Genomic DNA, 212,930 nt, shown 5'->3' with positions numbered 1-212,930 from the left:
GTGAAAGTAGGTCATCGTCAGGCTATTTACCCCGCGAAACCCTCCAGCTCACAAGAGCTGGAGGGTTTTTGCTTTTGCGCGGGGGAAATGTATATTGGAGGCTCACGGTATCAAGAGGCATCGGGCGCGAGGGTCTCGGGTGGGGCAAATGTCTTGCCACGCTTCGACGTCAGCAGAGATCCAGATACTCGCGGATCACCGTGAGATACCAATTGCAGTGCACCGTTCTTTTTGAAAAGAAGATGCGTGCGGCTAGAGCCGTGAGTGTTCAGAGGGAGGTCAGAGCGCTGCAGCTGGGCTGACGCCTTGGCGGGCCGATCTTCTTTCAAACCTGGGGACAAAGCGGCCTCCCATGATCTCCCGGGGAGTTCGCTCCCCCGTATCCCCGCTTTGTCGCTACGGGTTGCAGTTCGTCGCTTGCCCGTGGCAGCTCGTCGCTGGGCTGGGAATACTGCAGGCATTGAAAAGCTTGGCCATCAGACCGAGTTCGTGGAGAGACCCATGCGACGCAGCGACATACGCCTTCTTGCCAGTTCTGTGACCTTTGCCCTCGCGCTGGCTCTGCCGGCCGCGCCTGCGCAGGCCAGTGAAGTGGTCAAGCTGGCACGCCTGATCATCACGGGTAAGCGGCTGGGCAGCACGCCGCCGCCGCCGGTTGCGCCAGTGCCGGCCAAGTTGCCCCGCGTTGTCATCGAGGGGCAGCACATCGAGCCTTTCTTCCAGGTCGCTCAACAGCGGCCGGTCCTCAATCGGGGTCTGGTGCGCCCCATCTGATCGAGATTGACTCGAATCGCGCTGTCTCAGCCCCAGCGTGGCGGCTTGGGATGCAAGCGAGCCATAGCGAAGCTGTCGACATACTCGCCCTGGCGCAAGGCATAGCCGCGCAGCCGGCCCTCGATTTCGAAGCCGTGCCGCTGATACAGCTTGATGGCGCGCTCGTTGTCGCAATAGACCGTCAGTTCGATCCGCAAGGCTTGCGCCCAGTTGTCGGCGTAGTCGAGCAGGGCTGACATCAGCGCCGAACCTACGCCTGCCCCCTGTGATGCGGGCTGGACGGAAATGCCGAGCATCAGCGCATGGAGTCTCCTTAATGCCGGGCCGACCGGATGCAGGCCTGCGCTGCCTATCACCTGCTCTCCTCGAACCGCGACCAGGTGCAGATCGGACTTGCCAGGAGCGAGCCCTTCCGAGAGTCGTTGGCGCCAGGTTTCTTCACTGGGATAGGGCAGCTGCAGCAGGTTGCCGAAGACTTCCACGTCAGCCATCAAGGCACAGAGCGAAGCGGCGTCGGCCAGCTCGGCTCGACGGATCTTGAACGCAGACATCACCCCTCCTGTTTCACGCGCAAGGCATGCATTCTGCGGTGGATTGGGGCGGCCAGGGCTGCCTCGCTACCCGGACTCAGCATTCGAGCGCGCATTCGAGTGAACAGCAAAAAGGGCTCCGCGAGGGGCCCTTTGCATGTTGAGTGTGCGTGGCAGGGAGCTGTGGCGACTGACCGAAGCAGCAGACGCCGGTGCCTCCCGCGTCAGACCCGCTCGGCCACCCAGGCTTGCACACCGGCCAGCGCTGCAGGCAGGGCCTTTGCGTCGGTGCCGCCGGCCATCGCCATGTCGGGCTTGCCGCCACCCTTGCCGCCCACCTGCTGGGCCACAAAGTTGACCAGGTCGCCGGCCTTGAGCTTGCCGATGCTGTCGGCCGTGACGCCAGCGGCCAGCTGGACCTTGTCGCCGTCAACGGCGGCCAGCACGATGGCGGCGGTCTTGAGCTTGTCCTTCAGCTTGTCCATGGTCTCGCGCAGCGTCTTGGCATCGGCGCCGACCAGCGTGGCGGCCAGCACCTTCAGGCCCTTGACGTCCACGGCCTGAGCCATCAGCTCGTCGCCCTGGGCCGAGGCCAGCTTGCTCTTGGCGGAGGCGAGTTCCTTCTCGAGCGCCTTGACCTGGTCCAGCACGGCATGAACGCGCTGCTCCAGCTCGGTCGGCGCGGCCTTCAGCGTGCCGGCCACGGCTTGCACCGTGTCTTCCAGCGACTGCAGATAGGCGAGGGCGCCATCGCCCGTCACCGCTTCCACGCGGCGCACGCCGGCGGCCACGCCGCCTTCGCCAACGATCTTGAACAGGCCGATGTCGCCCGTGGCCTTCACGTGCGTACCGCCACAAAGTTCCTTGGAAGAGCCGATGCTCAGCACGCGCACCGTCTCGCCGTACTTCTCGCCGAACAGCATCATCGCGCCGCTCTTCTGGGCGTCGTCCAGCGCCATCACTTCGGCTTTGGCGCTGGCATTGGCCAGGATTTCTGCATTGACGATGGCCTCGACTTTGCGGATCTGCTCGGCCGTCATGGGCGCGTTGTGCGCGAAGTCGAAGCGTGTGCGCTCGGCGTTGACCAGCGAGCCCTTCTGCTGAACATGGCTGCCCAGCACTTCGCGCAGGGCTTTGTGCATCAGATGGGTCGCGCTGTGGTTGCGCACCGTCTTGCCACGCGCTTCGGCGTTGACCTTGGCGGCGAATTGGTCGCCTGCCTTGATCGTGCCTTCCAGCACGCGGCCATGGTGGCCGAACACGTCGGCCTGGATCTTCAGCGTGTCTTCCACTGCGAAGCGGCTGGTGTTGTTGCGCAGCTCTCCGCTGTCGCCGACCTGGCCGCCGCTCTCGGCGTAGAAGGGCGTGTGGTCCAGCACGACGACGGCATCGTCGCCGGCCTTGGCTTCGTTCACCAGCACGCCGTCCACATAGACGGCCGTGACCTTGCTGGTCTCGCAGACCAGGTGCTCGTATCCGTGGAAGGCCGTGGCAGCACCCTTGTATTCAAGGCCGGCGGCCATCTTGAACTTGCCAGCGGCGCGGGCCTGTTCGCGCTGACGGGTCATGGCGGCATCGAAGCCGGCCTGGTCCACCGTCACGCCGCGCTCGCGGCAGACGTCGGCGGTCAGGTCGACCGGGAAGCCATAGGTGTCGTGCAGCTTGAAGGCGGTTTCGCCGTCCACCTGCTTCTCGCCCTTGGCCAATGCCGCTTCCAGGATTTCCATGCCGTTGGCAATGGTCTGGAAGAATCGCTCTTCCTCCTGCTTCAGCACCTCGGTCACGCGGACCTGGGCCTGGCGCAGCTCGGGATAGGCGTCGCCCATCTGGTTGACCAACTCACCAACGATCTGGTGGAAAAAGGGCTTGCGCGCACCCAGCTTGTAGCCATGGCGGATGGCGCGGCGGGCGATGCGGCGCAGCACGTAGCCGCGGCCTTCGTTGCCCGGGATCACGCCGTCAACGATGGTGAAGGAGCAGGCGCGAATGTGGTCGGCGATGACCTTCAGCGAGGCGCTGTCCTTGTCACAGTCGCCGCCACCAGCCGCATCGACGGCAGCCTTGGCCGCAGCCAGCAGGGCCACGAAGGTGTCGATCTCATAGTTCGAATGCACATGCTGCAGCACGGCAGCCAGGCGCTCCAGGCCCATGCCGGTGTCGACCGAGGGCTTGGGCAGCTTGTGCATCACACCGTCTTCGGTGCGGTTGAACTGCATGAAGACGTTGTTCCAGATCTCGATGTAGCGGTCGCCGTCTTCATTCGGGCTGCCCGGAGGGCCGCCGGCGATCTCGGGGCCGTGGTCGTAGAAGATCTCGGTGCAGGGGCCGCAGGGGCCGGTGTCGCCCATCATCCAGAAGTTGTCAGACATGTAGCGGCCGCCCTTGTTGTCGCCGATGCGCACGATGCGCTCGGCGGGCACGCCCACTTGCTTGTTCCAGATCTCATAAGCCTCGTCGTCCTCGGCGTAGACCGTCACCCACAGCTTTTCGGCCGGCAGATGGAAGTGCTTGGTCAGCAGCTCCCAGGCGAAGGCGATCGCGTCCTGCTTGAAGTAGTCCCCGAAGCTGAAGTTGCCCAGCATCTCGAAGAAGGTGTGGTGGCGCGCCGTGTAGCCGACGTTGTCCAGGTCGTTGTGCTTGCCGCCGGCGCGAATGCACTTCTGGCTGGTGGTGGCGCGGCTGTAGGCGCGCTTGTCGAAGCCGAGGAACACGTCCTTGAACTGGTTCATGCCCGCGTTGGTGAACAGCAGCGTCGGATCGTCGCCGGGTACGACCGGGCTCGAGGCCACGATCTGGTGACCCTTGGACTCGAAGAACTTCAGGAAGGTTTGGCGAATCTCTGCTGCTTTCATTCCGGAGGGCTTTCTGCGGCTACCGCAAGCGGTAAATACTTGATTTTTCGGGGCTTTCGATTATAGGCGGGCAGGGCCCCGGAAGCGGCCCCAAGCCCGGGTAGAGTTGCCCCTCCAACGCAGCGAATGAGATGGAGCGAGCGACGATGGACCAATCCTTGTTGGAACCCCTGGCGGCCCTGGATGACGCCAGCCTGCTGAGGACCCAGGCCTTGATCGGGGGCGAATGGGTTGCGGGCAGCAGCGGCGCGCGCTTTGCCGTGCACGACCCGGCCACCGGCGCCTTGCTGGCCGAGGTGGCGAATCTCGGCGCGGTCGATGCCGAGGCCGCCATTGCTGCCGCCAACAATGCCTGGCCGGCCTGGCGTGCCAAACCAGCCAAGGAGCGCGCGGCCATCATGCAGCGCTGGTTCCAGCTGTTGATTCGCCATGCCGACGACCTGGCCCGCATCATGACGGCCGAGCAGGGCAAGCCTTTGTTCGAGTCGCGCGGCGAGGTGATTTATGGCGCCAGCTTCATCGAGTGGTTTGCCGAGGAGGGGCGCCGCATCTATGGCGAAACCATCCCGACCACGGACAACAGCAAGCGCTACCTGGCGATCAAGCAGCCCATCGGCGTCTGCGCCGCGATCACGCCGTGGAACTTCCCCATCGCCATGATCACCCGCAAGGTGGCGCCGGCCCTGGCCGCCGGCTGCACGGTGGTGATCAAGCCGGCCGAGGCCACGCCGCTGTCGGCCCTGGCCGTGGCCGAGCTGGCCCAGCGCGCGGGCATGCCGGCCGGCGTGCTGAACGTGTTGAGCGCCGACGCCGAGGCCTCCATCGCCATCGGCCAGGTGCTGTGCGACAACCCGGTCGTGCGCCATCTCTCCTTCACCGGCTCCACCGAGGTGGGCCGCATCCTGATGCGCCAATGCGCGCCGACGGTCAAGAAGCTCTCGCTGGAGCTGGGCGGCAACGCGCCCTTCATCGTGTTTGAGGATGCCGACCTGGATTCGGCCGTCGAGGGCGCCTTGGTCAGCAAGTACCGCAATGCCGGCCAGACCTGCGTCTGCGCCAACCGCTTCTATGTGCAGGAGGGTGTTTACGATGCCTTCGTCGAGAAGTTCGCGGCCAAGGTAGCGACGATCAAGGTGGGCAATGGCTTCACGCCCGGCATCAACCAGGGCCCGTTGATCGACGACGCCGCCATTACCAAGGTCGAGGCCCATGTGGCCGATGCCCTGGCCCTGGGCGCGCGCGTGGTGGTGGGCGGCCGGCGTGCCGAGGCCCTGGGCCTGCGCTTCTTCGAGCCCACGCTGCTGGCTGACGCCACGCCCGACATGCTCTGCGCCCGCGAGGAAACCTTTGGCCCCGTGGCGCCGGTCTTCAAGTTCAAGACCGAAGCCGAGGCCATCCAGCTCGCCAACAACACCGAGTTCGGCCTGGCCAGCTATTTCTACAGCCGCGACATCGGCCGCGTGTTCCGCGTCGGCGAGGCGCTGGAGTACGGCATGGTGGGCGTCAACACCGGCCTGATCTCCACGGCCGAAGTCCCCTTTGGCGGCGTCAAGCAAAGCGGCCTGGGCCGCGAGGGCGCGCGCCAGGGCATCGAGGACTACGTGGAGATCAAGTACCTCTGTCTCGGGGACATGCAGGCCTGATCCGCCAGGGATTCCACGGGGGCGCAGCCGCGCTGCCTGCGCTGAACATGGGGCCAGCTGCGCTGCACCTTGAGCGCGCGCAGCCAGCCCATGCAGGCAGCGTCTCCGGTGAACGGCATCCACAAGGCCTGGCAGCGCCTGCTGGCGCTGGCCGAGGCCTGGCCTGCGCTGCTGGTGCTGCTCGGTGGCCTGGCCAGCACCGGCCTGCTGGCGCTCACCTGGCAGGACGAAGCCGAACATGAGGTGCAGGGCCGCTTTGCCGGCCTGAGCGAGCGCATCGAGGCCGAGCTGGGGCGGCGGCTGGATGCCAGCGTGCTGGCGCTGGAAGGCGGACGCGGCCTGTTTGCCGCGTCGGGCGAGCTGCGCCGTGAGCAGTTCCGGGCCTTTGTCGAATCGCTGAGCCTGCAACGCGAGCTGCGCGGCGTGCGGGCCCTCGGCTTCGTGCAGGCCGTGCCGCGCGAGGAGTTGGCTGCCTTCGTCTCGGCCCAGCGCGCCCAGGGCGCCCAGCACTTCGCGCTGCAAAGCCAGCTCAGCGATGCCGAGCAGTACGTGGTGCGCTTCATCGAGCCGCTGCCGCGCAACCAGGTTGCCCTCGGCCTCGTGATGAACGCGGAGCCGGTGCGTTATGCCGCCGCCCTGCAGGCCCGTCGCAGCGGCGCGCTGACGCTGTCGGGCCGTCTGCGCCTGCTGCAGGAAGAGGACCAGGCCGAGGCCTTCTTGCTGCTGCAGCCGGTCTATCGCGGCGGCACGCCTCGTCGCGGTGAGCTGCCGTCGCCGCAGGCCTTGCAAGGCTTCGTCTATGCCGTGCTGATGGCCGGCGAGCTCGGCGCCGGCATTGGCCAGGTGGCCGACGGGCTGCTGGAGTTCGAGCTCTTCGATGGCGTGCAGCCGCTGCGCGAGCAGCGTGTCCATGCCTCCAACCCGACCGCGGGTGCCGCCCGCTTCAGCTGGCAGCGCCGCATCGCTATCGGCGGCCGCGAACTGCTGCTGCGCACGCAGAGCACGCCGGCCTTCGAGCAAAGCCCCAACCTGGAGCGGCCGCGCCTGCTGGCCGTCGCTGGCAGCCTGCTGAGCCTGGCCCTGGCCTGGGTGACCTGGCTGCTCAGCTCGGGCCGGCGTCGCGCGCTGGCCCTGGCCCGCGAGATGACGGTCGACCTGGAGCGACTGGCCCGTGTCGCCCGCGCCACCAGCAATGCCGTACTCAGCGGCGACCGCGACCTGCGCATCAACTGGGTCAACGAAGGCTTCACGCGCCTCACCGGCTACAGCCTGGAGGAGACGCTGGGCCGCACACCGGGCGAACTGCTGACCGCGCCCGAGACCGACCCGGCCGCGCTGCAGCTGCTGACCGATGTGACGCGCGAGGGCGTAGGTGCCCGGCTCGAGATCCAGAACCGGCGCAAGGACGGCAGCCTCTACTGGGCCGAGACCGAGATCCAGCCGATACGCGCGGCCGATGGCACGGTCACCGGCTTCATCGAGATCGCGCTGGACATCACCGAGCGCAAAGCCATGGAGGCCGAGCTGCGCGCCCGCAGCGCAATGCTGGACCATGCGGGCCGCCTGGCCGGCCTTGGGGGCTGGGAGCTCGACCTGCACAGCCGCACGATGCGCTGGTCGCTGCAGGCCTGCCACATCCATGACGAGCCCAGCGGCCTCATGCCCAGCCTGGACGAAGCGCTGTCCTACTACGCCAGCGGCGGGCGCGGCCTGCTGCAGGACGCGGTGGACGCAGCCGAGCAGACCGGCCAGGGCTGGGACGTCGAGCTGCCGCTGACCACGGCCCTGGGCCGCTTCGTCTGGGTGCGTGTCGTGGGCGAGGCCGCCGAGTGCGGGCCGGATGGCAAGGTCCACAAGCTGGTTGGCGCCTACCAGGACATCACGGCGCGCCGCGCGCTGGAGGCCCGCACGGTGCGGACCAACGAGGTGCTGCGCAGCGTGCTGGAGAACCTGCCCTGTGGGCTCAGCGTGTTCGATGCCGAGCTGCGGCTGCAGGCCTACAACGCCCAGTTCCGCACGCTGATCGAAATGCCGGACGAGCAGTTCCAGATCGGCCGCACCCGCTACGAGGACATCGTGCGCTTCAATGCGCTGCGCGGCGAGTACGGTCCGCTGGAGATGGCCGAGCGCCACATCGCCAAGATCATGGCGCGGGCCCGCAGCGAGCAGCCGCACCAGGTCGAATGGCAGCGGCCCAACGGCCGCTTCATCGAGGTGCGCGGCGCGCCCATGCCGGGCGGCGGCTTTGTCGCCACCTACCTGGACATCAGTGAGCGCAAGCGGGCCGAGGCCGAGATCACCCGCACCAGCCTCCTGCTGCGCACCGTGCTCGATGCGGCGGCCGACGTCTCCATCATTGCCACTTCGCGCGAGCGCACCATCACGGTCTTCAACCGCGGGGCCGAGCGCTTGCTGGGCTACCGCGCCGAGGAGGTGCTGGGCCAGAGCGCGCTGGGCCTGTTCCACGACCCCGAGGAAGTGCGCGCGCGCGCCGCCGAGTGGTCGGTGCGGCTGATGCGGCCTATCCAGGGCAAGGACGTCTTTGTCGACAAGGCCATGCTTGGGGTGGCCCAGGAATGGAGCTATCTGCGCAAGGACGGCGGCCGCGTGCCGGTGCTCCTGAGTGTCACGCCGATGCAGACCGAGAGCGGCGAGATGCTGGGTCACCTCGGCCTCGCCATCGACCTCACGCGCCAGAAGCAGCACGAGGCCTCGCTGCAGCAGGCCATGAAGCGGGCCGAGCAGGCCAGCGAGGCCAAGAGCCAGTTCCTGGCCAATATGAGCCACGAGATCCGCACGCCGATGAACGCCATCCTTGGCATGCTGCGGCTCCTGCAGAAAACGCCGCTGAACCCGCGCCAGGCCGACTACGCGGGCAAGGCCGACGGCGCCGCCCGTTCCTTGCTGGGCTTGCTCAACGACATCCTCGACTTCTCCAAGGTCGAGGCCGGCAAGATGAGCCTCGATCCGCACCCGTTCCGGCTCGACCAGCTGTTCCGCGAGCTGTCGGTGATCCTCTCGGCCACCGTGGGCAACAAGCCGGTCGAGGTGCTGTTCGACATCGCACCCGAGCTGCCACCGCTGCTGATGGGTGATGCGCTGCGCCTGCAGCAAGTCTTGATCAACCTCGGCGGCAATGCGATCAAGTTCACGCAGAAGGGCGAGGTCGTCGTGCAGCTCCGCCTGCTGGAGCGCAGCGAGCGCGAGGTGCTGCTCGAGTTCGCGGTGCGCGATACCGGCATAGGCATTGCGCCCGAGCATCAGGCGCAGATCTTCTCCAGCTTCACCCAGGCCGAGGCCTCGACCACGCGGCGCTTCGGCGGCACCGGCCTTGGCCTCTCCATCAGCCAGCGCCTGGTGCAGTTGATGGGCGGCGAGCTGCGGCTCGACAGCGTGCTCGGTGCCGGCAGCCGTTTCCATTTCCAGCTGCGCCTGCCCGTGCTGGCTGCCGGGCCGGCGCCCGCCCCGCCGCAGGCTGAGCAGCAGGAGCTGCGGGTACTGATCGTCGACGACAACCCGAGCGCCCGCGAGATGCTGGGCGCGATGGCGCGCTCGCTCGGTTGGCGGGTCGACACCGTGGGCTCCGGCGCCGAGGCACTGGCCCAGCTGACGGCGCGCCATTGCGGAGGCGCCAGCTACCAGGTCGTGCTGGTGGACTGGCAGATGCCCGGCATGGACGGCTGGGAGACGAGCCAGCGCATCCGCGAGCTGGCGCCCGATGCAGCCACGCCGCTCTTGGTGATGGTCACGGCCCATGGCCGCGAGATGCTGGCCCAGCGCAGCGAGCAGGAGCAGGGCCTCTTGAACGGCTTCCTGGTCAAGCCGGTCACCGCCTCGATGCTGCTCGACGCGGTGATCGATGCGCGCGCCGTTGGCGGCGCCGAGCCGGGCATGCCGATGCGCCTGCCTTCGCTGCAGCGCCTCTCCGGCCTGCGCCTGCTGGTGGTGGAAGACAACCTCAACAACCAGCAGGTCGCTTGTGAGCTGCTGGAAGACGAAGGCGCCAGCGTGCAGCTGGCGGCCGACGGCCAGCAGGCGGTCAACCTGGTCGGCAGCGCCGAGCCGCCCTTCGACGCCGTGCTGATGGACGTGCAGATGCCGGTGATGGACGGTCATGCCGCCACCCGCGTGATCCGCGAGCAACTGGGGCTGCGTAGCCTGCCTATCATTGCGATGACGGCCAATGCCATGCCCAGCGACCAGGCCGCCAGCCGCGCCGCCGGCATGGACGAGCATGTGGGCAAGCCCTTCGAGATCGACCACCTCGTTGCTCTCTTGAACCGCCTCTGCGGCCGCGGCAACCTGGCGGCACGCCTGCCGCGCGCCGGCATGGAGGACATCGCGCCGCTGCTGGAGTCGGCGCGCTTGCAGGGCGTGGCCGTGGCGGCTGCGCTGGACCGGCTGGGCGGCAAGCGCGAGCTGTTGGCGCGCATGTCAGCCAGCTTCGCCGCAGGCCAGGCCGAGCTGCCCCGGCGGCTGCGCGAATCGCTGGCAGCGCGCCGGGTGGCTGAGGCGGCGGGCGCCTTGCACGGCCTGCGTGGCCTGGCCGGCACGCTGGGCGCCGAGCGCCTGAGCGCCCAGGCCCAACTACTTGAGAACCGGCTGCGCGCCGAGGGCACGCTCGAAGAGGACCAGCTGCAGCGCTTCGAGCTCGAGCTGGCCGATGCCTGCGCCGCCCTGCAGGCCGTGGCCTCGGCCCTGACCTCGGCGCTGGCGGCCGCCTCGCCGGCCCCGGCCGTGCCGGCTGCGGAGAGCCCCAGCCTGGAGTCGCAGCTGCGCGCCCTGGCCACCTTGCTGGCCCAGTCCGACCTGGCGGCGCTGGAGGTGTTCGAGCAGTTGCAGCGCCAGCATGGTGCGGACCTGGGGCCAGGTCTTGCCCTGCTCGAAAAAGCCATCGCCGAGCTCGATTTTGAGACTGCCCTGGCCCAGTGCCAGAATCGGCTGCAGGGAGCAAGCTGATGGAAGATCTCGGCCTGACAGCGGATGGTGCGCCCGCGCACGATCACGGCAGCCTCTTGAGGCTGCTGGGCCGGCGCCCGCGCCTGCTGCTCGTTGACGACCAGCCGCTCAACATCCAGGCGCTGTACCAGGTGTTCTCGGCCGACTACCAGGTCTTCATGTCCACCCAGGCCTCGCAGGCCGTGGCCCTGTGCCGCGACCGACAGCCGGACCTGCTGCTGCTCGACGTGGAGATGCCCGGCATGGACGGCTACGAGCTGTGCCGCGAACTGAAGCGCACGCCCGACTTGCGCGGCATCCCGGTCATCTTCGTCACCGCCCACCAGGACGCCGAGGCCGAGACCCGTGGCCTAGAAGCCGGCGCGGTCGACTTCATCTCCAAGCCCTTCAATGCCGGTGTGGTGCGGGCCCGCGTGAAGGCGCAGCTCAGCCTCAAGCTGCAGTCCGACCTGCTGCGCCGCCTGGCCTTTCTGGATGGCCTGACCGGGCTCTACAACCGGCGCCATTTCGACGAACGCTATGACCTCGAGTTCCAGCGTGCACGGCGCACCGGCGCGCCGCTGTCCCTGGTGCTGGCGGACGTGGACTTCTTCAAGCGCTACAACGACCACTATGGCCACCTGGCCGGCGACGACTGCCTGCGCCGCGTGGCCACCGCGCTGAAGGACTGCCTCAAGCGCCCCGGCGACCTGCTCAGCCGCTATGGCGGCGAGGAGTTCGCCTGCGTGCTGCCCGAGACCGACCTGGCCGGCGCGCTGGCCGTGGCCACCAGCATGGAGCAGGCGGTGCGCGAGCAGCAGATGCCGCATGAGCAGTCCGACACCAGCCCCCTGGTCACCATCAGCCTCGGCGTGGCCTGCGTGCAGCCGCATGCCGGCGTCGAGCCGGCACAGCTGATCACCACGGCCGATGAGCAGCTCTACCGCGCCAAGGCGCAGGGGCGGGCCCGGGCCTGTGCATTCCAGCTATGAAGGCTTTTGTCGTTGATTGATTGTTGGGTAAGAAACCTCGTCAGAAAGGGAAACATATGAATTCGATCTCGATCAGCAAGCGCCTGGCCTTGTTGGTGCTGGGCTTGTTGGGCTTGCTGGCCTTGGTGGTGCTGATTGCGCTGATGCGCCTGGACAGCTCGAACAACACCTTGCGCTCGCTCTATGACGACCGCATGGTGCCCGTCAAACAGCTCAATATGGTGGCCGATGCCTATGCGGTGGGCGTGGTCGACACCACGCACAAGCTGCGCGACGGCAGCGTCAAGCCCGAGGCAGCGGCTCGCGCCATCGAGCAGGCGATGAAGTCGGCCGACACCCAGTGGAAGGCCTACCTGGCCACCGAACTGACCAAGGACGAGCAGGCGCTGATCAACAAGACCAAACCGGCGCTCAAGACCGCCGACGTCGCTGCCGCCAAACTGCTAGAGCTGGCGCGCGCTGGCAATCTGGAGGCGGCGGCCAGGTTCGCAGGGAGCGAGATGTACCCGGCCATCGACCCGCTGGCGGCGGACCTGCAGGAGCTGATCGACTTGCAGCTCACGGTGGCGGAGAGCGAGTACAAGGCCAGCCAGGCTGCCTTCAAGACCTTGCTGTGGACCAGCATCATCGTTTTCCTGATCACGCTCGCGGTGGCCGCCGTGCTCTCGCTGATGATCGTGCGCTCCATCACCCGGCCGCTGAAGGAGGCGGTCGAGATTGCCGAGACGGTGGCAGCCGGCGATCTGCGCCGCAAGATCGAGTTCAGCGGTTCCGACGAAACCGCCCAGCTGCTCGGGGCGCTGTCCAAGATGAACCAGGGCCTCGTCGACATCGTCAGCCAGGTGCGTGATTGCGCCGAGTCCATCACCTCCGGCTCCACCGAGATCGCCAGCGGCAGCATGGACCTGAGTCAGCGCACCGAAGAGCAGGCCAGCAGCCTCGAAGAGACCGCCGCTTCGATGGAGGAGCTGACCTCCACCGTCAAGCAGAACTCCCTGACCTCGGAAGAGGCCAACAACCTGGCGGCCCAAGCCTCGGGCGTGGCTGGCAAGGGTGGGCAGGTGGTGCAAGGCGTGGTCATCACCATGGGCCAGATCACCGACCAGTCCAAGAAGATCAGCGACATCATCGGCGTGATCGACGGCATCGCGTTCCAGACCAACATCCTCGCGCTGAATGCAGCCGTTGAGGCCGCGCGGGCCGGCGAGCAGGGCCGCGGCTTCGCCGTGGTGGCCAGCGAGGTGCGCTCCCTGGCCAGCCGCTCGGCCGAGGCGGCCAAGGAGATCAAGACCCTGATCGGTGCCAGCGTCGAGCGTGTCGAGACCGGTGCCTCCCAGGTGGCAGAGGCAGGCCGCACGATGCAAGACATCGTCTCCCAGGTGCAGCGCGTCAGCCAACTGCTGGCCGAGATCAGCCTGGCCAGCCGCGAGCAAAGCCAAGGCATCGATCAGATCAGCGATGCTGTGATGCAGATGGACCAGGTCACACAGCAGAACGCCGCCCTGGTCGAGGAGTCGGCGGCGGCGGCCGAGAGCCTCAAGCTGCAGGCGCAGACGCTGTCACGCGTGGTCTCGCTGTTCAAGCTCTGAGTCAGGCCCCAGAAGCAAAACGGCCCGACATCCGTCGGGCCGTTTCTCGTTCAGCGCGGTGCGATTCAGGCGGCCGATGCTGCCGGCGCTGCGGCGACGGGCGCCTTCTTGGCGGCAGCGGCGCGCACCGGCTTGGCCTTGACTGCCACCGGCGCGGCGGCCTTGCGAGCCACCGGCTTGCGAGCCGGCTTGGCTGCAGCCTTGGGGGCAGGACGGGCTGCGCGTGCGGGGCGAGCCTTGCGGGCTGCGCGCTTGGGTTCCACGGCCTTGACCAGGCTCTCGGCACCGGCGGCAGCCTTGCCGGCCACGGCCAGCACGGCCAGGGCGCTGGGCAGGCTCAGGCGCGAAGCGGTCTGCAGGCCAGTGGCCAGTACCGGGTGCTCGATGCGGCCGGCGAACTTGGAGGCCTTGCTGATCTGCGCGGCCGTGGTCTTGGCGCTGACGTCGATCAGCTGTTCGCTGCGGTTCGCGACCTGGTCCACGCCCTTGGCGGCCAGTTTGGTCAGCGCGCTAACGCGCTCGTTGCTTGTCTTGACCTGGCCGATCACGCGGTGGCTGCCCAGGCGATAGGCCTTGACGACTTGCGTCGCGGCGCTGCGGCACTGTTCAACGGTGTTCAGAGTGACGTGGGTCAGGGTGGGCTTGCGCATGGCGGGTCCTTGCTGGTTCAGTTGAAGATCAAATCGACTGAGGCCAGTATGGGCGGCGAGTTCTAGGGAGGGATACCCAAGGCGGCGCGATTTCCTAGAGAGCGCGCTCCAATGCCGGCGCTAGAATCTGCCCACTTCGCGGGTGTAGTTCAATGGTAGAACGCTAGCTTCCCAAGCTCGATACGTGGGTTCGATTCCCATCACCCGCTCCAGATGCGCCAAGGCCATGTCGTGAGACATGGTCTTTTGCTTTGGGGGCCGCCGCCTCGCTCAGCGCACCCGCTTCAGCTCTTCGGCGCCAGCTGGAGGCGTGGCATAGGGGTTGTTGGTCGTCGTGTACGTGCCATCCGGGTTGCGGATCACGCGCTGGCCGCCATGGATGCTGGCCCTGACGGTGTTGCCATTGGCATCGCGGTAGGTGTTGTACTCGCCCACGGCCTCGAGGTTGCGGCGGTGGATGTTGTCGTTGGTGGCCTGGGTGTTGGCATTGGTGTTGGCGTAGATCTGGGCCACCTCGGCATTGGTGCGCGAGCGGATGGCGGCCCGGTCGGCCGCGCCTTGCGCGTTGATGCGGGCCATCTCGCTGGCATGCCAGCGGTCGATTTCCTGGCGCTGGTTCGAGGAGAAGCGCTGCTCGGCATTGCGGGTGGCACTCTGCATCATCGCCACCCATTGCGGGTTGGCTTTGATCGAGGCGGTGATGCGGTCACCTACCTTGGGGTCGAGCTGGCCCTCGGGCGCACGCTGCGCGAACACCATCGAGGTGCCGCCCACCACATTGCCCTGCATCTCGGAGAAGCTGAGGCTGGCGCTGAACAGCTCGCGCACGGGACGGCCCTGGATCTCGTAGGCGATCAGCATCTGGCCTGCGTCGAAGTGCATGCGGGCGCCGCCCGGCGCTTGAGCGGTGGCGGCGCGGGCCGCCTGCGAGAGATCGGGCCGGTCCCGGTATTCCACGATATGCGCGCCCGGCCGCCGCTGCTGGACCACGGCGGCGAGGAAGCTCTGCGTCGAGTTGAACGGTGCGGCAGGGCAGGGGTTCATCTGGATCTGCGTGCCCTGGATCTGCCAACTGAAGCCATGCAGGATTTCCAGCGCCTGCTGGCCATCTGGCGAGCTGGCGACCCACTCCAGCCGCATCTGGTTGCCGACGCAGTGGGTCTGGCGGTTCCAGTTGACGCCGCCTGCGGTTTGCCAACCGGTCGGTACCCGGGCGGTGGCGGCGGTGATGGCTTGGTCAAAGCCTTGCTGATCGATGATGTCCACCGTCTGCTCGCTTTGCGCCACGGCAGTGGCCGGGGCTGGCTGCACGGCTGGCATGCCTGAGCCCGAAGCGGACCCCAGAGCGTTTGTGCTTTCGCCGGGCTTGGGCGCGCTGCTGGTCGGTGGGCTGTCGGGGCTGCACGCCGCGAGGGCGGCGGCGGCCAGGCTGAGGCACAGACGAAACCGGTATGGATGCAGCGTGTCCATAGGCGCTCCTGTTCAAGGAGCGCCCATGATGTCACGGTGCCTGGTGCTTGGGGAGTCCTACACCGCTTCCCAAGCCGTGGCCGAAGGCCCGAAGGCATAGGCGTCCATGCCCAGGCAGCCGAAGGTCAGGCTGGCGTGGATGCGCCGGGGCGCGGCGTCGCGGCCGGCCGCGCCGGCGGCCACGTACCAGGGCAGCAGGTGCTCGTCGGTCGGGTGCATGTCCAGCGCATGCGGTGCCTGGCGGCGGTAGTCGAACAAGGCGTCCCAGTCGCGTGCCGCGCTGCGTTCCAACATCCAGTTTCGGAACTCGGCCGAAGGCGCGATCTCGTCGGCGTCGATGGCTGGCTGACCCATGAAGACGCGGCGCAGGTTGTGCGTGATGCTGCCGCTGCCGATGATCTGCACGCCGTCGGCGGCCAATTGCCCAAGGGCCTCGCCGAGCGCGAACTGCTGGGCCGGGCTTTGCGTGGGCACGAAGGCCAGCGGCAGCACCGGGATGTCGGCCTCGGGGTACATGTAGCGCAGGGGCACCCAGATGCCATGGTCCAGGCCGGCCTGGTCGACGCGGGCCACCTCGATGCCGCCTTGCTGCAGCAGGGCCTGGGCCTGGTCGGCCAGGGCGGGCGCGCCGGGCGCGTCGTAGCGCAGCGTCTGCAGCTTGGGGTCGAAGCCGCCGAAGTCGTAGATCGCCTGATGGCGCGCGCCACCCAGCAGCACCGGCATGCGGGCCGAGGTGTGGGCCGAGATCATCAGCAGGGCGCGCGGCCGGCCGAAGCGCTCGTCGATGCTCCTGCCGAGTTGCTGCATGAAGGCGCCGGCCTCGCGCGGCTCCAGCGCGGTCATCGGCGAACCATGGGAGAGAAAGAGCGGAGCATGGGCGGTGGTGTTCATGGCTCCCATTGAACGACCGAACGGCCCCGCCATCGCGCTGATTTCTTGCACGGGCCGTTCAAGCGGCTTGCATCTACAGTCGGGGCCATGCTTGACGCCGCCTCCGCTCCTACCCCTCCCTCGGTCTTTCAGCTGGCCTGGCGCCAGTTCTGGCGCGATGCCCGCGCCGGCGAGCTGCGCCTCCTGATGCTGGCAGTGGCGCTGGCCGTGGCAGCGCTGTGTTCAGTGGGTTTCCTGTCGAACCGCCTGGACCAAGGCCTCAGCCGCGATGCCGCCCAGCTGCTGGGTGGCGATGCAGTCGTCTCCAGCGACCAGGCCACGCCGGCCGCGCTGCGGGCCTTGGGCACTGAGCTGGGCCTGGCCCAGGTGGGCAGCGCTACCTTCCCCAGCATGGCGCGTGCGCCCGATGCCCAGGGCGGCGGCAGCCGCCTGGTGGCGGTGAAAGCGGTGGGCGAGGGCTATCCGCTGCGCGGCAAGCTGCAGCTGGAAGACGGCCGCCAGGTGGGGACGCCGCCGCGTGGCCAGGCCTGGGCCGATCCGGCCGTACTCGATGCCCTGGGGCTCAAACCGGGCCAGACCCTCTTGCTCGGCGACAGCAGCTTCGTGGTGGCCGGTGTGATCGCCAACGAGCCCGACCGGGGCGCCGGCTTCATGAACTTCGCGCCGCGCCTGATGATCGCTGCGGCCGATCTGCCGGCCACGGGCCTCGTCCAGCCGGCCAGCCGCGTCAGCTACCGCCTGGCACTGGCCGGCGAGGCGTCTCAGGCCGCCGCCGTGCGCAGCTTCATGGAGCAGGCTGCCAAGCTGATCGAGAGTCAGCGGCTGCGTGGCGTGCGCCTGGAGTCGCTGGAGAACGGCCGCCCCGAGATGCGCCAGACGCTGGACCGGGCGGGCAAGTTCCTCAACCTGGTCGCGATGCTGGCGGCCCTGCTGGCCGCCGTGGCCGTGGCGCTGGCCGCGCGCGACTTCGCAACGCGGCATCTGGATGACTGCGCGATGCAGCGCGTGCTGGGCCAGCCGCAGCGCCGCATCGCCTGGGTCTACGGCCTGGAATTCGGTGCGGCCGGCCTGATCGCCAGCCTGCTCGGCGTGGCCCTTGGATTTGCGCTGCACTATGGCTTCGTGGCCCTGCTGTCGGGCCTGATCGACGTGAGCCTGCCGTTGCCCGGTCTGCGGCCCGGCCTGCTGGGCCTGGGGCTGGGCCTGTCGCTGCTGCTGGGCTTTGGCTTGCCGCCGGTGCTGCAGCTGGCGGCCGTGCCGCCGCTGCGGGTGATGCGGCGCGAGCTCGGCAATCTGAAGGGCGGTTCGCTGATGGTGCTGCTCAGCGGCGTGCTCGGGTTTGCGGCCATCCTGATGGCCCTGGCCGACGACGCCAAGCTGGGTCTGATTTCGGCCGGCGGCTTTGCCGTGGCGCTCGGCTTCTTTGCCTTGCTGGCATGGCTGGCCGTGCTGCTGTTGCGCCGCGTCGTGCCGATCAGCGTCAACGGCAATGGCGCGCCGCGCTGGCTGCTGCTGGCCACGCGTCAGGTGGCCGCGCGGCCGGCCTTCGCCGTGGTGCAGGTGGCCTCGCTGGCCGTGGGCCTGCTGGCCCTGTCCCTGCTGGTGCTGCTGCGCACCGACCTGATTGCCAGTTGGCGCGCGGCCACGCCGGCCGATGCGCCGGACCGCTTCGTCATCAACATCCAGCCCGACCAGGGCGAAGCCTTTCGCGCCCGCTTGCTGGAGGCCCAGGTCGGCCGCCTGGACTGGTATCCGATGATCCGCGGTCGCCTGCTGAGCATCAACGGCCAGCCCATCGCCCCCAAGCAGTTCAAGGAAGAGCGCGCACAGCGTCTGGCCGAGCGGGAGTTCAACCTCAGCCACACCGGCGAACTGCCCAGCCACAACCGGGTGCTCAAGGGCGCCTGGACGGCCGAGGAAGCGGGCGGCATGAGCGTGGAAGCCGGCCTGGCCGAGCAACTGGGCCTGAAGCTCGGCGACAGCCTGCGCTTCGACGTGGCGGGCACCCAGGTCGAGGGCCGCATCACCAGCCTGCGAAAGGTCGACTGGAGCTCGATGCGGGTCAACTTCTTCGTGCTGTTTCCGCAGGCACAGATGCCCGACTTGCCGGCCAGCTTCATCTCAGCCTACAAGTCGCCGGCCGGCCGCAGCCTCGACTCCGCGCTGGCGCGCGAGTTCCCGAATGTGACCGTGGTCGATGTGTCGGCCCAACTGCGCCAGGTGCAGCAGGTGCTGGACCAGGTGATACAGGCCGTGCAGTTCCTGTTCGCCTTCACGCTGGCCACCGGCCTCGTGGTGCTGCTGGCGGCGGTGTCGAGCACGCGCGATGCCCGCACCCGTGAATTCGCCCTGATGCGGGCCCTGGGCGCCAGCAGCAAGCTGCTGGCGCAGGTGCAGCGGGCCGAGTTGCTCGGGCTCGGTGCGCTGGCCGGGCTGCTGGCCGGCGGCGTGGCCTTGCTGCTCGGATGGCTGCTGGCCCGCTACGTGTTCGAGTTCCAATGGACGGCCAGCCCCTGGGTACCGCTGGCCAGTGCGCTGGCCGGTGCCTTGCTGGCGCAGGCGGCCGGCTGGTGGGGTTTGCGCGGCGTGCTGACGCGGCCTGTGGTGGCCACGCTGCGCGAGGCGGACACGCAATAAAGAACAAAGGCGCCTCGCGGCGCCTTTGTCTTCAGGGCTGATTGCGAGCTGGCTGAGGGCTCAGCTGGCAGCCGCAGTCACGCTGTCCATCAGGCCCATGTCGGCGCTGCTCATCAGGCCTTCGATGTCCATCAGGATCAGCATGCGCTCGTTGATGGCGCCGATGCCGGTGATGAAGCTGGTGTCCACGGCTGCCGAGCTCAGCTCGGGCGCCGGGCGGATCGCGTCGCGGCTCAGTTCCAGCACGTCGGAGACCGAGTCGACCACCGCGCCGACGACGCGGTTCTTCACGTTCAGCACGATGACCACGGTGAAGCTGTTGTACTCGGCCGTGGCGCAGCCCAGCTTCAGTCGCAGATCGACGATGGGCACGATGACGCCGCGCAGATTGACCACGCCCTTGATGAACTCGGGCGCGTTGGCGATGCGGGTGGGCTGCTCGTAGGAGCGGATTTCCTGCACCTTGAGGATGTCGATGCCGTATTCCTCGGAGCCGAGGCGGAAGGTCAGGTACTCGCCGTTGTGCGGCACATGGGCCTTCTGGTTGACCATCAGCGCACCGGACTCGCGGGGGACCACGGCGGTGGAGGTTTCTTGCGTGTTATCCATGGATGACCTCTTGGTGGTTCAGCAATGCGGAAGGAACGCTCGGACTGTAATCCGGCTTCAGAAGGTTTCCCAGTCACCGTCCGCGCTTGTCGTGAGCTGTTCACGTGCGAGCGGGGCGGCGGGGCGGGCAGCGGGCTTGGGCACGGCCGGGCGTGCCACGGGCGCTGCTGCGACGGCCGGCTTTTTGACGGCTACCGGCTTGGCGGCCATCGGCTTGGGCTTGGCAACGCTGACCGGGCCGGCCGCCGGCTTGGCCTGCGGGCGCGGGGCCGGGGCAGGGCTGGAGCGAGCCGGCGCCGTGGCGCTGATGCGGAAGCGGTCGACCGACTGGGCCAGGCGCTCGGCCTGGTCACGCAGGCTTTCGGCAGCGGCGGCCGATTGCTCGACCAGGGCGGCGTTCTGCTGCGTCATCTGATCCAGCTGGACCACCGACTGGTTGACGGTGCCAATGCCATCGCTCTGCTCGCTGGCGGCGGCCGAGATTTCGCCAATGATGTCGGTCACGCGCTGCACGCCGGCCACGATCTCGCTCATCGAGCTGCCGGCTTCCTGCACCAGGCGCGAGCCGGTCTCGACCCGCTCGACGCTGGCGCCGATCAGGGTCTTGATCTCCTTGGCGGCTTCGGCCGAGCGCTGGGCCAGGCTGCGGACCTCACCAGCGACCACGGCAAATCCGCGACCCTGCTCGCCGGCACGGGCGGCCTCGACGGCCGCGTTCAGCGCGAGGATGTTGGTCTGGAAAGCGATGCCATCGATCACGCCGATGATGTCGCTGATCTTCTTGGAGCTGGCATTGATCTCGTCCATGGTCGAGACCACATGGCCCACGACCTCGCCACCCTTGGCGGCGGCTGAGGAGGCCGAGGAGGCCAGCTGGTTGGCCGTGCGGGCCGAGTCGGCGGTCTGCTTGACGGTGCCGGTCAGCTGCACCATCGAGGAGGCGGCCTGCTGCAGGTTGGAGGCGGTCTGCTCGGTGCGGCCGGACAGGTCCTGGTTGCCGGTGGCGATCTCGACCGAGGCGGTGCGGATGCTGTCGGCGGCCACGCGCAGCTGGCCGATCAGGCTCTGCAAGGCCTGCTGCATCTTGTGCAGCGAATGCATCAGGTGCGAGGCTTCATCCTTGCCCTCGACCGCAATCAGCGCACGGGTCAGGTCGCCCTCGGCAATCGCTTCGGCCAAGGCCTCGGCTTCGACCAGCGGGTCGCAGATGCTCTTCATGTTGAGCAGGGTCAGCGGCGCCACGACGACGGCGCTGAGCACTAGCACGGCGATGAACCAGGTCAGCACGCGCGACTGGGTCTGTTCAGCCTCGCCCTGGGCGATCTGTGATTCCTTGCTCAACGCCTCGCGCAGGCCTTCGAGCAGTTTCTCGGCGTCCTTGATCGAGACCTTGCCAGCGCTCAACTCCTTGTTGGCGCTCGCCACATCGCTGAGGGCGCCAGACTCCAGCTTGCCAAACACCGGCTGCACCTTGTCGGCATAGCTGTCGACCAAGGGCAGCATCTGGCGCAGCACCTTGTTGTCGGCATCTTCCTCGCCCTTGAGCATCTCCTTGGCGACGGCAGAGAGCGTCTGGCGGGCTTCGTCCCAGCGCTTGCGATGGCCGCGCACCTCGTCGGCATTGCCCGCGTAGATGACCATGTCCTTTTCATAGCGGCGCAGGTCGCCCATGGCGCCGATCAGGCGGCTGAGGTTGTTGGCCTCGGCCACCGACATCTCGGCGAATTGCTTGGTCTGGGCCCGCAGCGAGCTCATGCCCGTGAGCCCGACGCCACCGACCAGCAGCAACAAGGCCAGCACCATGGCAATGGCGCCGATCATGCGGGTTCGTATGCTGAATTGACGAATCAATGCGCTCAACGTCATCGTTATTTTCCTGTGTGCTTCTTGGACTGGACCGGTCTTTTCAGACAGGCCGGGCTGGCCGGACTCAGTGGCGCGAGCGGCGGATCAGGCTGCCTACGTCCAGGATCAGCGCCACGCGCCCATCGCCCATGATGGTGGCGCCTGAGACGTCGGTGACCTTGCGGTAGTTGGCTTCGAGGTTCTTGACCACCACCTGCTGCTGCCCGAGCAACTCGTCGACCAGCAGGGCGACGCGGCCACCCTCTGCTTCGACCACCACCATGATGGAGGACACGTGCTCGAAGTCAAAGCGCGGAACATTGAAAACTTGCTCGAGCTCAATCACCGGCATGAATTCGTCGCGCACCTCGACCACGCGGCCCGAGCCGCCCACGGTCTTGATGGTGTCGGACTGCACCTGGAAGGACTCCACCACCGAGGCCAGCGGCAGGATGTAGACCTCTTCCCCGACGCCCACGCTCATGCCGTCCATGATGGCCAGCGTCAAAGGCAGGCGCACCGAGACCTTCATGCCGTAGCCTTCGGCCGAGTCGATCTCGACCGTGCCACCGAGCTGGGTGATATTTCGCTTCACCACGTCCATGCCCACGCCTCGGCCGGAGACGTCGGTGACCTGGTCGGCCGTCGAGAAGCCCGGCGCGAAGATCAGGTTGTAGACCTCGGTGTCGGTCAGCGAGTCCGGCGCATCGATGCCTTTCTCGCGGGCCTTGGAGAGCAGCTTCTGGCGGTTCAGGCCACGGCCGTCGTCGCGCACCTCGATGACGATGGAGCCGCCCTGGTGGGAGGCCACGAGGGTGATGGTGCCTTGTTCGGGCTTGCCCTTGGCGGCGCGGTCGGCCGGCATCTCGATGCCGTGGTCGCAGCTGTTGCGCACCAGATGGGTGAGGGGATCGGTGATCTTCTCCACGAGGCCCTTGTCCAGCTCGGTGGCTTCACCTTGCGTGACCAGCTCGACCTTCTTGCCCAGCTTGGAGGCCAGGTCGCGCAGCATGCGCGGGAAGCGGTTGAACACGACCGACATGGGAATCATGCGGATCGACATCACCGACTCTTGCAGGTCGCGCGTGTTGCGCTCCAGGTCCGCGAGGCCCGAGGCCAGCTGCTGGTACAGGGCGGGGTCCAGGCCGGCGCTGTTCTGGGCCAACATGGCTTGGGTGATGACGAGCTCGCCGACCAGGTTGATCAGCTGGTCGACCTTCTCGACCGAGACACGCAGCGTGGACTGGTCCATGCCGCCAGGCGCGCCCTTGGCTTCGACCTTGGGCGCAGCAGCCTTGGGCGCGGCAGCCACCGGCGCAGCCGCAGCAACCGGCTTGATATCGCCACTGGCAGCACCGGGCGAACCGGGGGCGTCGTCGAAGAAGCCGTAGCCCAGATCCTTGGCTTCTGGCTCGGGCGCGCCCGGTGCACCCTCGTGGAAACCAAAGCCGTCGCTGAGCGGCAGGATCTTGACCTGCTCGCGCGAGACGTGGAAGGTGAACAGGTCCAGCAGGTCGTTGTCGGTGCTGCTGGTCAGGACCTTGAAGCGGCGCATGCCGTCGGCGGCTATGCCGCCGTCCAGCGGCTCGATGGTGCCGAGGTCGGTGATTTCCTTGAACAGGTCCACCAGGTTGTCGGCTTGCGCCGGGTTGTCCAGCGGGCCGACTTGCAGCTCAAGGAAGCGCGCACCGGGCTTGCCGGAAGCTGCTGGCGAGGGTGCGGGCGCCGGAGCGGGCGCTGCCGCCTTGGGCGCTGCTGCGACCGCTGGTGCCGGCGTGCCGCCTTCGACGAAAGTGCGGATGCTGGAGATCAGGTCGACGGTATCGACCGCGTCACCACCGTTGCCGGCATGGCGGCCCAGCTGGGCGCGCAGCGCGTCGCCCGCCTGCAGCAGCACGTCGACCATCGGGGCCGAGGCCTGTAGCTCATGGCGGCGCAGCTTGTCCAGCAGCGTCTCCATGATGTGGGTCAGCTCGGCCACGTCGCTGAAGCCAAAGGTGGCGGCGCCGCCCTTGATCGAGTGGGCGCAGCGGAAGATGGCGTTCAATTCTTCGTCATCGGCCGTTTCGATGTTCAGATTCAGGAGCAGCTGCTCCATGTTGTCCAGGTTCTCACCGGCTTCTTCAAAGAAGACCTGGTAGAACTGGCTGAGGTCGATGCCGGCACTGATGCTGGCGCCTTCGGAGGTCATGTCTCCCATTTCAGGACTCCTGCTGTACAGCGCGCGCGGATTAGCGAATCACCTTGCCGATCACCTCGATCAGCTTGGCAGGATCGAAAGGCTTGACCAGCCAGCCGGTGGCGCCGGCGGCGCGGCCGGCCTGCTTCATCTGGTCGCTGGACTCGGTGGTCAGGATCAGGATGGGCGTGGTCTTGAACTTCGGGTTGTCACGCAGCTTCTTGGTCAGGCTGATGCCATCCATGCGGGGCATGTTCTGGTCGGTCAGCACCAGGTCGAAATCGCGCTGGCTGGACTTTTCCCAGGCATCTTGCCCATCGACCGCCTCGACCACATTGAAACCTGCGTTCTTCAGCGTGAAGGAGACCATCTGGCGCATCGAGGCCGAATCGTCCACAGCAAGAATTGAGTGCATCGCTTTCTCTCCGGGGTAACTGGTGTTTGGTGGATCTGTTGAATCTGCCGATTCTGTATTCAAAACAGCTCGATCGAGCCCGCATCCATTTCGTCCTGCGTGACAGGATTGGGACGTAGCGGCGCTATTTCGACCACGGCCATGCCATCTTCGTCATCGCCGAAGGTATCGCGGGCCAGTTGGTCGGAGCAATTGCGGAGCCGCTGGCTGGTGTGGGCGATCAGCTGCGTGGCCATGTCCTGGAATTGCAGCGCGGTGATCGCACCGGCCACGTCGGCCTTGATCTGGTTCAGACCGTCGCTCTGGAGGCCGGCTTCGGCGGCTTCCTGCAGCAGGTGGTTCAGCTGGTTGGAGGCGCTGAAGAAATGCGCTGAGAGCGCTTCGCCAGCGTCGTCGAGCAGGCGCTGCAGGCGCTCCAGATCATTGGTGACCGTCATCAAATGATCCTGGAGCTCGGCCGCCGCGAGCAGCGGCTGCATGCCCGGGTCTTCGTCGGCAGGGGCGTGCATCTCATTCATCTAGGTCTGGTCTCCAACGGTTGTGCTTGCTACGGCCGTCGCCCGATCCTCTAGACCCAAGACTCGGCGCGTACATACGGTCGTATCCATTTGTATGGATCTTCGGTATTTCTGTGCCCGGTGTCGACAGGGCTATCGCGGACAGACCCGGCCTGTGCAACTGTTCGACGTTTTCCCTTTATTTCTGATAAGGGTAATCCCTTTTTGCCGGGCGAGGCGTGGTTTTGCGGTCGCACTTGAGATTTGGCATGCCGGGGGGCTCCCAGGTGAATTGGCATACTCCCGCCTCATGACGGCCCCCTCCGCAGACCGGCGCTTGCGCGTCCTGCATGTTGAAGACTCCGAACTCGATCACCAGCTGATCCTGGCCCAGCTGCGCCGTGCCGGCCTTGCCCTGGACATCCAGCGGGTCGACACGCTGAACGAGGTGCGCCGCGCCCTGACCCTGGAGTGGGACGCCATCATTTCCGACTACAACCTGCCGGGCTTCTCGGGCCTGGTGGTGCTGGATATGGTCAAGGATGCGCGGCTGATGACGCCCTTCATCCTGGTCTCGGGCGAGATCGGCGAAGACACGGCCGTGGCCGCGATGCGCACCGGCGCGTCCGACTACCTGCTGAAGAACAACCTCACGCGCCTGGCTCCGGCGCTCCTACATGCCATCGAGGCCAACGAGAGCGAGCAGGCCCGCATGGAGGCGGACCGCGAGCTGCTGCGCTCCAAGCAGCGCCTGCACGAGCTGGCCGGGCACTTGCAGACCAGCGTGGAGATGGAGCGGGCGGCCATCGCCCGCGAGATCCACGACGACGTGGGCGGCTCGCTGACCGCGCTCAAGTTCGACCTGGCCTGGATGACTCGCCATGCGCAGGACGAGGGCGTCCGCCAGCGCGTGCAGTCGGCGCTCGAGACGGTCAGCTACGCCATCGAGGCTAGCCAGCGCATCATGCACAACCTGCGGCCCGCCATCCTGGAGCAGGGTCTGGTGGCGGCCGTGCAGTGGATGGGTGCGCGCTTCGAGAAGCGCACCGGCATCGCGACCGCCATCTCAACGACTTCGGAAATGATCCAGCTGCCGCCCGGCGTGCCGCTGGTGGCCTACCGCACGGCCCAGGAGGCGCTGACCAATGTGTCCAAGCATGCCAATGCCTCCAAGGTCACGATCGAATTGAGCGTGGATTCGGGCGTGCTGACCCTGGAGGTCAGCGACAATGGCAGCGGCCTGACCCCGGGCGCGCTGGCCAAGGCGCGCAGCTTCGGCATCCGGGGCCTGCATGAGCGGGCGGCCACGGTGGGCGGCTGGGTGGACCTCTCCAGCAGCGCGCGCGGCACCAGCCTGATCCTGTCGGTGCCGCTGGAGGCGCAGCGGGCCGAGCAATTGGGGCAAGAAGAGGCTTCGGCCATAGAACATGATCCGTCTTCCTGGGGCAGTGCATGATCAAAGTGATTCTTTGTGATGACCACGCGCTGATACGGCGCGGCATCCGCGACACCTTGTCCGATGCATCCGATATCGAAGTGATTGGCGAGGCCGGCGACTACGGCGAATTGCGCAGCCTGATGCGCCAACCCGGGATCGAGTGCGACGTGCTCGTGCTCGACATCAATATGCCCGGCCGCAGCGGCCTGGACGTGCTGCATGTGCTGAAGGACGAGGGCTCGCCGGTCAAGGTGCTGATCGTCTCCATGTACCCGGAAGACCAGTACGCGATCCGCTCGCTGCGGGCGGGTGCCTTCGGCTACGTCAACAAGGGCGGCGACCCGCAACTGCTGGTGCAGGCGGTGCGCACGGTGGCGCAAGGCCGCAAGTATGTGACGCCTGAGATCGCGCAGATGCTGGTCGAGAGCCTGACCGCGCCGGTCACCGAGCAGGCGCACCAGAAACTGTCGGACCGCGAGCTGCAGACCCTGGTGATGATCGCCTCGGGCAAGCGCCTCTCCGACATTGCCGAGGAGCTGATGCTCAGCCCCAAGACCGTGAGCGTCTATCGTGCCCGCGTGCTCGAGAAGCTGGGCCTCGCAAACAATTCGGAGTTGACGGTCTACGCGATCAGGAACGGCCTGGTCGAGAGCTGATTTGATCGGCTGAACCGGCGACGCGGCGGGAGCCGCGAGAACAGGGGGTGCAAGCCCTGCCATCTCCAGCGATTGAAACGTGCTTTGTGTCGGACTCGACACCGCTCGGCAACAAGCCGGTGCGCGGCGCTGCAAAGAATCGAACAGGCCCCGGCGGCTCGTCCGCACGGGGCTTTGACCATTCCAAGCAACCCCGTGAAAGGAGCTCTCATGAGCACGATAGCCACGGTCGGCAGCACCTCGGGTGCCTGGTCCGACCTGCAAGCCTCGCGTGCCAGCGCGATGAAGGAGAAGATGTTCGCCCGGGTCGACAGCGACGGCAGCGGCGCGGTCGACGGCACCGAGCTGCAAGCCCTGCTCGACAAGTTCAGCGAGCGCAGCGGCCAGAGCCTGGGCTCGGCCGACGAACTGCTGAGCAAGATGGACAGCAATGGCGATGGCAGCCTTGATGCCGACGAACTCGACAGCGGCATGAAGAGCCTGCTGCCGCCGCCGTCCTCGACCGTGGCCTTCGCCGGTCAGCGTGCCGGCGGTGCGGGTGACGCCGGCGGCCCGCCCGGTGGCGGCCATGGCGGTCCGCCGCCTGGGCCTCCGCCAGAGCAGGGCGCGAGCGAGAAGACGAGCAGCAGCTCCAGCAGTAGCAGCAGCTCCTCCAGCACCGACCCGCTGGACCTCAATGGCGACGGCACCGTCTCCGCGCAGGAGCGTGCCATGGCAGCGCTGCAGCAACTGGTGCAGCAGCTGCGCGATGCCTACAGCCACAGCGCCGAGGCGGGGCAGGGCAACAGCGCGAGTCAGGGCAGCCTGAGCGTCGCCGCCTGAGTTTCTGCTGCTTCGCCGTCGCCCGGGCCGGGTTTGCCCGGGCATGGTCAGTGCTGGCCGGCCGGCCCGATTTCGCTTTAAATAGGCGCGAACCCATCAGGGGTTCAAGAAGCGAAGCGGGCCATGAGCAACCTCGCCACCGAGCACGAGCCGCCCGTGCAGGCCGTGCCAGCATCGACGTCGTCGTTGGGGGCGTCGGCGGCCAGCATGCCGCCGGCGCCGCCACGCCGATCACGCCAATCGCTGGTGCGACGGCTGAGCTGGCTCAATCTCAGCGTGCTCAGCCTGACCCTGGTCGTGACGCTCAGCCTGATCGCCTACCTGTCCTGGTGGCGTGTGCGTGAGCGCCAGGCGCAGGCCGCCGAGCTCAGCGCCGTGTTGCTGGCGAACAGCCTGGCCCCGGCCCTGGCCTTCAGTGACCGCGAGGCGGTTCGCAATGAACTCGCCGCCTTCTCGCGCCGCGCCGACCTGCTCGAGGTGCTGGTGCTGGACCAGGCCCAGGGTCTGGTCGGGCAATGGAAGGCGCCCGGCCTGGCCGTGGCACCGCGCGAGGTGGCGCCGCTCCGCCTGCGCGAGCCACGCACCGAGCAGCGCGGCATCGAGCTGGAGGTCTGGGTGCCGGTGCAGTTCAAGGGCGAGACGTTGGGCTCGCTTCGTCTGCGCGAAAGCCTGGAGAGCCTGCAGCGCGACGTGCTGAGCACGCTGGCCTTGGCAGCGCTGCTGACGCTGGCCGCCATCGCCATTGCGGCACGCGTGCTGCGCGTGGTGCAGAAGCGCGCGCTGGCGCCGCTGGTCGAGCTGTCGGCGCTGGCCGAGCAGGTCTCGCAGCGCCACGATTACAGCCGTCGGGGCACGATCTACCGCCAGGATGAGGTGGGGCGGCTGACCGAGCGCTTCAACGAAATGCTCAAGCGCATCGAGGTCTGGCAAGCCGATCTGAACCAGCAGCTCAAGACCGAGCAGGCGGTCGGCCTGCAGTACCAGCAGCTCGCCCACTACGACAGCCTCACGCAGCTGGCCAACCGACACTTCTTCCAGCAGGAGATCCAGCGCATGGTGGCGCAGACGGTGCGCGACGGCGCGCTGTCGGCCCTGATGTTCATCGACCTGGACAACTTCAAGCAGGTCAACGACCGCCATGGCCACGAGGCCGGCGACGAGGTGCTGCGCGAGGTGGCGCGGCGCATGCAGTCGGTGCTGCGCTTGTCGGACCGCTTGTGCCGCCTCGGTGGTGACGAGTTCGCGCTGCTGCTGCCCAATCTGCCGGATGAGGGCGGTGCCGAGCACCTGGCGGGCCGCCTGGTCGCGGCCGTGCGCGAGCCCATGCTGGTGCATGGCGAGCTGATGCCGGTCGGGGCCACCATTGGCCTGGCCTTCTGCCCATTGGATGCCTCGGACGCGGCCGGACTGCTGAACCGGGCCGACGCCGCCATGTACGTGGCCAAGCGGGCCGGCAAGAACACCTTCCGGCGGGCACAGAGGTCTTCGGATGAGCCGCCGGCCGCTTGAAAGCCTGCTGCTGGCGGCCGGGCTCATGGCTGCTACGCCGAGTTGGCCGCAGGCGGCGGCGCCGAACCTGGCGCCTCAAGCCGCGCCGGACAGCGATCTCAGCCTCGCCGACTTGCTGCGTCAGAGCCTGCCCGACGCCGGCCGCCGGGCCGAGGTCTCGACCGCCTCGCGCTTCGCCCAGCGCGCCGACCAGGCCCCGACGGTGACCTACGTGCTCACCGACGAAGACATCCGCAGCCATGGCATGCGCAACCTGGCTGATGTGCTGAATGCCTTGCCGGGCCTGTTCACGACCTACAACGGCTCGTTCAGCTTCATCGCCGCGCGCGGTCTCGGCCGGCCGGCCGATTTCAATGCACGGCTGCTGCTGCTGATCGATGGCATGCGAGCCAACGAGAACATCTACGACGCGGCCCTCGTCGACGAATTCCAGATCGACGTCGAGCTGATCGAGCGGGTCGAGTTCGCGCCGGGCCCGGGGTCGGCCCTGTACGGCAACAACGCGTTCTTTGGTGTCATCAACGTGATCACCAAGCGGGCTGACAAGCTCGGCGGTGCCCAGGTCCGCGCCAGTGCCGGCAGCGACCGTGTCGGCAAGCTGCTGGCCAGCTACGGGCGGCGCCTGGACGAGGGTGGCGAGTGGTGGCTGGCGCTCAGTGCAAGCGACCAGAACCGAATCCGGCTGCCGGTGGAGTCGCTTCCCGGCGAGCGCGAAGCCCTGCTGGATCGCAACAGCGAGCGCTTCAAGCGGCTCGTCGCTGCCTGGTCGCGCGGCGGCTGGCACTTGCGCGCGGGCCTCACGGATCGGCTGCGCCTGCTGCCTTTCGCCGTGAGTCATGCCCAGCCGCGTGATTTCGGAACCCAGGTGCAGCAATCGCGCCTGTCCTTCGCCAGCCTGCGCTACCAGGGGGAACTGGGCCCGGACTGGGACTGGGAGCTGCACCTGTCCACGCAGCGCTCGCTCTACCACTCCGACACGCCAACGCCGCTCGAGTACCAGCTCGGCGACTACCGAGCCCGCGCCCTCGGACGCTGGCATGACGCCGAACTGCTGCTCGGCACCCAGCGCTGGACCGGCCAGCGCTGGATCGCCGGTCTGGCCCTCCATCACGACAGGCTGCAGGAGCTGTCCTATGGCCTGCGAGACCATGAGCTGGACCAGTTGTCCTATGGCAAGAACCGCAATGCAGCCCTTTTTTTGCAGGACGAGATCCGGCTCGGCGAGCGCCAGCAACTGGTGCTGGGCTGGCGCTATGACCACTCCGAGTACTTCGGTCATCGCGCGAACCCTCGCCTCGCGTGGAACTGGCGACCGGACGACAACAGCAGCCTGAAGCTGCAGCACGGCAGTGCGTTTCGCAATGCCAACCTCTTTGAGTTCGACACCAACAACAGCCTGGGCGCAGGGCTGCCCCGGTCGGAGCGGATCCGGACGACCGAGCTCGCCTGGGACCAGTCGCTGGGCGATGGCCTGCGCTACAGCGCCTCGGTCTACCGCTCGCGCATGCTGGACCTGATCACGCCGGGCGCCGAGATCCCCGACTATCAGAATGCCGGCCCGACCCATGCGAAGGGCCTGGAGCTGGGCCTGGACAAGCAATGGCAGGGCGGCACGCGCCTGAACCTGGCCCTGTCGCTGCAGCACACGCATGACGAGCAGGACAGAGAGCTCAGCAACTCGCCAACGCGACTCCTGAAGGCGCGGCTGTCGTTGCCGCTGGCGCCGGGCTGGCAACTCGGCTGGCAGATGCTGGCCATGAGCCGGCGCGAGACCAGCGTCGGCCCGCTGGCCGGGCATGTCATCCATCACCTGAACCTGGGCTGGGAGCTCGATGCAGCCACGCAACTCGGCATCGGCCTCTACAACGCGACCGACACGCGCTTTTTCGACCGCACCGATCCCTTTGGTCCGCCGCTGCAGCAGGAGCGGCGCACGCTGCGCATCCAGCTGACGAGGCGGTTCCCATGAGCGCGCGCAGCAGGCTGGTAACGGTCGTGGCGATGATGGCCTCGGCGATGTCGTGTGCCGCCACGGCCGAGCAGGCCGAGGCTCAGCTGAAGGCGGCCTTCATCTATCGCTTCGTCCAGTACACCCAATGGCCGCCGCCACCGCTGCAGGAGTTCAGCTACTGCGTGGCCGGACGCGGCAGTCTTCCCGAGGCGCTGCGTGCCGTGTCGCGAAAGCCGCTGGACGTGCCGAGCGTGCAATTTCATCTGCTGAACACCCCGGAGCAGGCACGGCGCTGCCAACTGCTGGTGCTGACCTTCGATGAGCGCGCCGAACTGCAGCGCTGGCTGCAGTCGCTGGCTGATGCGCCGGTGCTGGTGGTGGGGGAAGGGGCCGAGGCGTTTCGAGCCGGCGCCTCGATTGCGCTCGCGGTCGAGCCCAATGGCCTGAGCTTCCGCGTCAACCTCGGCGAGGCGCGCAAGCGGGGCCTGATGCTGAGCTCGCAGCTCCTGAAGCTGGCCCGCGAAGTCAGGTAGCGGGCAAGCGCTGGGCCGGTCCCGAACTGCCCGCCACCCCCTCGGGGGGGCGCCTGACGCGCAGCGTCAGGCCAGCGGGCTCACGTGAACGCAGCCAGCATCCGTTCCAGGGCAATCATGAAGGGCTGATGCATCAGCGGCAGCGTGGCCACCATGCCGATCAGGCCGATGCTCACCGTCAACGGGAAGCCAACCGAGAACACATTGATCTGCGGTGCCACGCGCGAGATCACGCCCATCACCAGGTTGACGAAGAGCAGCATGGTGACCAGGGGCAGGGCGATCCACAGGCCCATGCGGAAGATCTCGGCGCCCCAGGTCTGCGGCTGGGCCACGCGCAGGAAGTGGAAGGGCTCCTCGCCCACCGGGAAGGCCTGGAAGCTCTGCACCAGGGCATTGATCAGCAGCAGGTGGCCGTTGATGGCGATGAACAGGAAGGCCACCATGGAGCCGAAGAAGCGCGCACTGGCCGTGCCCTGGCTGCCGGTGGCGGGGTCGAAGAAGCCGGCGAAGTTGAGACCCATCTGCAGGCCGATGACTTCACCGGCGAACTCCAGCGCTGCGAACACCACGCGCACGGCAAAGCCCATCGAGAGCCCGATCAGCAACTGCTGCGCCAGCAGCATCATGAGCAGCGGCGGCGAATCGAGCGGCTGGATGGGCATCTCCGGCAGCGAGGGCTGGGCCGCCAGCGAGATGAACACCGCGAGGCCCACGCGCACCCGCATCGGCACATTGCGCTGGCTGAAGATGGGCATGCCCGCGAACAGGGCGAGCGTACGTATCGCCGGCCACAGCAGCGGATTCAGCCAGGCCAGCAGCTGGGCCTCGGTGACGCTGAACATGGACGTCTTCTACTTCAGCCGACGACCGAGGGAATGCTCTGCAGCGTGCGCTGGATGTACTCGACCAGGGTGGTCATCATCCAGGGCCCGGCCAGGGCCAGCACCAGGACGGCGGCCACGACCTTGGGCACGAAGGACAGCGTGGCCTCGTTGATCTGCGTGGCCGCCTGGAACACGCTGACCAGCACGCCCACCGTCAGCACGGTCAGCAGCACCGGCGCGGCCACCAGCATCAGGATGTAGAGGCCTTGCTGGCCGAAGGTGAAGACTTGTTGGGCGTCCATGGCTTCAGGTCACAAAGGAGGCTGCGAGCGAGCCGAGAAGAAGATTCCAGCCATCGGCCAATACGAACAGCATCAGCTTGAAGGGCAGGGCCACCAGCACGGGTGACAGCATCATCATGCCGAGGCTCATCAGCACCGAGCTGACAATCATGTCGATGACCAGGAAGGGGATGAAGATCAGGAAGGCGATCTGGAAGGCTGATTTGAGCTCGCTGGTCACGAAGGCCGGCACCAGCACCTTGAAGGGCACGGCCTCCGGCTTCACCGACGCGTCCAGCTTGGCCAGGCGCGAGAACAAGGCCATGTCGGACTGGCGGGTCTGCTTGAGCATGAAGCCGCGCATCGGCACCTCGGCCTTCTGCAGCGCCACCTCGAAGCTGATCTGGCCGCTGTTGTAGGGCTGCCAGGCGTCGGCATAGACCTTGTCCAGCGTCGGGCCCATCACGAAGAAGGTCAGGAACAAGGACAGGCCGATGATCACCTGGTTAGGCGGCGCGGCCTGCGTTCCGAGGGCCTGACGCATCAGCGAGAGCACGATGACGATGCGGGTGAAACCCGTCATCATCAGGAGCACGGCCGGCAGGAAGCCGAGCGCGGTGAAGAACAGCAGGGTCTGGATGGGCACCGAGTAGCTGTTGCCACCGGCGCCCTGGCCAATGATCAAGGGCAGGGTGCCCGGTGCGGTGGCCTGCTGCGCGAATGCCGCGACGCTGCCGGCCAGGAGCAGCAAGGCCAGCGAGAGCTTACGAAGCATCGCCGCTCCCGGAGTTGCCTCGCATGCGCGCCTTCAATTGCTCGGCAAAGGGCAGGGCATGCGCCGTCGGCGCCGCTTCAGGCTGCGGGGGCATCACATGCAAGGTGCTGATCTGCGCACCGGTCACGCCCAGCACCAGCCAGCGGCGGTCTTCACCCTGGCCCACCTCGACGGTCACGATGCGCTGGTTGGGCGACAGCGGCAGCAGGGCCACGGTGCGCATCTGGCCGGCTGCAGCGCCGCCACCCATGGGCGTGCGCTTGAGCAGCCACAGGGCGAGCGGGATCAGGCACAGGATGGCCAGGAACCAGAGGAAGGGGAGCAGGCTGGATGAAGGAGATGACATGGCAGCCTGATTCTGGCTGCGATGCGCTCCGCCAATCCGCCGTTCAGGGGCGGATTCCAGGCGCTTCAGCGAGCTTTACTGGCCTTTGGAGAGACGCCGCATCCGTTCGGACGGCGTCACGATGTCGGTCAGGCGGATACCGAACTTGTCGTTCACCACGACCACTTCGCCCTGGGCAATCAGATAGCCGTTGACCAGCACGTCCATGGGCTCGCCAGCCAGGGCGTCGAGTTCCACGACAGAGCCCTGGGCCAGCTGCAGGATGTTCTTGATCGGGATGCGGGTGCGGCCGAGTTCAACGGTGAGCTGGACCGGGATGTCCAGGATCATGTTGATGTCGCTGCCCGGCATGTTGCCCGGCGTGGGGCTGAAGTTGGCGAAGCTGGCGGCCGCCACCTGCTCCTGCGGCGCGGCCACTTCCTCGGCCACTTCGGTGCCGCCTCCGGGGTTGGCTTCGGCGAGCGCAGCAGCCCATTCGGCCGCCATCGCGTCCTGTTCTTCTTGCGACGGGGTATCAGGCATTGCGGGCTCCCAGCCAGCCCTGGTCGGGGCCGGTCAGCATGTTTTCGACCTTCAGGGCGTACTTGCCGTTCGAGGTGCCGTAGTGGCAGTCGAACACCGGCACGCCATCGACCTTGGCCTTGATCAGTTGTTCCAGGTCCAGCTCGATGAAATCACCAGGCTTGAAGGCCAGCAGTTGTTCCACCGTCGCCGGCGCCGTGCCGAGCTCGGCCACCAACTCCACCTGGGCGGCCTGGATCTGGTGCTTCAGCAGGTTGACCCAGCGGCGGTCGGGCTCGGTCGAGTCGCCGACCGTGGTCGAGTACAGCACGTCGCGTATCGGTTCCAGCGTCGAGTAGGGCACGCAGAAATAGACGGTGCCGCTCGTTTCGCCGATTTCCAGCGTGAACGAGGTCGAGACCACGATCTCGCTGGGCGTGGCGATGGTGGCGAACTGCGGCTGCATTTCCGAGCGCTGGTATTCGAGCTCCAGCGGGTAAATGCCGGTCCAGGCCTTCTTGTACTCGGCCGTGATCACCTCGACGAGGCGCAGGATCACGCGCTGCTCGGTGGCGGAGAAGTCGCGGCCCTCGATGCGCGCATGGAACTTGCCGATGCCGCCGAACAGCGAGTCGATCACCGCGAACACCAGGGTCGGGTCGCAGACGATCAGCCCCGAGCCGCGCAGCGGCTTGACCGAGACGATGTTGAAGTTCGTGGGCACCACGATCTCGCGCAGGAAGGCGCTGTACTTCTGCACCTTGATGCCGCCGATGGCGACTTCCGGACTCTTGCGGATGAAGTTGAACAGGCCGACGCGGATGTTGCGGGCGAAGCGCTCGTTGATGATTTCCATCGTGGGCATGCGCCCACGAACAATCCGCTCCTGGCTGGCCAGGTTGTAGTCGCGGATGCCCCCCTGCTGGACTTCTTCGGCTTCGAGCTTCTGGCTCTCACCGGTGATGCCCTGCAGCAGTGCATCAACTTCGTCTTGCGAGAGGATTTGCTGATTCATGGTGGAGAACCGTCAACAAGCTTTTTGGCTTACTGGACGATGAAATTGGAGAACAGCACCTGCGTGACCGGGCTGACCACAACGACCTTCTTTTTCTTCTTTTTCTTCTTGGCGGTGTCGGCGGCGGCGGCTTCTTCTTCCTCGTCCTCGTCGGGCAGGTCCACGCCCATGGGGCGGACCGACTCGCGCATGATTTCCTTGGCCAGCTTCTCCTTGCCTTCGCGCGTCAGCAGCTCGGCCGAGGTCTTGTGCGAGAGCACCATCAGGATGTTGCTGCGGATGGCCGGCATGTAGGCCTTGACCTGGTCAGCGATCTTGGCGTCGCCCACTTCCAGCGTCACACCCACTTGCGCGAAGCGGTCCACGTCCTTGTCGGCCAGGTTGACCGTGAACGGATCCAGCGGCACGAAGACCGGCGGATGGCTGGGGTCGACCTTGTGAGCGGCGGCCGGTGCGTGCGCGGCGGGCGCGGCTTCCTCGCCGTCCTCGCCTTCAGCGGGCGTCTTCTTCTTCAGCGCCAGGAAGGCACCGCCGGCGACCAGGACGAGCACCAGCACGCCGACCACGATGATGATCAGCTTCTTCTTGCTGCCGCCTGCGGGGGCGGCGGCGGCGTCTGCGGCGGGCGCTGTGGCCATTGAAAGGGCTCCTGGTTCATGCCCACCGCCTCATGCGAAGGCATGAGGGCGGATGAGCCTGGCTCCGATTATTGAAAACTCCGGCGCCGGGGATTCGAAAAATAACAGGGCAAAGCACTCAGTTATGAAGGGCCCTGTCCAGGGGCTCAAGCATAAAGGTCCAGCACGCCCTGGCTGCGCGGTGCTGGCGTGCGGCTGTTGTTGGCCTGGGCCGACAGCAGTTCGGCGTCGCTGGGCAGGCCGCTGTGGCTCATGCTGCTACCTCCGGTCGCGGCCTGCTGGGCCTGCTCGCGGGCCTGCTGCTGGCTTTGCTCGAAGACGCCGCCGCCGCTGAGCGTCAGGCCCTGGTCGCGCAGCGCGGCCGCGAGCTCGGGCAGGCTTTGCTCCAGCACCTGGCGCGTCTCGGCCTGCACCGCATGGAAGGCGATCTGCGCCTGCTGGCCGTCGACGGTGATCTGCACCGACACCGGGCCCATCTCGGCCGGGTTGAGCTGCAGCTGCGCCTGCTGCACGCCCTCGGCCGCCAGCAGTGCCAAGCGGGCCGACAGGGCGGGCGCAAACTCGGGGCTGTGCAGTGGCTGCGCGAGGGCCATGGTGCTGGGGGCGCCGCTGCCGGCCGCCTGGGCCGAGCGCGGATTGCTCAGCGCCTGCAGATGGGCGGCAAAGCTGCCGGGGCCACCGGTGGGCGCCTGCGCATTGGGGGCGGCCAATGCCTCGGCGGCGCGGGCCAGCTGGGCCTCGCCCACCATTTGCGCCTGGCCGTCGAGGGCCTCGCCCAGCTTCAGCTGGCCGGCGGCCACGGCGGCGGCGGCCTGGCCCTGGGCCGTGGCGCTCTTGGCTGACGAAGCCGCCAGGGCGGATCCATCGGCGGGCAGCAGGGTCTGCAGCCGTGCGTCTGGCGCGGCCTCGGTGGCGGGCTTGTCGGTACTGCCGGCAGTGGCTGCTTTCACCGGCGCGCTGGCCGGGGCATTGATCATCTGCAGGATGGCCTGGGCGACGCTGGCGTCAGCGTCGACGCTTGCGTCCGCCGAAGCATCCTCACCGGGTTCGGTCGTCGCTGCGGCGGCCATGTCGTCGGCGGCGCAAGAGACGGTCACTGGCTCGCCGGGCGTTTGCTGCGCCTTGGCTGCTTCGTTGCCGGGCTTGAGGGCCTGGCCGGTGGCAGCCTTGGCCGCGCGCCTGTTGCGGGCGTCGCCACGGTTTTCGGTGCTGCCGGCTTCCTGAGCGGCTGCCGTTTCGCTCTCGCCCTCGGTGCCGGCCGTGGTGCTGTCGGCGGCCTGATCGTCCTCGCGCGCCTCGGCCTTGCGAGCCTTGGCGGCCGGCTGGGCCGGCGCTGCCTGGGCCGCAGGCGCGGCTGGGGCCGGGCTGGCGGCTTTGGGCGCCTCGGGCTTGGGGGCGGCGATCTTGTCGCGCAGCAGATCGGAGAAGGCGGCACCGCCAGCTTCCGCGCCAGTGCCGGTGCGGGCGTTGCCGCCCAGGCCCAGCGTGGGCAAGAGGGCGGTGTTGGTGCGGGCACCGGTCTGGGCGCTGGGAGTCGTACTGCTCATGGGGAGATCCTTGTTCGGGCGTGGCGCTGCGGGTGCTTCAGGCCGACAGGCGCATCGCAGGCGTGTAGGCCGCCAGGGCGGCGCGGGCGGCCTGCTCGTCGGTGGCCTTCTGCTCCTGGCGCAGCTGGCCGCGCAGTTGCTCCTGGCGGCGGCGCTCGATCAGCTTGCGCACCGAGGCCACGCGCATCTCGCGCTCCCGCAGCAGCTCCTGCGCCTGCGACAGATGGCCTTCAGCATGGCTGGCCACATTGCCCTGGCTGGTGATGGCCTGGTCCAGGCGGGTGCCAAAGGTCTGGTAGCAACCCAGGATGTCGACCGTGGTTCGCTGTGCGAATTGCTGGGTCCAGCGCTGCTGGTACTCCTGCCGGTAGTCGCTCAGCTGGTTGGCCTGGACGCGGGCCGCTTCGGCGCGCGCGCGCGCCTGCTGCAGCACCTGCAGGGCCTGGTCGCGCTCGGCTTCGGCACGCTCGAGCAGGATCAACAGTGCCGACAGATTCTGGCTAGCGCTCATGACGAAGATCTCCTTCTTGGCTTATCGGCATGTTCTATTCAGGCTTGAAGCATGACTTGGCCCAACTGTGAAATGCTGCCGGCCAGCGGAGCGGCGCTGTGCATGTCTTGCTGGAGCAGGCGGTTCATGTCGGGGTGGAGGTGCACGGCGAGGTCCAGGTCGGGGTCGTTGCCTTGCTGGTAGGCCCCCAGCTGGATCAGGTCGCGGGCCTTGTTGTATTTCGCGAGCAGTTGGCGGAAACGCCGGGCCGCCTCGATATGGGGCTGCTTGGCCACATTGCTCATCACCCGCGAAATCGAGCGTTCGACGTCGATGGCCGGGTAGTGGCCGGCCTCGGCCAACTCGCGCGACAGCACGATGTGGCCGTCCAGGATGCCTCGGGCGGCGTCGGCAATCGGGTCCTGCTGGTCGTCGCCCTCGGACAGCACGGTGTAGAAGGCGGTGATCGAGCCCTCGCCCGAGAGGCCGTTGCCGCTGCGCTCGACCAGCTGCGGCAGCTTGGCGAAGCAGGACGGCGGATAGCCCTTGGTGGCCGGCGGCTCGCCGATGGCCAGGGCGATCTCGCGTTGGGCCATCGCGTAGCGGGTCAGCGAATCCATCAGCAGCAGCACATGCTGGCCGCGATCGCGGAAATGCTCGGCGATGGCCGTGGCATAGGTGGCACCCTGCATGCGCACCAGCGGCGGCGCGTCGGCCGGCGCGGCCACGACGACCGAGCGCTGCAGGCCTTCCTCGCCGAGGATGTCCTCGATGAATTCCTTCACTTCGCGGCCGCGCTCACCGATCAGGCCCACGACGATCACGTCGGCCTGGGTGTAGCGCGCCATCATGCCGAGCAGCACCGATTTGCCGACGCCGGTGCCGGCGAACAGACCGAGGCGCTGGCCCCGGCCCACGGTGAGCATGGCATTGATCGCGCGCACGCCGGTGTCCAGCGGCGTGCGGATGGGTTCGCGGTCCATCGCATTGATGGGGCGGCGGATCATGGGCTCGTCCTGCACCAGTTCCAGCGGGCCCTTGCGGTCCAGCGGATGGCCATGCGAATCGACCACGCGGCCCAGCAGGCCGTCGCCCATGGGCAGGTGCAGGCCCCGGTCTTCGCCACGCCGCCACAGATGCTGGGGCTGGCCCAGCTGCGGTGCCTGCGCTGGCGCGACGCGCGGCAGCACCAGGGCGCCGCTGGACAGGCCTTGCACTTCATCCGTCGGCATCAGGTAGGCGCGATCACCGGAGAAACCCACGACCTCGGCCTTGACTGGCGCACTGCCCCGGCGCGGGTTGGCGCTGGTGCTGGGCATGTGGATTTCGCAGACTGAGCCGACCGGCACGCGCACGCCGGTGGCTTCCAGCACCATGCCGGCCACGCGCACCAGCTTGCCTTGTGGCTCCAGCGGTACCGGGTTGGCGGCGAAGGCCTGGAGGTCGTCCAGGTAGCGCGTCCAACGTTCCTGGCGAGCGCTCATTCGACGCTCTCCTCAGAAGGGCCGCCACCTCGCCGGTCTTCCCACAGCGAGCTCTGCCCCATCGCGGCGGCAGCTTGCTGCCAGCGCGTGGCCATGGTGGCGTCGACGCTGGAGATGTCGGAATCGACCTTGCAGCCGCCGCGCGCCACCTCGGGGTCGGGAATGATCTGGGCCTCGCGGGCCCGCATTTCCTCGCCGGCGCCGTCCTGCACCAAGGGCAGGTCGGCCGGGTTGACGCGCACCCGCACATGGCGGGCCGAGAGCAGCAGGGCCTCGACCGCGTCATGTGCGACGCGGGCGATGAATTCGGGGTTCTGCTTGAGCTCGCTGCGCACCACCTGGCGCGCCAGTTCGACGGCGCAGCGCGCCAGCGTCTCGCTCATCTGGCCCTCGAGCGCCAGCAGTTCGGCGTCGAAGTTGCTTGCCAGCTTGCCGATCTGCGCGCTCATCTGGGTGGCGAAGCTGTGCTTGAACGCATCGAGCGCGGCCATGCCATCGCGGTAGCCGTCCTGGTAGCCGGCCTGGCGGGCGGCATGCAGCTGCTCGTGCAGATCGGGCGCGGGCGGTGGCGGTGGTGCCTCGGCCGGTGCCGGGGCGGCCGCGGGCGCGTTCATCGTGGGGTTGCCGCGCGGATTGGCCGGCTTGCCGCTGAGCGCGTCGGGGCTCCAGGCGGCGAAGCCGCTGAGCTCTTCGCGCGGGATGAAGCGGGCATAGATCTCGCGCCGCTCCTCGCCCGACCGGCGTTCCGGCGGGGGGACCTGGCGAGGTGCTCGGGTGGCCATCTAGCTGCTGCCTCAGACGAACTGGTCGTCGCCGCCGCCGACCAGCACGATCTGGCCCTCGTCGACCAGGCGGCGCACGATCTTGAGCATTTCCTTCTGCTCGGACTCCACCTCGGAGAGCCGCACCGGACCGCGCGTGTCGAGGTCTTCGCGCAGCGTTTCGGCGGCACGGGTCGACATGTTGCGGAAGACCTTCTCGCGCAGCTCGGCATTGGCGCCCTTGAGGGCCACGACCAGCGATTCGCTCTGCACTTCCTTGAGCACGGCCTGGATGCCCTTGTCGTCGATCTTCTCCAGATCGTCAAAGGTGAACATGTTGTCCATGATCTTCTGCGCCAGGTCGGAGTCGGCCTCGCGGATGTAGTCCAGCACCGAGGCTTCGACGCTGGAGCCCATCATGTTGATGATCTCGGCCGCCGTCTTCACGCCGCCCAGCGAGCTCTTCTTCATGCGCTCGCCGCCGGCCAGCAGCTGGCTCATCACCTCGTTCAAATCCTTCAGAGCGGTGGGCTGGATGCCGTCCAGCGTGGCGATGCGGATCAGCACCTCGTTGCGCTGGCGCTCGGTGAAGACCTTCAGCACCGAGCTGGTCTGGTCATGGTCCAGGTGGGAGAGCACGGCCGCGATGATCTGCGGGTGCTCGTTGCGCAGCAGCTCGGCCACCGAGCCCGAGTCCATCCACTTGAGGCTCTCGATCGAACTCACGTCGCTGCCCTGCAGGATGCGGTCCAGCAGCAGGTTGGCCTTGTCGTCGCCCAGGGCCTTGCGCAGCACCGTGCGCACGTACTCGTCGGTGTCCTGCACCAGCATGCTCTGGGTTTCGGCCACGGCGTCGAAGCGGGTCAGCACCTGCTCGACCTTCTCGCGCGGGATCACCTTGAGCTTGGCGATGGTCTCGCCGAGCTTCTGCACTTCCTTGGGCTGCAGGTGCTTGAAGACCTCGGAGGCCTCTTCCTCACCCAGCGACATCAGCAGGATGGCTGCATCCTCAACGCCTTGTTCGTCCATGTTTGCTGCCTCTTTGCGGTGTCAGGCCGTGCCGCTGATCCACTCGCGCATGATGTTGGCCACGGCCAGCGGATTGTCGCGCGCCAACTGGCGGGCGCGCTCCAGCTTCTCGTTGTGCAGAGGGGCTTCCAGCTGCGGCAGTTGCGAGCCATCGGGCAGCGCGTTCTCGTCGTCCACCACGGCGTCAAGCTGCTGGCCGGCGATCTCGGCAACGGCCTTCTCTTCGGGCGGCGGCGGGTTCACCGCGCGGATCGCCGGGCGCACCATGCCGAACACCGCGATCAGGGCCACGATCACCAGGGCCGCAGGCACGACGGCGGCGCGCAGCAGGTCCAGCAGCCAGGGCTGCTTCCAGACCGGCACTTCCACCGTCTCGACCTTCTCCTGGATGAAGGGCGCGCTGACCACCTTGACCGAGTCGCCCCGGTCGGCGCTGAAACCCAACGCTTCCTTGACCAGGTCGCTGAGCTTGTCCAGTTCGGCCTGGGGCAGGGCGGCGCTCGAGGGCTTGCCCTTGGGATCGACCGTGGTGCGGTGGTTGACCACCACGGCCGCGTTCAGGCGGCGCACCACACCGGTGGCGTTGCGGGTCACGCGCACGGTCTTGTCCAGCTCGTACTGGGTCGAGGCATCGCGGCGCGAGTTGTTGTTGCCGGCGCCGCCTTGCGTGGCCTGCAGCGGGGCCGAGGCACCGTTGATCGGCGCGGTGGCCGGCACCGGCGGCTGGTTGGTCGCGGCGCCGGGCACGCCGGTGGGCTGCTGCGGCGTGGCGTTCTGCGATTCGCTGCTTTGCTGTACGCGCACCGCAGCACTGGCGTTCTGGCCCTGGTTGGGCTTGTATTCCTCGGCGGTTGATTCGGTCTGCGAGAAGTCGACGTCGGCGGTGACCGTGGTGCGCAGGTTGTCGCGGCCGACCACCGGTTCCAGCAGCTCGTAGATGCGCTTGTTCAGGTTGGCCTCGACCTGCTGCTTGTATTGCAGCTGCTGGCTGTCGAGGCCCGAGCCGTTGTCGGCCGGCGTGGAGATCAGGGCACCCGTGTGGTCCAGCACACTGACGGCCTTCGGGTTGAGCTCGGGCACTGAGGCGGAGACCAGGTGCACGATGCCGGCCACCTGGGCGCGGTCCAGCGTGCGGCCGCCGCGCAGCGTCAGCATCACCGAGGCGCTGGGCTTCTGCTGTTCGCGGAAGAAGCCGTTCTGCTGCGGCATGGCCAGGTGGACGCGGGCGTCGGCCACGTCGGCGAGGGCGGTGATGGTGCGGGTCAGCTCGCCTTCGAGGGCCCGCTGGAAATTGAGGCGCTCGTTGAACTGGGTCTGGCCGATGGAGGTCTTGTCCATCAGCTCGAAGCCCACGGTGCTGCCCTTGGGCAAGCCGCTAGAGGCCAGCTTCATGCGCACGTCGTAGACCTGGGACGCCGGCACGAGGATGGTGCCGCCAGGCTCGTTGCGGTAGGGCACGTTCATCGCCGCGAGCTGGGCAATGATGGCGCCGCCGTCCTTGTCGGACAGGCCGGTGAAGACCGGGCGGAAATCGCCCTGGCTGGACCACAGCGTCATCGCCAGCACAGCGGCCGCCAGTGCTGCTAGGCCGGCCACGAAGCTCAGCTTGGAGCGCAGCGGCATCGCCGCCACCCGCGCCGCGAAGCCGGGCTGCGCCGGTTCAGCGTCGATGACGTTGCCGGCGGCATTGAGGTTGGGGCTGAGGGCGTTGTCCATGGCTGGGGTCGGTTGCTCGCGGGTTCTTGGGGCGCTCTGGGCGGCATGCTCCCGCTGGCTCCGATTATTTAGAAATGCCCCCTCAAGAAAGCCAGGAACAGGCCGATGAAGCACACGCAGTTCCCTCCTTAGGGTGGCGCGCGCCTGCCTACCATTGCCTCACCTTGCCGAGATGGGCAGGAACAGGCCATGGACCTCAAGCTCAAACCCTTCGATTTCGCCCAAGCCGTCGCCCGCGCCGGGCTGACCCCCACCGGTCAGCCGCTGGTCACGGCCAAGCCGGTCGGCGGCGCCAGCTTCGCCGATGCGATGACGCAGGCGATGAAGGGCGTCAGTGCCGCCCAGAACGAGGCGACGCGGCTGCAGCGCGAGGTGCAGCTGGACAACCCGACCGTGAGCCTGGAAGAAACCATGGTGGCCATGCAGAAAGCGCAGATCGGCTTTCAGGCCACCTTGCAGGTCCGGAACCGATTGGTCTCGGCCTACTCCGAGATCATGAACATGCAGGTCTGAGCGTTCAGCAGGGTGTGGACTTGGGTGCATCCTTGCCGCACAGCGAGGCGCGGCCCAGGGCATTGAGTTCCACGCGGACCTGGCCGCCACGCTTGGTCGAGAACTCGGTGGGGCCGTAGTCGATGGCGCGCATGCCGGCTTCCAGTTGCGCGTCGCTCGCGTAGACCAGCCAGATGCCCGGCCATTCGCGGCTGTGCTGGCTCCCCATATTGCAGCGCTGCTTGAAGCAGTCGCAGGGTGAGCCGCTGTTGCTGCCCCAGCACCAGGCCTCGCCCTCGTGCTTGAAACTGAGGAATACGGGCCCGGCGTTGCTGCTCTGCACGCGGGCGCGTTGCAGGTCCAGCTGCAGGGTCTCGGCGGCCAGGCGCATGCGCTGTCGTTCACGCATGTGGTTGTAGTTGGGCACGGCAACGGCCAGCAGGATGGCGCTCACGGCCAGCACCACGGCGGCTTCCAGCAGCGTGAATCCGGTGAGGCGAGGGCGGGGCATCAGAGCTTGCGCTGCAGCAGGCGGCGGCGCTTCTGGGTCTGGTCAATGAAGCGCTGCAGATCGCGCAGCGCCAGCGGCGGCAGTTGCACGAAGGCGCAGCCCAGCTGCAGGCCCTCGGCCGGTACCTGCAGGCTGCTCACATGCTGGAGGCGCAGGCTGGTTTCCAGCCGGGTGTCGCGGTCCAGTTCCAGCCGCACCTGCTCGATCAGCGTGCCTGGCTCTTGTGCCTGCAGCTGGGGCGGCAACAGCAGGGCCAGGCCGCCAATGCTCACGTCCAGCACGCGCAAGCGCAGCAGGCCCACGGCCGGATCGTGGTGTTCGAACTTGGCGAAGGGGTAGGCGCTGCCGGTGGGCTGGACGCGGTAGGCCTGGCGGCGCTGGAAGCGGTACAGCGGACGTGGCAGATTGGCCTGCAGCATGGGGCCGGCACTGCCTTGCACCAGCACCAGGCCCTCGACGTCGAACTGCAGCCGGATGTTGTCCAGGAAGGCCTGGGCCTGGACCTCGGCGCTTGCCAGCAGCGTGCGCAGCCGCTCGTGGCTGGCGCTGCTGTCCAGATCGATCACGCCGCGGCGCGGGTCGACCTCGACGAGCGTGGCCTTGCAGCTGTCGCCCTCGGGCGTGGACAGGGTCAGGGCGCTGCGCTGGGCCTGCAGCTCGCGCAGCAGGGCCTGGATCTCAAGCGTGGCCTCAAGACGAAAAGCGCCGACGTCGAGCGGGTCGAGGTCGGCTGTGGGTGAGGGGATGGCATCAGGCATGCCTGGCGATTGTGCCTTCCCTGTTCAGTGAACCGTCTTGCTTTTGCCGGCGAGCACTTTGTCCAGGTCTTCAAGCCAGGGTTCGGCGAGGTTGCGGATCTCGGCGTCGTTCAGGAGGATGCGCTGCATGATGCGCGTCTTCAGCTTCGACTCCTCGGGCGCCAGCGCGGCCTGGGTCGCGGCATGCTTGAGCTGCGAGATCAGCAGCACGCAGGCGCCCTCGAGCTTGACGACTTCATCCCAGTTGCCAGTGCGGGCGGCGGAAAGCATGTCAGCGCTGGCCTGCTCGATGGCCTCGTAGTAGCTGAGGAGATGGGTGTTCATGGAGCGTCCGCAGGAATTCAGTTGAATGGGTGTGCTGGCTGAAACCGGCCTCAGGCGGCACGGGCCTGGGGTGCGCTGGGCGCAATGCTAGCCCAGGCATCACGGATGGGCTGCAACAGACGCTGGCATTCCTCGATGGCGCTGACGTCGGCGTGCAAATTCGCATGAGTCAGGCGCTTGCAGGTGTAGACGTAGAGGTCACGCAGGTCGGACGCGAGCTGGCCGGCTTCTAGCTTAAGGCCGGCCTTCAGGCCCTCGTCCAGAATGCGCACGGCGCGGCTCAGTGAGCGGTTCTTCAGTTCGGTGTTGCCGGCCTTGATGGCCCCGATGCCCTGGTTCATGGCCTCGAACAGGCCGTCGAACAGCATGGCCACCAGGCGGTGCGGGCTGGCGCTCAGCACGTCGGTTTCCACGCCGACCTTGCTGTAGAGATGGCTGGCGCGGTGGGCGCGCGAGGCAAAGGGGGAGGCATTGCCGTACATATTCTTGTGCTTTCCTGCTTGCCAGAGGCTCGGGTTGAAGACGTCTTGTGAGCTTTTTCGGCCGGGCCTGGACAAACTTGAGAGGCGGTGCCGGGCAGCAAGGGCAGAAAACCGGCGTAAAAAAACCCGGCAGTGCCGGGTTCGTGAGATTTCTGGCGAGGCGTGATGCTCCGGCGCAGGTGGCGAGGGGCCTCAGCTGCTCTTGTTGAGCAGGGCCATCTGCTGGCTGACGTAGCTGGACAGGTTGTTCAGCTGGCCCATCTGTTTGTCGAGCGCCGTGTAGCGGGCGCGCAGCCGGGCCTCGACCAGGCTGACATGGTCTTCCAGCCTGTCCGACTGCTTGCCATTGGCGGTGATGCGGCTTTGCAGGCCCGTCTGGCGGCTGGTCAGGCTGCCATCGGTGCTGAGCAGCTTGTCGGTCAGTTGGCGGAAGCGCACCCCAAGGCCGCTGTTGGTGTCGTCCGTGCTGTCGATGCCGGCAAAGAAGCCCTTGACGTTCTCGAGGTTGCCGAGGGCCTTGGTCAGCTTGGTGTCGTTGACCTTCAACAGGCCGTCGACGCCCGGGTCCAGCCCCAGGTCGGAGAAACGGGCCAGGCCGGTACCGCCCAGTGTGGTTGCGCTGGACGCCAGGCTGCGCAACTGCATCTGCAGTGTCGTTGCCGTTGAATCGCCCTGCAGCGTGCCCGCCGTCTTGTTGGTGGCGTCGTACTTCGTCTGGTCGCGCAGCATGCTCACAGCGGCGTTGTAGTTGGTGACGAAGTCGTTGATCGCCTTCTTGATGCCGTCCTTGTCCTGGTCCACGCTGAGCGTGACGTCGGTCGTGGTGGTCTTGAGCAGGGTGATGTTGAGGCCGTCGATGGCGTCCTTCATCTGGTTGCTTTCGGATTCCACCGACAGGCCGTTGAGCACCGCCAGCGCATTGACGGCCGCCAGGTTCAGCGTCATGGAGCTGACGCCCACGCTGGGGTCGTAGGCCAGCGACGACAGGCCAGAGTTGTCGCCGTTCGTACCATCGGCGTCGTTCACGCTGATGCGGAAGGCGTTGGTCTGGCCGGTTTCGCTGGAGCGCATCACCAGGCGGGAGCCTGCAGCGTCGGTCACCACCGACGCCACGACGCCGGCCTTGGCGGCATTGATCTTGTCGCGGATCTTGGTCAGCTGGTCTTCACCCGGCGCGATATCGATGGTGACGGCCGTGCTGCCGGTTTTGCTGGTGAATTCGGTCTGGTCGCTGTTCCAGCTGCCGAGCTCGATGGTGATGGAGCCGCTGCCGATCCCGGTCGTGGCGTTGGCAACAATCTGGCTGGACAGGGTCTGGGACGTGGCCAGGCGCGAGACCGAGACCTGGAACTTGCCGGCCGTGGTGCTGGTGCCGGCCGTCACGGCCACGCTGGTGGCATCGCTGGACGAGGGCAGACTGGCCTGCCAGGTTTCCGGCCGGGCCAGCTTGAGGGCGGAATCGCGCAAGGTGGAGAACGCGCTCTGCAGCTTGCCGTAGGCGGAAAGTTGTGTCTTGAGCGTGTCGGTCTTGGTCGCCAGCTGGGTGATGGGCGCGCGCTCGGCCGCCACCAGCTTGGTGATCAGGTCTTCGATATTCAGGCCGCTGCCTATGCCTGCCGATGTGATGGTTGCCATGAACGTTCTCCAGCGTCTCGCGAAGGGGGCGGGTGCCAGTCCTTCTGACGGTTGCCGGTCCTAAGGCTTCTATCGACCGGCGCTGCAAAAACTTTAGGCCGGTTTTATGCCGGCCCGTGAGTTTGCCGCAAAGGGCGCGTTGGGTGCGGGGCGATCAGCCGTTGCGCAGCAGCGAGAGCACCTGCTGCGGCAGCTGGTTGGCCTGGGCCACCATGGCATTGCCGGCCTGCTGCAGGATCTGGGCGCGGGAGAGCGCCGAGGTTTCCGCCGCGTAGTCGGCATCCATGATGCGGCTGCGGGCGGCACTCTGGTTCTCGACCGAGATCTGCAGGTTGGAGATCACGGCCTCGAAGCGGTTCTGCGTGGCACCGAGGGCGGCGCGCTGCTCGCTGGCGGTGTTGATGGCCAGGTCGATGGCGTCGATCACGGCACCGAGCGTCGTCGGGTCCGAGGTGTTGTCGATGGTCGAGACCGTCGGGTCGGTGATCGCGATGATGGTCGGGTCGACGGTCAGGTCCACCGTGGTCACGTCAATGGTGTCGTTGACCGAGGTGTTGGGGCCGACCTGGAAGGTCTGCGGCGTCGCGGCATCGGCACCGAGGATGGTCTTGCCGTTGAAGGTCGTGCCGGCGATGACGCGGTTGATTTCCTTGGCCAGCTGCTGGAATTCCTTGCCCAGCGAGTCGCGGTCGGCGCTGGTGTTGGTCGCATTGCGCGCCTGCACCGCCAGTTCGCGCATCCGCTGCAGGGTGTCGCTGACCTTGGCGAGCGCGCCTTCAGCCGTCTGCGCCAGCGAGATGCCGTCATTGGCATTGCGGATCGCCACGTTCATGCCGCGCACCTGGGCATTCATCCGTTCCGCGATCGCCAAGCCGGCCGCGTCGTCCTTGGCCGAGTTGACGCGCATGCCGGAGGACAGGCGCTGCATCGCCACGGCCAGGGAGCCCTGAGAGTTGTTCAGGTTCCGCTGGGCGTTGATCGAGGCAATGTTCGTGTTAATGGTCTGGGGCATTTCAGCACTCCTGCAAATTCAGGCCGGGAGGCAGGATTCCACCTACCCGATGACTGAATTCTGCGAGTGCCGAAATTTTCCAAAAGCCCGATCAAGCGCCTAAATCACGGCCAAAAAGGAAGCGTCAGGCCCCGACCTGGCAGTCGGTGCCCAACGTTTCCGGTCCATGCCCTGACTAGGTCGCGCGCGGTGCGCGCGAGCCTTTTTCGGCCTTACTGCAGCAGGCGCAGCACCTGCTGCGGTTGCTGGTTGGCCTGGGCAATCATGGCCGTGCCGGCTTGCTGCAGGATGTTGGCGCGGCTCAGGTTGGCGGTTTCGGAAGCAAAGTCCGCGTCCATGATGCGGCTGCGGGCGGCCGTCTGGTTCTCGACCGAGATCTGCAGGTTGGAGATCACCGCGTCGAAGCGGTTCTGCGAGGCGCCGAGCACGGCGCGCTGCGAGTTGGTGGTGTCGAGCGCGGTGTCGATGTCGTTGATGATGGTGTCCAGGTCGGTGCCGACCGTGGTGTCATCGAACGTGGCGCCGGTGACGGCGGTGATGGTGGCATCGGCGGTCAGGTCGGTCGTGACCACGTCCACGCGGTCGTTTGTCGTGGTGTTGGCGCCGATCTGGAAGGTCTGCGTGCCGGAATCGGCGGCCAGGATGGCCTTGCCGTTGAAGGTGGTGCCGGATACGACGCGGGTGATTTCCTTGGACAGCTCGGCGAATTCCTTGCCCAGCGAGCCAATGTCGGTCGTGGTGTTGGTGGCGTTGCGGCCCTGCACGGCCAGCTCACGCATGCGCTGCAGTGCGTCGCCCACCTTGGAGAGTGCGCCTTCAGCCGTCTGCGCCAGCGAGATGCCGTCATTGGCATTGCGGATCGCAACCGTCATGCCGCGCACCTGGGTGCTCATGCGTTCGGCGATGGCGAGACCGGCGGCGTCGTCCTTGGCGGAGTTCACGCGCATGCCGGAAGAGAGGCGTTGCATCGAGGTCTGCAGCGAGAGCTGCGAGGAAGCCTGATTGCGCTGAGCGTTCAGCGAGGCCAGGTTGGTATTGATGATCGCGGGCATGATTCAATCCTTTCGGTGTCTAAGGTTTCGGGTACTTGTCCGGTACTCGGATAGCCTTCTTGCGGTTCGATAACTCGGTCGCCTCCATGGGAGGAAACCTCGCCGGCATGACCATGGCTTGCGCCTGATCGCTTACCGTCCGCGTCCTGCCTAACTTCAACGTGACATGCGCACGTCTCCATCGGCCGGCTGACCGGACAACGCAGTCCTCAAACATGTTCGGACCCGTTGGATGTGTTATCGACGACACCTGGATCTACTTAAATCCTTTCTTGCATGGCGACGCCAGCCCGGCATTTTTTTTGCCGGGCGGCGTACTCAGGGGGCTTGGGCTGGCGGAGTGACTACTTCCGTAGTGACTGCGGCCGTGGTCAGGGCCAGCGAGGCTGGCCCAGGGTCATCGAAGAAGCGACAGAACGTTCTGAGGCATCTGATTCGCCTGGGCGATCATCGCCGTACCGGCCTGCTGCAGGATCTGCGCTCGGCTCAGGTTGGCGGTTTCCGCAGCGAAGTCGGCGTCCATGATCCGGCTGCGGGCGGCGGTCTGGTTTTCGACCGAGATCTGCAGGTTGGAGGTCACGGCGTCAAAGCGGTTCTGCGAGGCACCCAGCACGGCGCGCTCGGAGTTGACGGTGTCCAGGCCAGTGTCGATGTCCTTGATGATCTGGTCCAGATCGCTTTGGACGATGGTGTCGTCGAACGTGGCACCGGTGACCGCCGTGATGGTGGCATCGGTGTTCATGTTCTTGGTGGTGACGTCCACGCGGTCGTTGGCCGTGGTGTTGGCACCGATCTGGAAGGTCTGGGTGCCGGAGTCGGTCGACAGGATGGCGCGGCCGTTGAAGGTCGTGCCGCCGGTGACGCGCAGGATTTCGTTGGACAGTTCCTTGAATTCCTTGCCCAGCGAGCCGAGGTCGGCCGTGGTGTTGGTGGCGTTGCGGCCTTGCACGGCCAGCTCGCGCATGCGCTGCAGGGCGTCGCCGACCTTGGCCAGGGCGCCTTCAGCGGTTTGCGCCAGCGAAATGCCGTCGTTGGCATTGCGCATCGCCACGTTCATGCCGCGCACCTGGGTGCTCATGCGTTCGGCGATGGCCAGGCCGGCGGCGTCGTCCTTGGCGGAGTTGACGCGCAGACCCGAGGACAGGCGCTGCATGGCGACGGAGACCGCCGCCTGCGAGTTGTTGATGTTTCGCTGTGAGTTCAGCGAATTGATATTGGTATTGATGACGGCGGGCATGATTTGCTCCTATTTCAGCTACATAGACGAATGGCTAGGACCAGTGGCCTGTACCCCCACGGAACAAGGCCGACGTGAACCGAGCGCCCTGATGGGCTCCCGTGACATGGCTATCCCCGGCCTTGCGGCCAGCGATCTCCATACCGCCCGGCAGGCGAACCCCTACAACCACGCACCCCTACGGGCGCCCGACCAAGGGCCTCGTCTACCGGACCACGCGTCTGTTTCCAGACCCGTTGGATTGGGTATCGGACAACCCAGCGCGGAACTTGAGCGCTGTTTGTCAATAGGCCTGATCGGTTGATAAGCACCGTGCATTACTGCCAGTTCATCGCTTCGTGTGGGGGTGCACCTGTAGCGGGGTGCCGAAGCGAGATGCCGTCATCAGATCCGGCAGCATGCGTGGAGCCTGGTGGTTGTGCGGGGGGGGGGTGGGGCTGGCTGGGTCTTGGTTCTGGGTCCTGTGGGTTCGTCTTTGTCTGAACAGCTGAAACAGGCTCACCACCTTCAGCAAAAGCCGGAAGCGGTGCCGCCATGTCTTTGTTTTCGGCAGGGCGGGCGGCCGACAGGCTTGGATGAAGGGCGGCGAAGCGGTGCTTTTCTCACGAATGGTCTTCGGGGGGCTGCCTAAAGTTCTTCCCATCGTGGCCGATACGCGCGCATTCGCGCATGCATTGGAATCCAGTTCGGCGAGAGGCCCCGATCAACTTTTGGAGACTTCGATGCAAGCACGCGAAAACGCAATGGGCCCCGAGGCCCAGGATGAAATCAGTGAAGAAGCGGCCATGTTGTTGGCCGCCGCTCGCAATGCCGCCTTCGCGGAAGCCAGCCAGGGTCGTCTCGGCCACGGCCTGGACCTGCTGCAGGCCGCCTTGCAGCAGGAGCCGCAAAGCCATGACCTGCTGAGCGACATGGCGGCGCTGCTGCTGAGCGCAGGCGAGCTCCATCTCGCGGCCGCCCATGCCCGCCAGGCGCTGGAGATTTCGCCCCATCACGGCCCCAGCATCTATTCGCTGGCCTTTGCGCAAATGGGCCAGGGTCAACTGGTTGAGGCGCGCGACCTGATGCGCCGCCTGGTTCTTGGCCCGGCCCACGAAAGCCTGGTCGCCGAGGCGCCCGAGCTCATGGCACTGGTGCAGGCAGAGCTGGACCGGCTGGAAACGCTGACGGCGGGCCCGGTGCCGGCTGCCGTGCACATGCTGGTCGAGCAACTGAGCCAGCAGTCGAGCAGCCAACGCCCGACCGCCGGCTGATTTCCGCCGCTGCTGCGCCGAGGTGAACTGCGGCCGCGCCGCCCACTAGGGGCCGCGCGGCCGTGTGTCGTTTTGATGAGCCGGCCGCTCAGGCGCGGCGAGCGACGGCCAGCAAGGACATGCGGTTGAAGAACCACAGGCCCTGCAGCTTCCAGGGCGTGTACTTGCGCAGCACATTGGCCAGCGTGTAGGGCGTGTACCAGCAGTTGTGGTCGGGATGGACCACCTCGACCATGGTCTGCGCGCCGGCGTTGTAGTCGAAATGACGGCGCATGCAGCTGAAGGCGTCCGGCACGGTGATCACATATTCCTTGGCGCCGACAGCATCGAGCTCGGTCAGGAAGTCCTGCAGATTGGCCACATGCTCCATGACCTCGGGCACCAGCACCAGGTCGTAGTCGTGCGGCACGTCCGACCAGCGTGAGAAGAGCCGTCCGCGCAGATGCGGCTGCATCTCGGCGAACACCTCGTCGTGGATGTCGAAGCCGTCGACCTCGCCCAGCCGGTCCAGCCGCAGGTGCAGCGATTGCTCGAGGTCGGTGATGGGCCAGTCGACGCAGCCCACATGCAGCACCCGTTTGCCGGCGCACAGGCTGGCCAGCACATCCAGCCGCGACCGGCCGTTCAGCTCGTCGCTGACCGGCTGCTTCTGCACGAAGAAGGCGTCGTTGCTGAGTTCCAGTGTCGAGATCGGACGCTGGTCTGTAGGCAGGTCATCGTTCATGCATCGAGCTCCAGTTGATGCAGCTTGTCGTAGGTGTCGAGCGTGCTGCCCCAGGCCTGGTCGGCGAACACGGTGCCGCCGCCGCCATAGCGGGCGCCACTGAAATGCTCGGGGATGAAGAGCTGCGAGGGCCAGATCGTGAGATTGGCGTACTGGTAGTGCCGGTGGCATTCAGTGAGGAAGAGCGGGCCCACGCTTTGCCAGGCCATGCGATCAGTCAGCGTCGCGCTGTTCTGCAGGTCCAGCACCATCTGGCCGAAGAAGGGGTTCTCCTTGACCGAGGCCACATAGCCAGCGGCGATCAGGCCGGGGCGCACCAGCTCGTTTTCCCAGCAGGCCATGGCCTCGCCCTCGAACAGCCAGGGCTCCAGCGGGCGACGGCAGATGCTGTCGGCATCCACGACGAAGCCGCCTTCGTTGTAGAGGATCTCCCAGCGCATCAGGTCGGCCACGCCATTGAGCTCGCGCTCGGCCATGGCCCGCATGTGCGGCGCATTGACCCAGCCGTAGCTGGCCAGCTCGGCATTGCCCCAGAGCTTGAGCTCCCAATCGGGGTTGTGGCGGCGCCAGGTCGCTATGCAGTTGTCCGGCCGCTTGCTCTCGTCGCCGACCCAGATCACGTGCAGGGTGCGTGGAATCATCGCGTGCTCTTCAATGGATCGAATGCGCCAGTCTGCCTGCGTCCGGCCCAGCGCCATGGGCCAAAAAGCCCGGCTTTTGAGCGCCTGCCGATGGGCTGCTTGGGCCGCCGAGTGTGAACTAGTGGACGGATTTGTAGGAAGTGGGCTGACATAAGGCGGGGCAGGGCGGAGACACCGCAGGCAGATTTGGGCTGATTTGAGGGGCCAGTTCGGCTCATCACAATGGGAACCAGACACCCCCACGGAGCTTTCCCATGAATGCCGACCAAATCCTTGCCGAGATCCGCGAAGCGAACCTGAGCTACCTGATGCTGGCGCAGAACCTGATCCGCGCAGACCGGGAGCAGGCGCTGTACCGCCTCGGCGTTTCGGAAGAGACGGCGACGCTGATCGCCACGCTCTCGCCGGCACAGATCATGAAGATCGCCAGCGGCAACACCTTGCTGTGCCGCTTCCGCATGGACGACGACCTGGTGTGGGGCCTGCTCACGAGCCACGGCAAGACCGCAGCGAACGACCAGGTCTCGCGCTTGCATGCTTCGATCCTGATGGCTGGCCGTCATGAAGAAGCAGCCTGAGCGGGAGGAGAAGAACATGCGCCAAAAGAGCATCCTGACCGAAGCCCGCCAGATCGAACGTGCGGTGACGCTGATCAACCTCGGCGCCCGGCTGCAAGTGCTGGAGTCGGAAACCGACATGAGCTACGAGCGCTTGCTGCGCCTGTACAAGGAAGTCTCGGGCAAGAGCCCGAGCAAGGGTCAGCTGCCGTTCTCGACGGACTGGTTCATGACCTGGCAGCCCAACATCCATGCGAGCCTGTTCCTGAACATCCACGAGTACCTGAACAAGGTGGCGGAGATGGACGAGATCGACACGGTGATCAAGGCCTACCAGCTGTACCAGGAGCAGACGAGGGCGCAGGGCCTGGAAGAGCTGCTGTCCGTCACACGGGCCTGGCGCCTGGTGAAGTTCGTGGACAACGGCATGCTGACGATGACCAAGTGCAGCAAGTGCGCAGGGCAGTTCGTGACGCATCCGCACGAGGTGGCGCGCCACTACGTGTGCGGGCTGTGCAATCCGCCGGCACGGGCGGGCAAGGGTCGCGCCACCGGTGCGATACAAATGCATTGAAGATGGTTGCCACCCTCTGCCTGGTGGTCATTGCGCGTGACGAAGCCGCTCACATCGAGCGGCTTTTGCGCAGCGTGGCGCCCTTCGTCGACCGGATGCTGGTGCTGGACACCGGCTCTGTCGATGCGACGCCAGCCCTGGCGGCCGCCTGCGGCGCGCAGGTTGAGCATTTCACTTGGGTCAACGACTTCTCGGCCGCACGCAACCGCGCACTGGAACTCGCCAACGCCGATTGGCATCTGGTGCTGGATGCCGATGAATGGCTGATCGATGGGGGCGAGGTCTTGCGAGGCTTGCGCCAGCAGACGCCGGACTTCGTCGGCAGCCTCGCCCTGGAAGACCAGTTCTTCGATGGAGAACTGCGCCATTCGCAGGGGCGCTTGAGCCGGGTCTTGCCCGGAGCCGTGCGCTACGCGGGCAGCATTCACGAGCAGCCGCAGCATGAGTTGCCGGTCCGGAATCTGGCCATCCGGGTCGGCCACGACGGCTATCTTCCCGAACGCCTCGCCGCCAAGCGCGGCCGTAACCGCGTGCTGCTTGAGCAGGCGCTGGCCACAGCGCCGGATGATGCGTATCTCAGCTATCAGCTGGGCAAGGATGCCGACGTCTACGAAGCCTATGAGGCCGCCGAGGCAGCCTTCGCGCGTGCCGCAAAACAGCCGGACGTGGAGGCGCATGACTGGTGGCCCGATCTGATGGTCCGCCGCCTGTTCGCGCTGAAGAAGCTCAAGCGCCACGAGCAAGCGATGAACCTTGCGGAGCTTCAGTTGCAGCGCTGCGGCGAATCGCCGGATTTCTTCTTCGTGCTGGGCGACCTGTTGCTGGATTGCGCGGCCGAGGCGCCCGAGCAGGCGTCGGGCCTGGTGCCCATGATCGAGCAGGCCTGGCTGCGCTGTCTGGAACTGGGCGAACGCCCGGATCTGCCCGGTGCTGTGGCGGGGCGGGGCAGTCGCCTGGCCGCCCACAATCTGGCCTTGCTGCTGGAAGGCACTGGGCGCGCCGTCGAGGCGCAGCAACTGCGCGCCGACTTCGGTTTGGCATCCCCTTCAAAAGTGTGAACTACTGGACGCTTTTGTAGGAAGTGGACTGACAGGAGGCGGGGCAGGGCGGAGACACCGCAGGCAGATTTGGGCTGATTTGAGGGGCCAGTTCGGCTCATCACAATGGGAACCAGACACCCCCACGGAGCTTTCCCATGAATGCCGACCAAATCCTTGCCGAGATCCGCGAAGCGAACCTGAGCTACCTGATGCTGGCGCAGAACCTGATCCGCGCAGACCGGGAGCAGGCGCTGTACCGCCTCGGCGTTTCGGAAGAGACGGCGACGCTGATCGCCACGCTCTCGCCGGCACAGATCATGAAGATCGCCAGCGGCAACACCTTGCTGTGCCGCTTCCGCATGGACGACGACCTGGTGTGGGGCCTGCTCACGAGCCACGGCAAGACCGCAGCGAACGACCAGGTCTCGCGCTTGCATGCTTCGATCCTGATGGCTGGCCGTCATGAAGAAGCAGCCTGAGCGGGAGGAGAAGAACATGCGCCAAAAGAGCATCCTGACCGAAGCCCGCCAGATCGAACGTGCGGTGACGCTGATCAACCTCGGCGCCCGGCTGCAAGTGCTGGAGTCGGAAACCGACATGAGCTACGAGCGCTTGCTGCGCCTGTACAAGGAAGTCTCGGGCAAGAGCCCGAGCAAGGGTCAGCTGCCGTTCTCGACGGACTGGTTCATGACCTGGCAGCCCAACATCCATGCGAGCCTGTTCCTGAACATCCACGAGTACCTGAACAAGGTGGCGGAGATGGACGAGATCGACACGGTGATCAAGGCCTACCAGCTGTACCAGGAGCAGACGAGGGCGCAGGGCCTGGAAGAGCTGCTGTCCGTCACACGGGCCTGGCGCCTGGTGAAGTTCGTGGACAACGGCATGCTGACGATGACCAAGTGCAGCAAGTGCGCAGGGCAGTTCGTGACGCATCCGCACGAGGTGGCGCGCCACTACGTGTGCGGGCTGTGCAATCCGCCGGCACGGGCGGGCAAGGGTCGCGCCACCGGTGCGATACAAATGCACTGAGATGCGTTGAACCGGATGCGCTGAAGCTTGTTCTCCACCCTGATCTGGCCGCTGGCCGCCCTCGCAAGCTGGGCGGCCTGCTGGTTTTTGTACCGGGCTTTGCTGCCCCAGGGAGCGCTGATCGCCCTGGCGGCGGCCAGTGTGCTGGGCCTCGCGCTGGCCTGGCCGCATGCGCGGCGCTGGCGCCGGCTGATCATCGCGGCCGGCTTTCCGCTATCGCTGCTGGCTTCGGCCCAGGCGTTGCTGCCGGCCTGGGCCTGGTTGCTGCCCTTGCTGCTCCTGTTGCTGACCTATCCGCAGCGAAGCTGGCGCGATGCGCCGCTGTTCCCCACGCCGCTGGGCGCCCTCGATGAACTGAGCCAGCAGGCAAGACTTGCCCCAGGCGAGCGCGTGCTCGATGCCGGCTGTGGCCTGGGCGCCGGCCTCAAGGCCTTGCGCCGCGCCTACCCGCAGGCCCAGCTGGAGGGCATCGAATGGAGCCATCTGCTGGCGGCCGTCGCCCGCCTGCGCTGCCGCTGGGCGCGGGTGCACCAGGGCGATATGTGGGCGCTGGACTGGCGGCCCTACCGGCTCGTCTACCTGTTCCAGCGGCCCGAATCAATGGTGCAAGCCTGGGACAAGGCGCGCACCGACCTGGCGCCCGGCAGCTGGCTGGTCAGCCTGGATTTCGAGGTGGCCGGCCGCAAGCCTGAGGCCAGGCTCGAGCTGCAGGGTGGGCGAGCACTGTGGGTCTATCGCATCTAGTTGGACCCAAAACAACGCAATGATGAGAGGATGGCGCCGTGGCGCAGCTGCCGATACTCAAGTCATGCAGCATTGCGCCGAAATGATCGCTAAGCCGGCGCAGCCCTTCGGGGCTGCGGCGTGTCTGAAGCTCCAGTTCAGGTTGAATCACACATGTTCGTAATCATCGGTTGGCTGGTGGCCATGGCCTGCATCTTCGGGGTGTTCATCGCCCACGGAGGCAATATCAGCGTCGTCCTGCATGCCCTGCCGTTCGAGATGACCACCATCTTCGGCGCGGCCATCGGCGGCATGCTGGCCACCAATCCGCCCAAGGTGATGAAGGCCACGATGAAGGGCCTCGGCACCTGCTTCAAGGGCGGCAAGTACAGCAAGGCCCGCTACATGGAGCTGCTGGCCCTGCTTTACGACATCCTGCAAAAGGCCCGCAAGGAGGGCCTGATGTCCATCGAAAAGGACGTCGAGGATCCGCACAGCTCGCCGCTGTTCCAGAAATACCCGGTGGTGGGCAACGACCACCACGTTGCCGAGTTCATCACCGACTACCTGCGCATGATGGTCTCGGGCAACCTGAACGCCCACGAGATCGAGTCCCTGATGGACAACGAGATCGACACCCACCACCATGAGGCCTTCCTGGCCGTGCAGGCGCTGCAGCGTCTGGCAGGCGGTCTGCCGGCTTTCGGCATCGTGGCCGCCGTGCTCGGTGTGGTGAACACCATGGGCTCGGTGGGCCAGCCCCCGGCCGTGCTGGGCGGCATGATTGGTTCCGCCCTGGTCGGCACCTTCCTCGGCATTCTGCTGGCCTATGCTTTTGCCGAGCCACTGGCCGGCCTGCTTGAGAGCAAGGTCGACGAGGACGGCAAGGAACTGCAGTGCATCAAGACCACGCTCTTGGCTTCGATGCAGGGCTACGCGCCGCAGGTCGCCATCGAGTTCGGCCGCAAGGTCTTGTACTCCACCGAGCGACCGACCTTCGCTGAGCTCGAGGCTCACGTTAAAAAGAAGTAAAAAGACAAGCCATGGCCGGCGACGCGAAAAAGCTCCAACCCATCATCATCAAGCGGGTGAAGAAGGGCGGCCATGCCGCCCATGGCGGCGCCTGGAAGATCGCCTATGCCGACTTCGTGACCGCCATGATGGCCTTCTTCCTGCTGATGTGGCTGCTGGGCTCCACCACCGAGGGCGACAAGAAGGGCATTGCCGACTACTTTCAGTCGCCGCTCAAGGTGGCCATGGCCGGCGGCTCGGGCTCGGGCGACGCCTCGCACGTGATCAAGGGTGGCGGCAAGGACCTCACCCGCCAATCCGGTCAGGTCAAGGAAGGCGATGTCGAGTCGCGCAAGTCCTCGTTCAACCTGCGCGCCCTCAAGGAAGAGCAGCGCCGGGCCGAGCGCACCCGGCTGCAGGAGCTCAAGGGCAAGGTCGAGGAGATCCTCAAGGAAAACGCCCGCCTGGCCAACCTTGGCGGCCAGATTCGCCTCGACATGACCAAGGATGGCCTGCGCATCCAGATCGTCGACGAGAACAACCGGCCGATGTTTGACAGCGGCAGCGCCGTGGTGAAGCCCTATATGCGCGACCTGCTGCGCGAGCTGGGCAATGTGCTGACCGAGGTGCCCAACCGCCTGACCATCGAGGGCCATACCGACGCCACGCCTTTCCCGGGCGGCGAAAAGGGCTACAGCAACTGGGAGCTCTCGGCCGACCGGGCCAATGCCTCGCGCCGCGAAATGGTGGCCGGCGGTCTGAGCGAGGAACGCATGCTGCGGGTGCAGGGCCTCGCCTCCAGCAAGCTGCTGGACAGCCAGGACCCCAAGAGCCCGTCCAATCGGCGCATCAGTATCATCGTGATGAACCGTGATGCAGAAGACGCGGTTTTGAAAAATCTTCCCGATATCGACGAGGAAAGTGCCCCGGCGCCCGGGCAAGCGAGTGAAAATGTTTCGACAAGTTCGGCGCCCAAGCCCCGATAAAGCCGCTATCCATTGCGAGGAATGCCATGAGCACTGAAATGAGATTCTTGGTCGTTGACGACTTCTCCACCATGCGCCGCATCGTGCGAGGCCTGCTGAAGGAGATCGGTTACAACAACTGCGAAGAAGCCGAAGACGGCGTCGAAGCGCTGAACATGCTCAAGCAATCGAAGTTCGACTTCGTCGTCAGCGACATCAACATGCCCAACATGACCGGCTTCGAGCTGCTCAAGGCCATCAAAGAAGATGCCAACCTGAAGCACCTGCCGGTGCTGATGGTCACGGCCGAAGCCCGCAAGGAAGACATCGTGCTGGCCGCCCAGAGTGGCGCCGCCGGCTACATCGTCAAGCCTTTCACCAAGGCGACGCTTGAGGAGAAGGTCCAGAAGATCATGCAGAAGCTGGCCGCCGCGGCTTGAGAAAGACGAGGCCACCATGCAACCCGCAGAGCAACTCGAAAAACTCGGCAGCGGTGCCGACTCGCTGATGGTGTCACCCGAGGTGTTCCAGCAACTGGGCACCATCACCCGGGTGCTGCACGACACCATGCAGCAACTGGGCGTGATGCCCAAGCTGCAAACCGCCACCGACGGCTTGCCCGACGCCCGCAGCCGCCTGACCTACATCGCCACCAAGACCGCCGATGCAGCCAACAAGGTGCTGAATTCGGTCGACCAGGCCAAGGCCGAGCACGCGCGCATCACGGTTGCCACCGAAGAAATGGCCAAGGCCATCATGGCCGACCCGGTCAAGGCCGTGGCCACCGGCGCGGTGTTCAACTTCGTCAAGCAGGTCGAGGCGTCCACCGGCCATATCGACCAGCACCTGACCGACATCATGATGGCCCAGGACTTCCACGACCTGACCGGCCAGGTGGTGGCCAAGGTCGTGACCCTGGCCAACGACCTGGAAGACAGCCTGGTGAAGCTGCTGGTGCAGGTGGTGCCGCCGGACCAGCGCGAGAAGGTCGACCCCAACATCCTGCAAGGCCCGGTGGTCAATCCGGAAGGCCGGACCGATGTGGTGACCAATCAGGGCGAGGTCGACGACCTGCTGGCCAGCCTGGGCTTCTAAGAAGCCGTCAGGTGCCAAGAAGGGGCTGCTGCCGTGAGGCCGCAGCCCTTTGCCTTGATACAGGCTCGAATGACAGGCCTGTTTGCCCGCTTTATCCGGCTTAAGTTCTGACCCCTCGCGTCCAACAATGACGGGACGGCGTTCCACGCCCCCTTCCCGCCATGGCCGACCAAGACGCACAGGACCGCAACTTACCCGCCTCAGCCAAGAAGATCGAGAGATCTCGGGCCGAAGGCCAGCTGCCGCGTTCCCGCGATCTGCCGCATTTCGCCATGCTGCTGGCGGCCGGCGCCATGCTCTCGGCCACGGCGCCGATGCTGAACGACTGGACGCAGCAACTGCTGCGCGATGGCCTGCGCTTCGACGCCCAGTTGCTCGCCAGCCCGGCCAGCATGGGCGAGCGGCTGTCGGAGATGACCGGCCGGCTGATGATGTTCGTGCTGCCCATGGGCCTCTTGATGACCCTGGTGGCCGTGGCGAGCAACATCGCCTCGGGCGGCTGGAACATGACCTTCAAGCCGCTGCAGCCCAAGTTCTCCAACCTCAATCCGCTGACCGGTTTTGCCCGGCTGTTCCAGTGGCAGGGCCTTGGCCAGGCGCTGAAGGCCGTGCTGCTGGCCCTGGTGCTGGCCAGCGTCGGTGCCCTGGTGCTGAAGAACCGCATGGCGGCCTTCGTCGGCATCATGTCGGTGCCGCTGCCCGCCGCGCTGGCTTATGCCGGCCAGCAGCTGATGTCGGGCCTGGCCATGCTGGGCCTGGCGCTCGCGCTGTTCGCCGTGATCGACGTGCCGCTGCAGCGCCACCTGTACCTCAAGCGCCTGAAGATGTCGCGCGAAGAGGCCAAGCAGGAAATGAAAGAGGTGGAAGGCAACCTCGAGATCAAGGCCAAGGTGCGCGCCCGCATGCGCGAAATGGCCAAGCGCCGCATGCTGGCCGCCGTGCCCACGGCCGACCTGGTGGTGATGAACCCGACCCACTATGCCGTGGCCTTGAAGTACGACGAGCGCAAGATGGGCGCGCCCTTCGTCGTGGCCAAGGGCGCCGACCTGCTGGCCATGAAGATCCGCGACCTGGCCAAGGACGCCAAGGTGCCGGTGCTGCAGTCGCCGGTGCTGGCCCGTGCCCTCTATGCCCATGCCGAGGTGGACCGCGAGATCCCGGCCGCCCTGTTCGCCGCCGTGGCGCAAGTGCTGGCCTATGTCTACCAGCTGCGCGCCGCCCTGGCCGGCCGGGGCCAGATGCCGGTGCAGCCGCAGCCGCCGGTACCGCCGGAGCTCGATCCACACAACAAGCCGCAGCCGCCGCAAGCCGGGGAGGATGAGCAATGAACCCGCTGATGCAACGCCTGCAAGCCGTCTTTGGCCCGCGTGCTGGCGTGCTCCAGGCGCTGGGCGCACCGCTGGCCGTGATGCTGGTGCTGGCAATGATGGTGTTGCCGCTGCCGCCGTTTGCCCTGGACCTGCTGTTCACCTTCAACATCGCCATGGCCGTCATGGTGATGATGGTGGCCTCGCACATGATCCGGCCGCTGGACTTCGCGGCCTTCCCGACCGTGCTGCTGCTCACCACGCTGATGCGGCTGTCGCTCAACGTGGCCTCGACCCGCGTGGTGCTGCTGCAGGGCCACACCGGCACCGGGGCGGCCGGCAAGGTCATCGAGTCCTTCGGGCACTTCCTGATCGGCGGCAACTTCGCCGTCGGTCTGATCGTCTTCGCCATCCTGGTGGTGATCAACTTCATCGTGGTCACCAAGGGTGCGGAGCGTATTGCTGAAGTGGGCGCCCGTTTCACCCTGGATGCGATGCCCGGCAAGCAGATGGCGGTGGACGCCGACCTGAACGCCGGCCTGATCGACGAGAAGGAAGCCAAGCGCCGCCGCGCCGAGCTCGGAGACGAAGCCGACTTCTTCGGCTCCATGGACGGTGCCAGCAAGTTCGTGCGCGGCGACGCCGTGGCCGGCATCCTGATCCTGGTGATCAACATCGTCGGCGGCTTCATCATCGGCGTGGCCCAGCATGGCCTCTCGGCCGGTCAGGCCGCCGACAGCTACATCCTGCTGGCCGTTGGTGACGCCCTGGTGGCCCAGGTGCCGGCGCTGCTGATCTCGGTCTCGGCCGCCATGGTGGTGTCGCGCGTCGGCAAGGACAAGGACATCGGCAGCCAGATCGGCAAGCAGGTCTTCGGCTCCAGCAAGGCCATGGCCATCACCTCGGGCGTGATCGGCGCGCTGGGCCTGATCCCGGGCATGCCGCATGTGGTCTTCCTGCTGATCTCGGCGGGCATTGGCTACCTGGCCTGGTGGCTGCGTGGCAAGCAGCAGGAGGCCGAGGCCGTGGCGGCCGAAGCGGCACGCACGAGTACCGTGGCTGCGGCCGCTGAACCGGGCGGCGAGGCCAGCTGGGACGACCTGGTACCGGTCGACGTGCTCGGGCTGGAGGTGGGCTACCGCCTGATCCAGCTGGTGGACAAGACCCGCGAGGGCGATCTGCTTTCGCGCATCAAGGGCGTGCGCCGCAAGTTCGCGCAGGAGGTCGGCTTCCTGCCGCCCTCGGTCCACATCCGCGACAACCTGGAGCTGCGGCCCAGCCAGTACCGGCTCTCGCTGCGCGGTGCCGTGGTCGGCGAGGCCGAGGCCTTCCCCGGCATGTGGCTGGCGATCAACCCGGGCCATGCGACACAGAAGCTGCTGGGCACGCAGACCACGGATCCCGCCTTCGGCCTGCCCGCCGTCTGGATCGACGAACGCCAGAAAGAGTCTGCCCAAATGGCCGGATTTACGGTCGTTGATTGTTCGACCGTGATTGCCACCCATCTTTCACACTTGATGCAAGTGCACGCGGCCAAGCTGCTGGGCCGCACCGAGACCCAGCAACTGGTTGAGCATCTGACCAAGCAAGCCCCCCAGTTGATCGAAGACGTGATTCCCAAGATGGTCGGCATCGCCACATTGCAACGAGTGCTCCAGCAATTGCTGGAGGAGGGCGTGCACATCCGCGACATGCGCTCCATCGTCGAGGCCATCGCCGAGAACGCCGCCCTCACCACCGACCCGATCGAGCTGGCCCGGCGCATCCGCGTCCACATCTCGCCGGCCATCGTCCAGCAGATCTATGGCCCCGTGAAGGAGCTGGACGTGATCGCGCTGGAGCCCGAGCTCGAGCGTCTGGTCACGCAAGCCCTGAACTCCCCGCATGGCGCGGCCCTGGACCCCGGCGTGGCCGACACGCTGGCGCGCAGCGCCGCCGAGACCATGTCCAGCCAGGAAGAGCGCGGCGTGCCCGCCTGCCTGCTGGTGCCCGACCTGATTCGCGCGCCCATGGCCCGGCTGCTGCGCCGCGCCGCGCCGCGCCTGAAGGTGCTGGGCCACAGCGAAATTCCTGAAACACACACGATCCGGATCGGCTCCATCATCGGAGGCACAGCATGAATGTGAAGCGCTTCACCGCCCGCACCTCCCGCGAGGCACTCGCCCTGGTCCGCCAGGCCTTTGGTGACGAGGCCGTCGTACTGTCCAACAAGCCTTGCGCCGCCGGCGTCGAGGTGCTGGCGATGGCACCCGAGGGCATGGCCCAGATCGAGAAGGCGGCAGCCAGCGCGCCGCGCGCCGAGCCGCGCTCCCCGAGCCGCGTGCAGGCCCGCCCGGCGGATCTGGCGCCCGCACGTTCCAGCTTGCGCGGCCGCACCGAGCCGAGCTTTGCCGCGAGCGCGGCTGAAGTCGGTGAAGACGTGCAGACGCTGGCGATGAGCACGCTGTCTTTCCAGGACTATGTGCGCGAGCGCATGCTCAAGCGCCGCCAGGCCGAACTCTCCGGCCAGCCCGACCCGCTGCTGCAGGCCCCGCCAACCCGCCCCGCCGCGCCTGAATTGCCCGACGACGTGACCTCGCTGCAGGCCGCCCGCCGCCAGCGCGCCGAGGCCGCGCTGCGGGCCATGCAGCCGCGCCAGACACCGGCGCCCGCACCCGAGCCTGCACCGCGCCGCATCACGCCGCCGGTGCTGCGCGACGAGATCCGCATCGACATGCCCTCCGTGCCCACACTGGCCGAGCGCGATGCCGGCCGTGGCCGCCGCGAGCAGCAGGACATGATGAACGAGCTGCGCTCGATGAAGGGCCTGATCGAGGAGCGCTTTGGCGCCCTGGCCTTCATGGAGAAGCTCCAGCGCCAGCCGGCCCAAGCCCAGCTGACGCAGAAGCTCTTGGAAGTCGGCTTCTCGCCGGCCCTGGTGCGCAAGCTGGTCGAGGGCCTGCCGGCCGACCACCACGGCCCGGATGAAACCGCCTGGGCCGCCAATGTGCTGTCGCGCAACCTGGTGACCGACGAAGCCGCGCCGCCGCTGGAAGAGCAGGGCGGTGTGTTTGCCCTGATCGGCTCCACCGGCGTGGGCAAGACCACGACCACGGCCAAGATCGCCGCCGCCTTTGCCACGCGCTTCGGCGCGGTCAACCTTGGCCTGATCACGCTGGACGCCTACCGCGTCGGCGCCCATGAGCAACTGCGCGCCTATGGCCGCATCCTCGGCGTGCCGGTCCACACGGCCCATGACCGCGCTTCGTTGGAAGACCTGCTCGAGCTGCTCGCCAGCAAGAAGATGGTGCTGATCGACACCGCCGGCATGGCCCAGCGCGACAGCCGCACGGCCGAGCTGCTGGACATGCTGACCCACCGCAGCATCCGCAAGCTGCTGGTCGTCAATGCGGCCCAGCAGGGCGAGACCATCGACGACGTGGTCACGGCCTGGCGCGGTGCCGATGCCTATGGCGTGCTGCTGTCCAAGATCGACGAGGCTGTGCGCCTCGCGCCGGCGCTGGACACCATGATCCGCCACAAGCTCAAGGTGGTCGCCGTCACGAATGGCCAGCGCGTGCCGGAAGACTGGCACCGCCTCTCCAGCCCGGCCTTGGTGCAGCGTGCCTTGCGCAGCGTGGCCACGCCGGCCTGGCGCATGGACGCCTCCGACGTCAACCTGATCTTCGCCGGTGGACCCGCGCTGTCCGCTGCTGCGAATCCGAATGTCCATGCCCAGCCGATGGGCAGCTTCTGAAGCAAGACACCATGATGCGCGATCGCCAGCAAGCCCTCAGCCCCGCACCGCTGGACCAGGCCGACGGCCTGCGCCGCCTGTTCGCCAGCTCGCGCATGCGCTTCGTACCGGTCTTGTCCAATCCCCATGTGGTCGGCTCCGGCGCCTTGCTGGAAGGCCTGTGCGCGGCCTTCGCTGAACTGGGCCTGCATACGCTGGTGGTCGATGCCGGCGAGCTTTCGCCACAGGCCAATGAGCTGGCGGCCATCGACCTCGCTGCCTGCGTGGAGCCGCTGTCAGCCCAGGTCTCCTACCTGGCGGCGCGCGGCCTGCCGATGCGCTACATCAACGCCCAGGGCTCGGCGGCCCAGTTCCTCGAGGCGGTGGCGGCGGCCTGCCCGCATGCCGACGTGGTGCTGGTGCACGCCAGCGCGGCTGAGCTGGCCCGCGTGGTCGCCACCCGCGAGCTGCGCCCTGTGCTGCTGGCCGACACCGACCCGCGCAGCGTCACCCATGCCTACAGCGGCATGAAATGGCTGGCCCAGCGCGCCGGCCTGATGGTTTACAGCCTGCTGCTGGCCAGCCCGCCCCGGCTGCGCCTCTCGGAGCGCATTGCCCAGCAAATCAGCTCCTGCGCCGATGGCTTCCTCGGCGCCGTGCTGCGCGACTGGGCCTGCCTGGACCCCAAGCAGCCGGCCAGTGTGCCAATGTCCTCGGAAATGCGATTTCTGGCCCGCGAGCTCTTGATCGCGGCGCCGCCCGGAGCGATGCTTGAGGCCTCGGCAGACGCCGCGCCCCTGCGCCCCGTTGCCCGACAATCGCAGCAAGCGGCCACGCTGGCTGCGCTGTGAAATCGCAGGAGACAAGGATGTACACCGCCAAAGGTCGGCTCGAGACCTCTGCGATGCTCAAGCAGTACAGCCCGCTGGTGCGCCGCCTGGCCCACCAGATGATTGCCAAGCTGCCTGCCAACGTCGAGCTCGACGATTTGATCCAGGTCGGCCTGATCGGCCTGACCGATGCGCTGTCGCGCTTCGACACCGCCCAGGGCGTGCAATTCGAGACCTTCGCCACCCAGCGCATCCGCGGCGCCATGCTGGACGAACTTCGCGGCGGCGACTGGATGAGCCGCGGCACGCGCCGCCAGCAGCGTTCCATCGAGACGGCGGTGCACAAGGTTGAGCAGCGCCTCGGCCGCGCCCCGCATGAGAGCGAAATCGCCGCCGAGATGGGCTTGAGCCTCGCCGAGTACCAGGAGTTGCTCGGCAAGGTGCGCGGCACCCAGCTGGTCTACCTGGAAGACATGTCGGGCGATGACGGCGATGACGACTACCTCGACCGCCATGTCGCCGATGCCGCTGCCAACCCCATGGCCATGCTGCAGGACCACCGCATGCGCGAGGCCCTGGTGGTGGCGATCAAGAACCTGCCCGAGCGCGAGGGCTATGTCATGTCCATGTACTACGAACATGACATGAACCTGAAAGAGATCGCCGCCGTGCTGAAGGTGACCGAATCGCGTGTCTGCCAGCTACACAGCCAGGCAATCGCCCGCTTGCGAGTGAAGTTGCGCGACTGGTAATCTGCCCCGGCCGCGGTCGCCAAGAGCCGTGTGGGGGACATCGATGTTCAGCAAGCGCAGCAGCGCAGCGCCGGCGCCCGGTCGGCACGAGCCGGCCGGCTCCAATCCGCTCGACACCATCAAGACGCTGTCTCGGACGGTCTCCACCGTCGGCCGCGATGCCGCCGAGGTGCGCGGCGTGCTCGAAGACACCAAGAAGGCCGTGCAATCGCAGGGCGAGACCATGGCGGCCCTGGCCGGTGAGCTCGGCCAGGTGCAGCGTTCGCAGGCGGCCATCACCCAGTCGACGCAGCAGACCCGCGAGGCCGTCGAGCGCTCGCGCGGGGCGCTGGCTCGCATCGACGGCGAGGTCGGCGGCATCGTGCAGAACCTCAAGCAGGTCGAGGACGCCGCCAGCCAGATCACCAAGATCGCCTTGCAGACGCGCCTCGTGGCCTTCAATGCCTCGGTCGAGGCCAAGCGGGCTGGTGAGGCCGGACGCGGCTTCGGCGTGGTGGCCGACGCGGTGAAGGACCTGGCGGCCCAGGTCGAATCCTCGGCCAAGGCCATCATGAGCACGGTCACGACGCTGGACTCGCGCATCGAGGCCTTCAGCCGCGAGCTGCGCAGCGAGGGCGCGGCGGCCCAGCAGCGCGGTGGCATCCATGCGGCCTTTGCTGAGATGGAGCAGGACGTGGCGGCCATCGACCAGTCGGCCCAGGCCAGTCAGGCCACGATGCAGGCCCTGGCCGCTCGCATAGAAAGCGCCGGTACGGCCGCGCGCCGCGTGATGGTCGACCTGGATCTGGCCTTCGCCTGCAGCGACCGATTCCTGAGCGTCTCCGAAACCCTGATCGAGCAGATCGCGCAAAGCGGCGTCGAGGTCGAGGACTCGCCCTTCATCCGCGCGGCCCAGGAGGCGGCGGCCGAGATCTCGGCACTGCTGGAGCAGGCGCTGGCCAGCGGCCGCATCCGCAGCGACCAGCTGTTCGACAGCAACTACCGGCCCATCCCGGGCAGCAACCCGGCACAGGTGCTGACCGCCTTCGTGGAGCTGGCCGACCAGCTCTTTCCGGCCGTGCAGGAGCGCATGCTGCAACTCAGCGACAAGGTGGTGTTCTGCATCGCAGTGGACCGCAACGGCTATGTCGCCACGCACAACCGCCAGTACTGCCAGCCGCAACGCGCTGGCGACGTGGTCTGGAACACGGCCAACAGCCGCTACCGCCGCGTCTTCAACGACCGCACCGGCCTCGCCTCGGCCCGCAACGAGAAGCCCTTTCTGCTGCAAACCTACCGCCGCGACATGGGCGGCGGCAAGTTCGTGCTGCTGAAGGAGGCCAGCGCGCCCATCGAGGTGCAGGGCCGGCATTGGGGCGGGCTGCGCCTCGCGTTCAAGTTCTGAAGGCATCCCCACGCGAGTGACCCGAGCAAAGTCAATACACCCGTTGTAAAGCGCTTGCCGGTCGCCGGGGCCGTCCCTACAGTCGGTAACGGAGTCTTGAGTCTCAAAAGAGAAAGAAGGTCATTCATGGACACGATCAAGAACCTGCGCGTTGGGACGCGGCTGGCCCTGGCATTCGGCCTGGTGCTGCTGCTCTTGCTGGTCATGGCGGGCGTCGGCGCGAGACAGGCTGGCGCGATCAATGCCTATGCCGAGTTCTATCCTGAGAACGTGCTGCCTTCGCTGAAGGTGATCTACCGCATCGAGCAGACGGTTTCGGACGCTCGCCGACTCGAAGGCCAGTACCTGCTGACAGACGATATGGCCGAGCGCAAGTCGCTGGCAGAGCGACTGGCCAAGACCAAGACGGACCTGTCCAAGCTGCTGAAGGACTACGAGCCGCTGGTGGCGGACTCCGAGGACAAGGGCTTCATGCTCAAGGTGGGTGAACAGGGCAGCGCCTATTTCGCCGTCCAGGCCAAGGTGATTCAGGCGGCCGACCAAGGCGCCTCCGATCCCAGCCAAGCCACGCAAGCGCGGACGCTGACCTTCGGCCCCGGCCGTGCAGCCTTCAGCCCGCTTCGTGAATCCATCAGCAAATGGTGGGAATACAACGAGAAGCTGGCCGCCGCCACCACCGAGGCCGCGCAAGCCTCCTACAAGCGCGTGCTCTGGACCTTCGCCCTCGTCTCGCTGGGAGCTCTGGCCCTCGGCATTGCGGCGGCCTGGATGATCACCGGCTCCATCACCGGTCCGGTGGCTCGCGCCATCGAGGCGGTGCGCACCGTGGCTGGCGGCGACCTATCGCAGCGTCTGCACAGCAGCAGCCGTGACGAGCTGGGTCAGCTGATCAGCACGCTGGACGAGATGACGGTCAACCTCTCGCGCATGGTGACCGAGGTGCGTGATGGCAGCAGCCAGATCAACCTGGCGGCTGCCGAGATTGCGCAGGGCAATGGCGACCTGTCGGCGCGCACCGAGAGCCAGGCCTCCAACCTCGAAGAGACGGCGGCCTCGGTCGAGCAGATGACGGCCCAGATCAAGGGCAATGCCGACAACGCCCGTCAGGCCGACCAACTGGCCAACCATGCCTCCGAGGTGGCCCAGTCCAGCGGCCAGGCCGTGGGCAAAGTGGTGACCACGATGGACGAGATCTCGGCCTCCAGCCGCAAGATCAGCGACATCATCGGCGTGATCGACGGCATCGCCTTCCAGACCAATATCCTCGCCCTGAATGCGGCGGTGGAAGCCGCGCGTGCCGGTGAGCAGGGGCGTGGCTTTGCGGTGGTGGCGAGCGAGGTGCGTTCGCTGGCCCAGCGCAGCGCCGAGGCGGCCAAGGAGATCAAGACCCTGATCGGCGACAGCGTGGCCAAGGTCGAGAGCGGTAGCAGCCTGGTGCATGGCGCGCGCGAGACCATAGAGCAACTGGTCAACGAGGTGCGCAAGGTCACCGACCTGGTCGGCGAGATCATGGTCTCGAGCCGCGAGCAGGCCGAGGGCGTCACCCAGATCAATGTGGCGGTCAGCCAGCTCGACCAGGCCACGCAGCAGAATGCCGCGCTGGTTGAGCAGACGGCGGCCGCGGCCGAGAGCATGCGCCAGCAGACCGACAAGCTGTCACAGACGGTGTCGGCCTTCAAGGTCAGCGATCAGGGGCACGGTGCGCGCAGTCCCGCCTTCCGGGCGCCCGCTCAAGCTGCCGTGGTACGCAAGCCGGCTGCCTCAGGCATCAGCAAGCCGGCGGACGCCAGCCCGGCCAAGCCGGTGAGCAAGCCTATGGCCAAGCCGGTGACGGCGACTGCGGCGACGACCAAGGTGGCAAGCCCGACTGCAGCCAAGCCGGCACCGCTGCTCAGGCCCGCGGCTGCTGCGGCTGCGCCCGCTGCCGCGTCGGCCGCCGACGGCGATTGGGAGACGTTCTGATCGGGAGCATGGCCTGCGCCTGAGCAGCGCTGGAGGGGAGGGCTGGCTACTCGGCCACGCAGGCGCGGTTCTTGCCCGTGTGCTTGGCCTGGTAGAGCGCCTCGTCGGCGCGGTCCAGCGCCGACTCCAGCGTCTCGCCCTGGCGGTACAAGGTGACGCCGGCCGAGAAGGTGACGAAGACCTGCTGGCCCTCGTGCATGAAGAGGCTAGCTGACAGTGAACGCTGCAGCCGCGTGAGCACCTGCACTGCCTCGTCGATGGGGGTGCGTGGCAGCAGCAGCACGAACTCCTCGCCGCCGTAGCGCGCCACCAGGTCGCCGGGGCGGAGCAACTCGGTGCAGCGGGCTGCGAGCGAGACCAGGGCCTGGTCGCCAGCGGCGTGGCCCAGCGTGTCGTTCAGCTTCTTGAAGTTGTCGATGTCGAGCAGAGCCAGCGAGAGCTGCGTGCCCTCGCGTTCGAACTTGGCCTGCTCGGTGGTGAAGGTGGCGATCAGGCCGCGGCGGTTGGCGATCTTGGTGAGCTGGTCGGTCTGCACCTCGGCCGAAAGCCGGCGCAGCTCGTCTTCCAGCGCATCGACCTTCTTGCTCAGCTCGGTGGCCCGCGAGTGTTCGTCGCTCAAGCGGCCCTGCGTCTGCTTGACCAGGGCCTGGACCGTGCGGCTCTCCTCGACCATCTCGCGCACCACGCCGGTCAGGCTTTCCAGTGAATCGGCCTTCTCGATGACCTCGGCATAGCGGCCCACGCTGTCCTGGAAGCGGTCGGTGTGCTGGCCCAGTTCGCCGAGCTCGGCCAGCATCTTGTGGATCAGGGTCTTCAGCGAATCGCGGGCCTTGCTGCGCTCCTCGCGTATCGTCTTCTGGCGCTCGCGCGTGCCTGTGAGCAGCTCGCCCACCGAGCGCACGCCGCGCGCCGACAAGCCCAGCGCCAGCTGGTTGTTCATGGCCTCGCACTGGCCTTGCGCCCAGGAATCATCCTCGGCCAGCTCGGCCAGGCTGGCGGTGAGCTCGCGCACCAGGCCACCGAGTTCGCCGAACAGATGGGCGCGGTGGTCCAGCATCAGGCGGGCGCGCTGGCACAGCGATTCGATGGCCTGCGCCTCCGCCTCGTCCACGGCGCGGCCCTGCAGCCGGGCATGGGCGCGGTCCAGCTCGGACATCAAGAGCTGGGCGCGTTCATCCTCGGCACGCAGCGCATGCTGGACCGTGCCATGCAGGCTGCCGGCCACATCGGGCCAGCGGCCGGGGGAGCCGGCCGGCAGCAGCGTCTCCAGGCCACCGCTGGCGGTGGCCAGCGCCGTGTCCTGCTGCATCTCGTCTTCGGTGAAGAACTGGCTGGGAGTGCCGCCCTCGCTGTCGTCGCCGGCCGTGTCGACCGAGCCGCCGTTGGCATCGCTGTCCCAGCTGGAGACCAGCTGGCGCAAGCGTGCGAGCAGGCGCTGGAAATCGCTGCGGTTGCTCTCCAGCACGCGCTGCAGGCCGTCTTTCTTGCGCGCCACGGTCCAGGACTTGCCGCCGCGCTCCAGGCCGCGCACCAGGCGCTCCAGCAGGATGGCCAGCGACTCGGCCTGCGCACCGGGGTTCTCGCTCTGCGCGAGTTTCTCCAGGCGGCGCAGCGCATCGTCCCAACGGCCTTCGCGGGTGGCGGTGCCGATCTCGAGCCGCGCCTGGGTCTCCTGCACGCCCTGGGTCAGCAGGCGCGCGATCAGCCGCTCGGCCTTCTCGGGCAGGGCCTCGGCGGCTGCGCCGGCTTCACCGGATTCGGCCGCATAGGCGCGGGCGTAGTTCTCGGGCGTGGGTTCCAGTTTGTCCAGCGCCAGCTGGCGCAAGGCGGCCTTGGCAATCTGAGCCGGGGCTTGTTTCATGCGCGGGTCCTAGCGCTGGCCCGCCGGGCGAGCCAGATCATTGACGGGGTCGGAGGCCGTACCTTCCAGGCTGGCCTGGCCGATCCAGGGCGCCTTGCGGGGCAGCACCGTGTTGGCCAGCCACAGCTCCAGCTCCTCCGGCGGCAGCGGCTTGCTGAACAGGAAACCCTGCATCAGCGAGCAGCCCAGGCGGTGCAGCACTTCCATCTGGCGCAGCGTCTCGACGCCTTCGGCGATCACGCGCAGGCCGAGTGAGCGGGCCAGCGCAATGATGGCCGTGACCACCGCCGAGCTCTGCGGCGTGATGCCGAGGTCGCGCACGAAGCTGCGGTCGATCTTCACTTCGGAGATCGGCAGCGTGGTCAGGTAGGCCAGCGAGGAGTAGCCGGTGCCGAAGTCGTCGATCGAGATTTCAACGCCGACCTCGTTCAGCCGGTGCAACGCCGGGATCACGTTCTGCAGGTCCTTCATCAGGCCCGTCTCGGTGATCTCGAGCTGGATGGCGCGGTGCGGCACGCCGTAGCTGCTGACGCATTGGTGGATGTGCTCCACCAGGTCGGAGCGCTCGAACAAACGGTTCGGCAGGTTGACGGCGATGGAGTCGGCAAAGCCGAAGTTCAGCTGCCAGACCTTGGCCTGGCGGGCCGCCTCGCGCAGCGCCCATTCCGAGAGCGGCACGATCAGGCCGCTTTCTTCGGCCAGCGGGATGAACTCGCCCGGCGGCACCAGCTTGTCGCCGCGCCTCCAGCGCATCAGCGCCTCGGCGCCGACCATGCGGGCCGAGCGCACGTCGACCTTGGGCTGGTAGTGCAGCACGATCTCGTCGCGCTCGATGGCCTTGTGCAGGGCCGACTCCAGCTCCAGCTTCTCGCGGCCACGGCCGGCCAACTGCGGCGTGTAGAGCGCCGAGGCATTGCGGCCCTGGTTCTTGACCGCGTACATGGCCACGTCGGAATTGCGCAGCAGGTCGGCCATGCTCATGCCGTCGCGCGGATAGATGGCGATGCCCACGCTGGCCGTGACAAAGCACTCCTGGCCGGCGATGAAGAAGGGCTCGCGCATGGCTTCGAGCACACGGTCGGCCACGCGCTCGGCATCGCGCTCGTCGATGATCTCGGGCAGCAGGGCCACGAACTCGTCGCCACCCAGGCGACCCACGGCCTCCAGCGAGCGGTGTGAGCGTGAGCCCACGGCCTCCAGCATGCCTTCCATGACCTGGTCGGAATGGCGCACGCAGCGGCGCAGGCGCCGGCCCACTTCCATCAGCAGTTCGTCGCCGGCCGCATGGCCGAGGGTGTCGTTGATGATCTTGAAGCGGTCCAGGTCGATCAGCAGCAGGCCCACCTCATGGCCGCTGCGGCGGGCCTGGTCGATGGCGCGCTCGGCACGCCAGATCAGCTGGTGGCGGTTGGGCAGGCCGGTGAGGGCATCGAAGTTGGCGAGCTGGCGGATCTTGTCTTCAGCGAGGCGGCGGTCGGTCACGTCCTGCAGCACGCCGGTGTAGCCGCTGGAATTGCCGTGCTCGTTGAACTCGGGCTCGGCCTCGATGTGGATGACGCGCTGGCGGCCGTCCAGCAAGGTGACGGGCAGGTCGGTCACCAGCACCGAGTTGTGGGCCAGCACGTCGCGCAAGAGGCGCAGGAACTGGGTGCGCTCGTCGGCCGGCACCATGCGCATCGCGCCTATGAAATCCAGCGACTCTGTCGGCCCCTTGCCGAACACGCGCAGCGCCTCGGCCGCCGGCATGAAGCCGCCGGAATCACGGTGCCATTCGAAGCTGCCCATGCGGGCCAGGTCTTGCGCGCGGGCTAGCCGTGCCTTGCTGCGCTCCAGCTCGATGCGGGTGCGCGAGCTGCGCAGCAAGTAGCGCAGGCGCCCGGCCAAGAGGCTCCACTGGTTGGACTTGACGAAGAAGTCGGTGGCGCCGACCTGGTAGGCGCGGTTGATCGAGGCCTCGTCGTCGAGGCCGGTCAGCATCAGCACGGGAATCGATTCGAAGCCGGGCAGCTCGCGCAGGCGCACGCAGGTTTCGAAGCCGTCGAGCTCGGGCATCAGCGCATCGAGCACGATCACGTCGGGGCACCACTCGGCCATCATGCGCAGCGCCTGCTCGCCGCCGCTCGCCTCGGTGATGTCGAAGCCGCGCTCGCGCAAGGCAATCGCCGTCAGCAGCAGATTGACCTCGTCATCGTCGACCAGCAGCACGCGTGGCTGCTCGGGCAGGTCGTTGTCGAGCTGGGAGCCCAGTGCAGTCATGAAGCAGTCGTCAGCAGTTGATCCAAGGCCGAACGCACGCCCTCGATCTCGGCAAGCATGGCGTCCAGCTGGCCTTCGAGGCCCTCGGTCTGGCCCGCACGGGCCAGCGCCTCTATTTCAGCACAGCGCTGGGCCAGCGCCAGCGCGCCGAGGCTGGCAGACGAACTTTTCAGCGTATGGGCCACATGGCGGATGCCCCCTAGATCAAGGCCCGCCGCGCGCGCCTGGGCCAGTTCGGGCAGCAGGCGCTCCAGCGATTTGACGTAGGCCTGGACCACGCGCTTGAGCAACTGGTTGTTGCCGCTGGGGTCGAGCTCGCGCAGCCGGGCCAGGGCCAGGGCGTCGAGCTGCACGGCCGTGCCGGCCTCGTTCGGTGGGGTGGGTGCTGTCGCCATGGCAGGTGGTACTGGTGGATCTCCCGGGACCGCCGGCAGGCGGCGTTTCAGCATGTCCAGCAACTGGTTGCGGCGCAGCGGCTTGGACAGGTAGTCGTCGAACCCATGTTGCAAGAGCCGGCGTTCATCCCCATCGAGCGCGTTGGCGGTCACCGCCACCACCGGCGTGCCCGGCGGCGTGCGGAAGGCAAAGCGCTCGTTCGGCCCCTTGCGGAACCAGCTCAAGGCCTCCATGCCATCCATGCCGGGCATGTGGATGTCCATCAGCACCAGGTCGTAACGCTCTTCACACAGGGCCTGCAGGCCGAGCAGCGCATCGGCGCGCACCTCGACCCGGTAGCCGAGCTGCAGCAGCATTTCGCGCAACACCTCCTGGTTGACCGCATTGTCCTCGACCACCAGGATGGCATGCGCCGGGGCATCCCCCAGCAGGCCGGGCCGGGTCGTGTGTTCCGTCACGTCTGCCTCGCTGTCGGCAGGCTGCAGTGGCAGGCTGAAGAAGAAGCGCGAGCCCTGGCCGGGCTGGCTGTCGGCACCGATCTCTCCGCCCATCAGGTCCACGAGCTGGCGCGCGGTGGCGAGGCCCATGCCGGCACCGCCATGCGGGCGTGACAGGCTGGAATCGCCCGGCGTGAAGGCCTTGAACAGCCGGGGCAGGGCCTCGGGATGGATGCCGTCGCCGCTGTCCAGCACCTCGAACAGCAGGCGCTGGACCGTGCCGCCCAGCAGGCTGATGGCCAGCACCACGCGGCCCTGGTGGGTGAACTTGATGGCGTTGTCCAGCAGGGCCTGCAGCACCTGCCGCAGGCGCTCGACATCGCCCTCCACGCGCTCGGGCAGCAGGGCGCTCAGGCGCAGCTCCAGCTGCAGGCCCTTGGCCTCGGCCTGAGGCAGGTGCGCGGCGTGCAGCCGCTCGGCGAGGGCGGTCAGCTCGTACTCCTCGTTGTCCAGGGCCAGTTGGCCGGCCGAGGCGCGGGCGAAATCCAGCACGTTGTCCAGCAGCTTGTTGAGGCCTTCGGCGCTGCGGTAGGCGGTCTCGGCGTAGTGGCGCTGCAGGCCATCGAGCCGCGTTCCGAGCAGCAGCTCGGTCATGCCGAGCATGCCGTTCATGGGCGTGCGCAGCTCGTGGCTCATCGTGGCCATGAAGGCGCTCTTGGTGCGGCTGGCGGCTTCGGCGGCATCGCGGGCGCGTTGCAGCTCGCGGTGGCGCTCATGCTCCTCGGTCACATCGGCGAGGATGGCGTAGACCATGGACTCGCCCTGGCCATGGGCCTGCAGCCGCGTGCGCAGCCGCACCCAGCGCAGGCCCTTGGCCGGATGCTGGACGCGCAGCACCAGGTCGCTGGGCTCGCCCTGGGCCTGGGCCAGCAGGCGGCGGTCGTAGAGCGCGCGGTCGTCCGGGTGGATGCGCTCGCGTATCAGCTGCGGGCCCTGGCGCAGGTCCAGGCTGTTGAGGCCCAGCGTGTCGAGCAGCAGCGGCGAGGCGAAGTGCAGACGGTCCCATTCCGGCGTGGTGACGAACAGGCATTCGCGCACCGCGTCGGTGACCTCGCGGAAGCGCGTGTCGCTCTCGCGCAGCGCACGCTCCAGCTGGCGCTTGGGGCCAAGGTCGGCCAGGGTCAGCATGCCCACCGGCTTGCGCAGGCCGCTCCAGGCCAGCACGCTGCGCTGCAGCTGCAGGCTGCGGCTGCCGGCCGGCGTGCTGAGGCTCAGCTCTTCGCGGGCGCTGCGCCGGCCATGGGCCAGGGCCAGCCAGCGGGCCGGCTGGCACAGGGCGGCCAGCGAGGGCTCGAGCAACTGGGCCACGGTGCGTCCCAGGGCCTGCGGCTTGCGCAGGCCCAGCAGGCGCTCGGCCTCGCGGTTCAGGTGCAGCAGGCGGGCCTGGGTGGTGTCGATCAGCAGCAGTCCGAGCGGCAACTGGTCGGCCAGCAGTTGCAGATCGGCCAGGCCCAGGCTGGCGGGCAGCTGTGGCAGGGCGTCGGAACTCTCGGGAGCGGTGGGCGCCGGAGGCTGCTGCGGGTCGGGCGCGGTCATGGGTAAGGCTGGGTTTCCTTGCGGGTGTGGTGCCAGTCTAGCGGGGCTGGTTGCTCCTCGGGTTATCGGCAGGGTCCCCGGGGCGTTGAGCCGGGTGGGCGCTCCTACAATGCCCGCGATGAACAGCCTCAGCGATGCCAGCGCCGCCCTGCGCCGCCCTCCGTGGTGGGCCGTTGGCCTGCTGCTGTCGCTGGCTGTGGTGGCTGCGCTCCTGTGGCTGGTGCTGGCCGAGCCGCATCAGGGTCAGGTCTTGCTGACGCTCTTGCTCAGCAGCGTGCTGGTCGTGCTGATGACGGCCGTGGGCTGGCATGTGGGCGTGCGCCTGACCCGTCAGCGCTATGGCGAGGCGCTGCGCGAGGCGCGGGTCCATGCCCAGGCCCTTGTGCACCTGCAACCCGACTGGCAATGGCAAACCGACGCCCAGCACCACCTGGTGCGCTGGCAGGCGCCGCTGGGCGCACCGGCCTCTTCATGGATAGGCGCGGCCGCCACGCAGGCGCTGTGGGAACGCTTCGAGCTTCCCGGCCACGACGAAGCCAGGGCGGGCGCCGCCAGCCTGCGCCAGCGCCTGGACGAGCAGGCGCCCTTCACCGAGCTGGAGGTGGCCGGCCAGATCGACGGCAGTGCGGCCGCGCAGTTCTCGGGCCGCTGGCTCCTGCGCGCCCAGGTCTGCCTCGATGCCAGCGGGCGCTTCAGCGGCTACCTTGGCACGGCTCGGCAACTGCCGGCCGCCCAGCCGAGCCGGCTCGACTGGCTGCGTGCCCTGCCGGGCCCGGCCCTGCTGATCGAGACCAACGAATCCCCCAAGCTGATTGACCTCAACCCGGCCGCCGCTGAATGGCTGGGCCAACGTGAAGCCGCCTTGCGCGGCAGTGCCTGGAGCGAGGCCCAGCGCGGCCTCGATGCGGCGCTGCGCGAGGGCCTGCAGGCGAGCGAAGGCCAGGCGGGCGACTGGATGTTTGGCTGGCGTCCGCTGAGTCCCGGGCTCCGGCTCCTGAGCCTGTGGCCGCTGCCGGCCGGCACCGAGGTGGGCCAGGCGGCGCTGCAGGCGGCCGAAGCGGCGCGGGCCGACCACGAGGCCTTCAGCTACACCGTTTCGCACGACCTGCGCGCGCCGCTGCGCGTGGTCGAGGGCTTCAGCCGCATCTTGAAGGAAGACTACGGCCGCGTGCTGGACCGCATCGGCACCGACCACCTGGACCGCGTGATGGGCGCCGCCGCCCGCATGAACAGCATGATCGACTCGCTGCTGTCCCTGAGCGCGCTGTCCCACCAGCCGCTGTCGCGCCAGCCGGTCAATCTTTCGCAACTCGCGGCCTTCGTCTGCGAAGACCTGCGCCGCGGCGCGCCGGAGCGCGAGGTGGAGCTGCTGATCGCGCCCGAACTCGCCACCCATGGCGACCCGACGCTGCTCCGCATGGTGCTCGAGAACCTGCTCGGCAACGCCTGGAAGTACAGCGGCAAGTGCGAGCGGGCCGAGATCCGCTTTGAGTCGCTGGTCGACCAGGGCCAGCGCGTGTTCGTCGTGGCCGACAACGGCGCCGGCTTCGACATGCGCTTTGCCGACCGCCTGTTCGGCGTGTTCCAGCGCCTGCACAGCGCCAGCGATTTCCAGGGCACAGGCGTGGGCCTGGCGTCGGTGCGGCGCATCGTGCGCCGCCATGGCGGTGAGATCTGGGCCGAGTCCGAAGTGGGGCGCGGTGCGCGCTTCTACTTCACGCTGGCCGACTAGCCGCCAGGAGCTCCACGGCTTCGACCAGGCGCTGGGCCTGATCGGCCAACGCCCGCTTCTCGCCATCGGCCAGGGCCTGCAGCTGGGCCAGCGATTCCTGACGCGACAGCGAGTAGCGGTGCATCAGCACGCCCTGGGCCATGGCCACAAGGGCTGCGTCATGGGCGGGGCAGGTGGCCGATGGCGGCGACACCGAGCCCTGCTTGATGTTGGCAAAGGCCGCCTCGACGGCGGGCACGATCTGGTGGATGTCCAGCGGCTTGACCAGGTAGGCGACGGCGCCGAGCTGCTTGACCTGGGCCAGCGTGGCCTCGTCGGCAAAGGCCGACAGGAACATGAAGGGCGTCTGCAGGGACTGGCGCAGGTACTCGGCCACGTCGAAGCCCGACATTCCTTCCATGCGGATGTCCAGCAAAGCCAGCTCGGGCTTGTGCTCGCGGGCCAGCAGAATGGCGTCGTCGCCGTTGTCGGCATCGATCACCTGGTAGCCGGCTTGCGAGAGGCCATGGACCAGCGTGGCCAGCACCAGCCGGTCGTCGTCCACCACCAGAATCTTGCCCTTGCTTGTCAACGTCTGTGCTCCTATCGCGCGGCGATCATAGCGGCAGCAAAAAGCTGAGGCCCGGGGGGCGCAGCTCGACGCGGCAGACCACTTCACCGCCTTGTTGGACGAGGCTCAGCGTGGCGCTACGGCGCGGCAGCAGGGCCCGCACGAGGCCAAGGCCCGACACGCCACCGCGCACCGCGCCGAGGTCGAAACCCAGCGGCAGCTCGCCCGTGTTGCGAATCTCGACCAGCACCTGGTCGGCCTCGCAGACCAGGGTGCAATGCACGTCGTCGCCGGGCCCGTGCTTGACCGCGTTGGTCAGCAACTCGTTGAGCGACAGCGCAATCGGTATCGACTCTGCCTCGGGCAGCGACCACTGATGGGCCTGCTCGGCCTGCGGCCCGGCCACGGCCAGGTGGATGACGCGGCCAAAAATGCGCTGCACCGAGCCAGTGATGGCGTCCATCACGCGGCGCAGCCGCAAAGGGCCGGTGCTGCCAACCTGCAGGCCATAGACCTGGGCGATGGCTTGGACCTGGCCCACGGCCTCGTTGATCACGCCGGCCACCTCGGGGCGGCGCGCGGCGATCTGCTGCAAGAGGCCGGCCACGCCCTGCAGGTTGTTCTTGATGCGGTGGTGGACCTCGCGCACCAGCAACTCGCGCTGGGCGATGGCGGCCTCGAGTCGCGCGGCCTCGGCGGCGCGGTGCGTGGTCACGTCGCTGATGACGGCAATCGTCTCGGGCTCGCTGGTCTCATGGCCGAGGGCCGAGCGCACGCGACGCAGGCTCAGGCTCAGCCAGCGCTGCATCTCGCCGGCCAGCGGCAGCTCGGGCGGGAGCTCGAGCTCCACGACCTCGCGCGCATCCAGCGAGGGCAGGGCGGCCATCACCTCGCGGCCCAGCGCCGGCAACGTGGCGAACAGCTCGGCCAGCGGCGTGCCGGCCGTGGCGGCGCGCGGCTGCAGGCTCAGCATCTGGGCGAAGCCCGGGTTGCAGCGCACCAGGCGCTCGCCACGCAGATAGGCCATGCCCAGGCCCGAGCTGTCCATGATGGTGGTCAGCTCGCGCAGCAACTGCTCATTGCGATCCTGGGCCAGGTGGCGGGCGGTCACGTCCAGCGTCACCACCGACAGCGTGCGCTGGCCCGAACCGAGGGCGCCGGGCTCGACCCGGGTCAGCAGCCAGCGCCGGCCCAGCTCCGGATGCTGGACGGCGTACTCGACTTCGATGCGCTCGCCCGTCTTCAACGCTTGCTGCAGCCGCTCGAACTCGGGCAGGGACTCGGGCTCGACGATGTCTCGGCCCACGCCCTGCAGGCCAGCCAGCGGATCGCTGCTGCCCGCCGAGGCGCTTGGCTTGGTGCTGGTGCGCGGGCGCAGCCAGCCGGCGTCCTGCTGGAAGGTGGCGAGGCCCACGCCGGCCGTGTCCATCAGCGCGTCGAGCTGCTGGTGGGCCAGGTCGCGGTCCTGCTCGGCCGTGCGGTCGAGCAGCACGGCCATGTAGCGCTGGCTGGTGCCGGCCTGGCGCTGCACCTGGGCCTGCAACCAGCGCGTGCGGCCGGTGGGGTCCACGAGGCTGGCCTGCGTCTGCATGGCCTGCATGCCTTGCAGCGCCGGCAGCATGCGGCCGCGCTGCCAGCCGAGCAGGGCCTGCAGGGCAGCAGGCAGCTCCTGCAGGCTGGAGGGTGAGCCCGGCAGCAGGGCGGCGAACGGCGCATTGCAACGCAGCAGCAGGCCGCCGGCATCGAACAGCAACATGGGCTGGGGGCTCAGGGCCAGCCATTGGTTGATCTCGTCAAAGGCCCGCTCGGCCGGGGCGCGCCCGGCTGCCGGGGCGGGCTCGGCGGCGGCCGGCGGCGTGGGCTTGGTCGCGGTCTTCCTGCCGCGACGGGCCGTTCGTGCGGCTTCGGGCTGGGCCTGAAGCAGCCAGCGCGCCGGCTCACCGTCCTGCGGCTCCAGCGCGGCCAGGCTGACATGGGCGCAGCCGCCGCCCTGCATTTGCACCGAGGGCGCAGCCGGCAGCCGGCGGCCATCGGCATGGGCCTGGACAGCGAGCCGCAGCCAGTCCAGCAGCTTGGTGCCGGTGGCCGTCAAAAGGCCATGCAGCTCGCCGCCGATCTGCAGTGCCAGCTGCTGCTGCGCGGCGGGATTGGCGGCTCGCACCTGCAGGTTCGAGTCGAGCAGCAGCATGGGCTCGGCGGCCATGTCGATCAGGCCGCGCAGGGCGGCCGGGTCTTGCGGAAGCAGGGGCAGTTGCGAGGGCATCGGTGCCCGGGTTCACTCGAGCTGGGCGGCCTTGGCCAGGGCGCGCATCACGCCGTCGTTGATCTCCTGAGCACCCAGCATCAGCTGGTCGGCGGCGCTGCGGAAATCGAACGCCGATTCATGCTCGATGGCATGCACCAGCTCCAGGTAGGGCTGGTAGGGGCCGCTTTCGTCCACCAGGGCCTGGCGCACGCGCTCGGGCATGGGGATGGCTTCGAGCAGCTTGGCGAAGGGCTGCTTGAGCATGTGGTCCAGGCAGGAGAACAGGCCGCAGATGAACATCTCATCGCGCATGTCGGCCTCGTCCATGCCCTTGGCCAGCTCTTCCATGATGAGGCCGCGGCGCAGCGCACCGAACATGATGGGCCGCATGCTGTGGTCCTTGCTGGCCGTGGCGAGCAGGAGGGCCAGCCAGCGCTTCAAGCGCGCATAGCCGAGCAGCATGATGGCGTGCTTGAAGGAGCTGACCTCGACCGGCAGGCCGAAGGCGGCGGAGTTCATGTAGCGCAAGAGCTTGAAGGCCAGCGTCGGATCGCGCTGCAGCGTGCGCTCGAGCTTGTCGCTGTCCTCGCCCTGGTCGAGCTGGGCCATCAGCTGCACGATGACCTGCAGATCGCTCTGCATCTCGATCTTGGCCGGCGCGCCGGGCACAGGCTCGTAGGCGCCCTGCATGGGCCAGCCCAGCACGGCCGTGGCATTGCGCTTGAAGGCTTCCTCGATATCGGCGCTGCTGCGCACGCCCGACACCAGCTTGGGAAGACCCGGCCAAGGCGGCGTGCCGTCGCCGCCGCGCTCTTCATCGAGGTCCAGCAACGAGTGGCCGAAACAGGCCTGCAGCTCGGGCGCCAGCGGCTGCAGCGGCCGACCTTTGAGCACCAGCTTGGCACCGCGTGCGCGCACGCCGGCCAGGGCTTCGGCATGCTGGGCATCGGTGGCCATGAAGGCCGGCAGTTCGATCAGGAGGTTCTTGGGTGCCGGGGTCTGCAGCAGCGCCGCCAGCAGGCTTTCGCTCACCGCGTTGAGCACCACGGTCTTGCCGCCCTCGGGCCAGGCCACGGCCAGCGCGGCAATCAGTTCGGCGGCGTCGAGGCGAGCGTCGGGGCGCAGGGGGAACACCGTCAGCCGGGTCGCCACGACCTGGTGCTGCTTGTCGATCATCGGGGCATAGCCCAGTGCGACCGACCCCCAGATTGCGAAACTGCTGCTGCTCATCAAAGCTCTCAGGTAAACAAGGCTGTGGACGAGTTTACTTGAGCACTTCGCGTATGGAGGCCCTCCGAGGGCGGCAGATGCAACTCAGCGTATGTAGTCGAACAGCGACATGCGCTGCACGGTGGCATAGGTCTTGAGTGCGGCGTCGTAGCCGCTTTGCTGGTTCTGGAAATCCGAGATGCCGGCAATCATGTCCAGGTCCTCGGCCGAGGAACGCTCGGATTGGTTGTATTCCTTCAGCGCGGCCATGCGACCCTCGGTGCCGTCCAGGTTGTTCAGCTGCTCGCCGACCTGGCTGCGCACGTTCTGCATGTTGCTGATCAGCGAGTCCAGGTCGCGCAGGCGGCCGGAGTTGCTCTGCGTGATCTCGATATTGCTGCGCGAGCCGGTGAACAGCTCGCTGATCGCGCGGTCCAGCACGTCGAAGAGCTTCAGGTCGCTGGTCGAGGGCTTGATCGCGAACTGGTCGCCGTCGACCACCGCTCCCGACAGCGACACGGCGATGCCGTCGAAGGTGATGCTCTGGCCCGCCAGGTAGGCGCCGCTGGCCACGCTGGAGCCCAGGGTCACGTCGACCACGTTGTAGGTCGCGCTCGGGTCGTCGCCGGTGATCTGCACCTGGTACTCGTGGCCAGTCAGCTGGGTGGCATCGGTCACGCGGCCGGAATCGATCCAGCCCTTGGGTGCTGCACCCGTCGTGGCATTGGGCAGCGGGTCGGTCTCGAAGGTGCCGTTGCCGGTGCGTGCCTGCTCCCAGGTGCGGCGGCCGTCTACCGTGAGCGGGAAATTGTCGAAGTTGCCGGTCTGTACCGAGCCGGGCGTGCCATTGAAGCGCACGCCGCCCGCCTGGTCGACGAACGGCGGGCTGGCCGAGCCCTGGCCGGAGAACAGGTAGCCGCCCGAGCCATCGGGCCGGTTGGCGATGCCGAGCAACTGCGAGCGCAGGCCCTTGAGCTTGTTGGCGAGGCCCTGGCGCTCGGCATCGGTGTAGCTGAAGTTGCCGGCGGCCAGCATGGTTTCGCGGGCCTGCTGCAAGAGCTCGGTGGCGTCCCCCAGCGCTGCTTCGCTGAGCGTCATGCCATTGCGGCTGGCTTCGAGGGCCCGCTGGTTGGCGTCCACGCGGCCGATGGCGGCCATCGCGCGCTCGGCCCGGGCAGCGCCGGTGGGGTCGTCGCTGGCCAGCAGCACGCGCTTGCCCGAGGTCAGTTTCTGTTGCGCGATGGCCATGCTCTCCTGCCTTTGCTGCAGGTTGGCAATGCTCGCGTCGAACATGTTGGCGGTGCTGACTCTCATGTTCTATTCCTCTTCAGCCGCCGAGCTTCAGCAGCTCATCAAAGATGGTCTGTGCCGTCTGCAGCACCTTGGCGGCCGCCTGGTAGCCCTGCTGGTACTGCATCAGGCGGGCGGCCTCTTCATCGATGTTGACGCCGGCCTGGCCGGCACGCGTGGCCTCGGCGCTGCTGGCCACGCTGGTCGAGACATTGCTCAGGTAGGTGGCGCCCTGCACGCGCGAGGCGATATCGGTCATCGCCGTGGCATAGGCGTCCGACGGGGTGCTGCCGGCGCGCACGCTGCCATCGGGCTGGGGCGTGCGGCCGATGAAGGTTTCGGTCTGGATGTTCAGGAAGGCCTTGGCATTGGCGTTGTTGCTGCCCGGAAACTGGGTGATGCCGGTGGTGATCACGTCGTTCTCGCGCGGCACGCCGTTCAGACGCAGCTCGAAGCCGAGGTCGATGCCGGCAGCGGGTTCGTTGCCGATCTTGGAGCCGGGCCGCCACTTGCCGGGCAGCACCGAACCATCGGCCATGGTGATCGTGTAGTTGACGCTGGCGTCCGCGGGATCGACAGCGCCGAACAGCACCGTCATCGGCTGCTGGGTGGCGTCGTACTTGTTGTTGACGACATAGAGCGATTCGACCGTGGCCGTGCCGGTGTTGTCGACATTGGTCACCGCCGTGATCGGTGCGGCGGCTGCGATACCGTTGGTGCTGTCCAGCGCGCGCTTGATGGTCACGGCGGCCTGGGCCAGCGGCTCGACCAGGAAGCTGTCTTCGGCAGTCATCGGTGCGCCGCTGGCCGTCACCTTGAAGCCATACTGGGTCTCGATCTCGGTGGCACTCAGCGCCACGCTGACGCCGCCGGGGCGGGTCGTCATGATGTACTGGTCAGGCACGCCGCTGGGGTCGGCCTTGAACACATAGCTCTCGGGGCGCAGCCGGCTGGCGTCAGTGACCTGCACGCTCAGCATGGACTGGAAGGTGCCGTCCGGGTTGCGCGCATTGGTGGAGGCAGGCAGGGTCACCGGATCGGCGTAGCTGAAGATCGGGGAGCCCGAGCCGGGCGGCGTCGATGAATCGAGGCCCAGCGCCTGCTGGTCGTTGACGCGCTTGGCAAAGCCCACGGCCAACTGACCGACCAGGTTGCGGGCGTCCTGCAGGTCCTGGTTCTGGTAGCGCAGCAGCGCAGTGATGGAGCCGCCGGTCAGCACGCTTTCGTCGAGCTTGCGGCTGCCGTTGGACTCGGTGATGCTCAGCTGTACCCGCGTGCCGTCATAGGTGTCGGGCGAGAGGCCCAGCTGTTGGGCGATCGATCCGAGCACCAGGCGCTGACCGCCGCCGATGAACACGCCCATCGTGCCGTCTTCCGAAGGCAGGGTGCTGACCTGCACATACTCGCTCAGCTTGGAGATGAGCTGGTCGCGCTGGTCCAGCAGGTCGTTGGAGGTGTGGCCGGTGCCTGTGGTGCGGGCGATCTGGTCATTGGCCGCAGCAATCTGCTTGGCCAGCTGGTTGACCACGTTGATGTTGGCGCGCAGGTCGCTGACGATGCCGGACTGCAGGTCGGCCAACTGCTGGCCGGTGCTGCTGTAGCGCGCAGCCAGCTCCTGGGCGCGGCCCAGCACGACCTGGCGAGCCGAGGGGTCGCTCGGGCGGCTTGCCACGTCCACCATGGCGTTCAGGAACTGGTTGGCGGCCGCGCCCAGGCCCTGGTCACCCGGCGGGAACAGCTTCTCCAGCTGCTGCAGGTTGGACAGCCGGGTCGAGTCCATGAAGGCCTGCGACTTGGCGGCGGCGGCGTCCTTGGTCAGGAAGGCGTTGTAGGAGCGGGTGACGGTTTCGACGTTGACGCCCTTGCCGAAGAAGCCCGAGCCGGTGAACTGGCCTTCCGGCGTGGTCAGCGTGACCTGCTGGCGCGAATAGCCCGGCGTGTTGGCATTCGCGATGTTCTGGCCGATGGTGGTCAGCGCCGCCTGGTTGGCGAACATGGCCCGCATGCCCAGGGACAAGAGCGCGGAGGTTCCCATCGCTTAGCCCTTTCTCTTCAGGCCAGGGCGCGCTGCACGCGCACCGTGGTGTTGATCACCCGAGCCAGCTTGCTGGCGTACTCGGGGTCGGTCGCATAGCCAGCCTTTTGCAGGCCCTGCGCAAAGCGCTCGGCGCCACCGTTGCCGGCCGCCGGATTGGCGCTGGCCTGCTGGGACTGGGCCACGACCTGAGCATAGCGCTGGTTGCTGCCGAGCAGCTGCCCATAGTCCTTGAACGCGGCCTCGTAGCTGTCGTAGGCGCGGAACTTTGCCACGACCTTTTGCGCCTTGCCGTCCACGTATTCGGTGGTCTGCACGTCCACTGTCTTGCCGGTCCAGTTGGCGCCGGCCTTGATGCCGAAGACATTGAAGGAATTCGTGCCGTCCTTGGCCACGATTTCGCGCTTGCCCCAGCCGGATTCGTGCGCGGCCTGGGCCAGCATGAAGCTGGCCGGAATGCCGGTGGCGCTTGATGCGGCCTTGGCGGCGCTGTCGTGCTTCTGGATGAACTGCTGCACGTGGGGCGCGATGTTCTTCTTCGAGAGCGAGGGCAGCGCGGCGGGTTTTGCGGTCTCGGCCTTGTCAGGCGTGATGCCCATCTGGCGCTGCAACTGCTTGGTGATGGCGTCCGACAAGCCGCCGGGCAGGCCGGTCATCTTGCTGGCGAACTGCGTGTCCAGCATCTCGGTGCCGAGTTGCGTGGCCGAGTTCTCCATCAGGCCCGAAGACAGGGTGGAGGCGCGCATGCTCTTCATCACCTCCTGCATGAAGAGCGCCTCGAACTGCTTGGCCGCCTCGCGCACCGACGCCTTGGGATCGCGCGCGGCCGCAGCGCGCAGCGCCTCGATCGAGCGGTTGTCGGTGTTGGTGCTGAGCGGGGAGGCAGCCATGATCAGATCACCTCGAGTTCGGCGTTGAGCGCGCCGGCACTCTTGATCGCCTGCAGGATGGCGAGCAGATCCTGCGGGGTGGCGCCGAGGGCGTTCAAGGCCTTCACGACATCGTTCAGCTTGGTGCCGGCCGGCAGCTGGATCAGCGCGCCGGGCTCCTGCTTGATCGCGATGTCGGTCTTCTCGGCCACCGTGGTCTGGCCGCTGGACAGCGGGCCCGGCTGGCTGATGATGGGTGTGGAGCTGATGGTCACCGACAGGCTGCCATGGGCCACGGCGCAGGGCGAGAGCTGCACGGCCTGGTTCATGGCGACCGAGCCGGTGCGGGCATTGATGATGACCTTGGCGGCCGGGATGGCCAGCTCCAACGGCAGGTTCTCGACGTCGGCCAGGAAGCCGACGCGGGCATTGGCGTCCATGGGCACCTTGACGCGCACCACGCGGCCATCGACCGCCTGGGCCACGCCGTCGCCCTTGGCGCGGTTGATCGCCTGGGCCACGGTGCGGGCGGTGGCGTAGTCGGCCGCGTTCAGGTCGAGCTGGATGGTGTCGCCGCTTTGCAAGGCGGTCTGCACCGCGCGTTCGACCAGAGCACCGCTCGGGATGCGGCCGGCGCTCAGGTGGTTGATCTGGACCTTGGAGCCGCCGGCCGACGCGCCAGCGCCGCCGACGATCAGGTTGCCCTGGGCAATCGCATAGACCTGGCCATCGGCACCGCGCAGCGGCGTGGTCACGAGCGTGCCGCCGCGCAGGCTCTTGGCATTGCCGATGGAGGAGACGTTGATGTCCAGCTGCTGGCCGGGCTGGGCGAACGGCGGCAGGCTGGCCGTCACCATCACGGCCGCGATGTTGCGGGGCTGCATCTGCACGCCCTGGGGCAGGATGACGCCGAACTGCTGCAGCATGGCGTTCAGGCTCTGGCCGGTGAACGGGGCCTGCGTGGTCTGGTCGCCGGTGCCGTCGAGGCCCACGATCAGGCCGTAGCCGACCAGCGGGTTGCTGCGCACGCCTTGCACGGCGGCGACTTCCTTGATGCGGGTGGCCGAGGCCTGCAGCGGCCAGCCGAGCAGGCTGACGAGCAGTGCCAGGCAGGCGGTCAGGAATCGGCGGGAGGTGGAGGCGGGGGCTTGCATGGCGGCAGCAGGTGAGGGTCCTGTCTGCCGATTCTGCAAAAACTTAAGTCGGCCAAAGATTCAAGAAGAACCTGGATAGCCAGCCTATTCCGTGGGCATCCGCCGTGGCGCCGCGGCCGCGCTGCTCGATGCGCACATTGGCGATGGAAGCGGAGGGCACGGTATTGCCCTGGGCGATGGCCCGTGGGTCGACCTGGCCGGAGAAGCGCAGCACGTCGACGTTGTGGTTCACGCCGATCTGCTTCTCGCCGGTGATCATCAGATGGCCGTTCGGCAGCACGGCCGTGACCACGGCCGTGATGGTGCCGCTGAACTCGTTGTTGTTCTGGTTCGCGCCCTTGCCGGTGGACTTGTTCGACGAGGTGGCGCCGGCCGAGGCACGGCCGAAGGAGTTGGACGCGATACCCGGCAGGGCGGTGACGCCGGCCGACAGCGCGCCGTCCTTGCTCAGCTCGCTGGTGGAGCTCTGGCTGGCCGAGACCTTCTCGACGATCTGCACGATCAGCGTGTCGCCGACCAGGCGGGCGCGGTGGTCCTCGAACAGCGGCCGGTAGTTGCCGGCCTGGTAGATCGAGCCGTTGTTGGCGCCGGCCGGTGGCAGGTTGGGCATGGCCACGACCGGCGCGTTCTGCATCTCCACATGGGGCTGGGGATAGAGCGCGCCGCAGGCGCTCAGCAGTGGTGCCGTGGCGGCAATCAGCAGCAGGCGGAACTTCATGGCGACGCTCCTTCAGATCTGGGCGAGCTTCTGCAGCATCTGGTCCGAGGTCTGCACGGCCTTGGAATTGAGCTCGTAGGCGCGCTGGGTCTGGATCATCTGCACCAGTTCCTCGACCACGTTGACGTTCGAGGTTTCGACGAAGCCCTGCTGCAGCGCGCCGATGCCGTTGGCATTGGGTGCGCCGGCGTTGGGCGTGCCGGAAGAGGCGGTCTCAGAGAACAGGTTCTGCCCGCGCGGCTCCAGGCCTGCCGGATTGATGAAGGTGGCGAGCTGGATCTGGCCCACCGTTTGCGGCGTGGCCTGGCCTGGCACCGTCACGCTGACCGTGCCGTCCTGACCGATCGAGAGGCTCAGCGCATTGGCCGGGATGGTGATGCCGGGCAGCACGGTGTTGCCATTGCTGGTGACGATCTGGCCATTGGCATCGAGCTGGAAGGCGCCGTCGCGGGTATAGGCCGTCGTGCCATCGGGCATCTGGATCTGGAAGAAGCCATTGCCCTTGACCGCCAGGTCCAGGTTGTTGCTGGTCTGCTGCAGGTTGCCCTGGCTGAAGTTGCGCGAAGTGGCGACAGGCCGCACGCCGAGGCCGACTTGCAGGCCGGTGGGCAGCTGCGTCTGCTCGGTGCTGTTCGCGCCACTCTGGCGCAGGTTCTGGTAGATCAGGTCCTCGAACACCGCGTGCGAACGCTTGAAGCCGTTGGTGGCGACGTTGGCGAGGTTGTGCGAGATGGTGTCCAGCTGGGTCTGCTGGGCCTCCATGCCGGTCTTGGCAATCCAGAGCGAGCGAATCATGGCGGGCTTTCGTTAAGTGCTGCTGCCGAGCAGCTTGGCCGACTGCTGGCCTTGGGTCTGGGCGATCTGCAGGAGCTTCATCTGCTGCTCGAACTGGCGCGAGGCCGAGATCATGGCGACCATGGTTTCGACCGGGCTGACGTTGGAGCCTTCCAGTGCGCCGTCCTGCAGCCGGGCGGCGGGGTCGGCCGGCAGGTCGCCGTCGGCAGCCCGAAAGAGCCCGTCGGTGCCGCGGGTCAGCGGGCCTTCGGAGGTGACCAGCTTCAGGCGGCCGATGGCCGTCGGTCGGCCGGTCGGGCCCTTGGCCGAGACCGTGCCGTCGCTGCCTATGGTCAGCTCGCTGTTCGGCGGCACGCTGATCGGACCACCGTCGCCCATCACCTGCAAGCCGTTGCGCTGCACCAGCAGGCCTTCGGAGTTCACGTCCAGCGCGCCGGCGCGGGTGTAGGCCTCGGTGCCATCCAGTGCCTGGACGGCGAGCCAGGCCTTGTCTTTCATGGCCACGTCGAGATTGCGGCCGGTGGGCGTGATGGCGCCGGGATCGGGGTTGTAGCCAATCGTCGTCTCGAGCGCATAGGCGCGGGTGCTGGCGCCATCGCCACGCACCGGCACGGCGCGGAAGGCGGCGAGCTCGGCGCGGAAGCCATTGGTCGAGACATTGGCCAGGTTGTTGGCCAGCACATCCTGGCGCTGCATCGAGGCCTTGGCCCCGGCCATCGACAGGTAAATCATGCGGTCCATGGCAATGCCTCTCTGCTAGTTCAGGCTCAGCGAAGGTTCACGAGTGTCTGCAGCACCGAGTCCAGCGTCTTGATCGACTGGGCATTGGCCTGGTAGACGCGCTGGGCCGTGACCATGTTGACCAGCTCGGCCGTGAGGTCGATGTTGGACTCTTCCAGCGCGCCGGGCTGCAGCACGCCGAGGTTGCCGTCGCCGGGCACGCCGACCACCGGCTCGCCCGAGGTGTTGGTGCGCGCCCAGACGTTGCCGCCTTGCGGTTGCAGCCCCTGGTTGTTGCGGAACGAGGCCAGTTCGACCTGGCCGGCCGGCTTGGATTCGCCGTTGGAATAGCGGGCCGTGACGATGCCGTTCTTCTCGACCACGATGCCGGTCAGCTGGCCCGGGGCATAGCCGTTCTGCGTCAGGTCGGTGACGCCGAAGCTGGCGCCGTTCTCGGTGGCGCCGGTGATGTCGAACTCCACGCCGGTCAGCGTCGGGCTCGGGGCCAGCGGGTCGTCATAGGGGATGGGCAGGGTGGCAGCGCCGGCGGCATTGGTGCCGGCCGGGATGCGCAGGTCCAGCTTGATGCCCGGGCCCGGCACGACCGGCACGCCGCCGGTCGGCGCGAACTTGATCTGCGTGTACGGCGTGGTCGGATTGCCGTTGGTATCCAGCGCAATGGCGGCGCCGGCCGAGTCCAGCTGAACCGGCGTGCCATTGGCCGTGATGTAGAGGTTCCAGACGTCGTAGCCGGTGCCCGCCTCGGGGTTGTTGGCCTTCTGGAAGTACATGGTCACCGCCACCGGCTGGCCCTTGGCGTCATAGGCCGTCATCGAGGTGGCGTTGTTGTAGCTGCTCGGGTCGTTCAGCGTGATGCCGAGGGTGTCGACCTTGGAGGTGGGATCGGCCGGGTCCGACAGCACATAGGGCGCCGTGGCCTTGGCCCGCGAGTCCAGGTTGAACTCCATCGAGATGTTCGAGGTCGGCTTGGGCTCGATGCCTTTGGTCGGCAGCGACAGCGGCTGCGCGAGGCCCGGCTGGATCTTGCCGTTGCCGTCGGCCGGATAGCCGAGCAGCTTCAGGTTGCCGTTGTTGACGATGTTGCCTTCGCGGTCGACCTTGAACTGGCCGTTGCGGCTGTAGACCGTGGGGCTCTTGCCGTCGCTCAGCTGGAAGAAGCCGCCGCCGTTGATGGCCAGGTCCATCGAGCTTTCGGTGATGGTGATATTGCCCTGCGTGAACTGCTGGGCCACGGCCGCCAGCTGCGTGCCGATACCGATGTTGCTGGCGCCGCCGCCGCTCAAGGAGGCGGCATAGAGGTCGGCGAACTCCACGCGCGAGGACTTGGCGCCAAAGGTGTTGGCATTGGCGATGTTGTTGCCGATCACCTCGAGGTTCTTGCTCGAGGCGTTCAGTCCGGAGAGACCTTGCTGGAAGCCCATGGTGTGTGGTCCTTGCTGGAGGGAGGGGGGAGGCGCGTGTTCCGATCGATCAGTCGATCGTCACGAGCTTGCTGTAGTCCACGCTGCCGAGGTTGGCCAGCTCCAGCGTCGCCTTGGAGCCGCTGATGTTGATGGCCTCGACCTTGTCGCGCGAGTAGGTGGTGCTGGCGACCACGGCGCTGCCGCTGGTGGCCGTGATGCGGAAGTTCAGGCTGGCGTTGCCACCGGCCTTGGACATCGGCCATTCGAAGGTCTGCAGGCCCTTGCTCTGCGCGCCGAGTTCCACGGTGTCGATCACAGCACCGGCCGGGCTCAGCACCTCGAGCTTGACGCGGTCAGCCGCGCCGTCGAGCTGGTAGGCGCCGGTGGCTTGCTCGGTACCGAACTGCAGGCGGTTGCCGGCGATGGTCACGTCGTGGCCGATCAGCGAGGCGCTTTGCAGCGCCTGCGTCTGGGCGAACTGGCTGGACAGGTTCTTGATGCTGGTGTCCAGCGTGCTGATGCCCGACACCGTCTGGATCTGCGCCATCTGGCTCGTCACCTGGGCGTTGTCCATCGGGTTCATCGGGTCCTGGTTCTGCATCTGCGCAACCAGCAGCTTCAGGAAGCGGTCCTGCGTGTCCTGGGCGTTCTTGCTGGCAGCGGCGGTGCCGTTGCCAGTGGTGTTGACGACAGAGCCGACGTCCATGGCTTACTCCTCAGCTCTGGCCGAGCTGCAAGGTCTTGAGCAGCAGGTTCTTGGCCGTGCTCATGACTTCGATGTTGTTCTGGTAGGAACGCGAGGCCGAGATCATGTTGACCATCTCTTCCACCGTGTTCACGTTGCTGTAGGTCACATAGCCCTCGGCGTCGGCTTGCGGATGCTTGGGGTCGTGCACGCGGCGGCCGGGCGTCTGGTCCTCGGTGATGTTGGCCACCTTGACGCCGGCGGCACCGGGGTCGTTGTTCAGAAGCAGGGTCTGGAACACCGTCTGGCGTGCCTTGTAGGCCTGGCCATCGGGGCCGGCCACGGTGTCGGCATTGGCCAGGTTGCTGGCCACGGTGTTGAGCCGCTGGCTTTGCGCGCTGACCGCGCTGCCGGAGACGCTGAAGATCTGGAACATCGACATGGCCGTCTCCTAATCAGGATGCGTTGTGCGACTTCATCGCGTCCAGCGCGGTGCGCACGCTGCCGTTGATGAAGCGCAGCGTGGCTTCGTACTTCACCGAGTTGTCGGCGAAATTGGCGCGCTCGCGGTCCATGTCCACCGTGTTGCTGTCCAGGTTGGTCTGGGCCGGCAGCGAGTACTGCTGCTGCAGCTCGTGGCGGGCGCTGAACAGCGGCTTGAACGGGGCCGCAGAGCCACCGGTGGTCTGCTGGGCGGCCGTGGCCTCCTTCAGCGCGCGAGCGAAATCGAAGTCCCGGGCCTGGTAGCCGGGCGTGTCGGCATTGGCGATGTTGCTGGCCAGCAGGCGCTGGCGCTCCGACCGCAAGGCCAGGGCCTCGGTCTGGAAATTCAGCATGTCGGTCAGTCGGTTCAGCATGGCAGGCCCCATCGGGTTTGCTCGCGCCGCACTGGCGCTTGGTCAGATTGTGTTGGGCCGACTCCAAAACTTGAGGCGGAAAAGAGCTTGGATTGCTGCGCATTTCCCGTCCTGTGGGCAGGCGGCGGCGATCTAAAGTCCGGGCCATGTTTCAAAATGCCTTGCTCCGTCTGGCCTGCGCGCTGCTGCTGATCGCAGCGGCGCCCGCCATGGCTGAGCCGGGCTTGGATGCCGCCTTGCTCAAGCGGCTGCAGCAGCTGGCCGAGACGGCAGCCCGTGCCGCCGCGCCGCCGCAGGCGAGGGTGGAGGTGCAGCTCGGGCAGCTGAATCCCAGCCTCAAGCTGGCGCCGTGCGAGCAGGTCGAGCCTTATATGCCCAATGGCCATTCGGCCTGGGGCCGCAGCCGCATCGGCCTGCGTTGCCTCAAGGGCGCGCGCTGGAATGTCAGCCTGCCCATGCAGGTGCAGGTGTTCGCCAAGGTGCTCGTCACGAGCACGCCGCTGCCGGCGGGCACCGTCATCGCTCAAGATCAACTGCAGACGGCCGAAGTTGATATCGCAGCCCCGGGGGGCGCAGTGTTCACCGATGCCGCTCAACTGGCGGGTCGTACGCTGGCCAAGCCTCTGGCCGCCGGTGAGGCGCCGCGCAGCACCTACCTGAAGTCCCGCCAGTGGTTTGCTGCCGGTGAGACTGTGAAGGTGGTGGCCCTGGGCAGCGGCTACGCCGTCAGCGGCGAAGGCCAGGCGCTGCAGGCCGGCACCGAAGGCCAGGAGGTGCGTGTTCGCTTTGAGAACGGCCGCATCGTCACGGGTCGGCCGGTTGGTGAACGCCGGGTAGAGGTGTTGTTGTGATGCGATGCCAAGCAGCCGGGGCCGGTGAAATCCTGCCCATTTCCCCCCTTGTTCCGCGCCGAAAGGCCTCAAGTCCTGTCAGAGTCTGTCGATACAGCGTTGAACCGACGTGCTCGAGCCGCGGCCCGAGCCATGGAGATGACTATGAAAATCGCTAACAGCCCTGACAGCAAGCTGCCCCAGACTGGGGTGGAGAAGGCCGTGGAAGCCCCGCGTCCGGCCAAGGCAGACGCCAGCAAGAAGACGCCCGAGGCCAGCGCCAAGGTCGAGTTGTCCAACGCCGCGTCGGCCCTCAGCTCCGGGGAAGTCGACGACGGCAGCTTCGACGCCGCCAAGGTCCAGCGCATCTCGCAAGCCATTGCCGAGGGCAAGTTCACGATCAACGCCCGGGCGATTGCCGACAAGCTGATCTCGAACGCGGAAGAACTGGTCAGCCGCAACCAGGCTTCGCACTGAACTCGCGCTGAGTGCAAGACGCAGCCCTGGCGCCCACCCAACCGCAACAGTTTTCCAAGACGACAGACATGGAACAGGCCGGAACCGCAATGCAGCAAGCCATGCCCGCCGCCGGCCTGGTGCCCGCCCTGCCGGTGGTGGAGCTGGAAGGCCCGCTGGTCGAGGTCGAGGCCTGCCTGAGTGCCCTCGGTGAGGCCTTGCTTCGCCGCGATGGCGCCGCCGTCGAGCAACATGCCGGCCGCCTACAGCAGGTGCTGCAAGCCGCCATCGCCAGCTTTGGCGAAGCTGCCCGTGCCGGTGGCGTGCCACCGCAGCTGCGCAACCGCCTGGTCACCGCCGGTGGCCGCGTGGCCGCCCAGCGCGAAACCCTGGCCCGGGCCACAGCGGCGCTGGACCGCGCGATGGATGTGCTGATGCCGGCCGAGCCGACCGGCCTCTACGGCGCCAGCGGCAAGGCCGAGCGCCGCGCTTGGGGCGGTAGTTTCCAGGCCTGAGCCTTCTCAGGTTCCGCAGACCAAGCCACCTTATGAGGTGGCTTTCTTACGTACGCAGTCCAGGTATTGATGCCCGTCCGGCGGCAGGCCGCTACGCTGCGAGGCCCAGATCATCTCGCCGAGGCAGTCCATGGCCGCATGCTGGGCCTCGTGCAGGGAGTTGCGCCGGGCCGCCAGCAGTTCGACCGCCTGGCGGATGCCGGTGGGCTGGTCGATGGAGACCTGCTCGGTGATGGTCAGGTGCATCGACAGGTGCAGGAAGGGGTTGGTCTTGCCTTCCTCCACCGTGTAGACGGTGTTGACGGCCAGTTCCTCGTCGGCCAGCAGGTCGAAATACTCGGGATGCTCCTCGATCCAGCGGGCAGCCAGGGCTTCCATGGGGATCAGGGGCTGCTTGTCGCGCAGCTTGCGGTAGGTGGCGCAGAAGAAGCGGCGCACCTCGATTTGGGAGGGGGCGAACATGGGGCGATTGTCCTTCAGCCGCTCAATCGTCCGCGCCCTGGCCCCAGCCATGGGGCTGCTTTCGCTGCTGCTGGCGTTGCTCGCGCTCCTTGGCGAACAGCTCCTCCAGCTGCTGGCGGCCCTGCTTGGCGGCGGCGATCAGGGCGGCCTCGTCCTTGTGCAACGGCCAGGTCTCTTCGAGCTGGGCCACATTGCGCTGGCGGAAACGCCAGGCCTTGTGCCGGGCGGCATGGGGCTCGAGGCCCATCAGCTCCAGCACCGAACGGCCGCTCATCAGGGCCGAGTCGAAGGTCTCGCGCTCGATCAGGGTGACGCCCAGGGCCCGCAGCTTGTAGAAATGCCGCACGTTTCGGGCTCGCGCCACCACCTGCAGCTGTGGGAAATGCTCCTTGGCCAGCGTGGCGATGGCCAGGCTCTGCTCCATGTCATCCACCGCCAGCACCAGCACGCGGGCCTCCGCCGCACCGGCGGTGCGCAGCAGGTCCAGCCGCGAGGCATCGCCAAAGAACACCCGCCAGCCGAAGCGGCGCAGGCTCTCGACCGCCTCGGCATCGTGGTCCAGCACGGTCGCCTCGAAGCCGTTGGCATAGAGCAGGCGGCCGATGATCTGGCCCCAGCGGCCGAAGCCGGCAATGATGATGGGCGCCTGCTGCTGCTCGTCCATGGCCGCGCCTTGCGGCACATGCTTGCGCGCGAGGCGTGGCGCCAGCAACCGCTCGGCGCCCTGCAGCAGGGCCGGTGTGCAGGCGAGCGACAGGGCCACCGCCGCAATCAGCGCCGAAGCCTGGGTGCTGGTCAGGAGCCCGGTCTGCTGGCCGAGCTGGAACACCACGAAGCCGAACTCGCCGCCCTGGGCCAGCAGCAGTACGAACAGCGGTCGCTCCATCACCGGGATCTTCATCGCCTTGGACATCAGCGTCAGCACCGTGCCCTTGGCCACGAGGAGGATCAGGAGCAGGCCCAGCACCTCCAGCGGTTTGTGGCGCAGCACCTGCAAGTCCAAGCCCATCCCCACGGCCATGAAGAACAGGCCGAGCAGCAGGCCCTTGAAGGGCTCGAGGTCGGTTTCCAGCTCACGCCGGTAGGCGCTCTCGGCCAGCAGCACGCCGGCCAGGAAGGCGCCGAGCGCCATCGACAGGCCCACGGCCTGCATCAGCGCTGCGGTGCCCAGCACCAGCAGCAGCGCGGCGGCTGTAAAGATCTCTGGAATGTCGCTGCGGGCGATCCAGCGCAGGGCCGGGCGCAAGGCGAGGCGGCCGCCGAGGATGATGGTCAAGACAGCGGCGACGGCCTTCAGCGCCTGCCAGCTGCCTTCCTCCTCGGCATTGGCGCCGCTGAGCGCCAGGATGGGGATCAGGGCCAGCACCGGGATGGCGGCAATGTCCTGCAAGAGCGCCACGCTCAGCACGCTCTGGCCGGCCGTGGTCTTGCCCACGTTCCGCTCGGCCAGCACGGCCAGGGCCACGGCGGTGGACGACATGGCGAGCCCGAGGCTCGCGCCCAGCGCCAGCCGCCAGGGCGCGCCCAGCAGCAGGGCAATGCCCATCAAGGCGGCCGTACAGCCCAGCAATTGCAGCGTGCCCCAACCGAAGATCGGCCGGCGCATCGCCCACAGGCGCTTGGGCTCCAGTTCCAGGCCGACCAGGAACATCATCAAGACCACGCCGAACTCGGCAAACTCCAGCACCGTGGCGGGCTTGCTCACCAGGCTCAGCGCCGAGGGGCCCAGCAGCACGCCGGCGATCAGGTAGCCGAGGATGCTGCCAAGCCTCAGCCAGCGCGCCAGCGGCACGATGAGCACGGCCGCCGCCAGGAACACCAGCGGCAGGCGCAGCCATTGGGCGTCATGCTCCATCGCCGCCTCCTTCCGATGCCGTTGTCGGCAGGCTCCAGCAGGCCAGGTTGTCTTCGCTGCCCTCGGGGCTGGGCACCCAGTCGGGGTAGTCCAGCAATTGCTGCACGAAGGAGAGCGCCTGCTGATGCAGGGCCTCGTCGCTGATCTCGTGGGCGCTGTAGATCAAGGTGGGCGGCAGCGTCTGCATGCCACAAAGCCGGGCGATCTGGGCTTGGGGCAGCAGGAAGTCCAGCAGGGCATGGCCGTTGTAGCCGCCGCTGGCGAAGGACTCCGGAGAGCCACCGGCCGAGCACACCAGCCAGACCTGCTTGCCACGCAGCGCCCGTTCGCCGGCGCCATAGGCCCAGCCGTGGCTGAACACCTCGTCCACCCACAGCTTCATCAGCGCCGGCATCCCGTACCAGTGCAGTGGATGCAGCCAGACGATCAGCGAGGCCTGGCTGAGCGCCCGCTGCTCGGCGGCGACGTCGATGGCGTAGTCGGGGTAGAGCCGGTAGAGGTCGCGCACTTCGAGGCGCGAGGGGGCGATGGTGGCCCGCTCCACGGCCGCCAGCAGCGCACGGCTGACGCGCGAAGCCTGCAGGTCGGGATGGGCTGCGATGAGGAGGATCTCGGCCATGGGCTGCGAGTATCCCCGTAAAGGCAGGCCGCCCACCCGGGCTAACATCGCCGCCACGCCTTTCAGCGAGGAGCGAGCATGCCCGTGATCCTGATCGCCAATCCCAAGGGTGGCGTTGGCAAGAGCACCATCGCCAGCAACGTGGCTGGTTACCTGGCTAGGCAGGGCCATGCGGTGATGCTCGGCGACGTGGACCGACAGCAGAGCAGCCGCCGCTGGCTTTCGGTGCGGCCGCCGCAACTGCCGCCCATCCAGGGCTGGGGCATGGTGGACGAGCACCTGGCCAAGCCGCCCAAGGGCGTGAGCCATGTGGTGCTCGACACCCCGGCCGGCCTGCATGGCAAGCCGCTGGAGGACCTGGTCAAGATCGCTGACAAGCTCTTGATCCCGCTGCAGCCCAGCCTGTTTGACATCCAGGCGACATACGACTTCGTCGCCGAGCTGCATGATCTGCGCAAGAAGCGCCACGGCGCTGGCCCGAAGCTCGCCGTGGTGGGCATGCGGGCCAAGGAGGGCACGCTGTCGGTCGAGCAGCTGCAGCAGTTCCTGCACACCCTGGAGGTGCCGGTGCTGGGCCTGCTGCGCGACACGCAGAACTATGTGCAACTGGCGGCCCGTGGCGCCAGCCTCTGGGACGTGGCGCAGAGCCGGGTCGAGCGCGACCTGGTGCAGTGGCAGCCGCTGTGTGCCTGGCTGGATTCCTGACGATGCAATGCAGAGATTCGAGACGCTGGCCGAACTGGCCAGCCACGTGGGCGAGGAAATCGGCCTCAGCCCCTGGGTGGAGATAACCCAGGCGCGCATCCAGCAGTTTGCCGACGCGACCGACGACCAGCAGTGGATACACACGGACCCGGCCCGCGCTGCGGCCGGCCCCTTCGGCAGCACCATCGCCCATGGTTTCCTGACCCTGTCGATGCTCTCGTGCTTCTTCGACCAGGGCTTCGAGATCGCCGACAGCCAGATGGGCCTCAACTACGGCCTGAACAAGGTGCGCTTTCCGGCGCCGGTGCCGGTGGGCAGCCGGCTGCGTGCACGTTTCAAGCTGCTCAGTTACGAGCCCATCGCCGGCGGCGCACAACTGGCGGTGGAAGTGACGGTCGAACGAGAGGGCGGTGACAAACCCGTTTGTGTCGCGGAATCGCTGACGAGGCGTTACACCTGAGTATGATCCCGGCTTCTGGTGACAAGAACTGAGAAGCAAGGGAACCCAGGCATGCGCGTGCTGCTGATCGATGACCATCCGCTGATCCTTTCGGCGCTGCAGCTCGTGATCGAAGGCCTGAGCGACAACGTCACGGTCCTCGGCCTGGACAGCGCAGCCGCCGCGCGCGATGCGCTGAAGGCCGATGACGCCTTTGACCTCGTGATGCTGGACCTGCAGCTGGCCGATGCCGATGGCTTCGAGGTGCTGGAGGAATTCCGCGCCGGCTATCCGGCCCTGCCGGTGGTGGTGATCTCGGCTTCGGACCGCGCCAGCGACGTCATCCGCGCCATCGATCTCGGCGCCATGGGCTTCGTGCCCAAGCGCATCAGCACCGACATGCTGTCCAGCGCGCTGAAGCTGGTGATGTCGGGCGGCATCTATGTGCCGCCCATGGCCATGAGCGGCGCCGAGGCGCCGGTCAAGGTCGAGCAGGCGCCGCCGCGTCAGGAACCGGCCGCCTTCCAGCCGCCGGCCAGCCTCGATGGCCTCGGCCTCACGCCGCGCCAGACCGATGTGCTGGCCCTGTTGCTGCAGGGCCTGCCCAACAAGCTGATTGCCCGCGAGCTGGGCGTTTCGGTCGACACGGTCAAGGACCATGTGGCCGCGGTGCTCAAGGCCCTCGGCGTCAACTCACGCACCCAGGCCGTGCTGGCCGTCAGCCAGATGGCCCAGCGCCAGCCGGCCAGCAGCTTCTCGGCCTGGCGGCACAGCGAGGCCTGAAAGGCCGGCTCAGCCCTTGCGCTCGTAGGGCGCCGGCCCTTGTGCGCGGCCTCAGAAGCTGCGGCGCAGCCCGATCTCCAGCTTCTCCTGCTGGATGCGGCCGAATTTGGTATTGGACTTGCCCAGGTATTCGAATTCCAGCGGCACCGACCAGTGCGAGCCGAGCTTCAGCTCGACACCGAAGCCAAACATGGGCTTGACGAAGCTGGCGTGTTCGGACTGCCCTAGGGTGTCGGAATAGCTGAAGCGGTTGTAGGCCATGCCGAGCTTGCCGAAGAACGTGAAGCTGTCGTTCAGCTCCCAGCTGTGCCTTGCAGCCAGCGTCAGGGCCTGGACCGAGATCTTGCCCTTGTCCTTGGAGCCGGCGCTGGGGTCCTTGAAATGAAAGCTGCCGAAGGCGCCGTAGCCGAGTTCGGCGGCCCAGCCGTCCACCAGCTTCAGGCCGCTGTAGATCTTCAGCGAGGTCGGGTTGTTGGCGTTGTTGATGGTGGTCGAGTTGCCGAGCCGCAGGCTGAACTCGCCGGGCGTGGTCAGCGAGATGCCGGCATAGGTCTTGTTGTCTTCGGCCCGGGCGATGGTGCTGGCGAGCAGTGCCAGGATCAGGGCGGCGGAGAGGGCGAGCGTCTGCTTCTTCAAGGGAGTCTTCCAAAGTGCTGTCGGGATTGACCCCGGCGATTTTTGGAAGGCAATGCCCAAGAATTGCCCAAGATCCGGGGCGCTAGCGGCGGCCCGGCAACCGCAGGCTGACGCGCAGGCCGCGCTGGCCGAGGCCCTCGGCCAGCCGTAGCTCGCCGCCGAGGTGCTGGGCCGCCTGGCGCACGATGGCGAGGCCGAGGCCCGTGCCGGGCTGATCGTGGCCTTTGCCGCGCCAGAAGCGCTCGAACACCTGCTCGCGATCCGCTTCGGGAATGCCGGGCCCATCGTCGGCCACGCTGAGCTGCAGGCCGGTTTCATCCTGGCGCAGCAAGACCTCGATGCGGCCGCCGCGCGGCACATAGCGCAAGGCGTTGTCGACCAGGTTCTGTAGCACCGACTGGAAGGCCAGGCGGTCCAGGTTCAGCTCCAGATGTTCAGGCGCCTCCAGGCCAAGGGCCAGGCCGCTCTCGCGGGCCATGCCGGCTTGCTGGGCCAGCAGCTGGGTGCACAGTGCTGCGGCATCGAAGGGTTCCGGCGCGCGGGCGGCCGCCTGGTCCAGTGACGCCATGGACAGCAATTGCTCGGACAGATGGGCGCTGCGCGAGATCGCGTGCAGCAGGGCTTCGGAGGCTTGGGCCCGTGAGGGTGCGTCGGGCGCCTGCAGCAGGGCATGGGCCTGTGCGGCGACGACGGCCAGCGGCGTGCGCAGCTCGTGAGCGGCGTCGTGCACGAAGGCCTGCTCGCGCTGCAGCCGTTCACGCAGGCGGAGCAACAGGGTGTCGAAGGCGTTGCCCAGCGGTTGCAGCTCGGCGTAGCGCAGGTCCAGCTTCAGGGGCTCAAGCTGCCGGTTGAGGTCCAGGCCTTCGACCTTCTGCGTCAGGCGCCGCAAGGGCCTGAGCCCGCTGCGCACGGCCAGCCACAGCGGCAGCAGCATCAGCGGGAAGGCCAGCAGCAATTGCTTGCCCAGCTCCCAGCTCGCAAAGCCCAGCAGGCGGGTGCTGGGCAGCGTGGGCTCGGCGATGCGCAGCGACCAGCGCGCGCCATCGTGGCGGTAGGTCCAGTACTGCCGCCCGCCGAGTGTCTGCTCGCCGAGCCCGGGCTTGGCGATGGCTTCACCAGGCGCCGAGGCGTAGAGCAGCGAAGCCTTGTTGTCATAGAGCTGGACGATCAGATCGCCTGGCGAAAGGCCATGTCGTAGGCGCTGCTCATTGACCCGGCGGGTCTGGCCGGCCATCAGCTTGGCCGCCTGTACCGGGTCGTCGAGTTCGTCCAGGCCGGCGATCCAGTTCAGCCCCAGTTCTTGCACGCCAGCGTGCAGGTCCTTTTGAAGATCCAGCTGGTCCTGCACCAGGACCAGGGCTGCCAGCAGGAGGATGGCCGTCAGCAGGGCCGTCACCAGGCGCTGCGACAGCGTGGGTCGCAACCAGCGCCGGATCACGAGCATTCCAGCCAGTAGCCAACACCGCGCAGGGTGACGATGCGCTCGGGCCCGATCTTGCGGCGCAGATTGGCGATGTGCACCTCCAGCGCGCCGAGCTCCATGGGCTCACCGAGCGGCTCCATGCGCTGGGCCAGCGCATGCTTGGCCACCACGCCGCCGCGCTCGCGGGCCAGTTCCAGCAGCAGCTGGTACTCGCGGGGCGACAGCGCCAGCTCCCTGCCATCGCGGCGCACGACGCGCCGCCGGGGCTCGATGCTCAAGGGGCCGAGCTGCCATTCGTCACTGGCTTGCTGGGCACTGCGCCGCAGCACCGATCGCAGCCGTGCAATCAGCTCCGGCATGTCGAAGGGCTTGACCACGTAGTCGTCAGCGCCGCCGTCGAAGCCGGCCAGCCGCGCGCCGAGGCTGGCTCGCGCAGTGATCACGATCACCGGCAGGCTGCTGCCCTGGCGGCGCCAGCGCGTCAGCAGTTCGTGGCCGTCGCCATCGGGCAGGTTCTGGTCGAGCAGCACGGCGTCGTGCGAGCCTTCATCGAGGCGCAGCGGCGCGTCGCAGAGCCGGCGCAGCCATTCGCTGCTGTGGCCTTCGGCCCGCAGGGCGGCTTGCAGGGCGTTGCCGAGGTCGAGGTCGTCCTCGATCAGGAGAATGTGCATCGACCAGGGAGGGTCAGTTCGGTGTGTAGGCCAGGCGCACGTAGATCGGCGCAAAGGCCTCGGCCTGCGTGACTTCGAGCAGGCGTTCGCGGGCCAGTTCCAACATGGCGATGAAGGTCACGACCAGCACCTGCGGGCCGCGCGTCGGGTCAAACAGCACCTCGAACTCGACGAAGCGCTGGCCCTGCAACCGCCGCAGCACGATGCTCATGTGCTCGCGCACCGAGAGCTCCTCGCGGCTGATCTTGTGATGCTGATTCAGCTTGGCGCGCTTGAGCAGCTCGGCCCAGGCCTGGCGCAGGTCGACCACGTCCACGTCGGGGAAGCGCGGCTGCAGCGACTGTTCGATGTGGACCTGGGCGCGCAGGAAGTCGCGGCCCAGCACCGGCAGGGCATCGAGCCGCGCGGCGGCCAGCTTGATGCGTTCGTACTCGAGCAGTCGGCGTACCAGCTCGGCGCGCGGGTCTTCGGGCTCGGCGCCGTCGTCGGTCTTGCGCGGTGGCAAGAGCATGCGCGACTTGATCTCGATCAGCATCGCTGCCATCAAGAGGTATTCGCTCGCCAGCTCCAGGTTGGTCTTGCGCAGCTGGTCGACGTAGCTCAGGTACTGACGCGTGACGTCGGCCAGCGGGATGTCGAGGATGTTGAAGTTCTGCTTGCGGATCAGGTACAGCAGCAGGTCCAGCGGGCCTTCGAAGGCCTCCAGGAAGACCTCTAGCGCATCCGGCGGGATGTAGAGGTCCTGCGGCATGGCGAACAGCGGTTCGCCATAGAGCCGCGCCACGGCGACGTTATCGACCGCCGCGGGCAGGGCGGCGGTGGCGGCCTCGGGCGCATCGGCCAGGGCCGCCGCGATGTCCGGCACCTCGCTCATGCGGCGAGTCAGTCGTTCTTGGTCTGGTAGACGTAGGCTTGCTGGGCCACGCGGGCGGCGCGGAAGTCGGCTTGCGCGCTGCGGTCCACCGCCTTGTCCCACAGCAGGGCGCGGCCGGCGCGTTGCTCGGCTTCCAGCGTGGGCTTCTTGGCCTTCAGCTCATCGATGAACTGGGTGACTTCGGACTTGTAGGGCTTCCAGAACAGCGGCATGGTGGCTCGTCGGTGATCGATGCGGGAGGGCTGGATTTTAGCCGTCTCTGGCGGCCCGCCAGTCGTCCAGCGTGCCGAAAAGGCCGGCCTTGCCCAATTGTTCGGCCAGGCCGCCGCGCTGCACCAGGCTGGCGGGCTGGTCCGCGAGGCCGCACAGCACCAGACTCCGGCCCTGGCGGGCGAGATCCCGGTGCAGCTGGGTCAGCGCATCGAGACCGGAGGTGTCGAGGGCAAACAGCTGCCGGGCGTCAAGCACCAGCTCACGGCAGTCGCTCGGCAAGCCGTCCGACAGGCGCTCCAGCTTGCCCACCGCGCCGAAGAACAGCGCGCCGCGCAGGCTCAGCACCTGGCTGCCCGGCGGGCTGTCACTTTGCAGCTCGGTGCGGAACAGGCTGCTCATGCGGTAGATGAAGAACAAGCAGGCCAGCACCAGGCCCACCTCGACCGCCACGGTCAGGTCGAACACCACGGTCAGCACAAACGTGCCCACGAGGATGGTGCGGTACTGCGGGCTGAAGCGCCGCAGCCGTGCGAACTCATGCCATTCGCCCATGTTCCAGGCCACCATCAGCAGGACGCCGGCCAGCGCCGCCAGCGGGATGTGGGCGGCCAGCGGCGCGGCCACCAGCACGATCAGCAGCAGGGCGGCCGCATGCACCATGCCGGCCACCGGGCTTGTGCCGCCGGCGCGGATGTTGGTGACGGTGCGGGCGATGGTGCCGGTGGCCGGAATGCCGCCGAACAGCGGTGCCACCAGGTTGGCGATGCCTTGCGCCATCAGCTCCTGGTTGGGGTCGTGACGCGCTTGATCGCTCATGCCGTCGGCGACGCGGGCGCAGAGCAGCGATTCGATGGCGCCGAGCAGGGCAATGGTCAGCGTGGGCATGACCAGGCCTTGCGCGCCTTGCCAGCTGAGTGCCGGCCAGGCCAGCGGCGGCAGGCTGCGCGGCAGGGCACCGAAGCGGCTGCCAATGGTGTCCACCGGCAGGCTGAAGGCATAGGCCGCCAGGCCGGCCAGCAGCAAGGCCACCAGGGTGCCGGGCAGGTGAGCGACCAGGCGCAGGCTCTTGGCCCGCCAGCCCTGTGCGTTCACCGGCATGGCATAGCTCTTGGGCCACAGCGCGACCAGGGCTGCCGCGCCGAGGCCGAGCGCGAGCGCCTGGGGCTTGAAGCTGGCCGCATGGGAGGAAAGCAACTGCAACTGGCCGAAGAAGTCGGCCGGCATCTCGTGGATCTGCAGGCCCAGCAGGTCTCTCAGCTGGGCGAAACCGATCAGCACCGCGATGCCGTTGGTGAAGCCGATGACGATGCTGACCGGGATGTAGCGCACCAGGGCGCCGAGCCGCAGTGCGCCCAGCAGCATCAGCAGCAGGCCGGCCAGCATGGTGGCGATCAGCAGGTTGGCCAGGCCATAGCGCTGCACGATGCCGTAGACGATGACGATGAAGGCACCGGCCGGCCCGCCGATCTGCACGCTGGAGCCGCCCAAGAGCGAGATCAGGAAGCCGGCCACGATGGCCGTGACCAGGCCTTGTTCGGGCTTGACCCCGGAGCCGATGGCAAAGGCCAGGGCCAGCGGCAGGGCGACGATGCCGACCGTCAGCCCGGCACCGAGGTCATGGATGAAGCGCTCGCGCGAATAGCTGCGCAGCAGGTCCAGCGAGCGCGGTCTGAATCGGTGCAGGGTAGGCATCAAGGCCGATTGTGGGCAGGGCGCCCGTCATCGGCTTGATGCCGATCAACTCAGCGGATGCGCATGCCCGGCTCGGCGCCGGGGAAGGGTTCCAGCACGAAGATGCCGGGCTTGGCTTTCTCGTCCCCGTGGCTGGCGGCCAGCACCATGCCTTCGCTGATGCCGAACTTCATCTTGCGCGGCGCGAGGTTGGCCACCATCACGGTGAGCTTGCCTTCCAGGTCTTCGGGCTTGTAGGCGCTCTTGATGCCGGAGAACACGTTGCGCAGGCGGCCTTCGCCGGCGTCCAGCGTCAGGCGCAGCAGCTTGTCCGAGCCTTCGACATGTTCGGCCTTGACGATCTTGGCCACGCGCAGATCGACCTTGCTGAAGTCGTCGATCTTGATCTCGTCGGCCAGGTCTTCGCCGCCGGGCACCACCTTGGGCGCGGCCGGCGGCTCGAACAGGGCTTCCAGCAGCTTGGGGTCGACGCGCTGCATCAGGTGCTCGTAGGTGCCGATCTGGTGTGCGCCCAGCGAGCGTGCGGCGTCGGCGAACTGCATGGGTTCGACCTTCAGGAAGGCCTCGACCTTGGTCGCCAGGGCCGGCAGCACCGGCTTCAGGTAGATGGTGAGCAGGCGGAAGGCCTCGATGCAGACGCTGCAGACGTCGTGCAGCACCGCGTCCTTGCCTTCCTGCTTGGCCAGTTCCCAAGGCTTGTTCTGGTCCACGTACTCGTTGACGCGGTCGGCCAGCAGCATGATCTCGCGCAGGGCCTTGCCGAATTCACGCTCTTCGTACAGCTCGGTGATCACGGGGGCGTGGGCACGCAGGCCGTCAAGCAGCGTACGGCCTTCAACGCCGAGGTCGGCACTCAAGTGACCGCCAAAGCGCTTGCTCAGGAAGCCGGCCGCGCGCGAGGCGATGTTGATGTACTTGCCGACCAGGTCGGAATTGACGCGGGCGACGAAGTCCTCGGGGTTGAAGTCGAGGTCCTCGACCTTGGCGTTCAGCTTGGCGGCGATGTAGTAGCGCAGCGCCTCGGCGTTGAGGCCGAGGTTCAGGTACTTCAGCGGATCAAGGCCGGTACCACGGCTCTTGCTCATCTTCTCGCCGCCGTTGACGGTCATGAAGCCGTGCACGAAGACGTTGTTCGGCGTCTTGCGGCCGCTGAAGTGCAGCATGGCCGGCCAGAACAGCGTGTGGAAGTAGGTGATGTCCTTGCCGATGAAGTGGATCTGCTCCACCGTCGGGTCGGCCATGAAGGACTCGTAGTCGGCGCCGATCTTCCCGAAGTAGTTCTTCAAGGAGGCCAGGTAGCCGATGGGCGCATCGAGCCAGACGTAGAAGTACTTGCCCGGTGCATCCGGGATCTCGATGCCGAAGTAGGGCGCGTCGCGGCTGATGTCCCAGTCACCGAGGCCGCCATTGCCTTCCTCGTCCTTGGTGAACCATTCCTTGATCTTGTTCAGCACCTCGCTCTGCAGGCGGTTCGGCGTCTGCGTCCATTCTTCGAGGAAGGCCACGCAGCGCGGGTCCGAGAGTTTGAAGAAATAGTGCTCCGAGCTCTTCATCACCGGCGTGGCGCCGGTCAGCACCGAGAACGGGTTCTTCAGCTCGGTGGGCGTGTAGACCGCGCCGCAGACTTCGCAGGAGTCGCCGTACTGGTCCTTGGCGCCGCACTTGGGGCATTCGCCCTTGATGAAGCGGTCGGGCAGGAACATGGCCTTCTGCGGGTCGAAGAACTGCTCGATGGTCTTCACCTCGATCAGCTCGTTCTTGCGCAGCGCGCGGTAGACCTCCTGCGAGAGCTCATGGTTCTCGGCGCCGTCGGTCGAATGCCAGTTGTCGAAGGCGATGTGGAAACCGTCGAGGTAGGTCTTGCGGCCGGCTGCGATGTTGGCCACGAACTGCTGCGGCGTGATGCCGGCCTTCTCGGCCGCGATCATGATGGGCGCGCCATGGGCATCGTCAGCACAGACGAAATGCACCTGCTGGCCCTGCATGCGCTGGAAGCGCACCCAGATGTCCGCCTGGGTGTACTCCATGATGTGGCCAATGTGGAAATTGGCGTTGGCGTAGGGCAGGGCGGTGGTGACGAAGAGCTTGCGGGTCATGGGGCAATGGCGTGCAGGGCATGGCGGTGCGCCATGGGGAGGAGGATTTTAGGCGAGCGGCCAAGGCTGCCCGCTCTGCACGCCGCCGCAAGGGCGGCCAGCGTCTCGCGAGGCTCAGCCCTGGCTGGGTGGGCTGGCGGGTTCGGCGGCAGCGTCGGGTTCGCCGGCGGGGCTGCCGTCTTCGGTGCTGGCTTCGTCAGGGCCGTCGGCCTTGCCGCTCAGCTTGCGCATGCGCTTTTCTTCGGCCTTGCGCTTCTTGGCCAGCTCGCGCTGGCGTTTCTCGTAGGAATAGTTCGGTGTTGCCAAGCCTTGCTCCTCGCTGCGGCGGGCGAAATGCCAGCACTCCGGGGGTCAATATAGCCTGCGCCGCGCCTCGCGCGCGTGGCGCGTGCGTAGCGCAGGCACTGTCACGGAAACAAAACAATTGGGGATAAATCCTTGCCGCCGCCCCAATATTTTTGTCTTTGACTCAGCAAGGTCCGGCTGGCGAACCTGGCCCGTCGATAGGCCAAGCAGTTAGCTCGCAAAGCTGTGCGAATGGCTCACGATCAAGCGCTAAGTCGATGATTTTTATGGGGCGCCTCAGCTATCCACTTTTCGTGTGGATAACTTTGTGGAGAAGATGCCCCCAGCCCCGCTAAACCCTTGTGGCTGCGCGGCAGGGCTTTCACTGCCTCATTTCTAAGCAGTCATGACGTCGTCATATGAATCAATGACTTATCTCGCCTTCACCGGCAGGCAGGGCGGATTTCGGGAAAACGAGCAGTTGCAATGCAACACGCAACAAGGCTTGACGCGGACGCCGTTGCATGGGGATAAGTCAAGCCCCTCAGCCCTATTTTTTAGGGACGTCCCCAAGGTTTTCCGACCCTGTTGCCATGGCAGGCCGGCGGCTTGGGGCCAACGCCTAGAAGGGCCTGTAAAGCAGGCCCCTAAAATGCCCAGCTTTGCACACACAAGCGTTTCATGGCCGAACAGATGGCGGGTAAGGTGAGGGGCCGGTCTTCCGGTATGGCAGGGGGCTCCCAGGCTGCGGGCGGCAGCCGCGCCGCCGACTTGTTCGAGCTGAAAAGCGCGTCGGTGAGCCTGCTGGCCCTGGTGCTGCGCAGCAGCGACCTGACGGCCCTGGCTGCCGAAATGCAGGAGCGTCTGGGCGAGCAGCAGTTCGAGGACGAGGGCCTGCTGATTGATCTCTCCCAACTGCCGAGCGTCCCCTTGGAAGCCCAGTCCGGCCAGCTGAGCCTGACCGAAGCCGCGCAGGCCTTGGACATGACCGGCCTGCTGGCGCTGCTGCGTGGCTACGGCTTGCGGCCTGTGGCCGTGGCTGGCGCCAGCGACGCACAACGCGAGCAGGCCCTGGCCCTCGGCCTCGTCGAAGCACCGCTGGGTGCCCGCGCCGAACCGCGCGCCGCCGAGCCGCGTGTGCAGACCGTGATCAAGGAAGTCGTCAAGGAAGTGGTGCGCGAGGTCGAGGTGGTGCGCGAAGTGGCGGCTGAGAGCAGCCGCACCGTCATCGTCGACAAGCCTTTGCGCTCCGGCCAGCAGGTCTATGCCAAGGGTGCCGACCTGGTGGTGCTGGCCCTCGTGAACCATGGCGCCGAGGTGATTGCCGACGGCAGCATCCACGTCTACGCACCGCTGCGTGGCAAGGCGATTGCCGGTGCGCGCGGCAACACCGAGGCGCGCATCTTCGCCGCCAGCCTCGAAGCCGAACTGATTGCCATCGCCGGCATCTACCGCACTACCGAGAACCCGCTGCCGCCCGAGGTGCTGGCCAAGCCGGCCCAGGTGCGCCTGGAGGGCGAGAAGCTGGTGATGGAAGCCCTGAAACTCTGAGCGCCTTGTCCACTCGACAAGACGCGTTGTTTGATTTTTTCTAGAAGGACCTGATTCGATGACCAAGATCGTCGTGGTGACCTCGGGCAAGGGCGGGGTCGGCAAGACCACCACCAGCGCCAGCTTTGCGACGGGCCTCGCTTTGCGCGGCTACAAGACGGCGGTGATCGACTTCGACGTCGGTCTGCGCAACCTGGACCTGATCATGGGCGTGGAACGCCGCGTGGTCTACGACCTGATCAACGTGATCAACGACGAGATCAAGCTGAGCCAGGCCCTGATCAAGGACAAGCAGCTCGAGAAGCTCTACATCCTCGCCGCCTCGCAGACGCGCGACAAGGACGCGCTGAAGCAGGAAGGCGTCGAGCGCGTGCTGAACGAGCTCAAAGAGATGGAGTTCGATTACATCGTCTGCGACTCGCCAGCCGGCATCGAAACCGGTGCGCTGATGGCCATGCACTTCGCCGACGAGGCCCTGGTGGTGACCAATCCCGAGGTCTCCTCGGTGCGCGACTCCGACCGCATCCTCGGCATGCTGAACAGCAAGACCAAGCGCGCGATCGAAGGCAAGGAGCCGGTCAAGGAGCATCTCCTGATCACCCGCTACAACCCGAACCGGGTCGAGGGTGGCCAGATGCTGTCGCTGGAGGACATCCACGAGATCCTGCGCACGCCGCTGATCGGCGTGATCCCCGAAAGCGAAGTGGTGCTGCAGGCGTCCAACCAGGGCACGCCGGCCATCCACATGAAGGGCAGCGAGGTGGCCGAGGCCTATGCCGATGTGGTGTCGCGCTTCCTCGGCGAAGACAAGCCGATGCGCTTCATTGAAGCGGTCAAGCCCGGCTTCTTCAAGCGCCTGTTCGGCCGCTGATTGGGGGAGCACGAGATGGGATTCCTGACCTTCTTCCTCGGCGAGAAAAAGAACACGGCCAGCGTGGCCAAGGAGCGGCTGCAGCTGATCCTCGCGCACGAGCGCAATGGCCGCAGCTCCAGCCCCGACTACCTGCCGCAACTGCAGCGCGAGCTGGTGGCGGTGATCTCCAAGTACGTGTCGATCAACCCGAACGACATCAAGGTGCACATGGAGCGCCAGGACGACCTCGACGTGCTCGAGGTCAAGATCGAGCTGCCGGAAGCTGCCAGATAAGGCTGCTCGCTAAGCCCCAGGCAATCTTCAAGGCGAGGAGCGGGGCGCATTGCGCGCCCGCTCCCTCAGCATGAAGAGATAGAGGCTCTCCACCTTGGCGCGCGCCCACGGCGTCTTGCGCAGGAACTTCAGGCTCGAGGCCACGCTCGGGTCGCTCTGGAAGCAGCGGATCGCGATCTGCTGCCCCAATTCCTCCCAACCGAAATACTCGACCAGCGCGGTCACGATGGCCTCCAGCGTGAGGCCGTGCAGCGGGTCTTTGTTGGGCTTGTGCATGGGCGGGATTATCGGCTGCTTCATTCTGAGGCAGCCCAACAAACTCCCCGCTGCATCAAGCACTTGGCGTCGCCGCCCGCAGGCTGTGCACGGACTTGTCCACAGTTGGTGTGGATTCGAGGGGCGCGGCTCATCCTGCCGTTCATGCAGTCTGTCGCGGCTCCGCTTGCCGCAGCCGGGTGGCACTGCGATGCTCCGCGCCTTCACAGACCGACTGGGAGTTCGAATGCGCAATCCAACGCTGGCCACGGCCGTCTTGCTGACCTTCATGCTGGCCGCCGCACAGGCTGGCACCCCCGCCACGCCGGCCGCCATGGCCGCCTATGCCGAGAAGCTGCTGGACGAGCAGAAGCTCGGCCGCGACGGCCCCGGCCTCACGGTGCTGGTGGCTCGCGGCGATCAGCTGCTTTACGAGGCCGCGCGCGGCCTGGCGAGCATCGAGCTCGGCGTGGCGATGAAGCCCGACATGCTGCTGCGCATCGGCTCGGTGACCAAGCAGTTCGCGGCGGCCACGCTGCTCAAGCTGATCGACGAGGGCAAGGCCAAGCTCGACGACCCGCTCTCCAAGTACCTGCCCGACTACCCGAATGCTGGGCAGATCACGCTGCTGCAACTGCTCAATCACACCTCGGGCGTGAAGAGCTACACCGGCATCTCCGGCTACATGAACGGCCCGATCCGCCGCGACCTCGACACGCAGAGCCTGATCAAGGAGTTCAAGGACCAGCCGGTGGACTTCGCCCCCGGCCAGGCCTGGGCCTACAACAACTCCGGCTACGTGCTGCTCGGTGCCGTGATCGAGACGATCTCGGGCAAGACCTGGCACCAGCAGTTGAACGACGCGCTGCTGGCGCCCAACAAACTGAGCGCCGGTGTGCGCTACCAGGCGCCGGACCAGCTCTTCAAGGGCATGGTCCAGGGCTACACCTTGAACGACAAGCGCGAGGTGGCGCCGGCGGGCCTGCTGAGCATGACCCAGCCCCATGCAGCCGGCGCGCTGATCGCCAATGTGGAGTCGCTGTGGCGCTGGAACCAGGTGCTGCATGGCGGCAAGCTGCTCTCCGCCGCCAGCTACCAGCGGATGATCACGCCGGAAGGGCCGGCCCAGCCGCGCAACTATGGTTTTGGCATCTCTACCGCCAGCTTGCGTGGCGAGCCGGTGCTGACGCATGGCGGCGGCATCCATGGTTTTGTCTCCACGCTGAACTACCTGACGAAGAGCCAGGTCACGGTGGCCATCATCCGCAACAGCGACAGCTCGGGCCCCAACCTCGACCTGCTGTGGCGCAAGCTGGCGGCCTTTGCCGTCGGCGAGCCCTACGTCGAGCCCAAGGCAGTGGCCGTGCCGCTGGAGCAGCTGAAGGCGGCCGAGGGCCTCTATGCGCTGGACGACAAGCAGACCCGCACGCTGCGCCTGAAGGACGGCCAGCTGATGAGCCAGCGCAGCGGCAGCAGCGCCTTTGCCCTGATACCGCTGGGCGGTGACCGCTTTGCCCTGCCCGACTCGATTGCCGAGCTGCGGCTGGAACGCGATGCCGGCGGCAAGGTGGTGGCGCTGCGGGTACTGAACACCGGTGAAGGCGAGGGCGATCGCTGGCCCAGGCGCGGCGACGCACCAGCCGAGAGCGCGGCCCTCACGCCGGCGCAGAGCAAATAGCCGCCGGCGCTTCGATCAGCACATCGCTGCGCGGGCAGGCTACGCAGGGCAGGATCCAGCCCTCGGCCTTCTCCTCGGCCGAGAGGCCCGGCCATTCGATGCGGTACTCGATGCGGCCCTCGAGCAAGCGCGCGAGGCAGGCCCGGCAGGTGCCGTTGCGGCAGGAATGGGGCAGGCGGATGCCTGCGGCCAGGGCGCTCAAGAGCAAGGTCTGGTTCGGCGCGCAGGGCCAGTGGCGGTCCTGCGGGACAATCCGGGCTTCGAAATCTTTCTGGTCGGGCATGGCTTCATCATGCCCGCATCCCCATGCTCCCCGCGTCGTCTCCCCCCAGCGCCACGCTGAAATACCTGGCCGGCTATGCACCGGCCCTGCAGCAGCAGGTGCAGGCCTTGGTCGATGAAGGCCGCCTCGGCGAGTGGCTGGCCCGCCGCCATCCGGACTCGCACGAGGTGCGCAGCGACAAGGCCTTGTTCGACTACTGCCAGTCGCTGAAGGAGCGCCACCTTCGCAATGCGCCGCCGCTCGACAAGGTGCATTACGACGCCAAGCTGCGCGTGCTCCAGCACGCGCTCGGCACCCACACCCGAGCGCCCAAGGTGCAGGGTTCCAAGCTCAGGATGCGCCGCGAGATCCGCATCGCCAGCCTGTTCCGTGAGGCGCCGGCCGCCTTCCTGAAGATGATCGTCGTGCACGAGCTGGCGCATCTGCGCGAGCTCGATCACAACAAGGCCTTCTACCAGCTGTGCCAGCACATGGAGCCCGACTATGCGCAGCTGGAGTTCGAGCTGCGCATCTACCTGCTGAACCAGGAATTGCAGTCGTGATCCTGTTGGCGCCCATGGAAGGTCTGCTGGACCACACGCTGCGCGACACGCTGACCCGCGTCGGTGGCATCGATCGCTGCGTGTCGGAGTTCATCCGCATCACCGACATGCTGATGCCCAAGAAGGTCTTCACGCGCATCGTCCCCGAGCTCTTGAATGGCGGCGTGACGCCAGCCGGCGTGCCGGTGCGGGCGCAGCTGCTGGGCTCCGACCCAGTGTGCATGGCGGAGAACGCAGCGCGCCTGGCCGAGTTGAAGCCGGCGGGCATTGACCTGAATTTCGGCTGTCCGGCCAAATGCGTGAACCGCCATCGTGGCGGCGCCGTGCTCTTGGACGAGCCCGAGCTGATCCACGAGATCGTCAGCGCCGTGCGCCGCGCGATGCCCGAAGGCATGCCGCTGTCCGTGAAGATGCGCCTCGGCTACATGGACCAGTCGCGCACCCTCGACTGCGCGCAGGCCATGGTGGCGGCGGGCGCTGAGGAGCTGGTCGTCCATGGCCGCACCAAGGCGGACGGCTACAAGCCGCCAGCCTACTGGGACCGCATTGCAGCGGTGCGTGAGGCGGTGCCGGTGAAGGTGGTGGCGAATGGCGAGATCTGGACCGTCGAAGACGCCGAACGTTGCCGCACCGAATCCGGCTGCACCGACCTGATGCTGGGCCGTGGCATCGTGGCCGATCCAGGTCTGGCGCTCGCCATCCTCAACCCCGGACGCGAGCCGCTAGCCTGGGCGGCGCTGCTGCCGCTGATCGCCCAGTTCTGGGGCCTGGTGCGCCAGCATGTGGGCCACAAGCACCAGGGCGGCAGGCTCAAGCAGTGGCTGCACTACCTGCGCCGCCGCTACCCGGAGGCCGAGGAGGCCTACCAGCGTCTGCGCACCATCAATGACCCCGAGGCCTTGCAGGCACAGTTCTTCGGTGCGCTGCCAGCCGAGCATCCGTGCGTTGCCTCAGATCGGCAGATCCTCGAACAGGGACAGTGATTTGCCGCCCGGCTCCTCGCCCGCCGGTGTTGGCTTCGTGCGGCGCACCGGTTTCTTCGGCAAGGCATCGCCTGGATGCGAGAGATTGCCCACGCGCACGCCCAAGAGGCGCAGCCGCCTGCTCAGGTCCACGCGCTTGAGGCACAGGCCGGCAGCATGGCGGATGCCGGCTGCATCGGCGATGGGCTCATCCAGCGTGAGGTCGCGAGTCACCGTCACGAAGCCCTCGAAGCGCAACTTGATGCCGATGGTGCGGCCGAGGTAGCCCTTGCGCGCCAGATCGCCGGCCAGCTGCTCGCACAGCTGCGTGAAGATGCGGCCCAGCAGCGCGCGGTCCTGCTTGGCATGCAGGTCGCGCTCGAAGGTGGTCTCGCGGCTGATCGACACCGGCTCGCTGTGCGTCACTACCGGCCGCCTGTCGCGCCCATGCGAGGCCTCGTGCAGCCAGGCGCCGTAGCTCTTGCCGAAGTTCTCGATCAGCCAGGCCGGCGTCTTGGCGGCAATGTCGCCCACCGTCTCCACGCCCAGCTCGGCCAGCTTGGCCGCAGCCTTGGGACCGATGCCGTTGACCTTGCGTACGCCCAGCGGCCAGATGCGCGTCTCGAGGTCGGCCATGGTCAAGACGGTGATGCCGTCGGGCTTCTCCAGCTCCGAGGCGATCTTGGAGAGCAGCTTGTTCGGCGTGATGCCGATGGAGCAGGTGAGGCCCGTGGCCTTCAGCACCGAGTTCTTGATCTCGCGCGCCACCGCCCTGGCGCCGCCCAGCGGGTCGTGGCCCACGGGCTCGCGGATGCCGGGCACGTCGCTGAGGTCGATGTAGATCTCGTCAATGCCCCGATCCTCGATCACCGGCGCGATCTCGGCGACGGCGGCCTTGAACAGGCGCGAGTAGTGCCGGTAGGACTCGAAATCGGTGGGCAGCAGGATGGCGTCGGGCGCGCGCAAGGCGGCCTTCATCAGACCCATCGCCGAGAACACGCCGAGGTCGCGCGCCGCATACGTGGAGGTGGTGACGACGCCGCGCCCGGTGTAGTCACGCAATAGCGAGTATTCGCGGGTTCCGTCGGCCAGCAGCTTGGGCGCGTGTTCGCGCCGACCGCCAATCACCACCGCCCGACCCTTCAGCTCGGGGTAGCGCAGGAGCTCCACCGAGGCATAGAAGGCGTCCATGTCCAAGTGCGCAATCAGGCGCTCGGGCAGGGAAGGGGCAGCTTGCATGGCGGCATTGTGGCGCCGCACTGCTGACGCCGTTTGTCAGCAGTCGCGGTCGCGAGTCAGCCGCAGCTGCCACCGCTGCAGGCGTGGCTGGCTTCGGCTTGCGCTTGGCCTGGACGAGGGGCGATCTGGCCCGTCGTCGGGTCGTAGCCGACCTGGCTCATGTGGAAGACCAGGGCCGCGTCCATCATCTCGGCGTGGGCCGGCAGCCATTGCGCCAGCTCCTTGCCGATGATGTGCATGGGCTCCAGGTCGTTCAGCTCCACGGCGTAGCGGCGCACCTCGTGCAGCACGTTCAGCACCATCTTGTGCTGGCTGCTGTGGCAGTTCTGGGGCTCGAAGCCGGTGGCGGCCATCCAGCCTTCCTCGAGTGCGAAATGCGCCTCGGTGTGCTCCAGCAGGGCCAGGAAGGCCGGCATGGCATCGACCTTGGCGGCCAGGGCGGCATCAAGGCCGTTGATCAGGTCCACCATCTCGTGATGGGTTTGATCCAGCCGGGGCTGATTCAAGACCAGCGATTCGCTCCAGGCAAGCAAGCTCATGCCGACAACCTCGCGCGATGGCGGGCGACCTGGGCGCGCACCTGGGTCGGCGCGGTGCCGCCGAGGATGTTGCGAGCGTTCAAGGAGCCGCGCAGCGACAGCACCTCGAACACATCGGCCTCGATGCGGGCATCGAACTTCTGCAACTCAGGCAGCGGCAATTGCGAGAGGTCCACGCCCGTGCCAATCGCGGTCTTGACCGCATGGGCCACGATCTCGTGGGCATCGCGGAAGGCCAGGCCCTTCTTGACCAGGTAGTCGGCCAGGTCGGTGGCCGTGGCATAGCCCTTGAGCGCCGCACGCTCCATGGCCTCGGGCTTGACGGTGATGCCGCCGCACATCTCGGCAAAGATGCGCAGCGTGTCGCGCAAGGTGTCGACCGTGTCGAACAAGGGTTCCTTGTCTTCCTGGTTGTCCTTGTTGTAGGCCAGCGGCTGGCCCTTCATCAGGGTGATCAGGCCCATCAGGTGGCCGACCACGCGGCCGGTCTTGCCGCGCGCCAGCTCGGGCACGTCGGGATTTTTCTTCTGCGGCATGATGGACGAGCCGGTGCAGAAGCGGTCCGCCAGGTCGATGAAGCCGAAGCTCTGGCTCATCCACAGGATCAGCTCCTCGCTGAGGCGCGAGATGTGCACCATCACCAGCGAGGCGGCGGCCGTGAATTCGATGGCGAAGTCTCGGTCGCTCACGGCGTCCAGGCTGTTCTGGCAAACGCCTTCCATGCCCAGCGTCTTGGCCACGCGCTCGCGGTCCAGCGGGTAGCTGGTGCCGGCCAGGGCGGCGGCGCCCAAGGGCAGGCGGTTCACGCGGCGGCGCAGGTCCGTCATGCGCTCGGCGTCGCGGGCAAACATCTCCACATAGGCGAGCAGGTGGTGGCCGAAAGCCACCGGCTGCGCGACTTGCAGATGGGTGAAGCCCGGCAGGATGACCTCGGCGTTCTTCTCGGCCACCTCGACGAGGGCGATCTGCAGCGCGGTCAGCAGGCCAGCGATCTCATCGATTTCGCCGCGCAGCCACAGGCGCACGTCGGTGGCGACCTGGTCGTTGCGGCTGCGGCCCGTGTGCAGGCGCTTGCCGGCAATGCCCACCAGCTCGGTCAGGCGTGCCTCGATGTTCAGGTGCACGTCTTCCAGGTCCAGCTTCCATTCGAAGCTGCCGGCCTCGATCTCGCTGCGGATCTGGGCCATGCCGCGCTGGATGGCGGCGTGGTCTTCCGCGCTCAGGATGCCCTGGGCGGTGAGCATCTCGGCATGGGCCAGGCTGCCGGTGATGTCGGCCAGCCAGAGGCGCTGGTCGAAGTCCACGCTCGCGGTGTATCGCTTCACCAGGTCGCTCATCGGTTCGGAGAACAGCGCGGACCAGGCCTGGGACTTGTTGGCGAGTTGGTTGTCGGACGACATCGAGAGGGCGAGCGCGGGCTAGGCGCTGGTAGAGAATGCAGGAAGCCGCGATTCTATCGACCCACCCCAAGGACCCCTCTGGAGCCCCATGCCCCCAGCCCGCGACAGCGAATGGTCAGAAAGCACCGGCCTCACCAGCATCCTTGGCTTTGCGCCGACCGAGCCTGAGCCTGACACCATCGCGCCGCTGTTCGATCCGGAGCGCATGTTCGACGTCTGCCATGTGGGCCTGGTGCTGCGCGCGGTGCTGGGCGTGCAGGTCTTGCTCGGCCTCGGCCTCGCGCTGGCGGCACGCAATCCCGCGCAATGGATGGAGATGCTGGCCAGCGGCACCGTGGTCAGCCTGACCGGTGTGCTGCTGTGGCTGCTGCTGGTCTGCGCCGTCAAGCGGCCGCTGGCGCGGCTGGCCGAGGGTGTGCAGTGGGCCTGCCTCAGCATTCTGGGCGCCATGTGCGCGCTGTCAGGCTGGCAGTTCCTGGCCCTGGCCAGCGACGAGCCGGTGTCGGTCTTCCGCCTGTTCAGCGTGGGCCTGTCAGGGGCGGCCGCCGCGGCCATGCTGCTCGCCTGGCTGAAGCTGCGCGAGCGCTCGCAGCGGCCGGCGGCGGCCTTGGCCCAGCTGGTGGAGCTGCAGTCCCGCATCCGACCGCATTTCCTGTTCAACACCCTGAACAGCGCCATTGCCCTGGTGCGGGTCGAGCCCGACAAGGCCGAGGCCATGCTGGAAGACCTGAGCGAGCTGTTCCGCGTGGCCCTGGCCGACAGCCAGGCGGCCGTGAGCCTCGCCGAGGAGATCGAGCTGGCGCGGCGCTACCTGGACATCGAGCAGATGCGCTTTGGCGAGCGGCTGCGGGTGCGCTGGGAGCTGGACCCTGGCGCAGGCCGTGCCAAGCTGCCGCCGCTGCTCCTGCAGCCGCTGGTGGAGAACGCGGTGCGCCATGGCGTGGAACCCAACGACACGGGCGGCGAGGTCCTGATCAGCACCGCCTTGCGCGGCGACGAAGTGGAGATCAAGGTGGTCAACAGCGTGGGCGCGCTGGCGCGCACACCTGGTCACGGCCTCGCGCTGCGCAATGTGCGCCAGCGCCTGCGCCTGATGCATGATGTGGCCGCCCGATTCGAGCTGAGCCCGGCACCGGGCCGCTTCACCGTCCGCATCCTGCTGCCCCGCTGATGAACCGATGATGAACATCACAGAGCCCCTCAAGGTCCTGATCGTTGACGACGAGCCGCTGGCCCGGATGCGGCTGCGCGGCCTGGTCGAGAGCTGTTCCGAGCCCAAGGCCGAGGTGGTGGCCGAGGCCGGCTCGGCCACGCAGGCCCAGCACTGGCTGCGCGACCATGCCAGCGACCTGGTGTTGCTCGACGTCCAGATGCCCGGCCCCGACGGCCTGCAACTGGCCGACGTGCTGCGCGACCGCGCGGCGCAAGGCCTGCCGGTGCCGGCCGTGGTCTTCGTCACCGCCCATGGCGAGCATGCGCTGCGTGCCTTCGAGCTGGATGCCATGGACTACCTGACCAAGCCGGTGCGCCGCGAGCGCCTGCAGGCCGCACTGGCCCGCGTGGCCCAGCGCCTCGTGGAGCGCGCAGCAGCGCAGAGCCGCCCGGCGCAGGAGGCGGCCGAGGCCGGCGTCATCGTGGTGAACGACCGCGGCCGCATGCTGCGCATCCCGATCACCGAGGTGCTGTACCTGAAGGCCGAGCTGAAGTACCTGACGCTGCGCACCGCCACCCAGAGCCTGGTGATGGATGGCAGCCTGTCTGACTATGAGCAGCGCCTCGGCGAGCGCTTTCTGCGCGTGCACCGCAATGCGCTGGTGGCCAAGGCCGCCGTGCGCGAGCTGCAAAAGCACGCCGCTGCGCCGGGTGAGGAAGAGGGCGGTGAGGCGGCCGAAGGCTGGGCCGTGCGCATCGCCCAGGTCGACGAGTGGCTGGCCGTGTCGCGCCGCCAGGTGGCGGCCGTGCGCGAGGCGCTGGCGGCCGGCGGCTGACGCGCTCGCGTCATGCGGCTGAAGGCTTTCTGACAGCCTCGCTGGCTATCATCGCCGCGCACCGTTGCGCCACCCCTCTGCGCCACCTTTTCCGACCCCGCCCGAGATGCTGGACAAACGCTTTTTCCCTCGGCTGGCGGTCGAGGCTCCCGCCAACCGCTGGGACTGGGCGCTGCTGCCCCTGGTCCTTGCCCTGTTCACCCTGCTGGCCCTGGCGGCCTCGCAGATGGCCAAGCCCTTCCATGTGGGCGATGCGCTGCCGCTGAGCCTCGATCCGCAAGTCCTGCCGTACTACCTGCTGCGCACCACCTTGCGCATGTTCCTGGCGCTTGCCGCCTCGCTGGTGTTCGCCTGCGCGTTCGCGGCGCTCGCTGCCAAGGTCAAGGCGGCCGAGCGGGTGCTGGTGCCGCTGCTGGACATCCTGCAGTCCATCCCTATCCTCGGTTTCCTGTCGATCACGGTGACCGGCTTCATCGCGCTGTTCCCCGGCAGCCTGCTCGGCGTGGAATGCGCGGCCATCTTCGCCATCTTCACTTCGCAGGCCTGGAACATGGCCTTCAGCCTCTACCAGTCGCTGCGCACCGTGCCGGGCGAGCTGCAGGAGGCGGCGCGCATCTTCCAGCTCTCGGCCTGGCAGCGCTTCTGGCGCTTGGAGCTGCCGTTCGCCATGCCGGGCCTGCTCTGGAACATGATGATGAGCATGTCGGGCGGCTGGTTCTTCGTGGTCGCCTCGGAGGCGATCTCGGTGGCCCACCAGGACATCAAGCTGCCCGGCGTGGGCAGCTACATCGCCCTCGCCATCGAGGCCCGCGACCTGCATGCCATTGCCTATGCCATCGTGGGCATGCTGGTCGGCATCCTCTTGTACGACCAGCTGTTCTTCCGCCCGCTGCTGGCCTGGGCCGACAAGTTCCGCTTCGAGGAAGGCGGCAGCGAGCAGGCCCCCAGTTCCTGGCTCTTGACCTGGCTGCGCCGCACCGCGCTCTTGCGCCGCCTGGCGGCCCTGCCGGCGGCCTTGCTGGAGCATTCCTTCCAGATGACGCGCCGCCGCTTCGATGGCCGCTCGATCCGCGCGCGGCCGCAGGCGGCCAATCCGCTGTGGTCGCGCGCCTGGGATGCGCTGCTGGCCGCCGCCGTGCTGTTCGCCATCTGGCGCCTCGGCAGCTTCATCCACAGCGAGGTGGGCTGGGGCGAGGCCGGCCATGTGCTGCTGCTCGGCTTCTACACGCTGGCCCGCGTGCTGGTGCTGATCGCCCTGGCTTCGCTGGTCTGGGTGCCCATCGGCGTGTGGATTGGCCTGAGCCCGCGCCTCTCCGGCCGCGTGCAGGCGCTGGCGCAGTTTCTGGCGGCCTTTCCGGCCAACCTGATGTTCCCGGGCGCCGTGCTCGTGATCCTGCACTGGAAGCTCAACCCCGACATCTGGCTCTCGCCCTTGATGATCCTCGGCACGCAGTGGTATCTGCTCTTCAACGTGATCGCCGGCGCCTCGACGATACCGACCGAGCTGCGCCTGGCGGCCGGCAACCTCGGCCTCAAGGGCTGGCTCAAGTGGCGGCGCTACCTGCTGCCGGCGATCTTCCCGAGCTTCGTCACTGGCGCAATCACGGCGAGCGGCGGCTCCTGGAACGCCAGCATCGTGGCCGAGTACGTCAGCTGGGGCGATACCACCTTGCAGGCGCAAGGCCTCGGCAGCTACATCGCCCGCATGACGGCAGCCGGCGACTTCCCGCGCATCGCCCTCGGCATCGGCATGATGTGCGTGTTCGTGATGGCGCTGAATCATTTCGTCTGGCGCAGGCTCTACCGCCTCGCCGAGCAGCGCATGCATTTCTGAGTTTGGAGACCGGTATGAGCACCCTGGTGGCGCTGAAGAATGTGGCCAAGAGCTTCAAGTCGGCCGACGGCAGCTCGCGCCTGGTGCTGGAGCATGTGGACTTCCAGCTGCAGGAGGGCGAGATCGTCGCGCTGCTGGGCCAATCAGGCTCGGGCAAGTCCACGCTCATGCGCATCATGGCCGGCCTGATCCCGGCCGACGGCGGCGACGTGCACTACCGCAGCCAGCCGCTGTTCGGCCCGGCCGAAGGCATCGCCATGGTGTTCCAGTCCTTCGCACTGTTCCCTTGGCTCACGGTGCAGCAGAACGTGGAGCTGGGCCTCGAGGCGCGCGGCATCGCGGCCGCCGAGCGCGAACGCCGTGCCGCTGCCGCGATCGAACTGATTGGCCTCTCGGGCTTCGAGGGCGCCTTGCCGCGCGAACTCTCGGGCGGCATGCGCCAGCGTGTGGGCCTGGCCCGTGCCCTGGTGATGGAGCCGGCCGTGCTTCTGATGGACGAGGCCTTCTCGGCGCTCGATGTGCTGACCGGCGAGCGCCTGCGCAACGAGATCCTCGAGCTCTGGGGCAGTGGCCAGATGCCAACGAAGGCCATGCTGGTGGTCTCGCACAACATCGAGGAAGCCGTGCTGATGGCCGACCGCGTGCTGGTCTTCTCCAGCAACCCGGGCCGCGTGCGTGCCGAGCTGCCCATCACCCTGCCGCGCCCGCGCCACCCGGACAGCCCCGAGGTGCGCCTGCTGATCGACGAGGTCTACAGCCTGATGACCGCCGGCGCCACGCCTGCGCAAGCCGAGCCGGTGCGGCCGCACCTGTCGGACCGCCTGCCCGAGGCCGATGTGGGCCACATGGAAAGCCTCTTGGAACTGCTGGCCGACGAGCAGTTCAAGGGCCGCGCCGACCTGCCGCAGCTGGCCGAGGAGAGCGAGCTCACCGACGAAGACCTGCTGCCGCTGGCCGGTGCGCTGCAGCGCCTCGGGCTGGCCACGCTCGCCCATGGCGACCTGCTGATCTCGCCGCTGGGCCAGTGCTATGTGGACGGCGACCACGAGTTCCGCCGCGAGATCTTTGGCCAGCAATTGCTCGCCCATGTGCCGCTGGCGGCCTTCATCCGCCACAGCCTGGAGCAGGAGGCGAACGGCCAGCTGCGCGAAGAGCCCTTCCTCAAGCTGCTGCGCGAAAGCATGGATGAGCAGGAAGCCGAACGCGTGCTGCAGGTCGCCATCGAATGGGCGCGTTATGGTGAGGTCTTCGAATACGATTTCCACACCGGCATGATTCATTTGCCGGAGGCGGGAGAATGAGGATTGAGACGATGGCGAAGCGTATTTATGGCGGGCTTGCTGCTGATGCTGCTGGCTGGAGTCGGCCTGTGGCCGGGCGTCGATCACGGCGCAGTGCCTTCAGTGGTCGCTGCGAAACCCGCAGCCAGCGCGTCGGCGGACGAGGCTGAGGAGCCCACACACGGCCCGGCCTGGGCCTTGGCCAGCCTGGCCACTCGCGAGGCCGATGCGGCAGATCGCCGCTTGATCCTTGATGCCGCCGAGTTGCAGCGGCTGGATGAGGCGGATTGCAAGCGCATGGCACCGGCGATGCGGCAGTTGGAGGCTGGAAAACTGCCAGAGGGACCGACTTACGAGTGGGATCCGGCGAGCCAGGAGCATGAGAATTGGCTGAGGCGCTGGATCCATGTCTTGAAGCAGCGCGGCGACGAGCGCTCGCTGGCCACAGCAGATTTTCTGGACGCCTTGATCGGCCGCGACGATCTGACGCGTTTTGGTGCCGCAGCGCAGCGCTTGCACCAACGGGCATCGCGCAGCAGCGACGGCTTTGTGCAGGCCCTGGCCGCCCAGCGGAGTTGCGCACCGTCGCTCGGCTGTACGCAGGCGGTGCCGCGCGAGCGCTGGGCTCAACTGGAGCCGGGCAATCTCAGTGCCTGGCTGGCTGGGGCGCCATCACGTCAGCCCGTGTCTGACGACTGGTTGAACGGCTTGATGCAGGCCAGCTACGACAACAGCTATCGCGGCGAGCTGATGAGTTTGCTGCGCTCGCTGCCACCGCAATTGCCGGCCGGTCCACGCCGCTTTTCCAGGGACCTCGGCCTGATTGGCATCAATGCGGCTCAATCCGCATCGAGCCTCCGGGGCCTGAATCAGCATTGCGCCGGTGGATCCGACGGGGAGCGTTGCCGTGCCCTGGCCGAGAAACTGTGGACGCTGCGAGAGGCCAATTTGATGAACTGGATGCAAAACCTGACCCTGGTCCGCCACTCGCCGCCCATGGCCGCCGTCTGGGAAGCGCGCGCCCAGGAGGCCGAGGCCGCCTTCCAGTGGTCACAGGACGAGTCCGCCGGCATGCTCGTCGAGCCCTTGTTTCAGGCCTACCGGTGCAAGGAAAGCCCTGTCTTCGAGCGTTGGGTGCAGACCTCGCTGACTGTCAGCGAGAGCGCGGCGATGCTGGCCGAAATCAAGGCCCGTGGGCTCGATGTGAGCAGTCTCTCAGCCAAGTACCGCCAGCAGAACGGCCGCAGCCTGCTGCAGGCCGCCCGCAAGTAGGAAAGCAAGCTGCGACCCGGCCCATCAGACGCCCGGCGCGACAACAAGGAGGAGTGAGGAATGAGAACCAAGCGATGGCGCCTTGCCTTTGGCCTGCTCGCCGCACTGATCGTGGGTCTGCTCGCGTTGAAGAGCGGTGGCGGCGAGGGGCCGTCAAGCGCCGCCGGACCAGTTGACGACTCGGGGGCGATGAAGCCTGTGGGCTCGGCGGCCTCCGGCTTGGCGGCCAGTCCCTGGGCCCTGGCCCAGCAGTCCTCAGCGCAGGCTGACCAGAGCGAAGCCGAGGCCGCGCGCCAGAAAGCCTGGCTGCTCGACCCGCGCAACGACGCCGCCTGGTGCGAGCGCGGCCCGTCTGCGGTCCAGGCTTCGCTGACGGCTCACGAGCGATCTTCCAACGACGGTGCCGCCAGGCCCACCGGGCCGGCCTTCGATGCATTGAACGAGAGCACCGAGGCCTTGCTGCAGCGCTGGGCGGCGCAGTTGGCGGCGCGCGGGGACGAGGAGTCGCTGGCGATGAGCGATTTCCTCATCGCCCGGGTGGGTGGCTACGACACGCAGATCGGCAGTTTTCGACACAAACGCGAGCAGGGAGTTTCCCGGGCCGAGCACTTGCTGGGCATGGCCAGGCGCAGTGAGCAGCCCTTCGTGTTGTGGCTGGGAGCGTCGCTGGCTTGCGGCAACCGGCAAGCCGCCAGCCCAGTCTGCAAGCAGGTGCTGGACAGGTGGGTCCAGGTACGACCAGGCAGCCTCGACGCAATGCTGTGGCTGCTGGCGGGCCTGCCAGAGGGCAGCGGCGAGGCCGCCGTCTATGCTGTGCTGGCACGTGCCCTCGGCGCGAGCGACGACTCTTCCCATGTGCTGCGATACATGAGCCTTCTGCAAAGCCTGCTGACGGAGCCCGGGCCGCCGGGGCTGCGCCAAGCGGCGGAGCTCAAGGCGATGGTGGAGGCGCAGTTCAGCATTGAGTTGGCGTCGCCGCATGCCTTCCTTGGACGTTGCAAGGAGGCGAGGTCCAGCGAGTTGCGTGGGCATTGCCTGGCTGCCGCAGACCGCATCTACAACCGCGAGTATCAGACGACCTTGCTTCGCATGACGTCCGTTGCCGTCGCCAGAGCACTCGGCAGTGAGGACCCGCGTTGGGTGCCTCGGTACGAAGAGCTGAAGCAAAACCGCGAATGGCTGCGCGAGCATCCGGTCTTCGGTTTTGACGAGCGGTCCATGGAGAAGCTGGCGGCGGGCAGTTGCCAAGCCGAGCTCCTGCGGCAAGACATGCTCGACCTTATGAAGTTCGACGAGTTGGGGCTGATGAGGCTGGCTCATGCGCGGCAAGCCGCGGAAGCGGCCAGCGGGACCGCGCGATGAAGCTTGCGGGCCGCCAGCAGACCTGGAGCGCCCTGCTCAACCGGTATTCCGCAACCCCGCCGCAATCCCGTTGATCGACAGATGAATGCCGCGCTGCACGCGCTCCATCGTCGGGTCTTCCGCGCGCTTTTCGGCTGGCACGGCGCGGTAGCGGCGCATCAGCTCGACCTGCAGGTGGTTCAGCGGGTCGATGTAAGGGAAGCGGTGTTCGATCGAGCGCGCGAGGGCCGGGTTGGCAGCGAGGCGCTTGTTCTCGCCGGTGATGAGAGCCAGGGCTTGCTGGGTCTGCTCAAACTCGCGCTTCACGGCTTCGAAGATCTTCTTGCCCAGGCGCTTGTCCTCGACCAGCTCCACGTAGCGCGCGGCGATGCCGATGTCGGTCTTGGCCAGCACCATGTCGAGGTTGGACAGCAGGGTGCTGAAGAAGGGCCATTGCTTGACCATGCGGCGCAAGAGGGCCAGGTTTTGCGCGCGCGCCTTGGGCTCCTTGCCCAGGAAGGCCTCGACGCCCGAACCGAAGCCGCACCAGCCGGGCAGGGCGATGCGCGACTGGCCCCAGCTGAAACCCCAGGGGATGGCACGCAGGTCTTCGATGGCGCGCGTGGCCTTGCGTGAGGCAGGGCGTGAGCCGATGTTGAGCTCGGCGATCTCGCGGATCGGCGTAGCGGCGAAGAAGTACTCGGCGAAGCCCTTGGTGTCGTAGACCAGGCCGCGATAAGCCTTGAAGCTGGCATCGCTCAAGCTTTGTGCGGCTTCGAGGAAGCTCTTGGGCGCGCTCTTGGTCGGATGCAAGAGCGTCGCCTCCAGTGTGGCTGCCACGAGCGTTTCTAGGTTGCGGCGGCCGATCTCGGGGTTGGCGTACTTGGAGGCGATCACCTCGCCCTGCTCGGTCAGACGAATCTGGCCGTTCACGGTGCCTGGGGGCTGGGCGAGGATGGCCTGGTAGCTCGGGCCACCGCCCCGGCCTACCGTGCCGCCACGGCCGTGGAACAGGCGCAGCGTGATCGGCTGGGTTTTCTTCAATTCCTCGAACAGGGCCACCAGGGCGATCTCGGCGCGGTAGAGCTCCCAGCTGCTGGTGAACACGCCGCCGTCCTTGTTGGAGTCAGAGTAGCCCAGCATGATGTCCTGCTCAGCACCGCTGCGCTTGATCAGCGCGGCAATGCCCGGCAGCGCATAGAACTCGCGCATGATGACCGGCGCCTCGCGCAGGTCGCCGATGGTCTCGAACAGCGGCGAGACGATCAGGTCGCTGACGGCGCCATCGTCCAGCGTGCCGCGCAGCAGGCCCACTTCCTTCAAGAGCAGCATCACCTCGAGCAGGTCGGAGACCGATTCGGTGTGCGAAATGATGTAGTGGCGGATCGCCTCGCGGCCGTAGCGCTGCAGCGCTTCGCGGGCGGCCTCGAAGATGGCCAGCTCGCCGGTGGCCTTCTCGCTGTAGCTGCCGCCGATCACCCGCAGCGGGCGGGCGTCGTGCAGCAGGCCGACCAGCAGTTCGCGGCGGCCGGCTTCGTCGAGGGCGATGTAATCGGGGCAGACCTTGGCAGCGGCCAGCAGCTCGGCCACCACGGCTTCATGCTGGTCGGAGCTCTGGCGCAGGTCCAGCGTGGCGAGGTGGAATCCGAAGACCTGGATGGCGCGCAGCAGCGGCGACAGGCGCGGCGCGATCAGCGCCTCGGCATGGTGGCTCTTCAGCGAAGCCTCGATCACACGCAGGTCGGCCAGCAACTCGTCGGGCGAGAGATACGGATCCTGCGGTGCCACCGCGTGACGAAGCGCCTCGGTGCCGGTCAGCCCGTGCAGCGTGGCGGCCAGGCGGGCGTACATGCCGGTCAGCGCACGGCGGTAGGGCTCGTCCATGCGGTGCTCGTTGCGGTCCGGGCTGCGCTCGGCGAGCTGCTGCATGGCCGGCGTGATGGTGGCCAGGCGGGCCGAGATCGACAGCTCCGCACCCAGCTCGTGCAGCTCGGTCAGGTAGTGGCGCAGCGCCACTTCGCTCTGGCGCTTCAGCGCATGCCGGAGCGTGGTGGCGGTGACGTTGGGGTTGCCGTCGCGGTCGCCGCCAATCCAGTGGCCCATGCGCAGGAAGCTGTTCAGCTCATGGCCGGGCAGGGCTTCTTCCAGCTCGGCATAGAGCTTAGGAATCTGGCGCAGGAAGGTGGCCTGGTAGTAGGAGAGCGCGTTCTCGATCTCGTCGGCCACGGTCAGCTTGGAGTAGCGCAGCATGCGCGTCTGCCAGAGCTGGGTGATGCGGGCGCGTATCAGATTCTCGTTGTCGCGCTTCTCGCGCTCGGTGTGCAGCGTGTCGCGCTGGCCCACCAGCTCGGCGATGGCGCGTTCGGCGTCGAGGATGCTCTTGCGCTGCACCTCGGTCGGGTGGGCGGTCAGCACCGGCGAGATGAAGCCGTGCTGCAGGGTCTTGGCCACCTCGGCCGGGCGCACGCCGGCTTCGTGCAGCTTCTCCATGGCATAGGCCAGCGAGCCGGCTTGCAGGCTGCCGGCGCGCTCGTGGATCTCGCGGCGGCGCACGTGGTGGCGGTCTTCGGCGATGTTGGCGAGGTGCGAGAAATAGCTGAAGGCGCGGATCACGCTGACCGTCTGCTCGCCCGAGAGGCTCTTGAGCAGCTTGTCGAAGGTCTTGCCGGCCTGCGCGTCGCGCTTCAGGCGGAAGGCCACCGAGAGCTTGCGCACCCGCTCGACCAGCTCATAGGCCTCGCGGCCCTCCTGCTCGCGTATCACCTCGCCGAGGATGCGGCCCAGCAGCCTGATGTCGTCCATCAGCGGCTGGTTCTTGGCATCGGCGGCGGACTTCTTGGCCGGGATGGCCGAAGGCTTGGAGGCGGGCTTGGCAGGCATGGTGGTCGGCAGCTGGGTTGATGCGGGGCGGCGCCAGCATTGGCGCTGTAACCAAGTTACTTGATTCTGACTGTAGCAGTTTCTTCATCAATCTCCTGCACTGCAGCATTGCCTTTCAGCGAAGCCCTGCTCTCGCCGGGTCGAAGCCACAGCGGGGCGCACCAACCCGCCTGCTAGCATGGGCGCATGAGTGAAAAAGTTGTGATCGCCACCCGCGAAAGCCGGCTGGCACTGTGGCAGGCCGAGCATGTGAAGGCGCTGCTGGAAGCCCGGGGCATGGCTGTGAGCCTGCTGGGCATGACCACCAAGGGCGATCAGATCCTCGACCGAGCGCTGTCCAAGGTCGGTGGCAAGGGCCTGTTCGTCAAGGAGCTGGAAACCGCACTGGAAGAGGGGCGCGCCCAACTGGCCGTGCATTCGCTGAAAGACGTGCCCATGGAGCTGCCGCCCGGCTTCGAGCTGGCCGCCATCCTGGAGCGCGAAGACCCGCGCGATGCCCTGGTCTCGAACGACTACGCCAGCCTGGCCGAGTTGCCACAGGGCGCCGTGGTCGGCACTTCCAGCCTGCGCCGCGTGGTGCAGATCAAGGCCCTGCGCCCCGACCTGCAGATCGAGCCGCTGCGTGGCAACCTGGACACGCGACTGCGCAAGCTCGATGAAGGCGGCTATGCCGCCATCGTGTTGGCCGCCGCCGGCCTGAAGCGGCTGGGCCTGGCGTCGCGCATCAAGGCGCTGTTCTCTGTTGACGAGATGATTCCCTGCGCGGGGCAGGGTGCTTTGGGCATCGAGGTGCGTGCCGATGCTGAAGCGCTGAAGGCAGGGCTGGTCGCCATGAGCGACGGTCCCACCTGGCTGGCCACGCAGGCCGAGCGGGCCGTGTCGCGCGCCATGGGCGGCAGCTGCAGCATGCCGCTGGCAGCCCATGCGATCTGGTCAGCGGGGCCGCAGGGTCAGGTCTTGCACCTGAGCGCGGCCCTGGGCCATCCGGAGCGCCATGAGTTGCCGCTGCTGAAGGTTCAGCTGCAAGCGGTGGTGGCCGACGAGGCCGCCGCCCGGGCGCTCGGCCAGCAGGCCGCCGAGGCCCTGCGTGCCCAGGGCGCGCAGGCCTATTTGGCGGCGGCCTGAAACCGGCGAAGGTGGCCATGCGCCTGGTGCTCACGCGGCCCCGGCCCCAATGTGCTGATTGGCTGGCGCGGCTGGCGGCCGAGGGCATAGCCGCGGTTGCCTTGCCCTTGATTGCCATCGAAGCCGGCGGCGATCCGCGGGCCGCTCAAGCGGCCTGGCAGCGCTTGCCCGGCGCGCTGCTGGCGATGTTCGTCAGCCCCAATGCAGTGGAGCGCTTCTTCGTCGCACGACCGCAAGGCGAGGTCTGGCCGGCCGATACATTGGCCGCCACCGTCGGCCCGGGTAGCGCAGAGGCCTTGCGGGCCCAAGGCGTGCCGGCCGAGCTGCTGCGCCAGCCGCCGGCCGATGCAGCCAGCTTCGACTCTGAACACCTCTGGCCCTTGCTGTCTTCCTTGGATTGGCGCGGCCGCCGTGCGCTGATCTTGCGCGGCGAAGGCGGGCGCGACTGGCTGGCCGATCGGTTGCGCGAGCAGGGCGCCGAGGTCGAGGCTTTCCACATCTACCGGCGCAGTTGCCCGCAGTTGGATGAGGCAGAGCAGGGCTTGCTGAGCGAGGTGCAGGCAGCGCCGGGCCGGCATGTCTGGCTGTTCAGCAGTTCCGAGGCCATCCACAACCTGGCCAGCCTCGGCTTCAAGCCGGCGCCGGTTTCGCTGGCCATTGCCACCCATCCGCGCATTGCCGATACAGCGCGTGCGCTGGGCTGGCCCCATGTCGTGTCGGCGCGACCCGATGCTGCCGCCGTGGCGGCGGCCTGCCGCGCACTGCCTGGGGCGGCCCCTACAATTTGACCCGTGAGCGACGACCACAACTCCCCCGCCGCCGAGCCCGTGCCAGCCCCCGCTGCGCCGCCGGCCAAGCCCATCCCCTGGCCCCAAGTGGGCTTTGCCGCCGTGGCCCTGCTGGGCCTCGCGGGCCTCGTGATGGCCTGGCTGAGCCACAGCCGTTTGCAGATGCTGGAACAGGAGCTGGTGCGCCGACAGGCCAGCAGCCAGGGCGAGGCCAGCGAGGCCCGCGCGCAATCGCGCCAGGCGCAGGAGCTGAGCCGCGACACGGCTGCCAAGGTGGCCTTGCTCGACGCGCGCCTGGCCGAGGTGGCGCTGCAACGCAGCCAGCTGGAGGAGCTGATCCAGTCCATGTCGCGTTCGCGCGATGAAAACGTGATCGGTGACATCGAGGCCTCGATCCGCGTCGCCCTGCAGCAGTCTGGCATCACCGGCAGCGCCGAGCCGCTGGTGGCCGCGCTGCGCCAGGCCGACGAGCGTCTGGCCCGCAACAAGCAGCCGCGCATGGAAGGCGTGCGCCGTGCCGTGGTGCGCGACCTGGACCGCGTCAAGTCGGTCAGCGTGGTTGACGTGGCCACGCTGGCCATCAAGCTGGACGAAGCGGCTCGCCTGCTCGATGAATTGCCGCTGATCGCCAGCGCCGACAAGGCCGAAGCCCAGCAGGCCGTGCGCGAGCGCCGCGTCGCTGCCAAGCCCGTGCCCAAGCCGGCGGCGACCAAGGCCGAGGAGCGCGGCTGGGTGGACACCGCCAACGAGCGCTGGCAGGAGATGTGGGGCATGGTCTGGGGCGAGGCGCGCGGCCTGATCCGCGTGACCCGCATCGAACATCCGGAGGCCATGCTGCTGGCACCGGATCAGCGCTACTTCCTGCGCGAGAACCTCAAGCTGCGCCTGCTCAATGCCCGCCTGGCGCTCTTGAGCCGCCAGTACGACACAGCCCAGGCCGATCTGCGCGACGTGCAGACGCAGTTGGAGCGCTACTTCGATCCGCAGTCACGCAAGGTGAGTGTGGCCAATGAGCTGCTGCGCCAGGTGCAGGGCCAGGCCCGCCAGGTCGTGCTGCCGCGTCCCGACGACACGCTGGCGGCCCTGACCGCCGCCGTGGCCGGCCGCTGAAGGAGACGTGCCAATGCGTGGCGTGATCTGGCTGGTGCTGCTGTTCGGCGTGGCGGTGATCGCCGCGCTGACCCTGGGCAGCAATGACGGCCTGGCGAGCTTCTACTGGAATGGCTGGCGGCTGGACCTCTCGCTGAACCTCTTCCTGTTGATACTGCTGGCCACCTGTTTTGCGGTGGTCACGCTGATCCACACCGTCAACTCCCTGACCAGCCTGCCGCGCCGTGCACGCGAATGGCGCGTGGCCCAGCGCGACCGCACAGCACAAGCGGCGCTGCGCGAAGCGCTGGCCGAGTTCTTCGGCGCCCGCTATGGCCGCGCCCAGAAGGCGGCGCAGAAGGCGCTCAACATCCAGGCCCAGACCATCGAGCTGAACCAGGATGGCGCCTTCCTGGCGCTGAGTCATCTGCTGGCCGCGCAGAGCGCGCACCGGCTGCAAGATCGTCGTCGCCGCGACGAGCAACTGCAGCAGGCGCTGGACCTCAGCCGCGAGCCGGGCTCGGCCCGTCTCGTGGAAGACGGCGTGCGTCTGCTGGCCGCCGAGTGGGCCCTGGATGACCGCGATGCGGCGCGAGCGCTGAACCTGTTGGCCGAGCTCGGCCCAGGTGTGGGCCGGCGCACGCAGGCCTTGCGCCTGAAGCTGCAGGCGCAGCGCATGGCCGGCCAGTCGCTGGAGGCGCTGCGCACCGCACGCATGCTCGCCAAGCATCAGGGCTTCTCGAAGCTGGCCGCGCAGGGCTTGCTGCGCTCATTGGCCATCGAGGCGCTGGACGCGGCGCGCGACGCCGACCAGCTGCGAATGGTCTGGCAGCAACTCGACCCGGCCGACCGGCGTGATGCCTTCGTGGCCGCACGTGCGGCCGGCGTGGCTGTGGCCTTCGGTGCGCCGGAAGATGGCCGTGGCTGGCTGCGCCCCTTCTGGGAGCAGATCGCTGAGCTGGCGGCCGACGAGCGTGCGGCCATGGCCGATGCGCTGGTTCAGGCTCTGCCTGGCCTGGGCCCCGAATGGTTGCAGCGCCTGGAGCTCGCACAGCAGCAATGGCCGCGTGACGCTCACCTCAGCTATGCGCTGGGCCATGCGCTCGCTGAACGCCAGCTGTGGGGCAAGGCCCGCCTGATCCTGGAGCAGGTGGCCGAAGACCGCAGCCTGCCGCTGGCGGCGCGTCGGCGCAGCTGGCTGGTGCTGGCTCAGCTGGCAGCCAACGACGGAGATGTAGAACGCCGCGCGCGCTGCCACGAGGCCGCAGCCACGGTGCAGTGAAGCAAAGGCAGGGCGTTCGAGAAGAAGACTTGGTGAATTTCTTGCCAGGACCTAAAAAATCCGGCTAGAATGCAAGGCTTCGGGCGGCTGTAGCTCAGTTGGATAGAGTACTTGGCTACGAACCAAGGGGTCGTGGGTTCGAATCCTGCCAGCCGCACCAGAATATTGGGGAAAGAAGAAGAAAAATAGAAAAGAAATCTGCAGGCCAGTATGGCTGCACGAGCTGATCTCGAAGAGACGGCTCACGAAGAAGTTAGCGGCTGTAGCTCAGTTGGATAGAGTACTTGGCTACGAACCAAGGGGTCGTGGGTTCGAATCCTGCCAGCCGCACCAAAACAAGAAGAAACAGCACAAGGCCAGCGAGCAATCGCTGGCCTTTTTGCTTTCTGGCGGCCCTGCGTTTCAGTCTGCCGATGCAGCGGCGATCAGCTCGTCGCTGAGTCCGAGTTCGTGCAGCAATTCGGCCGTGTGCTCGCCGGCTTGCGGCGCCTGGCTGGGGCGACGTGCGGTGCTGCGCGAGAACCGTGGCGCTGGCGCTGGCTGCATCTTGCCGTCGACTTCGACGAAATTGCCGCGTGCCTGCTGGTGCGGATGCAGCGGCGCTTCCGCGAGGCTCAGCACTGGCGCGAAGCAGGCATCGCTGCCTTCCATCAAGCTGCTCCATTCATCACGGCTCTTCTCGCGAATTCGCGCGGCCACGCGCTCACGCAGCGCTGGCCAGTCGTCGATGACGTACTGGCGCGCCGGATCCACGTCGCCCAGGCCCAGCTTGGCCAGCAACTCGCGGTAGAACGGCGGCTCGATGGCCCCGAGGCTGATGAAGCGGCCGTCCGCGCATTCAAAGCAGTCGTAGAACGGCGACTGGTGCAGAAAGAAATTGCGCGCCGGATCGTCGCCCCAGACACCGCTGCCGCGCAACGAATGCACGAGGCCTGAGAGCAGGCCCACGCCATCAATCATCGCGGCGTCCACCACCTGGCCGCGGCCCGAGCGCTGGGCTTCCAGCAGCGCACACACGACGCCAAAGGCAAGAAACATCGTGCCACCCGCCATGTCGCCGATCATCGTCGCGGGCAGTGTGGGCGGCTGGCCCGGGCGCGAGGCGATGCTTGAAACGCCGGTCAGCGCCACGTAGTTGATGTCATGCCCGGCGGCCTGGGCCAGCGGGCCGGTCTGCCCCCAGCCGGTGACGCGGCCATAGACGAGGCGTGGATGGCTGCCCTCGAAGGCTTCCGGCCCCAGGCCCAGCCGCTCCATCACACCGGGCCGGTAGCCCTCGATCAACGCGTCGGCGCTCTGCACCAGGCGCTTCACGGCATCTAGGCCGGCGTCTGATTTCAGATCCAGGCAGACCGAGCGCTTGCCCCGGTTCAGGCTGCCACCGCCGCCCAGCGTGCGCAGCGCCGCCGGCCTCTCGACGACGATCACCTCGGCCCCCATGTCGGCCAGCAGCATGCCGGCCATGGGCCCGGGGCCGATGCCGGCGAATTCGATGATGCGCAGTCCCTGCAGTGGGCCCATGAGTTCTCCCGTGTCGCTGCCAGCACAATACAGGCCATGAGCAAGGCTTTCACCAAGGAAAACGATAGCGACGACGATGAGGACGTGGGCCTGCCCGCGCTGCCTCAAGGCACGCGCAACTACATGACGCCCGAGGGCTATGCGCGGCTGCGCAGCGAGTTCATGACGCTGCTGGACGAAGAGCGCCCCAAGATCGTCGAGATCGTGTCTTGGGCGGCCAAGAACGGCGACCGCTCGGAGAACGGCGACTACCTCTACGGCAAGAAGCGACTGCGCGAGATCGACCGGCGCCTGCGCTTCCTGACCAAGCGGCTTGATATCGCCGAGGTAGCCGACCCGAGCGTCCATCATGGCAATGACCAGATCTACTTCGGTGCCACCGTCACCTACGCCAACTCCAAAGGCGAGGTGCGCACGATCACGATCAAGGGCATCGACGAATCGGACAGCCTGGCCGGTGAGGTGTCCTGGGTCTCGCCTATTGCGCGAGCGCTGCTCAAAGCCCGAGAGGGAGATGAGGTGCAGCTGATGACGCCTGGCGGCATCGAGAAGCTGGAGATCCTCGAGGTGAAGTACCCCGCGCCCAAGCCCTGATCAGGGCTTGATTCGCCAGACTCGCAAGACCGAGGCGCTGCGCTTCAAGGTACGCAGCACGTCGGCCAGATGCAGTCGGTCCCGCACTGACAGCAGCAAGCTCATCTCGGCCGTCTCGCGGGTTTGTGGTTCTTCCACCATGGAGATGTGCGTGATGTCGGCCTCGGCGCTACTGACGGCTGACGCCACTTGCGCCAGCACGCCCTTGCCATTGGTGAGCAGGAGACCGACGGCGGCCTCGAAAGGGCGGCTCAGTTCCTCGGCCCAGGCCACGGCGATCCAGTGCTCGGCATCGCGCTGGAACAGCCGGCGGCCGACCTGGCATTCCGCCGTGTGCACCACCAGGCCTTCGCCGCGGCCGAGGTAGCCCTTGATGTCGTCGCCCGGGATGGGGCGGCAGCAGGTGGCCAGGCGCACGGAGGCGCCTTCACTGCCGTCGATCATCACCATGCCCTGGGCCGGTGCGTCGTCGGTCGCGAAGCGGCCCAGCGTCAGTGTGACCGCATCGGGACGCTCGCCCTGGTCGGCCAGCATGCGCGCCAGCTTCTTGGCCACGATGGTGGCGATTTTGCGGCCGAGGCCGATCTCGGTCAGCAGCTCGTCCACATGGCGGTTGCCGGCCCAGCGGGCCAGTTGCTGCCAGAGTTGGGCGGCCTGCTGGTTCTCGTCGTCCAGGCTGGGCAGGGCGAGGCCCTCGGCGCGCAGGGCCTGGGCCAGCATCTTCTGGCCGAGTTCGCGCGATTCTTCCTGCTCCAGGTTCTTCAGGAAGTGCCTGATCTTGGATCTTGCCCGGCCCGTGCGAACGAAGCTGAGCCAGGCAGGATTCGGGCGTGCGCTCTCGGCCGTGACGATCTCGATCACATCGCCGCTGTGCAGCTCGGTGCGTAGCGGCACGGGCTCGCCATTGATCTGTGCGGCCACGCAATGGTCGCCCACGTCGGAGTGGATCGCGTAGGCGAAGTCCACCGGCGTGGCGCCGCGGGGCAGGGCCATGATCTTGGACTTGGGCGTGAACACGTAGACCGCGTCCGGGAACAGGTCGATCTTGACGTGCTCGAGGAACTCGTTGGCGTCGCGCGTCTCGTCCTGGATGTCCAGCAGCGACTGCAGCCAATGCGCGCCCAGTTGCTGCGCATGCTGGCTGTTGCTCTTGTAGAGCCAATGCGCCGCCACGCCTTTCTCGGCCACCATGTGCATGGTCTCGGTGCGGATCTGGAACTCCACCGGCGTGCCGAGCGGGCTCACCAGGGTCGTGTGCAGCGACTGGTAGCCATTCGGCTTCGGGATGGCGATGTAGTCCTTGAAGCGGCCCGGTTGCGGCTTGTAGAGCTGGTGCAGCACGCCGAGCGCCAGGTAGCAATGCGGCAGGTCGGCCACGACGATACGGAAGCCGAAGATATCGCTGACCTGGGCAAAGCTCAGGTGCTTGTCGCGCATCTTCTTGTAGATCGAATAGAGCGTCTTCTCGCGGCCGTGCACTTCAACCTTGAGCTCCGAGGCGCCGACCGCCTTCAGCACGTCGCGTTCGATGCGCGAGACCAGGTCGCGGCGGTTGCCGCGCGCCTTGGCGATGGCCTTGCTCAGCGCCGCATGGCGCCAGGGGTGGATGAACTTGAACGAGAGCTCCTGCAGCTCGCGGTAAATCTCGTTCAAGCCCAGCCGGTGGGCGATTGGGGCATAGATGTCCAGCGTCTCGCGGGCAATGCGGCGCTGCTTGTTGGCCGCCATCGCCTCCATCGTGCGCATGTTGTGCAGGCGGTCGGCGAGCTTGATCAGGATGACCCGCACGTCGCGCGCCATCGCCAGCAGCATCTTGCGGAAGGACTCGGCCTGCGACTCTTCCTTGGTCGAGAACTGCAGCTTGTCCAGCTTGGTCAGTCCGTCCACCAGCTCGGCGGTGGGCGCCTCGAACTTCTCGATCAGCTCAATCTTGGTGACCCCACAGTCCTCCATGGCGTCGTGCATCAGCGCGGCCTGGATGGCCTGCGCATCGAGCCGCCAGTCGGCGCAGATGCCGGCCACGGCGATGGGGTGGGTGATGTAGGGCTCGCCGCTGGCGCGCAACTGGCCGAGGTGGGCTTCGTCAGCGAATTTGTAGGCCTCCTTGACCCGCTTGATGTCGGCCTTGGGCAGGTAGTTCAGCTTGTGCACGAGGGCATCGAAGCTGGCGGCCTCGGCCGGCGTGGGCTCGGGAGGCGCGCGCAGGGCGGTCAGCCCGGTCAAGGCGGCAGGCAGGCGTGCAACGGCAAACGATCGGAGACCCATGGTTCGAATTTAACCGATGCCGCGCTGCGCTCCGGGCGTAGGGCCAACGCAGAAACGACAACGGGCACCCGAAGGTGCCCGTCAGCGGCGTTGGTGCGGATTTAGACCGGCACCTTGCGCAGCATCTCGACGCCGACTTCACCGGCGGCGATCTCGCGCAGGGCGGTCACGCCCGGCTTGTTCTTGCTCTCGATCTTGGGCGTGTGGCCCTGGCTCAGCATGCGAGCGCGGTAGGTTGCGGCAAGCACCAGCTGGAAGCGGTTGGGGATCTTGGTCAGGCAATCTTCAACGGTGATGCGGGCCATTTGTGTGTTCCAGGGTGAGGTGTTCAGGACGGATCAGGGCAGATCCAAGGCTCGGAAGACGGCGGAGCGGTTCCGGCGCTGTGCGGCGTATTTTAGCCTTTGTGCGTGGACGATGGATTTCAGGTCGAAAACCGCCGTGTCGAACACCGCATTCACGACCACGAAATCGAAGTTCTGCGCCTGCGCCACCTCGACCCGGGCATTGGCCATGCGGGTCTCGATCACGGCGGGCTCGGTGTCGCCCCGGCGGTTCAGGCGCTGCTTCAGCTCGTCCCAGCTCGGGGGCAGGATGAAGATCAGCACGGCATAGGGGAACAGCTGCTTGATCTGCAGAGCGCCCTGGAAGTCGATCTCCAGCACTACATCGTCGCCATGGGCCATGCGGGCCTCGATGGCGGCGCGCGAGGTGCCGTAGAGATTGCCGTGGACCTCCGCCCATTCGAAGAAGTCGCCATGGGCGACCTTGGCACGGAACTCGTCGGCCGTGATGAACCAGTATTCGCGGCCGTTCTGCTCCTGGCCGCGCGGCGCCCGCGAGGTGTGGGAGATCGAGACGTCCAGCTTGGAGTCCAGCTCCAGCAAGGCCTTCACGAGGCTGGATTTGCCGGCGCCGCTGGGCGCTGCGACGACGAAGAGATTGCCGGGATATTCCATCAGGGGTTTGCTGTGTTTGCTTATTCGATGTTCTGCACCTGCTCGCGCAGTTGCTCGATGGCGACCTTCATCTCGACCGAGATATTGGTCAGCTCAATCGCGGCCGATTTGGAGGCAAAGGTATTGGCCTCGCGCAGCAGCTCCTGGATCAGGAAGTCCAGGCGCTTGCCGAGCTCGCCGCCCTTCTTGAGCAGGCGGGTGATCTCGTCCAGGTGGGCGCGCAAGCGGGCCAGTTCCTCGGCCACGTCGATGCGGATCGCATAGGCCGTGGCCTCGTTGAGCGCGCGCTCGCGGGACGCATCTTCCGAAACGGACTGGGCCGATCCGGTGCCGGCCAGGGCCTCGGCCCAACGCTCCAGGAAACGCTGCTGCTGGCGCTGCACGACCTCGGGCACCAGCGGCTCGGCCTGGGCGGCCAGCTCGCGCAGCCGGGCCACGCGCTCCATGAGCACGGCCACCAGCTTCTCGCCTTCGCGCTCGCGCGCTTCCAGCAGGCCGCTCACGCAGCGGCGTGCGGCTTCCAGCGTCGGCTCGTCCAGCTTCTCGGCGGTGCCGCCGCTCTTGCACCAGTGCAAGGCCTCCTGGACGCTCAGCGAGCGGGCCTCCGGGAGCCAGGTCTGTACCGTCGATTGCAGTTGGGCCAGGCGGTTGAGTTGCTCGGGCTGCGGTTGGGGCCAGGCTGTGTCGGCCTCGCGCTGGGTGTTGATGCGGAGCTCAACCTTGCCGCGCTTGATGCCGGCAGACACGAGGTCGCGCAAGGCCGGCTCGAGGCCTCGCAGCTCCTCGGGCATGCGCATGCTGAGGTCGAGAAAACGCCCATTGACCGAACGCAGTTCGACGGTCACGCTGGCGTTGGAGTGAGCCCCAGTTTCAGGGCGTGCGGAGGGTTGCGAGCTGGCGCTGGCGTAACCCGTCATGCTGTAGACTGGCATCTAGCATTCGGTAAGCAAAGCAAACTCGATTATGTCAAAGCCGAAACCGGCTCCCTTGCCGGCAGGAACGGTGGTCGGGGGCTACCAGATCATCAAGCGATTGGCAGCGGGTGGTTTTGGTGTCGTCTACCTGGCCGAAGATCCCGAGCACCACCTGGTCGCCCTGAAGGAATACCTTCCGTCTTCGCTGGCCGAACGCTCGCCCGGCGAACTGACGCCGCGCGTCAAGCCCGAGAAGCAGCCGCTCTACCGCCTGGGCCTCAAGAGTTTCTTTGAAGAAGGCCGCTCGCTCGCGCAGATCTCGCACCCGAGCGTGGTCTCGGTCTTGAACTTCCTGCGCGAGAACGAAACCGTCTACATGGTGATGAACTACCTGCAGGGCGACACCCTGCAGGACTTCATCGTCACCGCCCGCGACATGAAGCGCGACAAGGTGTTCCGCGAGTCCACCATCCGCAGCCTGTTCGACGAAATCCTGCGCGGCCTGCGCATCGTCCATCAGCACAAGATGCTGCACCTGGACATCAAGCCGGCCAACATCTTCATCACCAACGACAACAAGGCCGTCTTGCTCGACTTCGGCGCGGCGCGCGAAGTGCTGTCCAAGGAAGGCAACTTCATCCGCCCGATGTACACGCCCGGCTTCGCCGCGCCCGAGATGTACCGCCGCGACGGTGCCCTCGGCCCCTGGACCGACATCTACGCCATCGGCGCCTGCATCTACGCTTGCATGCAGGGCTATCCGCCCAACGATGCGCCGCAGCGCATCGAGAAGGACCGGCTTTCCTTGAGCCTCTCGCGGCTGCGCAACGTCTACTCCGACAACCTGATCGAGGTGACCGAGTGGTGCATGTCGCTGGACCCGCTGTCGCGCCCGCAGTCGGTCTTTGCGCTGCAGAAGGAGCTGGGCCGTGAGACCGAGCGCCGCTACACCAAGCTGAGCTTCAGCGAGCGGCTCAAGCTGCAGTTGGAGAACCTGAAGTCCGGAGCCAAGGCGTGAGGTTCAGCGTCTACCAGGTCAGCAGGCGCGGAGGGCGAGAGAAGAACGAAGACCGCATGGGCTACTGCTACACCCGGGATGCCGGGCTGTTTGCGCTGGCCGACGGCATGGGCGGGCACCCCGAGGGCGAGGTCGCCTCGCAGCTGACGCTGCAGACCATGGCCTTGCAGTTTCAGCGCGATGCCAAGCCCGGCTTGCCTGACCCCAGCGCCTACCTCGCCGACGCCGTGCTCGCCGCGCACCACCAGCTGCTGCGCTACTCGGCCGACAAGGGCTTGCCCGACACGCCTCGCTCTACTGTGGTGGCCAGCGTGATCCAGGGCAATAAATGCTTCTGGGCCCATTGCGGCGATTCGCGGCTCTACCTGGTGCGCGGCGGCAAGCTGGTCGCCCGCACGCGCGACCACTCCTACAGCGAACTGCAGGACGCGCTCGGCCGCATGACGCCGGCCGGCGAGCGCTTCAATCGCAATGTGCTGTTCACCTGCCTGGGCAGCCCGGGCAAGCCCATGGTCGACCTGCATGGCCCCATGGTGCTGGAGCCGGGCGACCGCCTGCTGCTGTGCTCCGACGGCCTCTGGGGCACGGTGGCCGACGACATCATCACCGAGCAGCTGGCCGCGCGCGCCATCACCGACTCGGTGCCTGAGCTGGTCGAGCTGGCCCTGCGCAACGGCGGGCCGCGCTGCGACAATGTCACCGCCCTCGCGGTGGAGTGGGAAGGCGCTGACGAAGCCGAGGACGATGGGCAGGAAAGCGAATCGCTGTCCACCCAGCAGCTCGGCGACGATGAGTTCGCCTCCACCATCCAGTCCCCGGCCACGGCCGAACGACCCCAAGAGCTGGACGAAGCCGAGATCGAGCGCAGCGTGCGCGAGATTCAGGACGCGATCCAGCAACGCACGGCCAAGCAGAAGAAAAGCTGACGCTGCCCCGCGCCACTCTCCAAAGGATTTCCGATGACCGAAATTTCCAAGCCGCTGCGCTCCGACGGCCGTGCGGCCAATTCGCTGCGCCCCGTGCGCATCACGCGCCACTACACCCGCTATGCCGAAGGCTCGGTGCTGGTCGAGTTCGGCCACACCAAGGTGCTGTGCACGGCCTCGGTCGAAGAAAAGGTGCCGCCGCACAAGCGGGGCTCGGGCGAGGGCTGGGTCACGGCCGAGTACGGCATGCTGCCCCGCGCCACCCACACCCGTGGCGACCGCGAAGCCGCGCGCGGCAAGCAGAGCGGCCGCACGCAGGAGATCCAGCGCCTGATCGGCCGCTCGCTGCGCTGCGTGTTCGATCTGGCCGCCTTGGGTGAGCGCACCATTGCGATCGACTGCGACGTGATCCAGGCCGACGGCGGTACGCGCACAGCGGCAATCACCGGCGCCTTCGTGGCCGCGCAGGACGCCGTGAACTGGTTGATCGCCCAGGGCAAGCTCATGGCCTCGCCGATCCGCGACGGCCTGGCCGCGATCTCGGTCGGCATCGTCAACGGCACGCCGCTGCTGGATCTCGAATACACCGAAGACTCGGCCTGCGACACCGACATGAACGTCGTGATGACCGGCAGCGGCGGCTTCGTCGAACTGCAGGGCACGGCCGAGGGCGCGGCCTTCACCCGCGCCGAGATGAACTCGCTGCTGGACCTGGCCGACAAGGGCATCCGCGAGCTGCTCGCCGCCCAACAGGCGGCATTGAAGGCTTGAGGTCCATGAAGCTGCTCCTCGCCTCGAACAACGAGAAGAAGCTCAAGGAGCTGCAGGCCTTGTTCGCGCCGCTGGGCGTCGAACTGCTGACGCAAGGCTCGCTGGGCATCGCCGAGGCCGAGGAGCCGTTCCATACCTTCGTTGAGAACGCCTTGACCAAGGCCCGGCATGCGGCGCGCGAGAGCGGCCTGCCGGCCTTGGCTGACGACTCGGGTCTCGCGGTCGAGGCCCTGGGCGGCGCACCGGGCGTGCTGTCGGCGCGCTATGCCACGCTGTTCGGCCGACCCAAGAGCGATGTCGAGAACAACGCGGTGCTGCTGGAGAAGCTGGCCGGCGTTGAAGACCGCCGTGCGCGCTTCGTCTGCGCCCTGGTGGCCGTGCGTTCTGCCGACGATCCGGAGCCCTTGATCGCCATGGGCCGCTGGCAGGGTCAGATCTTGCCTGCGCTGGCGGGCGAGGGCGGTTTTGGCTACGACCCTTTGATGTTCATTCCTTCGCTGGGCCGCAGCGTGGCCGAACTGACGAGTGCCGAGAAGAATGCGCTGAGCCATCGCGCGCTCGCGTCCGCCGACCTGGCTGAACAAATGCGCCAGGCCTGGCATCTCGGCTGAATTGAGCTTTCCCCATGGCTGATGTCATCAAGCTGATGCGCCCCGGGCAGTTGACGCTGCCCGCGCTGCCGCCGCTAGCGCTCTATGTGCACCTGCCCTGGTGCCTGAAGAAGTGCCCCTACTGCGACTTCAATTCCCACGAGTGGCGCCAAGGCGGCGAGCTGCCGGCCGATGTGGCCCGTGAGTATCTGGCCGCACTGCGTGCCGATCTCGAAGCGGCGTTGCCGCAGATCTGGGGCCGGCCGGTGGTCAGCATCTTCATCGGTGGCGGCACGCCGAGCCTGTTTGCGCCGGCGCAGATCGCCGAGCTGATCTCGGACCTGCGCGCCCGCCTGCCGCTGGAGCCGGGCTGCGAGATCACGCTGGAGGCCAACCCCGGCACCTTCGAGCGCGAGCGCTTCAAGGGCTTCCGTGAGGCTGGCGTGACGCGCCTCTCCATCGGCGTGCAGAGCTTCGACGACGAGAAGCTCAAGCGCCTCGGTCGCGTGCACAACGCCGAGCAGGCCAAGGCGGCAATTGCCGAAGCGGCCGAAGCGTTCGAGACCTTCAACATCGACCTGATGTATGCGCTGCCCGGTCAGACGCTGGAGGAACTGGGCCATGAGCTGGACCAGGCCTTGAGCTTCAAGCCGCCGCATCTCTCGGTCTATCACCTGACCATCGAGCCGAACACGCGCTTCGCGGTCGACACGCCCAAGGACCTGCCCGACCCGGACCTGGCCAGCGAGATGCTGGACCTGATCACCGAGCGCACCGGCGCCCTGGGCCTCTCGCGCTACGAGGTCTCGGCCTATGCGCGCGACGGCCATCGCTGCCAGCACAACCTGAACTACTGGCAGTTCGGCGACTACCTCGGCATCGGCGCGGGCGCCCACAGCAAGCTGTCCTTCCCGCACCGCATCCTGCGTCAGGTGCGCTGGCGCGAGCCGGCCACTTACATGCAGAAGGCCATGGCCGGCGCGGCCCTATCGAACGAGAACGAGGTGTTGGCGAGCGAGCTGCCCTTCGAGTTCATGCTGAATGCCTTGCGGCTGGCCGAGGGCGTGCCCCTGGTCAGCTATCTGGAGCGCACCGGCCTGCCCATGACCAGCATTGCCACGGCGCTGGAGCAGGGCAGGGCGAAGGGCCTGATGGTCGACGATGTGTCGCGCCTGGCGGCCACGCCGCGCGGCTTCGACTTCCTCAGCGATCTGCAGGCGCTGTTTCTGGCTGGCCACTGAGCGCGGAGCTCGACAGCGCGATCTCGGACTTCAGCCAGTCGCAGAAGGCGCGCAGCGCCGGATCATCCTTCAGCCCCGGCGGGTAGACGAGATGGTAGCCGCGCTGCTCGCCATCCAGCCAGCAATGGTGGGCGAGCCGGACCAGGCGGCCGTCCAACAGGGCGTCGGCCGCCAGCAACTCGCGGCACAGCGCGATCCCCATGCCTTGCTCGGCCGCTTGCAGCAGCAGGCCGGCGTCGTTGAAGCTGGCCATGGGCACGATATGGCGCTGCGGCTTGCCGGCGGCTTCGAACCAGCTCACCCACATGCCGGCATCGCCGAGCAGTGATTCGCAAGCCAGGGTTTCGACCGGCTTGCCGATCAGGCGATGGGCCAGCGCCGGCGCGGCCACGGGCAGGAAGGTCGATTCGAACAAGGGCTCGTTGATCAGGCCCGTCCAGGGGCCCCGGCCCTGGCGCAGGGCCAGGTGGTAGCCGTCGCGCTCCAGGTCGACCACGGCCTGTGAGGCATTCAGCTCCAGCGCCACTTCCGGATGGCGCGCATGCCAGCGGCCGAGGCGCGGCATCAGCCAGCGTTGGGCGAAGGAGGGCAGCACCGTCACGCGCAGGCTGCGCTGGGTCTGGCCGTGCAGGGCCTGGGCCGCCTGCAGGGCCTGCTCCAGCTCCACGTAGGCCCGCTCGACGCCCGCCCGCAAGGTATGGCCGGCGGCGTTGAGCACGATGCGTCGGCCCTGGCGCTCGAACAGTGCAAAGCCCAGCTGGGTTTCCAGCGCCCGGATCTGCTGGCTGACCGCGCTGTGCGTGAGGTTCAGCCGCTCGGCGGCGGCGCGCAGGTTCTCGGTGGCGGCGGCGGCCCGGAAGGCGGCCAGGTACTGCAGCGGCAGACGGCTCATGGTTGTGTAGATTTTCTTACCAAGATGGCAAGGATAAAGCGTTTGTTGTGCACTTGCTGGGTCAATAAGATGACCAGCATCCAAGGAGATCGCCATGAACGCCTGCTGCCATTGCCCTGTCGACACACCCGCGCCACGGCTGACGCCGATGCTGATCGTGGTGGCCGTCGCCCTGGTGTCGGCCCTGCTGGTGGCCTCGCGTGCCGAAGCACTGACCGACAGCGGCTACGAGGCGCACCTGGCGCGGCTTGATCGCCAGGAATCCCTCACCACCACCCAGCCTCTCAAGGAGACAAGCGCCCCATGTCCAGCCTCAGCCCCGAGCAAGTCGTCCAAGCCCAGCTCGACGCCTACAACGCCCGCGATCTGCAAGCCTGGCTTGCCACCTATGCAGAAGACGCCTGCCAGTACGAGCACCCCGGCCGGCTGCTGGCGTGTGGCCATGCAGCCCTGGGTGAAAGAATCGCTGTCCGCTTCACCGATCCTCGCCTGCATGCGCGGCTGATCTCGCGGCGCGTGATCGGGCATTCGGTGATCGACCATGAGGAGATCAGCCGTGACTATCCCAAGGGACCGGGGCGGGCCGAGATGCTGGCGATCTACCAAGTGCGGGACGGCCTGATCCAGGCCGCCACCTTCGTCTTCGGTGATCCGGTCTACGCAGCTGTTGCGGAGACCGCTGAGACCGCTGACGCTGCCTGAGTCAGACCCGGTTGAGCGACATGCCCGAGGTGGCGCGCAGCCGCTCGATCAGCTTGGGAGCGATCTGTTGCAGCGGCAGCACTTCGTCGGCTGCACCGGCCGCAATGGCTTCGCGCGGCATGCCGAAGACGACGCAGGTGTTCTCGTCCTGGCAGTAGTTGTAGGAGCCGGCGTCCTTCATCACCTTCATGGCCTTGGCACCATCGGCGCCCATGCCGGTGAGCATGATGCCGAGCGCATTTGGGCCGACCACGCGGGCCGCGGAGTGGAACAACACCTCGACCGAAGGCTTGTGGCGGTTGACCGGCTCGCCATCCTGCACGCGGGCGATGTAGTTGGCGCCGGAGCGCTCCACGCTCAGGTGGAAGCCGCCTGGCGCGATGTAGCCGTGGCCGGGCAGGATGCGCTCACCATCGGTGGCTTCCTTCACGCGGATCTTGCACAGGCCGTCAAGCCGCGCCGCATAGCTCTTGGTGAAGCCGGGCGGCATATGCTGCGTGATCACCACGGCCGGGCAGTCGGCCGGCAGGTTGACGAGCACGTCCTTGGTGGCTTCGGTGCCGCCGGTGGAGGCGCCGATGAAGATGATCTTCTCGGTGGACATGCGGCCGATGCTGCTGACCGTGACCGGCTTCGGTGCCGCAGCCGGAGCGCCGGGCGCCGCCGCCGCTGCGGGCGCCGGTGCAACGTGGCGCCGGATGTGGGCCTTGGAGGCGATGCGGATCTTGTCGGTGATGTCGTCGGCCAGCAGGCGAATGCCATCGGCCACGCCGATCTTGGGCTTGGCCACGAAGTCGATGGCGCCGAGTTCCAGCGCCTTCAGCGTGACCTCGGCGCCGCGCTCGGTCAGCGTGGACACCATCACCACCGGCATGGGCCGCAGGCGCATCAGGCGCGAGAGGAAGTCGAGCCCGTCCATCTTGGGCATCTCGACGTCCAGCGTGATCACGTCGGGGTTGAGGTTGCGGATCATCTCGCGGGCCAGCAGCGGGTCGGCGGCAGCGCCAATGCAGACCATGTCGGGCTGGCGGTTGATGATCTCGGTCAGGATGCTGCGCACCAGGGCGGAATCGTCGACGACGACGACGGTGGTCTTGGCCATTTTCTTTACTCTCTCTACCCCCGCGATGCGGGTCAAAACAGATCGACGGAGCCCCCGGTGGCCACGACCGGCTGGGCTTTCTGGGCGGCGGCCTTGTCCTGCTGGACCAGGGCGTCGGTATTCGTGGGCGCGAGGCGCTTGACCATGGCCTTGCCGCTGTGCGGCAGGAAGCAGACCTTGCGCGGGTACACGTCCATCACGTCCTTGGAGACGATGGGGATGCGCTCCAGCTTCAGGAAGTCGATAACGAAGTTGGTGTTGCGCTCGCCGACGTTGATGGTGTTCATGCCGGCGATCACCGCGCCGCCACCAAAGATCTTGGCCTCCATGCGGCTCTTGGCGGCGCCCCGCTTCATCATCTCGTTGATCAGGAGTTCCATTGCGAACGAGCCATAGCGGCCCGAGTCGCCGGTGCCCTCGGGCAGCATGAAGTGGTTCATGCCGCCGATCTGCGCGTGGCGGTCCCAGAGGCAGGCAGCGATGCAGGAGCCGAGGGTGGTCATCACGAGGATGTCCTCGGTGTCGACGAAGTACTCTCCGGGCAGGATCTTGACGGCGGCGTTCTTGAAATGCGCGTCGTAGAAGAAGAACGAGGCCTCGCCCTGCTTGCGCGGCTGCGCCTTGAGCTGGGCCACGCGGGCGGCACCGGCACCGCTGGTGATCATGGCGGAGGGCTGTGTGGTGCTCATCGCTGGGTTGGCCTGGTTCGGTCGTGCTTGATTATTGAGCGGCCGGCGGTCAGACGCGCTCGTAGATGGTCTTGCCGCGCAGGCGGAACAAGTCCTTGGACTCGGTGAAGTTCTCCGAGTGGCCGACGAAGAGCAGGCCCCCGGGCTTCATCACGCGGTGGATGCGCTCCAGCACCTTGCGCTGTGTCGGGCCGTCGAAATAGATCATCACGTTGCGGCAGAACACGATGTGGAAAGGATCGCCGAGCGACCACTGCGTGTCCATCAGGTTGAGCGTGCGGAACTCGATCCAGCGCGCCAGCTCGGGCTTGATGCGGATCTTGCCCTCGTTGGCGCCCGTCCCCTTCAGGAAGTAGTTGCGCAACCGCACATGGTTCAGGCCGCGTGAGTCGGCACCGTAGACGCCGCGCCGGGCGGTATTGAGCACATTGGTGTCGATGTCGCTGCAGACGATCTGCATCGGTGCGCTGGCACCGAGCGCCTCATGGCAGGTCATGGCGATGGAGTAGGGCTCTTCGCCGGTGGAGGCGGCGCAGCACCAGATGCGGATGGGCCTCGCGTTGATGGCCTTCAGGTCATCCGCCAGCGCATGGAAGTGATGGTCTTCGCGGAAGAAGGAGGTGAGGTTGGTGGTCAGGCAGTTGACAAACTCCTGCCACTCGGCGGCGCCTTGAGGGCCGCTGCTCTGCTCCAGCCATTGCAGGTAGCTGGCGAAGCTGTTGTAGCCGGTGTCGCGCAGCCGCCGCGACAAGCGGCTGTAGACCATGGCCTGCTTGCCCTCGTGCAGGCTGATGCCGGCGTGCTGGTAGATCAGTTGGCGAACGCGGTCGAAGTCGGCCTTGCTGAAGCTGAACTCGTGGTCGATCGACTCCGAGGCGGACGATGCGTTCGGGGCAGCGGGCATGTAGGGGGCTCTTTGACTTCTTTGGCTTTTGGCGCTGACACTCGGCGCCCGGCAACGCTGCTGGGCGATTGCCGCCTATTCTGCCCCCAAGCCGAGGTACCGGGCCGGCAATTGCATGGGTGAAACTGCGGCTTGAATCACAATTCGTTTCCAGACATGCTCCCGGCTGTGCCGCTGCTAGACTGCCGCGACACGATACCAAGCGCCTTGAACACCCCCGCCCCGCCACCGCTGATCCACGCCCGCCATCTGGCGCTGGACCCCGCCCTGCAGTTGTTGCAGCAGGCCGGGGCCCTGCTGCCCGAGGCCGAACCCTATAGCGCCGCCTGGCTGCAAGGCGTGATAGACGCGCTCTGCGACCTCTCCAGCAAGGACGCCCTGACCGGCCTCGTCAACCGCCGCAGCTTCGAGATGGCGCTGTCGCGCGAGGTCGATCGCGTGGCGCGTTCGGGTGAGTCGGCCCTTCTGCTGGTGCTTGATATCGATCACTTCAAGGCGGTGAACGACACCCACGGCCATGCGGCGGGCGACCTGGTGATCCAGGCCGTGGCCCGTGCCATCAGCGACGTGGTGCGCCCCATGGACACCGTGGCTCGCGTGGGTGGCGAAGAGTTCGCCATCATCCTTCCCAACTGCCCGCCCAGCTTCGGCCTCACCGTCGCCGAGCGCATGCGCGAGCAGGTGGCCGACTTGAAGCTCGATGTATCACCGAGCCAGCGCATCGGCGTGACCATCAGCGTGGGCGGCGCCTTTGCCCCGCAATGGGTGCGCTCGTCCTCGCTGCTGTGGATGGAGCGGGCCGATCGCCAGCTCTACCGTGCCAAGGCCGAGGGCCGCAACCGTACCTGCCTGGAAGCACAAATGGAATCGCTGGTGAGCGCCGAGGAAAAAGGCATGTTGTTTGCTGCGTCGCAGCTTCAGGACGGCGAATGAGCATGAGCGCAATTCCGGCCGCCCCCCAACGTCCCGCCCGCACCGGCGGTGCCCGCACCCTGGCCGTCACCAGCGGCAAGGGCGGCGTGGGCAAGACCTTTGTCACCGCCAATCTGGCAGCGGCTCTGGCCGCCCGGGGCGAGCGCGTGCTTGTGCTGGATGCCGACCTCGGCCTAGCCAATCTGGATGTGGTGCTGAACCTGCATCCCAAGCTCACGCTGCACGATGTGTTCACCGACAAGGCCACGCTGGAGCAGGCCATCCTGCCCGCGCCCGGCGGTTTCTCCGTGCTGCTGGCCGGTTCAGGCATGGTCGAGTACTCGCGGCTCACGCCCGAGGTGCGCGACCGCCTGCTGGCCATCATCGACCAGGTCAAGCCACGCTTCGACTGGGTGCTGCTGGACACCGGCGCCGGCATCTCCGACGTGGTGCTGTTTGCCGTCTCGCTGGCCACCGACGTGATGGTGGTGGCCACGCCCGAACCGACCTCGCTCACCGATGCCTACGCCACCATCAAGGTGCTGGCCACGCAGCAGGGCCGCCGTCAGGTGGGCTTGCTGGTCAACCAGGCTTCACGTCTGGGCGAGGGCCGTCTGATTTGCGGCCAGTTGCAGCAGGTGCTGCAGCGCTTCGTCGGCCAGCAGCCGGGCTCGGCCTTCCGGCTCGACCTGCTCGGCGAAGTGCGCAACGACGCCACCGTGCGTCAAGCCGTGCTGAAGCGCCAGCTGCTGATCGAGCAGTACCCGGGCAGCGAAGCCGCGCAAGGCGTCAAGGCGCTGGCCAATCGCCTGCTGACCTGAAGTGATCCCCGAGGAGTCCGCCGGCAAGCCGGCTACAGCCTTCGACTGGGTGGGCGGCGAAGCAGCCGTGCGCCAACTGGTCGACCGCTTCTATGACCTGATGGACCTCGAGAGCGCCTACGCGGCGCTGCGCGCTGTTCACCCACCCCTCCTCGACGGCTCGCGCGACAAGCTGCACTGGTTTCTGTGCGGCTGGCTCGGCGGGCCCGATCACTACATCGAGCGCTTCGGCCACCCGCGACTGCGGGCCCGCCACATGCCGTTCCGCATTGGCATCCGTGAGCGCGACCAGTGGATGGATTGCATGCGCCAGGCCATGCTCGAGTGCGAGCTCGACCCGGCGCTGCGTGAGAGGCTGGATGCGGCGTTCATGAACACCGCGGACTGGATGAGGAACGTCTAGGACGCGCCCGTCGCCGGGCTCCCTGCCTACTCGACGCGGATGTTGAACTCTTGCTCGAAGCGGTGCTCGCCCGGGCATTCGTAGGTGTCGCGCAGCGCGTTGGCAATGGCCGACTGAAGGGCACGGCGGGTCTTGGGGTCCATCGCGCCGGCGAGCACGGTGAACTCGGTGGCCGTGACCCGGCCGGCATGCACCGTGGCCTGCACCCTGAAGAGCGCATCGCCGGCCCAGTTCACGCTGGGCAGGTCGGGCTTGCCCATCTTCGTACAGACCATGCCGGGCGTGACGACCGTGGGAACGCTTGCCTTCTCGACCGGGGCGACGACGACCGGCCTTGGATCGGAGCCTGTGCCGGCGCGCAGCGGATTCGGTGGGGCGTTAGGTGGCGCCTCGATTTGCGTGGCCTCGACGAAGGTGGGCGGCTGGATCAGGACCGGGTCCTGGATCACCATTCGCTGTGTGGGATCCTCGATGGGCTTGCGCGGCGGTGGCGGTGTCTGCGGTGTTTCATCCGGCTCGATCACGCGGGCCTTGGTGATCGTCGGTTCCTTCTTGAGCACCCGCTGTACCAGGCCGCTGCTCAGGCCGGCAATCATCAGCGCATGGACCAGGATCACGATGCCGATGCCAGTGAAGCGCGATGCGCCTTGCGGTTGTTGTGCCATGTTCATTGGATGCCTCCGAGCGGTGGGTGGATGAGAGCAATGACCAGGAAACTGCAGGGCCAGACTAAGCCCGTTGGCAGGGAGGCGCAAGCCGCCCCGAGGTGGGATTTGGCGGCGTTAGCAACTGAGGGTTTGCCGCCGGTTCCAGCGGCTGGCGAGCTGGCCCAGAATGCGAGCTGACCCGAGGAGCTTCGCTCAGGCGAGCAGCACCATCAGGGCGCCCGCACCACCCTCGCTGGCGCGGGCCTGGACAAAGGCCAGCACTTCCACCTTCTGCACCAGCCAGCGCCGCACCCGCGACTTGAGCACGGGCTCCCGCCCTGGCGAGCCGTGGCCCTTGCCATGGACCACGCGCACGCAGCGCAGGCCGCGCCGCTTGGACTCATGGATGAAATGGCCCAAGGCCTCGCGAGCCTGGTCGCGGCGCAGGCCGTGCAGGTCCAGCTGTGCTTGCAGCGCCCAGTGGCCACGCCTCAGCTTGCGCACCACCTCGGCGCTGATCTCGGGACGCCGGAAGGACAGGGTTTCGTCGGTCTCCAGCAAGGTCTCGACATCGAAGTCGTCCGACAGAGCCTGCAGCAGCACGGCGCGCTCGTCGGCCTCGCGCTGGCGCGGCTCGGGGGCGGGCGGCTCGACCGGGTGTTCATAGCGGCGACTGTCGGCCAAGGGCGTTACCGGCCCGATGCTCAGTTCGAAGATGCGCTTTTCCTGCTCGGCCAGCCGACGGGCGGCGGCGATGCGCTCCAGCCGCTCCTCTTCCAGCTTGCGGCGCAGGCTCAGCTCCCGCTGCAGCGCTTTCAGATCTGCGAGGCCGAGTACTTCGCGCTTCACAGCAAGCCTCGCTCGGCGAAGGAGACGACCTCGGAGGCGCTGACCACCAGGTGGTCCAGTACGCGCACGTCCAGCAGGCCCAGCGTCTTTTGCAGGCCCTGCGTCAGCAGCTCATCGGCCCTGGAGGGCTCGGCCACGCCCGAGGGGTGGTTGTGCGCCAATATCACGGCCGACGCCCCGAGCTCGAGCGCCCGCTTGGCGATCTCACGGGGGTAGACGGCTGTTTGCGAAAGCGTGCCTCTGAACAGCGTCTCCATCGCGATCAACCGGTGCTGCACATCCAGGAACAGCACGGCGAAGACCTCGTGACCGAGCTCCCCGAGGTGCAGCCGGCAGTACTGCTTGACCCGCTCCGGCGCATCGAAGACCGGCCGTTGCTGCAACTCGCTGCGCAGCGAACGACGGGCTATTTCCAGCACGGCGGCGATCTCGGCACGCTTGGCCGGGCCAAGGCCCTTGACCTTGGCGAGCGCCGGCAGGTCGGCGCCCAGCAGGCCGGGCCAGCCGCCAAATTCGTCCAGCAAGTCCTGCGCCATCTGCAGCACCGGCCGGCCTTTGATGCCGGTGCGCAGCAGCAGCGCCAGCAGCTCGGCATCGGCCAGTGAGGCGGCACCCCGGGCCAGCAGTTTCTCGCGCGGGCGGGCTTCTTTGGGGAGCTGATCCAGGGGCATCGGAGGGCAGGGAAGGGCGAACAAGGCCGGGGCCTTAAAATCCGCGCAGTCTATCGAACCCCTGATGCCCGTGAATCTCATTCAAGCCGGATCCTTCCTCACCCTGCATTACCGCCTGATCGGGCCGGATGGGGGCGATCTGATCAACACCTTCGACGACAAGCCGGCCACGCTGTCCATGGGTACGGGCGAACTGGCGCCGGCCATCGAGGCCCGCTTGGTCGGCCTGCCCGAGGGCACGCGCACCACGCTGGCCCTGGCGCCGGGCGAGGCCTTTGGCGAGCGCAACGAAGAGATGATGCAGCGCGTGAAGCTCTCGCTCCTGCATGAGCTGGGCGACCCGGATGCCGAATACACGGTCGGCGACGTGGTGCAGTTCCCCACGCCCGACGGCCAGGGCGGCTACGCCGGCCTGGTGCGCGAAGTGGGTGAAGACTGGCTGCTAATGGATTTCAACCATCCGCTCGCCGGCCAGCCGCTGAGCTTTGAAGTCCATGTGATCGGGGTGCTGTGATGACGGTGGCCAAGATCGAACCCCAGGAGATCGTGCTGGCCGAGCCGCGCGGCTTCTGCGCCGGCGTGGACCGGGCCATCGAGATCGTCGAGCGAGCGCTCCTGAAGTTCGGCGCGCCGATCTACGTCCGCCACGAGATCGTGCACAACACCTATGTAGTCAACGACCTGAAGTCGCGCGGCGCAATTTTTATCGAGGACCTGGCCGAGGTGCCGCCCGGCGCCACCCTGGTGTTCAGCGCCCACGGCGTGAGCCAGGCGGTGCGTCAGGAGGCGGCCGAGCGCGGTTTCCAGGTCTTTGACGCCACCTGCCCGCTGGTCACCAAGGTCCATGTGGAAGTGGCCAAGCTGCGCAAGGAAGGCTACGAATTCATCATGATCGGCCACAAGGGGCATCCCGAGGTCGAGGGCACGATGGGCCAGTTGAGCGAGGGTATTTACCTCGTGGAAGAGGCCGGCGACGTGCCTCATGTGCGCGTCACGAATCCCGAAAAGCTGGCCGTGGTCACGCAGACCACGCTGAGCGTGGACGATGCGGCCGAGATCCTGTCAGCCGTAAAAAAGCATTTCCCGCTGGTGCGCGAGCCGAAGAAGCAGGACATCTGCTATGCCACCCAAAACCGCCAGGACGCGGTCAAGGTGCTGGCGCCGCAGGTCGATGTGGTGGTGGTCGTGGGCAGCCCCACCAGCTCCAACAGCAACCGCCTGCGCGAACTGGCCGAGCGTCTCGGCACGCCGGCCTACATGGTCGATGCGGCGGAAGACCTGAAGCCGGAGTGGCTGGAAGGCCGCAGCCGCGTAGGCCTGACCGCCGGCGCCTCGGCGCCCGATGTGTTGGTGCAGGCTGTGATCGAGCGGCTGCGCGCCCTCGGTGCCACGGCCGTGCGCAAGCTCGAAGGCGTGGAAGAGCATGTGCGCTTCCCGCTGCCATTGGGGCTTGGTGACAAGTCCATGGCCGAGCTGAGTTCCTCTCGATCTTGACGCTGGCGACGCCTCAATCCGATTGAGCGGCGCCCCGGTGGCGCCGCGCCTGCTTCATAGAATCACGCGTAAGAATCAAGGATCCCCCATGCTAGACATCAGCCTGCTCCGCAAAGACCTCGACGCCGTGGTCGCGCGACTCGAAACCCGCAAGACGCCGCAAGCCTTCCTCGACGTCGAGCGCTTCTCGGCCCTGGAGCACGAGCGCAAGGGCGTGCAGATCCGCACCGAAGAACTGCAGGCCCGCCGCAACAGCCTGTCCAAGCAGATCGGCATGGCCAAGGGCAAGGGCGAAGACGCCAGCGCCCTGATGGCCGAGGTCGGCGGCATTGGCGACGAACTGAAGGCCAGCGCCGAGCGCCTGGAGGCCATCCAGCTTGAACTGAACACCATGCTGATGAGCGTGCCCAACCTGCCGCACGAGAGCGTGCCGGTGGGTGCCGATGAATCGGGCAATGTGGAAGTGCGCCGCTGGGGCACGCCCCGCACGTTCGACTTCGAGCTGCGCGACCATGTGGACGTGGGCGCTGCCCTCGGCCTCGATTTCGAGACCGGCGCCAAGCTCTCTGGCTCGCGCTTCAGCTTCTTGAAGGGCCCTATGGCCAAGCTGCACCGCGCGCTCGCCCAGTTCATGCTGGACGTGCAGAGCAACGAGCATGGCTACACCGAGTGCTACACGCCGTACATCGTCAACCGCGAGGTGCTCGAGGGCACGGGCCAATTGCCCAAGTTCAAGGAAGACATGTTCTGGGTGCTGCGCGGCGGTGACGAAGAGCAGGTCGAGCAGTACCTGATCTCCACGTCGGAGATCTCGCTGACCAACACGGTGCGCGAACAGGTGCTCGACATGGCCAGCCTGCCGATCAAGCTGACCGCTCACAGCCCCTGCTTCCGCTCCGAAGCAGGCAGCGCCGGCCGCGACACGCGCGGCATGATCCGCCAGCACCAGTTCGACAAGGTCGAGATGGTGCAGGTCACGCAACCGGAGAAGAGCTACGAAGCGCTCGAAGAGATGGTCGGCCACGCCGAGGCCATCCTCCAGAAGCTGGGCCTGCCGTACCGCGTGATGGCGCTGTGCACCGGCGACATGGGTTTTGGCGCCGCCAAGACCTATGACCTGGAGGTCTGGGTGCCGGCACAGGGTGTCTATCGCGAGATCAGCTCCTGCTCGAACTGCGAGGGCTTCCAGGCCCGCCGCATGCAGGCACGCTTCAAGAACGCGCAGGGCAAGAACGAGCTGGTCCACACCTTGAACGGCTCCGGTCTGGCTGTGGGTCGTGCTCTGGTGGCCGTGCTGGAGAACTACCAGAACGCCGACGGCAGCGTGACCGTGCCCGAGGTGCTTCGCCCCTACCTCGGCGGCACTGAAATTTTACGCGGCTGATTGCCGAGGCCTGAAAAAGTCCGCTATACTTGCGGGCTTGACTCGCTGAAGACCACGCGAGTGCCGAACCTGGAGAGGTGGCAGAGTGGTCGAATGTACCTGACTCGAAATCAGGCGTACCGCAAGGTACCGTGGGTTCGAATCCCACCCTCTCCGCCAAACGAGAAAGCCACCGCGAAAGCGGTGGCTTTTTTCTTTTCCGGTGCTTCGTTTCAGTGAGCGAAGCGCCCCTGGCCCACCATGCCCATCTTGGTCAGACCGTGGCGCTGGACCGAGGCCATGACGGCGGCGACATGTCCGTAGTCGGCGACGCTGTTCGGCTTGATGTGGATCTCGGCCTGGTCGCTGCTCGGCAGCCTTGCGAGGTCGGCCAGGCGCTGTTCCAGGGTTGCAGGGCTAACAGCCAGGCCGTTCCAGCTCACGGCGCCGTCGAAGTCGATGAAGAGTTCAACGACCGTCGGGGTCTTGAGCGATTGCGGTGGCGGGCCGGAGGGCAGATCCAGCGTGACCGCATGCAACTGCGTCGGGATGGTAATGATCAGCATCACGAGCAGCACCAGCAGCACATCGATCAGCGGCGTCGTGTTGACGTCCGGCATCACCTCGGGGGCGGCGAGGCCCGGGTTCTGAACCGCAGTCATTCCCATGCTTGGCTCCTTTTGCGCAGCTGCCACGGGCCGGTGGTCCGTCGGCGAGGCTGCGATTGATGATAGGTCGGCCATGCGATGTGGCGGTCCTGCGTGGCGCCAAGCCGACAGCCCCGGTGTATCCAGCTACTTGCGCCGTTGGGCGATCCTCGCCACCACAGCCTCCATCTCCAGATCGCGCCCCGCTGCCGCGGCCGCGAAGCTGGGTTGCACCAGCAGTTCCGGCGTGACGCTCGCATCGGGCGTGGCCTCGGTGTAGGCGGCAGCCAGCAGCGGAATGTCCACCGCCACGCCGGAATGCGGCAGCACCACCCAGGCGAGTTGGCCGCCGTTCAGGCCGCGCTGGTTCCCGCCGGTGGGCTGGCCCACGAGCGTGGCCGCATGGGCCCGCTGCACAAAGTCGGCGAAGACGAAAGTGGCCGAGCTGTTCTCGGCGCCGACCAGCACGAAGGCCTGTCCCGCGTAAGGCGTGGCCACGGGCGTGATCAGGCCCGGCGACGATGCCTTGGACTTGAGCCGGAACTTGCCGGCGGCCGTGCCTACAGTGATCGGCTCCACATCGCCAGTGCGGTCGAAGAAGCTGTAGTCCCAGGTGTCCAGGTAGCGGGCCAGGGCATAGGGCACGCGCTCGTAGCTGCTGACGTTCTGCAGGCGCTGGTAGCTGAGGGGCTCGCGTATCAGGTGCGAGAGCAGGCGATTGCCGACGGCGCCGTCGCCGCCCTCATTGGCGCGGATGTCGATCACCAGATGGGGCACCTGCTCCCGCTTCAGCCGGGCAAAGCTTTCGTCGATGAAGGCGGCCCAGTCGAACTTGCTGTTCCAAACGCTCCAGCTCGGCATGGTGAGCGTGGCAACGTCTCCGTCGACCTTGAAGGTCCAGGCCTCGGAGGGCGGCGTGAGTCGCCCTCTGGCGCTGAGCGCGGCCTCCCGCTCCGAGAGGCTCACGGCCTGCAGCGCCAGCGTGAGCCGCTCGCCGGATGCGCGCCTCAGCTCGACCCGATAGCGGCCCTCCTGTGGAGGCGAGAGCAGGGGCCACAGCATGTCGAGCTGGCTGTAGTCGTTGCGGTCGTGACTGAGCTGGCGGAGGCGCTTGCCGTCGCTGCTGCCGTCGGCGCGCAGATAGGGCATCAGGCGCTCCACCATCTGCGCCGCGCCGACGCCGTCCACCGCCAGCACCTCATCGCCCGCTGCCACGGCGGGGTCCGCACTGGCCAGCACCAGCCAGCGGCCTTCCACCAGGCCCAGCAGCAGCGGCAGCTTGTTGGCTGGCTCCAGCAGGCCAGTCTTGGCCGCGCCGGCCTGGTTCAGCACGTTGGTCCAGGTATGGCCGCAGCGGATGGCGGCGGCCAGTTCGGTGGCGGCCAGGTACATCTCGGCGGCGCTGCGAGCGGCCTGGCCGCGCTGCTCGAAGCGGGCAAAGGCGGCGCTTATCTCGACCTGGCTGCGGTACTTGGTCAGCGCCGGATGCAGGCTGTTCAGGGCTTTCGTGAGGATGCGGACCTCGCGCGCCGCTTGGTCGGCGCTCAGCGGTTCGGCGCGCACTTCGCTGGCGCTGTCCGTCTGAAGCAGCAGGCAGGCGAGGCCGGCGCTGGCCCAGCGCTGCGCATGGCGTATTAAAAAAGGGAAGGGGCTCGTCATCACGATCTCCGGGGTGGATACAGCCCCGAAGCTAGGGACTCGCGCCGCCGCTGGCGCCTCAAAGCCGCTGAGACGCCCGGGTTTTTTATGATTTGAGACGAGCGGCGTAGGCGCTGGGCGTCTCGCCGGCATAGAGCTTGAAGCAGCGGTTGAAGCTGGCCTTGGAGCTGAAGCCGGCTTCGAGGGCGATGTCGAGCAAGCCGCGCCCGGCATTTCCTGCCTGGAGTGCCTGCTGGATGGCTTCGACCCGCATGCGATTGATCAGCTCGTTGAAGTTCTGACCCAGGCCCTCGTTGAAGGCCCGCGACAGATCGCTGGTGTTGGTGCCCAGCAAGCGGGCCAGTTCCTGCAGACTCAGCTCGGGGTCGCGCCACCAGCCTTGCTCCTGCACCTGCTGCCGCCAGCGCTGGCCGCGCTCGGCCCAATTGATCCCAGCCCGTGCGGCGGGCTGCGGTGGCGGCATGGCAGGTGCGGCCGGCATCTCGGCCCAGACCGGGTAGCGATGCCCGGCATGCCGGTAACCCTCGGTGCCCAGGTAATACGACAGCAAGGCGAACCACAGGTAGAACGGGAACTCCTCGAAGTAGTTCAGCTTGACCACCCAGCGCTGCAGTGCCGCGAGGCCTGCCCACAAGAGCAGCGTGACGCCGAGCGCGATCAGGAAGTTGCGCAGCCACTCCAGGTTGTGGTCCTCGCAGTCGCTGACGCTGTCGGCCAGCCAGCGCTGGTAGCCGCGATAGTCGCGCAGTGACAGGCCCCAGTAGCAGGCGATGGAGGTGAAGGTGGCCAGCTGTTCCAGCGGCACGATGTAGGGCACATGCGTCGCGTCGTTCCAGGCATTCTTGAAAGCCAACGGCCGCACGAAGATCGCGCCGTAGTAGGCCAGTTGCAGCAGCACCGGCGCGAAGTGCCAGCCCCAGCGCGGCGGCAGCTGCGGCCGGCTCAGGCTGCGCGCATAGAAGTACAGCAGCGGCCCGAAGGCGAGCGAGGCCTCATAGGGCAGGTAGGACAGCCAGGGGAAGGCATCGTAAAAGCCGGCATAGCCAATGATGTAGGGCAGCAACTGCAAGGCGATCACCGCCAGCAGCAAGGCCAGGAAACGGTTGGCAACGCGGTTGCGCGGCGTCCACCACAGCAGCAGCATGAACAGGGCGCCATAGAGGGCGCCCAGCAGCAGCACGGTGCTCATGGAGCCGAAGCGGATCAACGCTTGTTCACCTCGTGGTTTCCTTGGACGCGCTATGTTTTACGTGAGCCACAGGGGGCTGGACCATGGGGCACCCCCCACCAAATGACGATATCCGCTGCCCGAGCCGGCGCGCACAGTGCGGCTCTCGCGGTCGCCGTTCTGCCGCGCAGGAGCAGTTCATGCATTTCGAAGAAGTCGACGCCGGGGATTACCGGATCTACGCGGGTGCGATTGAAAAACCCCGTGCCTATGGCTACATCGCCGCCGTCGTGGTGATGCGCGTGCGGGGCGACAAGCCCCGGCGCGAGGCCTATCGCGAGGAAGCGCTGGCCGGCGGCTTTGCCTGGTCCAGCCCGGCCGAGGCCTTGCGCTTTGCCGTCAACGCCGGCCGCGACGTGGTGATGTGCGGCACGGCGGCTTGAAGCCACCTGGCCATCAACGGCAGGCCAGCGCCGGAATCCGGGCCCGGATCAGGGTCGGATGTAGGCGTAGCCCTGGCGCTGCAGCTTGGCCAGGCGCACTACGCCCGAGGGCGTGAACTGCGCTTCGGCGATGAACTGCTCCTTCTTCAGGCCCCGGTTCTTCAGCGTGATCTCGCAGACCTCGAACTTCACGCCCCGGCCCACCAGTTCCTGCACCGCGATCTCGTAGGGATTGCCATTGCGGTCTTTGGCGTCCTGCATCAGGAAATCCACGCCCTGGGCATGGGCCACGACGGTGATCTTGGCCGTGGGGTCGGTGTCGAGATGATTCTTGATGTTGCGCAGGCCGCCCAGCGCCTGGCTGGCGGTGTCGCTCAGGTGGTAGACCACCTGGTCTGGGCCCGTGGCCTGGGCGCTGGCGCTGGACAGTGGCAGCAGGGCCAGGACGGCCAAGCTGCTCAGGGCAATCAGGAATTTGCGGATCATTGTCATGGGAAGCTCCTGGTGGGATGCCGCATTGTGCGTCGCCTCTCAAGGGCCGCAAACCGTCGTTCGTCGCCTGGGCGGGTTCCAACCCTTGGTCGGGCCGCCGCCAGTCGTTACGCTGGCGACCATGACGTCTGGCTCCCCCTCGACCCCCCTGCCGCTGCCCAGCCATCGCGAGGCCTGGCAAGGCTTTGTCGGCTCGCTGTCGGCCCGCCGTGTCGCCCTGGCCCTGGCCCTGGGCGCTCTGGCGGCGGTGCTGCTCGACCCGATCTTCATCACCCCGCTGTCGGTGCTGCTCGGCCGCACCTTGTTCGTCGCCTTGCTGGGCTTGCTCGCTTTCTCGGCCGTAGGCCAATGGCCGCGCAGCCTGCCGCGCTGGCTGGCGCGCTGGTTCCTGCAGGTGGTGGCGGTGGTGCTCACGGTGCCGCTGGCCACCTTGCTGGTCTACCTCGTGTCGGTCGGCGGGGATGTGGCGGTGCTGCTGCGCAGCGAAGGCCGGGTGCTCGGGTTTCTGTGGATCGCCGGCTCCGGCCTGCTGGTGGCGCCGCTGCTGGCCATGGGCGCGCTCTACCGCCAGCGCGACACCGAGGCTCGCAACCAGGCGCTGCGCTTCGAGCTGGAGCGCAGCGAGCTTGAACGGCGGGCGCTGGACGCCCGCTTGCGCCTGTTGCAGGCCCAGGTCGAGCCGCATTTCCTGTTCAACACCTTGGCCAATATCCGCGCCCTGGTCGAGACCGGCTCACCCCAGGCGGCGCCGGTGCTGCGCAGCCTGATCAGCTACCTGCGGGCGGCCATGCCGCGCCTGCATGACGAGACCTCCAACCTCAGCGACGAACTGGGCCTGGTGCGCTCCTACCTGGAGCTGATGCATCTGCGCATGCCCGACCGGCTCAGCTATGCCATCGACCTGCCCGCGAGCCTGCATCGCCTGCGCTTCCCGCCGATGGCGCTGTTGACCCTGGTGGAGAACGCAGTGCGCCACGGCATCGACCCCAGCGAGGTGGGCGGTCGCATCGAGCTGGGCGGCGAGCAAGGGGGCGATGGCCGGGTGCGCATCTGGTGCAGCGACAGCGGCGTCGGCCTGACCCAGTCGGTCGGCTCGGGCACCGGCCTGCGCAATCTGCGTGAGCGCCTGCTGATGTTCTATGGCAGCGACGCCCGCCTGGACCTGACCGAAAACCAGCCCCATGGCCTGCGCGCCGAGATCGAGTTCAAGCCATGAATGCCACCGTCCAGCCCACCGCGTTGATTGCCGACGACGAGCCCTTGCTGCGCGACAGCCTGGCCCGTTCCCTGGCCCAGACCTGGCCGGAGCTGCAGATCGTCGCCCAGGCCCGCAATGGCCGCGAGGCCGTGGAGCTGTTCGAGCAGCACCGGCCCGACATCGTCTTCCTGGACGTGCACATGCCCGGCCTGAACGGCGTGGAAGCGGCCCGTCAGATCGGCCGTCGCGCCCAGCTGGTCTTCGTCACCGCCTATGAGCAGTACGCAGTCCAGGCCTTCGAGCAGGGTGCGCTGGACTACCTGGTCAAGCCCTTCGAGGAGTCGCGCCTGCAGGACACCGTAGCCCGCCTGCGCGAGCGCCTCGGCGACAAGCCGGCGCCTGCGGCGGCACCGATGAACAGCGCCCAGCTGGAAGCCGCCATCGAGCAACTGGCCGATGTGCTGAGGCGGCCGGCCGTGGCGGCGAGCCCGGCGGGTGAGGGCTATCTGCAATGGCTGCGCGCCTCGGTGGGCCAGACGCTGAAGCTGATCCCGGTCGACCAGGTCGATTTCCTGCGCTCGGACGAGAAGTACACGCTGGTGGTCTGGGCCGAAGGGGAGGCCTTGATACGGATGTCGATCCGCGAGCTGATGGAGCAGCTCGACCCCCGCTTCTTTGCCCAGGTCCACCGCTCGGTGGTGGTGAATCTGCGTTCGGTCAGCCACCTGACCCGCGGGCCGAACGAAACGGCCGACATCCATCTGCGCGGCCGCTCCGAGGTGCTGCCGGTCAGCCGCAGCTACCTGCACCTGTTCCGGCAGATGTAGCCAGGAGGATCCCGGCGTCTGGGGCTCAGCGGCTGCTGGGTCGGCCGGTGACCACGACCTTGTCCAATTGCCAGACGGTGACGCCCACCTCGATGGCCTTGACCACCGCCAGCGAAGCCACGACCACGATGGCAATCATCAAGGTCGTGTGCAGCGCGCTGTCGGAGAAGCGGTGCAGGTAGGTCTTGGGGCCCTGCGGCTGATGGCGCCAGCTGCGGGCGGTGGCGAGAAGGCTCTTGGTGTTCATGATGCGCTCCTGCTGTTTCCTGCTGCAGGGCCGCCGAAGCGGCGGCCTCTGCAAACAAGTCTAGGTGCCCATCCGGAGCGCTTCCAGGCCGGTCAAGGCTAGGAAATCGCCTTTCGTCGCTCGATTCCGGCGCTGATTCAGATCGCCGCGGTGCGCTCCATCAGCCAGGCCAGGGCCGCACCCTCGACCAGGGGCTGGAGGCTGCGGCGCACCTCGGCGTGGTAGCGGTTCAGCCAGGCGATCTCGTCCGGGCGCATCAGGGCCAGGTCGATGCAGCGGGTGTCGATCGGGCACAGCGTCAGCGTTTCGAAGGTCAGCATGTCGCCGAACTGGCCGTTCTCGGTGGTCTCGAGCGCCACGTTGAGCACCAGGTTCTCGATGCGCACGCCCCATTGGCCGGGACGGTAGATGCCCGGCTCGATGGAGGTGATCATGCCGGGCTCCATCGCCATCGTGGCTTCCGGCACGGCCTTGGAGATGCTCTGCGGGCCTTCGTGCACGTTCATGAAATAGCCAACGCCGTGGCCCGTGCCATGGCCGTAGTCGAGGCCCTGCTCCCACAGCGGCGCGCGGGCGATGGCGTCCAGCATGGGGCTCAGCGTGCCGCGCGGGAAGCAGGTGCGCGAGAGTGCCAGCGTGCCCTTCAGCACCAGGGTGTAGTCGCGCTTCTGCGCGGCGCTGACCTGGCCGATGGGCCAGACGCGGGTGATGTCGGTCGTGCCGCCCAGGTACTGGCCGCCGGAGTCGATCAGCAAGAGGCCGTCGCCCTTGATCTCGCTGTGCGATTCCTCGGTGGCGCGGTAGTGGGGCAAGGCGCCGTTGGCATTGAAGCCGGCGATGGTGTTGAAGCTCAGGCCCTTGAAGCCCGGGCGGCGCGCGCGGGCGGCGCTCAGGTGCTCGTCCACGGTCAGCTCGGTGATGCGCTCGCCGGCGGCCAAGGCGGCCTCGAACCAGGCGTAGAACTCGCACATGGCGGCGCCGTCCTGGGCCATGGCTTCGCGCACATGGACGGCCTCGTCGGCGGTCTTGCGGCTCTTGGCCAGGGTGCTGGGGTTGATCGCCTCGATCACGCGCACGGCGGCCGGCACGGCTTCGCGCAGGCCCAGGGTCACGCGGCGCGGGTCGACCAGCAGCGTGGCCGAAGCGGGCAGGGCGGCCAGGGCGGCGGGGGCCTGCTCATAGGCAGCGATCTTCACGCCGTCGCTAGCCAAGCGGGCCTGCAGCGCCGCATCGATCTTGCCGGGCGCGATGAACAGCGTGGCCTGCTCGCCATCCAGCAGCAGATGAGCCATGAAGACCGGGTTGTAGCTGACGTCGGCGCCGCGCAGGTTGAGCAGCCAAGCCACGTCGTCGACGGTGGAGATGAAGTGGTGGCTGGCACCCCGGGCGGCCATGGCGGCACGCACATGGGCGAGCTTGTCCGCGCGGCTGACGCTCGCCTGCGGTGGCAGGTGCTCGTAGACGGCGGCCGTCGGCAGGCCGGCGCGGTCGTCCCAGCTGCTGGCAATCACGTCGACTTGCGTGTTCAGGTTCAGGCCGGCGCTGCTCAGCGCCGTGCGGATCTGCTGCGCGAGGGCGAGGCCCAGCACCTGACCATCCACGGCCAGCGTCTGGCCCTTCGGCAGATTGGCGACGATCCAGTCGATGTAGTTGGAGGCGGCGGCCGTCATCACCTTGACGAGGGTGATGCCCGTGCCGGCCAGCTCGGCCTCGGCCTGCGTCCAGTAGCGGCTGTCGGCGAACAAGGCGGCGCCGTCCAGCGTCACGACCAGGGTGGCCACCGAGCCGGTGAAGCCCGAAGCCCATTGGCGGCCCTGCCAGCGATCGGGCAGGTATTCGGAGAGGTGGGGGTCAGCCGAGGGGATCAGCGCGGCGTGGCAGCCGTTGGCGCGCAGAGCGTCGCGGATGCGCTCAAGGCGCAGCGTGATGGTGTGGGTACGGGTGTCCATTCGGCGCTTCTCTCCAGGATGCGGCCGGGCCTCGTGGGCCGGGCGCTGGGCTTTCGGGGGCAGAAGCGCCGATTCTCCTATAGCTCGGTGCGCAGCGCCCAAAGCTCAGGGAACAGGACCACGTCTAGCATCTTGCGCAGGTAGCTGACGCCGCCCGTGCCGCCGGTGCCGCGCTTGAAGCCAATGACCCGTTCGACCGTGGTGACATGGCGGAAGCGCCAGAGCCGGAAGGCGTCTTCCAGGTCTACCAGTTCCTCGCCCATCTGGTAGAGGTCCCAATGGCTCTTCGGGTCTCGATAGACCGAAAGCCAGCCGGCCTTGACCTCGTCGCTCATCACATAGGCCCCTGTCCAGTCACGCTGTGTGTGGCTCTCGGGCATGGCGATGCCGCGGCGTGCCATCAGGCGCAGCACCTCGTCGTACAGCGAGGGCGACTGGTAGGCGGCCTGTACCTGGTTGAGCAAGTCGGGCCGGTGGGCATGGGGCTTCAGCATCGCCGGGTTCTTGTTGCCCAGCATGAACTCGATCTCGCGGTACTGCCAGCTCTGGAAGCCGCTGCTGCTCGAGAGGTAAGGCCGGATCGCCGTGTACTCGGGCGGCGTCATCGTCGACAGCACGTCCCAGGCATGGACCAGCTGCTCCATGATGCGCGAGACCCGCGCCAGCATCTTGAAGGCTTCGGGCAACTGGTCGCTGGCCACGCAGGCCACGGCGCCATGCAGCTCGTGCAGCATCAGCTTCATCCACAGCTCTGAGGTCTGGTGCTGGATGATGAAGAGCATCTCGTTGTGCTCGGGCGAGAGCGGCTTCTGGGCGCTGAGGATCTGGTCCAGCTGCAGGTAGTCGCCGTAGCTCATGTCTTTCGAAAAATCCAGCTGCGCGCCTTCTTCCTTGACGATGGACTCGGTCGGGTGTTGGTGAGGGCAGCTCATCTCAGGTCACCGCTGCTTTCTGGTTGAAACGAGCCTCTCGCCATTCTTCGCTCGACAGCACGGCATGCAGGTGCTCGACCGCATCGAAGACTTCGGCGTAGCCGATGTAGAGCGGCGTGAAGCCAAAACGCAGGATGTGCGGCACCTCGGCGAGCCGAGCCGGGTCGCCGGCACGGAAGTCGCCGATCACGCCGCGCGCGATCAGGGCCTGCATCACCGCATAGCCCGCTTCCTGCAGCGGCGCAGCGAGGCTCAGGCAGACCTGGCTGCCGCGCTGCTTGGCCTCGCGCGGCGAGGAGAGCCGCACGCCGAGCGACCCGCAGCGCGCCTCGGCCAGCTCGATGAAGAGCTCGCACAGCGCCACCGACTTGTGGCGCAGGGCCGCCATGCCGCCGAAGGGCTCAGCTGCGAGCAGCGTATCGACCCCACACTCCAGCGCCGCCGTCGAGAGGATGGCGGGCGTGCCGGCGATGTAGCGACGGATGCCGGGTGCCGGTTGGTAGTTGGGCGTGAACTGGAAGGGCGCGGCATGGCCGAGCCAGCCGGACAGCGGTTGCCAGAAGCGTTCGGCATGCTTGGGATTCACCCAGACAAAGGCCGGCGCACCGGGGCCGCCGTTCAAGTACTTGTAGCCGCAGCCGACGGCGAAGTCGGCCCCGGCGCCGTTCAGGTCCACCTCGTGCGCTCCGGCCGAATGGGCCAGGTCCCAGATCACCAGCGCGCCCGCCGCGTGGGCAGCCGAAGTGACGGCCTTCATGTCGTGCATGTAGCCGCTGCGATAGTTCACCTGGGTCAGCATCAGCACGGCCAGCTCGCTGTTCAGCGCGGCAGGCAGGTCTTCCACCGCATCGATCAGGCGCAGCTCGGCCCCATGCTGGCGCGCCAGGCTTTCGGCGATGTAAAGGTCGGTCGGGAAATTGCTGCGCTCCGAGACGATCACGCGGCGCTCGGGCGCGTCGGCGCGCGCCATCTGCAGGGCGGCGGACAGCACCTTGTAGAGATTCAGCGAGGTCGAATCGGCCACCACGCATTCGCCGGGACGAGCACCGATCAGGCGGCCGATCTTGTCGCCGATGCGGCCCGGCAGGTCCATCCAGCCGGCCGTGTTCCAGCTCTTGATCAGGTCGGTGCCCCATTCCTGCTGGATCACCTGCTGCACGCGGGCGGCCGTCTCGCGCGGCAGCACGCCGAGCGAATTGCCGTCCAGGTAGATCACGCCGGGCGGCAGGCTGAACAGATGGCGCAGCTCGCGCAGCGTGTCTTCGTCGTCGAGGACTTGGCAGTCTTGTCGGGTTCTCATGGTCATCGTCGTCATCACAGTTCTCGGAGCACGGCACGCACCGGCGAGGCGCAGGCGCCGGCCAGCTTCAGCGGCAGGGCGATCAGCTCGTAGTCGCCTTCCGGCACCTCATCCAGCACCAGGTTCTCCAGCACGCGCAGTTGCAGGCGCAAGAGCTGCTGATGGCTGTCCAGGGTCTTGCTGCTGGCGGGGTCGACTGAGGGCGTGTCGAGGCCAATCAGCTTCACGCCTTGCGCCGCCAGCCATTCCACCGTCTCGGGCGCATAGGCGGTGAAGCCGGGGTTCCATTGCTCGTCGGCCTTCTGGCAGCAGCGCACCAGCACACGGGGCGGTAGGTCAGCGGTGGCATGTTGCAAATGCTCGATGCGAATCAGCGGCCCGCAGTTGATCGCATGAATCACGCGGCAAGGGCCCAGGTAGGCCTGCAGGTCGACCTCGGCGGCACTCGCCTCGCCATTGCCATAGTGCAGCGGCGCATCGGCATGGGCGCCGACATGGGGCGACATGGTGATCGCGCTCAAGTTGACCGGGCAGTCCGGCGACAGCCGTGCGGTCCAGCGCAGGGCATAGGGCTCGTCGCCGGGAAAGATCGGCGCTGCGGGCGAGACGGTGGGCGAGATGTCCCAGAGGCGTGGCATGGCGAGGTGTTCAGCGGATGAAATTCGGGCCGGACCTTAGCAAGGATGCCTGGGCCGTGGTGTCGGTTAATTCCAACGAGCTGTCAAGGCGGTGGCCGGTGTTTCTATCTAGTTGACGCTTCAACTATCTAGGCCTAAAGTGCGCCGAACTCAGAACCGCGAGTCGACAGCAACACCATGCGCATCTGCTGCATAGGCGGCGGCCCCGCCGGCCTCTATTTCGCCCTCCTGATGAAGAAGCAGAACCCCGCCCACGAGGTGGTGGTGCTGGAGCGCAACCGCGCCGGCGACACCTTCGGCTGGGGCGTGGTCTTTTCCGACCAGACGCTGGCCGCCTTGCGCGAGGCCGACCCACAGAGCGCAGCCGAGATCCTCGACGCTTTCAACCACTGGGACGACATTGCCGTCCACATAGCCGGTGAGACGGTGGTCTCGGGTGGCCATGGTTTCTGCGGCATAGGCCGCAAGCAACTGCTGTCCATCCTGCAGCGCCGTTGCCTGGAATTGGGCGTCGAGCTGCGCTACGAGCAGGACGTGCAGGACGATGCCGGCATCGAGGCCGACCTGATCATTGCGGCCGATGGCCTGAACAGCCGCCTGCGCCAGAAATACGCCGCCACCTACCAGCCCGATATCGACCTGCGCAATTGCCGTTTCGTCTGGCTCGGCACGAAGAAGCTGTTCGACGCCTTCACTTTCGACTTTCAGGAGACCGAATGGGGCTGGTTCCAGGCCCACGCCTACAAGTTCGACGGCGAGACCTCGACCTTCATCGTCGAGACGCCCGAGGCGGTCTGGCAGGCCGCCGGCCTGGAGCAGATGACGAAGGAGGAGGGCATCGCCTTCTGCGAGAGGCTGTTCGCCAAGGTGCTGGACGGGCATTCGCTGATGTCGAACGCCGCCCACCTGCGCGGCTCGGCGCAATGGATTCGTTTTCCGCGCGTGGTCTGCAAGACCTGGGTGCACCACAACGGCAAGGTGCCCGTCGTGCTGATGGGCGATGCCGCCCACACGGCTCATTTCTCCATCGGCTCCGGCACCAAGCTGGCCTTGGAGGATGCTATCGATCTCGCCCGTGATATCGGAGCTCGCCCGGGCGATCTGAAGGCTGCGCTCGACGCCTACCAGGCCACGCGCAGCATCGAGGTGCTGCGCATCCAGAACGCGGCGCGCAACTCGACCGAATGGTTCGAGAACGTGGAGCGCCATGCGCGGCTCGACCCGCAGCAGTTCGCCTATTCGCTCTTGACCCGCTCGCAGCGCATCTCGCACGAGAACCTGCGCCTGCGTGACCCGCGCTACGTGGGCGGCTTCGAGCGCTGGTTGGCAAAGCAGTCGGGCCTGGACGCGCAGGTGCCACCGATGTTCACGCCGTTCCAGCTGCGCGGCCTCACGTTGAAGAACCGCGTCGTCGTCTCGCCGATGGCGCAGTACAGCTGCGTGGACGGCCTGCCGGCCGACTACCACCTGGTCCACCTCGGCGCCCGTGCCATGGGCGGTGCCGGCCTGGTGTTCGCCGAGATGAGCTGCACCTCACCCGATGCCCGCATCACGCTGGGCTGCCCGGGCCTCTGGAACGACGAGCAGATGCAGGGCTGGCGGCGCATCGTCGATCACGTTCACCAGCGCACCAGCGCCAAGATCGCCATGCAGCTGGGCCATGCCGGACCCAAGGGATCGACCCGCGTGCCCTGGCAGGGCGGTGAGGATCTGCCGCTGGAATCGGGCAACTGGCCGCTGCTGGCCGCATCAAGCCAGCAGTACCTGAACGGCATCAGCCAGACCGCCAAGCCCATGGACCGCGCCGATATGGACCGGGTCCGCGACGACTTCGTCGCCGCCACCCGGCGCGCGGCCGAGGCCGGCTTCGACTGGCTGGAGCTGCACTGCGCCCATGGCTATCTGCTGTCGAGCTTCATCTCGCCGCTGACCAATCACCGGGACGATGAGTACGGCGGCAGCCTGGAAAACCGGCTGCGTTACCCGCTCGAAGTCTTCCGCGCGATGCGCGCCGCCTGGCCCGACGAGCGGCCGATGTCAGTGCGGATCTCCGCGCATGACTGGGTGGCGGGCGGCATCACGCCGGAAGATTCGGTGCAAATCGCGGCCGCCTTCAAGGCCGCCGGTGCCGACCTGATCGACGTGTCCTCCGGCCAGGTCAGCAAGGCGCAAAAGCCGGTCTACGGCCGCATGTACCAGACACCGTTCTCCGAGAACATCCGCAACCGCGTGGGCATCGCCACCATCGCCGTGGGCGCCATCTCCGAGGCCGACCATGTGAACAGCATCATCGCCGCCGGCCGCGCCGACCTCTGCGCCGTGGCGCGGCCGCACCTGGCCAACCCGGCCTGGACACTGACCGAGGCCGCGCGCATCGGCTATGCGGGCCCTGCGGGCCTGGACTGGCCCTTGCCCTATCTTTCCGGCAAGCAGCAGCTGGAGCGCGAGTTCGAGCGCCAGCGTGGCGCCGGCCTCGCGGCGGCCGAGCAGGCCAACAAGGCGCTGGGCGTATGACGGCGCCCTTGCACGCAGTCGTCACCGGCGGTGGCAGCGGCATCGGTGCTGCTGTTGCGGTCTCGCTGCTGAAGGAGGGGCATCAGGTCACGCTGATGGGTCGAAACCTGCAGCGCTTGCAGGCGCAGCAGCAGAGGCTGGGCGATGTGGCCGTGCAAGTCTGCGATGTGGGCGACGAGGCCAGCGTGTCGGCGGCTTTCGCGGCCATCGCCCCGGTCGACCTGCTGATCAACAACGCGGGCCAGGTCGAGACCGCGCCGCTGGCCAAGACTTCGCTCGAGGCCTGGCAGCGGATGCTGAACGTCAACCTCACGGGCACTTTCCTCTGCAGCCGCGCGGTGATTCCGGCAATGCGCGAGCGCGGCTTTGGCCGCATCGTCAACGTGGCCAGCACGGCAGGGCTCAAGGGCTATGCCTATGTGGCGGCCTATTGCGCGGCCAAGCATGGTGTGGTGGGCATGACGCGCGCGCTGGCGCTGGAGCTGGCGAAAAGCGGCATCACGGTCAATGCCGTCTGCCCCGGCTATACCGAGACCGAGATCGTTGCCACGGCGATCGAGACCATCCAGGCCAAGACCGGCCGCACGGCCGACGAGGCCCTCGCCGAGTTGGCCAAGGCGAATCCGCAAGGTCGCCTGATCGCGCCGGAAGAGGTGGCTGCCAGCGTGCTTTGGCTCACCCGCCCCGAGGCGGGCGGCGTCAATGGACAAGCCATCGCCATCTGCGGCGGGGAGACCGCCTGATGGCCTTGCAGGACCAAGCCGGACCCGACCCCGACCTGGAATCGCGGGTCAGCGACGACGACCACCAGGCGCTCAAGCTCTGGCTGCGCCTGCTGGCCTGCACCACGCGGGTCGAGGACCAGATCCGCGCACGGCTGCGCGGGGAGTTCGGCACCACCTTGCCGCGCTTCGACCTGCTCGCCCAGCTGGAGCGTCATCCGCAGGGGCTCACGATGCGCGAGCTCTCAAGGCGCCTGATGGTCACCGGCGGCAATGTCACCGGCATCACCGACCAGCTGGAGGCCGAAGGCCTGGTGCTGCGCGAAACCCATCCCAGCGACCGCCGCTCGTTCACCGTGCGGCTCACGCCGGCCGGCCGCCGCCAGTTCAAGCGCTGGGCTGCGACGCATGAGCAATGGGTGGTGGAGCTGTTGAGCGGTTGGAGCGCGGAAGACAAGCAGCAGGTCTATGGCCTGCTCTCCGGCCTGAAGAGCCATTTGCTGATGCTGGAAAGCCAGCACAAGACCAAGGACGCATCGCCATGACGGCATCGAAGAACACGCACCTGCAGGGCGGCAACCTGCAAAGCCTAGCGGGCTGGCAGCCCCAGCATTTCGGCTGGCGCATCGAGGGCGCGGTTGGCCTGATCACCCTGAACCGGCCCGAGCGCAAGAATCCGCTCACCTTCGAGTCCTATGCCGAGCTGCGCGATCTGTTCCGCCGCCTGGAATACGTGGATGAGGTGCGGGCCATCGTGGTGCAGGGCGCTGGTGGCAACTTCTGCTCGGGCGGCGATGTGCACGAGATCATCGGCCCGCTCACGCAGATGCCCATGCCCGACCTGCTGGCCTTCACCCGCATGACCGGCGACCTGGTCAAGGCCATGCGCGCCTGCCCGCAGCCCATCATCGCGGCCATCGACGGCGTCTGCGCCGGCGCCGGCGCCATCATGGCGATGGCCTCGGACCTGCGCGTGGCCACGGCCCGCAGCAAGACGGCTTTCCTGTTTACCCGCGTGGGCCTGGCCGGCTGCGACATGGGCGCCTGCGCCATCCTGCCGCGCATCGTGGGCCAGGGCAGGGCCTCGGACCTGCTCTACAGCGGCCGCTCGCTCGGCGGCGAGGAGGGCCTGAGCTGGGGCTTCTTCAACCGCCTGCACGAGCCCGAGGCGCTGCTGGATGAAGCCATGCAATGGGCCGCGCAGATCGCCACGGGCCCCAGCTTCGGCCATGCGATGACCAAGAAGATGCTGCACCAGGAATGGTCCATGGGCGTGGACGAGGCCATCGAATCCGAGGCGCAAGCCCAGGCCATCTGCATGATGACGCAGGACTTCCACCGGGCGTATCACGCCTTCGTGGCGAAGCAGAAGCCAGAGTTCAAGGGAGATTGAGATGACAGCCCCCACACTCGCTTCGCTCATTGCCCCCCGAGGGGGCGCTCTGGGGACTACGGGCGGCCGGGCGTCCCCTGAGGTGGAACATCTCGATTGGCCGTTCTTCGACGACAAGCATCGAGAGCTCGCGTCAGCGCTCGATGCCTGGTGTGTTCCGCACCTGGCTCACGTCGACCACAGCGACATCGACGCCGCCTGCAAGGGCCTGGTCAAGGCCTTGGGCGAAGGCGGCTGGCTGAAGCATGCCATTGCTGGCACCGCGCTCGGCGGCTCGGCCGAGGTGATCGATACCCGCGCCATCTGCCTGCTGCGCGAGACGCTGGCGCGCTACGACGGCCTCGCCGACTTCGCCTTCGCGATGCAGGGCCTGGGCTCCGGCGCAATCTCGCTGGCCGGCACGCCGGAGCAGCGCCAGCGCTACCTGCCGCGCGTGGCACGCGGCGAGGCGCTGGCCGCCTTCGCCTTGTCGGAGCCGCATGCCGGGTCGGACGTGGCCGCGCTGCGTTGCGAGGCCTTCGACGATGGCGACAGCTATGTGCTGGACGGCGACAAGACCTGGATTTCCAACGGCGGCATTGCCGACTTCTATGTGGTGTTCGCCCGCACCGGTGAGCAGCCGGGCTCGCGTGGTATCTCGGCTTTCATCGTCGACGCGGACACGCCTGGCCTGGAGATCGCCGAGCGCATCGAGGTGATGGCGCCGCATCCGCTCGCGACGCTGCATTTCCGGGGCTGCCGCGTGCCGAAGTCGCAGCGCATCGGTGCGGCCGGCGAGGGCTTCAAGATTGCGATGCGCACGCTCGACGTGTTCCGTACCTCGGTGGCCGCCGCCGCCCTGGGCTTTGGCCGCCGCGCGCTGCAGGAGGGCCTCGATCAAGCCAAGACAAGACCCATGTTCGGCGCCCATTTGGCCGACCTGCCGCTGGCCCAGGCCAAGCTGGCCGACATGGCCTGCAAGATCGACAGCGCCGCCTTGCTGGTCTACCGCGCCGCCTGGCTGCGCGACCAGGGCAAGCCCATCACCAAGGAAGCCGCCATGGCCAAGCTGGTGGCGACCGAGAGCGCGCAGTCGGTGATCGACTCGGCCCTGCAACTGTTCGGCGGGCGCGGCGTGCGCATGGGCGAGGTGCTGGAGTCGCTGTACCGCGAGATCCGGCCGCTGCGCATCTACGAGGGCGCGAGCGAGGTGCAGCAACTGATCATCGGGAGAGAGCTTCTGAAATGAGCGCGCACATCGATACCTTCGCCCGCGACCACCTGCCGCCGGCCGAGCAGTGGCCGGAGCTGGTCTTCGACCTGCCCGAGCTGCAGTTCCCCGCGCGGCTGAATTGCGCGACCGAGTTGCTGGACCGGTGGCCGGAGCTAGGCCATGGCAAGCAGCCTTGCCTGCGCGGCGGCGGCGTCGAGTGGACCTACGAGCAACTGCAGGCCGAGGCCAATCGCATTGCTCATGTGCTGGTCGAGGACCTGGGCGTCGTGCCCGGCAACCGCGTGCTCTTGCGCGGCGCCAACACGCCGCAGCTCGCGGCCTGCTGGTTTGCCGTGATGAAGGCGGGTGCGATTGCTGTGGCCACGATGCCGCTCTTGCGCGCCAAGGAGTTGGGCCAGGTCCTCCAGAAGGCCGAGGTCAGCCATGCGCTCTGCGACGCGGCCCTGGCTGAGGAGTTGCAGGCCGCGCAGGCGCAGTGCCCTGTGTTGAAGCAAACGCTGCTGTTCCGCAGCACAGCGCCTGAGGGCCTGGAGGCGCGGGCTGCTGCCAAGCCTGCGCAGTTCAAGAACGTGGACACGGCGGCCGACGACGTGGCCTTGATTGCCTTCACCTCGGGCACGACCGGCCAGCCCAAGGGCACGATGCATTTCCATCGCGACGTGATCGCGATCTGCCGCTGCTGGCCGCCGCATTGCCTGCGCGCCGAAGCGAGCGATGTGTTCATCGGCAGCCCGCCGCTGGCCTTCACCTTCGGCCTCGGTGGTCTCTTGCTGTTTCCGATGAGCGTGGGTGCTTCCACCGTGCTGCTGGAGAAGGCCTCGCCCGATGCGCTGCTGGCCGCCATCGCGCAGCACCGCGCCACCGTCTGCTTCACCGCGCCGACCTCGTACCGCGCGATGGCACCGCAGGTCGGCAACTTCGACTTGAAGAGCCTGCGCAAATGCGTCAGCGCCGGCGAGGCCTTGCCGGCCGCGACCCATGCACTGTGGAAGCAGGCCACCGGCATCGAGCTGATCGATGGCATCGGCGCGACCGAGCTCTTGCACATCTTCATCTCACACGACGAGGCCGGCGCCAAGCCTGGCGCCACCGGTCGTGCCGTGCCCGGCTACCGCGCCTGCGTGCTCGGCGACGAGGGCCAGGTCTTGCCTGCGGGCCAGGTGGGGCGACTCGCCGTCAAGGGCCCGACCGGCTGCCGTTACCTCGCCGACGACCGCCAGCTCGGCTATGTGCTGAACGGCTGGAACCTGACCGGCGATGCCTACCTGCAGGATGAGGCCGGCTACTTCGTCTACCAGGCCCGCACAGACGACATGATCATCTCGGGCGGCTACAACATCGCCGGGCCCGAGGTGGAGAGCGCCTTGCTCGCCCATCCGGCCGTGGCCGAATGCGGCGTGGTCGGCGTGCCGGATGAGGAACGCGGCCAGATCGTCAAGGCCTTCGTCGTGCTGCGCGAAGGCCAGGTCGGCGATGCGGCCCTGGTCAAGACGCTGCAGGATTTCGTCAAGGCCACGATTGCGCCCTACAAGTACCCCCGTGCGATAGAGTTCCGCGCGACCCTGCCACGCACCGAGACCGGCAAGCTGCAGCGGTTCCGCCTGAAGCAATCCAGCTGATCCACAAGGAGACTGCCACGATGTACAAGAAGACCCTGCTCGGCGCCGCGCTGGCGCTGCTGGCCTCCACCCCGGCCCTGGCGGCCGACAAGGTCAAGGTCGGCCTCTTGACCACGCTCTCGGGCGCCGGCGCCGGCCTGGGCGTGGACATCCGCGACGGCTTCCTGCTCGGCGTCAAGCACAGCGGCGGCAAGCTGGGCGGCGTGCCCATCGAGCTGGTGACGGCCGACGACCAGCAGAACCCCGAGGTCGCCAAGCAGACCGCCGAGCGCCTGCTCAAGCGCGACAAGGTCGACCTGATGACCGGCATCGTGTTCTCCAATGTGATGCTGGCCGTGGGGCCCTCGGTCTTCGATGCCAAGGTGCCCTACATCAGCGCCAATGCCGGCCCTTCGCAGTACGCGGGCGAGCAGTGCAACCCCTACTTCTTCAACGTGGCCTGGCAGAACGACAACCTGCACGAGGCCGTGGGCAAGACGGTGCTGGAGAAGGGCTACAAGAAGGTCGTGGTGCTGGCGCCCAACTACCCGGCCGGCAAGGACGCGATCACCGGCTTCAAGCGCTTCTACAAGGGGCCGAACGCGGTCATTGCGGACGAGATCTACACCAAGCTCGGCCAGTTGGACTACGCCGCCGAGCTGGCCCAGGCACGCGCCGCCAAGCCCGATGCGATGTACATCTTCCTGCCCGGCGGCATGGGCATCAACTTCATCAAGCAGTTCGTCGGCGCCGGCCTGTCCAAGGACATCACGCTGTTCGGCCCCGGCTTTTCGGCCGATGAGGACGTGATCCGCGCCGTGGGCGACCCGATGCTGGGCATGTTCAACAGCTCGCACTGGGCCCATGACCTGGAGAACGCGGCCAACAAGAAGTTCGTCGCCGACTTCCTGGCCGAGTACGGCCGCCTGCCTTCGTTGTACGCCAGCCAGGGCTATGACGCGGCACGCTTGATGGACGGCGCGGTGAAGGACGTCAAGGGCAAGGTCGAGGACAAGCCGGCGCTCCTGAAGGCGCTGAAGGCGGCGCACTTCGCCTCGGTGCGCGGCGACTTCCGCTTCAACCACAACCAGTACCCGATCCAGGACTACTACCTGCGCGTGATCACCAAGAGCACGGCGGGCAAGGTCACGAACCGGACGCTCTACAAGATCTTCAGCCAGCATGCCGATGCCTACGCGGCCTCGTGCAAGATGAAATGAAGCGGACGGGCTGATTGGACTGGATCCTCGTCACCGAGCAGGTGCTGAACGGCCTGCAGTTCGGCCTGATGCTGTTCCTGCTGGCGGCCGGGCTGACGCTGGTGTTCGGCATCATGGACATGATCAACTTGGCCCATGGCTCGCTCTACATGGTCGGCGCCTACCTGGCGGCGGCCGTGATGGCGGCAAGCGGCAGCTTTCTGCTGGCCGTGCTGGCGGCGATGGCGGGCACGGCGGTACTTGGGATGGCGCTCGAATGGACGCTCTTGCGCCGGCTTTACGAGCGTGACCATCTCTCGCAGGTGCTGGCCACCTTTGCCCTGATCCTGATCCTGAACGAGGGCGTGCGCATGGTCTGGGGCGAACAGCCGCTGATGCTGAACACGCCCGCCGCTTTGTCGGGGCCAGTGGAATTGCTGCCGGGCCTGATGTACCCGAGCTACCGGCTGCTGATCATCGGCGTGGGCCTGCTCGTGGCGCTGCTGCTGTGGCTGGGCGTGACGCGCACGCGCATCGGCAAGTGGGTGCGGGCCGGGGCATCGAACCGGCCCATGGCCATGGCGATGGGCGTCAACACGCGCCGGCTCTTCACCCTGGTGTTCGGCCTCGGCGCGGCGCTGTGCGCGCTGGCCGGCTCGCTGCTCGGGCCGCTGCTGGCCGTGCAGGTGGGCATGGGCGAGAGCATCCTGATCCTCGCCTTCGTGGTGATCGTGATCGGCGGCATTGGCTCGATACGCGGTGCCCTGGTCGGCTCGCTGCTCGTGGGCCTCGTGGACACGGCCAGCCGCACGCTGCTGCCTGCGGTCTTGCGCTTGCTGGCGAGCCCCGAGGTGGCATCCAACGTGGGGCCGGCGCTGGCGTCCATCCTGATCTATGTGGTGATGGCTGCGGTCCTGTTCTGGAAACCGCAAGGCCTTTTTCCGGCGCGCAGCGGATGAGCATGGCGACTTCTCTTCATCACCGAGGCCTCGGTCATTGGAATTGGCTGGTGCTGGCGGCGCTGGCTGCGCTGCCGCCGGTGCTGGCGGCTTTCGGCCTCGAGTTCTACGTGGTGGTGGCCACGCGGGTGCTGGTCTTTGCCATCGCCGCGTCCAGCCTCAATCTCATCCTCGGCTTTGGCGGCCTGGTCAGCTTCGGCCATGCGGCTTTCGTAGGGCTTGGGGCCTATACCGTGGGCATCCTGGCTGACGCAGGCGTTGTTTCAGCCTGGGTCGCCTGGCCGGCGGCCAGCGCCGTAGCGGGTCTTGCCGCCGCCCTGATCGGCTGGGTCAGCCTGCGCACGCGCGGCGTCTACTTCATCATGATCACGCTGGCCTTTGCCCAGATGTTCTTCTACCTGATGGTGTCGCTGAAGGCCTATGGCGGAGACGACGGCCTGCCGCTGCCGCAGCGCTCGCAGCTGGGCCTCTCCTTGGACCTGAAGGATGACGCCCAGATGTACTGGGTTGCGCTCGTGCTTTCCGCTTGCGTACTGGCCGGCTTGCAGCGGCTGCTGAACAGCCCCTTCGGCTGGCTCTTGCAGGGCGCCCGAGAGAACGAGACCCGCATGCACGCGCTGGGCGCGCCGGTGCGCCGTGTGCAGTGGCAGGCCTTCGTGCTGGCCGGGGCGCTGGCGGGGCTGGCGGGCGCCTTGCTGGCCAACTTGAGTGGCCTCGTGACGCCGCAGATGCTGCACTGGTCGCAGTCGGGGCAGCTGATGGTGATGGTCATCATCGGCGGCGTTGGCGCGCTGTGGGGCGGGGCGCTCGGCGCGGCCGTGCTGCTGCTGATGGAAGAGCTGCTGTCCACCCACACCATCCACTGGCAGATGGGCCTCGGTGTGCTGCTGCTGGCCGTCGTGTTGTTCGCGCCGCGTGGGATTGCCGGTCTGTGGAAGGGGCGCCGCCATGGCTGAGCCGTTGCTGCAGGTGCAAGGCCTGGTCAAGCGCTTCGGTGCCTTGCTGGCGACCGACTCGGCAAGCTTCGAGGTGCGCGAGGGCGAGGTCCATGCGGTGATAGGCCCTAACGGCGCAGGCAAGACGACCTTGATCCACCAACTGAGCGGCGCGCTGCAACCCGATCAGGGCCAGGTGCTGTTCGCAGGGCAAGACCTGACCCGCGCCGACATGGCCGCCCATGTGGCCGCCGGCCTGGCGCGCTCCTACCAGATCACCAGCATATTCAGGAAGCTCACCGTGCTGGACAACCTGCGCCTTGCGCTGCAGGCGCGCCGGCCGCCACGCTGGTTTGGCGTGGTGGAACGCGATGAGGCCTTGCGCCACGAGGCCGGGCACCTGCTGGCTCAGGTCGGCCTATCGGCCCAGGCGTCGGCGGTGGCCGGTGCCCTGGCCCATGGTGAGCAGCGCCAGCTGGAATTGGCTCTGGCCCTGGCAACCAAGCCGCGCCTCTTGCTGCTGGATGAACCTATGGCCGGCATGGGCCCCGAGGAGGGGCTTCAGATGGTGGAGCTGTTGCAGCGCCTGAAAGGTCAGGTGACGCTGCTGCTGGTCGAGCACGACATGGATGCCGTGTTCCGCCTGGCCGACCGCATCTCCACCCTGGTGGCCGGTCGCGTGATCGCTACCGGCAGCCCGGCCTACATCCGCGAGCATCCCGAGGTGCGCAAGGCCTACCTCGGCGAAGAGGTGGATGCATGAGTGCCTTGCTGGAAGTGACCGGCCTGCAGGCCGCCTACGGTGACAGCCAGGTCTTGTTCGGTGTGGATCTGAAGATCGAGGCCGGCCAGGTCGCCACCTTGCTCGGCCGCAACGGCATGGGCAAGAGCACGCTTCTGCGCTGCCTGATCGGCTGGCTCGCACCCAGCGGCGGCAGGATCCGCTTCGCCGGCCATGACATCACCGGCTGGAGTGCCGACCGCATCGCGCGCCTGGGGCTCGCGGTGGTGCCGGAAGGGCGGCAGATCTTTCCCAACCTCAGCGTGCAGGAGCAATTGCTGGCCTTTGCCGCCAACCGCTGCGAGTCCCAGGCCCCCTGGACGCTGGCACGCATCCATGCACTGTTCCCGCGCCTGAAGGAGCGGGCCTCCAACATGGGCAACGAGCTCTCGGGCGGCGAGCAGCAGATGCTGGCCATTGCCCGCGCGCTGATGACGAATCCGCGCTTGCTGATACTCGACGAGGCCACCGAAGGCCTGGCGCCGCTGGTGCGCGAAGAGATCTGGCGCTGCCTGCAGCAATTGCGCGAGGCCGGCCAGACCATCCTCGTGGTCGACAAGTACGTGAAGCGCCTGTGCCTGCTCGCTGACAGCCACACCATCCTCGAGCGCGGCCAGGTGGCCTGGTCCGGTGAGACCGAAGCGCTGTCCGCCGACCACGGCCTCTGGCAGCGCTACCTGGGTGTCTGAAATGAACTTCATCTACGAACGACGCGAGCGCGTGCGCTTCGGCCATTGCGACCCGGCCGGCATCGTCTTCTACCCGCGCTACTACGAGATGCTCAACGCCCTGGTCGAGGACTGGATCACGCAAGGCCTCGGCATCTCCTACGCTGAGCTGCTGGGCCCGCGCCGTGTGGGCCTGCCGACGGTGAGCCTCAAGACCGAGTTCCAGCGCATCAGCCGCATGGGCGACGAGCTGGTGCAGCACATCGCGATCAAGCGGCTGGGCCGCAGCTCTCTGGCGCTGCACATCGAATTCGCAGGCCCGGACGGCCTGCGCGTGGCCTTCGAGCAGGTGCTGGTCTGCACCTCGCTGGCCACCCACCAATCCCAGGAATTTCCTGCTGACCTGCGCGCGGCTCTGGAGCAAGCGCAAGGAGTAACCCCATGACGACAAGCAACAAGCAGATTCTTCAGCCGGCCGACTGGCTGGCACCGCGCGGCTATGCCAATGCCGTGGCCGCCACGGGACGCCAGATCTTCGTGGCCGGCCAGATCGGCTGGAACGGCCAGTGCCAGTTCGAAAGCGACGATTTCGTGGCCCAGGTTCGCCAGGCCTTGTTGAACATCAAGGCGCTGCTGGCAGAAGCCGGCGCCAATGCGGAGCACATCACCCGCATGACCTGGTATTTGCTCGACAAGCGCGAGTACGTGGCGCGCGGCCGCGAGGTTGGCCAGGTCTACCGCGAGGTGCTGGGCCGCGAATACGGCATCGCCATGACGGCGGTGCAGGTGGCTGGCCTGATCGAAGACCGCGCCAAGGTTGAGATCGAGGTCACGGCGGTGATTGCCTAATGCGATCTGTGGAGTTGCCTCCCTTCGAAATGCGGCGCGATCGAATCGCGGTCCGGATGCAGCGCCACAAGCGCAAGACAGGCTCAACGTCTTGAGTCCAAGAGAGGGGGCTTCGGGGCGTCACTCCGCGAACCCAGGAATGCCTCCCTCAACGAGGCGCTTGAATCACGTCGCCAGGCTGCAAACACGCGGCTTGGCTCCATGGCCTCAGCCAGGGGCTTGAACACGGCGCCCTGAATGCCGGCATCCTTGAATGCCGCCGGAACGATGGACACCCCCAGGCCCTGTGCCACCAGCGAGACCACCGACAGCCAATGCCGCCCCTCATGCTGCAGGCGGGGGTAGAAGCCTTGCTGGCGGCACATCTCGATGATGCGTGCGTGGTAGTCGGGTGAGCCTCGGCGCGAGAACAGGATGAAGGGCTGGTCGCTGAGGCTGGTCAGCGGCACGCGGCGCCGGCACGCGGCCGCGTGCGACTCCGGCAGGCAGGCGAGGAAGGGTTCGTCATAGAGCGGCGTGCCGTCCAGGGCCGGCGGCAGGCGGTCCGTGTGCAGCAGTGCCAGGTCGAGCTCCTCCTGCAGCAAGGCTTGAATCTGATCCTGCGAATTCAGCTCGATCACGACGACCTCCACCCTGGGGTAGGCGACCTGGAAGTTGCGCAGCCAGTCCGGCAGGCCATGGAACAGGGTGGAGCCGACAAAGCCGAGGCGCAGGCGACCGATTTCGCCGGCCTCGACCTCGCGGGCCTGGGCGCAGGCATCCTCGAAACGTCCCAGCAAGGCTTGTGCGCTGGCCCGGAAGCTCTGGCCAGCAGGCGTGAGGCGAACGCGCTTGCTGTCGCGGTCCAGCAAGCGCGCGCCCACCGCCGATTCCAGTTGCTGCAGGGCGACGGAAAGCGGGGGTTGGGACATGGCCAGTCGCTGCGCCGCGCGCCCGAAATGGAGCTCCTCAGCCAGCGCCAGGAAGTAGCGCAGGTGGCGCAACTCCACGCGTGCCATGACGGTGCTCGCCGACAAGGTCGCCATACTTTCTACCTATCATCAAATGGCTGAATCGTATTGGACACGAATCGTCGCACGCGGAATACTCGCCGAACATCAGGCTGCAGAAAATTGCTGCCAGCCGTAGACACTCACAGGACGAGACATGAGCACCAAGACCAAGGCAAGCTTCCACTGGGACGACCCGCTGCTGCTGAACGAGCAGCTCAGCGACGACGAGCGCATGGTGCGCGATGCGGCCGCCGCCTACTGCCAGGAACGCCTGGCGCCGCGCGTGCTGGAGGCTTTTCGCCATGAGCGCACCGACCTCGAGATCTTCCGCGAGATGGGCGCCTTGGGCCTCTTGGGCCCCACCATCCCGGCCGAGTACGGCGGCCCCGGCCTCAACTACGTGAGCTACGGCCTGGTGGCCCGCGAGGTGGAGCGCGTCGATTCGGGCTACCGCTCGATGATGAGCGTGCAGAGCTCGCTGGTGATGGTGCCGATCTTCGAGTTCGGCAGCGAAGCGACCAAGCAGAAGTACCTGCCCCGGCTTGCCAACGGCGAATGGATTGGCTGCTTCGGCCTGACCGAACCCAACCATGGCTCGGACCCCGGCTCCATGGTCACGCGGGCCCGCAAGGTGGCCGGCGGCTACAGCCTCACCGGCGCCAAGATGTGGATCACCAACAGCCCGGTGGCCGACGTGTTCGTGGTCTGGGCCAAGGATGACGAGGGCGCCATCCGTGGCTTCGTGCTGGAGAAGGGTTTCAAGGGCCTCACCGCACCGGCCATCCACGGCAAGGTGGGCCTGCGTGCCTCCATCACCGGCGAGATCGTGATGGACGAGGTCTTCTGCCCGGAGGAGAACGCCTTCCCCGAAGTGCGTGGTCTGAAGGGCCCCTTCACCTGCCTGAACAGCGCCCGCTACGGCATTGCCTGGGGTGCCCTCGGCGCGGCCGAGGACTGCTGGCACAAGGCCCGCCAGTACGTGCTGGACCGCAAGCAGTTCGGCAAGCCCCTGGCCGCCAACCAGCTGGTGCAGAAGAAGCTGGCCGACATGCAGACCGAGATCACCCTCGGCCTGCAGGGCTGCCTGCGCCTGGGCCGCATGAAGGACGAGGGCACGGCCGCCGTCGAGATCACCTCCATCATGAAGCGCAACAGCTGCGGCAAGAGCCTGGAGATCGCCCGCGCGGCTCGCGACATGCTGGGCGGCAACGGCATCTCCGACGAGTTCGGCATTGCCCGCCACCTGGTCAACCTGGAGGTGGTCAACACCTACGAGGGCACGCATGACATCCATGCGCTGATCCTCGGTCGCGCGCAAACCGGCATCGCCGCGTTCTGAGCCTCGCAGCCATGGACCCCGGCCGCATCGCCATCATCGGCTGCGGCCGTTTGGGAGCCACGCTGGCGCGGGCCTTCGATGCCGCCGGCCTGGATGTGGTGGCCGTGGCCAATCGGCGAGCCGAGGTGGCCGAGGCGCTGGCTGCCGAGCTGAAGGCCTGCGTGGCGTTGCAGCCCGAACGGGCGGCCGCGGCGGCGGACCTCGTGTTCCTGTGCGTGCCCGACGATGCCATCGCTTCGCAATGTGGCCAATTGAGCTGGCGCGCCGGCCAGGCCGTGGTCCATTGCAGCGGCGCGACCGAACTGACGGCGCTGGCCTCAGCCCAGACTGCGGGCGCCAGCATCGGCGGCTTCCATCCGCTGCAGATCTTTTCCGATCCTTCGCTGGCCCTGCAGCGATTGCCGGGTGGCAGCGTGGGCATCGAGGCCGACGGCGAAGCGCTGCGCCTCGGGCTGCAGGACCTGGCCTTGCGCCTCGGCATGAGGCCGCTGGCCCTGCAGCCCGGCCAGCGCGCCGCCTATCACGGCGCCGCCAGCTATGCGGCGAGCTTCCTGCTGTCAATGCTGGACGAGGCGGGGCAGATCTGGGCGCAGGCCCTCGGCTTCACGCCCGAGCAGAGCCTCCAGGCGCTGCTGCCGCTGGCGCGCGCCACGCTGGAAGCTGCCGAGAGGCGCGGCCTGGCCGGCGCCCAGGCGGGGCCGATCTCGCGTGGCGACGCCGGCGTGGTGGCGGCCCATCTGCAGGCGCTCGACGGTCTGGGCGGTGCCCACGGCTCGTTCTATCGCGAGTTCTCGCACCGCCAGTTGGCACTGGCGCGCGAAGCGGGGCGGCTGGACGAGGCGGCGCTGCAGCGCCTGGCGCAGTTGCTCAGGTCGTAGCTTTCTCAACCATCACCTGATTGCGGCCGGCACCCTTGGCAGCGTAGAGGCCCTTATCGGCCCGCTGCACCAGGCGCAGCGGATCGGTGTCGGCGGCATGCCAACTGGCCACGCCCACGCTGATCGTCATCCGGCCCACTGCCGGGAAATCGGCCAGCGCCACGGCGGCGCGGATCTTGTCGGCCACGGCCGCCGCTTCGTCTAGGCCAGCGGTCTCGGGCAAGAGCACGGCGAATTCCTCGCCACCGTAGCGGGCCGCCAGGTCGATGGAGCGGATGCTGGCCTTCAGCAGCTGGCCCAACTGCTGCAACACCTGGTCGCCCACGGTATGGCCATGCTGGTCGTTGACGCGCTTGAAATGGTCGGCATCCAGCAGCAGCAGCGCAAAGCCGCGTCCGGTTCGCCGGGCGGTCTGGAAGCAGGCCAGCAGGCGCTCGTCGAAGCTGCGGCGGTTGGCCAGGCCGGTCAGCGCATCGCGGGTGGCCAAGCGCTCCAGCTCCGCATTGGCGGCCGCCAGCGCCTCGGTGCGCTGCTGCACCTGCTGTTCCAGCGTCTGGTTCAAGGCTTCCAGCTCGCGCTCGTGGCTGAGCAGCGAGTCGGTCATCGAGCGCATGGCCTCGCTCAATTGGTCGATCTCCTGCAGGCCGCCCGCAGCGGGGTAGCGTGGCGCATCGCTGCGCTGCTGGACCCGCCGCGCGGCGGTAGCGAGTTGCTCGATGGGCCGGCTGATCGATCGCGCCAGCCAGATCGCGACCAGGGTGGCGAGCAGGGCGGCCGCCAGTCCCAGGGCCAGCAACTGACGGCGCAACTCGTGCGCGGGCGCGAGGGCGAGATCGATGGACTGCCGAACGACGATGCGCCAGCCCAGGTCGCTGCTTGTGCCTGCGCTCACCGGCACCTCGCTGGACAGGTATTCGATGCCATCGTTCCAGCGCGCGACGCTGGAGGCCGCGCCTTCAGGCACGCCCTTGGGCAACTGGGCATTGCCCGCCAGCGCGCGCGGATAGAGCACGTTGCCGCTCTTGTCGACGATCAGGATTTCGGCCTCGCCCCCCATCTGCCGTTGCGCCAGCGTGGACTGCACCGTCTCGGTCACCCAGTTCCAGTGCGCATGGGCGCCGACAACGCCGACCAGGCGGCCCTGTCGGTCGCGGATGGGCGCAGCGAAATCGATGAAGCGCGGCGGCTCGCCGTCGGCCTGCTGCGGCAGCAACTTGGCCAGCAGCTTGGCTTCGTGCAGGTCCCCGACGTAGACGCCTTTCATGGCCGCCATGAACCAGGGGCGCTGGGCCACGGAAACGCCCGCCAGCAAACCATCGCTGGCCTGCAGCACCTGGCCCTCGACATCCGCGACGCCCAGCCAGGCGAACTCACGGCGCAGCAGTTTGCGTCGCTGCAGCGATTCCAGCAGTTCGGGATTCTTCAGGTCGCCGCGAGTGAAGTGCGGCGCCATGCTGAGCAGCGCGATTTCCAGCTCGCGCTCGCGCAGGTTCGCGCCGAGCAGGTCGGCGGCGGCCTGCGCCGCTGAATGGACCTTTTCGCGGGCAGCCTGCCCCAGCTGCTGCGTGGCCATGTGGCCGAAGTAGAGCCCAACGCTCAGCAATACCAGCAGGGACAGGCCACCAAAACAGAGCGCCAGCCGGCCTCGGAAACTGTGGAGCAGCAGCGAGGTCTGGACGCTCATGGAGGTGGGGCAGGCTCGGGGCCGGCGCTATACAGAGGAATTGCCATCCGACTGTAGCGTCAAGCGGCCCTCGAATGGGGAGTGCCAAGAGCAGCGGACAGTCGTCCTGCCAATGGGTCGCCGATCCCGTGTTTTTGTCGCTTTGTCGCATGTGGGGTGTCGCAATTCGCACAGGCCTGCGAGGATGCGCGCTTCCGTCCTCCACACACAGTCCAACAATTTCGGGAGCTACCTAATGAATGCTGTGTCAGAGAATTCTTCGCCGGAAAGCCCAGCAGCGCCGGCACCCTTCGCCCCCGTGGCCGACAACCAGCGCATCGAGGCGCTGGACGTCGTCCGAGGGTTTGCCCTGGTGGGCATCTTTCTGATGAACATCGAATGGTTCAACCGACCGTTCGCTGCCTTCAACGACGGCATCCCGCGTGATGCCACCGGCCTCGACTGGCTGGCCAACTGGTTCGTCAACTACTTCGTGGCCGGCAAGTTCTGGACCATCTTCTCCCTGCTGTTTGGCATGGGCTTTGCCGTGATGCTGGTGCGGGCCGAGAAGGCCGGGCGCGAGTTCAAGAAGGTCTACCTGCGCCGCGTGCTGGCGCTGGGCGTCTTCGGCGCCATGCACTACATCTTCCTGTGGGAAGGCGACATCCTCTTCAGCTACGCCATCGGGGCGCTCGGGCTGATGATCGTGCTGTACGGCCGGCCCTGGCCCATCTTCATCGGCATCCTCGCGGCGCTGGGCCTCGGCTTTGCGGCCAATGCGATGTTCGCGGTGATGGTCGGCCTCATCCTCATCGGGCTGCTGGGCATCTACCTGCGTTCGCCCAAGCGGGTGTTCGGCACGCCGCTGTTCAGCTTCCTGCTGATGCTGATCGGCGGGCTCGCCACGGTGGCCGCTGTCGGCTTCTGGGCCTGGCCGGATGGCCCGATGGAGGCGCGCTTGTCGCTGTCGGCATTCGGTCCTTTGCTGCTGATTTTTGGCTGGTTGTCCAAGAAGTACTACGAGCCGGCCGAGAAGCGCAGCCTGCGCATGGCCGCCAGCATCTACGTGTTTTCGGGCCTGGCCATGACCCTCGGGGCCGTGACCCAGCAGTTCTCGCCCGATCCCACCGTCGTGCCGCCGGGCAGTGAAGACAAGCCGGCCGTGAGCGCTGCGGCCACACCTGCGGCCCCGGCGTCGCCGGTGCTGGCAGCAGCCTCGGTGGCCAAGGCCGCTTCGGCCGCCAAGGCGGTTGAAAAGCCCAAGACCAGGGCCGAGAAGGCGGCCGAAGCCAAGGCCGAAAAGGAGAAGCGGCTGAAGGAGGGCGCCGAGAACCGCGCCACCGAAACCAAGCTGTTCAGCAAGGGCAGCTATGCCGACATCGTCGAGCGCCGTGCCCGCCAGTTCCCCGAGAAGGCCGCCGGCGATGCGGGCTTTGCCGTGCTGCTGGTCGGCATGTTCCTGATGGGCGTGTGGTTCGTGCGCTCCGGCGTGATGGAAGACACCAAGCGCCACCTGCCGCTGTTCCGCAAGATGGCGCTGTGGGGCCTGCCGATCGGCATCGGCCTTGGCCTGGTGACTTGCTTCATCGGTGTCTCGCACACGCCAGGCGACCGCTACGACGGCTGGGGCATCGCCCATGGCCTGCGCACGCTGGGCAATCTGCCGGCCTGCCTGGGTTACGTGGGCCTGCTGGTCGTGATGCTGCACAGCAAGACCTTCGGCGCGGTGCGTTACCTGGCTGCGCCGGGCCGCATGGCCTTGACCAACTACCTGATGCAGTCGCTGATCTGCACGCTGTACTTTTACGGCTATGGCCTCGGCCACTGGGGCATGTCGCGCAGCATGCAGGTGGTCTTCGTCGCCGTCGTGTACATCGCCCAGATCGCATTCAGCAACTGGTGGCTGAGCCGCTTCCGCTACGGCCCGATGGAATGGCTGTGGCGCGGCTTCACCTACCGTCAGGTGCCCAAGCTGCGGATTGACCGCAGCCCATCGGCAGCTGCGACCAGCGCGGCCTGATCCGGTCTCCCCCCGGCTTACTTGCCGGGGACGAGCTCGATGCGGCGTTCGGTCGCCGCATCGACCTTGGCCCGCGTGTAGAGCAGCGGGAAGTACTCGCCCTTGAGCCACAGCGGGGCCAGGTCGCGGTAATGCGGGCTCGCCGGGTCGCCCGACTGGCCCGGCGTATTCATCGCGCGCGAGTTGTCCCAGTCGCCCACGTCGATCACCACGCGGAACGAGGCACCGCCGATCTGGCGGAAGTTCGCCGGGTCGTAGCTCGAGACATTGACCGTGTGGCTGCCACCCTGACGCGGCAGGGGCCCGACGTTGAGGCGCGCCCGCGTCGTCGCATCAGCGGCATTGGCCAGCGGATGGGCGAACAGGATGTGGTGCAGCTTGTCCCAGCGCCAGGCGGCCGGGTCGCTGCCGGCGAGCTTTTGCAGCTCGGCCCAGGCGCCCGCGAGGCTCTTGTCGAGGATCTCGTCGCGGCGGGCCCGGCCGTTCGCGCCCAGCGCGGGCTCGGGCTGCTCCAGGGTGTCCAGCATCACTTCGGCGTCGGCTGTACGCAGCAATTGGGCGGCGCGGGGCGGCAGCAGCGCATCCTTCAGCGCCGGGCCCAGGTGGCGCGTGAACCAGAGCTCGTACAGCGCGGCGGCGGCCGAGCTGCCGTTCTCCACCGCATCCCAGTCCTGCAGCAGACGCGCTGCCTCCTTGGCGGGGGCGCTTTGCAGGCTGGCGCTCTTCAGTACGGCCTGCAGGCGCCGCGCCGGGATGGAGAGCAGGTCGGTCTGCAGCCGCATCGTGTCCTCAAGGCTCATCTTGGGCTGCGACTTCAGCACCTCGGCCAGGCGCTGGTAGCGGGCCGTGACCGCCCATTCGAAGCCCAGCTTGCGCTCCTTGTACGGATAGCCGGCGGGCAGGTTCTGTTCGTTGGCCGATGCCAGCCAGCCGGCCTCGGGGTTGTAGATCGAGGGCATGTCCTTGCCGGCCCAGAAGCCCTTCCACTCGTAGCGGCCGTCACCGGGCACGGGCAGCAGGCCGTCCCAGTTGGGCCGCACCGGCGCCAGGCCGCCGGCCACCCAGCCGATGTTGCCGGCCGCGTCGGCATAGATCTGGTTCTCGCTCGGTGCGCCCCATTTCTCCATGGCGCGGCGGAAGTCGCCGAAGCTCTGCGCCTTCATGTAGTCGATGCTGCCGAAGTAGGGCGCCATGCCGGGCTCGGCCCAGGCCGCGCGCAAGGCATAGGCACGCTGCTTGGCGGTGTCGGCATACAGCAGCGGGCCGTGGCGGGTGAACAGCAGCTCGACCTGCACCGGCGCACCGCCGCGCACGGCGATGGTCTCGGTGAGGCGCTTCATCGGCTCCCAGGCCCCCTTGTAGCGGTACTCGTTCGGGCGGGCCGGGTTGGTTTCGTAGACGTAGAGGTCTTCCTGGTCGGTGCCGAAGATGGTGAGGCCGAAGGCGACCTGGCCGTTGTGGCCGATGGAGACGCCGGGCAGGGCCGGCTCGCCGCCGCCGATCACGTTCAGCCCGGGCGCGTTCAGGTGCACGATGTAGCGCAGCGAAGGCGCGCCATGGGCCCGGTGCGGGTCGCTCGCGAGGATGGCGCGGCCGGTGCTTGATCGTGCTGGCGCGATGGCCCAGGCATTGCTGCCCTCGGACCGCTGGCTGTGCTGCTCGGCCGCCAGCAGCGCCTCGGGGGGCTCGGGCGTTTCGAGCGCGCTGCGGCGCTCGTCGCGACCGCTGATCTGGACTCCTTGTGTGCCAAGCAGGTAGCTGCGCAGCAGCTCGGGTGGCAGGCAGGGGTCGAGGCCCGGCGGCATCTGGGCTTCCCAGGGCGGCGAGAGGCGGGCGCGCACCGGGTCGTGCTTCAGGTCGCTGACGCAGGCCATGGTGGCGCGCGAGACCTCGGAGCTGAGGTTGCGCGTGAGGCCGTGGCTGCGGATGCGTACCACGTCCTCGGCCTGCCACTTCTCGGGCAGGTAGCCGAAGTAGCCGAACTCCAGGGGCAGCAGGCTCGTGTCCTTGGCGATCAGGTCGATGTAGGCATTGACGCCGGCCGCAAAGCGCGTGGCGATGCGCTGGGCCTCAGGCCCGTAGCTGCGCCATTCGCGCGCCATGTCGCCCCGGTAGAGGAAAAGCCGCGCCGCCCGGTCCTGCTCGACGAAGTTGGCACCGAAGATCGAGGCCAGCTTGCCGAGGCCCCGGCGGCGCCAGAGGTCGATCTGGAACAGCCGGTCGCGCGCGGCGTTGAAGCCCTGCAGGAAGAACAGGTCCTCGCTGCTGGCGGCATAGAGGTGGGGCACGCCCCAGCGGTCGACCTGGATCTGCGCCGGCTTGGCAAGACCTGGCACCGCAATGGGCTCGGCTGCTGCCGTGGCTGCGAGGCTCGCACTCTGTGAAAGAGCGAGGGAGAGGGCCAGCAGCAGCTGGTGCGGGCGGGGCAGGGTGGGCTGGGTCATGATTGCTCAGCATTCTGATTCAAAGCGCTGCGGCGTTCGTGTAGGCTCGCGGCGCCCACCGATGCCGATGACGATGAACCGCCTGTATGCGCTCGCCCTTTGCCTGCCGCTGCTGCTCCTGAGCGGCGGCCCGCTTCTGGCCGCTGAAGCCCTTCCGGCCGAGCGCCGCCTGATCTTTGCAGATGACTTCATCGCCCGCCTGGATCCTGCGGCCTGGATCGCCGAGTACCAGCCGGAGCTCCACTCCAGCGTCAGCGTGCAGGACGGCAAGCTGGTGCTGGACACCCGGGGCGGCGTCACCGTCTGGCTGAATCGCAAGCTGCAGGGCAATCTGCTGATCGAGTTCCGGCGCAAGGTGCTGGTGGAGGATGGCTCCAACGACAGGCTCAGTGACCTCAACCTGTTCTGGATGGCCAGCGACCCGAAGAATGTCGAGCTCTTCACCCGCAACGGCCAGTTCGAGGCCTACGACGGGCTCGACCTCTACTACGTGGGCATCGGCGGCAACCACAACACCAGCACGCGCTTTCGCAAGTACGGCGGCGGCGAGCGCCGCCTGCTGCAGGAGTACAGCGATGCTGCCCATCTGCTCAAGCCCAACCACGAGTACCTGATCCAGGTGCTGGTGCAGGAGGGCCGCTCCAGCGTGCGGGTGGATGGCGTCGAGTTCTTTGCCTTCAGCGATCCCGCGCCGCTGCGCTCGGGCTACTTCGGCCTGCGCAGCACCTGGTCGCGGCAGGAGGTGAGGGCGGTGAGGGTCTGGCAGTGGCCGTGACCCAGTCCACGCCGGGCCGCGCTTGGCTGGCCCTGGCAGCGGCGCGCCTCGTGTACGCTTGCGCCGGTCAACGCTAGATTCGACCCCGAGGCTCCCCTTGTTCCCACTGGCCGCGAAGCAGGTTCGCGCTGTAGTTGCCGTATTCGCTGCCTTGGCTTGGGCCATCGCACTCGGTGCGCCTCAGGCCGCGCCATCCGGCCCAGCCACCCCCCACCGTCTGAGCGACCCGACCGGCTCGCTCAGCCAATACAAGCTCGACCTGTGGCAGACCGAGCAAGGCCTGCCGCTGAACACCGTGCAGGCGCTGCTGCAGACCCGCGACGGCCAGCTCTGGGTGGGCACGTCAGGCGGGCTGGCCCGCTTCGATGGCGCGCGCTTCACTGGTGTCACGGCCGAGCAGGCACCGATGCTGGCCTCCGGGCCCGTGTTCGGCCTGCTTGAAGACGAGCAGCGGCAGCTCTGGATCGGCCATGCCCAGGGCGCCGTTCTCTGGCGCCAGGGGCGGTTCGAACAGGTGATCGCCCCCGAGTTGACCGAGGGCCGGCGCGTCTGGGGCTTCGCTCAAGGCCCGGATGGCGCGGTGTGGATGGCCAGCGAGAGCGGCCTGCTGCGCTGGCAGGCCGGCAAGGTGAGGCGCTATCAGCAGGCCGACGGGTTGCCGACCAACAAGCTGCGCGCTCTCGCGTTCGATGCGGCCGGCGTGCTCTGGATCGCCACCAGTGGCGGCGGCCTGGTGTCGTTCGAGAACGGCAAGTTCCTGGCGATGAATCCGGAGAACGGCCGCTTCCCGCACGCGCAGGTGCGCTCGGTGATTGCCGATGCGCAAGGCGGCATCTGGGCCGCCACGGCCGGGGCCGGCCTGGTGCACTTGCAGCAGGGTCGCATTGCCCGCATCTACACCATGGCCGATGGCCTGCCCACCGATCATTTGACGGCCCTCGCGCGCGATGGGCGGGGCGCGCTGTGGATCGGCACCTGGGGCGCCGGCTTGAGCCGCATGGGTCCGGACGGGCGTTTCAGCTCGCTGGGCGCGGCCGAGGGCCTGGCGGGCAACCAGATCTGGGCGCTGGCGCTGGACCGTGAGGGCAGCGTCTGGGTGGGCAACTGGGTGGGCGGCCTCAACCGCCTGCGCAACCGGGCCTTCGTGGTGTTCGGGGCAGCCGAAGGGCTCTCGCACGACAACGTGCGCGCCGTGCTGCATGGCCGCGATGGCGTCACCTGGGTCTCGACCGCCGGCGGTGGGCTCAACCGCATCGAGGGCGAGCAGCTCAGCGTGCTGGGCAAGAAGGACGGCTTGCCGACCGAGGAGATCTCGGCCCTCGCCGAGGACCGCGATGGCTCGCTCTGGATAGGCACTTACACGGCGGGTCTGGCGCACCGGCTTCCGAGCGGCCGCATCGAGACCTATGGCACGGCCGAGGGCCTGCCCGGCGCCGAGATCCGCTCGCTGCTGCAGGACCGCCAGGGCCAGCTGTGGGTCGGTACCCGTGCCGGCCTGGCCCGCTTCAATGGCAAGGGCTTCGAGCCGGTGAACGACCCGGTGGTGCCGGCCGAAGGCGTGCTGACCATGCTGGAAGACCGCAGCGGCACGCTCTGGTTCGGCACGGCCGGCCAGGGCTTGCTGAGCTTCAAGGGCGGCCGCTTCAGCCTGCTGAAGAAGGCCGACGGCCTGCTCTCCAACTGGATCATGGCCCTGCACGAGGACGCCGACGGCGTGCTCTGGATAGGCACGAATGGCGAAGGCCTGAACCGCCTGCGCGACGGCAAGCTCGCCTCGATCCGCACGACCGAGGGGCTTTGGGACAGCCTGGCGCAGACCATCCTCGAGGACCGCGCCGGCAATCTCTGGATGAGCTGCAACCGCGGCTTCTACCGTGTGGCGCGCGCTGAACTGAATGCGGTGGCCGATGGCACCCAGGCCCGGCTGAGCTCGGTCGGCTTCGGGCCGGGCGATGCGCTGCGCGGCACGACCTTCGCTGGTGGCTTGCAAGGCGCCGGCGCGGTGGCGCCGGACGGCCGGCTGTGGCTGCCCTCGGCCAATGGCCTGGTCATCGTGGACCCCCGGCACCTGCCGGGCGGTGGCCGGCCACCGGAGGTGCGGGTCGACAACGTGCAGGTGGGCGGTGCCAGCCAGCCTGCCGATGCCGAGGTGCAACTGCCGCCCGGCGCCGTGCCGCTGGCGATCCGCTACACCGTGGCGACGCTGCTGTATGCCGACCGCGTGCGCTTCCGCTATCAGATGGAAGGCCTGAGCCAGGACTGGGTGGACATGGGCAGCCTGCGCGAGGTGGCTTTCCCGGCGCTGCCCCATGGGCAGTACCGCTTCCGGGTGTCGGCCACGACCGATGGTGTGCAGTGGAGCGAGGCATCGCCGCTGGTGATCAGCGTGGCGGCGCGTTTCTACCAGACGGCCTGGTTCGTCATCGCGGCCATCGTCGCGGGCGCGCTGGGATTGATGGGGCTGATGCGCCTGCGAGTCCGCAGCCTGCAGGCGCGCCAGCACGAGATGGAGCTCCTGGTGGCACAGCGCACCGACGAGTTGCGCGAGGCGAATGAGCATCTGTCGCGCCTGTCCTATGCGGACGCACTGACCGGCCTCGCGAACCGGCGCCGCTTCGACGAAGCCTTGCACGAGGAATGGCGCCGTGCCCGTCGCAGCCAGCAGCCGCTGGCGCTCCTGATCGCCGACATCGACTGCTTCAAGGCCTACAACGACCTGCTGGGCCATCCCGAAGGCGACCGCTGCCTGAAGGCGGTGGCCGGCGTGTTCACTCATGCCGTGGGGCGGGCCGGCGACCTGGCCGCGCGCTATGGCGGCGAGGAGTTCGTCATCCTGGTGCCTGGCGCCGATCACGAGGCCGCGCTCGCCGTGGCCGAAGGGCTGCGCCTGGCTTGCGAGGCGCTAGGCATTGCACACCCGGCCTCGCCGGTGGGGCCGGTGGTGACGCTGAGCCTCGGCGTGAGCAGCTGCGTGCCGGGCGCCGAGTCTTCCGTCGAATCCTTGCTGGCTCAGGCGGATGCTGCGCTGTACCGGGCCAAGCAGGCCGGCCGCAACCGCGTCTGCTGATCAGGGCAGGGCGTCGCCCAGCTGGCTCCTGTAGAGCCGCTTGAACGCCGCACTTTCGCGCTCCTGCACCAGCAAGGCCCAGAGGCGCTCGGCATCCCGTGGGCGCGCTGCTGCGAAGCGCTGCGAGCAGGCCAGGAAGTAGGGCTTGCGCAGCAGCAGGGGCCCGGCGGGCTCGAGCTTGCCGGCCCATTGCGGATCTGCCGCCAGCTCGTGTGCGTGGGCCTGCGACACCAGCACGCCGGCCAGGCGCCCGAGCTCGAGCTTCTTCATCAGGGCCTGGGCGGTGGCGGCGCCATCATCCACGGCCGCACCATGCTGGCGGGCGAAGTCGGCAATCGAGTAGCCGCGCTGCGCCCCCAGCGGCGGGCCCGCTTCGGCCAGGCCCGCGAAGCGCTGGCCGTCCCAGCTCACCGTGCTGCCTTTGCTGCGCAGCAGCCAGTAGCCGAGCGAGAACATGCGGCGCGCCTCGTCGGGCTGGCCATCGGGCCGCAGCGGGAAGCTGAGGCCGGCGGCGCGCTCCGGGCTGTGGCTGGCTGCGAGCACGCCGTCATGCTCGCCCTGTGTGGCTTCGCGCAGGCAGCGGGCCCAGGGCAGGGGCACGAGGCGGATGTCCAGTTCGGGCGCTCGCCGTGCCACGGCCTTGAGCATCTCGACGGCCACCGGGTGAGCGGCAGGGTCGTTGAGCTCCTGGTTGAAGCAGATGCTGATCGCGGCGGCGGCCATGCCGGGCCAGGCCAGCAGGCTGGCGAGCAATCCGGTGAGCAGCAGAGGGCGCATGGACGATGGAGCGGCACGCAGGGCCATGCCGGGCATCCTATCCGCCGCGCCTGCGTCAGCGGCTGTGCGAGGTCAACTTGGACAGCGGCGAAGCCATGCTGATGCCAGGCGCGGCCCGCTTGGCCGTGGGCGCGGCGGCCGGGCTCGGCTCGGCTTCGTCCAGCGCCGCATCGGCATTGCCGCCGAGGGCCTGCACGCCGTCGGCATGGCGGCGCATGGCCACGCCCACGGCCAGGATGTCGATCACCAGCAGGTGCAGGATGCGGCTGATCATGGGCAGGTGGGTGGAGACGTCTTCCACATGGTCGACGATCAGCGTGGCATCGGCCTTGCGCGCCAGCGGCGACTGGCTGGCCGTGATGGCCACGACGGCGGCGCCGCGCTCGCGCGCCTTGTCGGCCACCTCGAGCAACTCGGGCAGCTTGCCGCTCGAACTGATGATGACGGCCACGTCGCGCGGGCCCAGCACGCCGGCGGCCAGGGCCTGCAGGCGTGGGTCGGTGTAGGCGCTGCTCGAGACGCCGAAGCGCAGGAACTTGAACTGCGCGTCCTGCGCCACCACGCCGTAATGGCCGACGGCGAAGAACTCGATGCGGTTGGCGTTCAGCAGCAGCTCGATGGCGCGGTCGATCATTTCGCGGTTCAGTTCGCTGCGCACCTGCAGGATGGCCGAGGCCGTGTTGCCCAGCACCTTGGCGCCGAGCTCGACCACCGAGTCGTCCTGCATCACCTGGGTGTGCGTGACCGGCACCGTGCCGGTGAGGCCCGAGGCGAGACGCAGCTTGAAGTCCGACAGGCCTTCGCAGCCCAGCGAGCGGCAGAAGCGGATCACCGTCGGTTGGCTGACCTGCGCGGCCTTGGCGATCTCAATGATGGGGTCGTTCAGCACGTCGCGCGGATGGGCAAGCACATGCTCGGCCACGCGCAGCTCGGCCGGCGAAAGCTCGCTGCGGGCGCGGCGGATCTGGCCGAGGATGGCCGAGCCGGGCGTGCTCTCCAGGGTGCGCAGCTGGGCGTCCAGGATGGCCGAGGCGCCCATGAACGTGGCCTGCTCGGCGGTGATCACATAGGTGGGGATGCCGGCCACATAGTCGCGGAAACGGCCCTTGTCCTCGAAGCGCGCGCGGAAGCGCGAACGGTCGAAGTACGCACCCAGGCGCGGGACGATGCCGCCGCCGATGTAGATGCCGCCCAGCGCCCCCAGCGTCACCGCCAGGTTGGCAGCGGCTGTGCCGAGCAGGGCGCAGAACATGTCCAGCGCCTCGACGCAGACGGCGTCGCTTTCGTCGAGCGCGCGCTGGGTGATGTCCGGCGCGGCCAGCGGAGCGGCGGCAGCGCCGGCCCGCTGCGCGAGGGCGCGATAGATCAGTTCCAGGCCGGGGCCCGAGACCAGGCGCTCGAAGGACACATGCTCGAACTGCTGCCAGGCAAAGCGCAGGATGTCGATCTCGCGCTCGTCGCGCGGCGAGAAGCTGGTGTGGCCGCCCTCGGCGCCCAGCGAGATCCAGCCTTCGCCGACCGGGATCAGGCCCGAGGTGCCGAGGCCCGAGCCCGAGCCCAGCACGCCCACCACGCTCTGCCGGCGCGGCTCGCCGCCGCCGATCTGGCGCAGGTCGCTGGGGCGCAGGCGCGGCACGGCCATGGCGAGGGCGGTGAAGTCGTTGACCACCACCAGCGTGTCGAAGCCGAGGCGCTGGCGCATCTCCTCGATGGAGAACTGCCAGTGGTAGTTGGTCATGCGCACCGAGTCGCCCTCGACCGGGTTGGCAATCGCTATCGCCGCATGCCGCACCTCGGTGCCGGCCGGCAGCATCTGCAGATAGTTGCTGACCGCCGCGTGGAAGTCCGCATGCTCGGCGCAGCGCAGCGAGGCGATCTGGCTGAACTCGCCCTGAGAGGTCTCCAGCGCGAAACGCGCATAGGTACCGCCGATGTCGGCAATGAGTCGGGGGCTGTCGAAAGAGGTCATGGCGGGCGGGACGGACCTGTGGAGCGGGCGGCGCGCGATTATGAGCCGCAATTGCGCACCGTCCGAGGGCACGGCCCCGGCGCATGGGCGCCCGAGGCCGCAGATCTGCGCGGCCCCAACAGGACCGCAGCGCCCACCATACGCCGATAAATGTAGCTGGGCTACATTGAACTTTGACCGTTTACCGGGCAATGTACAGAGTAAGGCCTAGTACGCTTGTCTTGATGATGTAGTTTTGCTACCTTATCAACTTCCCATTCCTGTGTGCCTCCTGTCTATGTGTCGTCTTGCTGGGCTCCGTGCCCCTCTCTGCGCCGAGGTGCGTCCATGAATCGGGATGGTTTGTGCCTGGTGGCCGATGTGGGCGGCAGCAATGCCCGGTTTGGCCTGGTCGAGCGGGCGGGCGGTCCGATTCTTCATGTGCGCAGCCTGCCGGTTGCTGCCCATGCGGGGCTGGCCGAGGCGGTGGAGGCCTATCTGGAGGGGCTGCCCGGCGGCGCCGATGCGCGGCCGCTGCGGCCCCGTCATGCGGCGGTGGCCGTGGCCACGGCCGTGGCCGGCGACATGGTGGAGTTCACCAACAGCCCCTGGGGCTTCTCCATAGCGGCGGCGCGCGAGGGCTTGGGCCTGGAGCGCCTGCTGGTGCTGAATGACTTCGAGGCGCTGGCCTTGTCGCTGCCGCGTCTGCGGCCCGACCAGTTGCGCGGATCGGGTGGCCTGCCGACACCGCAGGGCACGCTGGCGGTCATCGGCCCGGGCACCGGCCTGGGTGTGGGCGGTGTGATCCAGACCGCTCATGGCTGGGTGGCGCTGCCGGGCGAGGGCGGCCATGCCACGCTGGCGCCGGCCGACGATTTCGAGAGCGAGCTGCTGGCCCTGGTGCGGCGCGAGCATGCCCATGTGTCGGCCGAGCGCCTGCTGTCCGGCATCGGCCTGCCGGTGCTGCATGCGGCCGTCGCTCGCCTCGGTGGGCAGGCGCTGGCGGCGCCCCTGGCGGCGGAGCAGATCGTCGAGAACGGTATCGCCGGCCAGGATGCCTCGTGTGCCCAGACCCTGGACGTGTTCTGTGCCTTGCTCGGCGGCTTTGCCGGCAGCGTGGCCCTGACGCTGGGTGCGCGTGGCGGCGTCTACATCGGCGGCGGCATCGTGCCGAGGCTGGGTGACCGCTTCTTTGCCTCGCGCTTCCGCGAGCGCTTCGAGGCCAAGGGGCGCTTCCGCTCTTACCTGGAGGCCGTGCCTACTGTCCTCATCACCGACACCCTGGCCGCCCTCAGTGGCGCCGCCCTGGCGCTGGAGCAGGTCTGAGCTTGTTTGTAGTTGAGCTACATATCAAGACAGGTATTTACCCTTTGTTTGTTTGATGTTTGGCCGGAAACAAAGGGTTAACCCATGTTTTATCAGTCGTTTTTCCGCAAAACATCGATGAATTGAGCTTCGCTAGGGTTTTCTTTGTATTGGCAGTCGATCTAGTTTTAGTACAGAATTCTTGCAAATTACAGGTTCTCGGTTCCCCGACAAGAACTACTCCCAGATCGTTGCGGGGCTTGTGTTGTTAGAAAAGCTTCAGGAGACAAGAAATGAAGACATCCCGACAGAAGCATGAGCAGTTCCGTCTCAGCCCGGTGGTCGCCGGCTGTGCGGTGCTCATGGTGGCCAGTGGCGTCTACGCCCAGACGGCCCCGGCCACCACGCCGCCAGCCCAGACCCTGGAGACGGTGACCGTCACCGGCATCCGCAAGGGCATCGAAGACGCGATCTCGGCCAAGAAAGGCTCGGACTCCATCATCGAAGCGATCTCGGCCGAAGACATCGGCAAGCTGCCCGACGCTTCGGTGGCCGAGTCGGTTTCGCGCCTGCCGGGTGTGGCCTCGCAGCGCAACAAGTCCACCGGCAAGGCCTCCAGCGTCAGCGTGCGCGGCATGTCGCCCGACTTCAACGGCGCTCTGCTTAACGGCCGCGAACAAGCGTCCAGCGGCGACAGCCGTGGCGTCGAGTTCGACCTGTATCCGTCCGAACTGCTGGCCTCGGTCCTGATCTACAAGAGCCCGGACGGCGCCCTCGTCGGGCAGGGTCTCGCCTCGACCATCGACCTGCAGACGGTGCGTCCGCTGAACTTCAAGGAGCGCCAGGCTGCCGTCAATTACCGCAAGCAGCGCACCGGCGTGGCTTCGGGTGCCGGTGAGGGCACGGGCACGCGCAAGTCGGTCAGCTACATCGACCAGTTCGCCGACCGCACCATCGGTGTGGCCCTGGGTCTGGTCAAGTTCGACGAGAAGGGCGCCGACCAGCAGAAGTTCAATTCCTGGGGCGGCTGGACGCTGCCGTTTGCGCCGAGTGGCGCTGCCGGCTCGCCGTTGCTGGCCTGCGACGGCCCGACGCCCCCGGCCGGTTGCACCTCTGGCGTTGGCAAGGTCAATGTGATCGGTGGCTTCACCGCTGACACCGAGACCAGCACCGCCACCCGCGAAGGCCGCATGGCCACGCTGCAGTGGAAGCCCAACAAGGACTTCGAGTCGACCTTCGACTACTTCTATTCCAAGGGCCGTTTCGGCTTGAAGAAGACCGGCCTGGAAGGCGCCATTGGTGACGACGACAACGCCTCCTACGACCCGCGCGGCCAGATCACCAACTACACGATCGCCAATGGCGTTGTGGCCTCGGGCACGCTGTCCAACTACAAGGGCGTGGTGCGCAACCACGTCGAGGGCGGCGACGACAGCCTGAAGTCCTGGGGCTGGAACAACAAGCTGAAGGTGGCGGACTGGACCTTGCTGGCCGATCTGTCGCAGTCGCGTGTGGTGCGTGACTCCTCGCGCTACGAAACCACCGCCGGTCAGCCTGGCAATGGCAACAAGAGTGCCGCCGGCCTGGGCTCGATCAGCTGGACCGGTTTCAACGGCTCCAACTTCACCGACGTGAAGTACTCGACCAGCCTGAGCTACGCCGACCGCGCCGTTGCCAAGCTGACGGACGTGGACGGCTGGTCCGGTGGCGAATCCTCGCCGCAGGCCGGCTATGTGGCCCTGCCTCATGTGCAGGACAAGATCGACAGCCTGCGCCTCTCGGGCAAGACCGAGCTGCGTTGGGGCCCCATCGTGGCCGGCGAGTTCGGCGTGAACTACACGAGCCGCGAGAAGATCCGCCAGACCCAGGAAGGTCGCCTGGTCATCAAGGGCAATGACCCTTACGGTGCCGCCACGGTGCCGGGTTCGGACATTGCCATCGCCGGCACGACGGGCCTGCAGGTGGTGTCCTGGGATCCGCGCGGTTCGCTGGGCACTGTTTATGACCTGGCCAAGAAGGTCGACTCCGACATCCTGAACAAGGACTGGAGCGTCCAGGAAAAGGTCACGACCGGCTACTTCAAGGGCGACCTCGATGGTGAGCTGTTCGGCCTGAACTACCGCGGCAACGTGGGTGCCCAGTTGGTGCACACGAACCAGGAGTCGACCGGCTTCAACGTCGATCGTGCAAGCTGCACGGGCAACACGGCGGCCACCTGCCCGGGTGCCACGGTGGCACAAGGCAAGACCTACACCGACTTCCTGCCCAGCCTGAACATGAACTTCGACCTGGGCGGCGACCAGGTGATGCGCTTCGCCGCAGCCAAGGTGCTGTCGCGGGCCAACATGAACGACATGCGTGCCAGCCTGGGTTACTCGGTGAACAACACCGGCTCGCAGATCCTGACCGGCGACGGTGGCAACCCGAAGCTGAACCCTTTCCGCGCCAAGGCCGTTGACGTTTCCTACGAGAAGTACTTCGGCAGCAAGGGCTACTTCAGTGCCGCCGGCTTCTACAAGAAGCTCGACAGCTACATCCTGCGCGTGCCCACGCTGTTCGACTTCAAGCCCTACACCAGCGCCAACACGCCGCTGCCGACCACCGGCCCCAACAAGGGTTCGACCGTCGGCCTGCTGAACCAGCCGATCAATGGCGAGGGTGGCAACATCCGCGGCATCGAACTGGCGATCAACGTGCCCCTGAACTTCGTGTCCTCGTGGCTCGATGGCTTCGGCGTCATGCTGAACCACTCGAACACCTCGAGCTCGGTCGAGCTGCCCACCGCGGGCTTCTCGGTGGAGAACGTCGGCACGATCAAGATCCCGCTGCCGGGCCTGTCGAAGAAGGTCACCAACCTGCGCTTCTACTACGAGAAGGCCGGCTTCCAGATCGCCGTGGCCCAGCGCAAGCGCTCGGACTTCCTGGGTGAGGTCAGCGACTTCCAGGACAACCGCCAGCTCACCTTCATCAAGGGCGAGTCGATTGTCGACCTGCAGCTGTCTTACGAGTTCCAGTCCGGCTGGTTGAAGGGCCTGTCGCTGCTGGCTCAGGGCAACAACATGACGAACTCGAAGTTCCAGCGCTACAACTCTGACCCGAACGCGATCACCGACACGATCAAGTACGGCAAGACCTATCTGTTCGGCATCAACTACAAGCTGTAAAAGAGCTCCTCGACTTGACCCCCGCCCGGCTCAGGCCTGCGGGGGTTTTTTTATCAACGGCCGGCGCGTCGCCGGCTTGTCGAGGCAAGCAGGAATGAGCATGCAAACCCCCATCAAGACCGTCGTCATCGTTGGTGGCGGCACGGCCGGCTGGATGACGGCCGTGGCCATGGCCACGGTGTTGCGTGGCCGCTTCAAGATTCGGCTCGTCGAGTCCGATGAAATCGGCATCGTCGGTGTCGGCGAAGCGACGATCCCGATGATCCAGCGCTTCAACAAGACCATCGGCCTCGACGAAAACGAGTTCATGCGCGAGACGCAGGGCACGTTCAAGCTGGGCATCGAGTTCGTCAACTGGGGGCAACTCGGCGATCGCTACATGCACGGCTTCGGCCGCGTGGGCCAGGACCTCTGGACCGTGCCCTTCGAGCAGTACTGGCGCAAGATGCGCGCCGCCGGTAAGGCGGCGCCGCTGGAGGAGTACTCGATCACCCGCATGGCCTCCAAGGCCAACAAGTTCCTGCCGGCCCAGACCGATCTGCCGAACTCGCCGCTGGGCGAGATTGCCTACGCCTACCACTTCGACGCCAGCCTCTACGCGCGCTACCTGCGCAAGCTCTCGGAGCAGCGCGGCGTGCTGCGCACCGAAGGCAAGATCTCGCATGCCACGCAGCGCGAGGGCGATGGCCACATCGACGCCGTGGTGCTGGAAAGTGGCGAGCGTGTCGAGGGTGATCTCTTCATCGACTGTTCGGGCTTCCGCGGCCTCTTGATCGAACAGACGCTCCAGACCGGCTACGAGGACTGGACCCACTGGCTTCCCTGCGACCGCGCGCTCGCCGTGCCCTGCGAGTCTGCCCCGGTGCTGACGCCCTACACGCGCTCCACCGCGCACAAGGCCGGCTGGCAGTGGCGCATCCCGCTGCAGCACCGCATCGGCAACGGCCATGTCTACTGCAGCAACGCGATCAGCGACGACGAGGCCGCAGCGACGCTGCTGGCCAACCTCGACGGCAAGGCCTTGGCCGAGCCGCGCATGATCAAGTTCAAGACCGGCATGCGCAGCAAGAGCTGGAACAAGAACGTGGTGGCCATCGGCCTCTCCAGCGGCTTCCTGGAACCGCTGGAATCGACCAGCATCCACCTGATCCAGGCCTCGATCCAGCAGCTGATCGACTTCTTCCCGGACCGGGGCTTCAGCGCCATCGACACCGAGGAATTCAACCGCCAGAGCCGCTTCCACTACGAGCGCATCCGCGACTTCATCATCCTGCACTACCACCTGAACCAGCGCACCGACTCGGAGTTCTGGAAGGCCTGCGCGACGATGGAGATTCCGCAGACGCTGAAGGAGAAGATGGACCTCTACCGCAGCCACGGCCGGATCTTCCGCTTCAACAACGAGCTGTTCACCGAGGTGGGCTGGCTGCAGGTGATGGAAGGCCAGAACCTGGCCACGCAGGGCTACCACCCGCTGGTGGATGTGCAGACCGAGGCCGGCATCCTGGAGTTTCTCGAGGGCGTGCGTGACGTGATCGGCAAGTGCGTGGACGTGATGCCCGAGCACTCGGCCTACATCGCCCAGCATTGCAAGGCGCCGCCGCTCAAGATTTAGGGATCAGGGCGCCGCATGACCTTCACCCAGCTTCGCGCCCTGGTCCTTGCGGCCTGTTGCGCCTTCATCGCTCCGTTCGCCATGAGTCAATCCAGCAGCGCTGTGTCCGGCACGGCGTCCGACATGCCCCATGTGGCCTGGTCGCGCCAGTCCAGCATCTACCAGGTCAACGTCCGCCAGCACACGCCCGAGGGCACGCTGAAGGCCTTTGCCCGCGATCTGCCACGCATCCGCAAGCTGGGCGTGGACATCCTCTGGTTCATGCCGTTGCAGCCGATCGGCAAGCAGGAGCGCAAGGGCGGCCTCGGCAGCTACTACTCGATCAGCGACTACACGGCGGTGAATCCCGAGTTCGGCACGCTGGACGACGCCAAGGCGATGGTGAAGGCCGCGCATGAGCTGGGCTTCAAGGTGATCCTTGACTGGGTGCCCAACCACACGGCCTGGGACCATCCCTGGACCCGCCAGCACAAGGATTGGTACAAGCTGAACGACAAGGGCGAGATCTTCCCGGTCACGTTCACCGAAGGTGCCGAGCCCGAGTACTGGACCGACGTGGTGGCCCTGGACTACCGCAGCGAGCCCCTGCGCAAGGCCATGATCGAAGCCATGAGCTTCTGGCTGCAGCAGGTGGGCATGGACGGCTTCCGCTGCGATGTGGCCAGCCTCGTGCCCTCCGACTTCTGGGAGCGGGCGCGGCGCGAGCTCGATGCGATCAAGCCGGTGTTCATGCTGGCCGAGTCCGACAAGCCCGAGCTGCATCGCAGCGCCTTCGACATGAGCTACAGCTGGGACCTGGCTGACGTCTTCAAGGCCGTGGGCAAGGGCCAGGCCGGGGCGGCCGAGATGCGCGCCTGGCTCACGGCCCAGAACGAAGGCACGGCGCCGAAGGTCTATCCGCGTCATGCCTACCGCATGCGCTTCACCAGCAACCACGACTTCAATTCCTGGCACGGCACGGACCGCGAGCTCTATGGCGAGGCCTACCAGGCGCTGGCCGTGCTCACCTTCACCTTGCCCGGCATGCCGCTGATCTACGGCGGCCAGGAGTCGCGCCTCGACAAGCGCCTGGCCTTCTTCGAGAAGGACCTGGTGGACTGGAAGGGCTATGAGCTGCAGGCTTTCTACGCCGAGCTTGTGGCCCTGAAGAAGAACAACCCGGCCCTGGCCAATGGCCAGTACGGCGCGCCGGCCGAGCTGCTCGAGACCGGCAACGACAAGGTCTTTGCCTTCCGCCGCCAGCTGGGCGGCAATGTGGTGACCGTGGCGGTCAACCTTTCTGCGGCTGATCAGTCCTACCTTCTTGATGGTGCGGCTGCCAAGCTGGCACCCTGGGGCTGGAGCATAAGGACCCGGCACTGATGCCGGGCCGTTTGCTGATCACCGGCCTCAGCGGCACGCTGGCGCCGCATCTGGCCCGCACGGCTGCCAGCGCCGGCTGGGAGGTGTTGGGCTGGGACCGCCGGCGCATCCCGACCGACGACGCGGTCGCCGTGGCGGCGCACCTGCAGGCCAGCCGGCCGGATGCGATAGCCCACCTGGCCCTGGGGCCGACAGCCTGGGCGTCGGGCCTGGCTGAGTACGCGGCGAGGCAAGATCTGCCCCTGTTGTTTACCAGCACGGCCATGGTGTTTCACCATCAGCCGGACGGCCCGCATCACCCCGGTGACGAGCGCACGGCGCAGGACGACTACGGCCGCTTCAAGATCGTCGCCGAGGATGCGATCCGTGCGGCCTGCCCCACGGCCCGCATTGCGCGCATCGGTTGGCAGATCGACGAGGTCGCGCAGGGCAACAACATGCTCGCGACGCTGGACCACTGGCAGCGCGAGCAGGGCCGCATCGCCGCCAGCCGCTGCTGGATACCGGCTTGTTCCTTCATGCCCGAAACGGCCATGGCCTTGCTGGGCCTGTTGCAGGACGAAGCGGTTGCCGGCCGGGTGGTGCACTTGGACAGCAATGCCGAATCGGCGCTGAGCTTCGACCACCTCGTGGCAGCGCTGGCCCGGCGCTTTGATCGTCAAGGCTGGCGCATCGAGGTCACCGAGGACTACCGACACGACCAGCGGCTGCTGGACCCGCAGCCGGGCCGCATCGCCGCTCTGGCGTCGCGCCTCGCTCAGAAGCCGTAGCGCTTGCGGATGACCGGCAGCGTGCCGTCCGCTTCGAGGGCCGCGATCGCCGCGTTGATCTGCGCGAGCAACTCGGCAGAGACGGTCTGGCGGCTCAGCATCAGGCTGACCGGCTCACGCTGTTCCGGCAGCGGCACGCGGGTAAGCGGCGTGCCCTCGGCCTGGCCCAGGAACTGCTGTGTCGGTATGTCGCCGAGTATCAGCGCGCCCCGGTCGCGTTGCAGCATGGCTAGGCCCTTGCGAGCGCTGTCGTAGTGCTCGATCAGGCGTGCGGCGCTCAAGCGCTCCACCAGGCTGTCGAACTCGCCGCCCATTCGGAACTTGGGCGCCAGCACGGTCAGGCGGCGGGTGATCAGCTCGCTGAAGGAGTTCAGCCGGGCGAACTCCTGCTGGCGAGACGCGAGGCTCAGCAGGCCGAACCACTCCTGCCGGTAGGGTGCCGTGAACCAGACTTCGGCCTGGCGGTGCTCGGCAGGGGTGGCCGCCGGCACCAGGTCCAGCTCGCCGGCCGCGATCATCTGGATGCGGCGGCGGCGTGGCGTTTCGTCCACCATCACAAGCTTGCAGCCGGCGCGCTGCAGCACGGCCTCGATCAGCTCCACGTCCAGCCCACCCTGGCGGCCGCCTGTGGTGTAGAGATAGGGTGGCCATTCGGAGCGCACCATGCGCAGGCTTCGTCCAGGCGCCGCCTGCAGTGGCGGCAATGCCAGGCCCAGCAAGCCCAGCGTGGCCAGGCGGCGGGCAGGGAACGCAGGTGTGGTCATGGGCGGGCAGGGGCTGCCCGCTGATTGTGCAGGAAGGGCGGGGCCTGCTGCTCCTCGTTCACCCGGCCTGCGTCAAGGCGAGCCAGCCGGCCGCGTAGAGCAGGCTGGCCAGCGTGATGCCGCGCAAGGGAATGCTGAACCAGTAGAGCCGTGCCAGCAGCAGATAGGTCAGCAGCACGATCTGGCCGAGTATCAACAGGAAAGGCGCGCCGCGCAGGAAGCTGAGCTGCCAGCCGGCCAGGTAGATCCAGACCGTGGTGAACAGCAGTACGCCAAGGCTGTGGCTGGCATGGAAGCCGCGCGCGGCCCGCCACATCGTGGTCTGGCGGCTGATGCGTGGCGAGACCTGGCGCATTGCTTCGGCGAGCACTGCGTCGCGTGGCTCGAAGCGCTCGCCGTTGTAGGTGAACACCAGGTGCAGTGCGCCGAGTACACCGGCCACGCCAGCGCCGGCCATCAGCAATCCGGCGGCCAGCGTTTGAGCGTCAGGCATAACGCAGCTCCCCGGCCTTGCCCCAGAACACGCGGTACGCAAACACCGTGTAGGCAGCAATGGCCGGCACCGCGATCGCACAGCCCCAGAGGATGAAGGCCAGCGACTTGGGCGCCGCAGCTGCCTGCCAGACCGTCATGCGGTCGATCAGCACATAGGGGTAGAGGCTGTAGGCCAGTCCGAGCGAACCGAGCAGCATGACCAGCACCATCAGCGCGAACGGCAGCCAGCAGAGCTTGCCCAGCACGCGGTGCGAGTTGAGCAGGGCACGCAGGGCCAGCAGGGCGAGGCCGGTGCACAAGGGGATGGGCAGCAGGGCGATCAGGGCCGGCATGCTGAACCAGCGCGCCGACACCGTGGGGCTTACCAGCGGCGTGGCCAGCGACACGAGGGCGAGGCCCAGCACCACGGCCGGCCAGGCCTTCTTGGCGCGCTTGACCGCCAGCGCCTGCAAGTCGCCGTCGGTCTTCATGATCAGCCACCCGGCGCCCAAGAGCACATAGGCGGCAGCCAGGGCCAGGGCGATCACGGCGGCAAAGGCGGTGTAGGCAGGGCCGGTCTCGAAGGCCGTGATGTAGCGCGCCAGCATCCAGCCTTGCGCCAGCGAGGCCATCAGCGAGCCGACGATGAAGGCGCGGTTCCACAGCGGCTTCCAGGCGGTCTGTGCCTTGACGCGGAAATCGAAGGCCACCCCGCGCAATGTGAGGCCGATCAGCATCACCGCCACCGGCCCGTAGAGCGCGCCGATGATCAGGCCATGGGCTTTGGGAAAGGCCACCAGCAGGATGCCCACGCCCAGCACCAGCCAGGTCTCGTTGGCGTCCCAGAACGGGCCGATGGAGGCGACCATGCGGTCCTTGTGCTCGCTGCTCGCGCCGGCCATCAGGAGGCCCACGCCGAGGTCATAGCCGTCCAGGATCACGTAGACCAGCAGGGCCAGGCCCATCAGTCCCATGAAGACCAGGGGCATCCAGTCGTTCGCGTTCATGGCTGGCTCCCGGCGGTGGCATCGAGCGGCTTTTCGGCCATGTACTTGATCACGGAGATGTAGGCCACGATCAGGCCCAGGTAGAGGACGAGGTAGCCGGCCAGCGACAGCGCGATGCTCGGCGCCGGCGTGGTGGAGGCCACGTCGGCGGTGCGCAAGAGGCCGTAGACGATGAAAGGCTGCCGGCCGATCTCGGTCACGTACCAGCCGGCCAGCGTGGCCAGCCAGCCCGAGAAGCTCATCAGCGCGAGGCCCCGCAGCAGCCAGCGCGGCAGGTCTTGCGACTGCCACTGCTTGCGCCGGTAGAGCCACAGGCCCGCCCAGCTGAAGGCCAGCATCAGGAGACCTGTGCCCACCATCACGCGGAAGCCGAAGAACAGCGGCCTGACCGGCGGATGGGCGCCCTTGAATTCATCGAGGCCGCGGATCTCGCCGTCCGCCTCGTGCGTGAGGATCAGGCTGGCGAGTTTGGGGACGGGAACTTCCAGATGGTTGCTGCGCGTCTTCTCGTCCGGCCAGGCGAACAGCAGCAGCGGCGCACCGCGCTCGGTCTGCCACACGCCTTCCATTGCGGCGATCTTGGCGGGCTGGTGCTTGAGCGTGTTGAGGCCGTGCATGTCGCCGACCCAGATCTGCAAGGGGATCAGCACGGCGCCCAGCGTCAGGCCCACGCGCAGCACGGCGGCGGTCCAGGGCTGGGCCTTGCCCTTCAGCAATTGCCAGCTGCTCACGCCCGCGAGGATGAATGCCACGGTGAGGCCCGAAGCCAGCAGCTTGTGCGAGAGCCTGTAGGGGAAGGAGGGGTTGAAGATCACGTCCCACCAGCTGAGCGCATGGAACTCGCCGTTGATGATCTCGAAGCCCTGCGGCGTCTGCATCCAGGAGTTGAGGCTCAGGATCCAGAAGGCCGACAGCGTGGTGCCGAAGGCCACCAGGAAGGTGGCGGCCAGATGCACGCGCTCGCCGACCCGGCCATGGCCGAACAGCATGATGCCGAGGAAGCTGGCCTCGAGGAAGAAGGCGGTCAGCACCTCGTAACCAAGCAGCGGCCCGGCGATGTTGCCGGCCTTCTCCATGAAGCCCGGCCAGTTGGTGCCGAACTGGAAGCTCATGGTGATGCCGCTGACCACGCCGAGGGCGAATGAGAGCGCGAAGACCTTGGTCCAGAAGCGGTAGGCCGTGAGCCAGGTGTCGCTGCCGGTCTTGAGCCAGCGCCAGCGGAAGAACATCAGCACCCAGGCGAGGGCGATGTTGATCGTGGGGAAGAGGATGTGGAAGGAGATGTTGGCCGCGAACTGCAGGCGCGCCAGCACGAGAGCGTCGAGGGCTTCCATGCTCAGGACTCCCTGTCAGGCTTGGCCGCTTTGGGAATGCGGCCGGTGAATTCCAGCAGCTTCTGCACCTTGGAACCCATCTTCATCAGTTGGCCGAGCGTCTGCGAATCCATGCGCTGCACGTCGTCGAACCAGCTCGTCATCAGCTCGATCAGGTCGTGCATGCCGCGCATGCGCTCCTGGGCGTAGCGCTCATCGGGGCCGGCCGGCGTTTCAAGCAGGGCGTTGCGCAGCATGGAGAGCGTGGGCTCGATCTCGCGGCGGCGGCGCTCCTCGGCCAGCGTGCGGAAGATCTCCCAGGCATCGCCGGGGGCCTCGAAGTATTCGCGCCGGTCGCCCGGCAGGTGCTTGAGTCGCACCAGTCGCCAGGCCTGCAATTCCTTCAGGCCCATGCTGACGTTGGAGCGGCTGAACTCCAGCGCCTCGGCCAGCTCGTCCGCGTTGAGCGGGCGCGGGGTGACGAAGATCAGGGCATAGATCTGCCCCACCGTGCGGTTGATGCCCCAGCGGCTGCCCATCTCGCCGAAATGCGCGACGAAGCTGCGGACCAGGGGGCTCAGCGATTCCATGGGAACTCCAGCTCGGCCCTGTACCGGCGACCGCCCACGGCGGTTGATCCGGCTCAAGACTTTGCTGAATTTTCAGTAATTACTGAAAATTCAGCAAGTCCAATCGGCGCGCAGGGGTATTGGCTTGCCCGTGGGGCTGTCGCGTGCGGCGGCGGCCTCAGCGGCCGGCAGCGGCCGGCAGGTTCTTGTAGAACGCCGCGATCTGCGGGATGAAGCTCTGCGGGTTGGCGCCCGCGAGATTGGTCAGCACGATGATGGCGAGCTGCTCGTCGGGGTAGACGAAGAAGGCGGCGCGGGCACCGCCTATGCCCGCCACCTGAAGCTGGGGCGAGGTCTGCAGCACTGGCCAGCCGGCTCCCCAGGCCCCGTCGGTGCCGTTGTTCAGCTTCTCGGGTGTCCACATGGCCTTGAGGCTGGCAGGCTTGAGCAGGCGGCCCTCGCTGAGGGCGATGATCCAGCGCGCGACCTCCTCGGCCGTGGTCTGCAGGCCGCCGCCCGACCACAGGCCGTAGGGAATCTCGTAATGCCAGCGGGACATCCGCGTGGCGTCATCGGGCGCCAGGGACCCGCGCGGGAAAACGCTGTAGATCGTTGCCGCGTTCGGCACCAGGTCGTAGCTGTCGCCAAACATCGTCACATTCATGGCAGCCGGCTTGAACTGCTCGCGGGCCAGGTACTGCTCGAAAGGCATCCGGGTCAGCTTGGTGACGATCTGGGCCAGCAGGCCGTAGTTGGTCTGGTTGTACGAGAAGCGTTCGCCGGCGGGCGCTGCCACCGGCAGCGCCTTCACCTGCTTCCAGGCCTCGATTTCGGTGGCGCCGCCGATCAGGCCGCGCGGGTCCACGATGTCGGGCAGGCCCGAAGTGTGGGCGAGCAGCTGGCGCACGCGGATCCTGCGCCAGGCCTCGGGCAGGTCGTCGAGGTAGCGCGAGATCGGCGCGCCCAGGTCGACCAGACCGGCCTCGGCCAACTGCATCATGGCGACGCCGGTGAAGGGCTTGGTCGCCGAGTTCAGCGGGAACAGCGTGCGGCTGGACGCCGGCACCTGGTTCTCGACATTGGCAAGGCCGTAGGCGCCGGACAACAGCAGTCGACCGTGCTTGACCACGGCGATCTGCAGGCCCGGGATGCGCCGCTCCTTCATGGCCTGCTGCACAGCCTGAACCGCCTTCGCGTTGGCAGTTTCTACGGCATCGTCTGCGGCGCTGGCTGCCGAGAGGCATAGCAGGGTGGTGGCGATCAGCGCCGCAGCGCGATGCAGGGAAGAAAGCATCAGTGCTTGCCTCAAACGAAGTCCACGAACTTGCTGAACGGCATCTCGCGCAACCGCTTGCCGGTGGCGGCAAAGATGGCAGCGGCCAGGGCCGGCGCGGCCGGCGGCACCGGCGGTTCGCCGACGCCGCGCACCTGGGGCGCGTTCTCCAGTGCTCGCACGACGATCTCCGGGCACTGGTCCAGCCGCATGCCGGGGTGCTGCGGGAAGTTGGTCTGCTGGGCCATGCCGTCGGCATAGGTGATCTCGCAGTTCATCGCGTGCCCGAGAGCCCAGACCACGGCACCCTTGACCTGGTTGTCGAAGTTCACCGGGTCGACCACGCGACCCACGTCCAGCGCGACGAAGACCTTGTCGATGCGGATGCCCTTGTCCATCTTCGTGACCTCGACGACCTCGGCCACCGGCACGCCGAAGCTTTCCACGAAGGCCAGGCCGCGACCCCGGTTGGGGCCCAGTGGCGTGCCCCAGTGGGACATCTGGCCCACGGCCTCCAGCACCTTGCGCGAGACCTCGTGATTGCAAAGCCGCAGCCGCTCTTTCAGCGGGTCGGCGCCAGCGGCGTGGATCAGTTCCTCGAGAAAGGCGTTGGCGAAGAAGCCCTGCGAAGAGGCGCCCACCGATCGCCAGGAGCTGGTCGGTGCCAGCTCCGGCACCTTGTAGGCGCGCATGCGGAAGTTGGGAATGGCGAAAGGCTGGTTCCAGGCACCGGCGGCGATTTGCAGGTCGGGGCCGGGCTGGGGCTGGCCCAGCCGCCCGGCCTGCGAGGCCGAGGCGCTGACGGTGGCGACCTGCAGGTCGTACGCATCGACCTGGCCATTCTTGACCCGGCCCTTGCCGCGCGCCATGCCGATCTGGCGCGGGAAGTCGTGGGCGAAGTCTTCCTCGCGCGAGTAGGTCAGCTTGACTGGCACGCCTGGCAACTGCTTGGCGATCTCGGCGCACAGCGTGACGTTCTCGAACTCCAGCCGGTGGCCGAAGCTGCCGCCCGCCGATTGCTGGTGCAGGCGCACCTGCTCGGGCTTGTGGCCGGTGATGGCCGCGACCTTCTCCTGCGCGAAGCGCGGCATCTGGTGGGCGACCCACACATCCACGCCATCCGCGCCAACCTTGACGACGGCGTTCAGCGGCTCCAGCGGCTGGTGCGCCACATAGGGCACTTTGTATTCGGCCTCGATGACCGGGCCTTCAGCCAGCGCCTGGTCGACCTTGCCGTCGTGTCGCCATTCCTTGTCGAGCCGCTCGGCTGTGAAGCTCGCAGCGATGGCCGACCAATGGCCGGCCATCTCGGCCGGGTAGGGGGCCGGGCCCCATTCGCAAGCGATCTGCTTGATGGCCTGGAAGGCGCGCCAGCTGTTGTCGGCAATCACGGCCACGCCATTGGTGACGGGGACGATCTGCTTCACGCCGCGCATGGCTTTGGCCTTGCTCGCGTCAAAGCGGACCAGCTTGCCCCCCTGGCGCGGGTTCACCTTGACGGCCGCATGCACCATGCCCGGCATAGCCACATCGATGCCATAGGCCTGTGTGCCGGTGGACTTGGCCACGATGTCCAGGCGCTGCTGCGGCTTGCCGATCAGGCGCCACTGCGAGGGCTCGCGCAGCGTCACGGCCGTGACCGGCTCCAGCGTGGCAGCCATCTCAGCCAATTCGGTGTATTTGATCGATTGGCCATCCGGCAGCAGCACGGCGCCGCCGGCCGTCTTCAGCTGTGCCACCGCCACGCCGGTCTTGCCGGAGGCCGCCAGCTTGAGCGTCTCGCGAGCGATGGCGCCGGCCTCGCGCAGCTTGTCGAAGCCGTCGGGCACGGTCGACGAACCGCCCGTGACCATCAAGCCCATCAGCTTGAACAGGCCGCCCATGGCGCCGCGCAGGGCCTCGGCTGCCATGCCCTTGTCGTAGGACAGGAAGGGCACTTGCTCGCTGCCCAATGCGCGGTTGTAGTAGGCCGCAGCCGGTGGGCCTGGCTCGGTACGGAACTGCCCGAAGTCGAGGTCCAGCTCTTCGGCGATCAGCAAGGCCTGGACCGAATAGGCGCCCTGGCCGAGGTCGGTTTGCGGCGTGATCAAGGTGATGCCGTTCTTGTCGATGCGGACCCAGGGATTGAGGGCTGCGGCGCCGGGCGCGAGCCCGTCCTTCAACGGATTGGCCGGCGTCTTGCGGACCTGGTAGACGCCGAACACGACGCCGCCGGCAATGGCGGCCGAGCCGATCAGGAAGCTGCGGCGGGCGATGGTGCGGAGGCGGCTCATTTCGCGCCTCCGTTCAAGAGCTTGGCGGCGGTCTGCACCGCCTCCCGGATGCGCGGGTAGGTGCCGCAGCGGCAGAGGTTGGCGCTCATCGCCGCATCGATCTCGGCGGCGGTGGGCAGGCCGCCGGCCTGCGCGAGAAAGGCGGCCGCCGTCATCATCTGGCCCGACTGGCAATAGCCGCATTGGGCCACCTGGTGCTGGATCCAGGCCTGTTGCACCGCGTGCAGGGCCTCGGGCTGACCGAGGCCTTCGATGGTGACGACAGGGCCGGCTACGGCGCCGACCGGCATCGAGCAGGAGCGCACCGGCGACCCGTCGATGTGCACCGTGCAGGCGCCGCAGAAGCCGATGCCGCAGCCGTACTTGGGGCCAGTGATCTTCAGCTCGTCACGGAGCACCCACAGCAAGGGCATCTCAGGCTCGACGTCGAGCTGGTGCTCGCGTCCGTTCACGTTCAGCTTCATCGCGGCTCCTTGCTGGCCTGGCGGCCGGGTGCGCGCGAGGTTACACGAAGGCAGGGGCTCAAGCCGCTGAGCCGTCACCCAGGCGTTCGACCAGGAATTCCACCGCCACGCGCACCTTGGGAATGCGGTAGCGCGTTTGCAGGTAGAGCAGGTAGATGCCCGCCTCGCCGCCGCGGCCGACCGACACCGGCCGGTCCAGCGTCAACGGCAGCAGCTCGCCCCGCTTGAAATAGTCGGCCAGCCCCCATTCCGACAGCAGCACCAGGCCCTGGTGCCGGCAGGCCATGGCGATCAGGCTCGCACCGTCGTTGCTGATGAAGGCCGGCGTGACCGGGATCTCGCGCCAGCCGTCCTCGTCCAGACCCTGCCACTTGATGACCGCGTTCGGGCCTCGGTACATCAGGGTGCGATGGCCTTCCAGGTCCTCCAGCGTGCGCGGCGTGCCGGCCTTCTCGAGGTATTGCGGTGAGGCGGCGAGCACGAAGCGGTTGGGGTCCAGCTTGCGTGCCACCACGCGGTCCTGCGGCTGGCGGCCGCCGCGAATCGCGATATCGATCTGGTCGCGGCCCAATTCCACCAGGGCGTCGCTCAGGTGCACGTCCAGCACGATCTCGGGATAGCGTTCGCCGAAGTCCTGCAGTGCGGGCATCAGGAGCCGTTGGCCGTAGCCGGGCATGGCGCTGATGCGCAGGGTGCCGCTCGGGGTGCTGCTGCGCTGGCCCACCAGCTCGTCGGCATCGTCCAGCTGCGCGAGGCCCGGCCGCACCTGCTCCAGGTAAAGCGCGCCGGCCTCGGTCAGGCGCACGGTGCGCGTGGTGCGGTGAAGGAGCTCGATGCCGAGCACCGACTCCAGGTCGGTGATGCGCCGCGAGATCGACGAGGCCGGCACGCCGAAGGCTCGCGCCGCCCGCGAAAAACTCAGGGTGTCGGCCACTTTGACCAGGTATTGAAGGGCGCGCAGCTTGTCCATCGTGGGCCTTCGATCATTGCTATTTGGACAAAAGATTTTGCCGAATATGACGGATTCCGTCTTGAGACAAGCTTGCCTAGCATTCACACATCGCAGTTCAAGCACTCGTCAACGCCGACACCGGCATGAAGGACCCGACCATGACCCAGATGCTCAAAGCCCAGTACAACGAACGCGGCCCGGTGCCGCAGGCCGTGATCGCGGCCGTGCCTTTCGAACGCCCGGTGCTGGCCCAAGGTCAGGCCCTGGTGGCCGTGCTGGCCGCGCCCATCAACCCCAGCGACGTGCTGACCCTGACCGGCCAGTACGGCATCCTGCCGCCGCTGCCCGCCGTGGGCGGCAGCGAGGGCGTGGGCCGCGTCGTCGAACTGGGCCCGGACACCCAAGGCCCGGCCATCGGCCAGACCGTGCTGCTGCCGGCTGGCTCCGGCACCTGGACCACGCATGTGGTGGCGCCCGCCGCCCGTCTGGTGCCGCTGCCCAATGGCGCAGACCCCAAGCAACTGGCCATGCTGACCGTGAACCCGCCGACCGCCTCGCTGCTGCTCAGCGACTTCGCCGATCTGCAACCGGGCGACTGGGTCATCCAGAACAGCGCCAACTCCGGCGTGGGCAGCTATGTGGTGCAACTGGCCAAGCTGCGGGGCTTGAAGACGGTCAACATCGTCCGCCGCGAATCGGCCGTGGCCGGCGTGCAGGCGCAGGGCGGCGATGTGGTGCTGGTCGATGGCGACGACATCGCCGAGCGCGTCAAGGCCGCCACTGGCGGAGCACCCATCAAGCTCGGCATCGATGCCGTGGGTGGCAAGGCGACGATGCGCCTGGCCGGCACGCTCGCGGAGAGCGCGGTCGTCGTCAACTACGGCGCCTTGAGTGGTGAAGCCTGCACCGTGTCGCCGCGCGAGCTGGTGTTCCGTGATGTCACCCTGAAGGGCTTCTGGCTGGCGCGCTGGTTCCGCACCACGCCGCAAGCCCAGCAGTTCGCGCTGCTGACGGAACTGGCCGGCCTGATTGCCGCCGGCAAGCTGAGCACGCCGATCCAGGCGACCTATGGCGTCGAGCAGATCAAGGAAGCCGTGGCTGCTGCAGCCTCGGGCGAGCGCCAGGGCAAGATCCTCATCGTGCCTTCGCAGGCCTGAGTCAGTCCGCCTAGATCAGGCCCTTCCAGCCCCGTTCCTGGTGCAGGAAGGCCTGACGCAAGAGCTGCTGCTGCTCGGGCGGCAGTGGGCCTTTTTCAACGGCGGCCAGGTTGCGTTTGAAGTTCTCGAGCTTGCCGGTGCCGACGATGCTCGAGCTGACGCCGGGCAGGTAGGCCACGAAGCGCAGCGCGAGCTCACCCACATCGCTATCTCCCAGCTGGCTTGCAAGC

General features: G+C 67.3%; 197 protein-coding genes and 4 tRNA genes (1 of these 201 running past the window's edge). 98 read left to right on the top strand and 103 right to left on the bottom strand.

What is annotated here, in order from left to right; translation table 11 throughout:
* Positions 1–501: 501 nt before the first annotated feature.
* Positions 502–774 carry a hypothetical protein gene (locus tag J7U46_RS12355; RefSeq protein WP_282826185.1) on the top strand — a complete coding sequence of 91 codons (273 nt, stop codon included), beginning with the start codon at positions 502–504 and terminating at the stop codon, positions 772–774.
* Between the two features lie 26 nt (positions 775–800).
* Here the strand turns inward: J7U46_RS12355 and J7U46_RS12350 are convergent, their stop codons facing one another.
* Positions 801–1,325: a GNAT family N-acetyltransferase gene (locus tag J7U46_RS12350; RefSeq protein WP_282826184.1), complete on the bottom strand. Its 525-nt coding sequence runs from the start codon at positions 1,323–1,325 to the stop codon at positions 801–803.
* Between the two features lie 203 nt (positions 1,326–1,528).
* On the bottom strand, positions 1,529–4,156 hold the full coding sequence (gene alaS / locus J7U46_RS12345) for an alanine--tRNA ligase (protein ID WP_282826183.1): 2,628 nt from the start codon (positions 4,154–4,156) through the stop codon (positions 1,529–1,531).
* Positions 4,157–4,302: 146 nt separating this feature from the next.
* Between alaS and J7U46_RS12340 the strand changes: the two genes are divergently transcribed.
* From J7U46_RS12340 to J7U46_RS12325, 4 genes are all read left to right on the top strand, one after another.
* Complete coding sequence (locus tag J7U46_RS12340; protein WP_282826181.1) at positions 4,303–5,799, top strand: NAD-dependent succinate-semialdehyde dehydrogenase; 1,497 nt, start codon at positions 4,303–4,305, stop codon at positions 5,797–5,799.
* A 90-nt stretch (positions 5,800–5,889) separates the two neighbouring features.
* The gene (locus J7U46_RS12335) at positions 5,890–10,758 is read left to right on the top strand and encodes a response regulator (protein ID WP_282826179.1); all 4,869 of its coding nucleotides are present in this window, start codon (positions 5,890–5,892) and stop codon (positions 10,756–10,758) included.
* The gene (locus J7U46_RS12330; RefSeq protein ID WP_282826177.1) at positions 10,758–11,729 is read left to right on the top strand and encodes a diguanylate cyclase; all 972 of its coding nucleotides are present in this window, start codon (positions 10,758–10,760) and stop codon (positions 11,727–11,729) included. Before J7U46_RS12335 ends, J7U46_RS12330 begins: the two co-directional genes overlap by 1 nt.
* A 56-nt stretch (positions 11,730–11,785) precedes the next feature.
* On the top strand, positions 11,786–13,318 hold the full coding sequence (locus J7U46_RS12325; protein WP_282826174.1) for a methyl-accepting chemotaxis protein: 1,533 nt from the start codon (positions 11,786–11,788) through the stop codon (positions 13,316–13,318).
* Between the two features lie 65 nt (positions 13,319–13,383).
* On the opposite strand, the gene J7U46_RS12320 is transcribed toward J7U46_RS12325, so the two are convergent.
* Complete coding sequence (locus J7U46_RS12320) at positions 13,384–13,968, bottom strand: hypothetical protein (RefSeq protein ID WP_282826172.1); 585 nt, start codon at positions 13,966–13,968, stop codon at positions 13,384–13,386.
* A 138-nt stretch (positions 13,969–14,106) separates the two neighbouring features.
* Between J7U46_RS12320 and J7U46_RS12315 the strand changes: the two genes are divergently transcribed.
* Positions 14,107–14,180, top strand: a tRNA-Gly gene (locus tag J7U46_RS12315).
* A 58-nt stretch (positions 14,181–14,238) separates the two neighbouring features.
* Here J7U46_RS12315 and J7U46_RS12310 read toward each other — a convergent pair.
* Both J7U46_RS12310 and J7U46_RS12305 read right to left on the bottom strand, forming a co-directional pair.
* Positions 14,239–15,279 (bottom strand): hypothetical protein, encoded by a 1,041-nt coding sequence (locus J7U46_RS12310; protein ID WP_282826170.1) that lies wholly within the window; start codon positions 15,277–15,279, stop codon positions 14,239–14,241.
* Positions 15,280–15,495: 216 nt separating this feature from the next.
* The gene (locus J7U46_RS12305) at positions 15,496–16,329 is read right to left on the bottom strand and encodes a class III extradiol ring-cleavage dioxygenase (protein WP_282826168.1); all 834 of its coding nucleotides are present in this window, start codon (positions 16,327–16,329) and stop codon (positions 15,496–15,498) included.
* Between the two features lie 87 nt (positions 16,330–16,416).
* On the opposite strand from J7U46_RS12305, the gene J7U46_RS12300 reads away from it, so the two are divergent.
* The gene (locus J7U46_RS12300) at positions 16,417–18,966 is read left to right on the top strand and encodes an FtsX-like permease family protein (RefSeq protein ID WP_282826166.1); all 2,550 of its coding nucleotides are present in this window, start codon (positions 16,417–16,419) and stop codon (positions 18,964–18,966) included.
* Positions 18,967–19,026: 60 nt separating this feature from the next.
* On the opposite strand, the gene J7U46_RS12295 is transcribed toward J7U46_RS12300, so the two are convergent.
* From J7U46_RS12295 to J7U46_RS12275, 5 genes are all read right to left on the bottom strand, one after another.
* Positions 19,027–19,518: a chemotaxis protein CheW gene (locus J7U46_RS12295; RefSeq protein WP_282826228.1), complete on the bottom strand. Its 492-nt coding sequence runs from the start codon at positions 19,516–19,518 to the stop codon at positions 19,027–19,029.
* Positions 19,519–19,632: 114 nt separating this feature from the next.
* Positions 19,633–21,441 carry a methyl-accepting chemotaxis protein gene (locus J7U46_RS12290; protein ID WP_282826164.1) on the bottom strand — a complete coding sequence of 603 codons (1,809 nt, stop codon included), beginning with the start codon at positions 21,439–21,441 and terminating at the stop codon, positions 19,633–19,635.
* A gap of 64 nt (positions 21,442–21,505) precedes the next feature.
* Positions 21,506–23,620, bottom strand: a complete 2,115-nt coding sequence (locus tag J7U46_RS12285) for a chemotaxis protein CheW (RefSeq protein ID WP_282826162.1) — start codon at positions 23,618–23,620, stop codon at positions 21,506–21,508.
* Between the two features lie 31 nt (positions 23,621–23,651).
* Positions 23,652–24,014, bottom strand: coding sequence for a response regulator (locus tag J7U46_RS12280; RefSeq protein ID WP_282826159.1), 363 nt, complete (start codon positions 24,012–24,014; stop codon positions 23,652–23,654).
* 59 nt (positions 24,015–24,073) lie between these two features.
* A complete protein-coding gene (locus J7U46_RS12275) occupies positions 24,074–24,523 on the bottom strand; it encodes a hypothetical protein (protein ID WP_282826158.1) in 450 nt (149 codons plus the stop codon).
* Positions 24,524–24,821: 298 nt separating this feature from the next.
* On the opposite strand from J7U46_RS12275, the gene J7U46_RS12270 reads away from it, so the two are divergent.
* The 6 genes from J7U46_RS12270 to J7U46_RS12245 all read left to right on the top strand — a co-directional run bounded on the left by J7U46_RS12270 (position 24,822) and on the right by J7U46_RS12245 (position 31,420).
* Complete coding sequence (locus J7U46_RS12270; protein ID WP_282826156.1) at positions 24,822–25,967, top strand: sensor histidine kinase; 1,146 nt, start codon at positions 24,822–24,824, stop codon at positions 25,965–25,967.
* A complete protein-coding gene (locus J7U46_RS12265; protein WP_282826154.1) occupies positions 25,964–26,605 on the top strand; it encodes a response regulator transcription factor in 642 nt (213 codons plus the stop codon). Before J7U46_RS12270 ends, J7U46_RS12265 begins: the two co-directional genes overlap by 4 nt.
* 210 nt (positions 26,606–26,815) lie before the next feature.
* Positions 26,816–27,427 carry an EF-hand domain-containing protein gene (locus J7U46_RS12260; protein ID WP_282826152.1) on the top strand — a complete coding sequence of 204 codons (612 nt, stop codon included), beginning with the start codon at positions 26,816–26,818 and terminating at the stop codon, positions 27,425–27,427.
* A gap of 123 nt (positions 27,428–27,550) precedes the next feature.
* A complete protein-coding gene (locus J7U46_RS12255) occupies positions 27,551–28,936 on the top strand; it encodes a sensor domain-containing diguanylate cyclase (protein WP_282826151.1) in 1,386 nt (461 codons plus the stop codon).
* Positions 28,917–30,905 carry a TonB-dependent receptor gene (locus J7U46_RS12250; RefSeq protein WP_282826149.1) on the top strand — a complete coding sequence of 663 codons (1,989 nt, stop codon included), beginning with the start codon at positions 28,917–28,919 and terminating at the stop codon, positions 30,903–30,905. Before J7U46_RS12255 ends, J7U46_RS12250 begins: the two co-directional genes overlap by 20 nt.
* Positions 30,902–31,420, top strand: a complete 519-nt coding sequence (locus J7U46_RS12245) for a YfiR family protein (protein ID WP_282826147.1) — start codon at positions 30,902–30,904, stop codon at positions 31,418–31,420. The genes J7U46_RS12250 and J7U46_RS12245 overlap by 4 nt, the downstream gene beginning before the upstream one ends.
* A gap of 80 nt (positions 31,421–31,500) precedes the next feature.
* Here the strand turns inward: J7U46_RS12245 and fliR are convergent, their stop codons facing one another.
* From fliR to fliF, 13 genes are all read right to left on the bottom strand, one after another.
* Complete coding sequence (gene fliR / locus J7U46_RS12240) at positions 31,501–32,265, bottom strand: flagellar biosynthetic protein FliR (protein ID WP_282826146.1); 765 nt, start codon at positions 32,263–32,265, stop codon at positions 31,501–31,503.
* Positions 32,266–32,279: 14 nt separating this feature from the next.
* Positions 32,280–32,549, bottom strand: coding sequence for a flagellar biosynthesis protein FliQ (gene fliQ, locus J7U46_RS12235; RefSeq protein WP_282826145.1), 270 nt, complete (start codon positions 32,547–32,549; stop codon positions 32,280–32,282).
* Between the two features lie 4 nt (positions 32,550–32,553).
* Positions 32,554–33,303 (bottom strand): flagellar type III secretion system pore protein FliP, encoded by a 750-nt coding sequence (gene fliP, locus J7U46_RS12230; RefSeq protein WP_282826144.1) that lies wholly within the window; start codon positions 33,301–33,303, stop codon positions 32,554–32,556.
* Positions 33,293–33,649: a flagellar biosynthetic protein FliO gene (locus J7U46_RS12225; protein WP_282826143.1), complete on the bottom strand. Its 357-nt coding sequence runs from the start codon at positions 33,647–33,649 to the stop codon at positions 33,293–33,295. The genes fliP and J7U46_RS12225 overlap by 11 nt, the downstream gene beginning before the upstream one ends.
* 75 nt (positions 33,650–33,724) lie before the next feature.
* On the bottom strand, positions 33,725–34,171 hold the full coding sequence (gene fliN, locus J7U46_RS12220) for a flagellar motor switch protein FliN (RefSeq protein WP_282826141.1): 447 nt from the start codon (positions 34,169–34,171) through the stop codon (positions 33,725–33,727).
* Positions 34,164–35,165 (bottom strand): flagellar motor switch protein FliM, encoded by a 1,002-nt coding sequence (gene fliM, locus J7U46_RS12215; RefSeq protein ID WP_282826139.1) that lies wholly within the window; start codon positions 35,163–35,165, stop codon positions 34,164–34,166. Before fliM ends, fliN begins: the two co-directional genes overlap by 8 nt.
* Positions 35,166–35,194: 29 nt before the next feature.
* Complete coding sequence (locus J7U46_RS12210) at positions 35,195–35,803, bottom strand: flagellar basal body-associated FliL family protein (RefSeq protein WP_282826137.1); 609 nt, start codon at positions 35,801–35,803, stop codon at positions 35,195–35,197.
* A gap of 146 nt (positions 35,804–35,949) precedes the next feature.
* On the bottom strand, positions 35,950–37,350 hold the full coding sequence (locus tag J7U46_RS12205) for a flagellar hook-length control protein FliK (RefSeq protein ID WP_282826135.1): 1,401 nt from the start codon (positions 37,348–37,350) through the stop codon (positions 35,950–35,952).
* Positions 37,351–37,387: 37 nt separating this feature from the next.
* A complete protein-coding gene (fliJ, locus tag J7U46_RS12200) occupies positions 37,388–37,861 on the bottom strand; it encodes a flagellar export protein FliJ (RefSeq protein WP_282826133.1) in 474 nt (157 codons plus the stop codon).
* A 38-nt stretch (positions 37,862–37,899) separates the two neighbouring features.
* Positions 37,900–39,324 (bottom strand): flagellar protein export ATPase FliI, encoded by a 1,425-nt coding sequence (fliI, locus tag J7U46_RS12195; RefSeq protein WP_282826130.1) that lies wholly within the window; start codon positions 39,322–39,324, stop codon positions 37,900–37,902.
* Positions 39,321–40,106: a FliH/SctL family protein gene (locus tag J7U46_RS12190; protein ID WP_282826128.1), complete on the bottom strand. Its 786-nt coding sequence runs from the start codon at positions 40,104–40,106 to the stop codon at positions 39,321–39,323. Before J7U46_RS12190 ends, fliI begins: the two co-directional genes overlap by 4 nt.
* A gap of 12 nt (positions 40,107–40,118) precedes the next feature.
* Positions 40,119–41,114 carry a flagellar motor switch protein FliG gene (fliG, locus tag J7U46_RS12185; protein WP_282826126.1) on the bottom strand — a complete coding sequence of 332 codons (996 nt, stop codon included), beginning with the start codon at positions 41,112–41,114 and terminating at the stop codon, positions 40,119–40,121.
* 21 nt (positions 41,115–41,135) lie between these two features.
* Entirely contained in the window at positions 41,136–42,830 is a 1,695-nt protein-coding gene (gene fliF / locus J7U46_RS12180) for a flagellar basal-body MS-ring/collar protein FliF (protein ID WP_282826124.1), read from the bottom strand.
* Positions 42,831–43,019: 189 nt separating this feature from the next.
* On the opposite strand from fliF, the gene fliE reads away from it, so the two are divergent.
* Positions 43,020–43,343, top strand: coding sequence for a flagellar hook-basal body complex protein FliE (fliE, locus tag J7U46_RS12175; RefSeq protein WP_282826122.1), 324 nt, complete (start codon positions 43,020–43,022; stop codon positions 43,341–43,343).
* 4 nt (positions 43,344–43,347) lie between these two features.
* Here the strand turns inward: fliE and J7U46_RS12170 are convergent, their stop codons facing one another.
* The 8 genes from J7U46_RS12170 to J7U46_RS12135 form a co-directional block, all read right to left on the bottom strand.
* Positions 43,348–43,833, bottom strand: a complete 486-nt coding sequence (locus J7U46_RS12170; protein ID WP_282826121.1) for a prepilin-type N-terminal cleavage/methylation domain-containing protein — start codon at positions 43,831–43,833, stop codon at positions 43,348–43,350.
* Complete coding sequence (locus J7U46_RS12165) at positions 43,833–44,591, bottom strand: flagellar brake protein (protein WP_282826119.1); 759 nt, start codon at positions 44,589–44,591, stop codon at positions 43,833–43,835. Before J7U46_RS12165 ends, J7U46_RS12170 begins: the two co-directional genes overlap by 1 nt.
* Before the next feature lie 24 nt (positions 44,592–44,615).
* Positions 44,616–44,915: a flagellar protein FliT gene (locus J7U46_RS12160; protein WP_282826117.1), complete on the bottom strand. Its 300-nt coding sequence runs from the start codon at positions 44,913–44,915 to the stop codon at positions 44,616–44,618.
* Between the two features lie 50 nt (positions 44,916–44,965).
* Complete coding sequence (gene fliS, locus J7U46_RS12155) at positions 44,966–45,397, bottom strand: flagellar export chaperone FliS (protein WP_282826115.1); 432 nt, start codon at positions 45,395–45,397, stop codon at positions 44,966–44,968.
* A gap of 192 nt (positions 45,398–45,589) precedes the next feature.
* On the bottom strand, positions 45,590–47,032 hold the full coding sequence (gene fliD / locus J7U46_RS12150) for a flagellar filament capping protein FliD (protein ID WP_282826113.1): 1,443 nt from the start codon (positions 47,030–47,032) through the stop codon (positions 45,590–45,592).
* A 154-nt stretch (positions 47,033–47,186) separates the two neighbouring features.
* Positions 47,187–48,044 carry a flagellin gene (locus J7U46_RS12145; protein ID WP_282826111.1) on the bottom strand — a complete coding sequence of 286 codons (858 nt, stop codon included), beginning with the start codon at positions 48,042–48,044 and terminating at the stop codon, positions 47,187–47,189.
* A gap of 212 nt (positions 48,045–48,256) precedes the next feature.
* Positions 48,257–49,096 carry a flagellin gene (locus tag J7U46_RS12140; protein WP_282826109.1) on the bottom strand — a complete coding sequence of 280 codons (840 nt, stop codon included), beginning with the start codon at positions 49,094–49,096 and terminating at the stop codon, positions 48,257–48,259.
* Between the two features lie 397 nt (positions 49,097–49,493).
* A complete protein-coding gene (locus tag J7U46_RS12135; protein ID WP_282826107.1) occupies positions 49,494–50,333 on the bottom strand; it encodes a flagellin in 840 nt (279 codons plus the stop codon).
* A gap of 722 nt (positions 50,334–51,055) precedes the next feature.
* Here J7U46_RS12135 and J7U46_RS12130 point away from each other — a divergent pair.
* Positions 51,056–51,586 (top strand): tetratricopeptide repeat protein, encoded by a 531-nt coding sequence (locus tag J7U46_RS12130; RefSeq protein WP_282826105.1) that lies wholly within the window; start codon positions 51,056–51,058, stop codon positions 51,584–51,586.
* A gap of 88 nt (positions 51,587–51,674) precedes the next feature.
* Here J7U46_RS12130 and J7U46_RS12125 read toward each other — a convergent pair whose 3' ends face one another.
* Positions 51,675–52,310: a hypothetical protein gene (locus J7U46_RS12125; protein ID WP_282826103.1), complete on the bottom strand. Its 636-nt coding sequence runs from the start codon at positions 52,308–52,310 to the stop codon at positions 51,675–51,677.
* Positions 52,307–52,951, bottom strand: coding sequence for a glycosyltransferase (locus J7U46_RS12120; RefSeq protein WP_282826101.1), 645 nt, complete (start codon positions 52,949–52,951; stop codon positions 52,307–52,309). The genes J7U46_RS12125 and J7U46_RS12120 overlap by 4 nt, the downstream gene beginning before the upstream one ends.
* Before the next feature lie 254 nt (positions 52,952–53,205).
* Here J7U46_RS12120 and flhD (J7U46_RS12115) point away from each other — a divergent pair, with 254 nt between their 5' ends.
* The 17 genes from flhD (J7U46_RS12115) (at position 53,206) to J7U46_RS12035 (ending at position 69,898) form a co-directional block, all read left to right on the top strand.
* Positions 53,206–53,529 carry a flagellar transcriptional regulator FlhD gene (gene flhD, locus J7U46_RS12115; protein ID WP_282826097.1) on the top strand — a complete coding sequence of 108 codons (324 nt, stop codon included), beginning with the start codon at positions 53,206–53,208 and terminating at the stop codon, positions 53,527–53,529.
* A 16-nt stretch (positions 53,530–53,545) separates the two neighbouring features.
* A complete protein-coding gene (gene flhC, locus J7U46_RS12110; RefSeq protein WP_282826095.1) occupies positions 53,546–54,082 on the top strand; it encodes a flagellar transcriptional regulator FlhC in 537 nt (178 codons plus the stop codon).
* Entirely contained in the window at positions 54,022–55,140 is a 1,119-nt protein-coding gene (locus J7U46_RS12105; RefSeq protein ID WP_282826099.1) for a glycosyltransferase family 2 protein, read from the top strand. The genes flhC (J7U46_RS12110) and J7U46_RS12105 overlap by 61 nt, the downstream gene beginning before the upstream one ends.
* Before the next feature lie 137 nt (positions 55,141–55,277).
* Entirely contained in the window at positions 55,278–55,601 is a 324-nt protein-coding gene (gene flhD / locus J7U46_RS12100; RefSeq protein WP_282826097.1) for a flagellar transcriptional regulator FlhD, read from the top strand.
* A 16-nt stretch (positions 55,602–55,617) separates the two neighbouring features.
* A complete protein-coding gene (gene flhC / locus J7U46_RS12095; protein ID WP_282826095.1) occupies positions 55,618–56,154 on the top strand; it encodes a flagellar transcriptional regulator FlhC in 537 nt (178 codons plus the stop codon).
* 27 nt (positions 56,155–56,181) lie between these two features.
* Positions 56,182–56,898, top strand: a complete 717-nt coding sequence (locus J7U46_RS12090) for a class I SAM-dependent methyltransferase (protein WP_282826094.1) — start codon at positions 56,182–56,184, stop codon at positions 56,896–56,898.
* Between the two features lie 153 nt (positions 56,899–57,051).
* Positions 57,052–57,909, top strand: a complete 858-nt coding sequence (gene motA, locus J7U46_RS12085) for a flagellar motor stator protein MotA (protein WP_282826092.1) — start codon at positions 57,052–57,054, stop codon at positions 57,907–57,909.
* 11 nt (positions 57,910–57,920) lie between these two features.
* The gene (gene motB, locus J7U46_RS12080; protein ID WP_282826090.1) at positions 57,921–58,874 is read left to right on the top strand and encodes a flagellar motor protein MotB; all 954 of its coding nucleotides are present in this window, start codon (positions 57,921–57,923) and stop codon (positions 58,872–58,874) included.
* Positions 58,875–58,900: 26 nt separating this feature from the next.
* Positions 58,901–59,293 carry a chemotaxis response regulator CheY gene (gene cheY / locus J7U46_RS12075; RefSeq protein ID WP_282826079.1) on the top strand — a complete coding sequence of 131 codons (393 nt, stop codon included), beginning with the start codon at positions 58,901–58,903 and terminating at the stop codon, positions 59,291–59,293.
* Positions 59,294–59,309: 16 nt separating this feature from the next.
* Positions 59,310–59,948, top strand: coding sequence for a protein phosphatase CheZ (locus J7U46_RS12070; RefSeq protein WP_282826078.1), 639 nt, complete (start codon positions 59,310–59,312; stop codon positions 59,946–59,948).
* Positions 59,949–60,109: 161 nt separating this feature from the next.
* Positions 60,110–61,276, top strand: coding sequence for a flagellar biosynthesis protein FlhB (gene flhB / locus J7U46_RS12065; RefSeq protein ID WP_282826076.1), 1,167 nt, complete (start codon positions 60,110–60,112; stop codon positions 61,274–61,276).
* Complete coding sequence (gene flhA / locus J7U46_RS12060) at positions 61,273–63,375, top strand: flagellar biosynthesis protein FlhA (RefSeq protein WP_282826074.1); 2,103 nt, start codon at positions 61,273–61,275, stop codon at positions 63,373–63,375. The genes flhB and flhA overlap by 4 nt, the downstream gene beginning before the upstream one ends.
* Positions 63,372–64,991, top strand: coding sequence for a flagellar biosynthesis protein FlhF (gene flhF, locus J7U46_RS12055; RefSeq protein WP_282826072.1), 1,620 nt, complete (start codon positions 63,372–63,374; stop codon positions 64,989–64,991). Before flhA ends, flhF begins: the two co-directional genes overlap by 4 nt.
* An 11-nt stretch (positions 64,992–65,002) precedes the next feature.
* Positions 65,003–65,821: a flagellar biosynthesis protein gene (locus tag J7U46_RS12050; RefSeq protein WP_282826070.1), complete on the top strand. Its 819-nt coding sequence runs from the start codon at positions 65,003–65,005 to the stop codon at positions 65,819–65,821.
* A gap of 17 nt (positions 65,822–65,838) precedes the next feature.
* Positions 65,839–66,552: an RNA polymerase sigma factor FliA gene (locus tag J7U46_RS12045; protein WP_282826068.1), complete on the top strand. Its 714-nt coding sequence runs from the start codon at positions 65,839–65,841 to the stop codon at positions 66,550–66,552.
* Between the two features lie 43 nt (positions 66,553–66,595).
* On the top strand, positions 66,596–67,936 hold the full coding sequence (locus tag J7U46_RS12040) for a methyl-accepting chemotaxis protein (protein WP_282826066.1): 1,341 nt from the start codon (positions 66,596–66,598) through the stop codon (positions 67,934–67,936).
* 126 nt (positions 67,937–68,062) lie between these two features.
* Positions 68,063–69,898 (top strand): methyl-accepting chemotaxis protein, encoded by a 1,836-nt coding sequence (locus J7U46_RS12035; protein ID WP_282826063.1) that lies wholly within the window; start codon positions 68,063–68,065, stop codon positions 69,896–69,898.
* Positions 69,899–69,944: 46 nt separating this feature from the next.
* Here the strand turns inward: J7U46_RS12035 and J7U46_RS12030 are convergent, their stop codons facing one another.
* From J7U46_RS12030 to J7U46_RS12020, 3 genes are read right to left on the bottom strand one after another with little or no spacing between them, the layout of a single operon-like run.
* Positions 69,945–71,759: a GGDEF domain-containing protein gene (locus tag J7U46_RS12030; protein WP_282826060.1), complete on the bottom strand. Its 1,815-nt coding sequence runs from the start codon at positions 71,757–71,759 to the stop codon at positions 69,945–69,947.
* Positions 71,760–71,768: 9 nt separating this feature from the next.
* Positions 71,769–74,015: an EAL domain-containing protein gene (locus tag J7U46_RS12025; protein ID WP_282826058.1), complete on the bottom strand. Its 2,247-nt coding sequence runs from the start codon at positions 74,013–74,015 to the stop codon at positions 71,769–71,771.
* A complete protein-coding gene (locus J7U46_RS12020; RefSeq protein ID WP_282826056.1) occupies positions 74,012–76,444 on the bottom strand; it encodes a PAS domain-containing hybrid sensor histidine kinase/response regulator in 2,433 nt (810 codons plus the stop codon). Before J7U46_RS12020 ends, J7U46_RS12025 begins: the two co-directional genes overlap by 4 nt.
* 118 nt (positions 76,445–76,562) lie before the next feature.
* Between J7U46_RS12020 and J7U46_RS12015 the strand changes: the two genes are divergently transcribed.
* Positions 76,563–78,176, top strand: a complete 1,614-nt coding sequence (locus tag J7U46_RS12015; protein ID WP_282826054.1) for an ATP-binding protein — start codon at positions 76,563–76,565, stop codon at positions 78,174–78,176.
* On the opposite strand, the gene J7U46_RS12010 is transcribed toward J7U46_RS12015, so the two are convergent.
* The 14 genes from J7U46_RS12010 to flgB all read right to left on the bottom strand — a co-directional run bounded on the left by J7U46_RS12010 (position 78,160) and on the right by flgB (position 92,727).
* Positions 78,160–78,747: a response regulator gene (locus J7U46_RS12010; RefSeq protein WP_282826052.1), complete on the bottom strand. Its 588-nt coding sequence runs from the start codon at positions 78,745–78,747 to the stop codon at positions 78,160–78,162. The two genes, J7U46_RS12015 and J7U46_RS12010, sit on opposite strands and share 17 nt — an antisense overlap.
* 25 nt (positions 78,748–78,772) lie before the next feature.
* On the bottom strand, positions 78,773–80,989 hold the full coding sequence (locus J7U46_RS12005) for a PAS domain-containing protein (protein WP_282826050.1): 2,217 nt from the start codon (positions 80,987–80,989) through the stop codon (positions 78,773–78,775).
* A 12-nt stretch (positions 80,990–81,001) separates the two neighbouring features.
* Positions 81,002–82,201: an HDOD domain-containing protein gene (locus J7U46_RS12000; RefSeq protein WP_282826047.1), complete on the bottom strand. Its 1,200-nt coding sequence runs from the start codon at positions 82,199–82,201 to the stop codon at positions 81,002–81,004.
* Between the two features lie 84 nt (positions 82,202–82,285).
* The gene (gene flgL / locus J7U46_RS11995; RefSeq protein ID WP_282826046.1) at positions 82,286–83,494 is read right to left on the bottom strand and encodes a flagellar hook-associated protein FlgL; all 1,209 of its coding nucleotides are present in this window, start codon (positions 83,492–83,494) and stop codon (positions 82,286–82,288) included.
* A gap of 13 nt (positions 83,495–83,507) precedes the next feature.
* A complete protein-coding gene (flgK, locus tag J7U46_RS11990) occupies positions 83,508–85,505 on the bottom strand; it encodes a flagellar hook-associated protein FlgK (protein ID WP_282826045.1) in 1,998 nt (665 codons plus the stop codon).
* Between the two features lie 17 nt (positions 85,506–85,522).
* Positions 85,523–86,395: a flagellar assembly peptidoglycan hydrolase FlgJ gene (gene flgJ / locus J7U46_RS11985; protein WP_282826043.1), complete on the bottom strand. Its 873-nt coding sequence runs from the start codon at positions 86,393–86,395 to the stop codon at positions 85,523–85,525.
* 2 nt (positions 86,396–86,397) lie between these two features.
* Entirely contained in the window at positions 86,398–87,528 is a 1,131-nt protein-coding gene (locus tag J7U46_RS11980; protein ID WP_282826041.1) for a flagellar basal body P-ring protein FlgI, read from the bottom strand.
* 43 nt (positions 87,529–87,571) lie between these two features.
* Positions 87,572–88,246, bottom strand: a complete 675-nt coding sequence (locus J7U46_RS11975; RefSeq protein ID WP_282826039.1) for a flagellar basal body L-ring protein FlgH — start codon at positions 88,244–88,246, stop codon at positions 87,572–87,574.
* A gap of 12 nt (positions 88,247–88,258) precedes the next feature.
* On the bottom strand, positions 88,259–89,041 hold the full coding sequence (gene flgG, locus J7U46_RS11970; protein WP_282826037.1) for a flagellar basal-body rod protein FlgG: 783 nt from the start codon (positions 89,039–89,041) through the stop codon (positions 88,259–88,261).
* Positions 89,042–89,053: 12 nt separating this feature from the next.
* Positions 89,054–89,782 carry a flagellar basal-body rod protein FlgF gene (flgF, locus tag J7U46_RS11965; RefSeq protein ID WP_282826035.1) on the bottom strand — a complete coding sequence of 243 codons (729 nt, stop codon included), beginning with the start codon at positions 89,780–89,782 and terminating at the stop codon, positions 89,054–89,056.
* 26 nt (positions 89,783–89,808) lie between these two features.
* Positions 89,809–91,203: a flagellar hook protein FlgE gene (gene flgE / locus J7U46_RS11960; RefSeq protein ID WP_282826033.1), complete on the bottom strand. Its 1,395-nt coding sequence runs from the start codon at positions 91,201–91,203 to the stop codon at positions 89,809–89,811.
* A gap of 49 nt (positions 91,204–91,252) precedes the next feature.
* Positions 91,253–91,891: a flagellar hook capping FlgD N-terminal domain-containing protein gene (locus J7U46_RS11955; RefSeq protein ID WP_282826031.1), complete on the bottom strand. Its 639-nt coding sequence runs from the start codon at positions 91,889–91,891 to the stop codon at positions 91,253–91,255.
* Positions 91,892–91,901: 10 nt separating this feature from the next.
* Complete coding sequence (flgC, locus tag J7U46_RS11950; RefSeq protein ID WP_282826029.1) at positions 91,902–92,312, bottom strand: flagellar basal body rod protein FlgC; 411 nt, start codon at positions 92,310–92,312, stop codon at positions 91,902–91,904.
* A gap of 13 nt (positions 92,313–92,325) precedes the next feature.
* Positions 92,326–92,727 (bottom strand): flagellar basal body rod protein FlgB, encoded by a 402-nt coding sequence (flgB, locus tag J7U46_RS11945; RefSeq protein ID WP_282826028.1) that lies wholly within the window; start codon positions 92,725–92,727, stop codon positions 92,326–92,328.
* A 146-nt stretch (positions 92,728–92,873) separates the two neighbouring features.
* On the opposite strand from flgB, the gene flgA reads away from it, so the two are divergent.
* The 3 genes from flgA to J7U46_RS11930 all read left to right on the top strand — a co-directional run bounded on the left by flgA (position 92,874) and on the right by J7U46_RS11930 (position 94,528).
* The gene (gene flgA / locus J7U46_RS11940; protein ID WP_282826026.1) at positions 92,874–93,578 is read left to right on the top strand and encodes a flagellar basal body P-ring formation chaperone FlgA; all 705 of its coding nucleotides are present in this window, start codon (positions 92,874–92,876) and stop codon (positions 93,576–93,578) included.
* A 144-nt stretch (positions 93,579–93,722) separates the two neighbouring features.
* Positions 93,723–94,034, top strand: coding sequence for a flagellar biosynthesis anti-sigma factor FlgM (flgM, locus tag J7U46_RS11935; protein WP_282826024.1), 312 nt, complete (start codon positions 93,723–93,725; stop codon positions 94,032–94,034).
* 89 nt (positions 94,035–94,123) lie between these two features.
* Positions 94,124–94,528: a hypothetical protein gene (locus J7U46_RS11930; protein ID WP_282826022.1), complete on the top strand. Its 405-nt coding sequence runs from the start codon at positions 94,124–94,126 to the stop codon at positions 94,526–94,528.
* Between the two features lie 30 nt (positions 94,529–94,558).
* Here the strand turns inward: J7U46_RS11930 and J7U46_RS11925 are convergent, their stop codons facing one another.
* The 3 genes from J7U46_RS11925 to J7U46_RS11915 are packed head-to-tail and all read right to left on the bottom strand — an operon-like array spanning position 94,559 to position 97,464.
* A complete protein-coding gene (locus tag J7U46_RS11925; RefSeq protein WP_282826020.1) occupies positions 94,559–94,990 on the bottom strand; it encodes a DUF1841 family protein in 432 nt (143 codons plus the stop codon).
* A gap of 22 nt (positions 94,991–95,012) precedes the next feature.
* On the bottom strand, positions 95,013–96,845 hold the full coding sequence (kefC, locus tag J7U46_RS11920) for a glutathione-regulated potassium-efflux system protein KefC (RefSeq protein ID WP_282826018.1): 1,833 nt from the start codon (positions 96,843–96,845) through the stop codon (positions 95,013–95,015).
* Entirely contained in the window at positions 96,835–97,464 is a 630-nt protein-coding gene (locus J7U46_RS11915; RefSeq protein ID WP_282826016.1) for an NAD(P)H-dependent oxidoreductase, read from the bottom strand. The genes kefC and J7U46_RS11915 overlap by 11 nt, the downstream gene beginning before the upstream one ends.
* Before the next feature lie 78 nt (positions 97,465–97,542).
* On the opposite strand from J7U46_RS11915, the gene J7U46_RS11910 reads away from it, so the two are divergent.
* Genes J7U46_RS11910 through J7U46_RS11900 form a run of 3 tightly spaced genes read left to right on the top strand, consistent with a single transcriptional unit; the run spans position 97,543 to position 99,391 of the window.
* Positions 97,543–98,169, top strand: a complete 627-nt coding sequence (locus J7U46_RS11910; protein WP_282826014.1) for a ParA family protein — start codon at positions 97,543–97,545, stop codon at positions 98,167–98,169.
* Positions 98,170–98,176: 7 nt separating this feature from the next.
* On the top strand, positions 98,177–98,629 hold the full coding sequence (locus J7U46_RS11905; RefSeq protein WP_282826012.1) for a MaoC family dehydratase: 453 nt from the start codon (positions 98,177–98,179) through the stop codon (positions 98,627–98,629).
* 51 nt (positions 98,630–98,680) lie between these two features.
* Entirely contained in the window at positions 98,681–99,391 is a 711-nt protein-coding gene (locus J7U46_RS11900) for a response regulator transcription factor (protein ID WP_282826010.1), read from the top strand.
* 51 nt (positions 99,392–99,442) lie between these two features.
* On the opposite strand, the gene J7U46_RS11895 is transcribed toward J7U46_RS11900, so the two are convergent.
* From J7U46_RS11895 to J7U46_RS11860, 8 genes are all read right to left on the bottom strand, one after another.
* Positions 99,443–100,027, bottom strand: coding sequence for an outer membrane beta-barrel protein (locus J7U46_RS11895; protein ID WP_282826008.1), 585 nt, complete (start codon positions 100,025–100,027; stop codon positions 99,443–99,445).
* Between the two features lie 82 nt (positions 100,028–100,109).
* Complete coding sequence (locus J7U46_RS11890) at positions 100,110–101,471, bottom strand: HAMP domain-containing sensor histidine kinase (RefSeq protein ID WP_282826006.1); 1,362 nt, start codon at positions 101,469–101,471, stop codon at positions 100,110–100,112.
* Positions 101,462–102,121, bottom strand: coding sequence for a response regulator transcription factor (locus J7U46_RS11885; protein ID WP_282826004.1), 660 nt, complete (start codon positions 102,119–102,121; stop codon positions 101,462–101,464). The genes J7U46_RS11890 and J7U46_RS11885 overlap by 10 nt, the downstream gene beginning before the upstream one ends.
* Before the next feature lie 13 nt (positions 102,122–102,134).
* A complete protein-coding gene (locus J7U46_RS11880) occupies positions 102,135–102,995 on the bottom strand; it encodes a ScpA family protein (protein WP_282826002.1) in 861 nt (286 codons plus the stop codon).
* Positions 102,996–103,003: 8 nt separating this feature from the next.
* Positions 103,004–103,207, bottom strand: a complete 204-nt coding sequence (locus J7U46_RS11875) for a DUF3460 family protein (protein ID WP_282826000.1) — start codon at positions 103,205–103,207, stop codon at positions 103,004–103,006.
* A 37-nt stretch (positions 103,208–103,244) separates the two neighbouring features.
* Positions 103,245–104,900 carry a SulP family inorganic anion transporter gene (locus J7U46_RS11870; RefSeq protein ID WP_282825999.1) on the bottom strand — a complete coding sequence of 552 codons (1,656 nt, stop codon included), beginning with the start codon at positions 104,898–104,900 and terminating at the stop codon, positions 103,245–103,247.
* A gap of 50 nt (positions 104,901–104,950) precedes the next feature.
* On the bottom strand, positions 104,951–106,996 hold the full coding sequence (gene metG / locus J7U46_RS11865; RefSeq protein WP_282825997.1) for a methionine--tRNA ligase: 2,046 nt from the start codon (positions 106,994–106,996) through the stop codon (positions 104,951–104,953).
* 114 nt (positions 106,997–107,110) lie between these two features.
* On the bottom strand, positions 107,111–107,302 hold the full coding sequence (locus tag J7U46_RS11860) for a hypothetical protein (protein WP_282825995.1): 192 nt from the start codon (positions 107,300–107,302) through the stop codon (positions 107,111–107,113).
* A 705-nt stretch (positions 107,303–108,007) separates the two neighbouring features.
* Between J7U46_RS11860 and minC the strand changes: the two genes are divergently transcribed.
* The 3 genes from minC to minE are packed head-to-tail and all read left to right on the top strand — an operon-like array spanning position 108,008 to position 109,979.
* Positions 108,008–108,832 (top strand): septum site-determining protein MinC, encoded by an 825-nt coding sequence (gene minC / locus J7U46_RS11855; RefSeq protein WP_282825993.1) that lies wholly within the window; start codon positions 108,008–108,010, stop codon positions 108,830–108,832.
* Positions 108,833–108,890: 58 nt separating this feature from the next.
* Positions 108,891–109,703: a septum site-determining protein MinD gene (minD, locus tag J7U46_RS11850; RefSeq protein WP_282825991.1), complete on the top strand. Its 813-nt coding sequence runs from the start codon at positions 108,891–108,893 to the stop codon at positions 109,701–109,703.
* 15 nt (positions 109,704–109,718) lie between these two features.
* The gene (gene minE / locus J7U46_RS11845) at positions 109,719–109,979 is read left to right on the top strand and encodes a cell division topological specificity factor MinE (RefSeq protein ID WP_282825989.1); all 261 of its coding nucleotides are present in this window, start codon (positions 109,719–109,721) and stop codon (positions 109,977–109,979) included.
* 27 nt (positions 109,980–110,006) lie between these two features.
* Here the strand turns inward: minE and J7U46_RS11840 are convergent, their stop codons facing one another.
* A complete protein-coding gene (locus tag J7U46_RS11840) occupies positions 110,007–110,279 on the bottom strand; it encodes a VF530 family protein (RefSeq protein ID WP_282825987.1) in 273 nt (90 codons plus the stop codon).
* A gap of 202 nt (positions 110,280–110,481) precedes the next feature.
* Between J7U46_RS11840 and J7U46_RS11835 the strand changes: the two genes are divergently transcribed.
* Complete coding sequence (locus tag J7U46_RS11835; protein WP_282825985.1) at positions 110,482–111,912, top strand: serine hydrolase domain-containing protein; 1,431 nt, start codon at positions 110,482–110,484, stop codon at positions 111,910–111,912.
* Here J7U46_RS11835 and J7U46_RS11830 read toward each other — a convergent pair.
* A complete protein-coding gene (locus J7U46_RS11830) occupies positions 111,890–112,195 on the bottom strand; it encodes a 2Fe-2S iron-sulfur cluster-binding protein (RefSeq protein ID WP_282825984.1) in 306 nt (101 codons plus the stop codon). The two genes, J7U46_RS11835 and J7U46_RS11830, sit on opposite strands and share 23 nt — an antisense overlap.
* 23 nt (positions 112,196–112,218) lie before the next feature.
* Between J7U46_RS11830 and J7U46_RS11825 the strand changes: the two genes are divergently transcribed.
* Positions 112,219–112,737: a YgjP-like metallopeptidase domain-containing protein gene (locus J7U46_RS11825; protein WP_282825982.1), complete on the top strand. Its 519-nt coding sequence runs from the start codon at positions 112,219–112,221 to the stop codon at positions 112,735–112,737.
* A 14-nt stretch (positions 112,738–112,751) separates the two neighbouring features.
* A complete protein-coding gene (locus tag J7U46_RS11820) occupies positions 112,752–113,720 on the top strand; it encodes a tRNA-dihydrouridine synthase (protein ID WP_282826226.1) in 969 nt (322 codons plus the stop codon).
* Here the strand turns inward: J7U46_RS11820 and dinB are convergent.
* The 3 genes from dinB to argH are packed head-to-tail and all read right to left on the bottom strand — an operon-like array spanning position 113,688 to position 116,877.
* Positions 113,688–114,938 (bottom strand): DNA polymerase IV, encoded by a 1,251-nt coding sequence (dinB, locus tag J7U46_RS11815; RefSeq protein ID WP_282825980.1) that lies wholly within the window; start codon positions 114,936–114,938, stop codon positions 113,688–113,690. The two genes, J7U46_RS11820 and dinB, sit on opposite strands and share 33 nt — an antisense overlap.
* Before the next feature lie 56 nt (positions 114,939–114,994).
* Positions 114,995–115,477, bottom strand: coding sequence for a hemerythrin domain-containing protein (locus J7U46_RS11810; protein ID WP_282825978.1), 483 nt, complete (start codon positions 115,475–115,477; stop codon positions 114,995–114,997).
* Positions 115,474–116,877, bottom strand: a complete 1,404-nt coding sequence (gene argH / locus J7U46_RS11805; RefSeq protein WP_282825976.1) for an argininosuccinate lyase — start codon at positions 116,875–116,877, stop codon at positions 115,474–115,476. Before argH ends, J7U46_RS11810 begins: the two co-directional genes overlap by 4 nt.
* An 88-nt stretch (positions 116,878–116,965) precedes the next feature.
* On the opposite strand from argH, the gene J7U46_RS11800 reads away from it, so the two are divergent.
* From J7U46_RS11800 to J7U46_RS11775, 6 genes are all read left to right on the top strand, one after another.
* Positions 116,966–118,048 carry a histidine kinase gene (locus J7U46_RS11800; protein ID WP_282825974.1) on the top strand — a complete coding sequence of 361 codons (1,083 nt, stop codon included), beginning with the start codon at positions 116,966–116,968 and terminating at the stop codon, positions 118,046–118,048.
* Between the two features lie 10 nt (positions 118,049–118,058).
* On the top strand, positions 118,059–118,865 hold the full coding sequence (locus tag J7U46_RS11795) for a LytTR family DNA-binding domain-containing protein (RefSeq protein WP_282826224.1): 807 nt from the start codon (positions 118,059–118,061) through the stop codon (positions 118,863–118,865).
* A gap of 106 nt (positions 118,866–118,971) precedes the next feature.
* Complete coding sequence (locus J7U46_RS11790) at positions 118,972–120,699, top strand: ABC transporter permease subunit (protein ID WP_282825972.1); 1,728 nt, start codon at positions 118,972–118,974, stop codon at positions 120,697–120,699.
* 14 nt (positions 120,700–120,713) lie between these two features.
* On the top strand, positions 120,714–122,000 hold the full coding sequence (locus J7U46_RS11785; RefSeq protein WP_282825971.1) for a nitrate/sulfonate/bicarbonate ABC transporter ATP-binding protein: 1,287 nt from the start codon (positions 120,714–120,716) through the stop codon (positions 121,998–122,000).
* Positions 122,001–122,027: 27 nt separating this feature from the next.
* On the top strand, positions 122,028–123,251 hold the full coding sequence (locus tag J7U46_RS11780; protein ID WP_282825970.1) for a hypothetical protein: 1,224 nt from the start codon (positions 122,028–122,030) through the stop codon (positions 123,249–123,251).
* Positions 123,252–123,362: 111 nt separating this feature from the next.
* Positions 123,363–124,613 carry a hypothetical protein gene (locus tag J7U46_RS11775; protein ID WP_282825969.1) on the top strand — a complete coding sequence of 417 codons (1,251 nt, stop codon included), beginning with the start codon at positions 123,363–123,365 and terminating at the stop codon, positions 124,611–124,613.
* A gap of 36 nt (positions 124,614–124,649) precedes the next feature.
* Here J7U46_RS11775 and ppc read toward each other — a convergent pair whose 3' ends face one another.
* The gene (gene ppc / locus J7U46_RS11770) at positions 124,650–127,394 is read right to left on the bottom strand and encodes a phosphoenolpyruvate carboxylase (protein ID WP_282826222.1); all 2,745 of its coding nucleotides are present in this window, start codon (positions 127,392–127,394) and stop codon (positions 124,650–124,652) included.
* A 264-nt stretch (positions 127,395–127,658) separates the two neighbouring features.
* Here ppc and hemC point away from each other — a divergent pair, with 264 nt between their 5' ends.
* The 6 genes from hemC (at position 127,659) to J7U46_RS11740 (ending at position 132,089) form a co-directional block, all read left to right on the top strand.
* Positions 127,659–128,597: a hydroxymethylbilane synthase gene (hemC, locus tag J7U46_RS11765; RefSeq protein ID WP_282825968.1), complete on the top strand. Its 939-nt coding sequence runs from the start codon at positions 127,659–127,661 to the stop codon at positions 128,595–128,597.
* A 17-nt stretch (positions 128,598–128,614) separates the two neighbouring features.
* Positions 128,615–129,385, top strand: coding sequence for a uroporphyrinogen-III synthase (locus J7U46_RS11760; protein WP_282825966.1), 771 nt, complete (start codon positions 128,615–128,617; stop codon positions 129,383–129,385).
* Positions 129,386–129,388: 3 nt separating this feature from the next.
* The gene (locus tag J7U46_RS11755; RefSeq protein WP_282825964.1) at positions 129,389–130,495 is read left to right on the top strand and encodes a uroporphyrinogen-III C-methyltransferase; all 1,107 of its coding nucleotides are present in this window, start codon (positions 129,389–129,391) and stop codon (positions 130,493–130,495) included.
* 13 nt (positions 130,496–130,508) lie between these two features.
* On the top strand, positions 130,509–131,756 hold the full coding sequence (locus J7U46_RS11750) for a heme biosynthesis HemY N-terminal domain-containing protein (protein ID WP_282825963.1): 1,248 nt from the start codon (positions 130,509–130,511) through the stop codon (positions 131,754–131,756).
* 83 nt (positions 131,757–131,839) lie between these two features.
* A tRNA-Arg gene (locus tag J7U46_RS11745) sits at positions 131,840–131,916 on the top strand.
* Positions 131,917–132,012: 96 nt separating this feature from the next.
* Positions 132,013–132,089 (top strand) — tRNA-Arg (locus J7U46_RS11740).
* A 69-nt stretch (positions 132,090–132,158) separates the two neighbouring features.
* On the opposite strand, the gene J7U46_RS11735 is transcribed toward J7U46_RS11740, so the two are convergent.
* The gene (locus tag J7U46_RS11735; RefSeq protein ID WP_282825961.1) at positions 132,159–133,277 is read right to left on the bottom strand and encodes a CaiB/BaiF CoA-transferase family protein; all 1,119 of its coding nucleotides are present in this window, start codon (positions 133,275–133,277) and stop codon (positions 132,159–132,161) included.
* A 36-nt stretch (positions 133,278–133,313) separates the two neighbouring features.
* On the opposite strand from J7U46_RS11735, the gene greB reads away from it, so the two are divergent.
* Positions 133,314–133,871: a transcription elongation factor GreB gene (greB, locus tag J7U46_RS11730; protein ID WP_282825959.1), complete on the top strand. Its 558-nt coding sequence runs from the start codon at positions 133,314–133,316 to the stop codon at positions 133,869–133,871.
* Here greB and J7U46_RS11725 read toward each other — a convergent pair whose 3' ends face one another.
* The 4 genes from J7U46_RS11725 to J7U46_RS11710 all read right to left on the bottom strand — a co-directional run bounded on the left by J7U46_RS11725 (position 133,872) and on the right by J7U46_RS11710 (position 138,012).
* A complete protein-coding gene (locus tag J7U46_RS11725) occupies positions 133,872–136,136 on the bottom strand; it encodes a bifunctional (p)ppGpp synthetase/guanosine-3',5'-bis(diphosphate) 3'-pyrophosphohydrolase (protein WP_282825958.1) in 2,265 nt (754 codons plus the stop codon).
* A gap of 101 nt (positions 136,137–136,237) precedes the next feature.
* Entirely contained in the window at positions 136,238–136,441 is a 204-nt protein-coding gene (rpoZ, locus tag J7U46_RS11720; RefSeq protein ID WP_077036989.1) for a DNA-directed RNA polymerase subunit omega, read from the bottom strand.
* Positions 136,442–136,474: 33 nt separating this feature from the next.
* Positions 136,475–137,095 (bottom strand): guanylate kinase, encoded by a 621-nt coding sequence (gmk, locus tag J7U46_RS11715; protein WP_282825953.1) that lies wholly within the window; start codon positions 137,093–137,095, stop codon positions 136,475–136,477.
* Between the two features lie 20 nt (positions 137,096–137,115).
* A complete protein-coding gene (locus J7U46_RS11710) occupies positions 137,116–138,012 on the bottom strand; it encodes a YicC/YloC family endoribonuclease (protein WP_282825951.1) in 897 nt (298 codons plus the stop codon).
* A gap of 46 nt (positions 138,013–138,058) precedes the next feature.
* Here J7U46_RS11710 and J7U46_RS11705 point away from each other — a divergent pair, with 46 nt between their 5' ends.
* Genes J7U46_RS11705 through hemW form a run of 5 tightly spaced genes read left to right on the top strand, consistent with a single transcriptional unit; the run spans position 138,059 to position 142,555 of the window.
* Positions 138,059–139,027, top strand: a complete 969-nt coding sequence (locus tag J7U46_RS11705) for a serine/threonine-protein kinase (protein WP_282825949.1) — start codon at positions 138,059–138,061, stop codon at positions 139,025–139,027.
* Complete coding sequence (locus tag J7U46_RS11700; RefSeq protein WP_282825948.1) at positions 139,024–139,953, top strand: PP2C family serine/threonine-protein phosphatase; 930 nt, start codon at positions 139,024–139,026, stop codon at positions 139,951–139,953. The genes J7U46_RS11705 and J7U46_RS11700 overlap by 4 nt, the downstream gene beginning before the upstream one ends.
* Positions 139,954–139,986: 33 nt before the next feature.
* A complete protein-coding gene (rph, locus tag J7U46_RS11695; RefSeq protein WP_282825946.1) occupies positions 139,987–140,724 on the top strand; it encodes a ribonuclease PH in 738 nt (245 codons plus the stop codon).
* 5 nt (positions 140,725–140,729) lie between these two features.
* A complete protein-coding gene (gene rdgB / locus J7U46_RS11690; RefSeq protein WP_282825944.1) occupies positions 140,730–141,335 on the top strand; it encodes an RdgB/HAM1 family non-canonical purine NTP pyrophosphatase in 606 nt (201 codons plus the stop codon).
* 14 nt (positions 141,336–141,349) lie between these two features.
* Positions 141,350–142,555: a radical SAM family heme chaperone HemW gene (gene hemW / locus J7U46_RS11685; protein WP_282825942.1), complete on the top strand. Its 1,206-nt coding sequence runs from the start codon at positions 141,350–141,352 to the stop codon at positions 142,553–142,555.
* On the opposite strand, the gene J7U46_RS11680 is transcribed toward hemW, so the two are convergent.
* Positions 142,518–143,459, bottom strand: coding sequence for a LysR substrate-binding domain-containing protein (locus J7U46_RS11680; RefSeq protein ID WP_282826220.1), 942 nt, complete (start codon positions 143,457–143,459; stop codon positions 142,518–142,520). The genes hemW and J7U46_RS11680 overlap by 38 nt on opposite strands.
* Before the next feature lie 291 nt (positions 143,460–143,750).
* Between J7U46_RS11680 and J7U46_RS11675 the strand changes: the two genes are divergently transcribed.
* Entirely contained in the window at positions 143,751–144,149 is a 399-nt protein-coding gene (locus tag J7U46_RS11675; RefSeq protein WP_282825940.1) for a nuclear transport factor 2 family protein, read from the top strand.
* Between the two features lies 1 nt (position 144,150).
* Here J7U46_RS11675 and J7U46_RS11670 read toward each other — a convergent pair whose 3' ends face one another.
* The 3 genes from J7U46_RS11670 to J7U46_RS11660 are packed head-to-tail and all read right to left on the bottom strand — an operon-like array spanning position 144,151 to position 146,844.
* Entirely contained in the window at positions 144,151–145,251 is a 1,101-nt protein-coding gene (locus tag J7U46_RS11670) for a chemotaxis response regulator protein-glutamate methylesterase (protein ID WP_282825939.1), read from the bottom strand.
* 32 nt (positions 145,252–145,283) lie between these two features.
* The gene (gene cheD, locus J7U46_RS11665; RefSeq protein ID WP_282825938.1) at positions 145,284–145,940 is read right to left on the bottom strand and encodes a chemoreceptor glutamine deamidase CheD; all 657 of its coding nucleotides are present in this window, start codon (positions 145,938–145,940) and stop codon (positions 145,284–145,286) included.
* Positions 145,941–145,989: 49 nt separating this feature from the next.
* A complete protein-coding gene (locus J7U46_RS11660; RefSeq protein ID WP_282825937.1) occupies positions 145,990–146,844 on the bottom strand; it encodes a CheR family methyltransferase in 855 nt (284 codons plus the stop codon).
* A gap of 207 nt (positions 146,845–147,051) precedes the next feature.
* On the opposite strand from J7U46_RS11660, the gene J7U46_RS11655 reads away from it, so the two are divergent.
* The 3 genes from J7U46_RS11655 to J7U46_RS11645 are packed head-to-tail and all read left to right on the top strand — an operon-like array spanning position 147,052 to position 148,980.
* Complete coding sequence (locus J7U46_RS11655) at positions 147,052–147,777, top strand: GGDEF domain-containing protein (RefSeq protein WP_282825935.1); 726 nt, start codon at positions 147,052–147,054, stop codon at positions 147,775–147,777.
* A gap of 2 nt (positions 147,778–147,779) precedes the next feature.
* Entirely contained in the window at positions 147,780–148,577 is a 798-nt protein-coding gene (locus J7U46_RS11650; protein ID WP_282825933.1) for a MinD/ParA family protein, read from the top strand.
* A gap of 4 nt (positions 148,578–148,581) precedes the next feature.
* The gene (locus tag J7U46_RS11645) at positions 148,582–148,980 is read left to right on the top strand and encodes a group II truncated hemoglobin (protein WP_282826218.1); all 399 of its coding nucleotides are present in this window, start codon (positions 148,582–148,584) and stop codon (positions 148,978–148,980) included.
* Between the two features lie 26 nt (positions 148,981–149,006).
* On the opposite strand, the gene J7U46_RS11640 is transcribed toward J7U46_RS11645, so the two are convergent.
* The 3 genes from J7U46_RS11640 to radC all read right to left on the bottom strand — a co-directional run bounded on the left by J7U46_RS11640 (position 149,007) and on the right by radC (position 151,147).
* On the bottom strand, positions 149,007–149,651 hold the full coding sequence (locus J7U46_RS11640) for a hypothetical protein (RefSeq protein WP_282825931.1): 645 nt from the start codon (positions 149,649–149,651) through the stop codon (positions 149,007–149,009).
* A gap of 189 nt (positions 149,652–149,840) precedes the next feature.
* Positions 149,841–150,476: a Smr/MutS family protein gene (locus J7U46_RS11635; protein ID WP_282825929.1), complete on the bottom strand. Its 636-nt coding sequence runs from the start codon at positions 150,474–150,476 to the stop codon at positions 149,841–149,843.
* Positions 150,473–151,147 carry a DNA repair protein RadC gene (radC, locus tag J7U46_RS11630; protein WP_282825927.1) on the bottom strand — a complete coding sequence of 225 codons (675 nt, stop codon included), beginning with the start codon at positions 151,145–151,147 and terminating at the stop codon, positions 150,473–150,475. Before radC ends, J7U46_RS11635 begins: the two co-directional genes overlap by 4 nt.
* A 64-nt stretch (positions 151,148–151,211) precedes the next feature.
* Here radC and J7U46_RS11625 point away from each other — a divergent pair, with 64 nt between their 5' ends.
* From J7U46_RS11625 to J7U46_RS11610, 4 genes are all read left to right on the top strand, one after another.
* A complete protein-coding gene (locus tag J7U46_RS11625; protein WP_282825925.1) occupies positions 151,212–151,661 on the top strand; it encodes an FKBP-type peptidyl-prolyl cis-trans isomerase in 450 nt (149 codons plus the stop codon).
* Entirely contained in the window at positions 151,661–152,641 is a 981-nt protein-coding gene (gene ispH, locus J7U46_RS11620; RefSeq protein WP_282825923.1) for a 4-hydroxy-3-methylbut-2-enyl diphosphate reductase, read from the top strand. The genes J7U46_RS11625 and ispH overlap by 1 nt, the downstream gene beginning before the upstream one ends.
* A gap of 88 nt (positions 152,642–152,729) precedes the next feature.
* Complete coding sequence (gene serS / locus J7U46_RS11615; RefSeq protein ID WP_282825922.1) at positions 152,730–154,025, top strand: serine--tRNA ligase; 1,296 nt, start codon at positions 152,730–152,732, stop codon at positions 154,023–154,025.
* A gap of 71 nt (positions 154,026–154,096) precedes the next feature.
* Positions 154,097–154,184, top strand: a tRNA-Ser gene (locus J7U46_RS11610).
* 53 nt (positions 154,185–154,237) lie between these two features.
* Here the strand turns inward: J7U46_RS11610 and J7U46_RS11605 are convergent.
* The 3 genes from J7U46_RS11605 to J7U46_RS11595 all read right to left on the bottom strand — a co-directional run bounded on the left by J7U46_RS11605 (position 154,238) and on the right by J7U46_RS11595 (position 157,517).
* Positions 154,238–154,672 carry a biopolymer transporter ExbD gene (locus J7U46_RS11605; RefSeq protein ID WP_282825921.1) on the bottom strand — a complete coding sequence of 145 codons (435 nt, stop codon included), beginning with the start codon at positions 154,670–154,672 and terminating at the stop codon, positions 154,238–154,240.
* A 126-nt stretch (positions 154,673–154,798) separates the two neighbouring features.
* Positions 154,799–156,310 carry a S41 family peptidase gene (locus J7U46_RS11600; protein WP_282825920.1) on the bottom strand — a complete coding sequence of 504 codons (1,512 nt, stop codon included), beginning with the start codon at positions 156,308–156,310 and terminating at the stop codon, positions 154,799–154,801.
* Between the two features lie 85 nt (positions 156,311–156,395).
* Positions 156,396–157,517, bottom strand: coding sequence for a helix-turn-helix domain-containing protein (locus tag J7U46_RS11595; protein ID WP_282825919.1), 1,122 nt, complete (start codon positions 157,515–157,517; stop codon positions 156,396–156,398).
* A 161-nt stretch (positions 157,518–157,678) separates the two neighbouring features.
* On the opposite strand from J7U46_RS11595, the gene J7U46_RS11590 reads away from it, so the two are divergent.
* Positions 157,679–157,921, top strand: a complete 243-nt coding sequence (locus J7U46_RS11590; protein ID WP_282825917.1) for a hypothetical protein — start codon at positions 157,679–157,681, stop codon at positions 157,919–157,921.
* A 48-nt stretch (positions 157,922–157,969) separates the two neighbouring features.
* On the opposite strand, the gene J7U46_RS11585 is transcribed toward J7U46_RS11590, so the two are convergent.
* Positions 157,970–158,407: a DsrE family protein gene (locus J7U46_RS11585; RefSeq protein ID WP_282826216.1), complete on the bottom strand. Its 438-nt coding sequence runs from the start codon at positions 158,405–158,407 to the stop codon at positions 157,970–157,972.
* Between the two features lie 127 nt (positions 158,408–158,534).
* Here J7U46_RS11585 and J7U46_RS11580 point away from each other — a divergent pair, with 127 nt between their 5' ends.
* Positions 158,535–159,629 (top strand): histidine kinase, encoded by a 1,095-nt coding sequence (locus J7U46_RS11580; RefSeq protein ID WP_282825915.1) that lies wholly within the window; start codon positions 158,535–158,537, stop codon positions 159,627–159,629.
* Positions 159,626–160,438 (top strand): LytTR family DNA-binding domain-containing protein, encoded by an 813-nt coding sequence (locus J7U46_RS11575; protein ID WP_282825913.1) that lies wholly within the window; start codon positions 159,626–159,628, stop codon positions 160,436–160,438. The genes J7U46_RS11580 and J7U46_RS11575 overlap by 4 nt, the downstream gene beginning before the upstream one ends.
* A gap of 25 nt (positions 160,439–160,463) precedes the next feature.
* Here J7U46_RS11575 and J7U46_RS11570 read toward each other — a convergent pair whose 3' ends face one another.
* The 5 genes from J7U46_RS11570 to kynB form a co-directional block, all read right to left on the bottom strand.
* A complete protein-coding gene (locus tag J7U46_RS11570) occupies positions 160,464–160,685 on the bottom strand; it encodes a hypothetical protein (protein ID WP_282825911.1) in 222 nt (73 codons plus the stop codon).
* A gap of 137 nt (positions 160,686–160,822) precedes the next feature.
* Positions 160,823–162,634, bottom strand: a complete 1,812-nt coding sequence (locus tag J7U46_RS11565; RefSeq protein ID WP_282825909.1) for an aminopeptidase P family protein — start codon at positions 162,632–162,634, stop codon at positions 160,823–160,825.
* Positions 162,635–162,711: 77 nt separating this feature from the next.
* Positions 162,712–163,566 carry a tryptophan 2,3-dioxygenase gene (gene kynA / locus J7U46_RS11560; protein WP_282825907.1) on the bottom strand — a complete coding sequence of 285 codons (855 nt, stop codon included), beginning with the start codon at positions 163,564–163,566 and terminating at the stop codon, positions 162,712–162,714.
* Position 163,567: 1 nt separating this feature from the next.
* Positions 163,568–164,866 carry a kynureninase gene (gene kynU / locus J7U46_RS11555; protein WP_282825905.1) on the bottom strand — a complete coding sequence of 433 codons (1,299 nt, stop codon included), beginning with the start codon at positions 164,864–164,866 and terminating at the stop codon, positions 163,568–163,570.
* A 14-nt stretch (positions 164,867–164,880) separates the two neighbouring features.
* Complete coding sequence (kynB, locus tag J7U46_RS11550) at positions 164,881–165,504, bottom strand: arylformamidase (protein WP_282825903.1); 624 nt, start codon at positions 165,502–165,504, stop codon at positions 164,881–164,883.
* A 177-nt stretch (positions 165,505–165,681) separates the two neighbouring features.
* Here kynB and J7U46_RS11545 point away from each other — a divergent pair, with 177 nt between their 5' ends.
* The 13 genes from J7U46_RS11545 to J7U46_RS11485 all read left to right on the top strand — a co-directional run bounded on the left by J7U46_RS11545 (position 165,682) and on the right by J7U46_RS11485 (position 178,335).
* Positions 165,682–168,018 (top strand): bifunctional salicylyl-CoA 5-hydroxylase/oxidoreductase, encoded by a 2,337-nt coding sequence (locus J7U46_RS11545; RefSeq protein ID WP_282825901.1) that lies wholly within the window; start codon positions 165,682–165,684, stop codon positions 168,016–168,018.
* On the top strand, positions 168,015–168,761 hold the full coding sequence (locus tag J7U46_RS11540; RefSeq protein WP_282825899.1) for an SDR family oxidoreductase: 747 nt from the start codon (positions 168,015–168,017) through the stop codon (positions 168,759–168,761). The genes J7U46_RS11545 and J7U46_RS11540 overlap by 4 nt, the downstream gene beginning before the upstream one ends.
* The gene (locus tag J7U46_RS11535; protein WP_282825897.1) at positions 168,761–169,285 is read left to right on the top strand and encodes a MarR family transcriptional regulator; all 525 of its coding nucleotides are present in this window, start codon (positions 168,761–168,763) and stop codon (positions 169,283–169,285) included. Before J7U46_RS11540 ends, J7U46_RS11535 begins: the two co-directional genes overlap by 1 nt.
* Positions 169,282–170,133: an enoyl-CoA hydratase family protein gene (locus tag J7U46_RS11530; RefSeq protein WP_282825895.1), complete on the top strand. Its 852-nt coding sequence runs from the start codon at positions 169,282–169,284 to the stop codon at positions 170,131–170,133. Before J7U46_RS11535 ends, J7U46_RS11530 begins: the two co-directional genes overlap by 4 nt.
* A gap of 82 nt (positions 170,134–170,215) precedes the next feature.
* Entirely contained in the window at positions 170,216–171,361 is a 1,146-nt protein-coding gene (locus J7U46_RS11525) for an acyl-CoA dehydrogenase family protein (protein ID WP_282825893.1), read from the top strand.
* On the top strand, positions 171,358–172,965 hold the full coding sequence (locus J7U46_RS11520; RefSeq protein ID WP_282825892.1) for an AMP-binding protein: 1,608 nt from the start codon (positions 171,358–171,360) through the stop codon (positions 172,963–172,965). The genes J7U46_RS11525 and J7U46_RS11520 overlap by 4 nt, the downstream gene beginning before the upstream one ends.
* A 20-nt stretch (positions 172,966–172,985) precedes the next feature.
* Complete coding sequence (locus J7U46_RS11515) at positions 172,986–174,164, top strand: ABC transporter substrate-binding protein (protein WP_282825890.1); 1,179 nt, start codon at positions 172,986–172,988, stop codon at positions 174,162–174,164.
* A gap of 14 nt (positions 174,165–174,178) precedes the next feature.
* Entirely contained in the window at positions 174,179–175,102 is a 924-nt protein-coding gene (locus tag J7U46_RS11510) for a branched-chain amino acid ABC transporter permease (protein ID WP_282825888.1), read from the top strand.
* 2 nt (positions 175,103–175,104) lie between these two features.
* The gene (locus tag J7U46_RS11505; RefSeq protein ID WP_282825886.1) at positions 175,105–176,058 is read left to right on the top strand and encodes a branched-chain amino acid ABC transporter permease; all 954 of its coding nucleotides are present in this window, start codon (positions 175,105–175,107) and stop codon (positions 176,056–176,058) included.
* Positions 176,051–176,800, top strand: coding sequence for an ABC transporter ATP-binding protein (locus J7U46_RS11500; protein ID WP_282825884.1), 750 nt, complete (start codon positions 176,051–176,053; stop codon positions 176,798–176,800). The genes J7U46_RS11505 and J7U46_RS11500 overlap by 8 nt, the downstream gene beginning before the upstream one ends.
* Positions 176,797–177,507 (top strand): ABC transporter ATP-binding protein, encoded by a 711-nt coding sequence (locus J7U46_RS11495; protein WP_282825882.1) that lies wholly within the window; start codon positions 176,797–176,799, stop codon positions 177,505–177,507. The genes J7U46_RS11500 and J7U46_RS11495 overlap by 4 nt, the downstream gene beginning before the upstream one ends.
* A gap of 1 nt (position 177,508) precedes the next feature.
* Positions 177,509–177,931, top strand: coding sequence for a thioesterase family protein (locus tag J7U46_RS11490; RefSeq protein WP_282825880.1), 423 nt, complete (start codon positions 177,509–177,511; stop codon positions 177,929–177,931).
* Positions 177,928–178,335 carry a RidA family protein gene (locus J7U46_RS11485; RefSeq protein WP_282825878.1) on the top strand — a complete coding sequence of 136 codons (408 nt, stop codon included), beginning with the start codon at positions 177,928–177,930 and terminating at the stop codon, positions 178,333–178,335. Before J7U46_RS11490 ends, J7U46_RS11485 begins: the two co-directional genes overlap by 4 nt.
* 83 nt (positions 178,336–178,418) lie before the next feature.
* Here J7U46_RS11485 and J7U46_RS11480 read toward each other — a convergent pair whose 3' ends face one another.
* Entirely contained in the window at positions 178,419–179,360 is a 942-nt protein-coding gene (locus J7U46_RS11480) for a LysR family transcriptional regulator (RefSeq protein ID WP_349239489.1), read from the bottom strand.
* A 121-nt stretch (positions 179,361–179,481) separates the two neighbouring features.
* Here J7U46_RS11480 and J7U46_RS11475 point away from each other — a divergent pair, with 121 nt between their 5' ends.
* Positions 179,482–180,666, top strand: coding sequence for an acyl-CoA dehydrogenase (locus J7U46_RS11475; protein ID WP_282825876.1), 1,185 nt, complete (start codon positions 179,482–179,484; stop codon positions 180,664–180,666).
* 11 nt (positions 180,667–180,677) lie between these two features.
* A complete protein-coding gene (locus J7U46_RS11470; protein WP_282825875.1) occupies positions 180,678–181,544 on the top strand; it encodes a DUF2520 domain-containing protein in 867 nt (288 codons plus the stop codon).
* Here the strand turns inward: J7U46_RS11470 and J7U46_RS11465 are convergent.
* Positions 181,534–183,228: a GGDEF domain-containing protein gene (locus J7U46_RS11465; protein WP_282825873.1), complete on the bottom strand. Its 1,695-nt coding sequence runs from the start codon at positions 183,226–183,228 to the stop codon at positions 181,534–181,536. The genes J7U46_RS11470 and J7U46_RS11465 overlap by 11 nt on opposite strands.
* A 298-nt stretch (positions 183,229–183,526) precedes the next feature.
* Between J7U46_RS11465 and J7U46_RS11460 the strand changes: the two genes are divergently transcribed.
* Positions 183,527–185,227 carry a DUF418 domain-containing protein gene (locus J7U46_RS11460; RefSeq protein ID WP_282825872.1) on the top strand — a complete coding sequence of 567 codons (1,701 nt, stop codon included), beginning with the start codon at positions 183,527–183,529 and terminating at the stop codon, positions 185,225–185,227.
* A 17-nt stretch (positions 185,228–185,244) separates the two neighbouring features.
* Here the strand turns inward: J7U46_RS11460 and J7U46_RS11455 are convergent, their stop codons facing one another.
* Positions 185,245–187,671, bottom strand: coding sequence for a penicillin acylase family protein (locus J7U46_RS11455; protein WP_282825869.1), 2,427 nt, complete (start codon positions 187,669–187,671; stop codon positions 185,245–185,247).
* A gap of 67 nt (positions 187,672–187,738) precedes the next feature.
* On the opposite strand from J7U46_RS11455, the gene J7U46_RS11450 reads away from it, so the two are divergent.
* Together J7U46_RS11450 and J7U46_RS11445 are read left to right on the top strand one after the other, a co-directional pair.
* Positions 187,739–188,446 (top strand): DUF6250 domain-containing protein, encoded by a 708-nt coding sequence (locus J7U46_RS11450; protein ID WP_282825867.1) that lies wholly within the window; start codon positions 187,739–187,741, stop codon positions 188,444–188,446.
* Positions 188,447–188,597: 151 nt separating this feature from the next.
* Positions 188,598–191,513, top strand: a complete 2,916-nt coding sequence (locus J7U46_RS11445) for a ligand-binding sensor domain-containing diguanylate cyclase (RefSeq protein ID WP_282825865.1) — start codon at positions 188,598–188,600, stop codon at positions 191,511–191,513.
* On the opposite strand, the gene J7U46_RS11440 is transcribed toward J7U46_RS11445, so the two are convergent.
* Both J7U46_RS11440 and J7U46_RS11435 read right to left on the bottom strand, forming a co-directional pair.
* Positions 191,514–192,317 carry a transporter substrate-binding domain-containing protein gene (locus tag J7U46_RS11440; protein ID WP_282825863.1) on the bottom strand — a complete coding sequence of 268 codons (804 nt, stop codon included), beginning with the start codon at positions 192,315–192,317 and terminating at the stop codon, positions 191,514–191,516. It abuts the gene before it with no gap.
* Positions 192,318–192,345: 28 nt separating this feature from the next.
* A complete protein-coding gene (locus J7U46_RS11435; protein ID WP_282825862.1) occupies positions 192,346–194,259 on the bottom strand; it encodes a glucokinase in 1,914 nt (637 codons plus the stop codon).
* A 327-nt stretch (positions 194,260–194,586) separates the two neighbouring features.
* On the opposite strand from J7U46_RS11435, the gene glk reads away from it, so the two are divergent.
* From glk to J7U46_RS11410, 5 genes are all read left to right on the top strand, one after another.
* Positions 194,587–195,564, top strand: coding sequence for a glucokinase (gene glk, locus J7U46_RS11430; protein WP_282825860.1), 978 nt, complete (start codon positions 194,587–194,589; stop codon positions 195,562–195,564).
* 272 nt (positions 195,565–195,836) lie between these two features.
* Positions 195,837–198,707, top strand: coding sequence for a TonB-dependent receptor (locus tag J7U46_RS11425; RefSeq protein ID WP_282825858.1), 2,871 nt, complete (start codon positions 195,837–195,839; stop codon positions 198,705–198,707).
* A 94-nt stretch (positions 198,708–198,801) separates the two neighbouring features.
* A complete protein-coding gene (locus J7U46_RS11420; RefSeq protein ID WP_282825856.1) occupies positions 198,802–200,322 on the top strand; it encodes a tryptophan halogenase family protein in 1,521 nt (506 codons plus the stop codon).
* 15 nt (positions 200,323–200,337) lie between these two features.
* Positions 200,338–201,684: an alpha-amylase family glycosyl hydrolase gene (locus J7U46_RS11415; protein ID WP_282825854.1), complete on the top strand. Its 1,347-nt coding sequence runs from the start codon at positions 200,338–200,340 to the stop codon at positions 201,682–201,684.
* The gene (locus tag J7U46_RS11410; protein WP_282825853.1) at positions 201,684–202,454 is read left to right on the top strand and encodes a sugar nucleotide-binding protein; all 771 of its coding nucleotides are present in this window, start codon (positions 201,684–201,686) and stop codon (positions 202,452–202,454) included. The genes J7U46_RS11415 and J7U46_RS11410 overlap by 1 nt, the downstream gene beginning before the upstream one ends.
* On the opposite strand, the gene J7U46_RS11405 is transcribed toward J7U46_RS11410, so the two are convergent.
* The 9 genes from J7U46_RS11405 to J7U46_RS11365 form a co-directional block, all read right to left on the bottom strand.
* Positions 202,442–203,218: a transporter substrate-binding domain-containing protein gene (locus J7U46_RS11405; protein WP_282825852.1), complete on the bottom strand. Its 777-nt coding sequence runs from the start codon at positions 203,216–203,218 to the stop codon at positions 202,442–202,444. The genes J7U46_RS11410 and J7U46_RS11405 overlap by 13 nt on opposite strands.
* 58 nt (positions 203,219–203,276) lie before the next feature.
* On the bottom strand, positions 203,277–203,711 hold the full coding sequence (locus J7U46_RS11400) for a hypothetical protein (protein WP_282825850.1): 435 nt from the start codon (positions 203,709–203,711) through the stop codon (positions 203,277–203,279).
* On the bottom strand, positions 203,704–204,699 hold the full coding sequence (locus J7U46_RS11395; protein ID WP_282825847.1) for a cytochrome d ubiquinol oxidase subunit II: 996 nt from the start codon (positions 204,697–204,699) through the stop codon (positions 203,704–203,706). The genes J7U46_RS11400 and J7U46_RS11395 overlap by 8 nt, the downstream gene beginning before the upstream one ends.
* Positions 204,696–206,033, bottom strand: a complete 1,338-nt coding sequence (locus J7U46_RS11390; protein WP_282825845.1) for a cytochrome ubiquinol oxidase subunit I — start codon at positions 206,031–206,033, stop codon at positions 204,696–204,698. The genes J7U46_RS11395 and J7U46_RS11390 overlap by 4 nt, the downstream gene beginning before the upstream one ends.
* Before the next feature lie 2 nt (positions 206,034–206,035).
* Positions 206,036–206,602 carry a GbsR/MarR family transcriptional regulator gene (locus J7U46_RS11385; RefSeq protein ID WP_282825843.1) on the bottom strand — a complete coding sequence of 189 codons (567 nt, stop codon included), beginning with the start codon at positions 206,600–206,602 and terminating at the stop codon, positions 206,036–206,038.
* A gap of 157 nt (positions 206,603–206,759) precedes the next feature.
* Positions 206,760–207,875 carry a serine hydrolase domain-containing protein gene (locus J7U46_RS11380; protein ID WP_282825841.1) on the bottom strand — a complete coding sequence of 372 codons (1,116 nt, stop codon included), beginning with the start codon at positions 207,873–207,875 and terminating at the stop codon, positions 206,760–206,762.
* An 11-nt stretch (positions 207,876–207,886) separates the two neighbouring features.
* Entirely contained in the window at positions 207,887–210,127 is a 2,241-nt protein-coding gene (locus tag J7U46_RS11375; RefSeq protein ID WP_282825839.1) for a molybdopterin cofactor-binding domain-containing protein, read from the bottom strand.
* A complete protein-coding gene (locus J7U46_RS11370) occupies positions 210,124–210,591 on the bottom strand; it encodes a (2Fe-2S)-binding protein (RefSeq protein WP_282825837.1) in 468 nt (155 codons plus the stop codon). Before J7U46_RS11370 ends, J7U46_RS11375 begins: the two co-directional genes overlap by 4 nt.
* A gap of 58 nt (positions 210,592–210,649) precedes the next feature.
* On the bottom strand, positions 210,650–211,561 hold the full coding sequence (locus tag J7U46_RS11365; RefSeq protein WP_282825835.1) for a LysR family transcriptional regulator: 912 nt from the start codon (positions 211,559–211,561) through the stop codon (positions 210,650–210,652).
* 140 nt (positions 211,562–211,701) lie between these two features.
* On the opposite strand from J7U46_RS11365, the gene J7U46_RS11360 reads away from it, so the two are divergent.
* Positions 211,702–212,700 (top strand): zinc-dependent alcohol dehydrogenase family protein, encoded by a 999-nt coding sequence (locus J7U46_RS11360; protein ID WP_282825833.1) that lies wholly within the window; start codon positions 211,702–211,704, stop codon positions 212,698–212,700.
* Positions 212,701–212,710: 10 nt separating this feature from the next.
* Here the strand turns inward: J7U46_RS11360 and J7U46_RS11355 are convergent, their stop codons facing one another.
* A protein-coding gene (locus tag J7U46_RS11355) for an aldo/keto reductase (RefSeq protein ID WP_282825831.1) crosses the window boundary here: on the bottom strand, positions 212,711–212,930 show its final stretch. Its footprint extends 668 nt past the window's final position; 220 of the gene's 888 nt are visible here — the last part of the coding sequence; the start codon falls outside the window, past its right edge; its stop codon occupies positions 212,711–212,713.

The sequence above is a fragment of the Pelomonas sp. V22 genome (genome assembly GCF_030014915.1).
Lineage (GTDB): Bacteria > Pseudomonadota > Gammaproteobacteria > Burkholderiales > Burkholderiaceae_C > JAUASW01.
The sequence above is the reverse complement of the archived record's forward strand: the minus strand, read 5'-3'. Positions and strand labels throughout refer to the sequence as shown.

Coding starts and splice junctions, on each gene's coding strand:
- J7U46_RS12355 (WP_282826185.1), top strand. CDS start 502: ATGCGACGCAGCGACATACGCCTTCTTGCCAGTTCTGTGACCTTTGCC.
- J7U46_RS12350 (WP_282826184.1), bottom strand. CDS start 1,325: ATGTCTGCGTTCAAGATCCGTCGAGCCGAGCTGGCCGACGCCGCTTCG.
- alaS (WP_282826183.1), bottom strand. CDS start 4,156: ATGAAAGCAGCAGAGATTCGCCAAACCTTCCTGAAGTTCTTCGAGTCC.
- J7U46_RS12340 (WP_282826181.1), top strand. CDS start 4,303: ATGGACCAATCCTTGTTGGAACCCCTGGCGGCCCTGGATGACGCCAGC.
- J7U46_RS12335 (WP_282826179.1), top strand. CDS start 5,890: ATGCAGGCAGCGTCTCCGGTGAACGGCATCCACAAGGCCTGGCAGCGC.
- J7U46_RS12330 (WP_282826177.1), top strand. CDS start 10,758: ATGGAAGATCTCGGCCTGACAGCGGATGGTGCGCCCGCGCACGATCAC.
- J7U46_RS12325 (WP_282826174.1), top strand. CDS start 11,786: ATGAATTCGATCTCGATCAGCAAGCGCCTGGCCTTGTTGGTGCTGGGC.
- J7U46_RS12320 (WP_282826172.1), bottom strand. CDS start 13,968: ATGCGCAAGCCCACCCTGACCCACGTCACTCTGAACACCGTTGAACAG.
- J7U46_RS12305 (WP_282826168.1), bottom strand. CDS start 16,329: ATGAACACCACCGCCCATGCTCCGCTCTTTCTCTCCCATGGTTCGCCG.
- J7U46_RS12300 (WP_282826166.1), top strand. CDS start 16,417: ATGCTTGACGCCGCCTCCGCTCCTACCCCTCCCTCGGTCTTTCAGCTG.
- J7U46_RS12295 (WP_282826228.1), bottom strand. CDS start 19,518: ATGGTCAACCAGAAGGCCCATGTGCCGCACAACGGCGAGTACCTGACC.
- J7U46_RS12290 (WP_282826164.1), bottom strand. CDS start 21,441: ATGACGTTGAGCGCATTGATTCGTCAATTCAGCATACGAACCCGCATG.
- J7U46_RS12285 (WP_282826162.1), bottom strand. CDS start 23,620: ATGGGAGACATGACCTCCGAAGGCGCCAGCATCAGTGCCGGCATCGAC.
- J7U46_RS12280 (WP_282826159.1), bottom strand. CDS start 24,014: ATGCACTCAATTCTTGCTGTGGACGATTCGGCCTCGATGCGCCAGATG.
- J7U46_RS12275 (WP_282826158.1), bottom strand. CDS start 24,523: ATGCACGCCCCTGCCGACGAAGACCCGGGCATGCAGCCGCTGCTCGCG.
- J7U46_RS12270 (WP_282826156.1), top strand. CDS start 24,822: ATGACGGCCCCCTCCGCAGACCGGCGCTTGCGCGTCCTGCATGTTGAA.
- J7U46_RS12265 (WP_282826154.1), top strand. CDS start 25,964: ATGATCAAAGTGATTCTTTGTGATGACCACGCGCTGATACGGCGCGGC.
- J7U46_RS12260 (WP_282826152.1), top strand. CDS start 26,816: ATGAGCACGATAGCCACGGTCGGCAGCACCTCGGGTGCCTGGTCCGAC.
- J7U46_RS12255 (WP_282826151.1), top strand. CDS start 27,551: ATGAGCAACCTCGCCACCGAGCACGAGCCGCCCGTGCAGGCCGTGCCA.
- J7U46_RS12250 (WP_282826149.1), top strand. CDS start 28,917: ATGAGCCGCCGGCCGCTTGAAAGCCTGCTGCTGGCGGCCGGGCTCATG.
- J7U46_RS12245 (WP_282826147.1), top strand. CDS start 30,902: ATGAGCGCGCGCAGCAGGCTGGTAACGGTCGTGGCGATGATGGCCTCG.
- fliR (WP_282826146.1), bottom strand. CDS start 32,265: ATGTTCAGCGTCACCGAGGCCCAGCTGCTGGCCTGGCTGAATCCGCTG.
- fliQ (WP_282826145.1), bottom strand. CDS start 32,549: ATGGACGCCCAACAAGTCTTCACCTTCGGCCAGCAAGGCCTCTACATC.
- fliP (WP_282826144.1), bottom strand. CDS start 33,303: ATGCTTCGTAAGCTCTCGCTGGCCTTGCTGCTCCTGGCCGGCAGCGTC.
- J7U46_RS12225 (WP_282826143.1), bottom strand. CDS start 33,649: ATGTCATCTCCTTCATCCAGCCTGCTCCCCTTCCTCTGGTTCCTGGCC.
- fliN (WP_282826141.1), bottom strand. CDS start 34,171: ATGCCTGATACCCCGTCGCAAGAAGAACAGGACGCGATGGCGGCCGAA.
- fliM (WP_282826139.1), bottom strand. CDS start 35,165: ATGAATCAGCAAATCCTCTCGCAAGACGAAGTTGATGCACTGCTGCAG.
- J7U46_RS12210 (WP_282826137.1), bottom strand. CDS start 35,803: ATGGCCACAGCGCCCGCCGCAGACGCCGCCGCCGCCCCCGCAGGCGGC.
- J7U46_RS12205 (WP_282826135.1), bottom strand. CDS start 37,350: ATGAGCAGTACGACTCCCAGCGCCCAGACCGGTGCCCGCACCAACACC.
- fliJ (WP_282826133.1), bottom strand. CDS start 37,861: ATGAGCGCTAGCCAGAATCTGTCGGCACTGTTGATCCTGCTCGAGCGT.
- fliI (WP_282826130.1), bottom strand. CDS start 39,324: ATGAGCGCTCGCCAGGAACGTTGGACGCGCTACCTGGACGACCTCCAG.
- J7U46_RS12190 (WP_282826128.1), bottom strand. CDS start 40,106: ATGGCCACCCGAGCACCTCGCCAGGTCCCCCCGCCGGAACGCCGGTCG.
- fliG (WP_282826126.1), bottom strand. CDS start 41,114: ATGGACGAACAAGGCGTTGAGGATGCAGCCATCCTGCTGATGTCGCTG.
- fliF (WP_282826124.1), bottom strand. CDS start 42,830: ATGGACAACGCCCTCAGCCCCAACCTCAATGCCGCCGGCAACGTCATC.
- fliE (WP_282826122.1), top strand. CDS start 43,020: ATGGACCTCAAGCTCAAACCCTTCGATTTCGCCCAAGCCGTCGCCCGC.
- J7U46_RS12170 (WP_282826121.1), bottom strand. CDS start 43,833: ATGCCCCGCCCTCGCCTCACCGGATTCACGCTGCTGGAAGCCGCCGTG.
- J7U46_RS12165 (WP_282826119.1), bottom strand. CDS start 44,591: ATGCCTGATGCCATCCCCTCACCCACAGCCGACCTCGACCCGCTCGAC.
- J7U46_RS12160 (WP_282826117.1), bottom strand. CDS start 44,915: ATGAACACCCATCTCCTCAGCTACTACGAGGCCATCGAGCAGGCCAGC.
- fliS (WP_282826115.1), bottom strand. CDS start 45,397: ATGTACGGCAATGCCTCCCCCTTTGCCTCGCGCGCCCACCGCGCCAGC.
- fliD (WP_282826113.1), bottom strand. CDS start 47,032: ATGGCAACCATCACATCGGCAGGCATAGGCAGCGGCCTGAATATCGAA.
- J7U46_RS12145 (WP_282826111.1), bottom strand. CDS start 48,044: ATGCCCCAGACCATTAACACGAACATTGCCTCGATCAACGCCCAGCGG.
- J7U46_RS12140 (WP_282826109.1), bottom strand. CDS start 49,096: ATGCCCGCGATCATCAATACCAACCTGGCCTCGCTGAACGCTCAGCGC.
- J7U46_RS12135 (WP_282826107.1), bottom strand. CDS start 50,333: ATGCCCGCCGTCATCAATACCAATATCAATTCGCTGAACTCACAGCGA.
- J7U46_RS12130 (WP_282826105.1), top strand. CDS start 51,056: ATGCAAGCACGCGAAAACGCAATGGGCCCCGAGGCCCAGGATGAAATC.
- J7U46_RS12125 (WP_282826103.1), bottom strand. CDS start 52,310: ATGAACGATGACCTGCCTACAGACCAGCGTCCGATCTCGACACTGGAA.
- J7U46_RS12120 (WP_282826101.1), bottom strand. CDS start 52,951: ATGATTCCACGCACCCTGCACGTGATCTGGGTCGGCGACGAGAGCAAG.
- flhD (WP_282826097.1), top strand. CDS start 53,206: ATGAATGCCGACCAAATCCTTGCCGAGATCCGCGAAGCGAACCTGAGC.
- flhC (WP_282826095.1), top strand. CDS start 53,546: ATGCGCCAAAAGAGCATCCTGACCGAAGCCCGCCAGATCGAACGTGCG.
- flhD (WP_282826097.1), top strand. CDS start 55,278: ATGAATGCCGACCAAATCCTTGCCGAGATCCGCGAAGCGAACCTGAGC.
- flhC (WP_282826095.1), top strand. CDS start 55,618: ATGCGCCAAAAGAGCATCCTGACCGAAGCCCGCCAGATCGAACGTGCG.
- motA (WP_282826092.1), top strand. CDS start 57,052: ATGTTCGTAATCATCGGTTGGCTGGTGGCCATGGCCTGCATCTTCGGG.
- motB (WP_282826090.1), top strand. CDS start 57,921: ATGGCCGGCGACGCGAAAAAGCTCCAACCCATCATCATCAAGCGGGTG.
- cheY (WP_282826079.1), top strand. CDS start 58,901: ATGAGCACTGAAATGAGATTCTTGGTCGTTGACGACTTCTCCACCATG.
- J7U46_RS12070 (WP_282826078.1), top strand. CDS start 59,310: ATGCAACCCGCAGAGCAACTCGAAAAACTCGGCAGCGGTGCCGACTCG.
- flhB (WP_282826076.1), top strand. CDS start 60,110: ATGGCCGACCAAGACGCACAGGACCGCAACTTACCCGCCTCAGCCAAG.
- flhA (WP_282826074.1), top strand. CDS start 61,273: ATGAACCCGCTGATGCAACGCCTGCAAGCCGTCTTTGGCCCGCGTGCT.
- flhF (WP_282826072.1), top strand. CDS start 63,372: ATGAATGTGAAGCGCTTCACCGCCCGCACCTCCCGCGAGGCACTCGCC.
- J7U46_RS12050 (WP_282826070.1), top strand. CDS start 65,003: ATGATGCGCGATCGCCAGCAAGCCCTCAGCCCCGCACCGCTGGACCAG.
- J7U46_RS12045 (WP_282826068.1), top strand. CDS start 65,839: ATGTACACCGCCAAAGGTCGGCTCGAGACCTCTGCGATGCTCAAGCAG.
- J7U46_RS12040 (WP_282826066.1), top strand. CDS start 66,596: ATGTTCAGCAAGCGCAGCAGCGCAGCGCCGGCGCCCGGTCGGCACGAG.
- J7U46_RS12035 (WP_282826063.1), top strand. CDS start 68,063: ATGGACACGATCAAGAACCTGCGCGTTGGGACGCGGCTGGCCCTGGCA.
- J7U46_RS12030 (WP_282826060.1), bottom strand. CDS start 71,759: ATGAAACAAGCCCCGGCTCAGATTGCCAAGGCCGCCTTGCGCCAGCTG.
- J7U46_RS12025 (WP_282826058.1), bottom strand. CDS start 74,015: ATGACTGCACTGGGCTCCCAGCTCGACAACGACCTGCCCGAGCAGCCA.
- J7U46_RS12020 (WP_282826056.1), bottom strand. CDS start 76,444: ATGACCGCGCCCGACCCGCAGCAGCCTCCGGCGCCCACCGCTCCCGAG.
- J7U46_RS12015 (WP_282826054.1), top strand. CDS start 76,563: ATGAACAGCCTCAGCGATGCCAGCGCCGCCCTGCGCCGCCCTCCGTGG.
- J7U46_RS12005 (WP_282826050.1), bottom strand. CDS start 80,989: ATGCCCTCGCAACTGCCCCTGCTTCCGCAAGACCCGGCCGCCCTGCGC.
- J7U46_RS12000 (WP_282826047.1), bottom strand. CDS start 82,201: ATGAGCAGCAGCAGTTTCGCAATCTGGGGGTCGGTCGCACTGGGCTAT.
- flgL (WP_282826046.1), bottom strand. CDS start 83,494: ATGAGAGTCAGCACCGCCAACATGTTCGACGCGAGCATTGCCAACCTG.
- flgK (WP_282826045.1), bottom strand. CDS start 85,505: ATGGGAACCTCCGCGCTCTTGTCCCTGGGCATGCGGGCCATGTTCGCC.
- flgJ (WP_282826043.1), bottom strand. CDS start 86,395: ATGGCTGCCTCCCCGCTCAGCACCAACACCGACAACCGCTCGATCGAG.
- J7U46_RS11980 (WP_282826041.1), bottom strand. CDS start 87,528: ATGCAAGCCCCCGCCTCCACCTCCCGCCGATTCCTGACCGCCTGCCTG.
- J7U46_RS11975 (WP_282826039.1), bottom strand. CDS start 88,246: ATGAAGTTCCGCCTGCTGCTGATTGCCGCCACGGCACCACTGCTGAGC.
- flgG (WP_282826037.1), bottom strand. CDS start 89,041: ATGATTCGCTCGCTCTGGATTGCCAAGACCGGCATGGAGGCCCAGCAG.
- flgF (WP_282826035.1), bottom strand. CDS start 89,782: ATGGACCGCATGATTTACCTGTCGATGGCCGGGGCCAAGGCCTCGATG.
- flgE (WP_282826033.1), bottom strand. CDS start 91,203: ATGGGCTTCCAGCAAGGTCTCTCCGGACTGAACGCCTCGAGCAAGAAC.
- J7U46_RS11955 (WP_282826031.1), bottom strand. CDS start 91,891: ATGGACGTCGGCTCTGTCGTCAACACCACTGGCAACGGCACCGCCGCT.
- flgC (WP_282826029.1), bottom strand. CDS start 92,312: ATGTCGATGTTCCAGATCTTCAGCGTCTCCGGCAGCGCGGTCAGCGCG.
- flgB (WP_282826028.1), bottom strand. CDS start 92,727: ATGCTGAACCGACTGACCGACATGCTGAATTTCCAGACCGAGGCCCTG.
- flgA (WP_282826026.1), top strand. CDS start 92,874: ATGTTTCAAAATGCCTTGCTCCGTCTGGCCTGCGCGCTGCTGCTGATC.
- flgM (WP_282826024.1), top strand. CDS start 93,723: ATGAAAATCGCTAACAGCCCTGACAGCAAGCTGCCCCAGACTGGGGTG.
- J7U46_RS11930 (WP_282826022.1), top strand. CDS start 94,124: ATGCAGCAAGCCATGCCCGCCGCCGGCCTGGTGCCCGCCCTGCCGGTG.
- J7U46_RS11925 (WP_282826020.1), bottom strand. CDS start 94,990: ATGTTCGCCCCCTCCCAAATCGAGGTGCGCCGCTTCTTCTGCGCCACC.
- kefC (WP_282826018.1), bottom strand. CDS start 96,845: ATGGAGCATGACGCCCAATGGCTGCGCCTGCCGCTGGTGTTCCTGGCG.
- J7U46_RS11915 (WP_282826016.1), bottom strand. CDS start 97,464: ATGGCCGAGATCCTCCTCATCGCAGCCCATCCCGACCTGCAGGCTTCG.
- J7U46_RS11910 (WP_282826014.1), top strand. CDS start 97,543: ATGCCCGTGATCCTGATCGCCAATCCCAAGGGTGGCGTTGGCAAGAGC.
- J7U46_RS11905 (WP_282826012.1), top strand. CDS start 98,177: ATGCAGAGATTCGAGACGCTGGCCGAACTGGCCAGCCACGTGGGCGAG.
- J7U46_RS11900 (WP_282826010.1), top strand. CDS start 98,681: ATGCGCGTGCTGCTGATCGATGACCATCCGCTGATCCTTTCGGCGCTG.
- J7U46_RS11890 (WP_282826006.1), bottom strand. CDS start 101,471: ATGCTCGTGATCCGGCGCTGGTTGCGACCCACGCTGTCGCAGCGCCTG.
- J7U46_RS11885 (WP_282826004.1), bottom strand. CDS start 102,121: ATGCACATTCTCCTGATCGAGGACGACCTCGACCTCGGCAACGCCCTG.
- J7U46_RS11880 (WP_282826002.1), bottom strand. CDS start 102,995: ATGAGCGAGGTGCCGGACATCGCGGCGGCCCTGGCCGATGCGCCCGAG.
- J7U46_RS11875 (WP_282826000.1), bottom strand. CDS start 103,207: ATGCCGCTGTTCTGGAAGCCCTACAAGTCCGAAGTCACCCAGTTCATC.
- J7U46_RS11870 (WP_282825999.1), bottom strand. CDS start 104,900: ATGCCTACCCTGCACCGATTCAGACCGCGCTCGCTGGACCTGCTGCGC.
- metG (WP_282825997.1), bottom strand. CDS start 106,996: ATGACCCGCAAGCTCTTCGTCACCACCGCCCTGCCCTACGCCAACGCC.
- minC (WP_282825993.1), top strand. CDS start 108,008: ATGGCAGGGGGCTCCCAGGCTGCGGGCGGCAGCCGCGCCGCCGACTTG.
- minD (WP_282825991.1), top strand. CDS start 108,891: ATGACCAAGATCGTCGTGGTGACCTCGGGCAAGGGCGGGGTCGGCAAG.
- minE (WP_282825989.1), top strand. CDS start 109,719: ATGGGATTCCTGACCTTCTTCCTCGGCGAGAAAAAGAACACGGCCAGC.
- J7U46_RS11840 (WP_282825987.1), bottom strand. CDS start 110,279: ATGAAGCAGCCGATAATCCCGCCCATGCACAAGCCCAACAAAGACCCG.
- J7U46_RS11835 (WP_282825985.1), top strand. CDS start 110,482: ATGCGCAATCCAACGCTGGCCACGGCCGTCTTGCTGACCTTCATGCTG.
- J7U46_RS11830 (WP_282825984.1), bottom strand. CDS start 112,195: ATGCCCGACCAGAAAGATTTCGAAGCCCGGATTGTCCCGCAGGACCGC.
- J7U46_RS11825 (WP_282825982.1), top strand. CDS start 112,219: ATGCTCCCCGCGTCGTCTCCCCCCAGCGCCACGCTGAAATACCTGGCC.
- J7U46_RS11820 (WP_282826226.1), top strand. CDS start 112,752: ATGGAAGGTCTGCTGGACCACACGCTGCGCGACACGCTGACCCGCGTC.
- dinB (WP_282825980.1), bottom strand. CDS start 114,938: ATGCAAGCTGCCCCTTCCCTGCCCGAGCGCCTGATTGCGCACTTGGAC.
- J7U46_RS11810 (WP_282825978.1), bottom strand. CDS start 115,477: ATGAGCTTGCTTGCCTGGAGCGAATCGCTGGTCTTGAATCAGCCCCGG.
- argH (WP_282825976.1), bottom strand. CDS start 116,877: ATGTCGTCCGACAACCAACTCGCCAACAAGTCCCAGGCCTGGTCCGCG.
- J7U46_RS11800 (WP_282825974.1), top strand. CDS start 116,966: ATGCCCCCAGCCCGCGACAGCGAATGGTCAGAAAGCACCGGCCTCACC.
- J7U46_RS11795 (WP_282826224.1), top strand. CDS start 118,059: ATGAACATCACAGAGCCCCTCAAGGTCCTGATCGTTGACGACGAGCCG.
- J7U46_RS11790 (WP_282825972.1), top strand. CDS start 118,972: ATGCTGGACAAACGCTTTTTCCCTCGGCTGGCGGTCGAGGCTCCCGCC.
- J7U46_RS11785 (WP_282825971.1), top strand. CDS start 120,714: ATGAGCACCCTGGTGGCGCTGAAGAATGTGGCCAAGAGCTTCAAGTCG.
- J7U46_RS11780 (WP_282825970.1), top strand. CDS start 122,028: ATGGCGGGCTTGCTGCTGATGCTGCTGGCTGGAGTCGGCCTGTGGCCG.
- ppc (WP_282826222.1), bottom strand. CDS start 127,394: ATGGACGACATCAGGCTGCTGGGCCGCATCCTCGGCGAGGTGATACGC.
- hemC (WP_282825968.1), top strand. CDS start 127,659: ATGAGTGAAAAAGTTGTGATCGCCACCCGCGAAAGCCGGCTGGCACTG.
- J7U46_RS11760 (WP_282825966.1), top strand. CDS start 128,615: ATGCGCCTGGTGCTCACGCGGCCCCGGCCCCAATGTGCTGATTGGCTG.
- J7U46_RS11750 (WP_282825963.1), top strand. CDS start 130,509: ATGCGTGGCGTGATCTGGCTGGTGCTGCTGTTCGGCGTGGCGGTGATC.
- J7U46_RS11735 (WP_282825961.1), bottom strand. CDS start 133,277: ATGGGCCCACTGCAGGGACTGCGCATCATCGAATTCGCCGGCATCGGC.
- greB (WP_282825959.1), top strand. CDS start 133,314: ATGAGCAAGGCTTTCACCAAGGAAAACGATAGCGACGACGATGAGGAC.
- J7U46_RS11725 (WP_282825958.1), bottom strand. CDS start 136,136: ATGGGTCTCCGATCGTTTGCCGTTGCACGCCTGCCTGCCGCCTTGACC.
- rpoZ (WP_077036989.1), bottom strand. CDS start 136,441: ATGGCCCGCATCACCGTTGAAGATTGCCTGACCAAGATCCCCAACCGC.
- gmk (WP_282825953.1), bottom strand. CDS start 137,095: ATGGAATATCCCGGCAATCTCTTCGTCGTCGCAGCGCCCAGCGGCGCC.
- J7U46_RS11710 (WP_282825951.1), bottom strand. CDS start 138,012: ATGACGGGTTACGCCAGCGCCAGCTCGCAACCCTCCGCACGCCCTGAA.
- J7U46_RS11705 (WP_282825949.1), top strand. CDS start 138,059: ATGTCAAAGCCGAAACCGGCTCCCTTGCCGGCAGGAACGGTGGTCGGG.
- rph (WP_282825946.1), top strand. CDS start 139,987: ATGACCGAAATTTCCAAGCCGCTGCGCTCCGACGGCCGTGCGGCCAAT.
- rdgB (WP_282825944.1), top strand. CDS start 140,730: ATGAAGCTGCTCCTCGCCTCGAACAACGAGAAGAAGCTCAAGGAGCTG.
- hemW (WP_282825942.1), top strand. CDS start 141,350: ATGGCTGATGTCATCAAGCTGATGCGCCCCGGGCAGTTGACGCTGCCC.
- J7U46_RS11675 (WP_282825940.1), top strand. CDS start 143,751: ATGTCCAGCCTCAGCCCCGAGCAAGTCGTCCAAGCCCAGCTCGACGCC.
- J7U46_RS11670 (WP_282825939.1), bottom strand. CDS start 145,251: ATGGCCAAGACCACCGTCGTCGTCGTCGACGATTCCGCCCTGGTGCGC.
- cheD (WP_282825938.1), bottom strand. CDS start 145,940: ATGAGCACCACACAGCCCTCCGCCATGATCACCAGCGGTGCCGGTGCC.
- J7U46_RS11660 (WP_282825937.1), bottom strand. CDS start 146,844: ATGCCCGCTGCCCCGAACGCATCGTCCGCCTCGGAGTCGATCGACCAC.
- J7U46_RS11650 (WP_282825933.1), top strand. CDS start 147,780: ATGAGCGCAATTCCGGCCGCCCCCCAACGTCCCGCCCGCACCGGCGGT.
- J7U46_RS11640 (WP_282825931.1), bottom strand. CDS start 149,651: ATGAACATGGCACAACAACCGCAAGGCGCATCGCGCTTCACTGGCATC.
- radC (WP_282825927.1), bottom strand. CDS start 151,147: ATGCCCCTGGATCAGCTCCCCAAAGAAGCCCGCCCGCGCGAGAAACTG.
- J7U46_RS11625 (WP_282825925.1), top strand. CDS start 151,212: ATGCCCGTGAATCTCATTCAAGCCGGATCCTTCCTCACCCTGCATTAC.
- ispH (WP_282825923.1), top strand. CDS start 151,661: ATGACGGTGGCCAAGATCGAACCCCAGGAGATCGTGCTGGCCGAGCCG.
- serS (WP_282825922.1), top strand. CDS start 152,730: ATGCTAGACATCAGCCTGCTCCGCAAAGACCTCGACGCCGTGGTCGCG.
- J7U46_RS11605 (WP_282825921.1), bottom strand. CDS start 154,672: ATGGGAATGACTGCGGTTCAGAACCCGGGCCTCGCCGCCCCCGAGGTG.
- J7U46_RS11600 (WP_282825920.1), bottom strand. CDS start 156,310: ATGACGAGCCCCTTCCCTTTTTTAATACGCCATGCGCAGCGCTGGGCC.
- J7U46_RS11590 (WP_282825917.1), top strand. CDS start 157,679: ATGCATTTCGAAGAAGTCGACGCCGGGGATTACCGGATCTACGCGGGT.
- J7U46_RS11585 (WP_282826216.1), bottom strand. CDS start 158,407: ATGATCCGCAAATTCCTGATTGCCCTGAGCAGCTTGGCCGTCCTGGCC.
- J7U46_RS11580 (WP_282825915.1), top strand. CDS start 158,535: ATGACGTCTGGCTCCCCCTCGACCCCCCTGCCGCTGCCCAGCCATCGC.
- J7U46_RS11575 (WP_282825913.1), top strand. CDS start 159,626: ATGAATGCCACCGTCCAGCCCACCGCGTTGATTGCCGACGACGAGCCC.
- J7U46_RS11570 (WP_282825911.1), bottom strand. CDS start 160,685: ATGAACACCAAGAGCCTTCTCGCCACCGCCCGCAGCTGGCGCCATCAG.
- J7U46_RS11565 (WP_282825909.1), bottom strand. CDS start 162,634: ATGGACACCCGTACCCACACCATCACGCTGCGCCTTGAGCGCATCCGC.
- kynA (WP_282825907.1), bottom strand. CDS start 163,566: ATGAGCTGCCCTCACCAACACCCGACCGAGTCCATCGTCAAGGAAGAA.
- kynU (WP_282825905.1), bottom strand. CDS start 164,866: ATGAGAACCCGACAAGACTGCCAAGTCCTCGACGACGAAGACACGCTG.
- kynB (WP_282825903.1), bottom strand. CDS start 165,504: ATGCCACGCCTCTGGGACATCTCGCCCACCGTCTCGCCCGCAGCGCCG.
- J7U46_RS11545 (WP_282825901.1), top strand. CDS start 165,682: ATGCGCATCTGCTGCATAGGCGGCGGCCCCGCCGGCCTCTATTTCGCC.
- J7U46_RS11540 (WP_282825899.1), top strand. CDS start 168,015: ATGACGGCGCCCTTGCACGCAGTCGTCACCGGCGGTGGCAGCGGCATC.
- J7U46_RS11535 (WP_282825897.1), top strand. CDS start 168,761: ATGGCCTTGCAGGACCAAGCCGGACCCGACCCCGACCTGGAATCGCGG.
- J7U46_RS11530 (WP_282825895.1), top strand. CDS start 169,282: ATGACGGCATCGAAGAACACGCACCTGCAGGGCGGCAACCTGCAAAGC.
- J7U46_RS11520 (WP_282825892.1), top strand. CDS start 171,358: ATGAGCGCGCACATCGATACCTTCGCCCGCGACCACCTGCCGCCGGCC.
- J7U46_RS11515 (WP_282825890.1), top strand. CDS start 172,986: ATGTACAAGAAGACCCTGCTCGGCGCCGCGCTGGCGCTGCTGGCCTCC.
- J7U46_RS11505 (WP_282825886.1), top strand. CDS start 175,105: ATGGCGACTTCTCTTCATCACCGAGGCCTCGGTCATTGGAATTGGCTG.
- J7U46_RS11500 (WP_282825884.1), top strand. CDS start 176,051: ATGGCTGAGCCGTTGCTGCAGGTGCAAGGCCTGGTCAAGCGCTTCGGT.
- J7U46_RS11495 (WP_282825882.1), top strand. CDS start 176,797: ATGAGTGCCTTGCTGGAAGTGACCGGCCTGCAGGCCGCCTACGGTGAC.
- J7U46_RS11490 (WP_282825880.1), top strand. CDS start 177,509: ATGAACTTCATCTACGAACGACGCGAGCGCGTGCGCTTCGGCCATTGC.
- J7U46_RS11485 (WP_282825878.1), top strand. CDS start 177,928: ATGACGACAAGCAACAAGCAGATTCTTCAGCCGGCCGACTGGCTGGCA.
- J7U46_RS11480 (WP_349239489.1), bottom strand. CDS start 179,360: ATGGCGACCTTGTCGGCGAGCACCGTCATGGCACGCGTGGAGTTGCGC.
- J7U46_RS11475 (WP_282825876.1), top strand. CDS start 179,482: ATGAGCACCAAGACCAAGGCAAGCTTCCACTGGGACGACCCGCTGCTG.
- J7U46_RS11470 (WP_282825875.1), top strand. CDS start 180,678: ATGGACCCCGGCCGCATCGCCATCATCGGCTGCGGCCGTTTGGGAGCC.
- J7U46_RS11465 (WP_282825873.1), bottom strand. CDS start 183,228: ATGAGCGTCCAGACCTCGCTGCTGCTCCACAGTTTCCGAGGCCGGCTG.
- J7U46_RS11455 (WP_282825869.1), bottom strand. CDS start 187,671: ATGACCCAGCCCACCCTGCCCCGCCCGCACCAGCTGCTGCTGGCCCTC.
- J7U46_RS11450 (WP_282825867.1), top strand. CDS start 187,739: ATGACGATGAACCGCCTGTATGCGCTCGCCCTTTGCCTGCCGCTGCTG.
- J7U46_RS11440 (WP_282825863.1), bottom strand. CDS start 192,317: ATGGCCCTGCGTGCCGCTCCATCGTCCATGCGCCCTCTGCTGCTCACC.
- J7U46_RS11435 (WP_282825862.1), bottom strand. CDS start 194,259: ATGACCTCTTTCGACAGCCCCCGACTCATTGCCGACATCGGCGGTACC.
- glk (WP_282825860.1), top strand. CDS start 194,587: ATGAATCGGGATGGTTTGTGCCTGGTGGCCGATGTGGGCGGCAGCAAT.
- J7U46_RS11425 (WP_282825858.1), top strand. CDS start 195,837: ATGAAGACATCCCGACAGAAGCATGAGCAGTTCCGTCTCAGCCCGGTG.
- J7U46_RS11420 (WP_282825856.1), top strand. CDS start 198,802: ATGAGCATGCAAACCCCCATCAAGACCGTCGTCATCGTTGGTGGCGGC.
- J7U46_RS11415 (WP_282825854.1), top strand. CDS start 200,338: ATGACCTTCACCCAGCTTCGCGCCCTGGTCCTTGCGGCCTGTTGCGCC.
- J7U46_RS11410 (WP_282825853.1), top strand. CDS start 201,684: ATGCCGGGCCGTTTGCTGATCACCGGCCTCAGCGGCACGCTGGCGCCG.
- J7U46_RS11405 (WP_282825852.1), bottom strand. CDS start 203,218: ATGACCACACCTGCGTTCCCTGCCCGCCGCCTGGCCACGCTGGGCTTG.
- J7U46_RS11400 (WP_282825850.1), bottom strand. CDS start 203,711: ATGCCTGACGCTCAAACGCTGGCCGCCGGATTGCTGATGGCCGGCGCT.
- J7U46_RS11395 (WP_282825847.1), bottom strand. CDS start 204,699: ATGAACGCGAACGACTGGATGCCCCTGGTCTTCATGGGACTGATGGGC.
- J7U46_RS11390 (WP_282825845.1), bottom strand. CDS start 206,033: ATGGAAGCCCTCGACGCTCTCGTGCTGGCGCGCCTGCAGTTCGCGGCC.
- J7U46_RS11385 (WP_282825843.1), bottom strand. CDS start 206,602: ATGGAATCGCTGAGCCCCCTGGTCCGCAGCTTCGTCGCGCATTTCGGC.
- J7U46_RS11380 (WP_282825841.1), bottom strand. CDS start 207,875: ATGCTTTCTTCCCTGCATCGCGCTGCGGCGCTGATCGCCACCACCCTG.
- J7U46_RS11375 (WP_282825839.1), bottom strand. CDS start 210,127: ATGAGCCGCCTCCGCACCATCGCCCGCCGCAGCTTCCTGATCGGCTCG.
- J7U46_RS11370 (WP_282825837.1), bottom strand. CDS start 210,591: ATGAAGCTGAACGTGAACGGACGCGAGCACCAGCTCGACGTCGAGCCT.
- J7U46_RS11365 (WP_282825835.1), bottom strand. CDS start 211,561: ATGGACAAGCTGCGCGCCCTTCAATACCTGGTCAAAGTGGCCGACACC.
- J7U46_RS11360 (WP_282825833.1), top strand. CDS start 211,702: ATGACCCAGATGCTCAAAGCCCAGTACAACGAACGCGGCCCGGTGCCG.